The organism is Paenibacillus sp. J22P277 (assembly GCF_059383675.1).
The window spans coordinates 399411-630096 of the sequence record NZ_JBXENS010000001.1 but is presented as its reverse complement, the minus strand read 5'-3'; the positions used below and the strand labels follow the sequence as shown (position 1 = coordinate 630096).

At 56.9% G+C, this 230686-nt stretch carries 243 protein-coding genes, 6 tRNA genes, 1 pseudogene and 1 other annotated feature (2 of these 251 only partly in view); of the genes and pseudogenes, 206 read left to right on the top strand and 44 right to left on the bottom strand.

From position 1 onward, the window contains the following. From AC50YL_RS03320 to AC50YL_RS03305, 4 genes are all read left to right on the top strand, one after another. Window positions 1–1127: the 3' portion of a cysteine desulfurase family protein gene (locus AC50YL_RS03320; RefSeq protein ID WP_494829272.1), read on the top strand. It extends 43 nt beyond the left edge of the window; only the last 1127 of its 1170 coding nucleotides appear in the window; its start codon lies off the left edge, out of view; the stop codon is at window positions 1125–1127. Between the two features lie 4 nt (window positions 1128–1131). Further along, the gene (thiI, locus tag AC50YL_RS03315) at window positions 1132–2352 is read left to right on the top strand and encodes a tRNA uracil 4-sulfurtransferase ThiI (protein WP_494829271.1); all 1221 of its coding nucleotides are present in this window, start codon (window positions 1132–1134) and stop codon (window positions 2350–2352) included. A gap of 145 nt (window positions 2353–2497) precedes the next feature. After that, window positions 2498–3097 carry a TetR/AcrR family transcriptional regulator gene (locus AC50YL_RS03310; RefSeq protein WP_494829269.1) on the top strand — a complete coding sequence of 200 codons (600 nt, stop codon included), beginning with the start codon at window positions 2498–2500 and terminating at the stop codon, window positions 3095–3097. 19 nt (window positions 3098–3116) lie between these two features. Further along, a complete protein-coding gene (locus AC50YL_RS03305; protein WP_494829267.1) occupies window positions 3117–4613 on the top strand; it encodes an MDR family MFS transporter in 1497 nt (498 codons plus the stop codon). Between the two features lie 93 nt (window positions 4614–4706). Here the strand turns inward: AC50YL_RS03305 and AC50YL_RS03300 are convergent, their stop codons facing one another. Continuing rightward, window positions 4707–5408: a TerC family protein gene (locus AC50YL_RS03300; RefSeq protein ID WP_494829265.1), complete on the bottom strand. Its 702-nt coding sequence runs from the start codon at window positions 5406–5408 to the stop codon at window positions 4707–4709. A 244-nt stretch (window positions 5409–5652) separates the two neighbouring features. Between AC50YL_RS03300 and AC50YL_RS03295 the strand changes: the two genes are divergently transcribed. From AC50YL_RS03295 to AC50YL_RS03265, 7 genes are all read left to right on the top strand, one after another. Continuing rightward, a complete protein-coding gene (locus AC50YL_RS03295) occupies window positions 5653–6324 on the top strand; it encodes a TerC family protein (protein WP_494829263.1) in 672 nt (223 codons plus the stop codon). A gap of 94 nt (window positions 6325–6418) precedes the next feature. After that, window positions 6419–6901, top strand: coding sequence for a hypothetical protein (locus AC50YL_RS03290; RefSeq protein ID WP_161740997.1), 483 nt, complete (start codon window positions 6419–6421; stop codon window positions 6899–6901). Between the two features lie 75 nt (window positions 6902–6976). Next, window positions 6977–8818: a translational GTPase TypA gene (gene typA / locus AC50YL_RS03285; RefSeq protein WP_494829262.1), complete on the top strand. Its 1842-nt coding sequence runs from the start codon at window positions 6977–6979 to the stop codon at window positions 8816–8818. Window positions 8819–8957: 139 nt separating this feature from the next. Next, window positions 8958–9257: a YlaH-like family protein gene (locus AC50YL_RS03280; protein WP_161740993.1), complete on the top strand. Its 300-nt coding sequence runs from the start codon at window positions 8958–8960 to the stop codon at window positions 9255–9257. A gap of 4 nt (window positions 9258–9261) precedes the next feature. Next, window positions 9262–9534: a hypothetical protein gene (locus tag AC50YL_RS03275; RefSeq protein WP_494829260.1), complete on the top strand. Its 273-nt coding sequence runs from the start codon at window positions 9262–9264 to the stop codon at window positions 9532–9534. Between the two features lie 14 nt (window positions 9535–9548). Next, entirely contained in the window at window positions 9549–10556 is a 1008-nt protein-coding gene (locus AC50YL_RS03270; RefSeq protein WP_494829258.1) for an LCP family protein, read from the top strand. 79 nt (window positions 10557–10635) lie between these two features. Continuing rightward, a complete protein-coding gene (locus AC50YL_RS03265) occupies window positions 10636–11088 on the top strand; it encodes a PNPOx family protein (protein WP_494829257.1) in 453 nt (150 codons plus the stop codon). Between the two features lie 63 nt (window positions 11089–11151). Here AC50YL_RS03265 and AC50YL_RS03260 read toward each other — a convergent pair whose 3' ends face one another. Next, window positions 11152–11700 (bottom strand): YhcN/YlaJ family sporulation lipoprotein, encoded by a 549-nt coding sequence (locus AC50YL_RS03260; protein ID WP_494829255.1) that lies wholly within the window; start codon window positions 11698–11700, stop codon window positions 11152–11154. A 114-nt stretch (window positions 11701–11814) separates the two neighbouring features. Here AC50YL_RS03260 and AC50YL_RS03255 point away from each other — a divergent pair, with 114 nt between their 5' ends. After that, window positions 11815–13146 (top strand): PhoH family protein, encoded by a 1332-nt coding sequence (locus tag AC50YL_RS03255; RefSeq protein WP_494829254.1) that lies wholly within the window; start codon window positions 11815–11817, stop codon window positions 13144–13146. A 140-nt stretch (window positions 13147–13286) separates the two neighbouring features. On the opposite strand, the gene AC50YL_RS03250 is transcribed toward AC50YL_RS03255, so the two are convergent. Beyond that, on the bottom strand, window positions 13287–13649 hold the full coding sequence (locus AC50YL_RS03250) for a hypothetical protein (protein ID WP_494829253.1): 363 nt from the start codon (window positions 13647–13649) through the stop codon (window positions 13287–13289). 150 nt (window positions 13650–13799) lie between these two features. Here AC50YL_RS03250 and AC50YL_RS03245 point away from each other — a divergent pair, with 150 nt between their 5' ends. Continuing rightward, entirely contained in the window at window positions 13800–15128 is a 1329-nt protein-coding gene (locus AC50YL_RS03245; RefSeq protein ID WP_494829251.1) for an extracellular solute-binding protein, read from the top strand. On the opposite strand, the gene AC50YL_RS03240 is transcribed toward AC50YL_RS03245, so the two are convergent. Beyond that, window positions 15123–16208: a coiled-coil domain-containing protein gene (locus tag AC50YL_RS03240; RefSeq protein ID WP_494829250.1), complete on the bottom strand. Its 1086-nt coding sequence runs from the start codon at window positions 16206–16208 to the stop codon at window positions 15123–15125. The two genes, AC50YL_RS03245 and AC50YL_RS03240, sit on opposite strands and share 6 nt — an antisense overlap. 108 nt (window positions 16209–16316) lie before the next feature. Here AC50YL_RS03240 and AC50YL_RS03235 point away from each other — a divergent pair, with 108 nt between their 5' ends. Beyond that, window positions 16317–17510 (top strand): class I SAM-dependent methyltransferase, encoded by a 1194-nt coding sequence (locus AC50YL_RS03235; RefSeq protein WP_494829249.1) that lies wholly within the window; start codon window positions 16317–16319, stop codon window positions 17508–17510. Window positions 17511–17599: 89 nt separating this feature from the next. On the opposite strand, the gene AC50YL_RS03230 is transcribed toward AC50YL_RS03235, so the two are convergent. Then, window positions 17600–17836 carry a DUF2626 domain-containing protein gene (locus AC50YL_RS03230; RefSeq protein ID WP_161740975.1) on the bottom strand — a complete coding sequence of 79 codons (237 nt, stop codon included), beginning with the start codon at window positions 17834–17836 and terminating at the stop codon, window positions 17600–17602. 268 nt (window positions 17837–18104) lie between these two features. Between AC50YL_RS03230 and AC50YL_RS03225 the strand changes: the two genes are divergently transcribed. The 6 genes from AC50YL_RS03225 (at window position 18105) to AC50YL_RS03200 (ending at window position 24679) form a co-directional block, all read left to right on the top strand. After that, entirely contained in the window at window positions 18105–18752 is a 648-nt protein-coding gene (locus AC50YL_RS03225) for an RsfA family transcriptional regulator (RefSeq protein ID WP_494829248.1), read from the top strand. 130 nt (window positions 18753–18882) lie between these two features. Then, window positions 18883–19827 (top strand): ketopantoate reductase family protein, encoded by a 945-nt coding sequence (locus tag AC50YL_RS03220; RefSeq protein ID WP_494829246.1) that lies wholly within the window; start codon window positions 18883–18885, stop codon window positions 19825–19827. A gap of 34 nt (window positions 19828–19861) precedes the next feature. Further along, on the top strand, window positions 19862–20257 hold the full coding sequence (locus tag AC50YL_RS03215) for a DUF3397 domain-containing protein (protein ID WP_494829245.1): 396 nt from the start codon (window positions 19862–19864) through the stop codon (window positions 20255–20257). A 133-nt stretch (window positions 20258–20390) separates the two neighbouring features. Continuing rightward, a complete protein-coding gene (bshC, locus tag AC50YL_RS03210; protein WP_494829243.1) occupies window positions 20391–22022 on the top strand; it encodes a bacillithiol biosynthesis cysteine-adding enzyme BshC in 1632 nt (543 codons plus the stop codon). Between the two features lie 17 nt (window positions 22023–22039). Beyond that, on the top strand, window positions 22040–23308 hold the full coding sequence (locus AC50YL_RS03205; protein ID WP_494829241.1) for an adenosylhomocysteinase: 1269 nt from the start codon (window positions 22040–22042) through the stop codon (window positions 23306–23308). Between the two features lie 243 nt (window positions 23309–23551). Then, entirely contained in the window at window positions 23552–24679 is a 1128-nt protein-coding gene (locus tag AC50YL_RS03200) for a DUF4349 domain-containing protein (protein WP_494829239.1), read from the top strand. Between the two features lie 80 nt (window positions 24680–24759). Here AC50YL_RS03200 and AC50YL_RS03195 read toward each other — a convergent pair whose 3' ends face one another. Continuing rightward, entirely contained in the window at window positions 24760–25047 is a 288-nt protein-coding gene (locus AC50YL_RS03195) for a hypothetical protein (protein WP_494829237.1), read from the bottom strand. A 289-nt stretch (window positions 25048–25336) separates the two neighbouring features. On the opposite strand from AC50YL_RS03195, the gene mraZ reads away from it, so the two are divergent. The 32 genes from mraZ to AC50YL_RS03035 all read left to right on the top strand — a co-directional run bounded on the left by mraZ (window position 25337) and on the right by AC50YL_RS03035 (window position 60089). After that, on the top strand, window positions 25337–25774 hold the full coding sequence (gene mraZ, locus AC50YL_RS03190) for a division/cell wall cluster transcriptional repressor MraZ (RefSeq protein ID WP_494829235.1): 438 nt from the start codon (window positions 25337–25339) through the stop codon (window positions 25772–25774). Window positions 25775–25834: 60 nt separating this feature from the next. Beyond that, window positions 25835–26770, top strand: coding sequence for a 16S rRNA (cytosine(1402)-N(4))-methyltransferase RsmH (gene rsmH / locus AC50YL_RS03185; RefSeq protein ID WP_161740957.1), 936 nt, complete (start codon window positions 25835–25837; stop codon window positions 26768–26770). A 69-nt stretch (window positions 26771–26839) separates the two neighbouring features. Beyond that, entirely contained in the window at window positions 26840–27271 is a 432-nt protein-coding gene (ftsL, locus tag AC50YL_RS03180; protein WP_494829233.1) for a cell division protein FtsL, read from the top strand. 9 nt (window positions 27272–27280) lie between these two features. After that, window positions 27281–29515 carry a penicillin-binding transpeptidase domain-containing protein gene (locus tag AC50YL_RS03175; RefSeq protein ID WP_494829231.1) on the top strand — a complete coding sequence of 745 codons (2235 nt, stop codon included), beginning with the start codon at window positions 27281–27283 and terminating at the stop codon, window positions 29513–29515. 140 nt (window positions 29516–29655) lie between these two features. Then, on the top strand, window positions 29656–31596 hold the full coding sequence (locus tag AC50YL_RS03170) for a stage V sporulation protein D (protein WP_494829229.1): 1941 nt from the start codon (window positions 29656–29658) through the stop codon (window positions 31594–31596). A gap of 109 nt (window positions 31597–31705) precedes the next feature. After that, window positions 31706–33199: a UDP-N-acetylmuramoyl-L-alanyl-D-glutamate--2,6-diaminopimelate ligase gene (locus AC50YL_RS03165; RefSeq protein ID WP_494829227.1), complete on the top strand. Its 1494-nt coding sequence runs from the start codon at window positions 31706–31708 to the stop codon at window positions 33197–33199. Next, complete coding sequence (locus tag AC50YL_RS03160) at window positions 33196–34602, top strand: UDP-N-acetylmuramoyl-tripeptide--D-alanyl-D-alanine ligase (RefSeq protein WP_494829226.1); 1407 nt, start codon at window positions 33196–33198, stop codon at window positions 34600–34602. Before AC50YL_RS03165 ends, AC50YL_RS03160 begins: the two co-directional genes overlap by 4 nt. A 9-nt stretch (window positions 34603–34611) precedes the next feature. Further along, on the top strand, window positions 34612–35568 hold the full coding sequence (gene mraY, locus AC50YL_RS03155) for a phospho-N-acetylmuramoyl-pentapeptide-transferase (RefSeq protein ID WP_494829224.1): 957 nt from the start codon (window positions 34612–34614) through the stop codon (window positions 35566–35568). 399 nt (window positions 35569–35967) lie between these two features. Then, a complete protein-coding gene (gene murD, locus AC50YL_RS03150) occupies window positions 35968–37404 on the top strand; it encodes a UDP-N-acetylmuramoyl-L-alanine--D-glutamate ligase (RefSeq protein WP_494829222.1) in 1437 nt (478 codons plus the stop codon). A gap of 44 nt (window positions 37405–37448) precedes the next feature. Then, window positions 37449–38546 (top strand): stage V sporulation protein E, encoded by a 1098-nt coding sequence (spoVE, locus tag AC50YL_RS03145; RefSeq protein ID WP_494829220.1) that lies wholly within the window; start codon window positions 37449–37451, stop codon window positions 38544–38546. A 9-nt stretch (window positions 38547–38555) separates the two neighbouring features. Next, window positions 38556–39662 (top strand): undecaprenyldiphospho-muramoylpentapeptide beta-N-acetylglucosaminyltransferase, encoded by a 1107-nt coding sequence (gene murG, locus AC50YL_RS03140; protein ID WP_494829219.1) that lies wholly within the window; start codon window positions 38556–38558, stop codon window positions 39660–39662. 203 nt (window positions 39663–39865) lie between these two features. Further along, window positions 39866–40771, top strand: coding sequence for a UDP-N-acetylmuramate dehydrogenase (gene murB / locus AC50YL_RS03135; RefSeq protein ID WP_494829217.1), 906 nt, complete (start codon window positions 39866–39868; stop codon window positions 40769–40771). 15 nt (window positions 40772–40786) lie between these two features. Beyond that, window positions 40787–42067 (top strand): UDP-N-acetylglucosamine 1-carboxyvinyltransferase, encoded by a 1281-nt coding sequence (gene murA / locus AC50YL_RS03130; RefSeq protein ID WP_494829215.1) that lies wholly within the window; start codon window positions 40787–40789, stop codon window positions 42065–42067. A 92-nt stretch (window positions 42068–42159) separates the two neighbouring features. Beyond that, window positions 42160–42924: a cell division protein FtsQ/DivIB gene (locus tag AC50YL_RS03125; protein ID WP_494829213.1), complete on the top strand. Its 765-nt coding sequence runs from the start codon at window positions 42160–42162 to the stop codon at window positions 42922–42924. 232 nt (window positions 42925–43156) lie between these two features. Next, the gene (gene ftsA / locus AC50YL_RS03120; RefSeq protein ID WP_494829212.1) at window positions 43157–44401 is read left to right on the top strand and encodes a cell division protein FtsA; all 1245 of its coding nucleotides are present in this window, start codon (window positions 43157–43159) and stop codon (window positions 44399–44401) included. A gap of 16 nt (window positions 44402–44417) precedes the next feature. Continuing rightward, on the top strand, window positions 44418–45554 hold the full coding sequence (ftsZ, locus tag AC50YL_RS03115) for a cell division protein FtsZ (protein ID WP_494829210.1): 1137 nt from the start codon (window positions 44418–44420) through the stop codon (window positions 45552–45554). Window positions 45555–45861: 307 nt separating this feature from the next. Further along, a complete protein-coding gene (spoIIGA, locus tag AC50YL_RS03110) occupies window positions 45862–46860 on the top strand; it encodes a sigma-E processing peptidase SpoIIGA (protein ID WP_494829208.1) in 999 nt (332 codons plus the stop codon). Continuing rightward, a complete protein-coding gene (sigE, locus tag AC50YL_RS03105; protein WP_090638315.1) occupies window positions 46839–47561 on the top strand; it encodes an RNA polymerase sporulation sigma factor SigE in 723 nt (240 codons plus the stop codon). The genes spoIIGA and sigE overlap by 22 nt, the downstream gene beginning before the upstream one ends. 187 nt (window positions 47562–47748) lie before the next feature. Next, complete coding sequence (locus AC50YL_RS03100; protein WP_494829206.1) at window positions 47749–48150, top strand: GntR family transcriptional regulator; 402 nt, start codon at window positions 47749–47751, stop codon at window positions 48148–48150. After that, window positions 48143–48832: an ATP-binding cassette domain-containing protein gene (locus tag AC50YL_RS03095; protein ID WP_494829204.1), complete on the top strand. Its 690-nt coding sequence runs from the start codon at window positions 48143–48145 to the stop codon at window positions 48830–48832. Before AC50YL_RS03100 ends, AC50YL_RS03095 begins: the two co-directional genes overlap by 8 nt. Further along, window positions 48829–49668: a hypothetical protein gene (locus tag AC50YL_RS03090; RefSeq protein WP_494829203.1), complete on the top strand. Its 840-nt coding sequence runs from the start codon at window positions 48829–48831 to the stop codon at window positions 49666–49668. The genes AC50YL_RS03095 and AC50YL_RS03090 overlap by 4 nt, the downstream gene beginning before the upstream one ends. Before the next feature lie 15 nt (window positions 49669–49683). Next, the gene (locus AC50YL_RS03085; RefSeq protein ID WP_494829201.1) at window positions 49684–50925 is read left to right on the top strand and encodes a hypothetical protein; all 1242 of its coding nucleotides are present in this window, start codon (window positions 49684–49686) and stop codon (window positions 50923–50925) included. A 155-nt stretch (window positions 50926–51080) separates the two neighbouring features. Beyond that, entirely contained in the window at window positions 51081–51863 is a 783-nt protein-coding gene (sigG, locus tag AC50YL_RS03080; RefSeq protein ID WP_090573745.1) for an RNA polymerase sporulation sigma factor SigG, read from the top strand. Window positions 51864–52040: 177 nt separating this feature from the next. Continuing rightward, window positions 52041–52316: a YlmC/YmxH family sporulation protein gene (locus tag AC50YL_RS03075; RefSeq protein ID WP_494829199.1), complete on the top strand. Its 276-nt coding sequence runs from the start codon at window positions 52041–52043 to the stop codon at window positions 52314–52316. A gap of 92 nt (window positions 52317–52408) precedes the next feature. Continuing rightward, window positions 52409–53263 carry a peptidoglycan editing factor PgeF gene (gene pgeF, locus AC50YL_RS03070; protein WP_494829197.1) on the top strand — a complete coding sequence of 285 codons (855 nt, stop codon included), beginning with the start codon at window positions 52409–52411 and terminating at the stop codon, window positions 53261–53263. Beyond that, a complete protein-coding gene (locus AC50YL_RS03065; protein WP_494829196.1) occupies window positions 53260–53982 on the top strand; it encodes a YggS family pyridoxal phosphate-dependent enzyme in 723 nt (240 codons plus the stop codon). The genes pgeF and AC50YL_RS03065 overlap by 4 nt, the downstream gene beginning before the upstream one ends. 57 nt (window positions 53983–54039) lie before the next feature. After that, complete coding sequence (locus AC50YL_RS03060; RefSeq protein WP_494829786.1) at window positions 54040–54492, top strand: cell division protein SepF; 453 nt, start codon at window positions 54040–54042, stop codon at window positions 54490–54492. A gap of 7 nt (window positions 54493–54499) precedes the next feature. After that, window positions 54500–54763, top strand: a complete 264-nt coding sequence (locus AC50YL_RS03055) for a YggT family protein (RefSeq protein WP_268896006.1) — start codon at window positions 54500–54502, stop codon at window positions 54761–54763. Beyond that, entirely contained in the window at window positions 54760–55542 is a 783-nt protein-coding gene (locus AC50YL_RS03050; RefSeq protein ID WP_494829194.1) for a YlmH family RNA-binding protein, read from the top strand. Before AC50YL_RS03055 ends, AC50YL_RS03050 begins: the two co-directional genes overlap by 4 nt. 93 nt (window positions 55543–55635) lie before the next feature. Further along, window positions 55636–56130: a DivIVA domain-containing protein gene (locus tag AC50YL_RS03045; RefSeq protein WP_494829192.1), complete on the top strand. Its 495-nt coding sequence runs from the start codon at window positions 55636–55638 to the stop codon at window positions 56128–56130. Window positions 56131–56200: 70 nt separating this feature from the next. After that, window positions 56201–56503 (top strand) — a binding site (T-box leader). Window positions 56504–56552: 49 nt separating this feature from the next. Next, window positions 56553–59648 carry an isoleucine--tRNA ligase gene (gene ileS / locus AC50YL_RS03040; protein WP_494829190.1) on the top strand — a complete coding sequence of 1032 codons (3096 nt, stop codon included), beginning with the start codon at window positions 56553–56555 and terminating at the stop codon, window positions 59646–59648. Window positions 59649–59762: 114 nt separating this feature from the next. Further along, window positions 59763–60089, top strand: coding sequence for a DUF5665 domain-containing protein (locus tag AC50YL_RS03035; RefSeq protein WP_161740901.1), 327 nt, complete (start codon window positions 59763–59765; stop codon window positions 60087–60089). A gap of 42 nt (window positions 60090–60131) precedes the next feature. Here the strand turns inward: AC50YL_RS03035 and AC50YL_RS03030 are convergent, their stop codons facing one another. Next, window positions 60132–60848: a TraR/DksA C4-type zinc finger protein gene (locus AC50YL_RS03030; RefSeq protein ID WP_494829188.1), complete on the bottom strand. Its 717-nt coding sequence runs from the start codon at window positions 60846–60848 to the stop codon at window positions 60132–60134. A gap of 179 nt (window positions 60849–61027) precedes the next feature. On the opposite strand from AC50YL_RS03030, the gene lspA reads away from it, so the two are divergent. The 23 genes from lspA to AC50YL_RS02915 all read left to right on the top strand — a co-directional run bounded on the left by lspA (window position 61028) and on the right by AC50YL_RS02915 (window position 85603). Beyond that, a complete protein-coding gene (gene lspA / locus AC50YL_RS03025; protein WP_494829186.1) occupies window positions 61028–61552 on the top strand; it encodes a signal peptidase II in 525 nt (174 codons plus the stop codon). Continuing rightward, window positions 61506–62474 carry an RluA family pseudouridine synthase gene (locus AC50YL_RS03020; RefSeq protein ID WP_494829184.1) on the top strand — a complete coding sequence of 323 codons (969 nt, stop codon included), beginning with the start codon at window positions 61506–61508 and terminating at the stop codon, window positions 62472–62474. The genes lspA and AC50YL_RS03020 overlap by 47 nt, the downstream gene beginning before the upstream one ends. A gap of 209 nt (window positions 62475–62683) precedes the next feature. Then, entirely contained in the window at window positions 62684–63919 is a 1236-nt protein-coding gene (locus AC50YL_RS03015) for an LL-diaminopimelate aminotransferase (protein WP_161740893.1), read from the top strand. Between the two features lie 279 nt (window positions 63920–64198). Beyond that, a complete protein-coding gene (pyrR, locus tag AC50YL_RS03010) occupies window positions 64199–64729 on the top strand; it encodes a bifunctional pyr operon transcriptional regulator/uracil phosphoribosyltransferase PyrR (protein WP_494829182.1) in 531 nt (176 codons plus the stop codon). A 15-nt stretch (window positions 64730–64744) separates the two neighbouring features. Then, window positions 64745–65647: an aspartate carbamoyltransferase catalytic subunit gene (locus tag AC50YL_RS03005; RefSeq protein ID WP_494829180.1), complete on the top strand. Its 903-nt coding sequence runs from the start codon at window positions 64745–64747 to the stop codon at window positions 65645–65647. 24 nt (window positions 65648–65671) lie between these two features. Beyond that, window positions 65672–66961, top strand: coding sequence for a dihydroorotase (gene pyrC / locus AC50YL_RS03000; protein WP_494829179.1), 1290 nt, complete (start codon window positions 65672–65674; stop codon window positions 66959–66961). A 37-nt stretch (window positions 66962–66998) separates the two neighbouring features. Further along, window positions 66999–68144, top strand: coding sequence for a glutamine-hydrolyzing carbamoyl-phosphate synthase small subunit (carA, locus tag AC50YL_RS02995; protein WP_494829177.1), 1146 nt, complete (start codon window positions 66999–67001; stop codon window positions 68142–68144). After that, the gene (gene carB, locus AC50YL_RS02990; RefSeq protein WP_494829176.1) at window positions 68131–71349 is read left to right on the top strand and encodes a carbamoyl-phosphate synthase large subunit; all 3219 of its coding nucleotides are present in this window, start codon (window positions 68131–68133) and stop codon (window positions 71347–71349) included. Before carA ends, carB begins: the two co-directional genes overlap by 14 nt. Window positions 71350–71447: 98 nt before the next feature. Next, entirely contained in the window at window positions 71448–72179 is a 732-nt protein-coding gene (gene pyrF, locus AC50YL_RS02985; RefSeq protein ID WP_494829174.1) for an orotidine-5'-phosphate decarboxylase, read from the top strand. Then, the gene (gene pyrE / locus AC50YL_RS02980) at window positions 72180–72827 is read left to right on the top strand and encodes an orotate phosphoribosyltransferase (protein WP_494829173.1); all 648 of its coding nucleotides are present in this window, start codon (window positions 72180–72182) and stop codon (window positions 72825–72827) included. Between the two features lie 191 nt (window positions 72828–73018). Further along, window positions 73019–73267 (top strand): hypothetical protein, encoded by a 249-nt coding sequence (locus tag AC50YL_RS02975; RefSeq protein WP_494829172.1) that lies wholly within the window; start codon window positions 73019–73021, stop codon window positions 73265–73267. A 453-nt stretch (window positions 73268–73720) separates the two neighbouring features. Further along, window positions 73721–74710, top strand: a complete 990-nt coding sequence (locus AC50YL_RS02970) for an ABC transporter ATP-binding protein (RefSeq protein WP_494829170.1) — start codon at window positions 73721–73723, stop codon at window positions 74708–74710. A 6-nt stretch (window positions 74711–74716) separates the two neighbouring features. Continuing rightward, window positions 74717–75550 carry an ABC transporter permease gene (locus AC50YL_RS02965; RefSeq protein WP_494829168.1) on the top strand — a complete coding sequence of 278 codons (834 nt, stop codon included), beginning with the start codon at window positions 74717–74719 and terminating at the stop codon, window positions 75548–75550. After that, entirely contained in the window at window positions 75534–76379 is an 846-nt protein-coding gene (locus AC50YL_RS02960; RefSeq protein WP_494829166.1) for an ABC transporter permease, read from the top strand. Before AC50YL_RS02965 ends, AC50YL_RS02960 begins: the two co-directional genes overlap by 17 nt. Before the next feature lie 230 nt (window positions 76380–76609). Next, window positions 76610–77374 (top strand): ABC transporter ATP-binding protein, encoded by a 765-nt coding sequence (locus AC50YL_RS02955; protein WP_494829164.1) that lies wholly within the window; start codon window positions 76610–76612, stop codon window positions 77372–77374. Continuing rightward, window positions 77340–78413, top strand: a complete 1074-nt coding sequence (locus AC50YL_RS02950; RefSeq protein WP_494829162.1) for an efflux RND transporter periplasmic adaptor subunit — start codon at window positions 77340–77342, stop codon at window positions 78411–78413. The genes AC50YL_RS02955 and AC50YL_RS02950 overlap by 35 nt, the downstream gene beginning before the upstream one ends. A 3-nt stretch (window positions 78414–78416) precedes the next feature. Then, entirely contained in the window at window positions 78417–81353 is a 2937-nt protein-coding gene (locus AC50YL_RS02945; protein WP_494829160.1) for an ABC transporter permease, read from the top strand. A gap of 6 nt (window positions 81354–81359) precedes the next feature. Continuing rightward, window positions 81360–82235: an ABC transporter ATP-binding protein gene (locus AC50YL_RS02940; protein ID WP_494829158.1), complete on the top strand. Its 876-nt coding sequence runs from the start codon at window positions 81360–81362 to the stop codon at window positions 82233–82235. 5 nt (window positions 82236–82240) lie between these two features. Beyond that, complete coding sequence (locus AC50YL_RS02935; protein ID WP_494829156.1) at window positions 82241–83797, top strand: ABC transporter substrate-binding protein; 1557 nt, start codon at window positions 82241–82243, stop codon at window positions 83795–83797. Window positions 83798–84178: 381 nt separating this feature from the next. Next, window positions 84179–84255 (top strand) — tRNA-Met (locus AC50YL_RS02930). Window positions 84256–84276: 21 nt separating this feature from the next. Continuing rightward, window positions 84277–84353 (top strand) — tRNA-Ile (locus AC50YL_RS02925). A gap of 22 nt (window positions 84354–84375) precedes the next feature. After that, window positions 84376–84464 (top strand) — tRNA-Leu (locus tag AC50YL_RS02920). A gap of 191 nt (window positions 84465–84655) precedes the next feature. Then, window positions 84656–85603: a tyrosine-type recombinase/integrase gene (locus tag AC50YL_RS02915; RefSeq protein ID WP_494829154.1), complete on the top strand. Its 948-nt coding sequence runs from the start codon at window positions 84656–84658 to the stop codon at window positions 85601–85603. A 69-nt stretch (window positions 85604–85672) separates the two neighbouring features. Here the strand turns inward: AC50YL_RS02915 and AC50YL_RS02910 are convergent, their stop codons facing one another. Beyond that, on the bottom strand, window positions 85673–87193 hold the full coding sequence (locus AC50YL_RS02910) for an HNH endonuclease (protein WP_494829152.1): 1521 nt from the start codon (window positions 87191–87193) through the stop codon (window positions 85673–85675). Window positions 87194–87540: 347 nt separating this feature from the next. Then, a complete protein-coding gene (locus AC50YL_RS02905; protein WP_494829151.1) occupies window positions 87541–87738 on the bottom strand; it encodes a hypothetical protein in 198 nt (65 codons plus the stop codon). Between the two features lie 455 nt (window positions 87739–88193). Between AC50YL_RS02905 and AC50YL_RS02900 the strand changes: the two genes are divergently transcribed. From AC50YL_RS02900 to AC50YL_RS02890, 3 genes are all read left to right on the top strand, one after another. Then, window positions 88194–88505 carry a hypothetical protein gene (locus tag AC50YL_RS02900; RefSeq protein ID WP_494829150.1) on the top strand — a complete coding sequence of 104 codons (312 nt, stop codon included), beginning with the start codon at window positions 88194–88196 and terminating at the stop codon, window positions 88503–88505. A gap of 194 nt (window positions 88506–88699) precedes the next feature. Continuing rightward, on the top strand, window positions 88700–89080 hold the full coding sequence (locus AC50YL_RS02895) for a nucleotidyltransferase-like protein (RefSeq protein ID WP_494829149.1): 381 nt from the start codon (window positions 88700–88702) through the stop codon (window positions 89078–89080). Between the two features lie 15 nt (window positions 89081–89095). After that, window positions 89096–89713: a Cap15 family cyclic dinucleotide receptor domain-containing protein gene (locus AC50YL_RS02890; protein ID WP_494829147.1), complete on the top strand. Its 618-nt coding sequence runs from the start codon at window positions 89096–89098 to the stop codon at window positions 89711–89713. 156 nt (window positions 89714–89869) lie between these two features. On the opposite strand, the gene AC50YL_RS02885 is transcribed toward AC50YL_RS02890, so the two are convergent. The 6 genes from AC50YL_RS02885 to AC50YL_RS02860 form a co-directional block, all read right to left on the bottom strand. Beyond that, entirely contained in the window at window positions 89870–90445 is a 576-nt protein-coding gene (locus AC50YL_RS02885; RefSeq protein ID WP_494829146.1) for a recombinase family protein, read from the bottom strand. Between the two features lie 553 nt (window positions 90446–90998). Continuing rightward, window positions 90999–91613, bottom strand: coding sequence for a helix-turn-helix domain-containing protein (locus AC50YL_RS02880; RefSeq protein WP_494829145.1), 615 nt, complete (start codon window positions 91611–91613; stop codon window positions 90999–91001). Continuing rightward, window positions 91610–91789: a helix-turn-helix domain-containing protein gene (locus AC50YL_RS02875; protein ID WP_494829784.1), complete on the bottom strand. Its 180-nt coding sequence runs from the start codon at window positions 91787–91789 to the stop codon at window positions 91610–91612. Before AC50YL_RS02875 ends, AC50YL_RS02880 begins: the two co-directional genes overlap by 4 nt. Before the next feature lie 205 nt (window positions 91790–91994). After that, window positions 91995–92237 carry a hypothetical protein gene (locus tag AC50YL_RS02870; RefSeq protein ID WP_494829144.1) on the bottom strand — a complete coding sequence of 81 codons (243 nt, stop codon included), beginning with the start codon at window positions 92235–92237 and terminating at the stop codon, window positions 91995–91997. Window positions 92238–92239: 2 nt separating this feature from the next. Continuing rightward, window positions 92240–92443 carry a helix-turn-helix domain-containing protein gene (locus AC50YL_RS02865; protein WP_494829143.1) on the bottom strand — a complete coding sequence of 68 codons (204 nt, stop codon included), beginning with the start codon at window positions 92441–92443 and terminating at the stop codon, window positions 92240–92242. After that, window positions 92443–92661, bottom strand: a complete 219-nt coding sequence (locus tag AC50YL_RS02860; RefSeq protein WP_494829142.1) for a helix-turn-helix domain-containing protein — start codon at window positions 92659–92661, stop codon at window positions 92443–92445. Before AC50YL_RS02860 ends, AC50YL_RS02865 begins: the two co-directional genes overlap by 1 nt. Before the next feature lie 435 nt (window positions 92662–93096). Between AC50YL_RS02860 and AC50YL_RS02855 the strand changes: the two genes are divergently transcribed. From AC50YL_RS02855 to AC50YL_RS02845, 3 genes are all read left to right on the top strand, one after another. After that, a tRNA-Leu gene (locus tag AC50YL_RS02855) sits at window positions 93097–93185 on the top strand. A 221-nt stretch (window positions 93186–93406) separates the two neighbouring features. Then, window positions 93407–94117, top strand: coding sequence for a uracil-DNA glycosylase (locus AC50YL_RS02850; RefSeq protein ID WP_494829782.1), 711 nt, complete (start codon window positions 93407–93409; stop codon window positions 94115–94117). A gap of 13 nt (window positions 94118–94130) precedes the next feature. Then, window positions 94131–94946: an SPL family radical SAM protein gene (locus AC50YL_RS02845; protein WP_494829140.1), complete on the top strand. Its 816-nt coding sequence runs from the start codon at window positions 94131–94133 to the stop codon at window positions 94944–94946. 80 nt (window positions 94947–95026) lie between these two features. Here AC50YL_RS02845 and AC50YL_RS02840 read toward each other — a convergent pair whose 3' ends face one another. Both AC50YL_RS02840 and AC50YL_RS02835 read right to left on the bottom strand, forming a co-directional pair. Continuing rightward, window positions 95027–96019, bottom strand: coding sequence for an S-layer homology domain-containing protein (locus AC50YL_RS02840; protein WP_494829139.1), 993 nt, complete (start codon window positions 96017–96019; stop codon window positions 95027–95029). Window positions 96020–96127: 108 nt separating this feature from the next. Continuing rightward, window positions 96128–96466: a L,D-transpeptidase gene (locus AC50YL_RS02835; protein WP_494829138.1), complete on the bottom strand. Its 339-nt coding sequence runs from the start codon at window positions 96464–96466 to the stop codon at window positions 96128–96130. 183 nt (window positions 96467–96649) lie between these two features. Here AC50YL_RS02835 and AC50YL_RS02830 point away from each other — a divergent pair, with 183 nt between their 5' ends. The 3 genes from AC50YL_RS02830 to AC50YL_RS02820 all read left to right on the top strand — a co-directional run bounded on the left by AC50YL_RS02830 (window position 96650) and on the right by AC50YL_RS02820 (window position 98319). Next, entirely contained in the window at window positions 96650–96997 is a 348-nt protein-coding gene (locus AC50YL_RS02830; RefSeq protein ID WP_494829137.1) for a hypothetical protein, read from the top strand. A 133-nt stretch (window positions 96998–97130) separates the two neighbouring features. Further along, entirely contained in the window at window positions 97131–97421 is a 291-nt protein-coding gene (locus AC50YL_RS02825; RefSeq protein ID WP_494829135.1) for a phage holin family protein, read from the top strand. Further along, window positions 97399–98319 carry a GH25 family lysozyme gene (locus AC50YL_RS02820; RefSeq protein WP_494829134.1) on the top strand — a complete coding sequence of 307 codons (921 nt, stop codon included), beginning with the start codon at window positions 97399–97401 and terminating at the stop codon, window positions 98317–98319. Before AC50YL_RS02825 ends, AC50YL_RS02820 begins: the two co-directional genes overlap by 23 nt. Window positions 98320–98407: 88 nt before the next feature. On the opposite strand, the gene AC50YL_RS02815 is transcribed toward AC50YL_RS02820, so the two are convergent. After that, window positions 98408–98483, bottom strand: a tRNA-Val gene (locus AC50YL_RS02815). 199 nt (window positions 98484–98682) lie between these two features. Here AC50YL_RS02815 and AC50YL_RS02810 point away from each other — a divergent pair. Then, complete coding sequence (locus tag AC50YL_RS02810; RefSeq protein WP_494829132.1) at window positions 98683–99606, top strand: C40 family peptidase; 924 nt, start codon at window positions 98683–98685, stop codon at window positions 99604–99606. A 119-nt stretch (window positions 99607–99725) separates the two neighbouring features. Here the strand turns inward: AC50YL_RS02810 and AC50YL_RS02805 are convergent. Beyond that, a tRNA-Val gene (locus AC50YL_RS02805) sits at window positions 99726–99801 on the bottom strand. Between the two features lie 145 nt (window positions 99802–99946). Between AC50YL_RS02805 and AC50YL_RS02800 the strand changes: the two genes are divergently transcribed. The 3 genes from AC50YL_RS02800 (at window position 99947) to AC50YL_RS02790 (ending at window position 100832) form a co-directional block, all read left to right on the top strand. Continuing rightward, complete coding sequence (locus tag AC50YL_RS02800; protein WP_328803892.1) at window positions 99947–100111, top strand: hypothetical protein; 165 nt, start codon at window positions 99947–99949, stop codon at window positions 100109–100111. Window positions 100112–100192: 81 nt separating this feature from the next. Then, window positions 100193–100450: a hypothetical protein gene (locus tag AC50YL_RS02795; RefSeq protein WP_494829131.1), complete on the top strand. Its 258-nt coding sequence runs from the start codon at window positions 100193–100195 to the stop codon at window positions 100448–100450. A 115-nt stretch (window positions 100451–100565) separates the two neighbouring features. Next, window positions 100566–100832, top strand: coding sequence for a DUF3892 domain-containing protein (locus tag AC50YL_RS02790; RefSeq protein WP_494829129.1), 267 nt, complete (start codon window positions 100566–100568; stop codon window positions 100830–100832). Window positions 100833–100918: 86 nt separating this feature from the next. On the opposite strand, the gene AC50YL_RS02785 is transcribed toward AC50YL_RS02790, so the two are convergent. Beyond that, the gene (locus tag AC50YL_RS02785; protein ID WP_494829128.1) at window positions 100919–101647 is read right to left on the bottom strand and encodes an MBL fold metallo-hydrolase; all 729 of its coding nucleotides are present in this window, start codon (window positions 101645–101647) and stop codon (window positions 100919–100921) included. Window positions 101648–101808: 161 nt separating this feature from the next. On the opposite strand from AC50YL_RS02785, the gene AC50YL_RS02780 reads away from it, so the two are divergent. From AC50YL_RS02780 to AC50YL_RS02770, 3 genes are all read left to right on the top strand, one after another. Next, complete coding sequence (locus AC50YL_RS02780; RefSeq protein ID WP_494829127.1) at window positions 101809–102024, top strand: hypothetical protein; 216 nt, start codon at window positions 101809–101811, stop codon at window positions 102022–102024. Window positions 102025–102181: 157 nt separating this feature from the next. After that, window positions 102182–102751 (top strand): stalk domain-containing protein, encoded by a 570-nt coding sequence (locus AC50YL_RS02775; RefSeq protein WP_494829126.1) that lies wholly within the window; start codon window positions 102182–102184, stop codon window positions 102749–102751. 111 nt (window positions 102752–102862) lie between these two features. Next, window positions 102863–103165 (top strand): DUF1292 domain-containing protein, encoded by a 303-nt coding sequence (locus AC50YL_RS02770; RefSeq protein ID WP_161740835.1) that lies wholly within the window; start codon window positions 102863–102865, stop codon window positions 103163–103165. A 68-nt stretch (window positions 103166–103233) separates the two neighbouring features. On the opposite strand, the gene AC50YL_RS02765 is transcribed toward AC50YL_RS02770, so the two are convergent. Continuing rightward, a complete protein-coding gene (locus tag AC50YL_RS02765) occupies window positions 103234–103653 on the bottom strand; it encodes a DUF1885 family protein (RefSeq protein ID WP_494829780.1) in 420 nt (139 codons plus the stop codon). 118 nt (window positions 103654–103771) lie between these two features. Then, entirely contained in the window at window positions 103772–105238 is a 1467-nt protein-coding gene (locus tag AC50YL_RS02760) for an aminotransferase class I/II-fold pyridoxal phosphate-dependent enzyme (RefSeq protein WP_494829125.1), read from the bottom strand. Between the two features lie 143 nt (window positions 105239–105381). Here AC50YL_RS02760 and AC50YL_RS02755 point away from each other — a divergent pair, with 143 nt between their 5' ends. Together AC50YL_RS02755 and AC50YL_RS02750 are read left to right on the top strand one after the other, a co-directional pair. After that, window positions 105382–106632 carry an MFS transporter gene (locus tag AC50YL_RS02755; RefSeq protein WP_494829123.1) on the top strand — a complete coding sequence of 417 codons (1251 nt, stop codon included), beginning with the start codon at window positions 105382–105384 and terminating at the stop codon, window positions 106630–106632. 19 nt (window positions 106633–106651) lie between these two features. Beyond that, the gene (locus AC50YL_RS02750; protein ID WP_494829121.1) at window positions 106652–107845 is read left to right on the top strand and encodes an MFS transporter; all 1194 of its coding nucleotides are present in this window, start codon (window positions 106652–106654) and stop codon (window positions 107843–107845) included. 81 nt (window positions 107846–107926) lie between these two features. Here AC50YL_RS02750 and AC50YL_RS02745 read toward each other — a convergent pair whose 3' ends face one another. The 7 genes from AC50YL_RS02745 to AC50YL_RS02715 all read right to left on the bottom strand — a co-directional run bounded on the left by AC50YL_RS02745 (window position 107927) and on the right by AC50YL_RS02715 (window position 114636). After that, window positions 107927–108592, bottom strand: coding sequence for a TetR/AcrR family transcriptional regulator (locus AC50YL_RS02745; RefSeq protein WP_494829120.1), 666 nt, complete (start codon window positions 108590–108592; stop codon window positions 107927–107929). A gap of 66 nt (window positions 108593–108658) precedes the next feature. Further along, on the bottom strand, window positions 108659–109681 hold the full coding sequence (locus AC50YL_RS02740; protein ID WP_494829118.1) for an ABC transporter permease: 1023 nt from the start codon (window positions 109679–109681) through the stop codon (window positions 108659–108661). Beyond that, window positions 109678–110427, bottom strand: coding sequence for an ABC transporter ATP-binding protein (locus AC50YL_RS02735; protein ID WP_494829117.1), 750 nt, complete (start codon window positions 110425–110427; stop codon window positions 109678–109680). Before AC50YL_RS02735 ends, AC50YL_RS02740 begins: the two co-directional genes overlap by 4 nt. A gap of 110 nt (window positions 110428–110537) precedes the next feature. Next, window positions 110538–111653, bottom strand: a complete 1116-nt coding sequence (locus tag AC50YL_RS02730; RefSeq protein WP_494829116.1) for a GerAB/ArcD/ProY family transporter — start codon at window positions 111651–111653, stop codon at window positions 110538–110540. A 5-nt stretch (window positions 111654–111658) separates the two neighbouring features. Further along, window positions 111659–111904 (bottom strand): hypothetical protein, encoded by a 246-nt coding sequence (locus AC50YL_RS02725; RefSeq protein ID WP_494829114.1) that lies wholly within the window; start codon window positions 111902–111904, stop codon window positions 111659–111661. Window positions 111905–111917: 13 nt separating this feature from the next. Beyond that, window positions 111918–113132: a Ger(x)C family spore germination protein gene (locus AC50YL_RS02720; RefSeq protein WP_494829112.1), complete on the bottom strand. Its 1215-nt coding sequence runs from the start codon at window positions 113130–113132 to the stop codon at window positions 111918–111920. Between the two features lie 25 nt (window positions 113133–113157). Next, the gene (locus AC50YL_RS02715; RefSeq protein ID WP_494829110.1) at window positions 113158–114636 is read right to left on the bottom strand and encodes a spore germination protein; all 1479 of its coding nucleotides are present in this window, start codon (window positions 114634–114636) and stop codon (window positions 113158–113160) included. A 225-nt stretch (window positions 114637–114861) separates the two neighbouring features. Here AC50YL_RS02715 and AC50YL_RS02710 point away from each other — a divergent pair, with 225 nt between their 5' ends. Then, a complete protein-coding gene (locus AC50YL_RS02710; protein WP_494829109.1) occupies window positions 114862–117864 on the top strand; it encodes an efflux RND transporter permease subunit in 3003 nt (1000 codons plus the stop codon). A gap of 82 nt (window positions 117865–117946) precedes the next feature. Here the strand turns inward: AC50YL_RS02710 and AC50YL_RS02705 are convergent, their stop codons facing one another. After that, window positions 117947–118597, bottom strand: coding sequence for a YktB family protein (locus tag AC50YL_RS02705; RefSeq protein ID WP_494829107.1), 651 nt, complete (start codon window positions 118595–118597; stop codon window positions 117947–117949). 141 nt (window positions 118598–118738) lie between these two features. Here AC50YL_RS02705 and AC50YL_RS02700 point away from each other — a divergent pair, with 141 nt between their 5' ends. The 9 genes from AC50YL_RS02700 to AC50YL_RS02660 all read left to right on the top strand — a co-directional run bounded on the left by AC50YL_RS02700 (window position 118739) and on the right by AC50YL_RS02660 (window position 128443). Continuing rightward, window positions 118739–118960, top strand: coding sequence for a hypothetical protein (locus AC50YL_RS02700; protein WP_494829105.1), 222 nt, complete (start codon window positions 118739–118741; stop codon window positions 118958–118960). A 154-nt stretch (window positions 118961–119114) separates the two neighbouring features. Continuing rightward, the gene (locus tag AC50YL_RS02695; RefSeq protein WP_494829103.1) at window positions 119115–121100 is read left to right on the top strand and encodes a copper amine oxidase N-terminal domain-containing protein; all 1986 of its coding nucleotides are present in this window, start codon (window positions 119115–119117) and stop codon (window positions 121098–121100) included. 389 nt (window positions 121101–121489) lie between these two features. Continuing rightward, entirely contained in the window at window positions 121490–122635 is a 1146-nt protein-coding gene (locus AC50YL_RS02690; protein ID WP_494829101.1) for an ABC transporter substrate-binding protein, read from the top strand. 109 nt (window positions 122636–122744) lie between these two features. Further along, window positions 122745–123629, top strand: coding sequence for an ABC transporter permease (locus AC50YL_RS02685; protein ID WP_494829099.1), 885 nt, complete (start codon window positions 122745–122747; stop codon window positions 123627–123629). A 37-nt stretch (window positions 123630–123666) separates the two neighbouring features. Further along, complete coding sequence (locus AC50YL_RS02680) at window positions 123667–124596, top strand: ABC transporter permease (RefSeq protein WP_494829098.1); 930 nt, start codon at window positions 123667–123669, stop codon at window positions 124594–124596. Beyond that, window positions 124597–125652 carry an ABC transporter ATP-binding protein gene (locus tag AC50YL_RS02675; protein WP_494829096.1) on the top strand — a complete coding sequence of 352 codons (1056 nt, stop codon included), beginning with the start codon at window positions 124597–124599 and terminating at the stop codon, window positions 125650–125652. It begins immediately after the preceding gene. A gap of 125 nt (window positions 125653–125777) precedes the next feature. Beyond that, on the top strand, window positions 125778–126587 hold the full coding sequence (locus AC50YL_RS02670) for a DeoR/GlpR family DNA-binding transcription regulator (RefSeq protein ID WP_494829094.1): 810 nt from the start codon (window positions 125778–125780) through the stop codon (window positions 126585–126587). Window positions 126588–126590: 3 nt separating this feature from the next. Then, the gene (locus AC50YL_RS02665) at window positions 126591–127439 is read left to right on the top strand and encodes an alkaline phosphatase family protein (protein WP_494829092.1); all 849 of its coding nucleotides are present in this window, start codon (window positions 126591–126593) and stop codon (window positions 127437–127439) included. After that, window positions 127436–128443 (top strand): PHP domain-containing protein, encoded by a 1008-nt coding sequence (locus tag AC50YL_RS02660; protein ID WP_494829090.1) that lies wholly within the window; start codon window positions 127436–127438, stop codon window positions 128441–128443. The genes AC50YL_RS02665 and AC50YL_RS02660 overlap by 4 nt, the downstream gene beginning before the upstream one ends. A 143-nt stretch (window positions 128444–128586) precedes the next feature. Here AC50YL_RS02660 and AC50YL_RS02655 read toward each other — a convergent pair whose 3' ends face one another. Both AC50YL_RS02655 and AC50YL_RS02650 read right to left on the bottom strand, forming a co-directional pair. Beyond that, window positions 128587–129564 (bottom strand): helix-turn-helix domain-containing protein, encoded by a 978-nt coding sequence (locus AC50YL_RS02655; protein ID WP_494829088.1) that lies wholly within the window; start codon window positions 129562–129564, stop codon window positions 128587–128589. A 43-nt stretch (window positions 129565–129607) separates the two neighbouring features. After that, a complete protein-coding gene (locus AC50YL_RS02650; RefSeq protein ID WP_494829086.1) occupies window positions 129608–130594 on the bottom strand; it encodes a Gfo/Idh/MocA family protein in 987 nt (328 codons plus the stop codon). A gap of 293 nt (window positions 130595–130887) precedes the next feature. On the opposite strand from AC50YL_RS02650, the gene yidD reads away from it, so the two are divergent. From yidD to AC50YL_RS02620, 6 genes are all read left to right on the top strand, one after another. After that, window positions 130888–131163 carry a membrane protein insertion efficiency factor YidD gene (gene yidD, locus AC50YL_RS02645; RefSeq protein ID WP_494829084.1) on the top strand — a complete coding sequence of 92 codons (276 nt, stop codon included), beginning with the start codon at window positions 130888–130890 and terminating at the stop codon, window positions 131161–131163. Between the two features lie 404 nt (window positions 131164–131567). Continuing rightward, window positions 131568–133580 carry a methionine--tRNA ligase gene (gene metG, locus AC50YL_RS02640; protein WP_494829083.1) on the top strand — a complete coding sequence of 671 codons (2013 nt, stop codon included), beginning with the start codon at window positions 131568–131570 and terminating at the stop codon, window positions 133578–133580. A gap of 141 nt (window positions 133581–133721) precedes the next feature. After that, window positions 133722–134660: a metal ABC transporter solute-binding protein, Zn/Mn family gene (locus tag AC50YL_RS02635; protein WP_494829082.1), complete on the top strand. Its 939-nt coding sequence runs from the start codon at window positions 133722–133724 to the stop codon at window positions 134658–134660. A gap of 33 nt (window positions 134661–134693) precedes the next feature. After that, window positions 134694–135494 carry a metal ABC transporter ATP-binding protein gene (locus AC50YL_RS02630; RefSeq protein WP_494829080.1) on the top strand — a complete coding sequence of 267 codons (801 nt, stop codon included), beginning with the start codon at window positions 134694–134696 and terminating at the stop codon, window positions 135492–135494. 3 nt (window positions 135495–135497) lie between these two features. Further along, window positions 135498–136304, top strand: a complete 807-nt coding sequence (locus AC50YL_RS02625) for a metal ABC transporter permease (RefSeq protein WP_494829079.1) — start codon at window positions 135498–135500, stop codon at window positions 136302–136304. A 17-nt stretch (window positions 136305–136321) separates the two neighbouring features. After that, complete coding sequence (locus tag AC50YL_RS02620; RefSeq protein WP_494829077.1) at window positions 136322–137035, top strand: cytochrome c biogenesis CcdA family protein; 714 nt, start codon at window positions 136322–136324, stop codon at window positions 137033–137035. A 162-nt stretch (window positions 137036–137197) separates the two neighbouring features. Here AC50YL_RS02620 and splB read toward each other — a convergent pair whose 3' ends face one another. Continuing rightward, window positions 137198–138259, bottom strand: coding sequence for a spore photoproduct lyase (gene splB, locus AC50YL_RS02615; RefSeq protein ID WP_494829778.1), 1062 nt, complete (start codon window positions 138257–138259; stop codon window positions 137198–137200). Between the two features lie 225 nt (window positions 138260–138484). Between splB and mntR the strand changes: the two genes are divergently transcribed. Next, window positions 138485–138913 carry a transcriptional regulator MntR gene (mntR, locus tag AC50YL_RS02610; RefSeq protein WP_161740777.1) on the top strand — a complete coding sequence of 143 codons (429 nt, stop codon included), beginning with the start codon at window positions 138485–138487 and terminating at the stop codon, window positions 138911–138913. Window positions 138914–138989: 76 nt separating this feature from the next. Here the strand turns inward: mntR and AC50YL_RS02605 are convergent, their stop codons facing one another. Both AC50YL_RS02605 and AC50YL_RS02600 read right to left on the bottom strand, forming a co-directional pair. Beyond that, window positions 138990–139292 (bottom strand): hypothetical protein, encoded by a 303-nt coding sequence (locus AC50YL_RS02605; protein WP_494829075.1) that lies wholly within the window; start codon window positions 139290–139292, stop codon window positions 138990–138992. A gap of 58 nt (window positions 139293–139350) precedes the next feature. Further along, a complete protein-coding gene (locus AC50YL_RS02600) occupies window positions 139351–140241 on the bottom strand; it encodes a DUF1385 domain-containing protein (protein ID WP_494829777.1) in 891 nt (296 codons plus the stop codon). Between the two features lie 247 nt (window positions 140242–140488). Here AC50YL_RS02600 and AC50YL_RS02595 point away from each other — a divergent pair, with 247 nt between their 5' ends. The 5 genes from AC50YL_RS02595 (at window position 140489) to AC50YL_RS02575 (ending at window position 144671) form a co-directional block, all read left to right on the top strand. Beyond that, window positions 140489–141013, top strand: coding sequence for a YqhR family membrane protein (locus tag AC50YL_RS02595; RefSeq protein WP_494829073.1), 525 nt, complete (start codon window positions 140489–140491; stop codon window positions 141011–141013). 83 nt (window positions 141014–141096) lie between these two features. Next, window positions 141097–141546: a type II 3-dehydroquinate dehydratase gene (gene aroQ / locus AC50YL_RS02590; RefSeq protein ID WP_494829072.1), complete on the top strand. Its 450-nt coding sequence runs from the start codon at window positions 141097–141099 to the stop codon at window positions 141544–141546. A 4-nt stretch (window positions 141547–141550) separates the two neighbouring features. Continuing rightward, window positions 141551–142627, top strand: coding sequence for a M24 family metallopeptidase (locus AC50YL_RS02585; protein ID WP_494829071.1), 1077 nt, complete (start codon window positions 141551–141553; stop codon window positions 142625–142627). 73 nt (window positions 142628–142700) lie between these two features. After that, the gene (gene efp, locus AC50YL_RS02580; RefSeq protein ID WP_494829069.1) at window positions 142701–143258 is read left to right on the top strand and encodes an elongation factor P; all 558 of its coding nucleotides are present in this window, start codon (window positions 142701–142703) and stop codon (window positions 143256–143258) included. A 159-nt stretch (window positions 143259–143417) separates the two neighbouring features. Further along, on the top strand, window positions 143418–144671 hold the full coding sequence (locus AC50YL_RS02575) for an aspartate kinase (protein ID WP_494829068.1): 1254 nt from the start codon (window positions 143418–143420) through the stop codon (window positions 144669–144671). Between the two features lie 129 nt (window positions 144672–144800). Here the strand turns inward: AC50YL_RS02575 and AC50YL_RS02570 are convergent, their stop codons facing one another. From AC50YL_RS02570 to comA, 3 genes are all read right to left on the bottom strand, one after another. Continuing rightward, the gene (locus AC50YL_RS02570; RefSeq protein ID WP_494829066.1) at window positions 144801–145265 is read right to left on the bottom strand and encodes a DUF441 domain-containing protein; all 465 of its coding nucleotides are present in this window, start codon (window positions 145263–145265) and stop codon (window positions 144801–144803) included. A gap of 97 nt (window positions 145266–145362) precedes the next feature. Continuing rightward, on the bottom strand, window positions 145363–146067 hold the full coding sequence (locus AC50YL_RS02565) for a 2-phosphosulfolactate phosphatase (protein WP_494829064.1): 705 nt from the start codon (window positions 146065–146067) through the stop codon (window positions 145363–145365). A gap of 209 nt (window positions 146068–146276) precedes the next feature. Beyond that, a complete protein-coding gene (gene comA, locus AC50YL_RS02560) occupies window positions 146277–147122 on the bottom strand; it encodes a phosphosulfolactate synthase (protein ID WP_494829062.1) in 846 nt (281 codons plus the stop codon). 297 nt (window positions 147123–147419) lie between these two features. Here comA and AC50YL_RS02555 point away from each other — a divergent pair, with 297 nt between their 5' ends. The 29 genes from AC50YL_RS02555 to clpP all read left to right on the top strand — a co-directional run bounded on the left by AC50YL_RS02555 (window position 147420) and on the right by clpP (window position 172372). Then, window positions 147420–147686, top strand: a complete 267-nt coding sequence (locus AC50YL_RS02555) for a YqhV family protein (RefSeq protein ID WP_161740758.1) — start codon at window positions 147420–147422, stop codon at window positions 147684–147686. A gap of 122 nt (window positions 147687–147808) precedes the next feature. After that, window positions 147809–148819, top strand: a complete 1011-nt coding sequence (gene spoIIIAA, locus AC50YL_RS02550; RefSeq protein ID WP_494829060.1) for a stage III sporulation protein AA — start codon at window positions 147809–147811, stop codon at window positions 148817–148819. Then, complete coding sequence (gene spoIIIAB, locus AC50YL_RS02545; RefSeq protein WP_494829058.1) at window positions 148812–149330, top strand: stage III sporulation protein SpoIIIAB; 519 nt, start codon at window positions 148812–148814, stop codon at window positions 149328–149330. Before spoIIIAA ends, spoIIIAB begins: the two co-directional genes overlap by 8 nt. A gap of 15 nt (window positions 149331–149345) precedes the next feature. Then, on the top strand, window positions 149346–149549 hold the full coding sequence (gene spoIIIAC, locus AC50YL_RS02540; protein ID WP_161740751.1) for a stage III sporulation protein AC: 204 nt from the start codon (window positions 149346–149348) through the stop codon (window positions 149547–149549). A gap of 41 nt (window positions 149550–149590) precedes the next feature. Next, window positions 149591–149986 (top strand): stage III sporulation protein AD, encoded by a 396-nt coding sequence (spoIIIAD, locus tag AC50YL_RS02535; protein WP_161740749.1) that lies wholly within the window; start codon window positions 149591–149593, stop codon window positions 149984–149986. Between the two features lie 5 nt (window positions 149987–149991). After that, window positions 149992–151260 carry a stage III sporulation protein AE gene (gene spoIIIAE, locus AC50YL_RS02530; RefSeq protein ID WP_494829056.1) on the top strand — a complete coding sequence of 423 codons (1269 nt, stop codon included), beginning with the start codon at window positions 149992–149994 and terminating at the stop codon, window positions 151258–151260. A 22-nt stretch (window positions 151261–151282) separates the two neighbouring features. After that, entirely contained in the window at window positions 151283–152008 is a 726-nt protein-coding gene (gene spoIIIAF / locus AC50YL_RS02525) for a stage III sporulation protein AF (RefSeq protein WP_494829054.1), read from the top strand. A gap of 18 nt (window positions 152009–152026) precedes the next feature. Next, on the top strand, window positions 152027–152683 hold the full coding sequence (spoIIIAG, locus tag AC50YL_RS02520) for a stage III sporulation protein AG (RefSeq protein WP_494829052.1): 657 nt from the start codon (window positions 152027–152029) through the stop codon (window positions 152681–152683). 36 nt (window positions 152684–152719) lie between these two features. Further along, window positions 152720–153460, top strand: coding sequence for a SpoIIIAH-like family protein (locus tag AC50YL_RS02515; RefSeq protein ID WP_494829050.1), 741 nt, complete (start codon window positions 152720–152722; stop codon window positions 153458–153460). 229 nt (window positions 153461–153689) lie between these two features. Beyond that, entirely contained in the window at window positions 153690–154166 is a 477-nt protein-coding gene (gene accB / locus AC50YL_RS02510) for an acetyl-CoA carboxylase biotin carboxyl carrier protein (protein WP_494829048.1), read from the top strand. Window positions 154167–154220: 54 nt separating this feature from the next. Then, window positions 154221–155591: an acetyl-CoA carboxylase biotin carboxylase subunit gene (gene accC / locus AC50YL_RS02505; protein ID WP_494829047.1), complete on the top strand. Its 1371-nt coding sequence runs from the start codon at window positions 154221–154223 to the stop codon at window positions 155589–155591. Between the two features lie 125 nt (window positions 155592–155716). Continuing rightward, on the top strand, window positions 155717–156124 hold the full coding sequence (locus AC50YL_RS02500) for an Asp23/Gls24 family envelope stress response protein (RefSeq protein ID WP_494829045.1): 408 nt from the start codon (window positions 155717–155719) through the stop codon (window positions 156122–156124). 182 nt (window positions 156125–156306) lie between these two features. Beyond that, on the top strand, window positions 156307–156870 hold the full coding sequence (gene amaP / locus AC50YL_RS02495) for an alkaline shock response membrane anchor protein AmaP (RefSeq protein ID WP_494829043.1): 564 nt from the start codon (window positions 156307–156309) through the stop codon (window positions 156868–156870). A gap of 11 nt (window positions 156871–156881) precedes the next feature. Beyond that, window positions 156882–157112, top strand: coding sequence for a DUF2273 domain-containing protein (locus tag AC50YL_RS02490; RefSeq protein ID WP_494829042.1), 231 nt, complete (start codon window positions 156882–156884; stop codon window positions 157110–157112). 199 nt (window positions 157113–157311) lie between these two features. Then, window positions 157312–157764: a transcription antitermination factor NusB gene (gene nusB, locus AC50YL_RS02485; RefSeq protein ID WP_494829040.1), complete on the top strand. Its 453-nt coding sequence runs from the start codon at window positions 157312–157314 to the stop codon at window positions 157762–157764. 102 nt (window positions 157765–157866) lie between these two features. Continuing rightward, window positions 157867–158727, top strand: coding sequence for a bifunctional methylenetetrahydrofolate dehydrogenase/methenyltetrahydrofolate cyclohydrolase FolD (gene folD / locus AC50YL_RS02480; RefSeq protein ID WP_494829039.1), 861 nt, complete (start codon window positions 157867–157869; stop codon window positions 158725–158727). 10 nt (window positions 158728–158737) lie between these two features. Further along, entirely contained in the window at window positions 158738–160090 is a 1353-nt protein-coding gene (gene xseA, locus AC50YL_RS02475) for an exodeoxyribonuclease VII large subunit (protein WP_494829038.1), read from the top strand. A 3-nt stretch (window positions 160091–160093) separates the two neighbouring features. Then, window positions 160094–160366, top strand: coding sequence for an exodeoxyribonuclease VII small subunit (gene xseB / locus AC50YL_RS02470; RefSeq protein ID WP_161740723.1), 273 nt, complete (start codon window positions 160094–160096; stop codon window positions 160364–160366). Between the two features lie 2 nt (window positions 160367–160368). Beyond that, window positions 160369–161280: a polyprenyl synthetase family protein gene (locus AC50YL_RS02465; RefSeq protein WP_494829036.1), complete on the top strand. Its 912-nt coding sequence runs from the start codon at window positions 160369–160371 to the stop codon at window positions 161278–161280. 104 nt (window positions 161281–161384) lie between these two features. Beyond that, window positions 161385–163286, top strand: coding sequence for a 1-deoxy-D-xylulose-5-phosphate synthase (gene dxs, locus AC50YL_RS02460; RefSeq protein WP_494829035.1), 1902 nt, complete (start codon window positions 161385–161387; stop codon window positions 163284–163286). 21 nt (window positions 163287–163307) lie between these two features. Further along, window positions 163308–164126 (top strand): TlyA family RNA methyltransferase, encoded by an 819-nt coding sequence (locus AC50YL_RS02455; protein WP_494829034.1) that lies wholly within the window; start codon window positions 163308–163310, stop codon window positions 164124–164126. Window positions 164127–164365: 239 nt separating this feature from the next. After that, window positions 164366–164827 carry a hypothetical protein gene (locus AC50YL_RS02450; protein ID WP_494829032.1) on the top strand — a complete coding sequence of 154 codons (462 nt, stop codon included), beginning with the start codon at window positions 164366–164368 and terminating at the stop codon, window positions 164825–164827. A 14-nt stretch (window positions 164828–164841) separates the two neighbouring features. Further along, window positions 164842–165291 (top strand): transcriptional regulator AhrC/ArgR, encoded by a 450-nt coding sequence (gene ahrC / locus AC50YL_RS02445; RefSeq protein WP_494829031.1) that lies wholly within the window; start codon window positions 164842–164844, stop codon window positions 165289–165291. Between the two features lie 78 nt (window positions 165292–165369). Further along, complete coding sequence (recN, locus tag AC50YL_RS02440; RefSeq protein WP_494829029.1) at window positions 165370–167070, top strand: DNA repair protein RecN; 1701 nt, start codon at window positions 165370–165372, stop codon at window positions 167068–167070. Window positions 167071–167193: 123 nt separating this feature from the next. Further along, a complete protein-coding gene (spoIVB, locus tag AC50YL_RS02435; protein ID WP_494829776.1) occupies window positions 167194–168519 on the top strand; it encodes a SpoIVB peptidase in 1326 nt (441 codons plus the stop codon). Window positions 168520–168818: 299 nt separating this feature from the next. Then, window positions 168819–169631 carry a sporulation transcription factor Spo0A gene (gene spo0A, locus AC50YL_RS02430; protein ID WP_161740709.1) on the top strand — a complete coding sequence of 271 codons (813 nt, stop codon included), beginning with the start codon at window positions 168819–168821 and terminating at the stop codon, window positions 169629–169631. A gap of 105 nt (window positions 169632–169736) precedes the next feature. Further along, window positions 169737–170933, top strand: a complete 1197-nt coding sequence (locus AC50YL_RS02425; RefSeq protein ID WP_494829028.1) for an MFS transporter — start codon at window positions 169737–169739, stop codon at window positions 170931–170933. A gap of 131 nt (window positions 170934–171064) precedes the next feature. After that, on the top strand, window positions 171065–171775 hold the full coding sequence (locus tag AC50YL_RS02420; RefSeq protein WP_494829026.1) for an RNA polymerase sigma factor: 711 nt from the start codon (window positions 171065–171067) through the stop codon (window positions 171773–171775). Window positions 171776–171796: 21 nt separating this feature from the next. After that, complete coding sequence (gene clpP / locus AC50YL_RS02415) at window positions 171797–172372, top strand: ATP-dependent Clp endopeptidase proteolytic subunit ClpP (RefSeq protein ID WP_494829025.1); 576 nt, start codon at window positions 171797–171799, stop codon at window positions 172370–172372. Window positions 172373–172595: 223 nt separating this feature from the next. On the opposite strand, the gene AC50YL_RS02410 is transcribed toward clpP, so the two are convergent. Next, window positions 172596–172889, bottom strand: a complete 294-nt coding sequence (locus tag AC50YL_RS02410; protein WP_494829024.1) for a DUF2627 domain-containing protein — start codon at window positions 172887–172889, stop codon at window positions 172596–172598. Window positions 172890–173057: 168 nt separating this feature from the next. On the opposite strand from AC50YL_RS02410, the gene lpdA reads away from it, so the two are divergent. From lpdA to AC50YL_RS02380, 6 genes are all read left to right on the top strand, one after another. Further along, window positions 173058–174482, top strand: coding sequence for a dihydrolipoyl dehydrogenase (lpdA, locus tag AC50YL_RS02405; RefSeq protein ID WP_494829023.1), 1425 nt, complete (start codon window positions 173058–173060; stop codon window positions 174480–174482). Between the two features lie 124 nt (window positions 174483–174606). Beyond that, on the top strand, window positions 174607–175641 hold the full coding sequence (locus tag AC50YL_RS02400; RefSeq protein ID WP_494829021.1) for a thiamine pyrophosphate-dependent dehydrogenase E1 component subunit alpha: 1035 nt from the start codon (window positions 174607–174609) through the stop codon (window positions 175639–175641). Window position 175642: 1 nt separating this feature from the next. After that, the gene (locus AC50YL_RS02395; protein ID WP_494829019.1) at window positions 175643–176626 is read left to right on the top strand and encodes an alpha-ketoacid dehydrogenase subunit beta; all 984 of its coding nucleotides are present in this window, start codon (window positions 175643–175645) and stop codon (window positions 176624–176626) included. 67 nt (window positions 176627–176693) lie between these two features. Beyond that, a complete protein-coding gene (locus tag AC50YL_RS02390; RefSeq protein ID WP_494829017.1) occupies window positions 176694–178082 on the top strand; it encodes a dihydrolipoamide acetyltransferase family protein in 1389 nt (462 codons plus the stop codon). Window positions 178083–178104: 22 nt separating this feature from the next. After that, window positions 178105–178854, top strand: a complete 750-nt coding sequence (gene lipB, locus AC50YL_RS02385; RefSeq protein ID WP_494829015.1) for a lipoyl(octanoyl) transferase LipB — start codon at window positions 178105–178107, stop codon at window positions 178852–178854. 117 nt (window positions 178855–178971) lie between these two features. After that, window positions 178972–180105 carry a M20/M25/M40 family metallo-hydrolase gene (locus AC50YL_RS02380; RefSeq protein ID WP_494829013.1) on the top strand — a complete coding sequence of 378 codons (1134 nt, stop codon included), beginning with the start codon at window positions 178972–178974 and terminating at the stop codon, window positions 180103–180105. Window positions 180106–180292: 187 nt separating this feature from the next. On the opposite strand, the pseudogene mciZ reads toward AC50YL_RS02380, so the two are convergent. Next, a pseudogene (gene mciZ / locus AC50YL_RS02375) lies at window positions 180293–180385 on the bottom strand (Z-ring formation inhibitor MciZ); the annotation flags it as partial. Between the two features lie 94 nt (window positions 180386–180479). Between mciZ and AC50YL_RS02370 the strand changes: the two are divergent. From AC50YL_RS02370 to fur, 4 genes are all read left to right on the top strand, one after another. Continuing rightward, window positions 180480–181037, top strand: a complete 558-nt coding sequence (locus tag AC50YL_RS02370) for an NUDIX hydrolase (protein WP_494829011.1) — start codon at window positions 180480–180482, stop codon at window positions 181035–181037. Further along, window positions 181037–182251, top strand: coding sequence for an endonuclease Q family protein (locus AC50YL_RS02365; RefSeq protein ID WP_494829010.1), 1215 nt, complete (start codon window positions 181037–181039; stop codon window positions 182249–182251). Before AC50YL_RS02370 ends, AC50YL_RS02365 begins: the two co-directional genes overlap by 1 nt. 70 nt (window positions 182252–182321) lie before the next feature. Further along, window positions 182322–182975 (top strand): stage II sporulation protein M, encoded by a 654-nt coding sequence (gene spoIIM / locus AC50YL_RS02360; protein ID WP_494829008.1) that lies wholly within the window; start codon window positions 182322–182324, stop codon window positions 182973–182975. 89 nt (window positions 182976–183064) lie between these two features. After that, window positions 183065–183532: a ferric iron uptake transcriptional regulator gene (fur, locus tag AC50YL_RS02355; protein ID WP_161740682.1), complete on the top strand. Its 468-nt coding sequence runs from the start codon at window positions 183065–183067 to the stop codon at window positions 183530–183532. Between the two features lie 110 nt (window positions 183533–183642). On the opposite strand, the gene AC50YL_RS02350 is transcribed toward fur, so the two are convergent. After that, complete coding sequence (locus tag AC50YL_RS02350) at window positions 183643–184941, bottom strand: S8 family peptidase (RefSeq protein ID WP_494829775.1); 1299 nt, start codon at window positions 184939–184941, stop codon at window positions 183643–183645. A 218-nt stretch (window positions 184942–185159) separates the two neighbouring features. Here AC50YL_RS02350 and ald point away from each other — a divergent pair, with 218 nt between their 5' ends. From ald to AC50YL_RS02270, 16 genes are all read left to right on the top strand, one after another. Next, the gene (gene ald, locus AC50YL_RS02345) at window positions 185160–186302 is read left to right on the top strand and encodes an alanine dehydrogenase (RefSeq protein ID WP_494829773.1); all 1143 of its coding nucleotides are present in this window, start codon (window positions 185160–185162) and stop codon (window positions 186300–186302) included. 134 nt (window positions 186303–186436) lie between these two features. After that, window positions 186437–186673: a DUF4227 family protein gene (locus tag AC50YL_RS02340; protein WP_494829006.1), complete on the top strand. Its 237-nt coding sequence runs from the start codon at window positions 186437–186439 to the stop codon at window positions 186671–186673. A 122-nt stretch (window positions 186674–186795) separates the two neighbouring features. Further along, entirely contained in the window at window positions 186796–187695 is a 900-nt protein-coding gene (gene xerD, locus AC50YL_RS02335) for a site-specific tyrosine recombinase XerD (protein ID WP_494829004.1), read from the top strand. A gap of 36 nt (window positions 187696–187731) precedes the next feature. Next, complete coding sequence (locus tag AC50YL_RS02330) at window positions 187732–188907, top strand: phosphopentomutase (RefSeq protein ID WP_494829002.1); 1176 nt, start codon at window positions 187732–187734, stop codon at window positions 188905–188907. A gap of 72 nt (window positions 188908–188979) precedes the next feature. Further along, complete coding sequence (locus tag AC50YL_RS02325; RefSeq protein WP_494829000.1) at window positions 188980–189804, top strand: purine-nucleoside phosphorylase; 825 nt, start codon at window positions 188980–188982, stop codon at window positions 189802–189804. Window positions 189805–189921: 117 nt separating this feature from the next. After that, the gene (locus AC50YL_RS02320; protein ID WP_161740672.1) at window positions 189922–190098 is read left to right on the top strand and encodes an aspartyl-phosphate phosphatase Spo0E family protein; all 177 of its coding nucleotides are present in this window, start codon (window positions 189922–189924) and stop codon (window positions 190096–190098) included. 47 nt (window positions 190099–190145) lie between these two features. Continuing rightward, window positions 190146–191474, top strand: a complete 1329-nt coding sequence (locus tag AC50YL_RS02315) for a pyrimidine-nucleoside phosphorylase (RefSeq protein ID WP_494828998.1) — start codon at window positions 190146–190148, stop codon at window positions 191472–191474. A 170-nt stretch (window positions 191475–191644) separates the two neighbouring features. Further along, entirely contained in the window at window positions 191645–192832 is a 1188-nt protein-coding gene (locus AC50YL_RS02310; RefSeq protein ID WP_494828996.1) for a D-alanyl-D-alanine carboxypeptidase family protein, read from the top strand. Between the two features lie 198 nt (window positions 192833–193030). After that, a complete protein-coding gene (gene spoIIAA / locus AC50YL_RS02305; protein ID WP_161740666.1) occupies window positions 193031–193384 on the top strand; it encodes an anti-sigma F factor antagonist in 354 nt (117 codons plus the stop codon). Further along, a complete protein-coding gene (spoIIAB, locus tag AC50YL_RS02300) occupies window positions 193381–193827 on the top strand; it encodes an anti-sigma F factor (RefSeq protein ID WP_494828994.1) in 447 nt (148 codons plus the stop codon). The genes spoIIAA and spoIIAB overlap by 4 nt, the downstream gene beginning before the upstream one ends. A 20-nt stretch (window positions 193828–193847) precedes the next feature. Beyond that, complete coding sequence (sigF, locus tag AC50YL_RS02295; protein WP_161740662.1) at window positions 193848–194603, top strand: RNA polymerase sporulation sigma factor SigF; 756 nt, start codon at window positions 193848–193850, stop codon at window positions 194601–194603. Window positions 194604–194741: 138 nt separating this feature from the next. After that, a complete protein-coding gene (locus AC50YL_RS02290; protein WP_494828993.1) occupies window positions 194742–195425 on the top strand; it encodes a stage V sporulation protein AA in 684 nt (227 codons plus the stop codon). Continuing rightward, the gene (locus tag AC50YL_RS02285) at window positions 195418–195855 is read left to right on the top strand and encodes a stage V sporulation protein AB (protein WP_494828992.1); all 438 of its coding nucleotides are present in this window, start codon (window positions 195418–195420) and stop codon (window positions 195853–195855) included. Before AC50YL_RS02290 ends, AC50YL_RS02285 begins: the two co-directional genes overlap by 8 nt. Before the next feature lie 36 nt (window positions 195856–195891). Then, a complete protein-coding gene (locus tag AC50YL_RS02280; RefSeq protein WP_494828991.1) occupies window positions 195892–197757 on the top strand; it encodes a spore germination protein in 1866 nt (621 codons plus the stop codon). 133 nt (window positions 197758–197890) lie between these two features. Next, window positions 197891–199219 carry a diaminopimelate decarboxylase gene (gene lysA / locus AC50YL_RS02275; RefSeq protein ID WP_494828989.1) on the top strand — a complete coding sequence of 443 codons (1329 nt, stop codon included), beginning with the start codon at window positions 197891–197893 and terminating at the stop codon, window positions 199217–199219. A gap of 138 nt (window positions 199220–199357) precedes the next feature. Further along, the gene (locus AC50YL_RS02270; protein ID WP_494828988.1) at window positions 199358–199792 is read left to right on the top strand and encodes a peptidylprolyl isomerase; all 435 of its coding nucleotides are present in this window, start codon (window positions 199358–199360) and stop codon (window positions 199790–199792) included. A 426-nt stretch (window positions 199793–200218) separates the two neighbouring features. On the opposite strand, the gene AC50YL_RS02265 is transcribed toward AC50YL_RS02270, so the two are convergent. Further along, the gene (locus AC50YL_RS02265) at window positions 200219–201391 is read right to left on the bottom strand and encodes a site-specific integrase (RefSeq protein ID WP_494828987.1); all 1173 of its coding nucleotides are present in this window, start codon (window positions 201389–201391) and stop codon (window positions 200219–200221) included. Then, the gene (locus AC50YL_RS02260) at window positions 201378–201602 is read right to left on the bottom strand and encodes a helix-turn-helix domain-containing protein (protein ID WP_494828986.1); all 225 of its coding nucleotides are present in this window, start codon (window positions 201600–201602) and stop codon (window positions 201378–201380) included. Before AC50YL_RS02260 ends, AC50YL_RS02265 begins: the two co-directional genes overlap by 14 nt. Window positions 201603–201743: 141 nt before the next feature. Here AC50YL_RS02260 and AC50YL_RS02255 point away from each other — a divergent pair, with 141 nt between their 5' ends. The 5 genes from AC50YL_RS02255 (at window position 201744) to AC50YL_RS02235 (ending at window position 205268) form a co-directional block, all read left to right on the top strand. Next, window positions 201744–202076: a hypothetical protein gene (locus AC50YL_RS02255; protein WP_494828984.1), complete on the top strand. Its 333-nt coding sequence runs from the start codon at window positions 201744–201746 to the stop codon at window positions 202074–202076. A gap of 487 nt (window positions 202077–202563) precedes the next feature. Further along, complete coding sequence (locus AC50YL_RS02250) at window positions 202564–203391, top strand: glycosyltransferase family 2 protein (protein ID WP_494828982.1); 828 nt, start codon at window positions 202564–202566, stop codon at window positions 203389–203391. 20 nt (window positions 203392–203411) lie between these two features. Next, window positions 203412–204236 carry an ATP-dependent DNA ligase gene (locus AC50YL_RS02245; RefSeq protein ID WP_494828980.1) on the top strand — a complete coding sequence of 275 codons (825 nt, stop codon included), beginning with the start codon at window positions 203412–203414 and terminating at the stop codon, window positions 204234–204236. A 416-nt stretch (window positions 204237–204652) separates the two neighbouring features. Further along, window positions 204653–204856, top strand: coding sequence for a hypothetical protein (locus tag AC50YL_RS02240; RefSeq protein WP_494828978.1), 204 nt, complete (start codon window positions 204653–204655; stop codon window positions 204854–204856). 10 nt (window positions 204857–204866) lie between these two features. Next, window positions 204867–205268: a YhjD family protein gene (locus AC50YL_RS02235; RefSeq protein ID WP_494828976.1), complete on the top strand. Its 402-nt coding sequence runs from the start codon at window positions 204867–204869 to the stop codon at window positions 205266–205268. Between the two features lie 95 nt (window positions 205269–205363). Here AC50YL_RS02235 and AC50YL_RS02230 read toward each other — a convergent pair whose 3' ends face one another. Next, complete coding sequence (locus tag AC50YL_RS02230) at window positions 205364–205561, bottom strand: hypothetical protein (protein ID WP_494828974.1); 198 nt, start codon at window positions 205559–205561, stop codon at window positions 205364–205366. A gap of 94 nt (window positions 205562–205655) precedes the next feature. On the opposite strand from AC50YL_RS02230, the gene AC50YL_RS02225 reads away from it, so the two are divergent. The 31 genes from AC50YL_RS02225 to AC50YL_RS02075 all read left to right on the top strand — a co-directional run. Continuing rightward, complete coding sequence (locus tag AC50YL_RS02225; RefSeq protein WP_494828972.1) at window positions 205656–205973, top strand: hypothetical protein; 318 nt, start codon at window positions 205656–205658, stop codon at window positions 205971–205973. 21 nt (window positions 205974–205994) lie between these two features. Beyond that, window positions 205995–206222, top strand: coding sequence for a hypothetical protein (locus AC50YL_RS02220; RefSeq protein WP_494828970.1), 228 nt, complete (start codon window positions 205995–205997; stop codon window positions 206220–206222). 53 nt (window positions 206223–206275) lie between these two features. Continuing rightward, window positions 206276–209842 (top strand): glycosyl hydrolase family 28-related protein, encoded by a 3567-nt coding sequence (locus AC50YL_RS02215; RefSeq protein WP_494828968.1) that lies wholly within the window; start codon window positions 206276–206278, stop codon window positions 209840–209842. Between the two features lie 23 nt (window positions 209843–209865). Then, entirely contained in the window at window positions 209866–210900 is a 1035-nt protein-coding gene (locus tag AC50YL_RS02210; RefSeq protein WP_494828966.1) for a hypothetical protein, read from the top strand. A 5-nt stretch (window positions 210901–210905) separates the two neighbouring features. Continuing rightward, window positions 210906–211637 carry an SGNH/GDSL hydrolase family protein gene (locus AC50YL_RS02205; protein ID WP_494828964.1) on the top strand — a complete coding sequence of 244 codons (732 nt, stop codon included), beginning with the start codon at window positions 210906–210908 and terminating at the stop codon, window positions 211635–211637. Between the two features lie 410 nt (window positions 211638–212047). Then, window positions 212048–212251 carry a hypothetical protein gene (locus AC50YL_RS02200; RefSeq protein ID WP_494828962.1) on the top strand — a complete coding sequence of 68 codons (204 nt, stop codon included), beginning with the start codon at window positions 212048–212050 and terminating at the stop codon, window positions 212249–212251. Between the two features lie 65 nt (window positions 212252–212316). Then, complete coding sequence (locus AC50YL_RS02195) at window positions 212317–212508, top strand: hypothetical protein (protein ID WP_494828960.1); 192 nt, start codon at window positions 212317–212319, stop codon at window positions 212506–212508. Window positions 212509–212779: 271 nt separating this feature from the next. Next, window positions 212780–213331 (top strand): hypothetical protein, encoded by a 552-nt coding sequence (locus tag AC50YL_RS02190; protein ID WP_494828958.1) that lies wholly within the window; start codon window positions 212780–212782, stop codon window positions 213329–213331. Continuing rightward, the gene (locus tag AC50YL_RS02185) at window positions 213318–215156 is read left to right on the top strand and encodes a phage terminase large subunit family protein (RefSeq protein ID WP_494828956.1); all 1839 of its coding nucleotides are present in this window, start codon (window positions 213318–213320) and stop codon (window positions 215154–215156) included. Before AC50YL_RS02190 ends, AC50YL_RS02185 begins: the two co-directional genes overlap by 14 nt. Further along, window positions 215068–215421: a DUF6148 family protein gene (locus tag AC50YL_RS02180; RefSeq protein WP_494828954.1), complete on the top strand. Its 354-nt coding sequence runs from the start codon at window positions 215068–215070 to the stop codon at window positions 215419–215421. The genes AC50YL_RS02185 and AC50YL_RS02180 overlap by 89 nt, the downstream gene beginning before the upstream one ends. Continuing rightward, entirely contained in the window at window positions 215418–217037 is a 1620-nt protein-coding gene (locus tag AC50YL_RS02175; RefSeq protein WP_494828952.1) for a phage portal protein, read from the top strand. The genes AC50YL_RS02180 and AC50YL_RS02175 overlap by 4 nt, the downstream gene beginning before the upstream one ends. Next, window positions 216991–218082 carry a head maturation protease, ClpP-related gene (locus AC50YL_RS02170; protein WP_494828951.1) on the top strand — a complete coding sequence of 364 codons (1092 nt, stop codon included), beginning with the start codon at window positions 216991–216993 and terminating at the stop codon, window positions 218080–218082. Before AC50YL_RS02175 ends, AC50YL_RS02170 begins: the two co-directional genes overlap by 47 nt. A 2-nt stretch (window positions 218083–218084) precedes the next feature. Continuing rightward, window positions 218085–218474, top strand: coding sequence for a hypothetical protein (locus AC50YL_RS02165; RefSeq protein WP_494828949.1), 390 nt, complete (start codon window positions 218085–218087; stop codon window positions 218472–218474). Between the two features lie 14 nt (window positions 218475–218488). Continuing rightward, window positions 218489–219523: a major capsid protein gene (locus AC50YL_RS02160; protein WP_494828947.1), complete on the top strand. Its 1035-nt coding sequence runs from the start codon at window positions 218489–218491 to the stop codon at window positions 219521–219523. Between the two features lie 20 nt (window positions 219524–219543). Then, window positions 219544–219708 (top strand): DUF7210 family protein, encoded by a 165-nt coding sequence (locus AC50YL_RS02155; RefSeq protein ID WP_494828945.1) that lies wholly within the window; start codon window positions 219544–219546, stop codon window positions 219706–219708. A gap of 5 nt (window positions 219709–219713) precedes the next feature. Next, window positions 219714–220043, top strand: coding sequence for a hypothetical protein (locus AC50YL_RS02150; protein ID WP_494828943.1), 330 nt, complete (start codon window positions 219714–219716; stop codon window positions 220041–220043). After that, entirely contained in the window at window positions 220040–220612 is a 573-nt protein-coding gene (locus tag AC50YL_RS02145) for a phage tail protein (protein ID WP_494828942.1), read from the top strand. Before AC50YL_RS02150 ends, AC50YL_RS02145 begins: the two co-directional genes overlap by 4 nt. Beyond that, window positions 220613–221053, top strand: coding sequence for a hypothetical protein (locus AC50YL_RS02140; protein ID WP_494828941.1), 441 nt, complete (start codon window positions 220613–220615; stop codon window positions 221051–221053). Next, on the top strand, window positions 221050–221310 hold the full coding sequence (locus tag AC50YL_RS02135) for a hypothetical protein (RefSeq protein WP_494828939.1): 261 nt from the start codon (window positions 221050–221052) through the stop codon (window positions 221308–221310). The genes AC50YL_RS02140 and AC50YL_RS02135 overlap by 4 nt, the downstream gene beginning before the upstream one ends. A gap of 2 nt (window positions 221311–221312) precedes the next feature. Further along, on the top strand, window positions 221313–222773 hold the full coding sequence (locus tag AC50YL_RS02130) for a phage tail sheath family protein (protein WP_494828937.1): 1461 nt from the start codon (window positions 221313–221315) through the stop codon (window positions 222771–222773). Between the two features lie 18 nt (window positions 222774–222791). Next, the gene (locus tag AC50YL_RS02125) at window positions 222792–223319 is read left to right on the top strand and encodes a phage major tail tube protein (RefSeq protein ID WP_494828936.1); all 528 of its coding nucleotides are present in this window, start codon (window positions 222792–222794) and stop codon (window positions 223317–223319) included. Between the two features lie 8 nt (window positions 223320–223327). Next, window positions 223328–223645, top strand: a complete 318-nt coding sequence (locus tag AC50YL_RS02120; protein ID WP_494828934.1) for a phage tail assembly protein — start codon at window positions 223328–223330, stop codon at window positions 223643–223645. Between the two features lie 157 nt (window positions 223646–223802). Further along, the gene (locus AC50YL_RS02115; protein ID WP_494828932.1) at window positions 223803–225836 is read left to right on the top strand and encodes a phage tail tape measure protein; all 2034 of its coding nucleotides are present in this window, start codon (window positions 223803–223805) and stop codon (window positions 225834–225836) included. After that, complete coding sequence (locus tag AC50YL_RS02110; RefSeq protein WP_494828930.1) at window positions 225833–226042, top strand: tail protein X; 210 nt, start codon at window positions 225833–225835, stop codon at window positions 226040–226042. The genes AC50YL_RS02115 and AC50YL_RS02110 overlap by 4 nt, the downstream gene beginning before the upstream one ends. Beyond that, complete coding sequence (locus AC50YL_RS02105; protein WP_494828928.1) at window positions 226039–227064, top strand: phage late control D family protein; 1026 nt, start codon at window positions 226039–226041, stop codon at window positions 227062–227064. Before AC50YL_RS02110 ends, AC50YL_RS02105 begins: the two co-directional genes overlap by 4 nt. Continuing rightward, window positions 227058–227459: a phage baseplate assembly protein V gene (locus AC50YL_RS02100; protein WP_494828926.1), complete on the top strand. Its 402-nt coding sequence runs from the start codon at window positions 227058–227060 to the stop codon at window positions 227457–227459. The genes AC50YL_RS02105 and AC50YL_RS02100 overlap by 7 nt, the downstream gene beginning before the upstream one ends. Then, a complete protein-coding gene (locus AC50YL_RS02095; RefSeq protein WP_494828924.1) occupies window positions 227456–227866 on the top strand; it encodes a phage tail protein in 411 nt (136 codons plus the stop codon). The genes AC50YL_RS02100 and AC50YL_RS02095 overlap by 4 nt, the downstream gene beginning before the upstream one ends. Then, a complete protein-coding gene (locus AC50YL_RS02090; RefSeq protein WP_494828922.1) occupies window positions 227863–228174 on the top strand; it encodes a GPW/gp25 family protein in 312 nt (103 codons plus the stop codon). Before AC50YL_RS02095 ends, AC50YL_RS02090 begins: the two co-directional genes overlap by 4 nt. Continuing rightward, on the top strand, window positions 228161–229288 hold the full coding sequence (locus AC50YL_RS02085; protein ID WP_494828920.1) for a baseplate assembly protein: 1128 nt from the start codon (window positions 228161–228163) through the stop codon (window positions 229286–229288). Before AC50YL_RS02090 ends, AC50YL_RS02085 begins: the two co-directional genes overlap by 14 nt. Continuing rightward, complete coding sequence (locus tag AC50YL_RS02080; protein ID WP_494828919.1) at window positions 229281–229847, top strand: phage tail protein I; 567 nt, start codon at window positions 229281–229283, stop codon at window positions 229845–229847. Before AC50YL_RS02085 ends, AC50YL_RS02080 begins: the two co-directional genes overlap by 8 nt. Before the next feature lie 2 nt (window positions 229848–229849). Continuing rightward, a protein-coding gene (locus tag AC50YL_RS02075; RefSeq protein WP_494828918.1) for a phage tail-collar fiber domain-containing protein crosses the window boundary here: on the top strand, window positions 229850–230686 show its beginning. It continues 855 nt past the right edge of the window; only the first 837 of its 1692 coding nucleotides appear in the window; the start codon lies at window positions 229850–229852; the stop codon falls past the right edge of the window.

Here is a 230686-nt window from a genome sequence, read left to right as displayed (position 1 = left end):
AAGTCATTCGGACGATGGCCGAAATCATGGCCAAGCATTACGCGAACCCGTCTTCGCTTCACAGAGGCGGACAAGAGGCGAGAAACTTGCTGGAGCGGGCCAGAACGGTCGTCGCCGGATCGTTCGCGGGCACCGACGCCGCTGACTGGATATTCACCTCAGGCGGTACGGAGAGCAATAACATGGCGATCCTCGGCGCGGCCAGGAGCATGGCCAGAAAAGGCAAGCATCTGATTACGTCAGCCGTGGAGCATCCTTCCGTGTACGATACGTGCAAGCAATTGGAGCGGGAAGGATGGTCGGTTACGTACTTGCCGGCTAGCGGGACGGGCCTGGTAACCGCCGCAGACGTGGAGTCCGCGCTGACCGGGGATACGTCGTTCGTGAGCATTATGCACGTGAACAACGAAGTCGGATCGGTCATGCCGATCGCGGACATCGGCGTCATGCTGAAGCGGCATGGCAATATCGTTTTCCATGTCGACGGCGTGCAGAGCGTCGGCAAAGTGCCGGTCGATCTCGCGGGCAGCCGGATCGACCTCTTCTCGGCATCCGCCCATAAGGTAGGGGGGCCGAGGGGCGTCGGGCTGCTCTACATTCGTTCGGGCTTTCAGCTCGCCCCGGTATATAGCGGCGGCGGCCAGGAAAGGGACCTGCGACCCGGTACGGAAAACGTACCGGCGATCGTCGCCGCAGCCAAGGCGTTCAGGCTTGCGGTCGAAGGACAGCCGGCTAGGGCGAAGCGGATGCATGCGCTGAGGAAACGCCTGCTTGACTGCCTTGCGGGCATGCCCGAGCTCGCGGTCAACGGAAGCTTGGACAGCGGGATCGACGGACAGGCTGCTCCCAATATCCTGAATTTCTCCTACCCCGGCATGAAACCCGAGGTCATCGTCCATATGCTGGAGAAGCACGGCATACTGGCTTCCACCAAATCCGCCTGCTCGTCGAAGAGCGATGAGCCCAGCCGGGTGCTGCTGGCGATGGGGCTTTCCCGGGATAGGGCATCGAGCGGCATACGCATCAGCTTCGGGGACGAGCACGGGGATAAAGAGATCGAATGGCTTTGCGCAACGCTGGAAACGGTCGTGCAACAACTAAAACCGCTGGAACGAAAAGAGGGATGACGGCATGAATCCGGATATGATATTGATTCGTTTCGGCGAATTCACCATAAAAGGCAAGAACCGCGAGAGGTTCGACAAGCGGATGACGGAGCAAGTGAGAAAGGCGCTGTCGGCGTTTCCGCGCGCGGAAATCACCCGCGCCTACGGTCGCATCTATATCGTGCTGAACGGCGAATCTTACGAGGAGATGGCTCCCAAGCTGAAGGATATTTTCGGCATCGCTTCGTTCAGCCCGATCCGCAGGTCGGTGAGCGAGCTCGAAGCGATCAGGAGCGCCGCGCTCGACGTGATGCGCGCGCTGCCGAAGCAGCCGGAGACGTTCAAAGTGTCCGTGCGCCGCGTGGACAAGGAATTCCCGCATGATTCGCAGGAAATGAACCATTTGGTCGGCGGACATGTGCTGCGGGAGCTGCCGGGCCTTAAAGTGAACGTGCGCGAGCCCGAGGTCGAGCTCCGCGTCGAGATCCAGCCGGAGGGGACCTATGTCTTCAGCAGCGTCGTAACGGGCGCTGGCGGCTTCCCTTACGGCACGAACGGAAAGGCGCTGCTGCTGCTCTCCGGGGGCATAGACAGCCCCGTGGCCGGGTATTTGGCGATGCGGCAAGGTTTGGAGCTGGAGGCCGTCCATTATCACAGCTTCCCGTTCACGAGCGAGCAGGCGAAGGAGAAAGTGATCGAGCTGGTACGACGGCTGTCGCATTACACCGGGACTTCGATCAAGCTGCACCTCGTCTCGTTTACCGATATCCAAACCGCCATCGCGCAGAGCAACCACAATTCGCTCATCATTACGCTGATGCGGCGCTCCATGCTCCGCATCGCCGAGCGTCTGGCGGCGGAGCGCGAGGCGCTGGGCTTGGTAACGGGAGACAGCCTGGGCCAAGTCGCCAGCCAGACGCTGAGCAGCATGAACGTCATCGGCCGCACGACGGAGCTGCCGCTCCTAAGGCCGCTCGTGACGATGGACAAGAACGAGATCATCCGTATCGCCAGGAACATCGGTACGTACGAAACGTCCATTTTGCCGTTCGAGGACTGCTGCACCTTGTTCGTGCCGAAAAATCCGACGACGAATCCGAATCTCGGCGTCGTGGAGAAGGCTGAGGAAAGCATTGCTTCGCTCGAAGCGATGATCGAGCAGGCGGCCGCGACGACGGAAACGCTGACCATTACGCCGGATTGGCGAACCGCGGTCGAAACCGCTGGGCAAGACGACTGGTTTTAACTCGGATAGCGGGAGCCGCATGAACTCATCTTAAGGATGAGCGCATCGCGGCTCCTTTTCATTTGACAAGTGGGGGCGTGTCGGAGTATATTTTAAACATTGTTTAAATCATTGTTTAAAACATCGTTTAACGATACGGATCGGAGTGATTCCCTCGACGAAAGAAAAAATTCTCGCCGCCACTTTGGAGTTGATTAAAGCCGAAGGCCTCGACGGCGTTACGATTCGCAAGATCGCCGGACTGGCGGGCGCGAACGTGGCGCTCGTCAATTATTACTTCGGCTCGAAAGAAAAGCTGATCAGCGAAACGCTGAAGCTGCAGTTGCATTCGTTCCGTGCCGCGTTTTCCGTTTTTGACGAAACGGAGCTGCCTCCGCTCGCGCGGTTGAAGAAGTTCATGCTTTCCTACACGTCTTCGCTGCAGGAACATCCGGAGCTGATCAAACGGCTTCTCGGCCAGGAACATTTTTTTGAATCCCAGACGGAATATGCCGAGTTTCTCAAGGTCCAGGGATTCGAGAAGCTGGGCGCCACGTTGACGGAAATCATCGGACCGTCCAGCCGGGACACGATTCTGCTGGTGTTCCAGCAAATGTTCGCGGCGATTTTGTCGCCCATCATCAAGGCCAGCTTCGCGAACAAGCCCGAGAAGCTGGAAGCGCAAGGTTTTCAAATCACCGCTTCCGTGGAAGAGCAGATCGACTTCTTCCTGGATCATTATTTTAACAAATATGATGCTCGCTGAGCAGAAAGCAGAGGCACTTATGTCCGCTCGTACACAAACTTCACCGCAAAAGGGCGGCGGCGACGATTTTTCGCTCAAAGCCATCCTTCCTCCGCTGCTTGCGATTATCGTGGGCATGATCATGGTTATTCTCGACAGCACGGTCGTGAATAACGCGATTCCGAAGCTCGTCGAATATTTCGATACGGATCTCAAGACCATCCAATGGACGGTCACCGGTTATACGCTGGCATTATCCGCGGTTATTCCGCTTGCAGGTTGGCTAACCGATAAATTCGGTTCCAAGCAAATTTTCCTGCTCACGATCGCTTTGTTCACGATCGGTTCGGTCTTGTGCGGCATCGCGCAAACGCCGGAGCAGCTCATCCTGTTCCGCGTTATTCAAGGCTTGGGCGGCGGTATGGTCGCTCCGATCGGGATGGCGATGGTATTCAAACTCGCGCCGGCCGAGCGTCGCGGCTCCATCATGGGCATGCTCGGGATTCCGATGCTCATGGCGCCGGCATTCGGTCCGGTTCTCTCCGGTTGGCTGGTCGATTCCGTCAGCTGGCACTGGATCTTCATCATCAACTTGCCGATCGGCATCATCGCCTTCATCTTAGGTATCAGATTTTTGCCGAAGACGGTTCGCCAGACGGCGCCTCATCTGGACGTCATCGGCATGTGTTTGGCTCCGATCGCGTTTGCCATGCTGGCTTACGGCGTGAGCGAGGGCGGCACGAGCTGGTCTTCGACGTCCACGATTACGGGTCTGGCCGTCGGCGGCGTCGCGCTGATCGCATTCATCTTCGTCGAGCTGAGACAGAAGCAGCCGCTTCTGGAACTGAAGGTGTTCAAATCATCCGACTTTACGCGCAGCATCATTTTGACCTGGATCGTGCAGCTCGCTTTGTTCGGCGCCATGCTGATCGTGCCGCTTTACTTGCAGGGCGTCAAAGGCTATTCGGCGCTGGAGACTGGCTGGATTTTGATGCCGCAAGCGCTGTGCGCGGGGATCGGCATGCCGATCAGCGGCCGCTTGTTCGATAAAATCGGCGCGAGGCCGCTTGCTTTCTGCGGACTTGCCGCTGTATCCGTTGCGCTGTACATCCTTTCCGGCGTATCGGTCGACACCAGCCTTGGGCTGATTATCTTCTCGATCTGCTTGATGGGGCTCGGCATGGGCTTCTCGATGATGCCGCTCAACACGCATGTGTTGAACTCGGCGCCAAGGCGTCTGGTCAGCCGCGTGACGCCGCTCACCACGGCGGCGCAGCAAGTCGTCGTATCGTTCGCCGTCGCCGGTCTGACGGGCTACCTGACGTCGCAGATCACTTCCCACTCGGCAGATGCTGCAGCGGACGCCAATCCGCTGACGGCCGTAGTCGCCGGATACGGGGATACGTTCTTCCTGTCCGCGTGCATCGCGACCGTCGGCGTTATCCTGTCCTTGATCCTTCGCAAGCCGAAGATGAAACCCGAGGATCAAACCGTCGGCGGGGAACAACCCGATGCGGCGATGATGATGGGTCACTAAAGCCCGATCGCATCCTTGGAATCGCTAAAAAAGAACGCCCTCCGCGCGGAGGGCGTTCTTTTTTATGAACGGGATTTATTTTGGACAAATGGATTAATGGGCTTCGCCGCTTTTCTCCATCCGCGACGTTTTGCCGCGCATGACGTTTTTGCGGAGACCGAAAGCGATGACGGCCACGACGACCAGGATCATGAATGCCCATTCGAAAGCGGGGCTGCTATTGAAAACATCTTCAAGCCGCTTCTCGTGCGTGATCATTTTGGCGGCGGTATAGGCGATAACGGCGGAACCGATGTACACGATCCAAGGATAGCGGCCGATGATCTTGATGAACAAGGTGCTGCCCCAGACGACGATCGGAATGCTGATGATCAACCCCAGGACGACGAGCAGAATGCTTCCGTGCCCCGCTCCGGCTACGGCGATGACATTGTCGATGCCCATTGCGGCATCCGCGATGATGATGGTGCGAATGGACTGCCACAACGTGTTGCCGGCTTGTATGTCGCCGTGATCCCCCGAATCCACGAGCAGCTTGTAGGCGATCCATAGCAGCAGGACGCCCCCTGCGACCATCAGCCATGGCACTTGGAGGAGGTAGACGACCAGTACCGTCGCAACGGCACGTATCCCGACCGCGCCGACCGTGCCCCAGATGACGGCTTTCTTCTGCTGCTCTTTCGGCAGCTTTCTTGCCGCGAGGCCGATGACGATCGCATTGTCGCCGGCGAGGATCAGATCGATAAAGACAATCGTCACGAGTGCGGTAAGAAATTCAAGCGAGAAAAATTCCATGTTTGGTTCAACACCCTTTCTGATTGCGAGAAACCTGACTTTCTCGTTATACGGACGCCGGAAGAAAAAGATTCAAAAATTCGCAAACATAAGCTGTCCAACTGGGACATACCGTTCATAGACGGGACCTTTCTAAGATGAAAAAGCTTCGGTTTTGCCGTCCCGTCGACCCGAGCGTGTATTTCAAAGCAAGAAAATGGCGACGACCCGATCGTTCCCGTTTCTTCGCAGGAGGCGAACCAAAATGGACAGCTTAATCGTATTCCTTCAAATCATGTTCATCAACGTGCTGTTAAGCGGCGATAATGCCGTCGTCATAGCGTTGGCAAGCCAGCAGCTGCCGCCGTCGCAGCGGCGCAAAGCGGTGCTGTGGGGCGCCGTGGCCGCGGTCGGGCTGCGCTGCGCGCTCACGCTGATCGCCTTGTCCTTGCTGCAGGTGCCTTATCTGCAGGCTGCCGGGAGCGTGCTTTTGTTCATAATCGCCGTTAAGCTCATCATGGACGCCTCGGATCACGCCCAGGAATTCCACGCCATGCGCAAAGTCGGTTCGCTCGCCGCCGCCGTGCGGACCATCGTCATCGCGGATTTTATCATGAGCCTCGATAACGTGCTTGCCATCGCGGCCGTCGCGCAGGGCGAGCCAGTGCTTATTATGCTCGGCATCTTGCTCAGTATCCCGATGATCATATGGGGCAGCCAGCTCCTCAGCAACATGCTGCGCAAGTTTCCTACGTTGGTATATATCGGGGGCGGCCTGCTCGGTTACGCGTCTGGAGAGATGCTCGTCCATGATCCGGCTATCCACCGGATATTGGCGGAAAACGCGGCCGTGCTGACGAAGGCGCTCCCCCTCTTTTTCGTGCCGCTGGTCATCATTGTGGCCTTGCTGCGAATAAAAAAGGGGCGTAACCTATAATTTTCAGTAATTTGCACTACTTTCACTGGTTTTTTGCCTGCCGTTCCATTACACTAGTAATGTTAAAAAAGTGTCGAGAGAAAGGAAATCAGGCATGTCGAAAAATCAATACACCGTCGGATTGCTTTTTTTGATCGCCGGCGCTGTGATTTTGCTCGGAAAATTGGGGCTGTTTGCGTTTATCGGCACAAACTTCTGGCCGCTTTTTCTGTTGATACCCGGCATTTTGCTGCACGTGCTGTTTTTCGGACGATTATTGCCTCCGTTCGTATTGATTCCCGGAGCGATTTTGACGATTAACGCCTTTATTTTTTTCTTTTGCATGGCGCTTGGGTGGGGCAAGATGCATTATGTATGGCCTTTTATCATCCTCAGCGTTGCTGCCGGATTGTACGAATATCACCTCTTCGACACGTACCGTCCGAAGTTTCCGCTGACGCTCGCGATCGTCCTTGCGCTCGCGGCGGTTGCGTTTTTCATCATCATGCTAGTTTGGGGTTGGGGGTTGTACGTCATTGCCGTCTTCCTGATCGCAGTCGGCGCATGGCTGGTCGTCGGGCGGAAAGCCCGTTGGTAAGGAAGCAAAGGTTTGACAAGTTTCAGAATGTTCGAAAGAAAACAGACTAAATAAAAAGTGGAGTGGATAACTTACATGCAAGCCAGAGAGAACCTTAGAAATATCGCCATCATCGCGCACGTCGACCACGGTAAAACTACGCTCGTTGACAAACTGCTCCAGCAATCCGGAACGTTCCGCGACAATGAAACGGTCCAAGAGCGCGCCATGGATTCCAACGATTTGGAGCGGGAACGCGGCATTACGATTTTGGCGAAGAACACGGCCGTCAATTACAAGGATTACCTGATTAACATCGTGGATACGCCGGGACATGCCGACTTCGGCGGAGAAGTGGAACGCATCATGAAAATGGTCGACGGCGTGTTGCTGGTCGTCGACGCGTTCGAAGGCTGCATGCCGCAAACGAAATTCGTGCTGCGCAAAGCGCTGGAAAGCAAATTGACGCCGATCGTCGTCCTGAACAAGATCGACCGTCCGAACGCAAGTCCGGAGCAAGTCGTCGACGAGGTGCTGGATCTGTTTATCGAGTTGGGCGCGAGCGACGAGCAGCTGGAATTCCCGGTCGTCTACGCATCCGCGTTGATGGGCACGGCAAGCCTGAACTTGGAAAAGCAGGACGAGAACATGCAGGCGCTCTACGAAACGATCGTCGAGCATATTCCCGCGCCGACTGAAAGCGTTGAAGAACCGCTGCAATTCCTCGTGACCTTGCTCGATTATAACGAATACCTCGGCCGTATCGCGGTCGGACGCGTCAACCGCGGCAAGATCCGCCAAGGCCAGTCCGTGGCGGTCATTAACCGCGAGGGCGTAACGAAGCAAGCCCGCATCGAGAAGTTGTTCGGCTTCCAAGGTCTGAAGCGGATTGAAGTCGAGGAAGCAGGCGCGGGCGATATCGTCGCGATCGCGGGCATCCGCGAGATCAATATCGGCGAGACGATCGCCGATCCGACGAACCCCGAAGCCTTGCCGGTTCTGAAGATCGACGAGCCGACGCTGCAAATGACGTTCCTGGTCAACAATAGCCCGTTCGCGGGACGCGAAGGCAAATGGGTCACCTCCCGTAAGCTTCGCGAGCGTTTGTTCAAAGAATTGGAGACCGACGTCGCGCTTCGCGTTGACGAGACCGACAGCCCGGACGCGTTTGTCGTATCCGGCCGCGGCGAGCTTCACCTCGGCATCCTGATCGAGAACATGCGCCGTGAAGGCTTCGAGATGCAAGTATCCAAGCCTGAAGTTATCGTCAAAGAAATCGACGGCGTCAAGAGCGAGCCGTACGAGCGCCTGCTTATCGACGTCCCCGAAGAAAACATGGGTGCAGTCATGGAGAGCTTGGGATCGCGCAAAGCCGAAATGGTCAACATGGTCAACAACGGCAACGGTCAAGTTCGTATCGAGTTCATCATTCCCGCGCGCGGCCTGATCGGCTACCGCACGAACTTCCTGACGCTCACGCGCGGTTACGGCATCATGAACCATGCCTTCGACAGCTATGGTCCGCTCGCAGGATCCTCCGTCGGCGGCCGTCATCAAGGCGTATTGATCTCCAGCGAGACCGGCGTAACGACGTTCTACGGCATGCTCGGCGTGGAAGACCGCGGACTGCTGTTCCTGGAACCCGCTACGGATGTATATGAAGGCATGATCGTCGGCGAGCATAACCGCGATAGCGACATCATCGTGAACATCTGCAAAGAAAAAGCGCTGACGAACGTTCGTTCCTCGGGTAAAGACGATACCGTCCGTTTGAAAACGCCGGTGCTGTTCTCCTTGGAGCAGGCGCTGGAATATTTGAACGACGACGAGTACTGCGAAGTAACGCCGAAATCGATCCGCCTGCGCAAGAAGCTCTTGAACAAGAGCGAGCGCGAACGCGCGGAGAAACAACGCAAAACCGCCCAAGCAGGCGTGTAAGCTAGTACCGAAGCGCCAATGACGAAGACTTGACGGAGGCAGGGCAGCGGATTTCCCGAAAGGGATCTTCGTTGCCCTGCCGTTTGCGTCAAGGGCGGCAATATGCTATGTATATAGAAGATAAGGAGGTAGAGACAGGATGCAAAACTGGCTTCATGATCATCCCATCCTAACGTATATTCTGATTCTTGCGTTCACCATTTACATTTTCAATGCGGTGTTCCGCGCGCAGAAAAGGTTGCCGATCCTGAAAGAAATCCTGGTTCACGTTATCATGGCCATCGGCGCTTTCGTGTTGTTCGTTCTTCAGTACGACGAACTGCCGATCATCCAATGCATGGCGGTCGCCGTCTTCATGATGCTGTTGCTGCGGGGCAGACAGCTCTACGACAGAATCAAAGCCAAACGCGGCAGAAGATCCGACGCGGAAGGGGTCTGACGGAGTGCGCCTGGAGGATGCCTTGTTCAACTGGCTGCAAATTCAGTTGGTCGCCGAAGACAGATCCCAAGACCGCGCCGCCGCGGACACCCGTGATTTTTTCCTCGAGATCCTGACGGAAGATCACGGCGTCTCCAACCTGCTCATTCATAAGACGGACGATACGATGATCCATCTGAAGTATGACAAGGATGGCCGCTCGAAGCTGCAGATGTATCCGCGCGAAGCCGCGGAGCAGCTGCTGGCCGACATCAACGAGAATCCGAAATACAACTGACGAAGGTGGAAAACATGTCAAGGAAGGCTACGCACGCCGTTCGACCGAAAAAAAAGAAAAACTACTGGCCGCGCCGCATCATGGTTCTCTTTCTCCTCGTGCTGGTCGGAGTCGCCGGCTACCTGGGCTACTTGGTATATGTTTCCAAAAATGCACTGAAAGACATCACGACGGATGCCGATCCGAGCGTCGTCGTGGCTCCCGAGGATTCCGTGAAGGTCAAACCGGTCGCGCTCATGCTGCTGGGCATGGATTCGCGGGAGCAGACGCAGACGCTCAATACGGACGTCATGATGATCGCGGCGCTTAACCCGAAGACGAAGTCCGCGGTGGTCGTCTCGATACCGCGCGATTCCAGAATCGCCTTGAGCGGTTATAAGATCCGCAAGGCGAATGCGTATTATGCGAATTTCCTGGCGTTGGAGCATCGCGAAGGGTTAAAGGACAAAGTAGCCGAGCAGCAGGCGAAGGTCGATCTGCGCAAGATGTTCGGCAAATTTTTCGATATCCCGATCGACTATACCGCGACGATTAACTTCCAAGGGTTCTCGGATGTCGTCGACGCGATCGGCGGCGTCGAGGTCGACGTCGATATGGACATGCATTACGTCGACAAGGCGGACGGCACCGATATCGATTTGACCAAAGGCCATCAGAAACTGAATGGCGACGACGCGCTCGATTTCGTCCGCTACCGCAAATCCAACGACGGGAAGAACATGTCCAGCGACTTCGACCGCAATCGCCGCGAAAGCCAAGTGCTCGGCCAGATCGCGGATAAGCTGAAATCGTTGTCCGGCGTGCCGAAGATCGCCGGCGTCATCAAGGCGGTCGGCAACAACCTAAGAATGGACATCCCGACGGGTGAAGTCGAAAACCTGCTGAAGACCTACTACGGCATCAGCGCCGGCGATATCACGTTCATGCCGCTCGAGGGCGAATGGAAAAGTCCGTACGTCTATTTGGACGATGCCAAGCTCCAAGCCGCGAAGGATGCGCTTGACGCAAAACTGGCTGAATGACGGTGGAAGAGCAATCGGGGCTATGCTATAATGGGTGCATCGGAGCATTCATGACACTGTAGCAAGGAGGGCATGCGGATTGACCGAACCCGTCACAGTACTCTCTGACCATTTGTATGGCGCGCTGAACCGAGAACCGTTCGTTCTTCTGCACACTATCGACGCGGACAGCGGATCCCCGACGTCCAGCGCAATCTCGTGGATTTATGCGGTCAACCGCACCACGCTGCGATTCGCGATCGACGGCCGTTCTCTCCTATCGGTGAACATGGCTTCGAAAGCCGAAGTAAGCGTGACGTTGTTTGCGCCGGGAACCGTTCAAACGATCTACGGCACGGCACGGCTCGTCACGGAAGCATTGGAAGCAGTACCCTTCAAGCTCGTCTGTTACGACATTGACATCGCGGATGTCCGCGATGCGATGTTTTACGGCGCGCGCTTGTCCGCTAAACCGGAATATGAGAAAACGTATGATCAAAGAGCCGCGGATAAACTCGATGTACAAGTGTTTGCGGCCATGAGAAAAGCCTAGTGAAATTTCACTAGGCTTTTTCTGTTCTTATACGGCTTCTCGTGGAAAGGAAAGCTTGGCGGTTTACGGTTTATGATCGAGCTTTTGTTTGGCCTGGGTCGTCGGTTCGGCCTTCATGGGCTGCACGTCGCGGGGGATCTGCGGGACGATCCGTCCGATAATGTCCGCCATCTCTTCGCCGAAGCCGGCGATCGGGCGGCCTCGCCGAATATCCGCTCCGAGCTCGGTAAGCCGGTGCGAGAGGTCGATATCGGCGGTCACGATGGCGTTAATGCCGTAGGGATCCTTGCGAAGCGCTTCCGCGACGGCGTACTTGATCGTGCCGACGCGCGAGCGGTCTACGTTGCCGGCCACGTCGATGCCGACGACCGCCGTATTTTTGAACACGACGCAGTGCGCGCCCTTGACGCCCGGCACGCCTCGCGCCAAATCCTCCAAATGCGCGGAGACCTGCTTGGGATTGCTGATGGTTTTCTTCTGCGGGGCGCTCTGCTGCGCGCGAACGCGGTTATCATTCTGCGGAGAGGGTGATGTCTCATTGCGGGCGACGGTATTGCAACCAGCTGCCAGCAAACAAAGGAGCATAGCGGGAACAACCAGCCAATTCCTCATATTCGCCACCTAACCTTTCTAAAGTCTGCCTCTTTTGATCAAGCCTAGTTTGCCTTAAAGCGGGGTTCGCTATGTACGCCTTTGAACGAAATTCCAACGCCAGGAGGGCTCACGATGAAAAAAATATTCGTGCTCGACACCAATGTATTGCTCCATGATCCGCAAGCGATCTTTGCCTTTGATGACAACGAGGTCATTATCCCGGCGGTGGTGTTGGAAGAAATCGACTCGAAGAAAAGGCTCGCGGACGAGTTGGGCCGAAACGCAAGGCATGTGTCCCGTTTGCTCGATCATCTGAGGGAGAACGGACATTTGCACGAAGGCATCGTGTTCGAAAACGGAGGCGTGCTCAAGGTGGAACTCAACCACCGGAGCTTCATCCGAGTGCAGGAGATGTTCGGCGAGATGTCCAACGATAACCGCATTCTCGCGGTTGCGTTGAATTACCATCTGGAAGAGCAGGAGAAAGGGGAGGCTCGGCCGGTCAGCATCGTCAGCAAAGACGTGCTCGTGCGGATTAAGGCCGACGTGCTCGGCATCGACGCGCAGGATTATTTGTCCGACCAAGTCGTGGCGCCGTCCGAGGTCTACGCGGGCTATCTGACGTTAAAGGTGCATCCTGCCGTCATCGACGAATTTTATACCTACCGGTTTCTGACGATCAAAAACTTGGGGCTTAGCACGCGGCTTCATCCCAATGAATTCATTATCCTGCGGGATGAGATGGGTACCTCGAAATCGGCGCTCTTGAAAGTCAGTCAGGACGGCGCGAGACTGGAGCCGCTTTACTTAAGCAACGATCCCGTATGGGGCATTACCGCCCGCAACGCGCAGCAGCGGATGGCGCTGGAGCTGCTGCTGAACGACGACGTGCCGCTAGTGACCCTAACAGGCAAGGCGGGAACGGGCAAGACGCTCCTGGCGCTAGCGGCGGGACTGATGAAGGTCGAGGATGAGCACAAATACAAAAAGCTGCTGATCGCGAGGCCCGTCGTGCCGATGGGCAAGGATATCGGGTATTTACCGGGCGAGAAAGAAGAGAAGCTGCGTCCATGGATGCAGCCGATTTACGATAATTTGGAGTTTCTGTTCGATACGAAGAAGTCGGGCGACATCGATAAAATCCTGATGGGACTCGGCAGCATTCAGGTCGAAGCGCTCACGTACATTCGGGGACGTTCCATTCCGGGGCAGTTCATCATCGTCGACGAAGCGCAGAACCTGACCCGCCACGAGGTGAAAACGATCGTGTCCCGCGTCGGGGAAGGCAGCAAAATCGTGCTGATGGGCGATCCGGAGCAAATCGACCATCCGTATCTCGATTCCATCAGCAACGGGCTCACGCATATCGTGGAACGCTTCAAGCAGGAGGGCGTCAGCGGGCACATGACGCTGGAGAAAGGCGAGCGTTCCAAGCTCGCCCAACTGGCGGCGGATTTGCTTTAATCGGCGGACGTCCGGACGAGGCCGAACGAACAGCGGTAAGCGCGGGCGATGCCCGCCATAAGTTCTACCTGATGACGGTCGACGGCAAGCAGGCGTCGGCCGTCGTCTTGCTTATTTACGGCGATGGCATGCTCGCCTGCCTATTCCAGCGCAGGCTCGAGCTCCGACGACCCGTCAGCGGCGGCCAGGCTCACGATCGCGGCAAGCTGAAGGTCAAGGAAACGGTTATGACCGTGAGCGGTCAAGCCATAATCCGAGAATACCCGGTCATTCGTCTGCCAGTCTTCTTCTAGCCGCAGCCATATTCCCCGTTCGCAGCCGACATCGTAATTAGCGGCCACGCGTTCGATCTCCGCGCAGTCTTCCGGTCCGCCTGCGAACAGCGTCGCGTCATGGCGATCGATCAGCGTTACGGCATCGACTATCCCTTCGATGATTCGGGCGCACTCTTCCGGCAGCGCATTCCCCGGCATGAGCAGGTCAAGGCCATAAACGGTCTTCATCGCAACCTTCTCCTTCGTTTTGGCGTCTAACAGCTAGTTTGATGGATAACGGCAAGGGACGCAATAATCCCGGCAAGCAATTGGTTAGCGACAAAAAAGCGCTTTCTTGCTACAATGAAAGTTAGCTTGAAAACGGTGAGGAGGGATGAGGTGTCACGCAGAAAAGCGGTTATTCTGCTGCTGAGCGTCTTTACCTTTTTCGCGGCTTTGCTCGTATCGACGATCGGCAAGCCAGGATCGCCCATAACGCCGTCAGGCGGCGGGACGCCTTCCAGCCAGCTGCCGCAGGTCGAGGACGGCGACGATCAAGAGCATGTCACGTTAACCATTGCCGTATCGATGGACGATGCGGAATATAAATATTGGATTAAAAGCAACGAACGGTATTTGCTCACCCATCCGCGCATGTCGATCAACCTGACGAACATCGGCGACGAAGACGCCGACGAAGCCCGCAAAAACGCGTCCGAAGCGGGGGAGCCCTTCGATATCATGCTGCTCGACAACGACCGCGTGCGCGAGTTCGCCATGTTGGGCTACCTGCTGCCGGTTGACGAGATCGTAACGGGAGACACGGCCGCGGACCAATTGGAAGCGTTAACAGAAATGGTCAAATGGAACGGTTCGCTTTGGGGCGTGCCGGTAGACAGCAATCCGTTGCTGAACGTATGGTCGAAGAAGCTGCTCAAAGACGGAGGAGCCGACGGACCGCCGAAGGATCTGGCGGCATTCAAGGCGCTCGCGGCCGCACTGGCGGCCGTCAAACCGGGAGGGGTAAGCCCGTTCAATCTCAATACGGCCGATACCCGGGACATGTCCGCCTGGCTCGGATTATTTTCCGAGAATGCGTCATCCGCGGCGGATTTATCGCCGTTTACCGCGAGTCAGAAGGAGCAGCTCCGCTTTGCGGCAGAGCATGCGAAGGAGCTGTCCCGCTTCGACCCGCTCACGCAGCGCAGCGAGCTGATGCAGGCTTTCCGTTCCGAGTCCCTGCTCAGCGCGGTTATTCCATGGTCGGTTTATTTCCGGATGACGAACGAAGAGCGCGGATTGCTTGCGATCGGAGCCGCGAACGGACCGATCGTGCGCAGCGACGGCCGCAGCTTCGTGCTGACCGCGGAAACGGACAAGCTGCCCGAAGCGCGGGAGTGGATTCAAGACATGACCGCCTCGAATGAGCAACTGGACCGTTATCGCACGTTCGGCCGGCTTCCGGCGCGCATCTCCGTCATGACGGGCGAGTTCGAATACAACGAAATCGCGAATCGTCCCCCGCATTATCTGGTGCGCATGCTGCAAGCCGCGGCTGCTGCGCCCAATCCGCCATGGCGCGAGCGCTGGGAACGCTGGTCGGCGCTCTGCGCTTCGATCGGCGCCAACGGGACGCCGTTCTCGCCGGCTGCGGCCGACCGGATAATCGCCGCCTGGAACGGGGAGCCGGCGACGCCGGAAAAAAACGGCGCAGAAGCGCCGTCATAGGCTGATCGATAGTTTGATGATCAAGTCGTTGCCCTTGACTTCAACGGACTTCGCTTTGAGGAAGGAGACGATTTCGGAAGGATAGAATCCGAGATCGAACTGCCGCTCGAGCTGCGCGCGCGTCGTGTCGGGCAGCGCCAAACCGTTGAAGATCAATTCGTCGACGTGGAAGAGGATGGAGCCGTTCGATTCCAGCGAGTAGTGCCCGGACAACTCCACCTCGAGATCGTCGCGTTTACCGGTGATGACCACTTTGTCCTGTTCGAAGGCAAAGGCGAAGTTGTCGAAGATGTCGTTCTGCGCGCGCAGGAATTCGTTCAGCTTATCGTCTGGAATCGTCAGCGTATAGTTGAAACCGTCGATTTCGAGCAGGTCCTTGTTGTTCTCCACCCAAGCCGGGATTTGTCCCATCGCTTTGGACAACGCTTTGAAATAGCGGTTGACCTCGACGAGGCCTACATTTTGCCAGTAATTCGTATACTCGGCAATCATCGCCCGCAGCTTATCCGCGTCGGACCGGCTGTCCAAGGCGGCATCCACGTCCTGCTGCAGCGCGACGACCCGCTCGCGCTGCTTCTTCAACCGGGTCTCCACCTCGTCCAACTGCGAGGACTGGGCATTCAGGGCGGCCACGCTCTTCTTGAGCGCCTGGTAGTGATTCTTGTAATCGTTTAAGGTGATCTTGTCGGATGCGAATATTTGATCGAAAAAGTCCAAAACGGCCAACAGACCGGATAAATTGCGGGTCGACAGCAGCGCCGTGATCAAGACGTCCCGTTCGCCGGTATAATAGGCGCGGATGACCTTCCCGGCATCCTCGCGCTTCTGGGCGATCGCGGCTTCCTGCTTGTCCAGCGCGGCCTGGGAGGAGGCCAGTTTCGCTTTGACGTCGGATTGCTCCGTTTGGATGCGCCCGATTTCCTTATCGATTTCCACGACGGAGAGGCTCTTCTCGAGCACGTTTCGCGTATCCTCGTCGACCGGCGCCGCGGGCTCGGCCAGCGCCGGGTAGACCATCAGCCAGCTTGCCAGCGCGAGCATGGCGAATGCGGCGATCCGTCGGCGTATCGTTCCTTGCACGGACCGTCCTCCTTTCAGGCGATTTTGCATGCACTACTATATGCGTAGAATGGTTCTATTATATCCGGTACCGGTAATTTTGTCCTTGGGGTGGAGGGGCTGAATCAAGTGAATCGCACAAGTAGGTTGGAAGCGGCTATTCGGGATGAGATCGCCGTCAGCGAAAGGCGAGGCTGGGTGACGGTACCGCCGGCGTCGGACGGAGGAGACGCGCTGCCGGCGATGACGTTCCGCGATTATATGGCCAGGTGCTTATACGACGAACGGGATGGCTATTATCGGTCCGGGGCCGTTCGCGTCGGCAAGTCGGGCGATTTCTATACGAGCTCCGGGATCGGGACGGTGATGGCCGACAAGCTTGCCGGCTATTTGGCCGCTTTGGCCGTCAGCCAGCCCCGGCCGGTAACGATCGCGGAGTGGGGAGCGGGAACCGGGGCTTTGTCTCGGCAGATGCTGTCATCTTGGGGGCAAACGGAGAATGCATCCTCCTGGCTTGTTGAAGCGTCATACCTTCTCGTGGACGGCAACCCCGTTCATTTGGACGAGGCACGGAGCCGTTTCGGGGGTTGGAAGCGGGAAGGAACGCCCCGTCTTGCTTTCATGACGCCTGAAGAGGCGGAGGAAACGCTGATGCGAGACGCTGCGTATGGCCGATTCACGATGATCGCCGCCAATGAATTGTTGGATGCGTTTCCGGTTCATCGCGTCGTCCGCGTTGCCGGAAGACTGTGGGAGCTTGGCGTGGCGGCAGCCGCCGAATCGAACGTCGCGGGAGAATCGTTCCGCTATGCCTATATGCCGCTGTCCGACGAGCGGATCGAAGCCGTATTGCGGCGGGACGGTATCGCGCTCCGCGAAGGGCAGGTCTTCGAAGTGAACCTGGAGGCGGAACAATGGATCGCGAGGATGGCCGGGAAGATCCGGCAGGGCTGCATGGTGCTGATCGACTACGGCCACGAAGTCGGCGAGCTGGCGGCTCCCCACCGGATGCGCGGCACGCTGCTATGTTATAAGGACCACGTCGCGAGAGACGAGCCGTTCGCGGATCCCGGCGGCCAGGACATGACCGCGCACGTTAATTTCACAGCTTGCATGGCAGCCGCTGGCGCGGCGGGATGGGAGATTGGTTATTACGGCACGCAGAAGCAGTTTCTCGTCGACCAAGGCGTGCTGGATGACTTGACCGCGCACGACGGCATGAATCCGTTCGGCCCCGAAGCAAGGCGCAACCGCGCCATACGCCAGCTGCTGCTGAGCGACGGCATGAGCGAGACGTTCAAGGTGCTCGTGCTCCGCAAATAACGAACGCATTCGAAAAAAGGCTGTTCCGGAGAGCTTGTCTCCCTGGAACAGCCTTTTGGCTATTTTTTGAAAGTGGAAGGGCCGTATATTTAGAATGGGTTCCCCATTACAAATACCGTCCAATACGTGAAGCCGATGAACGAGATAAACATATATCCCCAGAACATCAGCATGTATGTTCTTTCGGAAAAGTTCAAATAGCCTAACAGGACAAACACAGCGGTCTGGATAAAGAACAAGAGCGCCATCTCGTTCATGTGACCTGCAAAAGCCATCAAAGCGATTACAAGCGTCCAAAACCCGAGCACCCGGAACATGCGTGCCATGATTTCTCCCCCTCTCGTCAGTCTCGACCCGATTTCTATTGCCCATTATAACGTTTCAGGTAACGACTGTAAACTGTTTCAGTCGTGACGAATTGGCAAACTTTTCGCCTAAACTCCACGCTTTAGTACAAGTTTGCATCAATTTATGAAAAAACATGTATGAGCCTAAAAAAAAATGGATATACAAATTAGTATCCGATAGATTCTATGAACTCTACCAAGGGCATAGAGATAAAGTAAGCGCCTAATGTTGGGAGGTTTTGGTTGCATGACAGCAGTGAGACAAGATGCCTGGAGCCCGGATGACGATCTTATTCTGGCCGAGGTCACGCTGCGGCACATTCGCGAAGGCAGCACGCAGCTAGCCGCTTTCGAAGAAGTGGGCGAGCGGATCGGCCGGACTTCGGCCGCATGCGGATTTCGCTGGAACAGCTGCGTTCGCAAGCGCTACGAAGATGCCATTCAAATCGCGAAACAGCAGCGTCAGAAACGGAATTATATGAAAAAGCAAACGTACGCCGCGACGCCTCACGTGTCTTCCATTCACGTACTGGACAACGAGGAACGCGCATACAAGAACGATCCGCTGACGGACGAATCGCTTTCGGTCGATGCCGTCATCCGGTTTCTGCGCCAGTGGAAAGGCACGTATCAGGAGCTTAACCGCCAAATCAAAACGCTGGAGCGGGATTTGCGCGAGAAAGACGACGAGCTTCATGCGCTGCGCGAGCTGAACGAGCGATTGTCGCTCGAAGTGAACAACGCGCAGACCGACTATCGCGCGGTGAACGACGATTATAAGACGCTCATTCAAATCATGGATCGTGCCCGCCGTCTTACCGTTTTGACGGAGGAAGACGAGGCGAAGCCGAGATTCAAGATGGACGCGAACGGAAACTTAGAACGAATCGAATAACCGGCGTGCCGCGATAGCCGCGGCAGCACCTTAAAATCTCTCCGAACCTGTTGCAGGCGCGGCGGGATTTTTTAGTTTGTTTCTGGTACGATTGCCGTATGCATCCAGCAAGAGAATCGAGGTGTGGCGCGTGAATATCATCATCGTGGGCGCCGGCGCGCTTGGTCTGCTATACGCGGCCAGGCTGTCGCGGGCCGGGGAAGCGGTCGTCCTGCTCACCAGAACGGACAGGCAGGCGGAGGCATTAGTCGCCGAAGGGCTCCTATATAAGGAAACGACAGGGGAAGAAACGAGAATCGAGGTGTCCGCTCGGTCCGTAAGCGATTATCTCGCATCCGGCAGGCAAGTCGCTTTTGCCGCGGATTGGGTGATGCTGGCGGTGAAGCAGCCGAGCGTGGACGACGAGCTGCTCGGCGAGCTGCGGCGCTTGACGGCCGGAGGCGTGCCTTTGCTTGCGCTGCAGAACGGCATCGGGCATATGGAGCTGCTTTCGGAAGCGCTGCCGGACTCGCCTTTGTTCGCGGCGATTACGACAGAAGGCGCGCTGCGAACGGACCTGCGCGCCGTGATTCGTACCGGGAGCGGCAGGTTGACGTTCGGCAGCTGGACGAATACCGACAAAAACGGTGCCGAACCTCAAAAAATGTTGCTTCGCGCGTTGAACGGTGCAGGAATCGATGCCCATATGTCGAAAGAAATCAAAGATCAAGTTTTGCTAAAATTATTGTTGAATGCGGTCATCAATCCGCTTACGGCTATTTTTCAAGTCAAAAACGGCGAGCTGCCTCGGGACCCTTACAGGTTGATGCTGATGCGGACGCTTCATGAGGAAAGCGAAGGAATCCTGCGCGCGGCGGGACTTGCCTCGATGGAGGACCATTGGGAGCGGCTGCTCGGCGTATGCGCGGCTACCGCGCAGAACGAGTCGTCCATGCTGCGTGACGTGCGCGCCGGACGGGACACGGAGATTAACTGGATAAACGGCGGCATCGTCGCGTACGCCAAGCGGCTAGGCATGCCGTCGCGGATGAACGATGCCATGGTTGCGCTGGTCGAGGCGCTCCGCGCTTCTTAATCGCTTTGGAGGACTTTGGAGGAGGAAAACCGGGATGCAGTGGATTTGGGAAAGCATCAAGCATGTTTATGCCATCTTGGCTGTTCTTCCCGTCGTTCCTTTCGTGCTCGTCTATTTCGGCTACGGGGCCGTAAGCGGCGACCGCAAGAAGGCGTTCCGCTTGGCCATGGACGTCACGACGGCCCTGCTGGTCGGCTGCGTCGCGGTGCTGTTCAACGACGTGTTCAACAGCCGTTTCGGGCTGTACGGCATTCTGCTCATCCTTCTGCTCGGCGGCGGCCTGCTCGGGAATGTCCAGTACCGGACGAAGGGGAACATCAACATGTCCCGCATCATGCGCGCCATCTGGCGGCTCGGCTTTTTTTTAATGAGTTTCTGCTACGTGATCCTGATGTGCATCGGGATCGGAAAAAGCCTGTTCGCGGCTTGATCGCCAATTCGCACCCTCCGCCGAAGGAGGGTGTTTTATTTTGACGGTTACCGAAACAATGTGTACAATGAATGAGAAAAAATCGCACTCCATATCAGCTTGTAAACCGAAGCAAAGAAGGTAGAGACTGTTGATGAGAACAGAATCGGTCCAGCTGCCTTTCAGTCAGCCGATCGTCGAGGCTTACGTTCAGCGAACCCACCCCGGCGTGGAAGCGCTGTTCGGCAGTCATCCCGCAGAGGAATCGCATTGGCACCGTCGTTTGAATTGGCTGAAAGCCCAAGCAGGCAAACGCGTAGCACCTGAACGTCTGGCGGAAGTATTGCAGGCGTATAATAAACGGTTGAATGATTATCCTGCCGTCATGGCGAATATCGAAGCCATTCGGTCGGGTTCCCCGGTCGTCGTGACCGGCCAGCAGGCCGGACTGTGGACGGGACCTTTGCTTGTCATACATAAAGCCGTCACCGCGATATCGGCGGCGAAGGACGCTTCGCGGCTTGCGGGCACGGCGGTCGTGCCCGTATTCTGGATCGCCGGCGAGGATCACGATTGGGACGAGGCGAATCACGCCTATGTCCGGAGCGGCGAAACGGCGCTGACCCGCCTCGCGATCCCCCGTCCGAAAGGCGGACGCACGTCGGTCAGCCGCACGAAGGTGGCCCAGGCGGCCATGGCGGACGCGCTGGAGCGGCTTGGCGCGGCGTTGCCCGACACGGAGTTCAAGCGCGATCTGCTGGAGGCGCTTGCGGGCTTTGCGTCGGACTGCGACGATCTGTCCGCTTGGTTCGCCGCCGCGATGGGCTGGCTGTTCGGGAAGCACGGCCTCGTGCTGCTGGATTCCGACGATGCCGGCATCCGGTCGCTGGAAGCGCCGATGTTCGCCGAGATGATCCGGCGCAACGACGAGCTGGAAGCCGCTTACCTGCGGTCGGCCGCCTCGCTGGGCGAACTCGGTTATTCGCCGACGGCGGACGTGGCCGAGACCTGCGCGAATTTGTTCCTGTTCGAAGCGGGCGAACGGATGCTGCTCTTCAAGGGAGACGAAGGCTTCCGCAACCGCAAGGAAACGTTCCGAATGTCCCGCGAAGAGCTGCTGCGCATCGCGGAGCAAGAGCCGCAGCGGCTGAGCAACAACGTGCTTACCCGCCCGATCATGCAGGATTACTTGCTGCCCGTGCTTGGCGCCGTACTGGGACCGGGAGAGATCGCCTATTGGACGCTGACGGGCGAAGCATTCCGCAGCCTTGGCATGGAGATGCCGCTAATACTGCCCCGGATGTCGTACACGATCGTGGACCGGACGACCGAGAAGCATATGGCGAAGTACGGCTTGGCGTACCGGGATATCGTCGACCGTTACGAAGCGCACAGGGCCGCATGGTTGAAGGAGCGGGATGAACTCGACATCGAGGCGCGCTTCGAAGCGGCCCGGTCGCAGTTCGCGGAACTGTACGGCCCGGTCATGGGCATGTCCGCTTCCATCGAGAAAGGGCTCGGGGATCTCGCGGCCGACAATCTGCGCCGGATTCAGGAACAGATCGGTTACCTGGAGAAGCGGACGAAGGAGGCGCATGCCAGAAGGTTCGATTCCGCGCTCCGGCAGCAGGACGGGATCGCGCTTGCGCTTTGGCCGGACAACAAGCCGCAGGAACGGGTGCTGAACATGACGGATTTCTGGAACCGCAGCGGTTCCGCCTGGCTGGAGAAACTGCTGGATGCGCCGTACGAGCGGGCAGGCGGCCATCACTTGATTTATTTATAAACGAAGGGACGTTGACCATGACTGTGAATGCGAAGCAAGACAGCATCGTGCGCGATATGGCGCTGGCGCCGGACGGACATCTGAAGATCGATTGGGTGGCCGCGCATATGCCGGTCCTGAACCGGATTCGGGAGCAGTTCGAGCAAGAGCAGCCGTTCAAAGGGCTGAAGGTGGCGATTTCCCTCCACCTGGAAGCGAAAACCGCCTATCTGGCCAAGGTCGTGCAGGCCGGCGGCGCGGAAGTGACGATTACGGGCAGCAATCCGTTGTCCACGCAGGATGATGTCTGCGCGGCGCTCGTGGAAGACGGCATCACCGTGTTCGCGAAGTACAACCCGGAGCCGAAAGAATACAAGGAATTATTGATTAAAGCACTCGAAACGAAGCCGGATCTCATCATCGACGACGGCGGCGATCTCGTGACCATCCTCCATGCGGAGCGTCCGGAGCTGATGGCCAACATCCGCGGCGGCGCCGAGGAAACGACAACCGGCATCCTGCGCCTCAAAGCGATGGAGAAGGACGGCTCGCTCAGCTTCCCGATGGTGGCCGTGAACGACGCGTACTGCAAATATTTGTTCGACAACCGCTACGGCACGGGCCAGTCCGTCTGGGACGGCATCAACCGCACGACGAACCTCGTCGTCGCCGGCAAAACCGTCGTCGTCGTCGGCTACGGCTGGTGCGGCAAAGGCGTGGCGATGCGCGCGAAGGGGCTGGGCGCCCAGGTCATCGTGACCGAGATCGACGCGATCCGCGCCGTCGAAGCGTACATGGACGGCTTTACCGTCCTGCCGATGAAGGAAGCCGCGAAGCTCGGGGATTTCTTCGTGACCGTGACCGGTAACCGCGACGTCATTCGCGGCGAGCATTACGAAGTGATGAAGAACGGCGCGATCCTGTCCAATGCCGGACATTTCGACGTAGAAGTGAACAAGCCGGAACTGGAAGCAATGTCCTCGAGCAAGCGCGTCGTGCGCCGTAACATCGAAGAATACAAGCTCAAGGACGGACGCAGCATCTATCTGCTGGCGGAAGGCCGTCTCGTGAACTTGGCGGCCGGCGACGGCCACCCGGCGGAGATCATGGATATGACGTTCGCGCTGCAGGCGATGTCGCTGAAATACGTGAACGACAACTATGCCGCCATCGGCAAGAAAGTCGTCAACGTGCCGTACGAGCTTGACGAGCAGGTCGCGCGCTACAAGCTGGAAGCGATCGGCACCGGCATCGACAAGCTCACGGACGAGCAAAAGTCGTACTTGGACAGCTGGCAGGAGCATTAAGCCGGCGTGTCCGAGAATGAAACAAGGAGCCCCTTCGACGAGAAGGCGGCTCCTTTTTGCGTCGCGGGGCAATGCGACCAACGTCGTCGCGCAATATTCCCGGCGTATGGCACCCTTGATGCGGTTATGCGCTCGCGCTTTCTAGCGGGGAACGCGAATTGGATTTTCGTCGCGCCATGCAACATTTGGAAGGTTTTCCTCGTTTGGGAAGTGCATCGATTACACAAAGACGGGGGTCGTGGCATGAAGAGAAAGCTGATGGTAACGGGTAGTCGTCGGAGAGGCAGCAAGTGGCTGTTCGCGTTGGCCGGCATACTGACGATGGCATGGATGCTTGCGGGATGCTCGGCGGCGAACGGCAACGATGCGAGCAATAGCGGCGATTACGATCGGTTATCGGAGGCAGCGAGCACGGCGGATTCCGCGCGAAGCAATAGTGCCGCGAGCGACGCGAAGAATTCGACGGCAGACGGCGCGACGGCGGCTGACAAGCCTGCCACGGCAACGGAAAGTTCCGCCGGATCGGGTGCCGAGTCGTCGATAGGCGGCGGTAACGAGAGCGGTGGCGCCGGGGAGATCGACCGGAAGATCGTCTATCGCGGCAATGTCACGATGGAAGTGGAAGCGTACGATGCCGCCCAGACGGCGCTGCGCGACCTCATCCATCTATCCGGGGGCTATCTGCTCAAGTTCGCGGATCAGAAAACGTCGACGGAGAAAGGCGGCACCTTCACGATCAAAGTACCGGCGGCTGGCTTCGACGGTTTCTTGAGCGGAATCGAGAAAATCAAGCATCTCAGCTATCAAAGCAGCGCGCAGGGAACGGACGTGACCGAAGAATACGTGGATCTGGGGGCCAGATTGAAGGCCCGGCAGGTCGTCGAAGCCAGGCTGCTCGACTTCATGGCGAAAGCGACGAAGACGGCGGATCTGCTGCAAATCTCGCAACAGCTCGGGGATGTGCAGACGGAAATCGAACAGATCAAAGGGAGAATTCGCTATTTGGACGCCAATGTCGCCTTCTCGACGATCGATCTTCGCATGTACGAGGTGATGGAAGCGGCGGCAGCGGCGGGCAAAGGGAAACCCGGGTTCGGGGGACGGATCTCGGAGGCGGTCAAAGGCAGCACGGAAGTCATGTACGCATTCCTTCAGGGATTGGTCGTCTTCGTCGCCGGGGCCGTTCCGGTGCTGGCGGTGTTGGCCGTGATCGGTATTCCGCTTTATGCGATCTATCGCAGAAGCAGCGGCAACAGGAGGAAACGGACGGCAGCCGGCGTTCGTCCGACGGAACCCGCCGCAACGGATGAAGGGCTGACGAGCGTCGAGGATGACCCTGCGGTCGCCGCAAAGGAGGATGTCGACAAATAAGGCAGCCTATGACAGATAAACGCTGACATCGCTGCCGAGGTTGGCCGAAGCAAAGGCGGTTCGGGCGAAGAGCTGATTTCCTAGTCGTTGACGACTTCGGGAATCGGCTCTTTGTCGTTGCCGTCGGCGAATCGGCCGCGGGCCCGCTTCATGGCGCAGGAGATTGAGGCCGATTTGGCGAGGCTGCGGCGTTCCTCGGTTCCGGCATCCGCGAATCGCGGATTGACGGACAGCGAGAGCAGAGCCAGCTTGCTCGCCTCGGCGGCATCGCGCTCGTTGCCGAGCAGGTAATGGGCGACTTGATAACAATAATGCTCGACGCTGCGAAGCAGGGTGATTGTATCGTGCAAGGCGGTAGTGCCGGTCATGGGCAGGCCCCCTATGGAGAAATCAATGTTATGCCGGACCCGGGGATCCGGGCATTCGGAACGGACGTCCGTCAATCGGCGCGGGACTGCGCTTGCGCGTATCCGACTCCAAGTTTACACGAACGGCAAGGGGAAAAAGTTTCAAATTCGTAACAAATTAATCCCATAAATTATTTTAGGAAAAAATGGGCCAAGAGCAGGAATTACTTTCCCGGTGGCGAATACTTGATCCTTAGTGGTGGAAAGTGGAGCCAAGTGGAGGATTTAGGGGGGAGGGTGGAGCGGTCGAATGTTCATGGGCGAATTTCAGCACAACATCGATGACAAAGGCCGCATCATTATCCCCGTTAAATTCCGCGAGCAGCTTGGCGACCATTTTGTCGTCACCCGAGGACTGGATAACTGTTTGTTCGTTTACTCCGTCAGCGAGTGGAGCCAGCTTGAACAGAAGCTGAAGTCGCTGCCGATGATGAAGTCGGACGCGCGGGCGTTCTCGCGGTTCTTCTTCTCCGGCGCCACGGAATGCGAGCTGGATAAACAGGGAAGGGTAAACTTGCCGAATACGCTGTGCGACTATGCCAAGCTGGAACGGGATTGCATCGTGCTTGGCGTTTCGAACCGGGTGGAAATTTGGAGCAAACCGATCTGGGAGAGCTACTTCAAGCAGTCCGAGGAAACGTTCAACGAAATTGCCGAGAAGCTTGTGGATTTCGATTTTAATTTTTAGCCGGGCCTTTACGATCTCGATCGTGGGAGCCGGCGACCTTAGAGCCGGGAGGATAACATCATGTTTCAACATATAACGGTGCTCAAGGAAGAAGCGGTGGACGGACTCGCCATTAAACCGGACGGCATATACGTGGATTGCACCTTGGGAGGAGCCGGTCACAGCGAGCTTATCGCTTCGCGTCTTGGACCGGGCGGACGACTCATCGCCCTGGATCAGGACGATTGGGCGCTCGACAATGCCAAAGTCAGATTGGCGGCCTACATGGACCGGGTGACGCTCGTCAAGAGCAACTTCCGGTACCTGGCCAAAGTGCTGAAGGAATTGAACCTCGACGGCGTAGACGGCGTCTTGTTCGACCTTGGCGTCTCGAGCCCGCAGCTCGACGAGGGAGAACGCGGCTTCAGCTACAATCACGATGCGCCGCTCGACATGCGGATGGATCAAGACGGCATGCTGACCGCCGACGATATCGTCAACACCTGGGAAGAACGTGAAATTTCCCGCATCATTACGAATTACGGCGAAGAGAAATTCGCCAGATCGATCGCCCGCAAGATTATCGCGGCCAGGGAGAAGGCGCCGATCGCGACGACCGGCGAGCTGGTCGAAGTCATCAAGACCGCCATTCCGGCCGCGGCGAGGCGAACGGGTCCCCACCCCGCGAAGCGAACGTTTCAAGCACTGCGCATCGCGGTGAACGACGAGCTTGGCGCCGAGGAAGCGGGGCTGGAGCAAACGGTCGACGTGTTGAACCCGGGCGGACGCGCGTCCGTCATTACGTTTCATTCCTTGGAAGACCGGATTTGCAAGCAATTATTCGCGAAATTTGTTGGAAAATGTACCTGTCCGCCGGATTTTCCGATGTGCGTCTGCGGCGGGGGCGACGGAAAGCTGAAGCTGGTGACCCGCAAGCCGATCGTGCCGAGCGAGGCGGAGCTGGAGCAGAACCCGAGAGCGCGTTCGGCCAAGCTCCGCGTAGCTGAGAAACTGTAATCGACCATCGTCTAGCACAGATGACCACATAGAAGATTGAAAGAAGCACATGGAGAGAGAGGAACGTCAATGGCCTATGTAAATGGAAATCTCGCCCTTCAGCCGAAGCGAAAGCCCGAGCAGAAGCCTTCCTTCCGCGAGACGAAGAAAGTCGTCATCAAACGCAAGCCGATACCCGTGCAGGAGAAGCTGCTGTATCTCTTCACGATCCTCGCCTGCGTCCTCGTGGCGGGCGCCATTATTTTCCGGTATGCGCAAATCTACCAGATGGAGAAAGAGATCGCGACGCTGACGACCAACCAGGCGAAGCTGGAAGAGCAAATCGCCCATTTGACGTCCCAAAAAGAAGTGGCGAACGATCCTGCGACGATTAAGTCGAAAGCGGAGACCATGTTAGGGATGAACTTGCCGGAAGAAAAAGAAGACGATCCGATCGAGGTTAACGTGCCGACCAAGTCGCCGGCCGCGAATAGCGAGTCTTCTCTTGCGAACAAGGATTAGGGTGAGACGATGACGAAACGAATAAAACTGCGCACGCTGCTTGTCGGAGGGGTTATTTCCCTCCTTTTTGTTTTCCTCGTCGGTCGAATCTACTGGGTGCAGGTCGTCAAGGCGGATTTCTGGACAGAGAAGGCTAAGGAAGTATGGTCGCGGTCGGAGAAGCTCATCCCCGCGCGCGGTACGATTACGGATCGCAACGGCAATGTACTCGCCATGGACGTGACTGCGTATACCGTTGCCCTTAACCCTAGCATCATCCATACCTTGAAACTGAGCGACGAGATCGTCAACAAGCTTAGTTCGGTGCTAGGCATATCTAAGGACAAAGTTCGAGACGTCGCCGAAGCGAAGCAGGCGAACGGCAAGTATTACATGCAGCGCGAGCTTCATGACGGCGGCTGGAAGATCGATAAAGAGGTTGCGGACCGGATCATCAAGTTCCGCGAGCAGTTAATCGAGCAGACCGACGAGAAAGACGTTGGCATCTATCTGATCGACGAGAAGAAACGGTTCTATCCGAAAGGCTCGCTTGCGTCGCACGTACTCGGGTACGAGGACAAGGAAGGGAACGCGAAGCTGGGACTGGAATCTGCGCTGGACAGCCAACTGCGGGGAACCGAGGGAAGCATCAAATACGAGCGCGACGGCAACGGCGTGATACTCGATAACGGATCCGTGGACATGACGCCGGCGGTCGACGGCAAGAACGTCAAGCTGACCATCGACGACAACATCCAGAATTATATCGAAGACGCAATCAAAGAGGCGTACTACAAATATCAACCGCAGAGCATTACCGCGATCGCCGCCGATCCGCAGACGATGGAAATTCTCGGCATGGCGAACATGCCCAATTTCAATCCGAACTCCTATTGGACGTCGCCGCAGGCGAATTTCTACGATCATTCCATCAAGTCGACGTATGAACCCGGCTCAACGTTCAAGATCGTCACGCTTGCAGGCGCGGTGCAGGAAGGGATATTCGATCCGAATGTGATGTACAAGTCCGGTTCGATTAAAGTTCCGGGGGCTACCATCCACGACGTAAAACAAAATTGGGGAACAATCTCGTTTCTGGATGGCTTGAAGCGATCCAGTAACGTTGCGTTCGTCAAACTCGGCTACGAGGGATTGAAGTCGGACAAATTGTTGAGTTACATTGAAAACTTCGGCTTCGGGAAAAAAACGGGCATCGAGCTCGGCGGAGAGGTGGCAGGATTGGTCAATCCGGTTTATCCGGCCGATTTTGCAACGGCCGCCTTCGGCCAAGGGGTGTCCGTGACGCCAATCCAGCAGGTGGCCGCCGTAGCGGCGGTCGCCAACGGAGGCAAGCTTCTTGTTCCGCATCTCGTGAAGGAGATCGACGATCCCGTAAAGAAGACGTCCGTCGTGACGAAACCGCAAGTCGTCCGTCAGGTCGTGACCGAGAACACCGCCAACCAGGTGGATGAATATCTGGAACAAGTCGTATCCGACCAGCAGATCGGGTCAGGCAAAAACGCCTATATCCAGGGCTACCGGGTTGCCGGCAAGACGGGGACGGCACAGAAGGTAATCGACGGCAAATACGCGGAGGACAAATACGTGCTGTCGTTCATCGGCTTCGCGCCTGTCGGCAATCCGAAAGTCGTGCTGTACATCGTCATGGACGCCCCGAACGACCGGTTGCTTTCGGGAGGGGGGGCGGTTGCGCCGATCTTCAAGCAGATCATGCTGCAAAGCCTGAAGCATATGGGGGTTCAGCCGATCATCACCAAAGACGACGCGGCTGTTAACGCGGCCACCGAGCAGACGGTAGCCGTTCCCGACGTAACGAAGCTGACGTTGACGCAGGCGAAGAAGAGCCTCACGGACAAGAAGCTGGCTTTCACGGTCGTCGGAAACGGCGGCACGATACTCAAGCAGATTCCGAAAGCGGGGACAACCATTGGTCCGGATCAGAATATCTTCCTGCTTACGCAGGATCAGAGCAAACTGACGACGCCGAACATGAAGGGCATGTCGCTGCGCGACGCGATGCAGATCTGCGCGAATCTCGGCGTCAAATGCCTGGCCAGCGGCGGCGGCTTCGTCAAATCGCAGACGAAGGCGAAGCTGAACGGCCAAGACGTGCTCCAGTTGAACCTGGCGCCGCCGGACAAAGAGATGCTTAAGCCGTCGGACGCCGATGGCTCGAGCGACGGAACGCAGACCGCCTTAGACGGCGGAAAAGGCAAGGGAACCGGAAGCAAGGACAGTGGTTAAGATGAACGGCACGGAACGGCGATAGCCGATTCTTCTCGGGGGATAGCTTGTTCTATCCCCTTTTCTGTTCGAATAGGCTTGGAATAGGAGACGGTTGGACGAACGTTCCCGTTTTACGAGCCTTTTCGGAGGGATGACAGGTGAAGGTTTCCAACGTAACGATCAGGCGCCGATTGTTCGCGGCGCTTCTCATTGGCGTTCTTGCTTTCGGGCTTTTGGCCGGCAGGCTGGGGTACGTGCAGCTGTGGAAGGGCGAAGAACTCGCGGCCAAAGCCGAGGACAGCTGGCGAAGGGAAATTCCATTTGCTGCCAAGCGCGGCGAGATCATGGACCGAAACGGCAGCCTGCTTGCGTATAATATTAGTTCGCCGACCATTATGGCGATCCCCGCCCAAGTGAAGGATGCGCGCGATGCGGCGGCCAAGCTTTCCGCCGTGCTCGGCATGACGGAAGATTCGATTTTCACGACGATTACGAAGAAGCAGCTGATCGTGTACATCAAGCCCGGCGGCCGCAAGATCACGACGGACAAGGCGCAGCAGATCAAGGATCTCAATCTGCCCGGCATCGTCGTCGCGGAGGACAACAAGCGGTATTATCCGCTCGGCAGCTTCGCTTCGCACGTGCTCGGGTTTACCGGCATCGACAATCAAGGCTTAACGGGCATCGAGGCGAAATACGATGCGCTGCTTCAGGGAATTAATGGGAACGTCTCGTTCCTCTCCGATGCCAAGGGCGATCTCATGCCGGGTTCGTCCGATACGTATTCGGCGCCGAAGGACGGGCTCAATTTGGAGCTGACGCTGGACAAACAGATTCAGACGATCATGGAGCGCGAGCTGGATCAGGCGATGGTCAAGCTGAAGCCGGACGACGCGATCGCGATCGCGATGGATCCCAATACCGGCGAAATCTTGGGCATGGCCAGCCGTCCGACGTACGAACCCGACAAGTACAAGGAAGTCGACCAGCAGATTTACAACCGCAACCTGCCGATTTGGATGACATACGAGCCGGGGTCGACGTTCAAGATCATCACGCTGGCCGCCGCGCTGGAGGAAGGCAAGGTCAACCTGACGACGGATCATTTCTTCGATCCCGGCGCGGTGGAGATCGGCGGCGCGCGGCTGCGCTGCTGGAAGAAAGGCGGCCACGGCAGCCAAACCTTCCTCGAGGTCGTGCAAAATTCCTGCAATCCCGGCTTCGTCGCGCTCGGCAACCGGCTTGGCAAAGACAAGCTTTTCGAGTATATTAAAAACTTCGGCTTCGGCAAGAAAACGGGCATCGATCTCGGCGGCGAAGAGAACGGCATCATGTTCAAAATGAGCCAGGTCGGCCCGGTCGAATTGGCCACGACGTCATTCGGCCAAGGGGTGTCCGTGACGCCGATCCAGCAAATCGCGGCGGTTTCGGCCGCGATCAACGGAGGCACGCTCTACAAGCCTCACGTCGCGAAGAAATGGATCAACCCGGATACCGGAGAAACGGTCAGCACGGTAGAGCCCGAGGCGGTACGCAAGGTAATATCCGATAAAACGAGCGAGCAAGTGCGCGGCGCGCTGGAAAGCGTCGTCGCCAAAGGAACCGGACGCAACGCATTTATCGACGGTTACCGGGTAGGCGGCAAGACGGGTACCGCGCAGAAGGTCGTCAACGGGCGCTATTCGCCCAACGAGCACATCGTGTCGTTCGTCGGCTTCGCGCCGGCGGACAATCCGAAGATCGTCGTGTACGTGGCCGTCGACAACCCGCAGGGCATTCAGTTCGGGGGCGTCGTCGCCGCGCCGATCGTGCACAACATCCTGGCGGACGCGCTGCCTTACATGGGCGTGCAGCCGAGCTCGAAACAGATCAACAAGGATTACAAATACGGCGAGACGCCGATCGTCACGGTCCCGAATCTCGTCGGCAAAACGGTATCAGATATCTATGAAGATCTCAACATGAACTTCAACCTGACCTCCGCGGGCAGCGGCGATACCGTCATCCGTCAGTCGCCGGCCGCGGGAACGCGCGTCGACAGAGGGTCAACCATCCGCATATATTTAACGAAAGACGATGATGAAAGCGAAAATCCCTGACTATAATGAGTAGTGAGAGTAACGATAGTTGGCGTAGGCTGCGCAGGATGCCTGCCGCCGCTTCGGCGGCTCGCACAGCCTGATCTGCTCATGGGAGGGGACCAAAGCGATGCGGGTGGAACAATTGGCCTCACTGCTACTGACGGCTGTCCTTGTCGGAGAAGGGGAAACGGAACTCGCCGGAATCGAGATCGATTCGCGGAAAGCCGGGACGGGGGACGCTTTCATCTGCCTGCGCGGCCATAAGGTCGACGGGCATGATTTCGCCGCCCAGGCCGTGGCGAACGGAGCCGCGGCGGTCGTCGCGGAACGGCTGCTCGAACTGCCGGCCTCGATTCCGCAAATCATCGTCAAGGACAGCCGGCACGCAATGGCCGTCATAGCGGATTATTACTACGGGCAACCCAGCCGCCGGTTGAAGCTGATCGGCGTGACGGGGACGAACGGCAAGACGACGACGACGTATTTGATCGAACGGATCCTGCGGGACGCCGGCCATTCGCCGGGCGTCATCGGCACCGTGGAGATGCGTTACGGCGGGGGCTCGCATCCGATGTCGGGAACGACGCCGGAGGCGCTGGAGCTGCAGCGCGCCCTGCATGCGATGGCGGAGTCCGGCACGGACTATTGCGTGATGGAAGTGTCGTCGCACGCGTTGGAGCAGGGCAGGGTGAAGGGCTGTCGGTACCGGACGGCGATTTTCACGAATTTGACCCAGGATCATCTGGATTATCACCAGACGATGGAGCGCTACGCGGCGGCCAAAGGCTTGTTCTTTAGCCGGCTTGGCAACGAATTCGCCGCCTCGCCGGAGGACCGCCTGTTCGCGGTGCTGAACGCGGACGACCCCGCATCGCCCGGCTACGCCGACGCGACGGCCGCGGAGGTCGTCACCTACGGGATCGAGCGCGATTCGGACGTGCGGGCATCGAAGATCCGCATCACGGCGCACGGAACGGCATTTCGCGTCGAGACGTTCGCGGGCGCCGCGGACATCACGCTTCGGATGGCCGGCAAGTACAACGTGTACAATGCGCTTGGCGCGATTTGCGCCGCGTTGATCGAAGGCATTCCGCTCCGGCAAATCAAAGCCAGCCTTGAAGCGCTCCCGGGCGTGCCGGGACGGGTGGAAGCGGTGAACGCGGGCCAACCGTTCGCGGTCATCGTCGATTACGCGCATACGCCTGACGGGTTGGAGAACGTGCTGAAAGCGGTCAAAGAATTCGCCGCCGGCCGGGTCATCTGCGTCTTCGGCTGCGGAGGCGACCGCGACCGCACGAAGCGTCCGCTGATGGGGAGCATTTCGGCGCGTTACGCCGATTACAGCTTCGTCACTTCCGATAATCCGCGCACGGAGGATCCGCTTCGGATCCTTGCCGACGTGGAGGCGGGACTGCTGCGGGACGAAGTGCCCCTGGACCGCTACGAGCTGCTTGCCGACCGCCGCGCCGCGATTCAAAAAGCGGTTGAAATGGCGAGCCGCGACGATGTAGTATTAATTGCGGGGAAGGGCCACGAGACCTACCAGGACATACGCGGCGTCAAATACGACTTTGACGACCGAGAGGTGGCCAAAGAATCGATAAGGAGTCTTTCATTGTGATCATACGACCATTAAACGCGATTGCCGCCCTTTGCGGCGGCGCGGTTTTGAACGATAACGGCGGCGTCGTCATCGGCGGCGTCTCCATCAATTCCAGAACGATGCGGCCCGGACAGCTGTTCGTTCCGATCTTGGGCGAACGCGTCGACGGCCATGATTTCGTCGCGGGCGCGTTGTCGGCGGGCGCGGGCGGGGCGCTATGGGACCGGAACAAAGCGGTGCCCGGCGCTTTGTCGGATGCGCCGCTGATCCTCGTGGAGGACACGGTTGCCGCGCTGCAGCGGCTTGCGGCGAATTACCGCGACGAGCTTGACCTGCGCGTCATCGGCGTGACGGGCAGCAACGGCAAGACGACGACCAAGGACATGGTCGCGGCCGTCTTGTCCGAGGCGTTCCGCGTACATAAGACGGAGGGCAACCTGAACAACCATCTCGGACTGCCGCTCACGGTGCTGGAGCTGGACGAAAGCTGCGACGCCGTCGTGCTGGAGATGGGCATGAGCGAGTTCGGCGAGATCGATTTTCTGACCCGGCTCGCCAAGCCGGACGTCGCGATCATCACGAACATCGGCGACTCGCACATGGAACAGCTCGGCTCGCGCGAGGGCATCGCGAAGGCGAAGCTGGAGATCGTCGCCGGCCTTCGGCCGGGCGGACTGCTGCTCGTGAACGGCGACGAGCCGCTGTTGCGCGAAGGGCTTCGATCGGCCAGGCTTCCTGAAGGGGGCGAGGTGCAGACCTTCGGATTGCAGGATGGAAGCAGCTGGGTAGCGGACAACGTCTCCGGAGACGCGCTGTCTTCCTTGTTCGACGTAAGAGGCGACGTCGAACTCGCGCGCGTCGCGCTTCCGGCCGCGGGCAGGCATAACGTCTCTAACGCGCTGGCGGCGATCGCCGCGGCGAAGAGACTGGGCGTGCCGGCTGCCGCGATCCGTCAAGGCTTCGAGCGCTTGAAGCTGACCGGCATGCGCATCGAGCCGGGCAAGGCGCATAACGGCGCCCTGGTGCTCAACGATGCGTACAACGCCAGCCCGACCTCGGTCCGGGCCGCAATCGATCTCGTGGCCGGCCTGACCGGTTTCAGGCGCAAATGGCTCGTGCTCGGCGATATGCTGGAGCTTGGGCCGCGGGAGAACGAGATGCACGGCGAGATCGGCGCTTATATCACGCCTCTGAAAGCGGATGCCGTTCTGACCTACGGCGCGCTGTCGCGGAACATCGCGGCTGAAGCCGCGAAGCACTTTGCATCGGACGGCGGAGAAGCGCAGATTCGCGCTTTTGACGATAAAGGACAGTTAACGGAATGGCTTCAGGCTCGGGTCGAGCCGGAGGATCTAGTACTCGTGAAAGGATCGCGCGGCATGCGCATGGAAGAAATCGTCCATGCGCTGCAGCGGACATAGAGGTGGATCATGGACGTTAAGGTCATTCTTCTGTCAATCGGCGCTTCCTTCATGCTTGCGGTCTTGTTCGGGCCGCTTTTCATCCCGCTGCTGAGGCGTCTCAAATTCGGCCAGCAGATCCGCACCGACGGCCCGCAGAGCCATCTGAAGAAAACGGGCACGCCGACCATGGGCGGCATCATCATTCTGCTCGCGGTGCTGCTGGCGTTCTTGAAATTCTCGGACAAGACGAATGAATTCTGGGTGCTGCTCATTGCCTGCCTGGGGTTCGGTCTGGTCGGTTTTCTCGACGATTACATTAAAATCGCGTTCAAGCGCTCGCTCGGCCTGACCGCGTTCCAGAAGCTGTTCGGCCAGCTGTTGTTCTCGGTGATGATCTGCGTGCTGCTGCATCAGATGCACCACAGCACGGTCATCGGCATCCCCGGCACGTCGGCGGAAATCGATTTCGGCTGGTTCTATTATCCGTTCGTGGTCGTGATGATGTTCGCCACGTCCAACGCCGTCAACTTCACGGACGGCGTGGACGGCTTGTTAGGCGGGACAGGCGCTGTCGCCTTCACGGCGTTCACGATCCTGGCGCTTCACGCGAGCGAGCATGAATCCGCGATTTTCTCCGCGACGATGATCGGCGCCCTGCTCGGCTTCCTGGTCTTCAATGCGCATCCGGCCAAAGTATTCATGGGCGACTCGGGCTCGCTCGGCATCGGCGGCGGCATGGCGGCGGTCGCGATTTTAACGAAAACGGAATTATTGCTCGTCGTCATCGGCGGCGTCTTCGTACTGGAAATGCTTTCGGTCATCCTGCAAGTCGGTTCGTTCAAGCTGAGAGGCAAGCGAATCTTCAAAATGAGCCCGATCCATCACCATTTCGAGCTTTCCGGCTGGGGCGAATGGAAAGTCGTCACGGTGTTCTGGACGGTCGGCATCGTGCTCGCGGCGATCGGCGTTTACTTGGGACGCTAAATAAAAATTATAGGTGATATTTAGATGTGCCCTGCGGTCAGTTTGGATTTCCAATCGCTGTCGTAGTTCAGCTACGCGAAACGAAGCAGCCCAACCATCTCTGTGACCCAAACGTTCTTAAGGACGAAGTCTCACAGGTAGCACAGGCGAGCCAAACGTAAAGTTGTCCCGTCAGGGACATCGTGCCTAACGCCGCACCAGGGCAGGAGCGCCTCTTAAGCTCCAACGTTCTGCCATCCGGGTGTCCAGAGGGTGGAACCCTCGGAATCCCCCTTTCCAAGAGGGACTTAGGGGATGGTCTAAAGGTATTAAGGAAGTATGAAACTAATAGTTTAATGGGAGTCCAGAGGGCAGCGCCCTTGGCATTCCTCTCCAAGAGGAACATAAAGGAGTGAACCTATGAAACACCCATCCTTGTACAAGGATCAACAGGTAATCGTATTGGGTCTTGCCAGAAGCGGGGTCAGCGTCGCGAAACTGTTCCATAAGCTTGGCGCGATCGTCACCGTCAACGATAGGAAAGAACGCCAATTATGCCCCGAAGCGGACGAGCTGGACGCTTTGGGTGTTTCTGTTCTATGCGGCGGTCATCCGGAGAATCTCGTGACGCCGGACACGGCGCTCGTGGTGAAGAACCCGGGCATCCCGTATACGTCGCCGCCGGTAAGGCAGGCGATCGAGCAGGGCATCGAGGTCGTAACGGAAGTCGAAGTCGCGTACCTGCTGTCGCCGGCTCCGATCATCGGCATCACCGGATCCAACGGCAAGACGACGACCACGACATGGATCGGCGAAATGATGGAGGCGGCCGGCTTGAAGTCGATGGTGGCCGGCAACATCGGCACGCCGCTCTGCGAAGCGGCACAAATCGCGGAGCCGGGTGACTGGATCGTCGCGGAGCTGAGCAGCTTTCAGTTGAAGGGCACAGCCGAATTCCGTCCGCGGATCGCGCTGCTGCTTAACGTCGCCGAGACGCATCTCGATTACCACGGCGACATGGAAGACTACATCGCATCCAAGGCGAAGCTGTTCGCCAACCAAACGAAAGACGATGTAGCGGTGCTGAACGCCGACGATCCCGTTTGTCGGGATCTGATGAATTCGGGTCAGCTGCAGGCGAGCATCATTCCGTTTGCCACGACGGAGGAGCTGACCTATGGCTTGTACGTCACGCCGCCATTCCCGCATTCACTTACGGAACCGGATGGCGAGATCGAGCGCCGGATCGTCTGGCGCGATCAAGAGAGCGGGGAACGCGACATCCTTGCTGTCGCGGAGCTGGGCATTCCCGGCCGCCATAATGTATCGGACGCGCTTGCCGCGATCGCCGTATGCCTCACGGCTGGCGCATCCGCGGGATCGCTCGTGGAACCGCTGCGCAGCTTCCGCGGCGTGGAGCATAGGCTTGAATACGTATGCGAGCGGAATGGCGTTGCTTACTATAACAATTCCAAGGCGACGAACTCCACGGCCACTGTCATCGCGCTGCATTCCTTCCCGCCCCGGATCGTGCTGATCGCCGGCGGACTCGACCGCGGCTCGGACTACATGGAGCTGCTGCCGCATTTCCGCGACCAGGTGAAAGCCGTCGTCGCGCTCGGCGAGACGCGCGGCAAGATCGCGCGCGTGGCGGAGCTGGCAGGTTTAACGGCGGTCAAACTCGTCGAACCTGAAGAGGACGCCGAGAGCACCCTCCGTCTTGCGGTTCGCGAAGCGGCCGCGTTTGCGGAACCTGGGGACATCGTCCTGCTGTCGCCCGCATGCGCAAGCTGGGATATGTTTGCATCCTATGAGACGCGGGGGAGCATTTTTAAGCAATCGGCGCATAACTTGTAAGTAGGGGGCTTGTCCCTACTTCAGCTCGCAAGAGGTGTTCGCGCATGGCCAAAGCCAGGTCCGCCCCGGATATGTGGATGATTATCTCGATCCTGCTCATTCTCGCCATCGGTCTCATCATGGTGTACAGCGCCAGTGCCGTATTGGCCTTTCATGACTACGGGGACAAATTTTATTACGTCAAGCGCCAGGTGCTGTTTGCCGCGCTCGGCATCGGGGCGATGATCGTCGCGATGAACGCGGACTACTGGATTTGGAAGAAGTGGGCCAAGTTCGGCCTGCTCGTTTGTTTCGGCATGCTGCTGATCGTGTTGATCCCCGGCGTCGGCGTCGTCCGCGGCGGCGCGCGCAGCTGGCTCGGCATCAGTTCCTTCGGCATCCAGCCGTCGGAGTTCATGAAGCTGGCGATGGTTATTTTCTTGGCCAAGCTGTTAGCCGAGAAGCAGCAGGCGGTCACGCAGTTCACGAAAGGGCTGCTGCCGCCGCTCGGCATTCTCGGCCTGGCATTCGGACTCATCATGCTTCAGCCGGATCTGGGCACGGGGGCTGTCATGATCGGCGCCTCGTTGCTCATCATATATACGGCGGGCGCGCGTATTCGCCATTTGGGTTCGCTCGCGCTCGTCGGCGTCGCCGGCTTGGTCGGTCTGATCTTGGCGGCGCCGTACAGGCTTCAGCGAATCACCGCGTTCCTGGATCCTTGGGCCGACCCGCTCGGCGCCGGCTATCAATCCATCCAGTCGCTGTACGCGATCGGTCCCGGCGGACTCGTCGGCCTCGGTCTCGGCATGAGCCGCCAGAAGTTCAATTACTTGCCGGAACCGCAGACGGATTTCATTTTTTCCATACTCTCGGAAGAACTCGGCTTTATCGGCGGAGCGGCAATCATTCTATTGTTCGGCATTCTCTTATGGCGCGGCATGCGGACCGCGATCGCGGCGCCGGATACGTTCGGAAGCCTGCTCGCGGTCGGCATCATCGGCATCGTGGCCGTGCAGGTCTTTATCAATATCGGCGTCGTTATCGGCATGCTTCCCGTAACGGGCATCACGCTGCCGCTCGTCAGCTACGGAGGTTCGTCGCTAACCCTGCTGCTGACCGCGCTTGGCATTTTGCTAAATATATCCCGTTATTCGAGGTGAGCTTCAATTATGCGTATCGTATTATCGGGCGGCGGAACCGGCGGCCATATCTATCCCGCGCTTGCGATCGGCAAGCAGGTGATGACGGAGGAGCCGGGTTCGGCCGTGCTCTACATCGGCTCCCCGAAAGGGCTCGAGAGCCGCATCGTCCCCGCTCAAGGCATCGCCTTCGAGCCCGTCGAAATCACCGGCTTCAAACGGAAGCTGTCTTACGATAATGTGCGAACGGTCATGCGGTTCCTGAAAGGCGTTCGCCGCTCCAAGCAGCTGCTGCGGGAATTCAAACCCGACGTGGTCGTGGGCACGGGCGGTTACGTCTGCGGCCCCGTCCTCTACGCGGCGGCGAAGCTCGGCATTCCCACGCTCATCCATGAGCAGAACGCCGTCGCGGGCTTGACCAATCAATTTCTATCCCGCTACGCGGACAGCGTCGCGGTAAGCTTCGAGACGGCGTTGACGCAATTCAAGCGGTCGCGAAGCACGTTATATACCGGCAATCCTTGCGCGACGAACGTCGTGCGTGCCGATAAGCAAGAAGGGTATGCCCTGCTCGGCATCCCGCCGCGCAGCCGGATCGTGTTGCTGGTCGGCGGAAGCCGAGGGGCGAAGGCCATAAACGACGTGATGGTGGACATGGTACCGCTGCTCGGGCGGCTGCCAGACGTCCATTTTGTGTTTGTAACCGGAGAAAGTTACTACGAGGGGACGATGAACCGCATCAAGGCCGCTTCGCCTAAGCTTCCGGCCCGCTTGCAGGTTCTGCCTTACCTGCACCGGATGCCGGAAGTGCTGGCCGCGTCGCAGCTGGTCGTCGGCAGATCCGGGGCTTCTTCCTTGGCGGAGATCACGGCGCTCGGCATTCCCTCGATTCTCGTTCCGTCTCCGAACGTGACGAACAACCATCAAGAGGCGAATGCCCGCAGCCTGGCGGATGCCGGCGCGGCGGAGATGATTCGCGAACGCGATTTGAACGCGGCGGCGCTGTTCGAGCGCATCGTCGGCATTATGAACGATAAGCACGTCCATGCGAAGATGGGCGAGGCGGCACGGGCGCTCGGGATGCCGGACTCGGCGGCGATGATCGTCGGCGAGCTGAAGCGGCTGACCGGGAAGTAAGCCGGTGCCTGTCAAATAGGCGATTGTCACACTCCTGTGCGGGAAGGCATAGTATACAGCATAATCGTGACCATCATCCTGAGGGCTTGAAACCCGGTTGGGAGCTGCGCTTGACGCATCTCGCAGCGCGGGAACGGGCCGCTCGGAAGAAGGGACGAACGCCTGGAGGTTTCAGTCGCTTGCAGCAGAAGGAGGTACGACAAATGGAGCAGTTTTTGGCGGATTTACGTGAAATCGACGCGGGCAGCGTCATGTATAACGAACCGCTGGCAGCATACACGACATGGAAGATCGGCGGGCCGGCGGACGTCCTGATCATTCCGGATACCCAAGACCAGCTGGTGTCGGTCGTCCGGTTGCTTCATCAGCACGGGCTGCGGTGGACCAATCTCGGACGCGGTTCCAACATGCTTGTCAGCGACAAGGGGATCCGGGGCGTCGTCATTCAGCCGGGCGAACGATTCGATTATGCGCGATTCGATGGCACGCTCGTTCATGCGGGAGCCGCATATTCCTTCATTAAGTTGTCGGTCATGGCCGGCAAGGAAGGATTGACGGGACTGGAATTCGCGGGGGGAATTCCGGGCTCGGTCGGCGGAGCCGTCTACATGAACGCAGGCGCCCACGGATCCGATGTGTCACGTATATTCAAATCAGCTGACATTGTGCTGGAAACAGGGGAATTGGTTCGCTTCGGGGCAGAGGAGATGGCGTTTTCCTATCGTCATTCCGTTCTCCACGAAAGTCCGGGCATCGTGACGGGCGCGGTATTCGAGCTGGAAGAGGGAGACCGGAAAGCGATCGCGGCGTCCATGGCCGCGCTCAAACAACGCAGGCTCCACACCCAGCCGCTTAAACTGCCGTCCGCGGGGAGCGTATTTCGAAATCCGCCGAACGATCATGCCGCAAGGCTGATTCAAGAAGCCGGGTTAAAGGGTATGCGACAAGGTGGCGCGGAAGTATCCGCGCAGCACGCCAATTTCATTGTCAACACCGGGCAAGCGACAGCTGAAGATGTCCTCACCCTGATAACGACCGTACGCAAGAACGTTCGGGAAAAATTCGGCATCGAGCTGGTGACGGAGGTACTGGTTGTGGGTGAGCGGTAATTCGGAGGTGATAAATTGGACAAATTGGTGATTGAAGGCGGGAAACCTCTCTCAGGAACCATTGTTATCCAAGGCGCGAAAAATGCCGCTTTGCCGATTTTGGCTGCATGCATGCTGGTAGAAGGAAAAGTGACGATCGATCATGTGCCCAAACTGCTCGACATCGACGTCATGCTGAACATTTTGCGCGAGCTCGGTTGCCGGGCGGAGCACGATGATCAAACCGTGCGGCTCGACACGTCAAGCCTGCATTCTTCCCACATTCCTGAAGCGCTGATGCGCCAGATGCGTTCCTCCATCTTCCTGATGGGGCCGCTCTTGGCCAGGTTCGGCGAAGTGACGATTTATCAGCCTGGCGGTTGCGCGATCGGAGAACGGAAAATCGATTTGCATCTGAGCGGCCTGGAAGCGCTCGGCGCGGAAATCGAAGAAGACGGGAGCCGGATCGTCTGCTATGCGAAGAAGCTGACGGGCGCGGAGATCCATCTGGACTTTCCGAGCGTCGGCGCAACGGAGAACATTATGATGGCCGCCGTTCTTGCGGAAGGGCTGACGACGATCAGCAACGCCGCGAGAGAACCGGAAATCCAAGATTTGCAGCATTTTCTGAACCGCATGGGCGCGAAGATCATCGGCGCCGGCACGGACACGATAACCGTCGAAGGGGTAGAGAAGCTGACGCCTTGCAGCTATCAGGTCATTCCGGACCGCATCGTGACCGGAACGGTGATGGTGGCGGCGGCCGCGACTCGCGGACAGGTGACGCTGCTCAATACCTGCCCTTCGCATCTAACCTCTCTCATCCATGTGCTCAGGCGCACAGGTGTTCAAATAGCGGTAGACGGTGATATAATCAAGGTAGGAACCGCTTCGCGTCCCAAATCGATCGATCGGATCGTCACCTCGCCATACCCGGCATTTCCGACCGATCTCCAGTCGCAGATCATGGTCTTGCTGGCCCTGGCCGACGGCGTCAGCGTCATGAAGGAAACGATCTTCGAAGGCAGGTTCAAGCACGTGGATGAGCTCGCCCGCATGGGTGCGGACATTCGCGTCGATCTTAGCTCCGCGTTCATACGCGGCGTTTCCAGGCTTTATGGCGCGACGGTGGAAGCGACGGATCTGCGCGCGGGAGCGGCTCTCGTGATCGCGGGGCTTGCCGCGCAAGGCAAGACCGTCGTCGAGCAGGTGCACCACATCGACCGCGGCTACGACCGGATCGAGACGATGCTTGGCCGTTTGGGCGCCAGGATTACCCGCTTTTCACCCGTACCCAACAATACGATCGTGCCTTGAGACAGCATCCCGAACAAGATAGATAACGCGTAAGCGGCTCCAGCCCACAGCGGCGGGACGCCGTTTGCGTTTATATGAATAGGGGACAAGCCATGCAAGAGAAGATGCCCGTTCTGCGGGAACCAGCCAAACGGCGCAGAGGCGGCAAAAAGTTGCTGGCGGTGCTCGTTCTGCTTTTTATCGTGATATTGGGCGTGCTGTTCTTCAATTCTTCCATTAGCAAAGTATCGACCGTGACGGTCGAAGGACAGAAGGTCATGCAGGCCGCGGATATCCGCAAGACCGCCGGCATCGCGGCAGGCGATTCCTTCTTCGGTACGTCGACCGAAACGATCGAAGCCAGAATCCGTACCATGAAGCCGATCAAGAACGTCAGGGTGACCAAATCGTTCCCGGGGGGCATCACGATTCACGTTCAGGAATACGAGACCGTCGCATACTCGTTGTCGAACAAAGGAGAACTGACGGCGGTTTTGGCGAACGGAACCGGGGTGCCCGCGGGAGCCGACCTCGTCGTCGACAAACCGATCCTGTCCGGCTGGAAGACCGGCGATCCCGTGCTCGCCTCCTTGTGCAAGGCGCTGGCCGCGATTCCGGAGCAATCGCTGTCCGATTTCTCCGAGATCAGCCCGGTGCCGTCGACGTCCTATCCCGACCGGATCAAAATCTACACCAGAACGCGCTTCGAAGTCATTACGGCGGTCTCGCTGCTGTCCGACAAGATCGCCACGATGAATGCCGTGATCGAAATTCAGCCGCCCGGAACCATAACGCTGCTGCTTGCCGATAAATACGCGCCGTTCGTCCCCGAAGAGCCGGAAAATCCCGCCGTTACGCAAAAAGAGACTACTCAATAGCTTCAAAGAGTGATAGAATTTTATTTATGTAGATTTATTTAACCCCCTTTGCATTTTATTCGAAACGGACGATGCCGGATATACGCTCGGACACGCGGGCAGTACAAATAAAATGTTGAAAAAATTGTTGAAAAAAGAGGGAAAATGAGTACTGCGTTGAATAAGAAGAAATGCATGTACAGGAACGGCAATGAATTGTACCTTATCAATGTTGAAACGGAGGTGCCAGAGGTTGAGCAGCAATGACATCATCGTGAGTTTGGACATCGGTACATCCAAGGTTCGTGCTATTATTGGCGAGGTAAATAACGGCGTCATTAATATTATTGGAGTTGGATCTGCCGACTCAGAAGGTATACGCAAAGGCGCTATCGTTGATATTGATCAGACCGTCGCATCGATACGAAATGCTGTGGACCATGCCGAGCGGATGGTCGATATTCAAATAACCGATGTATATGTAGGCATTCAGGGCAACCATATCGGATTGCAGACGAATCACGGCGTTGTCGCGATTTCCAACGAAGACCGCGAGATCGGCGAAGAAGATATCGAGCGTGTCCTGCAAGCGGCTAAAGTCGTCGCGCTGCCTCCCGAACGAGAAATCATCAATCTGGTGCCGAAGCAATATTTGGTGGACGGACTTGAGGGCATTTCCGACCCGCGCGGCATGATCGGCGTCCGTTTGGAAGTGGAAGCGACAGTCGTAACCGGAGCGAAGACGGCCATACATAATTTAGTCCGGTGCGTCGAGAAAGCCAATTTGCGCATTTCCGGCATTATCCTGATGTCGCTGGCATCCGGCCAAATGTCGTTAACCAAAGACGAGAAAATGATGGGCACCGTGCTTGCGGATATCGGCGCAGGCTCCAGCACGATTGCTATTTTCGAACAAGGGAGCATCGTCGCGACGTCCACGCTGCCGGTCGGCGGCGAATACGTGACGAGCGACATATCATACGGTCTTCGGACCCAGACGGAGCAAGCGGAGAAGATCAAGCAGAAATTCGGCTGCGCGCTCGTGGATGATGCCGCGGAGGATCAGAAATTCAAAGTCATGCGCATGGGCAGCAACGTGGAAAAGGAATTCACGCAGGTTGACCTGGCCAATATCATCGAACCGCGCATGCAGGAAATTTTTCACTTGATCCGCCAGGAAGTCCGGCGTTTGGGTTACGGCGACAAAGTCAACGGGTATGTGCTTACCGGCGGGACCGTCACCATGGCGGGGACGCTGCCGCTTGCCCAGCATGAATTGGAAGCGAGCGTACGCATTGCCGTACCGGACTATATCGGCGTCCGTGACCCGGCTTTCACGAGCGGTGTCGGCATGATTCAATATGTATCGAAATACATGAGGGGCCGCACCGTATCCGCGCCGAAGAAGAGCGCGAACAGGAAGGCAAATGCAACAAGTACTCCCTCGAAGCCCGGCCTTTTCGAGCGTTTGAAAAATATGTTTAGCGAATTTATTTGATCGGGGGAACTTCAGCATGTTGGAATTCGATTTCGATATGGAGCAGATGGCTCAAATCAAAGTCATCGGCGTTGGCGGCGGCGGCAGCAATGCCGTCAACCGGATGATCGAGAATGGCGTCAGAGGCGTTGAATTTATAACGGTGAACACGGATGCGCAAGCGCTCCATATGGCCAGAGCCGAACAGAAGCTGCAGATCGGCGACAAGCTGACGCGCGGACTCGGCGCAGGCGCCAATCCGGAAGTGGGCAAGAAGGCGGCCGAAGAATCCCGCGAATCCGTCATGAACACGCTCAAAGGCGCGGACATGGTATTCGTAACCGCGGGCATGGGCGGCGGAACCGGCACGGGAGCCGCTCCGGTCATCGCCGAGATCGCCCGCGAGTGCGGCGCGCTGACCGTCGGCGTCGTGACGCGCCCGTTCACGTTCGAAGGCCGCAAGCGCTCCGGACAAGCCGAGCTCGGCATCGAAGCGCTCAAAGAAAAAGTCGATACGCTGATCGTCATTCCGAATGACCGGCTGCTCGAGATCGTCGACAAGAAAACGCCGATGCTCGAAGCGTTCCGCGAAGCGGATAACGTCCTGAAGCAAGCCGTACAAGGCATCTCCGATCTGATCGCGGTGCCGGGTCTCATCAACCTCGACTTTGCCGACGTCAAGACCATCATGACGGAACGCGGTTCCGCGCTGATGGGCATCGGCAACGCCACCGGCGAGAACCGTGCGGCGGAGGCGGCGCGCAAGGCGATTCAAAGCCCGCTGCTGGAAACGTCCATCGACGGCGCACGCGGCATTATCATGAACATCACCGGCGGCTCGAACCTGTCGTTGTACGAAGTCAACGAAGCGGCGGAGATCGTCATCTCCGCTTCCGATCCGGACGTGAACATGATTTTCGGCGCAAGCATCGACGAGAACCTGAAGGAAGAAATCAAAGTGACGGTCATCGCGACCGGCTTCGAACATCGCGGCGCGCAGCAGGTGCGCCGTCCTACCGTCGGCTCGCAGCAGAATAACGAGGCGCCCGCGGCGGCCGAACCGCCGCGACAACCGGCAGCGGGCAACGGACCGAAACCGTTCGGTACGCCGGTGTCCAGCGACCAGCTCGACATTCCCGCGTTTCTTCGCAATCGCCGCAACAACGATCGGTAATAATGAGGACTTTAGCCGCTTTCCGTATCTACGGAAAGCGGCTTTTTTGCTAGAAAAGGGCTTGTCCGCCAAGCTTGTCCGTCGTATCGGCAACGGTTCGGTCGACAAAAAAAGATCGCTCCTGACGGCATGTTTAGACAGACATTGTAATAGGATTTAACTATACTAGACACAAGCCGCTCTTCCTCGATAAAAGATCGCGAGAGCCTGGCGAGCGCCGCGCGGGAAACTTGCGAAAGCCTCGCGGGAAACTCGCGAAAGCTTTTTTAAGAGGGGCGGAGAATGGACCCGCAGCAGGAAGGTGAAGGTGCTGGATGCCGTTTATATCGACGTATTGTTTCTGGTAAACCTGTTGATCGACGGCTCCAATCTATTGCTTACCGCCTGGGTGCGAAGCATTCGCGCCAAATGGTGGCGGGTGTTGCTGGCAGCAGGCGTCGGTTCCTTGTATGCCGTCATGATCGTTTTTCCGTCGTTGTCGTTTCTGTTCACGGTCGTCGTCAAGCTGCTGTTGTCCGTCGTCATGCTGTTCATCGCCTTCGGATTTGGAAGCGTACAGCATTTTGTCCGATTGATCGGCGCGTTTTACGGGGTTAACTTCGCTGCCGCCGGAGCGGTGCTCGGGTTTCATTATTTGTTCATGAACAGCTCGAACCAGCTGTGGCGGACCGTCATCTACGTGAATGGCAAACCGAGCTTCATGTTGAGCACGACGATGATCTTTTTGTTCGGCATCGTGGTGGTCGGCTACTATATTTACCGTTCGGTGATGGCGCAGCGTCGGGAGCGGGATCTGGTCACAACCCATCTCGCGGAGGTGAGCGTGCGAATCGGCGACCATGTGCATGGCTGCACGGGGCTGATCGATACGGGAAATCAGCTGTACGAACCGCTGACGAGAACGCCGGTAATGGTCATGGAAGCTTCCGTATGGGAGGATGTGCTCCCGGCGGCATGGTTTCGTCTAATCCGGGAGGCGAAGGTGGATCAGCTTATCGCGGGCCTGACGGATCAAGAGCCTTTCATATGGCAGGACCGTTTGCGGCTTGTGCCATACCGGGGGGTGAACCGCGGCGCGCAGTTCATGCTTGCCATCAAACCGGATCTGGTCATCGTTGACCGGGACGGGGACGTATTTCAGTCCAAAAAAGTGCTTATCGGCTTGGATGCGGGGAAGCTTGTTGCAGACGGGACCTACAGGGCGATTATCCATCCGTCACTTCTTCAAGAGCGAAGCGTCACGATCGAAACCATTCACAGTACTTCGGGAAGGGATGGAGCAGCATGCTCGTCAAATGGAAATTAATCCTGCAGTTATATTATTATCGCGTTTTGTTTTTATTCGGCCTCAAGAGCGAGGAAATTTATTATATTGGCGGAAGCGAGGCGCTGCCGCCCCCGCTCACGCGCGAAGAAGAGGAATATTTGCTGGAGAAGCTGCCTTCCGGCGACTCGGCTATCCGGGCCATGCTGATCGAACGCAATCTCCGCCTCGTCGTGTACATCGCCCGGAAATTCGAGAATACGGGCATTCACATCGAGGATTTGGTGTCCATCGGCGCGATCGGCCTCATTAAGGCGGTCAATACGTTCGATCCGGAGAAGAAAATCAAGCTTGCGACCTATGCGTCAAGGTGCATCGAGAACGAGATTCTCATGTATCTTCGGCGCAACAGCAAGACGCGGACCGAAGTGTCCTTCGACGAACCGCTGAACATCGATTGGGACGGCAACGAGCTGCTGCTCTCCGATGTGCTCGGGACCGAGAACGACACGATCTACCGGAACATCGAGGAGCAGGTCGACCGCAAGCTGCTGCATAAAGCGTTGGATAAATTGACGGAACGGGAGCGCATCATCATGGAGCTGCGCTTCGGGCTGGCGGACGGGGAAGAGAAAACCCAGAAGGACGTGGCCGACCTGCTGGGCATCTCGCAATCATACATTTCCAGGCTGGAAAAACGCATCATCAAGCGGCTCCGCAAAGAATTCAATAAGATGGTCTAAACCGTGCGCAGAGGTAAGTCCGGATCCCCCGGCAAAGGGGATCCCGGGCTTTTTTTGCGTGCAGGTTGCCCCGCAAGACAAAATGATTGACAGCCTAGTGTATTATGGGTATAGTACACGTATAGTGTATGAACTAAGTAGTACACACACCAAAATAAGGAAACGAATCGGCAGGGGTGATGAACCGTTGGAAGTGAAATTCAATAATCGCGATCCCGTCTACATGCAGGTGGTCCGGCATTTCAAGGAACAAATCGCGACAGGGCATTTGGCGCAGGGACAAGTTATTCCTTCGCGCAGGGAGCTGGCGGGCACGCTGCAAATCAACCCCAATACGGCCCAGAAGGCGTATAAGGAAATGGAGGAACAAGGCTTGATCGTAACGGAAGGAAACTCCCCCAGCCGCATTACGTCGGATGAGCGGACGCTGCAATCCATCAGAGGCGAGCTCATCGCGGACGCGGTCGATGCCTTCGTCGCATCCATCGCCAAGATCCAAGTCCCCGTCGATGAGCTGCTCGCGATCGTGAAGCTCCGCATCGAAGACAGCTACGCCAAGCACGAACCGGAGGGGATCAGCCATGATTGAGGTCAAAGGCATCGGCAAGAAATACGGCCGCAAGCATGTATTGAAGGATGTATCGTTTACGGCGGAGAAGGGACAGATCACTTGCTTGATCGGCATTAACGGCGTCGGCAAGTCGACGGTGCTTAAGGCGATCATGGGGCTTACGCCCGTGGCGAGCGGAACCATTCTGATCGACGGACGGACGATTTCCAGCCAATTATACGACAAGATCACTTTCATTCCGGATTCGATCACGATGCCGCCGAACATGACCGTGGACGCCTGCATGCAATTCATGAAAGATTATTACGCCAGCTGGAACACGAAGCGTGCGGCCGAGCTCGCGGGATTCTTCAAGCTGAACGGCCGCGATAGAGTCGGCGAACTGTCCAAGGGCAATGCGGCCAAACTCAATCTCCTTCTCGGCTTGGCGCTCGACGTCGATTACGTCCTCATGGACGAGCCGTTCTCCGGCATCGACATGTTCAGCCGGGAGCAGATCGCGTCCGTGTTCACCAGCCACCTTATCGAGGAGCGGGGCGTAATCATCACGACGCACGAGATCAACGACATCGAGCATTTGATCGACAAGGTCGTCCTGCTCGAGAACGGTCTCGTCCGAAGGGAATTCGAGACCGAGGAAGTACGTTTGCAAGAAGGAAAATCGGTTATGGACGTCATGAGAGAGGTGTATAACGGATGAACCGCTATTTGAAGCTCGTCCATTGGGAAATTACGCGTTTTTGGAAGATGCTGGCGGTGCTCGCGATCGTGACGATCGTCCTGCAGGGTGTCGGCATCCTCTATGAAACGCACAGATACGCGAGCGAAGTAAACGATCGGGTGCAGTTGAACCATAGCACGGTCGCCGCATTCGTGCAGGAGCACGGCAAGCATTCGTTCATCGACGGCCTCGCGCGCGCGGGTCTGGCGGTTTACGCGCCGATCGCGCTTTGCATCGGCGGACTTGTCTTGTATGTCTTCTTTATTTGGTACAAGGAATGGTTCGGCAAGAACGCGTTTATTTATCGGCTGCTCACGCTTCCGACCGCGAGAAGAAACATTTACTTCGCAAAGTTTACGGCCATCCTCCTATTCGTATTCGCGCTCGTGTCGCTTCAACTCGCGTTGCTGCCCATCGAGAACGGCTTGTACATGCTGGCAGGGGGCGATACGCTCTTCGAATCGAGCAATATCTTCGACTTGGTCGCGAACGATCGGCTATTGTCGATGCTGATACCGCAGACGTTCACCGATTTCGTCATCAATTACGGCGCAGGCGCCATCGTGGTCTTGATCGGCTTCACGGCGGTGCTGTTGGAACGCAGCTATAAGTGGAAAGGAATCGTAGCTGCGATCCTATATATTGCCGCCGTCGGCGTGTTCATGATGCTCCCTGTTCTTTTGCCCGGCAACCTTACCGCGACATACTGGTATACGATCGAATGGTTCGGTATCGAAGTCGCGCTCGGGCTCATCGTCGCGGCGGTTACGATATGGCTTGGGCTGCATCTCATTTCGAAAAAGGTCACGGTATAGGAGGAGCGGATGGACATGAAACGATATTGGTTTTCGATCGTGCTTCCGGTCTTCGTCGCGATAAGCATCGGTACTTATTACATCGGAGCTGCGACGCGGGATTTGCCGAATTACCGGCTCGAGAAGGTGAGCGGCGACGCGAAGGAAGCGGCGAATCTCGCAATCGACGGAGAAGCCAAGCAACCTCAAATCCGCTATCAACTGGAGGTCGGGGCGGACGGCTCAAATTACGACATCAAAAAATCGCTGATTGATCAGATGAAAGAGGCTTATAATAGCGATAGTAACCCGGTCCTGGCCCGTTTGATAAAAGAACATCGCGGTTTCATGCGAGGCGAGAATACTTATAGCGGCTTCTACGCTGACGACAACAAACTCGTCTATGCTGCGGCTAATCGTGGCTTGGGCGATGCGTCCGACGGTCGCTCGTTGTATTCCATTTCGATCCGCACTCAGGATCTGAAGTCAGGAAAGAAGAAGGATTTTCACGCTATCCTCCCGGGCAAGCCGAAGTTCTATTCCTTATATGTTTACGACGTTCAGGTTATAGGCAACCAATTGAAACTTATGGTGCAGTTGTCTAAGGGCTCGGCGGAAAATTACCGCGAGGGAAACTTAAAGTTCGAGATTCATCTCTATACGCTCGATTTGGATAAAGAAGGGATTATCGACGACCAAACGATTGTCTCCGACAAGGAGTTGGAAGGCGGCAAGGTGGAGCATTATCAAATCTTAGGCGCGAACGTCGATTTCGTATCTCCTTCCGACTACGTTCTGATCGGCCGATCGCTTGTCCAAACGAAGCAACTCTCTGATGGAAATACTGAAGAGATACCGATCGAGTCAAGCTACTCGGCATATCGGTATTCGGCCGATATGTTGATTGACGTCCCTATTAATAATTCAGTTGACGGGATGGATTATCCGTCGCTGAGCGCCGGGCAGGTCATTACGTTCTCAATGACAGGCACACAACTCCATGTCGACCTTTACGATATTGCGAAACAGCAACAGGGTTCGTCTTTTGATATCTTACTTTCGTTAAAGCTGTCGCAATTATCGTCGATCCAGAGATTCGTATATGGTGATCGCCTGTATGTGTTCAATCGGGTCAAATCCGAGAACGAAGTAATCGTCGCAGACATGACAGCGGGCAAAGTCGTTTACCAAGGAAAAATCTCCGTGGACGGCAATGCCAAGCAACAAGCAGAACGAATGAACGAACTGCAGCTTTACTCATTTTATCTCACATCGTAAGGAACAAGCAGCAAGCCTTCGGACGACGCCGAAGGCTTGTTTTTTGTTCCGTTTTATGCATGTCCGAGCGCCGAGTTTCTTCTATTCGCCGGGGAATAAATTGGGGGTCCGAGGAGATACTGTACATTAATGTTTCTCCTTGGGAGGTAATCACGTTGACCCGAAATAAAGTCGAGATCTGTGGAGTGGATACCGCTAAACTGCCTGTCCTGACGAATGCCGAGATGCGCGAGCTGTTTACGGCATTGCAAACGCAAAACGAATGGGCAGCAAGAGAGAAATTAGTCAACGGCAACTTGAGGCTTGTGCTTAGCGTGATTCAACGGTTTAACAACCGCGGGGAATTCGTCGACGATCTCTTCCAAGTCGGCTGCATCGGCCTCATGAAAGCAATCGACAATTTCGATCTCAGTCAGAATGTGAAGTTTTCAACCTATGCGGTTCCGATGATTATCGGCGAGATCCGCCGTTACCTCCGGGATAATAACCCCATCCGCGTGTCGCGCAGCCTGCGGGATATCGCCTACAAGGCGCTTCAGGTCCGGGACAGCCTAACGAACAAAAACTCAAGGGAGCCGACGATATTCGAAATTTCCGAGGCGCTGAACGTCCCGAAGGAGGACGTCGTGTTCGCCCTCGACGCGATTCAAGACCCGGTATCATTGTTCGAACCGATTTATCACGATGGCGGAGACCCGATCTACGTCATGGACCAGATCAGCGACGACAAGAACAAGGACGTCTCCTGGATCGAGGAAATCGCCCTCCGCGAAGCGATGCACAAGCTGAACGAACGCGAGAAAATGATTCTCTCGATGCGGTTCTTCGAAGGCAAGACGCAGATGGAGGTAGCCGACGAGATCGGCATCTCGCAAGCCCAGGTGTCCAGGCTCGAGAAATCGGCCATTCAGCAAATGCAGAAGCATGTCAAGACTTAACTTGCATTCAACCAACGATAACGGCGCCCCGCGCCGTTTTTTTTCGTTCGCGGAAGCGGCCAGGCAGGGGACGGGCGATAATTCATGCCAAGCAGGACATTTTGCCCAATAGGCACATATAGTAATAACATAGGCCTATTTGGAAGCAGTCCTCCGGGAAGCGTGGTGAACGGCAAGGTGAAAATTTCCGATTTCCAAACGAAGGATGTCATCAATATCGTGGACGGCCGCAAGCTGGGGCAGGTGAGCGATTTGGAGCTGGATCTGCGCCAAGGCCGGATCGATTCCATCGTCGTTCCGAGCTACTCTCGTTTTTTCGGCATGTTCGGCAGCGGAACGGACGTCGTGATTCCCTGGCGGAATATCGTGAAGATCGGTACGGACGTCGTGCTTGTCCGCATTGACGACGCGAAGGTCTATCGGGTGGAAGAGGACGATGTCAACGTTCGTTGAATCGCCGCGGACGGCCGCTCTGCGGCGCATCGCCGAGACGCTCGCGCGGAAAGCGGCCGCATGGTACACTAGTGGCAGAGGTGAGACCGAGAATGGAACCATTTGTAAACGATCGAGCGGCGAAGGGACCTTCGCTTTTTTTATTGCCGCGTTGGAGCGAGCGAGATAATGGGCTGACGGCCGGGTTTACCGGCAGGCAGGGCGGCGTCAGCGCGGCGCCGTGGCAATCGCTGAACTGCGGCCTGCACGTCGGCGATGCCGATATCGACGTCGTGAACAATCGCAGGATGCTGGCCGAGGCGCTCGGATGGCCGTTCGAGGCATGGACCTGCGCGGAGCAGGTGCACGGGAGCCGGGTGGCGATCGTCCGGAAGGATGACCGCGGCAAAGGCCGGGAAAGCCGGAGCACGGCCGTCGGGGATGCCGACGCGATGGCGACGGACGAGCGCGGCGTGCTGCTGACCTCGTTCTATGCGGACTGCGTGCCGCTTTATTTCTTCGATCCGGCGAAGGGCGTCGTGGCGCTGGCGCATGCCGGCTGGAAGGGAACGGTGCTCGAGATCGGCCGCGAGACGATCGAGGCGATGACCGCAAGCTTCGGCTGCGATCCGGCGGATATCGAGGCGGCCATCGGGCCATCGATCGGATTATGCTGCTATGAAGTGAATGAAGTCGTGCTGGATCGGGTAATACCCCTAATAGGAAGCTTGAATCTGGAGCCGGACCAACTGGTTAATCCGACCGAGGGAGGAAAAGCCCGGATAAACTTGAAAGAATTGAACCGACAGATTATGATAAAAGCAGGAATTTTGCCGAGTCGTATCGAATGTTCTGATTACTGTACCGGCTGCTCGACGGATTTGTTCTTCTCCCATCGGATGGAAGGCGGATCAACGGGCAGGATGGTCAGCTGGATCGGCATGAGCGAAGGGGATTTGAACGCGTGACATTGAGACAGCGAATGGACAACGTTGAGCAAAGGCTCGCGGAAGCCTGCGCCAGAAGCGGCCGGGACCGGTCGGAGATCGAGCTGATCGCGGTCACGAAGTACGTGGGCATCGAGCAGACGCAGTCGGCGCTCGGGCACGGGCTGAGGCATCTCGGCGAGAACCGCTGGCAGGACGCTGCCGACAAGTATGACGCCATTACGGGCAGCGGCTGGGACGGCAGCCCGGCGAACGCGCCGGCGGGACAAGCCGTTTGGCATTTCATCGGATCGCTGCAGACGAACAAAGTGAAGGACGTCCTAGGGAAATTTACATATATTCATTCGCTTGACCGGCTGTCGCTTGCGCAGGCGATCGAACGCAGAGCCGAGCAGCTCGGAATCGTCGTGCCGTGCTTCGTTCAAGTGAACGTATCGGGCGAAGACAGCAAGCATGGCTTGGCGCCGGACGCGCTGATTCCGTTCGCCAAGGAGATCGCGGCGTATCGTCATATCCGGCCCGTCGGTCTCATGACGATGGCGCCGATCGATGCCGAGGGCGAGCAATCGCGTCCCGTCTTTCGCGGCTTGAGGGAACTGCGCGATGAACTGAACCGAAGCGCCGCATCCGCAGAGCCGGTAACGGAACTGTCGATGGGCATGTCGGGGGATTTCGAGATTGCCGTCGAGGAAGGAGCCACCTGGCTCAGACTCGGAACCGTACTGGTAGGAAAGAGCTAGCCGTCCGCGGCGGCTGCGCCGTTCGGCAGGGGAAGCTATCATATACGAAAGAAGGCGATTGGCATGATGAATAAGTTCATGAGTTTTCTCGGGCTGCAAGAGGAAGAGGAGGTCGTGGAACGCGAGCGCGTCGACGCGCATGACGATCAAGAAGTTGAAACTTCTCCTTTCGAAGCACGTAAAGCATCTTCGAAGGGGAATAATATCGTCAGCATTCATTCGCAGAAGAACGTCCGAGTCATCTTGAATGAACCGCGTTCCTACGACGAGGCGCAGGAGATCGCCGATCATCTGCGTTCGCGCCGTTCGGTCGTCGTGAACCTGCAGCGCGTGCGCTCGGATCAAGCCGTACGGATCGTCGATTTCCTGAGCGGCACGATTTACGCGCTGAACGGCGGCATCTCGAAACTTGGCCCCAATATATTTCTTTGCACGCCGGATACGGTCGAAATTCAAGGCGCGATTACGGAAATGCTGACAGAAGAGCAAGACTACAAAAAAATGAGGTGACCTTGAGTTGGACGTTGCAGGCTTAATATGGACGCTTACCCAGATTTATCAGTATATGATCATCGCCTACGTGCTGCTTTCCTGGCTGCCGGGCATACGCGACAGCTTTATCGGGCAGCTGCTCGGAAAACTGGTCGAGCCGTATTTGGCGCCGTTCCGCCGATTTATTCCTTCCATTGGCGGCGTCCTCGATATTTCGCCGATCGTGGCGCTGTTCGCCCTCCGTTTCGTGGCGTACGGATTGATTGCGATCCTTGATATGTTCATATGAAGAACGATATTTACGTGCATTTCCATCCGGACGAACGGCCCTTCGTGGACCGGGCGTCGGAATGGGTTGACCGCGCCGCTTTCGCCCATGAACTGAAGCTGACGGATTTTCTGGATCCGCGGCAGGCGGATATCGTAATCTCCCTCGCGAACCGCAATCCGGACGTGCAAATTCGGCTGGACGGCGGCTATGCGGAGGCTGAACGGAGAAGGGCGATCCTGGCTCCGGATTACCGGGTGCTGGACGACGAACCGGCGCATATCGCGCTGATCGAAGTGACCGGCGGCACGCAGGGACATCTGGAGCTCGACCATGGCGATTATTTGGGCGCGCTGCTCGGGCTCGGCATCAAGCGGGATCGGATCGGAGATCTCCACGTCCATGAAGACAGTTGCCATGTGCTCGTTGCCGGGGAGATCGCCGATTATATCAATATTCATTTGCGCCAAGTCCACCGCGTTCATGTCCTGACGGACATTCTTCCTTTGGAGCGGCTGCGTCCGGCAGTCTCGGCCATGGAAGAGATGAATTTGTCGGTGGCTTCTTTGCGTCTGGACGGCATCGCGAGCGACGTGCACCGCATCAGCAGAACCAAGATCGTAGACCCGATCCGGGCGGGAAGATGCCGCGTGAATTGGAAGGTCGAGGAAGATCCCTCCGCGCCGCTCAAGGAAGGCGACGTCGTGTCTTTGCAGGGGCTGGGAAGGTTTAAAGTCCTGGGCGTGGAAGGCGTCACGAAAAAAGGCCGAATCCGGGTCAAAATCGGTAAAATCATCTAGGACTTTGCAGGAATATGGCTTCATCTGTCGAAACTAGAATGTACAAATGGGTGATCTGCCCTTGAAACTTGTAAACATTCAGGAGGTGCGCCAGTGCCGTTAACGCCATTGGACATACATAACAAGGAATTTGGCAGACGTCTTCGCGGGTACGATGAGGATGAAGTGAATGAGTTTCTCGACCTAGTCATCAAAGATTACGAAGCGTTGATTCGCGAAAACAAAGAGATTCAGAATCAAGCGCTGGCCCTGCAGGAGAGATTGAACCATTTCTCGAACATCGAAGAAACGCTCAGCAAGACGATTATCGTGGCGCAGGAAGCGGCCGACGAAGTTCGGAGCAATGCGAAGAAAGAAGCGCAGCTGATCGTGAAGGAAGCGGAGAAGAACGCGGATCGCATCATCAACGACTCGCTGAACAAATCCCGCAAGGTCGCGCTCGAAGTCGAAGAGCTCAAGAAGCAAGCCTCCATCTACCGCGCGCGTTTCCGGACGCTCGTGGAAGCGCAGCTGGAGCTGCTCGCCCAAGAAGGCTGGGACTCGCTCGACAGCCAGCATTCGCTCGCAAGCGAGAACGTCCGCGGATAATAAAAGCATGGCTTTTGTTTGACAAATGTATCGAAATGGCGTATATATGGTAATAATCATTTTATACGATCATATTTCGTTGACGAGAACGAGTACGCAGTTGGAAGCTCCACAGAGAGCCGGTTTATGCTGAAAGCCGGTGTGCGGACGATTGCGGAATATCATCTCCGAGAAGCGGCGCCGAACCTTGCGGATCCTTCGCAGGCATTAAGCTTCGCCGGATTTCCGCCGTTACCCGGAACTCGGATGGCAAGTCGGCATCCGTGACGAAGTTGCCAATGATTCGCGCACTCGCTTTTTGGTTCCAACCAAGGAAGCGGGCCGGATGGAATTGGAACAAGGGTGGTATCGCGAGCCATGTCTCGTCCCTTTACAGGGGCGGGGCTTTTTTTATTTTAGGGACATGGAAGGGGTAATCGGGCATGCAGCGCATTGACGTGAAAGAAAAGGCAAGAAGCCGCGACCTGCGGGTATTGAGTAAGTGGAGAGCGGAGAATACGTTCCAGCAGTCGATCGACAACCGGGACGGCAAACCGAACTTCGTCTTCTACGAGGGACCGCCAACCGCCAATGGCGCGCCGCACATCGGACATGTGCTGGGCCGGGTCATCAAGGATTTCATCTGCCGCTACAAGACGATGGACGGCTATCGGGTCGTTCGCAAAGCAGGCTGGGATACCCACGGCCTGCCGGTCGAACTGGGCGTGGAGAAGCAGCTCGGCATCTCCGGCAAGCAGGACATCGAAGAATACGGCGTGGAAGCGTTCATTAACAAGTGCAAAAGCAGCGTATTCGAGTACGAACGCCAATGGCGCGAGCTGACGGAAGCGATCGGCTACTGGACGAACATGGACGATCCTTACATCACGCTGAACAACGATTACATCGAGAGCGTGTGGAATATTTTGTCCACTATCCATGGAAAAGGGCTGCTGTATCGGGGCCACCGGGTAAGTCCGTACTGCCCGCATTGCCAGACGACGCTGAGCTCCCATGAAGTCGCTCAGGGCTACGAGGATGTCAAGGACCTCAGCGCGACGGTCAAATTCAAGCTTGCCGGCAGCAACGAATACGTCCTGGCATGGACGACCACGCCTTGGACGCTTCCCGCGAACGTCGCGCTTGCGGTCAACCCGAATCTGACCTATGCGCGCGTCCTGAAAGACGGCGAAGTATACATCGTGGCCGAAGCGTTGGTCGAGAGCGTCATGAAGGGCGAATATGCGGTGCAGTCCACAGTCAAAGGCGCGGAGCTGCTGAATTTAAAATACGAGCCGCCGTTCCGCTATGTATCGATCGAGAATGGGCATTATATCATTTCTGGCGATTTCGTCAGCGACGCGAGCGGAACCGGTATCGTGCACATCGCGCCGGCGCACGGCGACGACGACTACAAGGTCGCGCGCCAGAACGGCGTCAGCTTCTTGAACGTCGTCGACAATGCCGGACGTTACGTGGATGCCATTACGGATCTCGCGGGACGCTTCGTCAAGGAATGCGACGTCGATATCGTGAAAATGCTCAGCGAACGCGGGCTGCTGTTCTCGAAAGAACGATACGAGCACAGCTATCCGTTCTGCTGGCGCTGCAAAACGCCGCTGATCTACTACGCGACGGACAGCTGGTTCATCGAGACGACTGCCGTCAAAGACCAGCTGATCGCGAACAACAACAGCGTGGAATGGTACCCGTCCCATATCCGCGAGGGCCGTTTCGGCAAATTCCTCGAGGATCTGGTCGACTGGAACATCAGCCGCAACCGGTATTGGGGAACGCCGCTCAACGTATGGATCTGCGACAAATGCGGCGGCCAGCATTCGCCGGACAGCCGCAAAGATCTCGCCGCGCGTTCCGTCACGCCGATCTCGGAAGATATCGAGCTGCACAAGCCGTACGTGGACGACGTCAAGCTGCATTGCCCGCACTGCGAAGGCGGCGTCATGACGCGCACGTCCGAGGTCGTCGACGTCTGGTTCGACAGCGGCTCCATGCCGTTTGCCCAATACCACCAGCCGTTCGAGAAGCAGCAGACGTTCTCGGAGCAATATCCGGCCGACATCATCTGCGAAGGCATCGACCAAACCCGCGGCTGGTTCTTCAGCCTGTTGGCCGTGTCCACGCTCTATACCGGCAAGGCGCCGTATAAAGCGGTCATCTCGACCGGGCATATCCTGGACGAAAACGGACAGAAGATGTCCAAATCCAAAGGCAACGTCATCGATCCGTGGGAAATCATCAACGAATACGGCACGGATGCGTTCCGCTGGGCGCTCCTTGCGGACAGCGCGCCGTGGAACAGCAAGCGCTTCTCGCGCGGCATCGTCGGCGAAGCCAAGTCCAAGGTCATCGATACGATCGTGAACACGCACGCGTTCTTCGCGCTCTACGCGTCGATCGACGGCTATGATCCTGCGACGCAGCCTGCGCGGGTATCGGCAAACAAGCTGGACCGCTGGATCGCGTCCCGGCTGAACAGCCTCGTGGCGAGCGTCAACAAGAGCCTCTCGAGCTACGACTTCCTGAACGCGGCCAAGAGCATCGAGGGCTTCGTCGACGAGCTGAGCAACTGGTACATCCGCCGTTCCAGAGACCGTTTCTGGGGCAGCGGGCTTACGGACGACAAACTGGACGCTTACGGCACGCTTCGTTCCGTTCTGTCGACCCTGGCGCGTCTAATCGCGCCGTTCGCGCCGATGCTGGCCGACGATGTCTACTTGAACTTGGGCGGCAGCGGCAGTGTACATCTGGCCGATTATCCGAAAGCCGACGAGTCGGCGATCGACGAGAAGCTGGAACGCGACATGGAAACGGCGAGACAGATCGTCGAATTGGCGCGCAATGTCCGCAACGAGACCGGCATCAAGACGCGCCAGCCGCTGTCCGAGCTGATCGTGGCGCTTGACAACGAGTTCGATCTGGCGCCATACGAGGACATCATCAAGGACGAGATCAACGTCAAAACGATCACGATCGCGAGCGGGGACAGCGGATTCGTCGATTTCACGTTCAAGCTGAACCTGAAGGTCGCGGGCAAGAAATACGGCAAGCACGTCGGTCCGATCCAAACGTACCTCAAGTCGATGCTGCCGGACGAAACCAGCCAAATCGTGAAAGCCGGCGAACTTTCGTATACGTCGCTGGAAGGCGAAAGCTTCGTCATCGCGCTGGATGAGCTGCTCGTGGAGAAACAAGCCAAATCCGGCTTCGCGTCCGCTTCCGGGTATCAGCTGACGGTCGCGATCAACACGGATATCACGCCGGAACTGGAACAGGAAGGACTGGTCCGCGAAGTCATTCGCGCCGTGCAGGACACGCGCAAAAAGCTCGATCTTCCGATCGAGCGGCGCATCGCGCTCAAGCTGGACGTGGACGCCGAGCTGCGCGCGGCGCTGAACGCGTTCGAGGACGTCTTGTTCGAGAACGTGCTGCTGAGCAGCGTGGATTACGGCAGCGAATCGGCCATGGAACGGGTAACGCTCGGGGATCGCGAGATTGGAATCGCGATCGCGGGGGCATAGTAACTGCATAGCAGCAAACAAACCGAACGCCCATGGCGCGGCGGCTGGCGGCTTTTGCCGCTTCAGCCGCCGCGCAGCATGGGCTTCGTTTCGTTTTGAAAGGACAGGTTCGGAATGACAGAAGACCAAGAAAACTTGACGGGCGTCCGCCAATCGCTCCAAGCCCTCGAGAAAAGACTGGAGAAGGTGACGGCGCAGATGGAACGCACCCAAATCGCGGATTACGTTCAGCTGATGAATCGTCCCTTCTCGCTCGCTTGGCGGAATCTGCTTGGCGGCGTATCGCGCGGCGTCGGCATCGCGTTCGGCTTTACGGTATTCGCGACGTTCATATTGTATTTCCTGCAGCTGCTCGGGGCGCTCAACCTGCCGATCATCGGCGATTTTATCGCCGATATCGTCCGAATCGTCCAGCATCAGCTGGAAGGCAAGACCTACTGACCCATCGGAGTCTCATCCGATGGATCAAGTACGCGACCGATGCTACTCCTTCTCCAGCGAGTGATCGCCTTCGTCTTGCTCCAAATACTTGTCGTACGCGTCATTGCGGACGACATAACGGTGATTGCCGGTGATGTCCGTCGCCACGAAACTTTCGAACGTCTCCACGTAGCCGTCCGCCTCGTCTTGTTCGATGCCGATATCGTCGTACGACGCAACATCGCGGTTCTCGGACATGGCCGGCGAGTCGGAATTGCCCCAGCTCTCGACGATCTGCCAGGCATCCTCGCCGTCGAAGCCGTTGTACCCGCCTTCGTGGTCGTCCATGCTCGTGCGGCCGAACGGCGGCTGCAGGAATTCCTCTTCGACGGGACGATGCTCGGATATTTCCTGGCGGGGCGAATGCGCCACGCAATAGAGCGTATCCGGAAGGGCCAGCAGACGGGCGGCAGGGATCATTTCGCCGCACGTCAAGCAATTGCCGTAGCTGCCGTCGTCCATCGCGCCCAGCGCCGCGTCGATACGGTTCAGATGCAGCTCCTCCTGCTCGTGAAGCGCGAGGTCTTTCCCGCGTTCGTACGTTTCGGTGGCGGCATCCGCGGGATGGTTATCGTAGGCGGACAAATCGCCGGACTCGTCCCGCAGCGAGGCGTCCAGCCCGTAATGCTCGCGGCTGGCCAACCGCTGCTCGGAGGCCGCCTTCTCCACGATCAGCCTGCTGCGGAGGTCAAGAAGCTGTGCGTTCGTCAGATTTCTCATCGGAAGAAACCCCTCTTTCATGGGAAAGGATTGGCGTTGATGTCGTGTCGTTAGCTTTTGCATGAACAGCCTTTTTTAGAGGCGGTCAATCATGGATACACTGCCAAGGAGAAGCGGATTCCGGCTGGTCGAAAGCATTCGGGATATGCTACAATGTGGGGGATAAGGGGGCATTCGCCGTGAAATTTTACTACTATTGGCTGGCAGTCTTTGTGCTCGTGGTCGATTATTTGAGCAAGAAATGGGTGGAGCACAGCCTGGACTTGTACGAGACGAAGCATGTGATTGGCGATTTCTTTATCCTCACTTCGATTCGCAACAAAGGCGCCGCGTTCAGCATCCTGCAGGAGCAGCGAATCCTGTTCATCGCGATCACGATTGTCGTCGTCGCCGGCATTGTCTGGTATATGGCGAAGAACCGCAATACCGGCAAAACGTTGCTGCTTTCGGGCTTGGGTCTCGTGCTTGGCGGCGCCGTAGGCAACCTGATCGACCGGGCGGTGTACGGACAAGTCATCGATTTCCTGCAATTCACGTTCGGCAGCTACGTATTCCCGGTATTCAACCTGGCGGATTCCGGCATCTGCGTCGGCGTCGCGTTGATTCTGCTGGATGCGCTGCTGACATCCAAGAAAGAGAACGGAGATTCAAATTCCAATGAACAAGAACGAAAAGGATCCGAAAATCACCAATTCATTCAATGACGAGCAAGAGGCGATGGTCTTCGCGGTCGAAGACCGGGACGCCGGCGAGCGGCTCGACAAATACGTGACCGAGAGCATAGAAGACGGCGCGGTGTCGCGCACGCAGGTGCAGGATTGGATCAAAGGCGGAGCCGTGCTCGTGAACAGCCGCGAAGCGAAAGCGAATTATAAATTAACCGTGGCCGACGTGGTCACGGTTATTGTGCCTGAGCCGGAAGAAGCGGTCATCGAAGCGCAGGATATTCCCCTCGATGTCGTCTACGAGGACGGCGACGTAATCGTCGTCAACAAGCCGAGAGGCATGGTCGTTCATCCCGCGCCCGGCCATTATTCGGGAACCGTCGTGAACGCTTTGATGTATCATTGCAAGGATTTATCCGGCATTAACGGCGTGCTGAGACCGGGTATCGTGCATCGCATCGACAAGGACACGTCGGGGCTGATCATGGCCGCGAAGAACGATTTGGCCCATGCGTCGCTTGCCGCCCAATTGAAAGCCCATACCGTGACGCGCAAATACATGGCGCTGGTTCATGGCAACATGCCCCACGAGAACGGAACGGTCGACGCGCCGATCGGCCGCGATCCGCAGGACCGCAAGCAGTTTACGGTCATTCACAAGGGCAGCAAGGAAGCGATTACCCATTTCCAAGTCGTGGAGCGTTTCGGCGACTACACGCTGCTCGAGCTTCAATTGGAGACGGGAAGGACGCATCAGATCCGCGTTCATATGAAATACATCGATCATCCGCTTGCGGGCGATCCCGTGTATGGACGGAACAAAACGATCGGGCTTAAGGGACAGGCGCTGCATGCGGCGGTGCTCGGGTTCGTGCATCCCCGTTCCGGCGAATATTTGGAGTTTCGCGCGCCGATTCCGGCGGACATGGAGCACGAGCTGACGATATTGCGGCAGCGGTAGGCGATTGGTTTGCATCCTCCGACGGAGGTCGGAGAATGCAACGTTCGCCAGCTCCTTCGACTCAGGTGGGGGATTGCACGTTCCAAGTCACTAATGCAAGCACGGAATAGTGCAAACTTTTCGCTAAATCCTTTATGTGGTCGGCAGCTTCCGTTGCGCTATGATGATGACAAACTATAAACTTGGAATCGAAGGGTGAGATTACGACAATGACGCAAATCAATCACAACTACACGCAGCTTCAGGGCAGCTACCTGTTCTCCGAAATCGCGAAACGCCGCACGAAATTCACGCAGGAGAACCCGAATGCCCAAATCATCAGCCTTGGCATCGGCGACGTTACGCGAGGTTTGCCCGACGCCATCACCAAAGCGATGCACGACGCCGTGGACGAGCTGGCGAATCCGTCGACGTTCCGCGGTTACGGCCCGGAGCAAGGCTACGATTTTCTGATCAACGCGATCATCGAGAACGATTATAAAGCGCGCGGCATCGACATCGCGACGAACGAAGTGTTCGTGAGCGACGGTTCGAAATGCGACGTCGGCAACATCCAGGAGATTTTCAGCCAGAACGCGGTCGTTGCGGTTCAAGATCCGGTCTATCCCGTATACGTCGACACGAACGTCATGGCCGGCCGCTCCGGCAAGTTCAACAAGGAAACGAACCAATACGAGAACATCGTGTACCTGAAATGCGACGCGTCCAACGACTTCACGCCGAGTCTTCCCGATCGCAAGGTGGACCTGATCTACCTCTGCTACCCGAACAATCCGACCGGCATGACGCTGACGAAGGATGAATTGAAGCGCTGGGTCGATTTCGCGAAAGCCAACAACTGCATCATCCTGTATGATTCCGCGTACGAAGCGTTCATTCAAGAAGCCGACGTACCGCGCTCCATCTACGAGATCGAAGGCGCGAAGGAAGTCGCGATCGAATTCCGCAGCTTCTCCAAGACGGCAGGTTTCACTGGCGTTCGCTGCGCGTACACCGTAGTTCCTCGCGAGCTGAAAGCCAAAGACGAAGACGGCAACGTGATTCTCGTGAACGACCTGTGGAATCGCCGCCACACCACGAAATTCAACGGCGTATCCTACGTGACGCAACGCGGCGCGGCGGCGATCTACACGCCCGAAGGCAAAGCGCAAATCGCGTCCATCATCGATTACTACATGACGAACGCCGGCATCATTCGCGACGGTTTGGCATCGCTGGGCCTTGAAGTATTCGGCGGCGTGAACGCGCCGTACATCTGGCTCAAAACGCCGAACGGCCTCGATTCCTGGGCATTCTTCGACAAATTGCTGTCCGAGGCGAATATTGTCGGTACGCCCGGCGTCGGCTTCGGCCAAGCGGGCCAAGGCTATTTCCGCCTGACCGCGTTCGGCAGCCGCGAAAATACGGAAAAAGCGGTCGAGCGGATCACGAAATTGAGCCTATAGTCAAAAGGCGATTGACATGAATTGTCGAATGTGACATAATTCTTTTGATAAACAGCAGTACCTTTAACTCAGTCCAGAGAGGCTGGCAAGGTAACGTGAATCGTTTTATCAATCGAACGACAGGGGGACGACCCTACCACTGGCGCATCTTCGCGCAAGTGGGCTTTGTCCAACTTCCCAGGTTGATACCACAAAACGACGAAACTCCTTGCGCACGCCGCAAGGAGTTTTTTTGTGGCCATGGAACTTCGCAGTCATGCAAGGAGGCGCTTGATACGAATGGATGAACAGCATCGCGTCATTATGGACGAAACGGCGATTCGGCGCGCGCTCACGCGGATTGCCCACGAGATCGTCGAGAAGAACAAGGGCATCGACAACTGCGTGATCGTCGGCATTCGCACACGGGGCATCTACTTGGCCCAACGCATCGCCGAGCAGATCCGCGAAATCGAGGGACTGCCCGTCGAAGTGCAGGAGCTTGACATTACGCAGTACCGCGACGACCGGGAAGAAGGAAGCGCGATCCGCCCGACGGCAGGCTCTTCGGTGAACGTGAAGAACAAACGGGTCATCCTGTTCGACGACGTGCTGTATACGGGAAGGACGATCCGGGCGGCGATGGACGCGCTGATGGATCTGGGACGGCCGCAGACGATTCAGCTCGCGGTGTTGGTCGACCGGGGCCATAGAGAGCTGCCGATCCGGCCCGATTACGTCGGGAAGAACGTGCCCACGTCGAAACAAGAGCAAATCGAGGTTTCTCTGCAGGAAGTCGACGAGAACGATCAAGTGACGATTATCCATTAAGGGGAGCTGCGCGATATGATAACCGCAACATTGACGAATCGGCGAAGCTTGCTTGGACTGAAGGAGCTTAGCATGGACGAGATCGCCTCGATCTTGGACCGCGCCGCGTATTGGGAAGCCAGCTCGAATAAGCTCGAGCCGGTGCTGCAAGGCAAGTTCATCGCGAATATGTTTTTCGAGAACAGCACGAGAACCCGCTTTTCCTTCGAAGTCGCGGAGAAGCGGCTGGGGGCGGAGGTGCTGAATTTCGCGGCCGCCGTGTCGAGCGTGCAGAAGGGCGAATCGATCTACGATACGGTCCGCACGCTGGAATCCATGGGCATCGATGCCGGCGTCATCCGGCTGAAGCCGAACGGCGTGCTTGCCGACCTGGCGACCAAGATCAAGGTGCCGCTCATTAACGCGGGCGACGGCAATAACGAGCATCCTACGCAGGCATTGCTCGATCTCTATACGATGCGCAAGCAATTCGGCGAGCTGCGGGGATTGACGGTCTCCATTATCGGGGACGTCCTGCACAGCCGCGTCGCGCGCTCGAATCTATACGCCTTGCAGAAATTCGGCGCCAACGTGCAATTTTGCGCCCCGGAGAGCATGACCGCGCCCGAGCTGACCGCGCCGCTAGTCACGATGGAAGAAGCGCTGAAGGCGGACGTCGTCATGATGCTGCGGGTGCAGCTGGAACGCCATGAAGCGGGCATGATGGGAACGGCCGAGGCTTACCGCGAGCAGTACGGATTAACGACGGAGCGGGCTTCGCGCATCGCGCCGCATGCGATCATCATGCATCCGGCGCCGATCAACCGGAACGTCGAGATCGACGATGAACTGGTCGAGCATCCCCAATCGCGGATTTTCACGCAAATGCAGAACGGCGTACCGATTCGGATGGCCGTGATCGAACGGGCATTGAACTAACGAGCGAAAGGGGTCAACGATAATATGGCAGCATGGATCTTGAACGGGTTGGTCTGGAACGAAGAAACCGGAGAAACGGAATCGAAGCATATTCGCATCGCGGACGGCGTCATCGCGGAGATCGCGGACGCTTCCTCGGGTCAACCGGACACCAACGGCTTTGATACGATCGACGCGAACGGCAAGCTGGTATCCGCGGGATTCATCGACATGCACGTGCATCTGCGCGAACCGGGCTTTGAATACAAGGAGGACATCGCGAGCGGCACGCGCTCGGCGGCGGCGGGCGGATTCACCACGATCGCCTGCATGCCGAATACCCGTCCGGTGACGGATACGGCCGAAACGGTCCGCTACATTCTCGATAAAGCGGCCGATGCCGGCATCGTCAAGGTGCTCCCGTACGCGGCGATCACGAAGAACGAGCTGGGACGCGAGCTGACGGATTTCGCGGCGTTGAAAGAGGCGGGCGCGATCGGATTCACGGACGACGGCGTCGGCGTGCAGAACGCTCAAATGATGAAGGATGCCATGAGGTTGGCGGCATCCATGAATATGCCGGTCATCGCGCACTGCGAGGACGACTCGCTGGTAGTCGGCGCGGCGGTCACGGAAGGCAAATTCGCGGCAGAGAACGGGTTGAAAGGCATCCCGAACGAATCCGAAGCCATCCACGTCGGACGGGATATCCTGCTAACCGAAGCGACGGGCGTGCACTACCACGTCTGCCACGTGAGCACGGAGCAATCGGTTCGTCTCATCCGGCACGCGAAGCAGTTCGGCATTAACGTCACCGCCGAGGTGTGCCCGCATCACCTGATCCTCTCGGACGAAGACATTCCGGGCATGGACGCGAATTGGAAAATGAACCCGCCGCTCCGCACCCCGCGCGACGTGCAGGCCGTCATCGAAGGACTCGAAGACGGCACGCTCGACATCATCGTGACGGATCACGCGCCGCACAGCGCCGAAGAGAAAGCCCGCGGCATGCAGCTCGCGCCGTTCGGCATCGTCGGCTTCGAGACGGCATTTCCGCTCCTGTACACCAAATTCGTCCGCACCGGCAAATGGACGCTCGGCTTCCTGCTCAAACGGATGACCTCGGATCCGGCCCGCGTATTCGGCCTGACGAGCGGCATTTTAAAAGCAGGCGCACCTGCGGATATTACGATCGTGGATCTTGAGCATGAACGCGAAGTCGATCCGGCCGCGTTCGCTTCCAAAGGCAAGAATACGCCATTCGGCGGCTGGAAGCTCTACGGCTGGCCGGCGGCGACCATCGTGAACGGCAAGATCGTCTGGACGGAACAATAAGAGAGAAGCACGCAACTTGAGAACAGGAGTGATACGGATGCAAGCAAGATTGTTATTGGAAGACGGCACGCTGTTTACGGGGCTCGGCTTTGGCGCCGAAGGACAGTCCAGCGGCGAGGTCGTGTTTAATACAGGGATCACGGGCTACCAAGAGGTGCTGTCGGATCCGTCCTACTGCGGTCAAATCGTGACCATGACCTACCCGCTCATCGGCAACTACGGCATCACACGCGATGATTTCGAGACGGTCGCGCCGTTCATTCACGGCTTTGTCGTGCGCCGCCACGAGCCGATCCCGAGCAATTGGAGAGCGCAGTACACGCTGGACGGCTTGCTGAAGGAACACGGCATTATCGGCATCAGCGATATCGATACCCGGATGCTGACGCGCATCCTGCGTCACCACGGCACCATGAAAGGCATCCTGACGACCGGCGCGGAACGCGTGGAAGAGCTGCATGAGCGCCTGTCCGCGACGCCGCTGATGCGCGACCAAGTGGCGCGCACGTCGACCAAGAGCATCTTCACCAGCCCCGGCGAACGCGAGCGCATCGTGCTCGTCGACTACGGCGCGAAGAGCGGCATCCTGCGCGAGCTGACGAAACGCGGCTGCGACGTCGTCGTCGTGCCGCAGGACACGACCGCCGAGCAGATCCGCCGCCTCAATCCGGACGGCATCCAGCTCTCCAACGGCCCCGGCGACCCGAAAGACGTGCCGCATGCCGTGAAAATGATCCAAGAGCTGCTCGGCGAATATCCGATCTTCGGCATCTGCCTGGGTCACCAACTGTTCGCGCTCGCTTGCGGCGCGGATACGTCCAAGCTGAAATTCGGCCACCGCGGCGGCAACCATCCCGTCAAAGACCTGGCGACGAACCGCTGCTATATCACTTCGCAGAACCATGGCTATACGGTACTCGAGGAATCCGTGGCGGGCACGAAGCTCGAAGTCACCCATATCAACAACAACGACCGCACGATCGAGGGCTTGAAGCATACGGAATTCCCGGCTTTCTCCGTGCAGTACCATCCGGAAGCGGCGCCCGGTCCGCTGGATAGCAGTTACCTGTTCGATCAATTCCTGGAGATGATCCGCACCGCGAAACAAAACAACCCGCAGAAACCGCGTCAAGCGCAATTGGCGGCATCATTGAGAGGAGAATTGCAATATGCCCAGAAATAATAAGCTCCAAAAGATTCTCGTCATCGGCTCCGGCCCGATCGTCATCGGACAGGCGGCGGAGTTCGACTATGCCGGCACGCAGGCTTGCCAAGCGCTGAAAGAAGAAGGCTACGAGGTCGTGCTGATCAACAGCAACCCGGCCACCATCATGACTGACACGAACATGGCGGACAAGGTGTATATCGAGCCGATCACGCTGGAGTTCGTGACCCAAATCATCCGCCAGGAGCGCCCGGACGGCTTGCTGCCTACGCTCGGCGGTCAAACCGGCCTGAACATGGCGGTCGAGCTCGCCCGCGCCGGCGTGCTGGAGCGCGAGAACGTGCAGCTGCTCGGCACGCAGCTGACGGCGATCGAGAAAGCGGAAGACCGCGATCTGTTCCGCGATCTGATGCGCGAGCTGGAGCAGCCGGTACCGGAGAGCGTCATCGTCACGACGATCGAAGAAGCGGTTGATTTCGCGAACGAGATCGGCTACCCGATCATCGTTCGACCGGCATACACGCTCGGCGGCACCGGCGGCGGCATCTGCGGCAACGAGACGGAGCTTCGCGAAACGGTCGCTTCCGGCATCCGGTACAGCCCGATCAACCAATGCCTCGTCGAGAAATCGATCGCGGGCATGAAGGAAGTCGAATACGAAGTCATGCGCGACGCGAACGATAACTGCATCGTCGTCTGCAACATGGAGAACTTCGACCCGGTCGGCGTACATACCGGCGATTCCATCGTCGTGGCGCCGAGCCAGACGCTGTCCGACCGCGAGTACCAGATGCTCCGCTCGGCCTCGCTCAAGATTATCCGCGCGCTGAACATCGAGGGCGGCTGCAACGTGCAATTCGCGCTCGACCCGTTCAGCTTCCAATACTACGTCATCGAGGTCAACCCGCGCGTAAGCCGCTCGTCCGCGCTGGCTTCCAAGGCGACGGGTTATCCGATCGCCAAGATGGCGGCCAAGATCGCCGTCGGCTATACGCTCGACGAGATCGTCAACCCGGTTACGGGTCAAACCTATGCCATGTTCGAGCCGACGCTGGATTACATCGTGTCCAAGATCCCGCGCTGGCCGTTCGATAAATTCATCAATGCGAACCGTAAGCTCGGCACGCAAATGAAAGCGACCGGCGAAGTCATGGCCATCGGCCGGACGTTCGAGGAATCGATTCACAAGGCGGTCCGCTCGCTCGAGATCGGCGCGCACCGCATTCACCTGAAGGACGCGTCCGAATTGGACGAGGAGACGCTGCGCCTGCGCCTGCAGAAGCCGGACGACGAGCGGATGTTCCTCGTGGCGGAAGCGTTCCGCCGCGGCTACCAGCTGCAGGACATTCAAGACCTGACGAATATCGATTGGTGGTTCCTCGATAAGATCGAAGGCATCGTCGCCTTCGAAGCCGAGCTTCGCGGCGCTTCCGTCTTGTCGAAAGAACTGCTGTACCAAGCGAAGCGCAAAGGGTTCTCGGACCGTTCCATCGCGGAGATTCGCCGCGAAGGCAACCATTCGACGTACGCGAACGAGTTCGATATCCGCGCTTACCGCATGGAGCTTGACTTGAAGCCGGTCTACAAGATGGTCGATACATGCGCCGCCGAATTCGAAGCGACGACGCCGTACTACTACTCGACATACGAGGTAGAGAACGAAGTCACGGAGTCCGACAAGCAGAAAGTGCTCGTGCTCGGTTCCGGCCCGATCCGGATCGGTCAAGGCATCGAGTTCGACTATTCCACGGTGCATGCCGTATGGGCGATTCAGAAGGCCGGCTACGAAGCGGTCATCATCAATAACAACCCGGAGACCGTATCGACGGACTTCAGCACCTCTGACCGCCTGTACTTCGAGCCGCTCTTCTTCGAGGACGTCATGAACGTCATCGAGCAGGAGAAGCCGATCGGCGTCATCGTGCAGTTCGGCGGCCAGACGGCGATCAATCTCGCGGCGCCGCTGACGAAAGCCGGCGTGCGCATTCTGGGTTCGAGCCTGGAGAGCATCGACGCGGCCGAAGATCGCAAGAAATTCGAAGCGCTGCTTCGCGAGCTGAACGTACTGCAGCCGCAAGGCTCGACGGTAACGTCCGTGGACGAAGCGGTCGCCGTCGCGCAAGGCCTCGGTTATCCGGTACTGGTGCGCCCGTCGTACGTCCTCGGCGGCCGTGCCATGGAGATCGTCTACTCCGACGAAGAGCTTCTGACCTACATGGTGCAAGCGGTCAAGATCAATCCGGAGCATCCGGTCCTGATCGACCGTTACATGCTGGGCAAAGAAGCCGAAGTCGACGCGATTTGCGACGGCGACACGGTGCTCATCCCCGGCATCATGGAACATGTCGAACGCGCGGGCGTTCACTCCGGCGACTCCATCGCGGTGTACCCGCCGCAGTCGATCTCGCGCGAGCTGCAGCAGAAAATGGTCGACATCACGGTTAAGATCGCGCGCGGCCTGAACGTCATCGGCCTGGTCAACATTCAATTCGTCATCTTCCAAGACGAGGTGTACGTCATCGAGGTCAATCCGCGCTCGTCGCGTACGGTACCGTTCCTCAGCAAGGTGACGAACATCCCGATGGCCAACCTGGCCACGCAAGCGATTCTCGGCACGAAGCTGGCGGATCTCGGCTATGTCGAAGGCCTATGGCCGGAAGACGATTTCGTGTCCGTCAAAGTACCGGTCTTCTCCTTCGCGAAGCTGCGCCGCGTCGATCCGACGCTGACGCCGGAGATGAAGTCGACGGGCGAGGTCATGGGACGCGACCAACAATACGCGAAAGCTCTGTACAAGGGCCTGGTGGGCGCAGGCATGCGTATCCCGCCGACGGGCTCCATCATCGCGACGGTGGCCGACAAGGACAAACCGGAAGCGATCGAAATTCTTCGCGGTTTCTACGAGCTAGGTTACAACATCATCGCGACGGGCGGCACGGCAACGGCGCTGGAAGAAGCGGGACTGCGCGTGAAGACCGTGAACAAACTCAGCGAAGGCTCGCCGAACATCCTGGATCTGATCCGCGACGGCCAAGCGCACTTCGTCGTCAACACGCTGACCAAAGGCAAAACGCCGGAACGCGACGGCTTCCGGATTCGCCGCGAAGCGGTCGAGAACGGCGTCGTCTGCATGACCTCGCTGGATACGGTCCGGGCGCTGCTCAACATGCTGCAAACGATCAATTTCTCCTCGCGTCCGATGCCGGTACTCGCGCAGAAATAATCGTAAACGAACGAATGGCCGTTATCCGGCCGCGAAAGCCTGCCCTCAAGCAGGCTTTCGCCATGCATAAATAGACAAAGACGAAGGGACTGGAGCAGATGAAGCCAAGCAGGGAAGAAGCGGCGGGACGCGTCATGGTCGCGCTCGATTATCCGGATGCCGCCGCGGCGGAAGCGCTGGTACGCAGTCTGGAGGGCATTCCGTGTTTCATGAAGGTCGGCATGCAGCTGTTCTACGCGGCGGGGCCGGGCTTCGTCGCGGATCTGAAGGCGCGCGGCTACAAGGTGTTCCTGGACCTGAAAATGCACGACATCCCGAATACGGTCAAAGGCGGGGCGAACAGTGTCGCCAAGCTCGGCGTCGACGTGTTCAACGTGCACGCAGCCGGCGGATCGGCCATGATGCGGGCGGCGATGGAAGGCGTCGAAGAGGCGCTGACCGGAAATGCCGGTCTGCGGCGGCCGCTCGTCATCGCCGTGACGCAGCTGACCAGCACGAGTCAAGCGGTGCTGAACGACGAGATCGGCATCGGCGGTTCCGTCGCGGACGCGGTCGTGCGCTACGCCAAGCTGGCGCAGGAAGCGGGCCTGGGCGGCGTCGTCGCTTCTCCGCAGGAGGTGCAGCTGATCAAATCGGCTTGCGGCGCATCGTTTCAAACGATCACGCCGGGCATTCGCCCGGCGGGAGCGGACATCGGCGACCAGTCCCGCATCATGACGCCCCGCCAAGCATTGGAGCAAGGAACGGATTATATGGTCATCGGCCGTCCGATTACGGGGGCGCCCGATCCGAGACAAGCTTTGGAATCCATAATCGAGGAGCTGGTATAGATGACATCATCCACGCTTGAACAATTGCCAACCGAAATCGCCAAAGGCTTGCTGCAGATCAACGCGGTCGCCCTTCGCCCGAACGAACCGTTCACCTGGACCTCCGGCATGAAATCGCCGATTTATTGCGACAACCGCCTGACGATGTCCTATCCGGCGATCCGCGAGCTGATCGCGGAAGGCTTCGCGACGATCATCCGCGCGCAATATCCGGACTGCCAAGCGGTCGCCGGCATCGCGACGGGCGGCATTCCGCATGCGGCTTGGGTCGCGCAAAAGCTGAACTTGCCGATGCTTTACGTGCGGGACAAAGCGAAAGGCCACGGCAAAACGAATCAAATCGAAGGCCATTTCGAGCCGGGGCAAAAGATCGTGCTGATCGAGGACTTGATCTCGACCGGCGGCAGCTCGCTGAAAGCGGCGGTCGCGGTGCGCGAAGCCGGCTGCGAGGTGCAGGGCGTCGTGGCAATCTTCACGTACCAGTTCCCGCAGGCGATCGAAGCGTTCGCGAACGAGGGCGTCCCGCTCGCGACGCTGTCGAACTATTCGGCGCTCATCGACGTTGCCGTCGAGAACGGCATCGTGCAATCGAGCGATGTCGAGCTGCTGCAATCGTGGCGGGAGAATCCGCAGGCTTTCGGCGTCTGATTGCGCGGCGAACGAAGCTCAGCATCAGATGCAATACAACGAACAGGACTCTGGGCATGCGCCCGGGTCCTGTTTTTTTGCGTGCGGCGGACAAGTTGTTTCACTTTTCTGTCAATCGGTTATATGTAGCTAACCTGCCTCATACACTGGATTATTGCCAAATAGATGAAGAGAATGCGAGGAAGCGAACTATGAATACGATGTATCAACGATTGATGGATTCGACGGAAGACTTGTTGTACCGGGTGCGCATATACGATCGGAACTTGGAGAAATGCGACGAGATTCTGCAAATGGACGAGGCTTACAGCCGGATGCGGCAGGCCTTCGATGCGATAGATGCCCGTAATCACGGCGCGCTCGAGCGGATCGCCGCACGGCTGCAGCAGATGCGGACAAGGCTGATCACGATGATGGAGGATTTGCTGCATACGGCTTGAGTTGGGGTCCGGAGCGGAAAAAATGACCTGCGGCCGGTTCGGGTCTTCGCTCGCTGTTGTAGACAGCATTCCTCATTGTATAAATGATTAGAGGTGGAATTCTGTCAACAAAGGCGACCACTGCGTTGCTCCAACTCCGTACCGGACTCCGGTCATTTTTTCCCGGACATTTTTCGTGCCGCCTGCAGCGGTTGGGAAAAGGAAAAAAGACAAAAAAAGCTCTTGCCAGCCTACGAAAGCGATGGTAATATGTTACATTAAATGGAAGGGTTTCTAGGGATCCGCTTCAAGGCGAACCGAGCGAAGCCAGGCAGAGGACGATACGTCTTGCCACACCGTAGGGATAAAAGACCTTCGGCAAGTTCCACCCGGCATGACTGGGCGGCGCTTGTTGGAGGCCTTTTTTGCTTTAGCGGGCAGAAGCGCCGAAATACGCAAAAGGGGGCGGGGCAGGTGGTCGCATTGCAGACGCAGGCATTGCGGAAGGTATTCACGGTCAAACGCAAGGACGCCGGCTTGGCCGGCAGTTTCCGGTCGCTGCTGAAGCCGAGCTGGGAGGAAAAGGTGGCCGTGCGGAGCATCGATCTGACGGTGCAGCGGGGCGAGATGGTCGCGTTCCTCGGGCCGAACGGCGCAGGCAAATCGACGACGATCAAGATGTTGACCGGCATTCTGCATCCGTCGTCCGGCGAAGCGAAGGTGCTCGGCTGCACGCCTTGGCGGGAACGCGAGAAGCTGGCTTTTCGCATCGGGGCGGTATTCGGCCAGAAGTCGCAGCTGTGGTATCACCTGCCGCCGATCGACACGTTCGATCTGATCAGCCGGATCTACGAGCTGAACCGCGCCGACTATCATGCCCGCCGGGACGATTTGATCGAACGCTTCGAGCTTGGACCGTATTTGCATACGCCCGTGCGGAAGCTGTCGCTCGGCGAGCGGATGCGCTGCGAGATCGCCGTGTCGTTCCTGCACCGCCCGCAGCTGCTCTTTCTCGACGAACCGACGATCGGGCTGGATGTCGTCGTCAAGCAGCGCATCCGGGAGCTGATCCGCGAGGTGAACCGGGACGAGGGGACGACCGTCTTCCTGACCTCGCATGATGCGGGCGACATGGAGGAGCTTTGTTCGCGGGCGGTCGTCATTCATCATGGCGGTATCCTGCTGGATGCGCCCGTCGACCGGCTGAAGCGGGAGGTGCTGAACCGCAAGATCATTTCGCTGACGCTGGCTGCCGGCTATGATGCTTCCATGCTGCCGCCGCTCCCTGGCACGAAGGCGATCGCGAGCGAAGGGCGCCGATTGAAGCTTGGGGTCGATCTCGCGGTCACCGACATCGAAGCCGTTCTCGGCGCGGTCATCGGCACGTACCGGCTCGACGACGTGACCGTCGAGGACCCGCCGATGGAAGAGATCATCACGCATATTTACGGAACGGGAGGCTAGCGGACCATGGGCAGCCGAGTCTTCGGAGATAGGTTGGAACTTCTGTCGGCAAGGAGCAAGAAAGCGGGGGCCGTCGCCCGGATTACGATGAAGCAGCAGATGGCCTACAAAACGGACTTCATCATGCGCGCAAGCTTCATGCTGATGATCCTGTACGTGTTCGTCCAGCTCTGGTCCGCCGCCTATGACGGCGACGCCCATCGCGTCATTAACGGCTTTACGCTGAAGCAGATCATCTGGTACCTCGTGTTCACGGAAGCGATCACGATGGGCGTGCCCGCGCTTTGCGGGGTGATCGAGAACGAGGTGAAGAACGGCGACATCGCGATTCGTCTCATTCGGCCGCTCTCTTATATCGGTTATCATTATGCCGCGTACCTGTCGGAGGCGGTCTTCCGGTTCTTCATTCATCTGGCGGTCGGCGGGACCATCGCCTGGCTGTGCGTCGGGCCGCCGACGTTCGGGCTGGGCTGGGCGGGCTTGTTCTCGCTGACGCTCGGCGCGCTCACGATCGCTTTTCTGCTGAATATGATCGTGGCGCTATGCGCCTTGTGGGTCGAGGAGACGCGCGGCATGGAATTCGTGCTGCACAAGCTGCAGTTCACCGTCGGCGGCATGCTGCTGCCGCTCGATCTGATGCCGGAGCCGCTGCAGCGGCTATGCGCCTGGCTGCCGTTTCAGGCGATGCTGTACTTTCCCGCGCGGACGGCGGTCAACTTCGGCGCAGCGCCGCTGCTGCAGCAGTTCGTCATTCAAGCGGCATGGATCGCGGTGCTTACGGCATCCGTCATGCTGATGTACAGGAGAGGAGTGTCGAAGCTGCATGTCAATGGAGGATAACGAACTGGCCGGCAGGCGGCGTTCCGTCTCTTTCACCGGACGATTGCGGGGAACGCTGGCGTTTCTGATCACCTGCTGGAAGGTGAATCTGGCTTCGGCCATGGAGTATCGGGTGAGCTTCTTCATGATGGCGGGCATGATGTTCATCAACAACTTTATGTGGCTGTTCTTCTGGAGCTTGTTCTTCGGCAAGTTCCAGGTTATCAATGGCTGGGAGATGAACGACGTCATGATGATGTGGGCCGTCGGCGCGGGCGGCTTCGGCTGGGCCAATATGCTGTTCGGCAACTTCAACCGGATCGCGCCGATCGTTGCCACCGGGCAATTGGACGTCTACCTGTCGCAGCCGAAGCCGGTGCTGCTGCATGTATTGGCGAGCCGCATGTCGCTGACGGCGGCTGGGGATTTCTTCTTCGGGCTTGTCGTCTACGCATGGGTCGGCAATCATTCGCTTGCGGGCTTGCTGCAGTTTCTCCTCGGCCTGCTGCTGAGCGGCCTGCTGTTCATGGGCGTTACGATTCTGGCCGGGTGCCTCGCCTTCTTCATCGGAAACGCGGAAGGGCTGGCGCAGCAGGTATTCAACAGCTTCGTGGCGCTGTCGACGTATCCGTCCGATATCTTCAAAGGGCTGGCAAGAACGCTGCTCTTCACGCTGCTGCCCGCGGGCTTCATCAGCTTCCTGCCGATCGGCCTGCTGCGCGATTTCGATCCGGCTTTCGTCTGGAGAGCGGCCGCGGCGACGCTCGCGTTCGGCGCGCTGGCCGTCCTCGTCTTCAGGCTGGGACTGAAGCGATACGCGTCCGGCAACGCTATCACGCTCAGAGGCTGAGGCGGATTCGCGCCGGCGGCCGGAAAACCGCATGCGCCATGCGCCAACGCTTGCCGGTTGGCACCGAGTAACCGCCGCTGCCCGCGGTCGATGTCGAACCGCGGGCGACGGCGGTTTTTTTATATTAAATTCTCCTAAAGTCCGCAACCGGTGTAACCTTTTGTTCCCAACGCGCGTCTAAACTTTAGCAAGATTAGAGTTTTCTCATAGGAAGGGGGTTTCGCGGTCAAATGGGATGGTGGAAAAGCAGGCATTCCGTGGCTGAAGCAGTCGAAAACGACGTACATAAGAACGATCAACGATCATCGGATGCAAGCGCCGATGCGAAACCGCTGCTGGTCGTAGAAGGTGTCGAACGAACCTTTCAGGTCGGCGGTCAACCGCTGCACGTGCTGAAGGGCCTTCATATGGAACTCAAGCCCCGGCAGCTGGTCATGCTGCGAGGGCGCTCGGGCTCCGGCAAAACGACGCTGCTCAACATGATCGGCGGGCTCGACCAGCCGACCAAAGGAAATATTTTTTTCCACGACCTGCCATTCCATAAGATGGGCGACGATCAGCGCACGAAGGTCAGGCGCAAGGAAATGGGTTTTATTTTCCAGGCGTTCGCCCTGATGCCGCTGTTGTCGGCTTACGAGAACGTGGAGCTGTCGCTGCGCATGGCGGGCGTTCCCGGCGGAGAGTGGAAATCGCGGGTAGAGCACTGCCTCGACCTCGTCGGCCTCGCCAAGCGGATGCGTCATCGTCCCTTCGAGCTGTCCGGGGGCGAGCAGCAGCGCGTCGCCATCGCCAAAGCGATCGCCCATCGGCCGAGCCTGTTGCTGGCGGACGAACCGACGGCCGAGCTCGATTCGCAGATGGCCGCACAGATTATGTCGGTCTTCCAAACGATTATTCGCACCGAACAAGTAACGATTTGTATGACAACGCACGATCCCACGATTTTGGAGGTTGCCGATCATGTTTACGAAATGGTTGACGGGAAATTCATTTAAGGCGGCTGCCGTCGTCGTCATCGGCGCTTCGCTGCTCGCGTCGAGCGGCTGCTCGCTGCTGCCGAACGAGAACGCCGAGGAAGTGCTTCCGGAAATCGCGCCGCCGCAAATCTCCAAGAAGCCGGAGTATGAAGTGACGACGACGACGCTGGAAACGAAGAAGACGGAAATCGGCAAAATGATTGCCACGCAGGAAGAAACGCTCTATTTCACGCTGGACGGCAAACGGTTGAAAGACCTGAACGTGAAGATCGGGCAGAAGGTGACCGCCGGCCAGGTCATCGGTTCGCTCGACGTGGACGACATGCGCAAGCAGCTTCGCTCCGACAAGCTCAACTTCTCCAAGGATGAGCTGCAGATGAAGGATACGCTGCGCAAGAAAGACGAGATGGATCCGATCGAATTCGAGCTGGCGAAGATCGCCTTCGAAGAGAAGCGCCAGGCGCTGGCCGATGCCGAAACCGAGATTGCCAAGGCGGAGCTGACCGCGCCGTTCGCCGGCACGGTCGTCAGCTTGAACGTCTTGAAGGGCGATGCCATCAAAGCCTACGACCCGATCTGCATCATCGCCGATACGAGCAAGCTGACGGCCGCCGCGATGATGACGCAGGATGAGCTTGAGGGCGTCGCGGTCGGCATGCCCGTCGTCGTGGACATCAACAACGCGGGCGAATTGACGGGGAAAGTGTCGCAGCTGCCCGTCGTCTCGACGGATGACGACAACGGAGGCAATGGCGGCAACGGCGGGGCGCAAAAACCCGAAAGACCGGAAGATTTCCTGACGGTCACCTTGGATAAGCCGCTGCCGAAAGGCGTTACGCGCGGCACGCCGTTATCGATCTCGATCATCATGGACCGCAAGGAAAACGCCATCGTCATACCGCCGTCCGCGCTGCGTTCCATCGGATCGCGCACGTACGTGCAAATCGTCGATGCGGAGGGCAAACGCGAGGTGGACGTGGAAGTCGGGCAGCAGACCGCGACGGAAGTGGAAATCCTCAAAGGATTGACGCCGGGGCAGAAAGTCGTAGGTCGATAACGTATGGGGATACCGCTCTTTCGCTTTTTGTTCCGCAAAATGTGGAACACGCGGTGGATGACGCTGAGCTCGCTCGCGGGCCTGATCATCGCCGTCGCCTTCGCGACCAGCATTCCGATGTACGCGGACGGAGCGCTGAAGCGGGTCGTGGCCCAAACGCTCATGGACGAGAGCGGCGGACTGCCCGCCGGCTCGCTGCTGATGCGTTATCAAGAAACGTCAAGCAAGACGGATTTGAACGGCCTGAACGAAGTCGGCAAGTACATCCGGGAGGACGTTCCTTCCTTGATCGGCTTTCCATTTGCCACATACAGTCAGAGCTTAGCCATCCGCAGCGCCGAGCTGACGCCCGAGGACCCGACTAAGGTCGACGCGAGCCGGGCGCGTACGATGGCTCTCACCTCGATGACCGGGCTCGACAAGAAGGCCGAACTGACGCAAGGCCGCTGGTTCACGGATTCCGTCGGCGATGACGACTCGGTCGAAGCCGTCATGATGGAAGAGGCGATGTACCGCAGCGATATCCATATCGGCGACGTGTTCGAATATCCGATCTACGGCGGGCTGAACCTCACGCTGAAGGTCAAGATCGTCGGCGCGTATAAGCCGCTGAAGGATACCGATCCGTTCTGGTACCAGGGGCTGGAGAGCCTGATGAGCACGCTCACCATCGGCGACAAGGCATTCCAGGACGGATTGCTCAAGGACAGGAAAATACCGGTCCATACGGCAAGCTGGTACTACGCCTTCGATCTGAAGGAGATCAAAACAAGCCAGCTGGCTCCGCTCACGAGCACGCTGGACCGGCTCAACATCGATCTCTACCAGCACCTGAAAGACACGCGCGTGGAGATCTCGTTCGCCAAGCTGCTGGGCGAATTCAAGACGCAGAGCCTGCAGCTGCAAATGCTGCTCTTCACGCTCGCCGCTCCGATGCTGGCGATGGTGTTCTACTTCATCGCGATGAACGCGCGGCAGTCGCTCGACAAGCAGCGCAGCGACATCGCCGTGCTCCGGAGCCGCGGAGCGGGGACGAGGCAGATCATCGGGATCTACTTGATCGAGGGGCTGTTCCTCGGCATCATCGCGCTTGCCATCGGACCGCTGCTCGGGTGGTTCATGGCGAAGAGCATCGGCTCGGCCAACGGGTTCCTCGAGTTCGTCAACCGCAAATCGATTCCGGTCGGCTTTACCTCCGACGCGGTGATCGCGGGTCTCGGGGCGGTCGTGCTGGCCATGCTCGCGACCGTTATCCCTGCGGTGCTTTACGCGAGAGCGTCCATCGTCGATTACAAGAAGCAAATCGCGCGATCGGACCGCAAACCGCTCTGGCAGCGCTGGTACGGGGACGTCCTGCTGCTCGGCGTCGCCGGCTACGGCTGGTATCTGTTCAACGAACGGCAGATGATCTCGGTCAAGAGCAACCTGACGACCGACCAATTGAACGTCCAACCGTTCCTGTTCTTCGTGCCGGCGCTCGCGATCTTCGCGATGGGACTTTTCTTCCTGAGGATATTCCCTTGGCTGCTCAAGCTGTTCAACTGGCTCGGCAGAAAGCTGCTGCCCGTGCCGCTGTACTTGACGCTGACGCAGCTGTCGCGTTCGTCCAAAGGGTATTACCCGCTCATGATCCTGCTCATTCTGACGTTGGGCCTTGGCGTGTATAACGCTTCCGCGGCCCGTACCATCGACTTGAACTCGACGGAACGCACGTTATATAAATACGGCACGGACGTCGTCGTTCAGACGGTCTGGGAAGGCAAGACCGAAGTGATCAACAGCGGCGGCGGCTCCGGCGGGGATAACGGCAACGGCGGCGGCAATGGATCCGGCGACGGAGGTCAAGGAGGCGGCAACGGCGGAAGCGGTGGTTCCGGCGGCAACGGTGGTTCCGGCGGCGGTCAAGGCGGCAATGGCGGCGGCTCAGCCGTTCCGACTCGCGTCAACTACAGCGAACCGCCGTTCGAGGTGTTCCGCAAGCTGGACGGCGTCGAGGCGGCGGCCCGCGTGCTTCAGACGAAAGGCAACATCGTCGTCTCCGGCCGTTCGATCGGCCAGGGCACGGTCATGGGCATCGACAACGTCGACTTCTCGAAGGTCGCCTGGTTCCGCAATGACCTGTATCCGGTTCATCCGTTCAATTATTTGAAGAATCTCGGTTTATACGAACAAGCGGCCATCATTCCGTCGAACGTCGCGGAGAAGTACCAGCTGAAGCTCGGCGATACGATCACCGCGGGCTTGCAGGACGGCGTCGTGGAATTCGCGATCGTCGGCATCGTGCCTTACTGGCCGGCGCAGTATCCGGACCAGTCGCCGTTCATTATCGCGAACCTGGATTATATCTATGATCAAGTGCCGATCATTCCGTACGAAGTATGGCTGAAGATGAAGCCGGGCGCGTTGACGGCGCCTATCATGAAGCAGCTGGAGGATGACGGGATCGAGCTCGCGGACGTGAAAGACGTCCGGATCGAGCTGGCAGCGCAGGCGAAACATCCGACGCGCGGCGGCGTATTCGGCATTCTCAGTCTCGGCTTCCTGGTCTCCATTCTGATCTCGCTCACCGGCTACATCCTCTTCTGGTTCTTCAACTTGTCGGGCCGGATCGTGCAGTTCGGGGTGCTGCGGGCGATGGGACTTTCCCGCAGGCAGCTGACGGGCATGCTCCTGCTGGAGCAGGTGTTCACGGCGGGGCTGTCGATCGGCCTGGGCATTCTGATCGGCAAGATCGCGAGTCTGCTGTTCCTGCCGTTCCTCCAGACGACCGAGAACGTCGCGAACTCCGTTCCGCCGTTCCGGGTCGTGTTCGACGCCAAGGATACGAACCAGCTGTATATCGTCGTCGCCTGCATGATGCTGATGGGCGCGCTGCTGCTGCTGGCGCATATTCGCAGACTTCGCGTGCATCAGGCCGTCAAGATGGGAGAGGAGCGCTAACACGCCATGATTACATGCGAAGGTTTGGTCAAAATTTACAAATCCGACGATCTCGAAGTCGTCGCGCTGCAGGGGCTTAACCTGCACGTCCGCGAAGGAGAGATGATGGCGATCATCGGCAACAGCGGAAGCGGCAAATCGACGCTGCTCAATATATTGGGCGGCCTCGACCGACCTTCCGCGGGCAGCGTCGGCGTAGGACCGTGGGATCTGCTCAAGATCACCGACGAGCAGCTCGTGTCCTACAAGCGCGACACCGTCGGTTTCATCTGGCAGAATAACGCGCGGAACCTGCTGCCGTACTTGTCGGCGCTCGAGAACGTCGAGATGCCGATGATGTTCTCGTCCAAGCTGGACCGCGCATACGCCAAACAGCTCCTGGATTGGGTCGGCCTCAAGGACCGGATGCACAACAAGCTGCATCAGCTCTCCGGCGGGGAACAACAGCGGGTCGCCATCGCGATCTCGCTGTCCAACCGCCCGAAGCTTCTGCTCGCCGATGAGCCGACAGGGTCCGTCGATACGCGGACGTCGGATTTGATCATGGATATATTCCGGCGGCTTAACCGCGAGCTGGGCATTACGGTCGTGATCGTCACGCATGACTTGACGCTGGCCAATAAGGTCGACCGCGTCGTCGCGATCCGGGACGGTCTGACGAGTACCGAATTCATCAAGCGGAATCCGAATCTGGACGATGATTTCGAACCGGGTTCTTCCGCGCAAGAGACCGTTCACGAAGAGTACGTCGTCGTGGACCGCGTCGGACGGCTTCAGATTCCGAAGGCGTATTTGACGGCATTGCAGATTACAGATAAAGCATCGATGGAATTTGACGGCGAGCGAATCATCATTTCGCCGCCCAAATCATTGGAGGGGTAACGGGGATGGAGAACAAGCCAACGCAAGCGAGAACAAAGAAGAAAGCAGTTTTGAAAGCATCGTCGATGGCCTTGTCGGCGGCGCTGATCGTATCCGGCTTGTCGGCCTGCAGCAAAGGGTCAAGCGGCGACGACGCCAAGCAGCATGTTTTGCGTGTCGGGTTCGTCTCGTCGAGCGCGGATAACGATCAATATTTGCGCCAGCAGTTCACCGACGGTTACGAACTGACGCATCCGAACGTCGACATCGAAATCGTCTCCGCCATGAACTATGACGATCAACGCTACCAGGAGCCGGATCCGAATAAGAAACAGCCGGATACGTACGAGAAAGTGAAGGAAATGATGAACGGCAGCAATCCGCCGGACGTCGTGATCGTGGATTCGGGCAATCTGCAGCGTCTGGCGCAGGACAATTTAATTCAGAAGCTCGATACGCTCATCCAGGATAAAGAATTCGATATCGACGATATCGTACCTTCCGTCATCAACGGCATCAAGGACGCGGGTGACGGCAGCATCTACGCGCTTACGCCGACATTCAGCTCTTCGGCCTTATTCTATAACAAGAAAATGTTCACCGATGCGGGCGTCGAGCCGCCGACGGACAACATGACCTGGACGGACATCTTCACGCTTGCGAAGCGCATCGCGAAAGGCGAAGGCAAGGACCGCAAATTCGGATTGTCCTTCAATCGTTACAGCGGCGATCCGTTCTGGGATTCCCAGACCTATGCCGCACCGCTCCAATTGAAGATTTTCGATAACAAAGCAGAGAAAATGTCCGTCGATACGACGCAATGGAAGAAGGTTTGGGGAGACGTCGCGGATCTGTATTTGAACAAAATCGTTCCGTCCCAAGAAGACATGAACGCGGGCGGCGGCGGTATTATCAAAGACAAAGTCGCTTATGATCCGTTCCAAGGCGATATGTTCTTGAGCGGCCGCGTGGCGATGACCATCGGCGGTTACGATTACGTCTCGCAATTGTCGCAAGCGAAAGACGCGGCAACCAAAAATCCGAAAATCTCCAACGTGGACTGGGATGTCGTTACCGTGCCGCAGTTCAGCGAAGTACCGGGCGTCGGCGGCAACATTTACCTCAATAACTTGATGGCGATCAATGCCAAAGCGCAAAATCCCGATGACGCCTGGGATTTCATCGCCTTCAATAACAGCAAGGAATGGGCGAAGCTCAAGTCGCGCAGCACGTACGAGATGGTCTCCCGCAAATCGTTCCTGAAGCCGAAGGACGGCATGAGCTACAACATCGCGGCCTTCTACACGTTGAAGCCGGTACCGCCACAAGATCCGGCCATCGACAAGCTTTACCAGGATATGCCGAACCTGTATCAAGTGCAGCAGCTCGCGCAGCCGTTATTCCAAGAAGTGCTGCAGAAGAAGAAATCCGTCGACGAAGCGCTGAAATCGTGGCAAACGCAAGGCGACGTGCTCCTGCAAAAAATCAAAACGAACCCGAACGGGCCGCTTGACGGCGTAGGCGGAGTCGGTGTTGGGGTTGGCGGCGGCGGACCTTTGATCAACGTACAGCCGGTCGGTTAATTTCGCTTACGAAAGAGCAGCTGCGCTTTGTGCAGCTGTTCTTTTTTCATGCGGTTCAACGAGGACGCGGCGACGCTTATTTTTGACGGAAATGGGTACGATAAGCGAAACGGCAATGAAAGGGGCTGCTTTCATGAAATGGGTATACTGGGGTCGTTTATACGAAACTAAATTTCAAGCCGGCTGTTTGGTCAGGCGAATGGAGAACGATTGGTGGGTGTATGGCTACGAATGCCCGCAGGAGATCGAAGTTTTCAAGTCGCGCAGGGGCCGATTTGGGGTTCGATTCCTCCCATAGCAGATTATGCTTGACTTATTGCTAATTTCTATAGTATATTACTTCTTGTCGCCATTGAATGATTTGATGCGAATTGGTGTTATCGCGGGGTGGAGCAGCTCGGTAGCTCGTCGGGCTCATAACCCGAAGGCCGCAGGTTCAAATCCTGCCCCCGCAACCAACCTTTCGATTGCTATCGTAAGGGCCCTTAGCTCAGTTGGTTAGAGCGGTCGGCTCATAACCGATTGGTCGGGGGTTCGAGTCCCTCAGGGCCCACCATTCCAACATAATCATACAACATGCCGGGGTGGCGGAACTGGCAGACGCACAGGACTTAAAATCCTGCGGTGGGTGACCACCGTACGGGTTCGATTCCCGTCCTCGGCACCACTAGCTTTTACGCACTTTGTAGAGTTAGTATCTACCCATATTACATAAGGAGTCCTGTGTGGTAAACTGCCACATTAGGGCTTTTTTTCATGCGCACAGGATTCCATGAAAAACTTCCGGCTTCTTTCGCAATGTTGTACCTACAAGTAACGATTATTACTTGGGGAAACACGAAAGGAGTCATGCACATCATGACGAGAGGAAGAGTATTGAAAATCAGTGAGCACGTTCCCACAACATGGGAAGAAACATTAGAGCAATTCATGTCATGGAAGAAGGCTCAGGGGCTTAGTAAGCAAACGTTAGACGACTATAAGCGTCATGTGAGTCAATTCTATAAGCGTTATCCTGATGCATTTGGAAGTCAGCCCCACCAGTTGGAAAAATTGCTCTGTGAATACTTTGCAGAGCATATCAAACCTGCGACATATAACAATCGTCTCGTGTACTTACGGGCCTTCTATGATTGGTGCGTAGATAAGACAGGGCTTTTCTCTCAAAACCCTTTACAGGGCTTTAAGAAGCGTAGAGCGGAGGGGAGGGTAGTGCAGCATGAAGAAGAAACGCTTATAGCCCTAATCAACGCGCCTGATAAGAAGACGTATGTAGGACTTAGGGATTACGCTTTAATCTTACTTACGCTTGATACAGGAATCCGCCCCAAAGAAGCGTTCTCCCTGCTTCCTGACGATTTTAATGCACGGGCTTGTGAAATGTATGTAAGGGCAGAGAACGCGAAGACACGGGTTTCAAGGACGCTGAATCTTAGTCTTCAGACCGCTAAAGCTATTAGCGAACTGATTGCAAACCGCCCGAAGGAATGGAAGAAAGGAACGCCGATATTTTGCAAGAATGAAGGGAGTTCCCTGACTCGTTACACTTGGGGTGACCGTATGGAAATGTACTCGAAGAAGTTGGGTGCTAAAATTATCCCCTATGATCTCCGCCACTGTTTTGCTGTCGGTTTCTTGCGTGGCGGGGGGAACGCCTTGGCTTTGCAACGGTCATTAGGTCACACTGACCTAACCATGACGAAAAGATATGTAAACCTTGCTGAGAGCGACATGAAGGAACAACATGCGATGGCTTCTCCGCTGAATAGACTCATGCCTATTAAGAAAAGGGCAGGCAGGATATAAACCGAACACGAAAGGGGCGGTGTCTATGACATCGCCCCTCCATTTGTAATGTGACAATTAATACTGAGTCTAAATTTGATTATTTTTCTCTTCTCTGTTCTTAGAGAGAAACAACTCCCAAGTATATTCTAAATACTCTTTTCCAAGAGTGTGCCCTTCTACAAAGTGAAGTGATTCCAAATGATAATCTTCATCTTCGTAAGCACAGTGTACTAACATATCGTTTGGGTTTATTGCAAAATATAAATCATCAAATTGAGCATGACAATTCGGACATAAAACAATAAGATTTCTAACACTGTCATCTCCCTTGTGGGTTTGATTATACGGTTTAATGTGGTGTGCTTCCGAATAATATCCACCGTCAGAATTTCTTAATCTGTATGAGCACAATTGACAACGATGACCATATTTTTCTTTGAGCCATTTAGCAATACTCGAATCTCTTACCATACGTTGAATACTTATTTTATTGAATTCCAAGTTCTGTTTCGATTCTAGGTAATTTGTAAAGTCATCCATGTTTAAGTCTTTTTCCTCCGAATAAGGTTCATGCCTATTTAGGAAATCGTCATCATCAGTCTTAATCTGTGCATGCTTTTCGATTGAAGTTATATTAGGTGATCGTTCAATTGCTCTCTCGGTTGCTGACACTACATCTTTTAAGGTAACTGCCGTTCCAATTGCCCCTACTTTATACTTGGTTAAATACTCGTTTAGGGCGTAATTAAGCTGCTTGTTGTCTCTTTTAAACCTCATTAAAAAATCTCTGATACACATACCTTCGGAACTAATAAGCGAGAATAACATCATACTTTTTATTAACAATCTTGAGTTTATATCAACGTTATCCATACTAAATTTGTTTTCATTTCGCTCAAAAACATAAAACTTCGGGTTAATAAACCCATGATCACTCGAACCTTCTGTTTTAAAAAGTTTATCATCTGAAATATTCAACTTATCTCTGTATTTAAAATAAGTTACTAGATATTCCTTTGTTATGTTATCTAGAGTTAGCCACTCAACTAATCTATTGTCTTCAACATGAAATACGTTTCTTATCAGGTTCTCATCCAATCTAAAGTCCCGCAACCTAAGATTGCAAACATATCTCTGCTCCATTCCATAGAAGAAGGTAAGGGCAAACACTAATGGCGCGGTTTTTTCTTCATCTTCGGATGTATATTTTACAGAGCTACTAAAGATAAATTTTATGTCCCGTAAGGTTAAGAATTCATTCTTCTTGTTCTGCCTGACTTCGTTATGTTCTCTTGTACTAAATGCAGTCTCTATTACATCCTTTAATTCAAGGTATTTGGGGTGATTAATCTGCTCACGATTTCTTAATAATTCGAGCAAGTTAACCAATGATGCCCTAAACTCTCCCCGAGGGTTCTCTCTACTAAATGAAAGCATCTTTTCAACATTAAACACAGTCTCATATTCACTGCTTAAAAGTTCCTTATAAAAATAATTATTTAAGTAAGCGGCTAATACTGCAACATACTTGTCAGTAGACTTCAGCCCTTTATCATTATTGAGATAGTTCTCATAGTCACTCATTAATGTCTGAATGCTGTGATTCACTAGCAGCCCACCTTTGAGAATCTCCAATCTGTCTACTAAAAAAACTTACATTACTATAAGATGTTATTCAAAACTTGAATAGAAGTATAGTGTCCTTGTAACTTAAAGTGTTGTACAGGAAACTCAGAAAATTTGTGCGGAACAAACCGAAGGTGAACTTTCTGTCGCGAATAAATAAAGCGATTCTGTCGTTACGGGGTAGGAGGGCTGTATAAAGCCTGTGTGCAAGTCACCGTAATACACAACAATAGAGCTGTCCTTATGGTTTGGGAGTAGGAGGGAGGCGCTCTGTGTTGTTCCTGCGTTAGCCTGCCTGTAATCGATTCTCAGAACTTCAAATGAGCCTTTCACAATTTGCTTAGTCGTGCTTCCAATAACGCTTTCCGTGAAGCCGTATTCTCTTCATTCATCGGTTTTTGAAGCTTTGGTTGAGGCATAGTTCGTTGGTGGTTCCCATCTGTAATTAAATCCTTCACTAGATTGGTAAGACCATCTATCTTGTCTTCCATTCTTGTGAGTTTGTCTTTCAAGTCTGCATTATTCATTTGCCAACCCGCTTCCTATTTCTTCTTAAGTAATTTTAGTGTCTTATAGTTCATAACTGCGGTGATAGCTGTTAATATTATACAAATTATTGATACGCAAATTGTAAGTATTTCCATCCTTCCACGCCCCCATAAATAAGGTATGTCAGGAGTTTATCACAGCATTTCTCATATGTCAAAATATGGTATTCCAATATGGAATCTCTATTGTATAACCCAGTTTCCTGATCTAATGAAATGTGCAGGAGAGCACTTTTCAGAAAAATTTGGTGCGGAGCAGTCGAGGGTAAACTCTGCTGCAATAACAAAAGCCAAATCATTCGGCAGGGGGGGGACGTAGGATGTGTAAAACAAGTAAAATTTAATAGAACGCGAATGTCGAATATTTATGCGAACGTACGTTCAAATAATATGGTACAATATTCCTATTAAAAACGATGCTTAGGGGGCTTAATATGAGCTGGAAGACAAACCTTGAAGATACTTTTTCAAAGTGGTCTAAACGTTCAAGTGATAATGAAGAAGAAAAATGTGAGCGTGCCTTATCTATGATAAAAGCGGCAATTAAAGAGGAAGATCAAATCAAAAACTCAAATATCGTATTTATACCACAAGGGTCATATCATAATAACACTAATGTGAGATTAAGTAGTGATGTTGATATTTGCGTTAAGTTAAAATCAACTGTCTTTTCAAATGTTCCCGAAGGCATGAAAATCGGAGATTTTGGATTGTCCCTTCAAGTTATACTTTTAAACAATACTTAGACGATATTGAACGCGCTCTTGTAAGGAAATTTGGTCGTGAAAATGTAAGGAAGGGAAAAAAAGCTTTTGATGTAAAGTCAAACACTTATAGGGTAGATGCTGATGTAGTGGCCTGTTTTGAACATCGAAGATATAGCAAGGATGGTTCATACATAACGGGCACACAATTTTATAGTAGCACTGGTGAGAAAGTAGTGAACTTTCCTGAACAACATTATATTAATGGTGTTAAAAAGAATGAAGAAACAGGAAGGAACTTTAAACGGATTGTCAGGATTATTAAAAGACTGAAAAACATTATGGTAGATGAGGGGGTCAGTGGTCTTGATAACATATCTTCATTTTTAATTGAAGGTCTTGTTTGGAACGTGCCGAATGTTCATTTTGATAACAATACATATGTTGATGATGTGAAAAATGTCCTTGCATACCTTTACCACAACACCAAGGAAGAGAGTGGTTGTAAGGAGTGGGGGGAGGTATCGGATTTACTTTACCTCTTCCATGGCGGGCGTTCATATAAAAGAGAAGAAGTCAACGCATTCATTCTAAAAGCTTACAACCATGCGTTTTAGATAGGGGCAACGTCGGTGTATAATCAAGATAATTATAATAAAATACTTGTGACTGTGGGAATAATTGCTTTTTGTGTATCAATATTAATTGCTACTTCGGATATTTCTGATGTAACTTATGTAAACGTGCTTAAAAGTATTTCTTCTGCATCCTTGGTTACATTTTTTTTTCATTTTGTATTCAAAAAATGGATATGGCAGTATCATTGGATACCGCTGTTAAATCCTTTAATTGTTCTTGTTCCAAACCTGCATGGAACATGGGAAGGTACTGTGCGCTCGAATTGGACTGACCCTCGAACGGGTAATACGGTTGAACCAACAAAGTTGAAGGTATTCATCAGACAGACATTTATTTCAATAAGTGTTGAGGTTCATACTGATAAAATGATTAGCAAAAGTTATTTGGCAGGTTTTAGGACTGATTTAGAAACACAAACACAGGAATTATGTTATACCTACACGAGTAAGGCATCAGCTAATACAGTGAGTTTTAACCCTTGGCACGATGGTACCGCAAAACTGGAGATACATCAAAGCCCTAATCTTCAACTAAAGGGCGACTACTGGACATTGCGGCAGACTACGGGGACTATTGAAATTCAACGTATTAGTAAAAAAATTTTCAGGTAAACCATTATAATATCAAGCTATTTGAGATATCTCAAATGGCTTTTTATATTGAGGGGGAGTTATTAGCTCGTTAGCTCGATTGTTCTTAACAAAAAGAGCCGCCCTAATAATTGGTGGCTCTGCTTCTATCAGTCCTTATATAGCCCTAAACGGCTCTCAGACTGTCTCTTGTGTTGCATCCCGCTTTCTCCGATTAAGTTCGCGATACAATGACCCCTTCGTAACGCCCGTTAATTCTTCGATCTCGCTGACGCTATGCGACTTGCCTTCGTATAGCTTAATCGCCTTATCAAGCTTCTTGGCATCGGTCTTTGGACGCCCACCGTTTCTTCCCCGCGCTCTAGCAGCTTCTAGCCCCGCTACTGTACGTTCTCGAATAATGTCCCGTTCAAACTCCGCGAATACCGCCATCATGCCGAATAGCGCCTTTCCTGCGGCGGTAGATGTGTCTATCTTATCGGATAGGCTTACAAACTCGACGCCGTTCTTGTTCAAGTGAAGTAGAACGTCGAATAACTTTTGCGTCGACCGCGCCAAACGATCAAGCTTGTAGACGATGAACGTATCGCCTTCACGAAGATTGTCCAGCGCCTTCGCAAGTTCCGGGCGATCATCGTTGCCACCACTTGCCTTCTCGGTGTAAACTTTATCGAAGCCGTAAGCTTTCAATGTGTCTAATTGAAGATCAAGCGATTGGTCAGCGGTCGATACCCGCGCATATGCGATTTTCATTCGTATCGTCCCCTTTGTATGTATCGTTTCGCTCATCGTATCATAAACGTACCATTTCGTAAATATGATATTGGAACGGGTATCGTACCGATTTTTTAGCGGAATCGGGAACGTTTCAAGACGTTTTGGAAACGTTTCATAAACAATCGTTTTCGTACCATTTATTAAACTACGATGGCGGCTGTACCTCAATGGGCAAATTTGGAGATATAAGAGGATGGGAGAAGGAATAACCATAAAGCTGAGGGAAATATGACCTTCTTTACATTTAGTATGAATGGTCACGTCGCTGAAAGGGGCGAAGCCCTGATTCTTCTTCAAGATGTATCTACTTTGATTCTTAGAATGATTGTTTTTAGTGTTTATTATTAGACAGACCCCGTGTCTAGTGTCTTCGACAATTCTTCCAAGTAACAGACTCCCTGACCCTTTAACAGAAATTAGGTCTTTTTTATAGACAGAGATTCTGTTTGTCACAAGTTGCATAACCATATCAGACATAGCGGCTCGTATTTGGTCAGGAAGTCTGTTAATTCGGATATAATGTCTGTTATTAGGACACGTTGTCTAGTGTCTTGAACTTCTTGTCGTAACGCTCTTTTAGATACTGCATGTACTCTTGTAAACACCGTCTCTCAGAATCACCTTTATCGAAACGGAACTCATGCTTCATGGTGTTAGTCAGCTTAGCGATGTATCCAAAGTAAGCATCGCTATTTACTTCACCTTTAATCCACTGACTCAACTTGTAATCATTGACCTTATTTCTAACTTCATTGATGAACTCATGTGTTTTTTCCGACATAAGCAAGTACGGGTTCTTATGCAAGTCATTAGGAAGGTAGTACGTATGATTCCTCTGACTACTGCTAATAAGTACCAGTTTCTTTTTACCTAGTGCTTCCATGTGGCGTTCAACCGTCTTTGAACTGCAACCTACATTCCGGGCGATTGTTTCAAGTGAAGGGTAGCAATAGTGCTTATCCCCCATGTAAGACCATAAGTCAATCAGAATCAACTTTTCATATTCCGAGAGACCGTAACATCTAAGGAACTTATGAGGAACGATTGTGAATCCCTTATGATGGTCTGTAAAGGTTGATTCTTTGGCGATTTTAGGGAGGTATTCGTTTGTGGCTTCTCTACTGTAGCTGAATTGTGTACTCATTGGCATTTACGCTCCTTCCGCTTGTCTGAGTATTCTATTAGGTCTGCACGTTCGATGATATAGGTTGACGTCTTGCCTTCACCTATCTTCACAGCGTCAAGCTGACAGGATTGTATCGCTCTCAGAATCGTCCTAGGGCTTACCCCGACGACTTTAGCGGCTTCTTTGCGACTCATTATCTCTTTCATGTCCTGTTCCTCCTTGAAGTTGTTCTAAGTTAGTGACAGCAAAGGTTAAAAAAATAACCTTCTCACATTAGTAATCGTTACATGGTGGCGTTCTGTTGCGAGATAACTTGCCTATAATAAATGTACACGTTCCTTCTTATTGCCCCTGCCATGACTCAGCAGGGGCTTTTTGTGTCCATTACCATTCGGGCTGCTATTCGGCGTTCGGCACGATAAGCGTAGTATCGTAACCCTTTTCTTGTAGCACTTTCATTAGGTGGGCTTCCATAACCAAGTAAGGGTATCTTCCATATCCTCGCTTGTTGCTTGGTACTCGTTCAGCTTGTAACGTACCGCTTCTTACCCAAGACATTACGGTATCTTCACTTATGAACCGTCCGCGATTTGAAGCCGATAGCTTGTGAGCAATCGTTGCCAAAGTGTAGAGTTTTTCCATGACTAGCGTCTCCCCTCATTAATTGATTGCTCTACAAAGGCTTTTAAATCGGCTTCTCGTATACGCCATAACGTTCCTGCCAACTTCATAGCTTTAATGCGTCCCTCTCCAAGCCATTTGTAGCAGGTATTCATATCAATGCTCAGAAGTTTGGAAACTTCATCGGCAGAGTACAAGCGCCCTAGAAACGTTTGCATGTTTTCCATTACTGTTGACCTCCTGTAGTGTTATTGAGAATGAAGTTCCTGAGACTTTCCTGAGGAATCCGAATAGAGCCACCGACTTTACAGCTTGGCAGAGTGCTGTTTTGACACATTGAGTAAATCGTAGTGTAAGAAAGTGATAAAATTTCCATTACCTCGCGGATAGTGAATAAGCGTTCGATGAGAACCGCTCCTTTCAGTTGTGAATTGGTTACAGTCACAATATAAGTAATCAGGCGGCAAGATTAACAAATTCTTGTACAAATAAAGAAAAAACTATATTTCTCCAATAAGGACGGATTATTAGTTTTGGAATAGGGGAGAGGGAATGAAGATAACGTTTTTTAGGATAATGTGTGCATTTGTGTATTATTAAAAATGTGGGTTTAACTAGGTGTGAACAGTTAATATTGGGATTTGGATGTACTTAGGAATTGGACATGAAGGGGTATATTTCTAAAGCTTAGGAGGACGAACAGAAGAAGCGGGCTTGCAAGTAGGAGGCAAACATGATAAATTACTCTTTGTCTTAACGCACAGGATTCAGACTATTGAAAATGCGATATATCGCTTTTAATATTAAAAATACTGTGCGACTAGCTGAACGGTACAAATTGCAAAAATGCCGGGAAGCCTTATGTAGCAAGGGTTTGTAAGCCGGGGTGGCGGAACTGGCAGACGCACAGGACTTAAAATCCTGCGGTGGGTGACCACCGTACGGGTTCGATTCCCGTCCTCGGCACCAACTAAATAATCTAAGGTTTGAAATAGACCTCCTTTGAAGCTCCGATGAATCGTCGGACCGTCGAAGGAGGTTTTCTATTTGACTACGAATGACGCCACGATTATTTGAAATTCATGCCCAGACTCCCCTATACTAGTAGAACAACCTTCCTCCGCGCGGCGGCTCTGGAGCTTACGGATCGATGCAGTGGAGGTTTTCCATGAACGGGGGAGATGACGATGATAAAACCGACGTTTGACAACGATTGGTCCCAGGTGCTCGAGCGCGAATGGGACGAGCCGTATTTTCAACGGCTGCTGGAAACCGTATCGCGGCAATATCGGGAGGAGACCGTTTATCCGAAGCAGGATGCGATTTTTAATGCCTTTCGGCATACCGCCTGCGCGGACACGAAGGCCGTCATCCTCGGTCAGGACCCGTACCACGGTCCCGGACAGGCGCACGGGCTCAGCTTCTCGGTGCTCCCGGGCGTGAAGAAGCCGCCTTCGCTGCTGAATATGTTGAAGGAGCTGCAGGACGATCTCGGCTGCGACATACCGGACCACGGCTGCCTGATACCTTGGGCGAAGCAAGGCGTGTTGCTGCTGAATACGGTCTTGACCGTCGTTGACGGGCAGCCAGCATCGCATCAGGGGCTCGGATGGGAGCGGTTCACGGATGGCGTCATCGCGGAGCTCAACAAGCGGGAGCGGCCCGTCGTCTTCGTGCTGTGGGGCAAGCATGCGCAGGCGAAAGAATCGTTGATCGATACGGGCCGCCACTTCGTCATCGCGTCGCCGCATCCAAGCCCGCTCTCGGCGCGACGGGGCTTCTTCGGGAGCCGTCCGTATTCCAAAATCAATGCCTGCTTGCGGCAGATCGGCTCGGAAGAAGTCCAGTGGTCCATTCCTTCGCTCGCGGAGCTGGAAGCGGCAGCCGGCGGCGGACAATAAGAGGTGAGCGCACATGGTTGAGCAAGAGAAGCAGAAGGCCGTCCGCTGGCTGAATCCCGCCTCGGGCTATCTGACGGGCTATGCGTATACGTTGAATCCGTATATCGGTTGTACGTTCGGCTGCTCCTACTGCTATGTGAGGCGAATGCCGCTCGCGTTATTCAGAGGCAGCCCGTGGGGCGAATGGGTGGAGCCGAAGCGCTTCGACGGCGACAGCTTCCGCCGGGAATGGCGAAGGGCGATTGCAAAAGGGGGCCTGACGGTGTTCATGTCGTCGGCTACCGATCCGTATCAGCCGGCGGAGCACATGGAACGCCTCACGCGCCGGGTCTTGGAGGCGATGGCGGAGGAGCTGCCGGAATTCCTCCTCGTGCAGACGCGGAGTCCGCTCGTGCTGCGGGATATCGATCTCCTGCGGAGGTTCGGGGAGCGGGTAAGGGTCAGCATGACGGTTGAAACGGATCTGGAAGCCGTCCGCAAGGAACTCACGCCATCCGCGCCGCCGCTCGCGGCCAGGCTGCGCGCCATACGCGAGCTTCGGCAGGCCGGCATACCGGTTCAAGCCGCGATATCGCCGCTGCTGCCGTGCAGCGAGGCTTTTCCCGCCTTGATCGCCGCCGCGGTCGATCGCGTCGTGGTGGACGATTTCTTTCGCGGAGACGGGAGCGGGGGAAAGCGCTCGGCGCAGCTGCAGATGGGCGAACGATATCGCGCGATGGGCGCGGAATCGCTGTATGCGCCGGAGACGGCGGATCGCTTCGTCGAGGATTTGAGACGGCAGATGTCCGCGAATAGCGTCTATTTCGGCCAGGAAGGGTTCCTGCCCTAATCGATAATAAATAAGAAGAAGCCCTCGCATCCGCGAGGGCTTCTTTGCGTGCTGGCTGATTTGTACTGTGTCCCTGATGCCTACTCGTTCTGCGTATCGCCGTCGCTGCCGATGATACCCGTCGAACCGCCGATTGCCGCGGAGCCGCCGCCGGAGACGTTGTTGCCGAGCACAGGCTTGAACGCGGAGGACACGTACGTGACAGCCTTCACCTCGGTGATGACTTGCGCGAACGACTTGTCTTTGTCGGGATAGATTGGCGCGACGGTAATGACGGCTTGATCGCCGTCGAAGTTAATCGATGCGACGCGGACGCCGTAGCCGGGATTCGGCGCTTGCGCGAAGACCGTCACTTCGTTGACGTCGGCGCTGATCGCCTTGGTCGACAGCTTCAGTCCCGTAAGCGGGAACGGTTGTTGATCCGCCGGAGGCTCGATCGGCGTGTTCTTGGCGACGAATTGAATCGTGTCGTAGAGCCAGCCTGCGGCGTCGCCGCGCGTGATCGCCCCTTTCGGATTGAAGAGCTGCGTGTCGTCCAGCTTCGCGATGCCGGATACCAGCAAAGTCTGGATGCTGCCCATATAATCCGGATTGACGTCCGCTTCGTCCTTCAACACCACATAGAGATCGATGAAGGCATAATCGCCCTTCTTAAGCAGCGCCTGCATCAAATGATGCGCGAATTGCTCACGCGTCATGATGTCTCCCGCTTTCGTCTCCCGCGGAATATCCAGCCCGTTCATGGCGGCGATAATGAACGCGTTCGCGTACCAGGCGTCGTCCTTCATGTTCGGGAAGCTGTCCGTTACTTTCGGTTCTTTAATGAAGTTCATGCCGTCCAGGTTCAAGCCGAGGCCGTTCACGATCATCGAGATACCGGCCGCGTAGGTCAGCTTGCCGTTCGGGTCGAACGTATCCGCCTTCGGATCGCCCGACAAGATGCCGAGCTTCTGCAGCTCGGAAATTTTGGCATCGTTCGGGTGCCCCTTCGTATCCGAGAATGCCCATACGGACTGCGTCAATGCCACGAACACCAGCAAAACAACGCTAACAGCCACGATTGGTCGTTTCATCCTATACACCCCATTTTCCAGATTCTTGTACCAGCCTTCGATTATGTAGACGCACCCGGTTCGTGAAAAGTTGCAAGAACCCGGGCGGCGCCTTGCCTTGGTCGACATCTATGGTCGAATCGTCACTCTCGTATGAATGGGCACGAGCGCGGACAACGCCATCACGTCTTCATTGTACATCCTAATGCAGCCGTGCGAAACTTCGCGCCCGATGGAGCCGGGATCGTTCGTGCCGTGAATGCCGTAATGCGGCTTGGAGAGCCCCATCCACAACGCGCCGAACGGCCCGCCGGGATTGAGCTGCTTGTTGATGATTTCGTAGTTTCCCGTAGGCGTTCTCGTGAGCATTTTGCCGATGCCGACCGGAAAGCCCCTGACGACGATATTGCCATCGAGCAAATACAGCTGGCGGTCGGATAAATCCACGATGATCCGGTAATTGGGCATTGTCCATTCCCTCCTTTTCGTCCATCATATGTGCGCGCCGGAAAGGAGGATTGGATGCAGCGGCCGGGAGGCGAAGAAGGCCAGCGTTTCGACTGCGGACCGCCGGTGTAAAAAAGATTATGGCGGGATGGGGCGCTTGCTCGCCCGTATTAAGCACGGTCGCCGCGAAAGGGGACGTAAATCATGATATTGCCGACGTATTACGTATCGATATCCGCGCGTACGATTCAAGCGGAAGCGCCGGAAACGGATCACTTGGCCATCCGGGGAACCGACAAGCAGCTGGAACAGCTGCGGCGCAAATTGGACCGGGAGGATCGGAACGACGAACGGACCTCGGCCAGGGCGTTGATCCCGTATAAATCGGCGGAGCGCGATCCTTCGACGGAAGAATTCAGCGAAGACTTGCTTGATTTATACGCTTTCGTATACGAGCTCGGAACGCCGGAAACGAAGGCTCATATCGAAGCGATGAACATCTTGCCCAAGCTCACCAATCAGAACGCGAACCTTCCCGGTTATACCTCCTAGCACTCCGACGAGAACGGATAATGCCCGCCCAGGCATTATCCGTTTTTGCGTCTATGGAGGTGACGGCTGGTCACACCATTTGCACCATCGGCCGGCTAGCTTCATATTCTATTAAAAACGGAGGTTGATAGATATGGATTTCGATGCCATTCAGGAGCTGATCGATCCCTCGCTCTATATCCTGCTCGTTGCATGCTGGGTACTCGGCTATACCTTGAAAAGAACGCCCCGCGTCCCGGATTGGACGATCGTATATATCATCACGGCGTTTGCGGTGATCGTTTCGCTGTTTATGCTGGGGTTTAACGTCAAGAGCGTGCTGCAGGGCATACTGACCGGCGCCGTATCGGTGTACGGCAGCCAGCTGATCAAGCAGGCGCAGAAAGGAGCGTCCGGCGACGATGCAGGCAAGACAAGCCAGTAACGTGACCGTCATCGACGTCTCGCATCATCAGGGCAGTATCGATTGGAACGAGGTAAAGGCCGGCGGCGTGGCCGGCGCCTTCATCAAGGCGACCGAAGGCGCTTCGTTCGTCGATCCCCGGTTCGCGGCGAACGCATCGGAAGCCGCCCAGTCAGGCTTGCGGATCGGCTTCTATCATTACGCCCATCCGGAGCTGAACACCGCCGCCGCGGAAGCAGCGCATTTCGTTCAGATCGTAAAAGGATTGAAGGCCGACTTCCCGCATGTGCTGGACGTGGAGGGCGACGCTTCCGAATTAGGCGCGCTGACGACATGGTGTACGGCATGGTTGAAGGAAGTGAAACGCCTGACGGGCCATCCGGTCATGATTTACACCGGCGCGAGCTTCGCCAAGACATACCTGGGCAAAAGCCTCGCCAAATGGCCGCTCTGGGTTGCCCACTACGGCACCGATAAGCCGATGGATAACGGCATCTGGCCGCAATGGTCGGTGTTTCAATATACGTCCAAAGGAACGATTGACGGCATTAAAGGCAGTACCGACGTCAACGCGATGGAGAAGGCATTCTTCGATGAACATTCCGGCGAGGGCGGCGTCCCGGTGCCGAAACCGACCGCGGACGACCGGATCAAGATCGTCGTCAACGATCAGCTCGCCGCATACGGCCGGATCATCGACGGGCATGCGTATCTCCCGCTGCGCCAGCTTGGCGAAGCGCTGGGCGTTCCGGTCGAGTGGAGGGCGTCGGAAGCCTCCCCTTACGCCGACGGCAAACGGGTCGATAAGTTCAAGCTGATCGACGGGAAAACGTATATCGGCGTCAGGGCTGCCGCGGAGCTGCTCGGCGGGAAAGCGTCGTGGGATCACGGCACGAAGAAAGTATACCTGTACAAATAAACAAGCCCCCGCTGAACGCGTTCAGCGGGGGTTTGTAACGAATATAAAAAAAACCCTTGATTGCTCAAGGGCTTTAATGAATGGTGGATGGTGATCTGGACAGGGTTCGAACCTGTGACCCCTACCCTGTCAAGATAGTGCTCTCCCAGCTGAGCTACCAGATCATAACCAAATTTTTTCTCAGTGAAATTTATTATAGCGGCGGGATGAGAAAAATGCAAGGGGGTTGGCAAGATTTTTTTTCGCGGCTTCATGCCCATCCGGCGCAGTTTGCATACTCGCAGCGTTGCCCGGTCATACTATAGTTCCGTATGGAAGAACGATCCATACATACGCGTGCACGAACGGGAGGATCCGTACCCTATGAAACGATACATGCTGATCTTGACTGCCGCACTTTTATTGTCCTCGTGCGTGACTGCATGTGCGGGCAAAGACGATGGGGCCGAATCGAAAGCCGCGAACGCCGGCAATGTCGTCCATCTCCGCACGCAAGGCGATGCGAGGGTATTCGAAGCGAACGGCCTGAAGCAAAACGGCCGACTATGGATTCCCGCAGATCGGGCGGCGGCGCTGTTAAACTACCGGTATGCGGTCAATCCGAAGAGCCGTACGGCTGCAATGGGCTTCGGCGACCCGTTGTACACGTTGTCCATGAATTCCGCAAGCGCCAAAATCGGCGACGATGTCGTGCAACTTCGCGAAGCGCCTCGCATGGTCGGGCATACGCTCTACCTGGAAGTCGGCTCGCTCTCGCAGTTGCTGCAGACGCCGGTGAGATGGGACAAGACCAGCAACACGATCGTCGTATCGCCTAGACCGAGCGGAGAACCGACGAAGAACACGACGATGGATATCCGCGGCAATACCTTGCGAGCCGAATCGGTCGATTCCGATAACGGAAAGGCGAAGGAGGCGATCGCATTCGCGAAGACGCTGCTGAGCACGCCGTACGCATTCAATGCCGAGCCGTACGCGCAAAGCCATGCATTCGACTGCTCCTCGTTCATGCAGTATGTATTCGGCCATGTCGGCGTTGCGCTTCCGCGGACGGCAAAGTCCCAATCGACGGTCGGGTCCTACGTGTCCCGCAATAAGCTCATGCCGGGCGACCTCGTCTTCTTCTATACCCCCGGCAGATTCGGAAGCAACGATGCCGTCGGCAATGTAGGGCTGTATCTGGGCGGCAATAAGATCATTCAGACCTACGGCAATCCAGGGGTCACGATAACCGCATTGGAAGGGGATTGGGATAAACGCTTCATGTGGGCGCGAAGGGTGCTGTGAGCGAGTCGTATCTCGTCCATAGAAGCAAAACGAAGGCCCGTGCGACGTCGCACGGGCCTCTTTCGTGAGGTAAAAAATAAAAAACCCTTAATTACTTAAGGATTTCGTCAATTAAATAATGGTGATCTGGACAGGGTTCGAACCTGTGACCCCTACCCTGTCAAGATAGTGCTCTCCCAGCTGAGCTACCAGATCATATGTAGTTCGTTTCAGTGACAAGTAATAATATATCAAACCGGCAAAACGAAGTCAACCATTATTCACAAAAAAAGATTCTAAATGTTCGTAAAGCCGCATATGGTGTACTCAAGCTTTGATTTCTGGAGAGGCGGGTTGTCTAGTGGAGGAAGCTGCCTATTTGGCGGTATGGCTGATCGGGCTGTTTGGCATTGTCGGCACGGTATGCGTGTATGTGGCAAAAATGGTCATTCAAGATTCCACGAGTTATGACGAGCAATATGTTTGGAAGCGTAAACTGCCTCCGGAAGCGGGAGGGAAGCGGTAGGCGGGGCGGCCCCGCGTTTGATTTCCGTTCCAGCGGGTATACTATTCCCAGATAGTTTTTCCATATTCGGGAGTGGTAGCCATGAAAACACGATTGAGCGCGATTTTGCTTTTGTTGTTTTGCGCGGGATGCGCGCGGTCCAATCCGGCCGTCACGGTATCCGGCCCGAAGGCGCCGTTGTTCGACAGCGTGACAAGGGCGGTTTATCCGCAGCCGCAGGATCAGTCCGTGTTCGGCGACGTCTACGAACCTCCGGGCGAGACGCATGAGCTCGTACCGAGAATGCCGGGACAGCCTGCCGCCGAGCAGGAGAAGCCTCCCCTGATGAATACGAATTAAAGACTCGGTCCGGCTGCCGTCCGCATGCCGGGCTTTTTAGTGTCCTCGCCATGCATAAGCGCCCGGTCGATGTGAAATCCTACATGGGCATCCAAATGATGAAGGAGGAATTCCGATGGTACGTTTGTATGACCCGAATGACGAGGCGGCGGGAGCCGGCAGAGAGACGTTCGTGGCAGCGCGCAAGAACGGCGACGGAGATTTGACGTCCTTCAAAACCTCGACCGGCCGCGAATTGAACTACGAAGAGGCCTTGTCGGCCGTGAAAGACGGTACGATCGAAGGCGTCAACGCATTCAAAGGCAGAGACGGCGAGACGTATATCCGCGGCGATGCGGATGGCGACCCGACGAACAACCTGGACCAACTGCCGACCTATTAGGTCGCTCAAACCCGGCAAACTGCGATTCATGCGAAAAAGCCCGCTCAGCGGGCTTTTTGTTGTTGAGAGCAAGGAACTGCCGATCGCTAGAAACAATACCGCTCGTGCTGTTCGACGAAGCGCATGACGCCGGTTTTTCCTTCGAACTGCGGCTTCGTGTCATCGTAATGCATCAGCCAGATGCGTTCCTGGATCGACGGAGGAAGCGACTGCAGCTCTTCCAGGGTCGTATGAACGACGCCTGGCGGCTTCAACTGGCAATCGTGGAAGATCGTCGAGCAGCCGCGGTCTTCGACGAGCCGCCGAAGCAGTTCCGGGTCGAAGACGAGATCGGCGGAATAGAAGAACGTATCGTTGATGAGATAGGAATAACTGGTCTTGCCCGGAATATGAGCGGTTTGAATCGGTTCGACGGCAAGGCCGGGAAGCAGCTCGGTTCTCGTGTTCGGCTGGATGAGCCGCACGTCGAAATAGTCGTCCAGCGACGCGCATTCGTCCTGCAGCAGGCCGCCCTTGAGCGAGGATTCCCATAACGGTTTCGCAAGCGGCTCCGGAATGAACAGCAGGGGCTTGCGTCCGTAGACGAACTTCATTTGAAAGGCAAATTCCTCCATGCCTCCGACATGGTCGGCATGAATATGGCTGATCAGGACGGCATCGATCTCCTCGATCGGTTTGCCCAGCCGATACAAGGACTGAGAGGCCGTAACGCCGCAATCCAGCAGCAGCGTATGTTGATCCGCATATAGAAGCGCATTCGTATTAAAATACGTTTTGGCAAAAGCGCTGCCCGTTCCGAGCATTTGAATATCCATCGGGACATCCTCCTCCGTTTTGCAATAATTTTCAATTTATCATCTTCGGCCGCGAATGGAAAGAAAAACTATTTCGGCGGCATACGCATCGGCCAGGCACGCTTGCCCGGGTCCGTCATACGATAGCAATGAACGGATCATAGAGGGCAGGTGCGGATATTATGGCTCCAGGAAAAGCTCCGAGCAAAGGAAAAACGGTCAAAAAGCAAAAGTCGGCTTCGGAACGCAAGCAGGCTATGCTCAAATTAGTGCTGTCGGATACGTGCGCGGTATGCAAGACGCCGTGCGCCAGAGGAATGCGGTATCACGAGAGCATGCAGCAGCCGGGCGCGGTCGGCAAAGGCGTGCCGTGCATATTGACGCGGACGTACGTGTAGTTATGCCAGTTCCGGTTTAGTATTTCCCGGGCAAGCGCAGTTTTCGACATCGTGCGACACGCTTGCCGGGAGGAAAAAACTTTTTGTATTGGCGCAACTTTGGACGACTTGGGGAGTATAACCATACATCCAGATTAACGGACGGAGGTCTACTACCATGAAGTTCAGAAAGCTTCTGATTGCGTCGCTGGTCATGTCCTTGTGGGGCGGGACGATGCTCTTCGCGGATTCGGCGTCGCAGCGCGTCCGGGTCATCGTCAACGGCAGCGAATTGGATGACGCGGGTATTTTCACGGACGGCAAAACCTACCTATCGGTTCGCCAAGTCGCGAATACGCTGCAGTCTCTGGTGTTTTGGGACGAGGGCACGAAGAAGGTATCGATCTATAAACCAAACGTGCATATGTTTCTTTTCCAGGATACGACCATCTTCGGGAACGTCGTCAAGGGCAACAAAATCACGTTCAAAGTATTCGCCCAAATCGATAATCTCCTGACCAATATATCGGCTGTTAAAGTGACGATCGTCGAGCCCGGCGGCAACGAGCAGATCATTCAATCCAAGGGCGTTACGGTCGACAAGGATAATTTCTGGTACCGTACCGACGATTATGCCTATTCCTTCGATACGGCCGGCAAATATACGATTAACTTCTATATGAAAGTGTCCGCCGCAGACGATTGGAACCTGGTTTCGCAGAAGACGATCACGGCCAAAGCGCCTTAAAAAACGTTCGCGTTCCTGCCGGATCGGCAGGGGCGTTTTCGTTTGACCCGAAGCATGTTCCATGATACTATACGTAGGAAAAGTATCTATGAATGGAAATGAGGGTATACAATGAGCGATCACGTGCATGACGAGAACTGCGATCACGATCATGACCACGAAGAGCACGTATTCCTTGTCACGGACGAGGAAGGCAATGAACGCGAGATGGTGATGGTATTTACGTTCGAATCCGAAGAGCAGGTATACTCCGTCCTGCTGGATCGCAACGATCCGGAATCCGACGGCGTTATCTTCCGCATTGAGGAAGAAGACGGCGAAGCATTCCTCGTCGGGATCGAAGACGATGCCGAATGGGAACGCGTCACGGCGATCTACGAAGAAATCGCAAAACGCGAAAACGAAGGCCAATAACAACCACAAACAAAAACTCCGATGCCCGGAAGGCAGCGGAGTTTTTTTGATTTACGGACGACGGCATGCTATTTTCGCGGGTTATAGTAAATGGTCCGGCCATTGAACATCTTCAGCTCGGCTTTCAGCTGTTTGGCCATATACTTGCACAGTTCGTTGGCCTTCGATTTGTCGCCGTGCGTGGCGGAATCCGGGAGTACGACCTGGACATGCGATACGCTGGCATCCCCGGCCGCTTCCGACCCGACGCCGAACAGGATGTGATTGTACTGCGGCGTCGTTCCTTTGAGATAGAACCAGCGGTCTTCTTCGCCCGGCTTCGTCTCCACCGTGTACGGGAAGGCAGCCTCGACGTAATTCCAGTCCAATTGTTGACCGGTCAGCGCCGTTTGTTCCTTGTAACGGCTAAGCCGGTCCTTCACCTCCGCAAGGCTGAGAGCTTCGACCGCGGACCCTTGAACGAATTTAATGTAAGCGCTTTGACTCATCATCGTCCACCCCCACCAACATCATAGCATTCCGAAAATCGATTGACAATAACCGGAAATGAAGCGAAAAAGTCCCCGGGACTCGCCTGGAGACGGGCAAGCACCGGGGACGGCGGGATCAGGAGATGGCTTCTTCTTCCACGATGACCTTGACGAATTGAATGCTGCGGTCCTCTGGACCTTTGACCGGTAATCCGACTTCGACGTGGTCGACGATGTAATCGATGTTGGTCTGGGAGATGACCTCGCCCGGCAGCAGGATCGGAATGCCCGGCGGGTAGACGTAGATGAACTCCGCGATGATCCGACCGGCGGATTCCTTGAAGGGCACAACCTCCGTGGCGGCGTAGAACGCGTCGCGCGGCGTGAGCGAGAGATGCGGGATCTCCGGAATCTTGACGACGAGCTCGTGGGCTTCGTTCACTTGATGCTGCGCGGCCAGGTCGCGCAGGGCGACGAGCAGTTTGCCGACGGAATCGTCCGTGTCGCCCGGCGTTACGAGCGCCAGAATATTGTACATATCGCTGAGCTCGACTTCGATGTTGTAATGCTCCCGCAGCCAGTTCTCGGTCTCGTAGCCGGTGATGCCGAGATGCCGTACGTGAATCGTCAGCTTGGTCGGATCGTAGTCATAGGTCGCTTCCGTGCCGAGAATCTCTTCGCCGATGCAGTAGAGGCCCGGCATATTGTTGATCTCGGTGCGCGCATACTTGGCAAGATCGATGGCCTTCTCCGCGATGTCATGGCCGTTCATCGCCAAGTTCCGGCGGGACGTGTCGAGCGAAGCCAGGAGGATGTACGAGGTCGAAGTCGTCGTGAGCATGCTGATGATCGTTTGGACGCGTTTCTGGTTGACCCGTTCGCTGCGAACGTTCAGGACCGAGCTCTGCGTCATGGAGCCGCCCAGCTTGTGCACGCTCGTGGCCGCCATATCGGCGCCGGCCTGCATGGCGGACATCGGGAGCTTCTCATGGAAATGAATCAGCACGCCGTGCGCTTCGTCCACCAGGACGGGAATATCGTAGCTGTGCACGAGATCGACGATTTCTTTCAGGTCCGCGCATATGCCGTAGTAGGTTGGGTTAATAACGAGTACGGCTTTCGCGTCGTGATGGCGGTCAAGCGCCCGCTGCACGGAGCGGGTGGTGATGCCGTGGTCGATCCCCAGATTGGAATCGCGCGCCGGCGAGATGAAGATCGGACGGGCGCCGGCGAAGATGATGGCGGACATGATCGATTTGTGCACGTTGCGCGGGACGATGATTTTGTCGCCGGGCGAACAGACGCTCAGAATCATCGTCATGATGGCGCCGCTTGTTCCTTGCACGGAAAAAAAGGTATAATCGGCTCCGAAAGCGTCGGCCGCCAATATTTGGGCTTCTTCGATGACGCCGGTCGGTTGATGCAAATCGTCGAGCGGCGCTATATTTATCAGATCGATCGACAGGGCGTTGTCGCCGATAAACGCGCGAAATTCGGGGTCGCTGCCCATCCCCTTCTTGTGTCCGGGGATATGAAATTGAACGGGGTCTTTTGCCGCATGCTCCGTCAGGGCGGTGAACAGCGGGGTCCGGGTATGATCCATTGCTTCTTCATCCCAGCCTTTCATCTTGGATTGTTACAAACAAAGTTGAGTATAGCAAAAACAGGGGGGATTGCAAGCGGCATTTTTGTTGAGACTAGAGGAACGAAGGCTTAGCCGGAAATAGGCATGAAAGGGGAACCGAAATGGAGATCGCAAAGAGCTGGGCGGGAAAAAAAGTGCTGACTTCGCCGTTCGTGGTCCAGCTGCTCGTCATTATGTATTTCGTTGAATTCGTCAAAGGCGCGCTGCTCGTTTCTATTCTTCCTGTTTATATGAGACAGGAGCTGAACCTGACCGCTTACGCGGTAGGCTGGGCGCTCGCGCTTCAATATATCGGGGATAACGCGTTCCGCTCGCCGCTGGGCTGGATCATCGACCGTTTCGGTTATCGCTACGTGATGCTGTTCGGCGTCTTATTCACCAGCGCGTCCGTGCTGATCATCAGCTTTACGAGCGGTTTCGGCTGGATCGTGGTCGCTTGCCTGCTGCTCGGCATCGGCACTTCTCCGCTGTGGCCCTGCGTGATCAGCGGGGCGACGACCGTGGCGGGCAACGAATCCAGCGGCACGATCATGAGCGTCGTCTACATGGCCTGGCTGACCGGCGTCGGATGCGGACCGATCGTCATCAATTTCTTCATCGCCCATACATACGCGCCCGGATTCCGCATCCTGATCGGCATGATGCTGTTCGTCGTGCTGGTCGCGCTGTTCCTTCCGAACAGGAAGCAGTCGATGGCGCTCGAGAACCGCGAAGTTCCGCATGTCTCGGAACATGCGCATCTGCCATGGAGGGTCCGCGCGCGGCGGTATTTTGCCAAAGTCGGCGCATCGCTTCACGCGAGCAAGCTGCTCTACCCGGCGATGTTTACCCAGAATTTCGCGCTGGGACTGCTGACGCCGGTGCTGACGCAATACGCGCGCACGGTGCTGCATCTGACTCCGCGGCAGTACAGCATGTACTTGGTGGCGGGAGGCGCCGTGACGGTGCTCGGGTTGATCCCGGTCGGCAAATGGGTGGACCGCTTCGGAACCCGGTGGTTCCTGCATGTCGGCTTCGTCGTTGCCGCCGTTTCGCTTATCGCGCTCGGTTATTCGCGTTCGCTGCCGCTCGTGCTCCTGATCGTGGCCTTCGTCGGCCTCGGCTACGCTTGTATCATCCCGGCATGGAACGCGCTGATCGCGCAGGCGATCCCGAAATCGGAGCGCGGCGCCGTATGGGGCTTCTTTCTGACGATCGAAGGACTCGGCATGGTCTTCGGCAGCATTTCCTCCGGCAAGCTGTGGGACAAGCTGGGGCCGCACTCGCCTTTTCTCGTCAGCGGCGCGGTGCTGCTCGTCTTGTTTGTTCTTCATTTGTTCATAACCAGGCATCGGACAGATGTGGTACGATGATTGGAGTGGAGGGAACAAGATGAACAAAGACAAACGTTTAGGCATCGTAATGGTCATGCTGATGACGACATTTATCGGTTTCGGGATTATCATTCCGGTTCTGCCGGAGCTTATTAAGGAAGCGAGCCCGGAAGCCGTGGAATTCCACACGGGGATGATGCTGTCCCTGTATTCGCTCGTAGCATTTATCATTTCGCCGCTTTGGGGCGGCTTATCGGACCGGATCGGACGCCGTCCGGTCATCTTGATCGGCGTGCTCGGCTTCGCGGCGAGCTTCCTGGTATTCGGCATCGCGGACGGCAGCCTTCCGATCATGTACGCTTCGCGGCTGCTCGGCGGCTTGTTCTCGGGCGCCGTGACGTCCGTGATCGTCGCGTACGTGGCGGATATCACGCCGCCGGATCAGCGCACTAAGGGCATGGGCCTCGTCGGGATGTCCATCGGCCTCGGATTCACGATCGGACCCGGCTTCGGCGGCCTGCTCAGTCTCGTCTCGGGCAATACGCCGTTCTTCGCGGCGGCCGCGCTGGCGCTCGTCACGTTCTTCATCGCCGTGACGAAGCTCCCGGAATCGATCACGCCGGAGATGCGGCAAACGGCGCAGGAGCGCAAACCGTCCAGATGGAGCGCCTTCACGGGTTCGTTGAAATATCTTTACGTACTGGCGCTGTTCGTATCGCTGTCGCTCGCCGGGCTCGAAGCGACGCTTCAGCTGTTCGGCTTGCAGCGCTTCGACGTGACGCCGCTGCAGGTCGGCTTCATGTTCCTGATCTGCGGCCTGGTCGGGGCCCTCATCCAGGGCGGCGTCGTGCGCAGAAGAATCCGCAAAGGGCAGGAGCCCATGTACATCGCGGCAGGCTTGGTTATATCGGCCGTCGGTTTCCTGCTGCTGGTGTCCGCGCATACGTTAGCGTCGGCGACGATTTATCTGGCGATCTTCGGCATCGGCAACGCGCTCATCCGCCCTTGCGTGACATCGCTCATTACGCAGAAGACGACGGTGGGGCAAGGCGTGGCGTCGGGCCTGAGTTCGTCGATGGACAGCCTGGGCCGGATCATCGGCCCGCTCGTGGGCGCCGCTTTGTTCCATGTGCATGTTACGCTGCCCTATGTGGCGGGGGGCATTCTGTCGATCGCCGCGCTCCTGTTCTTGTTCCGTTTCCGCAGCTTGGACCGCAAGCACGGCGCGGTGGAGCCGTCGGCATCGGCATAGCGAATGCCGGCAGTCACTGGATAAAGGCAGGTCATATAAAAGAAGCTTCGCGCGCCGCGCGAAGCTTCTTTTTGTCGTCGTTCAGGCCAAACCAAGTCCGCGCATGACGAATCGTATCGTCTCCTCGCGTTCCCGCTCGTCGTCCCAGACCGCATCCTCCCGTTCGCCGTAAACCGTCCGCACGGCAATGTAGCCCATGATCGCCGAGATGCTGAGCCGCACGACGGTCGACGACGGCAGCTCCGCCATCAGTCCTTGTCCTTGAAACTTGGCCACGATGCGCTGCAACCGCTCGAGGACGATGCCGAGCACGTCCCGTTGAAACCGCTCCTGCATCTCGGGATGGAACGGAATTTCCTGCAACAGGATCTTCAGGATATTCCGGTTCTTCTGCAGAAAGTCGATCCGGTTCTCGATCATGGCGCGCAGTACCTGGTCATAGCTGTCGTACTCCGAATCGAGCACCTTATTGAAGCCGCGCAGCACGAAAGGCGCGATCAGCTTCGTCATCGCGGGCGCCACGATGGCAAGCAGCAGGTCCTTCTTCGTCTTGTAATGGCGGAAGATCGTGCCCTCCGCCACGCCTGCCCGCTGGGCGATCTCGCTCGTGGAGGAAGAGGCGTAGCCTTTCTCGGCGAAGACCTCGATGGCCGACTGGACGATTCGCGACTGCTTCTCCGTCATTTTCCCGCACGCGCCGTCTCCCTTCAGCAGTTCCTCGATCCATGCTTCCTTCGTGTCGTCCATGACGCCAACTCCCTTGGTACGCTTCGACTTTCGATAGACTCTATCCTAGCATAGCCGCCGGCCGTTTTAAATGGCGCGGTGCTTCTTGAGGGCGACCACGTTCAGCAGGGCGAATACGGCGGAGAAACCGACGAGCACATAGACGTCCGCACTGATGCCGGACCAGCCTTCGCCGCGGATCATGATGTCCCGCATCGCGTCCGCGCCGTAATAGAGCGGCATGATGCGGCTTAGATACTGCAGCCACGGCGTCATGGCGTCGAGGTTGAACAACCCCGAGAAAAACACCTGCGGCACGATCACGAGCGGAATGAACTGGATGATCTGAAACTCGTTGCTCGCGAAGGAGGAGAGCAGCGTCCCCAGCGTCAATGCCGTGAGCGACAGCAGCAGGTTCATGAGGAGGACGTACCAGATGGAGCCGTCCATGTATAGCCCGAGCACGTCGATCGAGAACCAGGCAATCAGGGCCGCCTGGAGCAGCGTGAACAGGCCGAAGCCAAGCAGGTAGCCGAACACGATCTCGGTTCTGCGGATCGGGGTCGCGAGCAGCCGTTCGAGCGTGCCGCCGGTGCGTTCCCGCAGGAAGGAGACGCCGGCCAGCATGAAGACGAAGAAGAACGAGAAGAAGCCGATCAAGACCGGACCGAAGGAGTCGAAGGAAGCCATGTCCGCGCTGCCGTGCAAATACGAGATGCGGGGCTGGACGGATTGCGCGCCTTCGCTCAGGACGCGCTGCAGCAGCAGCAGCACCGATTGGTTCATGGAAGGATCGCTGCCTTCGAGCGTAACGGAGGGTTGGCCGCCCGCGAACGTGAGGTACGCATCCAGTTCGCGGTCCCGCAGCGCCCGTTCGGCGGCTTGCGGGTCCGGATAGGCGGCGACATGCGTCCCGGCTTTCTCCAATTGTTCGCCGACGGCCTCGGACGGAGCCTGCACGAGTCCGATATCCGGTTCGACGGCGTTGCCGTTGAAGACGAGCTTCATGAGTCCGAGAATAAGAAGCGGGGCAAGGAACAAGAGCGCCAGCGTCCGTTTGTCCCGGACGAATTGGCGAATGATGCGAATGGCCAGCGCGCGGATTCTCATGCTCGTGCACCTCCCCCGAGCGCGATGAACGCATCTTCGATCGATGCGCTGCCGCTTTGGCGCTTGATCTCCTCGGGCGATCCCGTCGCGGTCAGCTTGCCGTCGCGGATCAGCCCGAGCCGACCGCATTTCTCCGCTTCGTCCATGACATGCGTCGTCAGAACGATCGTGGTGCCGCGCTTGCGCATGTCGCCGAGCTCCCGCCAGATGGACTGCCTCAGCACGGGATCGATCCCGACGGTCGGCTCATCCAGCACGAGCAGCTCCGGCTCGTGGAGCAGCGCGATCGCCAGCGACAGCCGCCGCTTCATGCCGCCGGAGTAGGCGGACACGGCTTTGTTAAGATGCGCTTCCAAATCGACGATCGCCATGGCGGCCTGCATGCGCTTATTCATCCGCTCGCCTTTCAAGCCGTAAAGCGCGCCGAAGAACGTCAGATTCTCCTTGGCGGTCAGCTCGCCGTAAAGCGCGTCGGACTGCGCCATGTAGCCGAAGCGCTGCAGCATGGCAAGCTTCGGCATCGGTTCGCCGAGCATGCGGACAGTGCCTTCGTCGGCCCGGTCGATGCCGGTCATCAGCTTGATCAGCGTCGTCTTGCCCGAGCCCGACGGGCCGAGCAGACCGAATAGCTCGCCCCGCTCGACCAGGAGAGAGACGCCGTCCAGCACCGTTCGGCCGCCGAAGCGCCTGGTGACGCCGCGGACGTCGATGACCGGAACGGCAGAGGAAGCTTGGATTGGGGACATGGATCATCACACCTTTCACCATAATGAGTGATTACTCGCATTTATTCTATGCCAATAGCATAGGAAAGTGAAGTGAGTAATCACTCATTTTTTGATGAAAGAAAGAAATTTTATGAAGGTGCTTCGGGAGCCGCCCGCGCTGTCTTCGTTCCGCGCATCAAGTCGACGGCGAAGACGATCATGAACGGCAACACCGCGCAGGCGAAGCCCCACATCGGGTGGATAGCCGTTACTTCGTAATTCCATTTCGCCTCGCCCCGGGTCAGGCCCGCGAACGACACGGAAGCCATGAACGCCGCGAGCGGGAAGATCAGCATGCGGTCCTTCTTCAGCTTCAGCAGGTGAATGCAGGTCTGATGGGCGGTGAATAGCACGATCGTCGTTTTCATGAACGAGGCCAGAATAAGGGAGTAGCCGATCAGTGCCTCGAGCCGCGAGAAGACGTCGATGAGGTTGACGGAGCGGGCTACCTCGAAGAGCGAATATTTGCGGTCGCCGGCGATCGGGCCGAATACCAAGATGGTGACGACCGTCGTGCCCGCCAGCGAGAGCGCGTTGACGAGCACGGCCATCAGCGCCTTTAACTCGAACTTCTTCGCGAAGTTCGGCACGTAGCAGAGAATCATCGAGAACAGCACCAATTCGCAATAGGGGAACCCGTAAGAAAAGTACATGCCGTGCAGCATCGGCTTCAGCCCGTCCGGAAACACGGGCAGCAGATTGCCGAACGCGTAATTATTGACGGACAAGAACGCGATCAAGATCGCGAACAGCATGACCGTGCTCATCAGCAACGGGAATAAGCCCGCCATTTTGTCCATTCCGGTGCGGACGGAAAGCGCCGCCACGAGAAAGGATAGCACGACGAACCAGCACGCGGAGGTATTCCGCATCATGGAGCTGTTCAGGAACAGCGCGATATCCAGGACGATGGCGGCGCCCATGTGGATCTGGTAAAACAGCAGCATCAATCCGAAGGCGACGGTGACCGGCGTGCCGACGGCGCCGCGGCTGTATTGGATGAAATTTTGGCCGGGATGGCGCTTGGCAAGCAGAATGACTGGGAGAATGGTTAACATCCCGAATGCCGCGGTGATTAAAATGCTGATCCAGGCGGCATTGCCCGCGAATTGAATCATCGGGCTCGGAATGTTGATGATGGAGGAGCTGGTCAAAAAAACGAACATCAGCAGCGCCGCCTGGTTTGCCGTGATTTTGATTTCCAACGTACTCATCCTTTCGCTTTGAACCATTTGAACAGCGCGTCCGACATCGGTCCGAACAGCGCGTTCGCGGCGTCGTAATAGGTTTTCAAATGAAGCCAACCTTCCGCATGCACCATATGGTACAAGCAGAAGAGGAGCAGCAGCCCGTAAATCAGTTTCACGCGCGTCGGCCGCGGGCCTTCGCGGACACCGTCTTTGTAATCGACCGCCAGCATGCAGACGAGGCTGACGATCACGAGCGCTACGAACATGATCTCACTTCCGTTAATCTTGATTTGGCTTCAGCAGCGTATTCCCGGCGTTCGTGCCGTGCGTCAGCACCTCGGTATCGACTTCGATATCGAAATCGAGCCGGGCAAACCGTTCCGGCCAATCCTTCTTCCATTGCCGCCAGCGCTTCGGATCGCGCTTGTAGATGTCGTTTCCGATGCCGAGCAGATCGGCCTTATCGCGTATCAGATGCGCCAAAGACTGCTGCATGCGCTGTTTGATCGCCGCGGATATTTTATCCTCGTAGTCGTTTTCCTGCTTTTCGTTGCCGAGCGTCGTGCAGGACAGCTCGAGCGTCGCCACGACCGCATGCACGCGATAGGTGACGCGGGCGCCCGATTCGCTCAGTTCGATTCTCCGATGGCCTTTGAATCGCAGCATCTCGGCGGATTCGTCGAGCGGCGCCGTTTGCGCTTCCCCTTCTTCGTTCTCGCTGCTCTCGGAATTTTGGGCCGCCGAGCAAGGGATTTCGACGACGCCGTTGCTGTAGCGGTTCAAGAGCATCAGGAGCCCTTCGGTTTCCTGACCGTTGAAGCGGTCCGAGACGAGCCCGTCCTTGATGATCGTGAGCCCCGCGACGCCCGGTTCGCCGCCGATGTCCTTGGCGCTGAGGGCGAGATACGGAATCGCGCCGACTCCCGACTCGCTGCGAAGCTGCAGGGCCAGCTGAAGCAAATTCGTGCCGAGCGTCTTGCCGCTGTATTCGTTTTCGGACCTTTCGCTCAGGTAATATTGCTGGCTGATCGTATTTTCGATGAACGGCTTGGTATCGAAATAGTCCGAAGCCTTGCCTCGCGTAACCATTAGAGAAATGGTCAGCCGCGGTTCGTTGTCGCGGTAGAAGAGATCCAGCAGCTGCGGCACGGGAACCCTGCGGGCGATCTTCTCGCTGATGAGTATGACGCGCGTATGGCTGAACTGGGCTTTGCGCCCGAGATGAATCGTAATGTCGCGGATCGCTTCCATGACGGAGGCGTCCTTCGTGCGGATATTTACGTAAGGCCGTCCGGTTTTGCCTTTGGAGGCGATCGTCTGGGACGGTTTGTAGATCTGGAACGTGACCATCACTTGGCCGCTTCCGGCATCGTCGATGCCGATGCCCATGACGAACCCTTTGTCGGGAAGCTCCGCCCTGTCCCCGCAGCCGGAGACGGCGAAGCCGCACAGCAGCAGCAGCACGGCGGAAAGCCGAATGCGCGTAGTTCCCATGAGTACCTCCTATGCCTGCCGTTCGTTACGAGTTCCCCTGCCTGCGCCCGCGCGCTTTGTCGCTCTTCATCAACGCTTTCAGCGGTTTGCGGTACACCGTGTTTTGCAGTTCGCCGACCGTCCACGGCGCCAAGGGCTTCATGTAGGGGACGCCAAGCGACTTGAGTCCGATCAGATGAATCCACATGATGGAAAAGCCGATCATCAGGCCGAAGATGCCGAGCATCGCCGCCAAGATCATCAGCGGAAGCTGCAGCAGCCGGAGCGAGACGGCGAGGTTGTACTGCGGCAGCGCGAACGACGCGATGCCGGTCAGCGCGATCACGACGACCATGCTCGGCGAGACGATGCCGGCGTTGATGGAGGCTTCCCCGACGACGAGGGCGCCGACGATGCTGACGGCGGAGCCGACGGGGCGCGGCAGCCGAATGCCGGCTTCCCTCAGAATCTCGAAGATGAACACCATCAAGACGGCCTCCACGAAGGCGGGAAACGGAATGCCTTCCCTGGCGTCGACGACGGCGAGCAGCAGCACGGTCGGAATCACTTCCGGATGGAACGTCGAGATCGCGATGTACAAGCTCGGAAGGCCGAGCGCGATTATCAGCGCGGCGAAGCGCAATACGCGGATGAAGTTCGACATCAGCGTCCGCTGGTAGAAATCCTCGCTCGATTGCAGCAGCTCGAAGAACGTGGTCGGGCCGATCAGCACGCTGCCGGTTCCTTCGACGAGCACGATGATTTTGCCGTTCAGCAGGGCGGAGGCGGCGACGTCCGTGCGCTCCGTGTAGCGGAATTGCGGGAAAGGCGTCCACGTGCGCTCCTCGAGGACATCCTCGATATAGCTCGTCTCCAGCACGTCTCCGTCGGGAAGGAGTTCGATCCGCGACACGAACGCGTCCAGTACCTGCTGCTCCACGATGCCCTCCATGTAGCCGAAAGCGATGGCCGTGCGCGATTCGCCTCCGGTTTGCAGGAAGTTGAATTTGACGCTGGAGTTCTGGACGCGCGCGCGGATCATGCCGATGTTCTTCTTTAAATTCTCGACGGTGGATTCGCGCGGACCTTGGACGACGGGCTCGGTGACGGGCTCGCTGACCTGTCTCGTCTCGAATCGCCCCGGATGGAAGCTGATCGCATGATTCCAGCCGTCGATGAAGATGATCAGACAGCCGCTGAGAATGAACTGTTCGGCCTCTTCCAACGAATCGATGACCAGGCCGGATTCTTCCGAGGCAATGCGGTTGCCGAAGCGCTTGACGATCATCTCCAGCGTGACCTCGGAGCCGTCGCCGATCTCGTGCTGCACGATGTCCTGCAACATCTGTTTGAAGTAATTGGTCCGTTTGTCCAGCACGAGCGTGTCCAGGTAGAAGGTCATGGCCTTCAGCCGGAGTCCGGGGCCGTAATGCCACCGATAGGCGGTCAGATCCGAGCAGGGATGGAAGCGGGCGCGGAGATACGCGGAGTTCTTGTCGATATCGCTGAAGACCGGCACTGCCATAACATCCCTTCCCTTCCAGCTTTGGCTTGATTATCAGCGTTCCAAATCAGGCCCTTTTTTATGCATGGGGCATGCGCGGCTACGTCGCCGGACGCTGCGCGTTCTCCGCCTCAGGTCGGGGATAAAGACTGGTCTGCAGACGTTTACGGACCCCCGGCGGGAACAGGTAGACTTTAACAAGGAGTTCCGAGGAGAACCATAGTCTGAAAGGGGAATGGAAAAGAAATGCAATGGATTACGAAATGGGCGTTCAATAATAAAGCCGCGATGAAGCTCGTCGTGCTGATGGCGCTGGCGATGGGGGTCGTCAGTTATTTCCGGCTGCCGATGGAATTTCTGCCGGAAGCGGATAACCCGATGGTGACGATCGCCGCGATCGGCCCAGGCTACGACGCCAAATCGATGGAAACCGAGGTAACGGCCAAGCTCGAGGACGCGGTCCAGTTCGTCAAAGGCAAGAGCCTCATGACCTCGTCGTCCGGCAACGGCTTCTCGAAGATCGATTTGTCTTTCGATTCCAAGACGAACATGAAGGAAGCGAAGACGGAAGTGGAAACGGCGGTGCGCGCGGTGCAGCTGCCCGAACGGGTCATGACGCCGTACGTGGTCCAGTTCAACACCTCGATGATCCCGATCTCCTGGGTGTCCGTCGGGCTGGACGGCGTGAACGAAGCCGACCGGGATAAAGTCGAGAAAGACTTGATCGACGAATTCAAAAAAGTCGACGGGGCCGGCCAGGTTTCCCTCGGCGGCAAGTCGACGCCGAGCGTGTCGATCGTGCCGGACACGGCGAAGCTGACCGCCAAGGGCGTGCCGTTCCAGGCGCTGATGGGCGTGCTGCAAGGACGCAACGTCTCGGCGTCCATCGGGGAGAAAACGATCGACGGCGCCTCCGGCAACCTGAGCGTCGAAGCGAACGTGAGCGATCTCGACACGCTCCGCAGATTGCCCGTGGCGCAGGGCGTAACGCTCGGCGAGGTGGCGGAAGTGAAGATGGATACGCAGCGGGAAAGCATCAGCAGCCTAAAAGGCAAGGACGTGCTCATGCTGACGATATCCAAGACCGCGAACGCCAACGCCGTGAAGGTCGGCGATGCCGTGCAGGACACGGTCGAACGACTTAACAAAGACATCAAGGGCGTCGACATCCAAGTGCTGTCGAGCACGTCGGAGCAGGTCGTGCACTCCGTGAATTCCATGCTGCGCGAAGTCTTGATGGGCGCTTTGTTCGCCACGATCGTCATCCTGCTGTTCATGCGCAACCTTCGGGCGACGCTCGTGACCATCGTCTCGATCCCGCTGTCCCTCGGCATCACGCTCTATCTGCTGCAGATATCCGGCGTGACGCTGAACATCATCACGCTCGGCGGGGTCGCGGTCGCGGTCGGCCGTCTCGTCGACGACAGCATCGTCGTCATCGAGAACATCTACCGCAGGCTGCAGAAAGAATCGTTCTCGATCGGCCTGATCACGGACGCCACGAAGGAAGTGGCGACGGCGATTACGTCGTCCACGCTCGTCACGGTCGCGGTTTTCCTGCCGATGGGGCTGCTGCGCGGCTCGCTGCAGGCGTTCCTGCTGCCGTTCGCGCTGACGGTGACGTACTCGTTGCTCTCGTCCCTGCTTGTCGCGCTGACGGTCGTGCCGCTGCTGAGCGCCGTGCTGCTGCGCAGCACGAGAATGAAGGAGCACGAAGGCTCCAAACGGTTCACCGCTTTCCTCGGCTGGTGTTTGGCGCATAAATGGGTGCCGCTCGTCGTTTCGGTCGTCCTGTTGGTCGGCTCCGTCGGCGCGTACATGGCGATGCCGAAGGGAGCGCTGGATTCGTCCAGCGCGTCGAACCTGAACGTAACGCTGGAATATCCGAGCGAAACCCCGCAGGACGCCGTCATCGAAGGCGGGCGGAAGCTGGAAGGGTTCCTCGGTCAACAAGCCGGCATCGATTGGGTCTTGATGCAGAACGGCAACAGTTCGGACGGCGCCCAATACGGCGAAGTGTCCTCGCCGACGCTCGTGACGTACTTGGTGCAGATGAAGAAAGGCGCGGACGCCGAGAAAGTCATCGCCGACGTGCAGAAGCAGCGTACGGCGTTCCCGGGCGCGGATTTGAACGCGGGCGCCATGGACTTCATGAGCGGCTCCGGCGGCACGCAGGTGCTCGTCGACGTGACGGGAGACGACCTCGACGCGATCGCCAAAGGCGCGGACCAGGTCATCGCGGCGATCAAGCCGGTGAAGGACGTGCTGAAAGTCAAGACGAACCAGGAAGAGAAGAAGCCGGTCTATACGTTCGAGCTGGATCCGGCAAAATCGAACGGCCAAGAGGTCGCATCCCAGCTGCAAGGGCTGCTCAATCCGATACCGCTCGGCGCGCTGACGATCGATAACCGTCAAACGAACGTCGTGCTGCAGCCTTCCGTCGATCCGAAATCGCCGGCCGATTTAAGCGGGCTTACGATCATGACGGCCTCCGGCCCGGCGCCGGTATCGTCGGTCGCGAAGCTCGTCAAGAGCGAGCGGCCGAGCGTCTTCTATCATAAGGACGGCAAGCCGTACGTCCGCGTCATGGCTGACGTCGATCCGGCCCAGCTGTCGATCGTCGGCAAGGAAATCACGAAGAAAGTTAACGCCCTGAAGAAAGCGGAAGGCGTCGCGTATACCGTCGGCGGCGCTTCGGCCGACCAATCGTCCGACTTCGCGGATCTCGGCATCATCATGCTGATCGCGATCGGCATCGTCTATCTGATCATGGTCGTCACGTTCAAGACGCTTCGCGCTCCGCTCGCGATTCTGTGCTCGCTGCCGCTCGCGGCGATCGGCGCGGTCGTGGGGCTGCTCGTCACGGGCGTCACGCCCGACTTTACCGCCGTATTCGGCGCGCTTATGCTGGTCGGCATCGTGGTGACGAACGCCATCGTCCTGATCGACCGCGTGAAGCAGAACGAACAGCGGATGACGATTCGCGAGGCGCTCGTCGAAGCGGCCGCGACCCGTACCCGTCCGATCCTGATGACGGCCATCGCGACGATCTCCGCCATGCTGCCGCTCGTCTTCGGATCCTCGGAGAGCGGCAGCATCGTCTCGCAAAGCCTGGCGATCGTCGTCATCGGCGGCTTGGCCGCGGCGACGCTGCTGACGCTCGTCATCGTCCCGTGCATCTACGAGCTGTTCTTCTTCCGCAAATCCAAGCGCCAGCGCAGCGCTGCGCGCGTGGAGCACGCGGCGTAAAGCAGCCCTGAACGCGCAAAAGCCCCGCGCCGGTTATCCGGCGCGGGGCTCTTTGTTGTCATATCCGGTAGCGGGCGTTCGCTCAGAACGACATCTTGTACAGCGGCAGCACGGTGCGGAAGGTGTCTTTCACTCGGGCGACGAAGGCCTCGCCGTCCTTCAGGACCGGATCCTCGCGGTCGATGACGATGCCGCACAGCGCTTCCGACGCCTTGACGGCGCGCAGCCGTTCCAGCAGCTTGGCCAGTCCGTCGCGGCCGAGCTCTTCCTGAGTGTCGCCGCCGGGCACCATATGGTTGCCCGACCAGAGGTAGTGGCCGGGAATGTTCCGTTCGATCTCGTCCAGCTGGCGCAGCGCATGCTCCGCGAAGACCGTCTTGTTGTCGGACTCGTAAATGATGGCGAACTGCGCGAACAGGTGGGACCCGAACAAGCCGATCTGGAAGTGCGGGAACATTTTGTAGCCGCGTTTGCCGGGCGCGAAGGCGACCCAGGTATCGTTAGGCGGATTGATCGTCCGGCGCGCGTGCTTGGCGACGTGCGGGAACATCGGCTCGCCGCACAATTCCGTCAGGAACGGCGACAATCGCTCGCCGAGCTCGTTCAATTTGGGACGGATGCGGGAGATGAGCGCATCCATGCGAGGTTCGAGGCCCGGAACCGCGAAGACGTCGAAGTCGTCGGGGGCAAATCCGGCGAATGCCCGGTTTGCCGGTTCAGTCGTCAGGGTCATGGCGATGATTCATCCTTTCTTTCGCGGGGAAACGCAGGTTTGGTTCGTCTATTATAGCATAGGTTCGCGTTTGCAATCTCGCGGCTATTCCGTTAGTCTACTTTAGTATGGTTGTAAACCTGAGGTTGGGAGAGGTCATTCATGTTTTGGCAGCAATTATGGTTCTTATCGAATATGGTGTTCGTGACGCTCGCGATCGTGTTTCTGTTCATGCACCGCTCGGTGACCGCCGCCCGCCAGGAGGCGGATGCGCCGCTGGTGGCGAAGCGGAAGAAGACCCGGCTGGCGTTCGGCGTGCTTGCTTCGGCTTCGTTTATCGTCATGGTTACGTTCTTCCTGATCAACATGCGCGTGAACGGTTGATCGCTTCGCAACAAGTGTCAAAACTTGTCTCTTTACAACTCCTTCGCAACTTTAATGTTAAATTTGCGTCAATGATGTCAGAGTAGGCTGCAGAACAGCCGGCCATGACGCTTCTCGCGCAGAGCCACAAAGGAGTAAGAAAAGGAGACACAGCATGAAGTCGCTCAAATGGTTATTGATTTTATCGTTCTTATTCGTGCCTTTCACGCATGCGGCGACGAAGAACGTTTACGCGGAGGGTTTCGACTCGGCAGGGTACGCCACGGCTGCGAATCAGCTAGTACTGACGATGGGGAGCGCCAAGATGCTGCATAACGGGACGGCGTATCAATCCGCGCAGCCCGTCGCGAACATCGAGAGCCGGACCTTTATTCCGTTCAGCTCGATCGCCAAGCGCTACGGATACACGATTTCGTACGACGCCCAGAAGAAAGAATCGATCGCCAGGAACGACAAGCACGAGCTGGTGTTCAAGATCGGCAGCGGCTTCGCTTACCGGGACGGCGTCCTGACGAAGCTGACCGGCGCCGCGTACATCTCGAACGGTTATCTCATGGTGCCGCTTCGTTCGTGGGGCGAGATGGCGGACAGCACGGTCGCGGTGAACGGCAAGACGATCACGCTGACGTGGTCGACCGTCGTCATCCCGCCGAAGCCGACGGCGAATTTCGAGGTGCAGCCGTCCGAGATTTACGCGGGTCAGACGCAGGTGACGTATATCGATCATGCGGCGAATCCGACGGGCATGCCGTTCATCGACGAACGGTGGGACGGCCGGATGGACGTCTTCCCGGAACCGGGCACGTACGTCGTTTCGCGGCAGGTGCAGGACAGCAACGGCACGTGGAGCGATCCGTACGCCGTCACCGTCGTGGTCAAAGCGCCGAACCAACCGCCCGTCGCGGACTTCACCACCGAGAAATCGCAATACCGCATCGGCGAGCAAGTCCGTTATATCGATATGAGCACGGATGACGAGAACGCCATCGTCAAGAGCACGTTTACCGGCAACGACAACGTATTCTTCGAACCCGGGGACAAGACGGTCACGCTGGTCGTCGAGGATAAGCACGGCTTGACGTCGACGGTGACGAGAACGGTAACGGTCACGAACGACGTCCTGTATACCAAGGACGAGTATTACCGCTTGAATACGAGACCGGGCGAGAATTTCCCGATCGATCCCGACTCGGTGCCGAAAATGCCGACGATCACGTACGCGGTCAATTCCGAAACGTCCCAGCTGGTGCGCAGCAACAGCCCGGAGACGCTGACGCAGGAAGGCATCGCGTACGAGGCGCAGTTGACCGGCCAAGTCCGCTTCATGTTCCATAACGTGAACAAAATCGGCTACCCGGTTCGCATGTACCTGCTGGCCACGAACAACAACAGCACGGTCGCGAACGTGAACACGAGCTCGATCGGCGTCGGCGGACCCGATCCGGTCGTCGGAAACACGGGCAAGATGGCGGTCGTGCGTTACTTGAACGCCTACCAAAGCAATCCCGCTCCGAAATGGATGACGGTGCGTCCGCATCAAACGATCGAAATCCTGCCGGAGCTATCGAAGACGCCGATGAAGGCGAATGAAGTACTGACTGCTTACGCGGATATCTTCAGCGATCAAGAGCTGCAGTTCCATATCGTCGTCGTGGCAGCCGGCAAGGATCCGCTCGCGGAGCTGCCGAACATGACGGTCATCCCGCGGGACGGCATTCACGTGCGCGGCACGTTCTACAACGCCGACCGTTCCATCGAGATCAACGATACGCTCGGCAACACGGAGCAGCGCATCGTGCTGGGCGACAAAACGATCGACAAATACCTGGACGGCATCGACGACACGACCGGCCAGCTGCAGTACAACACGGGCAACTTCGGCACGCTGTACCGCATGCATCTGCCGCATGTGGCGCCGCGCACGCTGATCGCGCTCAATGCGAGAGGCGGCCTGTACATCGGGGCGTTCATGGTCAACGGCCAAGTGGTGCCGACGTCGATGATGAACAACACCCAGGCAACGGCGCTGTACCGGACCGGAGTAACGGAAGAATCGGTCGACATCGTCTTCACGCTCGCGGCCGGCAGCAACCTGCCGATCGCGATGACGTTCCTGCCGCTGCCGGAGCTTCGCTGGTAACGGCGGACCTCAAGGAATCACGATAACCGCCGATAACCGGACGCGGCCCGTAGCCGCACCGCAATTTGTATCCCCCAATCCATCTCGCGATGGATCGGGGGATTTTTTGTTAGTTCCCGGCGTCGGCTCGCGATGTTGGATCGGTGTTGGATTCCGACGTTCATCTTTGGATTCAATGTTGGGTTTTGAATTTAATGTTGGTTTTCGGTTCGGGCAGATCAGGACTCGAACATGCGAATTGCCTATTCTGCGCAACCTTTCCTGATTTCGAGCGCTTTTACAAATGAAACATGCTGGGTTGAAAAACCGAAAACATAAGGCTGTTAAAGTAAAACCAGATAGAAACAGTCATCATGTCTCAACAACTCACAAAAGGAGGACGAGAAACCATGAAAAAGCAACTCGCGAAAGGCATCATGCTTTTGGCTGTCATGCTGACGACGGTAAGTTTGGCGGCATGCACGAAAGCGAACGACAACGGCTCGAACGCGGAGGCAACCGGCAACGGAGGCAATGCGCAAACGAACGCCAACGCGGAGGCGCCGGCCGAACTTTCGGTGGACGAGCTGGCAAGCAAAGCGAAGGAACAAGGGGAAGTCGTCAGCGTCGGCATGCCGGATTCTTGGGCGAACTGGAAAGACACTTGGGCGGACATGGACAGCAAGTACGGCCTGAAGCATACCGATACGGATATGTCGAGCGCCGAGGAAATCGCCAAGTTCGAAGCCGAGAAGGACAAGGCGACCGCCGATATCGGCGACGTCGGAATCGCGTTCGGTCCGGTAGCGGCCGAAAAAGGCGTTACGCAACCGTACAAAACGTCCTACTGGGACGAAATCCCTTCGTGGGCCAAAGACGCGGACGGCAACTGGGTCGTCGGCTATCAAGGCACGATCGCGTTCATGGTCAACAAAGACCTCGTGAAGGACGTACCGAAAAGCTGGGACGACCTGCTCAAGGGCGATTATAAAATCGCCGTCGGCGACGTGACCAAGGCGGCGCAGGCGCAAATGGCCGTCCTGGCCGCGTCGATCGCGATGGGCGGCGACGAGACGAACATCCAACCGGGCGTCGACTTCTTCAAAAAGCTCGCGGAACAAAAACGGATCAGCAGCGCCGACGTGACGACGGCCAACTTCGAGAAAGGCGAAATCCCGGTCGGCCTATTATGGGATTTCAACGCCCTCGGTTACCGCGATCAGATTAATCCGGACCAATTCGAGGTCGTGATTCCTTCGGAAGGCAGCGTCGTGAGCGGTTATGCCACGATCATCAACAAATTCGCTCCGCATCCGGAAGCGGCCAAGCTGACCCGCGAATACATTCTCAGCGATGCCGGCCAGATCAACCTGGCGAAGGGCTTCGCCCGTCCGATCCGCGACAGCGTCAAATTGCCGGACGACGTGTCCGCCAAGCTGATTCCGCTGGATCAATACAAGAACGCCAAGCCGATCTCCGACTACAGCGCTTGGGACGAGACCGCCAAGAAACTGCCTCAGTTGTGGCAGGATAACGTCCTGATTCATTTAAGCTAATCGAACCCGGCCGATGCGGCCCGAACGCGGGCGGCGCAGACAAGCGCCGCCCGCGTTCGCCTGTCGCGGGGCCGACGACAATCGAGCCTTCACAAGGAAGGGATAGAGGATGAGCCAACAGTTGACGCTTGCCAAGAAACCCGCGCGCCGTTTTCGTTTCAAGCCGGTCGCGCTCGCGCTGATTCCGTTTGCCGTGTTGATCGTCGCGTTTGAAGTGCTGCCGCTCATCTATCTGGTCATGACCAGCCTGCTGTCCGACGACGAAACGCATTATACGTTGGCCCAGTACGCGACGGCGCTGACCAGTCCGTATTACCTGAAAGCGATCACGAACAGCGTCACGATCTCGCTTGGTTCAAGCGTCATCGGCCTCGTCGTGTCGCTGTTCGCCGCGTATTCGCTCACGAAGCTGTCCGGGGCGGCCAGGGAGCGGCTGCTGACCATCTCGAACATGTCCTCCAACTTCGCCGGCGTTCCGCTGGCGTTCGCCTACATCATTTTGCTCGGCAACAACGGGATCTTCACGATTTTGCTGGACTCGTGGGGCCTCGACGCCTTCAGTCCCGATTTGTATTCCTGGACCGGTCTGATGCTGGTGTACGTGTATTTCCAAATTCCGCTCGCCACGCTGCTGCTGTATCCCGTGTACTTCGGCATCTCGGAGCAATGGAAGGAAGCCGCGGCGCTGCTCGGTGCCGGCTCGTTCGCGTTTTGGCGGAAAATCGGGCTTCCGGTCATCCTGCCGGGGCTTGCCGGCACGTTCATCATTCTGTTCGCCAATTCCATGGGGGCTTATGCGACGGCCTACGCGCTCGTCGGAGGCAACTTCAACCTGCTGGCGATCCGGATCGGGTCCCTCGTCGCCGGCGACGTCGTGACCAAACCGCAGCTCGGAAGCGCGCTCGCCGTGCTGCTCGGCCTGATGATGATGGCGGCGCTCGCGGTGAACGCCCGTCTGATGCGCGGACTGCGCAAGGAGCAGACGAACGGATGAGCCAGCCATGCGGAAAGCAATGCGGAAGGAGGCGTTCATGTTGAGAAGCAATAAACCGCGGGGACGGCGGAGCGCGGGCCGGTTTCATCGCATCGTCTGGGCGATCCTGATCATTTATCTGGTCCTCCCGCTGGTAGCGACGCTATTGTACGCGCTGGCCGGCAATTGGCAGACGACGATCCTGCCCGAATCGTGGACGCTGAAGTGGTTCCAGGATCTGCTGCACGACAGCCGGTTCACGGAGGCGTTCGTCCGGTCGATCGTCGTGTGCGGGATCAGCCTGACCGTCAGCACCGCCGTCATGGTGCCGACGGTCATCATCGTCGTACTGGAGTTCCCCAAGTGGGAAAAGGTGTTGAACATGCTGGCCCTGATCCCTTATGCGGTGCCGGGCGTCGTCGCCGCCGTCGGATTGATCCGGCTCTATTCCTCCGGACCGCTCGCCATCTCGGGTACGATCTGGCTGCTTTGCGGCGCGTATTTCATCGTGGTGCTGCCGTTCATGTACCAAGGCATCCGCAACAGCTTGCGCTCGGTCAATGCCGTCATGCTTCAGGACGCGGCCATGCTGCTGGGCGCCGGACGCTGGCAGGCGTTCCGTTACGTGCTGCTGCCGAACGTCATGCCGGGCTTGACCGTGTCGCTGCTGCTGTCGTTCGCGGTACTGTTCGGCGAATTCGTGCTGGCGAACCTGTTGGTCGGCGGTCAATACGAGACGATCCAGATTTATTTGTACCGCCGCCAAGGAGAGAGCGGGCATCTGTCGAGCGCGGTATCGATTACGTATTTCGTGCTGGTGGCCATCATCTCGGGCGTCATGCTCAAATTGGGCAAGCGCGTGCTGAACGCGCCGAGTCCCGCGGACGACGACAAGCCGGCGGCGGCGGGGAACAAGAAGGGCAGAGGATCGAGCCCGGGAAGCGCCGCCGCGCCGGGAATCACGCTGCAAGGAGGTCAGGAATCGTAGATGAGCTATGTTGAATTCGAACGGGTATCGAAATATTTCGGAAATGCCGGCGGAGCGCCGGTGCTGGATGCGTTGTCGCTTGGCGTGGAGAAGGGCGAATTCGTTACCTTGCTGGGTCCGAGCGGCTGCGGGAAGAGCACGTTGCTGCGCTGCGTGGCCGGGTTGACGGAGATCGACGAGGGCCGCGTCCGGCTGGACGGGGTCGACCTGACGAACATGGCGCCGAAGAAGCGCAACGTCGGGATGGTGTTTCAATCCTATGCGCTGTTCCCGAACATGACGGTTTACGATAACGTGGCTTTCGGCTTGAAAATGAAAGGCATGGCACGCGCCGAAATCGAGCGAACGGTCAAACGGATGCTGGAGATCATCGACATGTCCGAGAAAAGCGGCCAATATCCGCACCGGCTGTCCGGCGGCCAGCAGCAGCGGGTGGCGCTCGCGCGGTCGCTCGCCGTCCAGCCGAAGCTGATGATGATGGACGAGCCGCTGAGCGCGCTCGATGCGAAGATCCGCAAGATGCTTCGGGTGGAGATCCGCCGCATCCAGCAGGAGCTGGGCATGACGACGCTGTTCGTCACGCACGACCAGGAAGAGGCGCTGACGATGTCCGACCGGATCTGCATCATGAATCAGGGACGGATCGAGCAGACGGGAACGCCGGAGGAGATTTACGCCAGACCCAAAACGGCTTTCGTCGCGCGGTTTATCGGCAATTATAACGTGCTGAGCGCCGAGGAAATGGCCGTTATCGGCCAGGCCGGGGCTGCGGCGGCAGTCGGCTTCGAACCGGAAGCGTACGCGATCCGGCCGGAAGCCGTGCGGATATCCGCCGCGGACGGCGGAAGCGGGGACATTCCGGCGGACGCTTATTCGATGGACGGCACCGTGTCGGACTGCACGTCGCTCGGAGCCCTGCTGCGCTATACGGTGCAAGTCGGGAATCTGAGCATTACGACGGATGAATTGAACGCGCCGGCGAGCAGCCGCTATGCGGCGGGCGCCCGGGTGCGGCTCGAAGTCGACCGCGACGCGTGCGTCCCGCTTCAAGGGTAGAGGCGGAACAACGGGCTGTAGGCCTTCGCGGCGCAGGAATGCGAGACCGGGTCGAAACAACAAACCAGCAAGCGAACTAAGTGCAAACGAATATCGCAAGCGAACATAGCAGAGGTGACGCGCAATTGTCAGTTTCGTCCGAACAGCGTAAAGAATGCATTCTGCAGCTCCTCGAGAGCGAAGGCAAAGTGAACGTGCTTCCGCTCGCCAACCGGTTCATGGTGTCTTCGGAGACGATCCGCCGCGATCTTGACGCGTTAGAGCGGGAAGGCCAGCTGCGGCGGGTATACGGCGGAGCCGTCAAGCATGCCGCCTACAGTCCCTTGGAGCCGCCGTATGCGCTGCGGCAGAGCCAGCGCGCGGAGGAGAAGCGGGCCATCGGCCGGGCCGCCGCGGACTGGATCGAGGACGGCAGCACGATCGTGATCGACGTCGGCACGACGGCCATGGAATTGGCGAAGGCCATCCAGGACAAGCAGCAGCTGAAAGTCATTACGAACTCCGTCGCCGTCGCCGCGGTCTTGTCGGATTCGCTGAATCACGGCCGGTTTCGCGGCAAGGTGACCCTGCTCGGCGGCGAGCTCAATCCGGAGCAGCAATCGATCAGCGGACCGTTGTGCGAGCGGATGATGGAGCAGTTCCGGGTGGATCTGGCGTTCCTGTCGGTCGGCGGCGTATCGCTCGTCGACGGCATCACCGATTACGACGCGAACGAAGCCTCGATGTCGCAGCTGTTCGCCCGCTGCGCGCAGCGGGTCGTCGTGCTGGCCGACCGTTCGAAGCTCGGCATGACGACGTTCGCGCGCATATTGCCGTTCGACGGGGTCGAGGCGATCATCTGCGACGTCGATTGCCCGGACGAATGGAAGCATGCCGTGGACCGCTCCGGCGTGCAGTGGATCAAGGCCATGTCCGATAACAAGAAGGAGGAATAACGCATGCGGAAAGCGATCATGGTCGTGCTGGACGGCTTGCGCTACGATACGGCGCGCGCCGTCATGGGTTATATGGAGCATCTGGTCGAGAAGGAGCGCGCCGCCTGCTACCGCGTCAGCTCGGAGCTGCCGAGCCTGTCGCGGCCGCTGTACGAGGTGCTGCTCACCGGAACGCCGCCCGCCGAGAACGGCATAACGGCAAATCACACGGTGAGGCTGTCGAATCAGCGAAGCGTCTTTCATCTTGCGGTCGAGCAGGGGCTCACGACCGCGGCAGCAGCTTACCATTGGGTAAGCGAGTTGTACAACCGCGCGCCTTTCAATCCGTTGACCGACCGGATTCAGTTGGACGGGACGTCGCCGATCCAAAACGGGCTGTTTTATTTCGACGACACGTATCCGGATTCGCATCTGTTCGCCGACGCGGAGTTTCTCCGCCAGGCCTATTCGCCGGATTTTCTCTACATCCATCCGATGAACATCGACGATATCGGGCATAAGCACGGCTCGGATTCGGCCCAGTACCGGCAAGCGGCCGGCACGGCGGACGCGATTCTCGCCGGCGTGCTTCCCGCGTGGCTGGAACAAGGTTACCGCGTCATCGTTACGGCCGACCACGGGATGAACGAATTCGGCCAGCATGGCGGCACCGGCCGGGGCGAACGGGATGTTCCGTTCTACGCCATCGGGCCGGAATTCACGCCCGGCGTCTACGAAGCGCCTATCCCTCAGCTGGCGGTGGCCCCGCTCGTGTGCGGCCTGCTCGGCATCCCCGCCCCGCCCGCGATGAGACCCGCGGCGCTGCCGGGCTGCTCGCTGCAGCTTGCGCGCGAAGGCGGGACCGGGGAATGAAGGTCGATTTTCATTTTCACCTGGAAGAAGGACCGTATTCGCTTCGCTGGCTGGAGCGGACGGCGAGAGCGCTCGCGGCAACGGCGCCCGGGGACGGGCGGGGAGCGGAGGCGGAATCTTCCGCGGTCCATTCCCTGTCGTGGGTCGGCGGCGTCAGCGAAACGTTGGGTCGGCGGATCGAACAGGGGCCGTTCAGCCCCGATTGGATCGGACGGTATATGGCCGAGGGAAGGCGGAAGGGGATCGAACGCTTCGGACTGGTCGATCATTTATACCGGTTCGAGGAGTTCAAGCCGTATTATCTGAAGCATATCCGCGTCGACGATACGCCGCTCGGCATCCTCCAGGGGGAATGGCTGGACCGGGTATGCGTGACGTCGGCGGCCGCGTTCATCGAAGCGGCCAGAGACGCCGCGGGCCGCGACGGAGCGCTGTCGGTCGGCGTCGAGGCCGATTATTTCGCCGGCGGGGAGGCGGAGCTGGCCGCGCTGCTCGGCACGCTGGACTTGGATTACGTGATCGGTTCCGTCCATTTCATCGACGGCTGGGGCTTCGACAATCCGGAGACGGCGGACCGGTTCGCAGGCGAGGACCTGGAGTCGTTGTACGCGCGGCATTTCGCGCTCGTTCAGCGTGCGGCCCGCAGCGGGCTGTTCGATATGATCGCGCATCCCGATAACCTCAAAGTGTTCGGCTACCGGCCGGATGAAGAGCGTTTGGCGGAGCTGTACCGAGAGACGGCGCGCGCGTTCGCGGAAGCGGGCGTCGCGACGGAAGTGAACACGGGCCTCGCTTACCGGTACCCGGTGAAGGAGATGTGCCCGAGTCCGGCGCTGCTCGCCGCGATGCACGCATGCGGCGTACCGGTTACGTTTTCCTCGGACGCGCATTTTCCCGACGATCTCGGCACGATGATCGACGAGGCGGTCGAGCTGGCCAAGCGGATCGGCTATACGGAGGCCGTATGGTTCAAGGACCGCAGGCGCTATACATGCGGTTTGTAGCAGCCTCCGCGTCGGGCTGCAGCGGATTGCCGAAATCGCTCTCCGGCGCACAAATAGAAAAGCACCTTTCACGGGCCGCGACTGCTGCGGATCGAGAAGGTGCTTTTCGCGTTTGCGAACGATTCGTCTTCGAGCGCCGCTCGCTAGCGCCGGCTTTGAGCGGCGGCAACGAAGGGAGCCGCCTCGGCGTCCGCTCCCGCATGCTGCTTGCGGAACTGCTTCGGCGTCATGTTGAACCGCTTCTTGAAGACGTAGTACAAATAATTGCTGCTCGCGAAGCCGTGCTCCAGCGCGATCTGCTCGATCGGGCGGCTGCCTTCGACGATGGCGGAACAGATCTGGGAGAGCCGGTAGTTCTCCAGGTAAGCCGTGAACGAATCCTCGCCCTGCTCGCGGAACACCCGCTGCAGCTGCCTGGCGCTGATCGGGATCCGTTCGGCGACCTCCTGCAGCGTCAGCGGCTGGGCGTAGTTGTCGTGAATGAACTGCGTGGCGATCCGGAACCGGTGCTCGTTGATATTGCGCGAGGGCGGCTCGAACGTCACGTTCGGAATGGCGGACATCCGCGCCGAACGCAGCAGGATTTGAATGATCGCCTGCTTGATCGTCGAGAACGCGCCGGGCTGTCCTTCGTTCCAAGCGCGATAGGCGGTCAGGAACCAGGCCATCGCGTTGTACTGATCGACATGCGGCTTCATCGGCAGCGTATCCAGCGCCCGGATGCAGGCTTCCGCTTCGTGCCGTTCCCACGGATCGCCCCAGTTCCCTTCCTGGTCCGTTTCCTTGATCGGCACGATGTCGATATGCAGGCAGAGCTCGTCCATCGCTTCGCGCGAATCGGCTTCCTGCTGATGGATCACGTTCGGTCCGGTCAGGTAGAAGAGACCCTCGTGGAGCGGATAGACGCTTTCCTCCAGCACGACGGTTCCTTTGCCGCGCGGAATGAAGTGAAACTCGTATTCCGAGTGCTTGTGGAAACGGACGATCTTGCCGGGAGAAAAGGAGGTCAAGTGGCAGCGCAGCACGCGAAACCCGTAGCCTCCCCAGCGGAATTGGATATCGAGTCGGTCGATCGCGTCGTTGCGTTCGGCCATCAATGAATAAGCAAACGGCTTGGCCATGTTGTACTCCTCCTCTCCCCGTTTCGTGAAACGGACCTTAGTTTTACAGCTCGGACAGGGAGACCGCGCGTTTCTCCGCGTTCGAGATCGTCGCGGCTTCCATCAGCTTCGTCAGATCGATGGCAAGGCCGACGTTTTCCGTTGCTTCCGTGCCGTTCAGCACATGGCCGACCCATTGATCGAAGGCGGAAATCCGTTTCTCCGGCTGTTCGATCGTGACCCATTCCTGCGCATCCAGTTTGTTGCTGCGCACGCGGACGACTTCATCCGGCGTGCCGTACAGCAGCGAGCCTTCCGTGCCGTGGATTTCCACGCTGAACGGGGAGTGCGCGTTGACGAAGCCAGCTTCGACGATACCGATCGCGCCGTTCTCGTAGCGAAGCGTCGCGACCGCGTTGTCTTCGACTTCCTTGCCGGTCACGTAGCCGAACGTTGCGTTCACGCTGGCAGGCAGGCCGAGGAAGAGGCGGGTCAGGTACATCGGGTGGCAGCCAAGGTCGATCAAGGCGCCGCCGCCGCATTGCTCGAGGTTGTAGAAATGCTCCGGCAGCCAGTTGGCGATCGCGCCGTTGTGGGAGAGGCGAACGCGAGCCTGCGTCAGCTCGCCAAGCAGTCCTTGGCTCAGCACTTCTTGGGCAGCCAGCGTATAGCGGTCGTTAAGGCGCGGCAGGGAAACCGTCAGCTTTACGCCGGCTTCGCGGACGGCCGCGATGATTTCGTTCACTTCTTGCGTCGTCGGAGCGATGACTTTCTCCGTGAATATATGCTTGCCGGCGCGTGCGGCCTTCACCATGACGTCGCGGTGAATGTTCGTCGGCGTATCGACAACGACCGCATCGATGTCAGTGCGGGCGAGCAACTCATCCAGATCGGCAATGAAAGGCACGCCGAGCTTGGCGGCGGCTTCCTGGCCGCGGGCCGGAATTTCGTCCCAGACGGCGACGACCTCGGAATTCGGATTGTTTTGCACGTCTTTCGTGTAATCCCAAGCGTGAACATGCCAGTAGCTGAGCATTGCGATGCGAATCATTGATTTATTCCTCCTAATAGTGGGTCAAGGCCGGTTTGCCTTGGATTTGGCGCGCGATTAGAGTTTTATATGCTCTAATTATGCGACACATGTATACGGTAACACAAATAAAATCGCGCTATAATATGTTTCCATGACAATAAAACTACAAAATTGCGACAAATCGCCTGTCGTCAATTCATAAGCCGGCCGCAAATTGACGCAGACGCCGAATTGCGTCATGATAGAAGCAGACAAGCCTCGCGCGCCAGCGCGGCCAATGCGCCGTTACGCCGCCGAAAGGAGCAGCCGCCATGAGGACCCTCATCAAAGCGCCGATTCACGTTTACCGCCGTTTCATATCGCCGATCAAGCCGCCGACGTGCCGGTTCTATCCGAGCTGCTCCGCCTACGCGCTGGAGGCGATCGACAAGCACGGGCCCTTGCGCGGCAGCTGGCTCGCGGCCAAGCGCATCTGCCGATGCCACCCGTTTCATCCCGGCGGCATCGATTACGTGCCGCCTACCCGCGAGGAGCTCGCGCGCAGAACTTCCGCCCCGCTTGACAGCCCCTCGGGGGATTCGGTATAGTTTCAACAAGAGCATTCCTTCCAATAAACGCATACCATTTTTCGATGAACGGATAAGTACTTATGCGACGACCTTACCAGAGAGCCGGGGCAGCTGGAAACCGGCAGGGTGCAGCCTTAAGGAAAATGGTCCGGGAGAACCGCTTTCGAGCAGCAGCGCGCGACTGGCTGCGGCAAGGCTGCGGCGACTGACCTCGTTAACGGTCTGCTGCTCATCCGATAACGGGTGAGCCGAATGAAGCTTTCTTCCTTTATCGCGACCTCGCATGAACGCCGCCGAACGGAAGAGAGGAATTTGGGTGGTACCACGTTAGCGACAGCTTTCGTCCCATGGCGGACGGGGGCTTTTTTTGTTTTTCGAAAACGATGCATGCTTGCTCCGGCAGGCAAGAGGGAGTGTTACCGATGAGCGAAACGAAACCAACCTTTTACATCACGACACCGATTTATTATCCCAGCGACAAGCTGCACATCGGACATGCCTACACGACCGTGGCGGGCGATGCCATGGCGCGCTACAAGCGCCTTCGCGGTTACGACGTCTGGTACCTGACGGGCACGGACGAGCACGGACAGAAGATCGAACGCAAAGCCGCCGAGAAGGGCAAGACGCCGCAGCAATTCGTCGACGATATCGTCGTGCTGATCAAGGATCTATGGAAGAAGCTCGACATCTCCAACGACGATTTCATCCGGACGACGGAAGAGCGGCACAAGGTCGTCGTCGAGCGGATCTTCGACCGGCTGCTGGAGCAGGGCGATATTTATAAAGGCCATTACGAAGGCTGGTACTGCACGCCGTGCGAGTCGTTCTTCCTGGAACGCCAGCTCGAGGGCGGCAACTGTCCGGACTGCGGACGTCCCGTGGAGCTGGTCAAGGAAGAGAGCTATTTCTTCCGGATGAGCAAATACGCCGACCGGCTGCTGCAATTCTATGAAGAAAACCCGGATTTCATCCAGCCGGAATCCCGCAAGAACGAGATGATCAACAACTTTATCAAGCCTGGGTTGGAAGATCTGGCGGTATCCCGCACGACCTTCGACTGGGGCGTCAAGGTCAAGGGCGATCCGAAGCATGTCGTGTACGTCTGGATCGACGCGCTGTCCAACTATATCACGGCGCTTGGCTACGGTACGGACGAGAGCGGACGGTTCGACAAGTTCTGGCCGGCGGACGTCCATCTCGTAGGCAAGGAAATCGTCCGGTTCCATACGATTTATTGGCCGATCATGCTGATGGCGCTGGACGTGCCGCTGCCGAAGAAAGTATTCGCCCACGGCTGGCTGTTGATGAAGGACGGCAAAATGTCCAAATCCAAAGGCAATGTCGTGGACCCCGTGACGTTGATCGACCGATACGGCCTCGACGCGCTCCGTTATTATTTGCTGCGCGAAGTGCCGTTCGGCGCGGACGGCACGTTCACGCCGGAAAACTTCGTGGAACGAATCAATTTCGACCTCGCCAACGACCTGGGCAACTTGCTCAACCGGACGGTCGCGATGATCGACAAGTATTTCGCCGGCGAAGTGCCTGCTTACGAAGGACCGGTCACGGCGTTCGACGAGAAGCTCTCGGCGCTGGCCCAAGGCACGGCGGAGCAGGTGGAGGCGGCGATGGAACGGATGGAGTTCTCGGTCGCGCTGACCGCCATCTGGCAGCTCGTCAGCCGGACGAACAAATACATCGACGAAACGCAGCCGTGGACGCTGGCCAAGAGCGAAGAAAAGCGCGGCGAGCTCGCTTCCGTCATGCACCATCTGGCGGAATCGCTGCGCATCATCTCGATCCTGCTTCAACCGTTCCTGACGAACGCGCCGCTCAAGATTCGCGCGCAGCTGGGCATCGCCGAAGGCGAGCTTACCGTCTGGGACAGCACGAAGCGCTTCGGCAGCCTGCCCGGGGGCACGCGCGTCGCGAAGGGCGATCCGATCTTCCCGCGTCTTGACGTCGCGGAAGAAACGGCGTTCATCGCCGTATCCATGAACGGCGGAGCGGCGCCTTCCGAGCCGGAAGCTGCGCAGGATGCTCCGGCTGCCGCGGCGGACGCAACCGCTGCCGCGCAGGCCGAGACAGCCCCGTCACCGGAAGCCAAAGAAGAAATCGGCATCGACGAATTCGTCAAAGTCGAACTTCGCGTGGCGCAGGTGCTCGCCGCCGAACCGATCCCGAAAGCCGACAAGCTGCTGAAGCTGCAGCTGGATCTCGGCTTTGAACAGCGCCAGGTCGTCTCGGGCATCGCCAAGTTTTATAAGCCGGAGGAGCTCGTCGGGCGCAAAGTCATCTGCGTGGTGAACTTGAAGCCGGTAAAGCTGCGCGGGGAGATGTCGCAGGGGATGATCCTTGCCGCTTCGCACGGCGATCAGCTGACGCTGGCCACCGTGCCGGACGATATGCCGAACGGCGCAATTGTGAAATAAGCGTGAATCATGACCGCCGGAGCCCGACGCTCCGGCGGTTTGTTTATTGACAGGGCGCATGCCCGTCTATATAATCGTCATAGTAATGTTTACGATTATGATCCTAGCTATGAACGAAGATAGATAGACCGAGGTGCTGCAATGTCAGGAAAATTCAGGTTTCGCAAAGCTGCCGCGGCGGCTTTGCTCGTAGTATTGGCGGCATTCGCCGCGGGCTGCGGCTCTTCCGGCCAAGGCAAGCTCGTGGAAGGCAAGCTGAACGTGGTCACGAGCTTCTATCCGCTCTACTTCCTTGCCCAGCAGATCGGCGGCCCGGAAGCCAACGTCATCAACATGATTCCGGCGGGCGTCGAGCCGCATGACTGGAGCCCGAAGAGCCGGGATCTGGACACGGCCTCGAACGCGCAGCTGTTTCTATATAACGGCGCTGGCTTGGAAGGCTGGGTCGACGATTTTCTCGAAGGATTGCCCGGCGATTCCAAGCTGGTCACGGTGGAAGCGTGCCAGGGCATCGCGAAGCTGTCCGGGAATCCGGACGGCGGCAGCACGGATGCGGGCCATGTCGATCCGCATACGTGGGTCAGCCCCAAGTCGATGCTGGTCATGGCGGATACGGTGCTGCGGAATTTCGAGGCAACGGATCCGGCGAACAAGGCCGGGTACGAAGCGAATTACGCGTTGCTGGAGCAGAGACTCAAGGCGCTCGACAAGAAGTATACGGAGACGCTGTCGCCCCTCAAGCATAAGGACATCGTCGCGTCCCATCAAGCGTTCGCGTATCTGGCGCGTGATTACGGGCTGAAACAAGTGGCGATAATGGGGTTGTCGCCGGATGCGGAGCCGAAAGCGCAGGATTTGCTGCGGATATCCAAATTCGTGAAGGCGAACGGCATCAAATATATCTTTTTCGAAGAGCTGGTCTCCGACGAGATTGCCAAGACGCTCGCCCATGAAGCGCATGTCGAGACGATGGTGCTGAATCCGTTGGAAGGCCTGACGCCGAAGCAGGCGTCCAAGGGAGAAGATTACTTCTCGCTGATGGAAGCGAATTTGCAAAATCTAGTGCAGGCCTTACAATAGATATAGCGTGTACGGAATCGGGAGTGAAGCTGTATGTGGATACAAGAAGGGCCGTCGCGGTTGGATTGCCACGAGCCGATCATCGAGCTGGATAACGTTTCGTTCGCTTACGAGCAGCGGGCGGTCATCGACGATGTCTGCTTTGCCGTGCAGGAACGCGACTTCGTCGGCGTGATCGGCTCGAACGGCGCGGGCAAGACGACGCTGATGCGCATGATCGTCGGACTGCTCAAGCCGACGGGCGGCTCCATCAAGCTCTTCGGCAAACCGATCGGCGAGTTCCGCGACTGGGATCGGATCGGCTACGTGCCGCAAAAGAATTCGTTCAATCCGTTGTTTCCGGCAACGGTGCGGGAGGTCGTGCTGTCTGGTTTATACAACCGCGGCAAGCTGTTCAAGCGGGTGACGAAGGCCGATGCGGTCAAATGCGAGGAAGCGCTGCATGCCATGAAAATCGAGGATTTGGCCGGCAAGCGCATCGGTCAGCTGTCGGGCGGCCAGCAGCAGCGCGCGTTTTTGGCGCGGGCGCTCATCAATAACCCGGCGCTGCTCATTCTGGACGAGCCGACCGTGGGCATCGACGCGGAAACGCAGGAGGGCTTCTTTCATCTGATCAAGCACATGCATCAGCACCATAACATTACGTTCCTGATGGTGTCGCATGACATGGAGATGATTCGTTCCTATCTGGGGCACGAGCCGAAGCAGCAGAGCGGCAAGATCAAATTTTACGTGAAGCATTCCCACGATCTCGAGGATTGTGTGGAAACGAACCTGACGCACAGCCTTCGCGAGCTGCGTCATTCCATGGAGAGAGGGAAAGTAGGCGTATAGTTGTTGGATATATTAACGCTTGAATTTTTTCAGAGGGCGCTGATCGGAGGCGTTCTGATCGGCATCACGGCGCCGCTTATGGGGCTGTTTCTCGTGCTGCGGCGACTGTCGATGATCGGCGATACGCTGTCGCATGTATCGATTGCGGGCGTAGCGCTGGGATTTCTCATCGGGGTATACCCCGTAGCGGTCGGGCTCGTGTTCGCGATCGCCGCGACGTTCGCCATCGAGAAGCTGCGCAAGGCATACAAAACGTACGCGGAGCTGTCGATCGCGATTATCATGTCCGGCGGCGTGGCGCTGGCATCGCTGCTATTCTCGCTCGGGAAGGGCTTCAATGTCAGCGTGACCGGTTATTTGTTCGGCAGCATCTACACGCTCGATACGATCGATCTGCTGCTGATCGGCATCGTGACGGTCGTCGTGCTCCTGGCGATCGGACTGCATGCCAAGGAGTTGTTCCTGCTCACGTTCGACGAGGATGCGGCGGCGGTCAGCGGGCTGCCGACGCGGTATTTCAATTTCATGATCAGCATTCTTACGGCGCTCGTCATCAGCGTCTCCATCAAGATCGTCGGGGCGCTGCTCGTATCGGCGCTGCTCACGATTCCGGCCGCATGCAGTCTCGTCATCGCCAGGAGCTTCCGTCAGTCCATCGTGACGGTCGTCGTGGTGGCCGAATTGGCGGTCGTCGCCGGGTTAATGACGGCCGGTCTATGGAATTTGGCTCCGGGCGGCACGGTCGTCATGCTGCTGATCGTCATTTTGCTGGTGCTGCTCTCCTTCAGAAGAAAGTTCAGCGCAGGCTAGAAGCGGAGGAATCATTCATGTCTGACGTAACGGTATGGGCGGCGTTCGGGGCCGGGATCGCATCATTCATCTCGCCGTGCTGCCTGCCGCTTTACCCGTCTTATCTGTCGTACATAACCGGCGTATCCGTCGCCGACCTCAAGAGCGAGCATCCCGGCAGGGAAGTGCGAATTCGCACGATGAGCCACACGCTGTTCTTTATACTCGGATTCTCGATCGTATACTATACGCTCGGCTACGGCACGAACGCCTTTGCGGAGCAGTTCTCGAAGTACTCGGATCTGATCCGCCAGCTGTCGGCCGTGTTTATTATTTTGATGGGTTTGATCCTGGTGGGATTGATTCAGCCTAAAGTGCTTCTCCGCGAGATGAAGATGCCGTTGCGCATGAAAAAGTCCGGATACCTGGCTTCGTTCATCTTCGGCATCGGCTTCTCCGCGGGCTGGTCGCCCTGCACGGGACCGATCCTGGCAAGCATCCTGCTGCTCGCGGCATCCGAGCCGGGCACTTGGTTCGAGCTGACGACCGCCTACGCGCTCGGCTTCGCCATTCCGTTCTTCGTCCTGGCGTTTTTCATCGGATCCACGCGCTGGATCGTGCGCTATTCCAACCTCATGATGAAAATCGGCGGAGCCGTCATGCTCCTGATGGGCATCCTGCTCTTCACGGACCAAATGACCAAAATCACCATTTGGCTGAACTCCGTGACCCCTGAGTTCATGAAGTTTTAGATGCGGGCGAAGTTTTGACGGAGTAGGCGAAAACAGTCTGAAGAAGCGTTAGCGTTCGCCTTCGTACCCCGAATTTCAACGATAAAGGTTTCCAAATTGAGAAATTCGGAAGTACAACAGCGATCGGAAGATGTTTTCGCATACGCAGTATGCTTTTAGCATCTAAGTGAAGTATTCGATCTTCGCATCCTCGAAATGCTCAAAGATGCGCTCCGAGATAAACATGCGGAGCGCTTCTGCTTGTTCATCGGGGTAAACGTATTTGCCCTGTCCCCAACGGCCCCATTTGTATTTGCGCTTCTCGATGTCCATCTCGAGCTTCGTCCGGGGATAACGCTTCTCGATGACGTTCTTCGCCGTCTTCGTGAACCGATGCTGGATCAGCTCGAACGTGAGATTGGACGAGGCTTCCTTCGGCAGCGCCTTGGCGAGCGAGTCCAGCAGCTCGGCGTAGCCTTCCTGCCAGCCCTCGTGCCAGATAATGGGGGCGATGATGAAGCCGAGCGGGTACCCGGCGCCGGCGATTTTGGCCGCCGCTGCTATCCGTTCCTCGAATGGCGAGGTAGCCGGCTCGAAATGCTTGATCACGTACTTGGCGTTGACGCTGAAACGAATCCGCGTATGCCCGTTGTGCTTGATATCGAGCAGAGAGTCGACATAATGGAATTTGGTCACGAATCGGAGCCGGCCGTATTCCTGATCCGCCATGAACGCGATCAGCTCCTTCAGGCTGCCGGATATCGGCTCCAAACCGACGGGATCGGACGTGCAGGCGGCTTCGAACCGGGTGATTTCCGGAATCCGTTCGTCGATATAGCCTTGGGCAGCCGCCAGGATATCGTCCATGTTGACATAGACGCGAATATAGGGCTTCGCGCCGAGCGTCGTTTGCAGGTAGCAATAATGGCAATGGCCCATGCAGCCGGTCGCGATCGGAATGGCGTATTCCGCCGACGGCTTCGACGTATCGAATTTCAGCGTTTTGCGGATGCCGACGACCAAGGTTCGTTTGGCGATCTTGTATTGCTCCGACTCCGTCTCGCCTGGGAAATTCAGGATTCGGTTGTGGGAGGAGGTCATCAGGTAAGGGATATTCATGGCCTTGACCCATTCCATGATTTTCTTTCCTTTTGGATAGTCGAGGGATGCCGGTTCGAAATAAACGAGTTCAGGTATGAACGATTCGTGAACGCGTTTTTGCCGTGTCGAATGCTCGGGCGTCATGATGCTCATGGCTGCAGGCCTCCTTGGGTTCGTTCGGGATACGGGTAGTTTGGGAAAAGAAGCGCGGCCGCAAACATGGAAAGTTAAGTGGGCCGGCGCGGGTTGCGGCATGGGGGCAGGCAGTGTATGATACTAAGAGTGAGCGCGGACGGCGAAGCTGCCGGCAGACCCGACGCGCGAAAGGAATCCGTTCGTACGGGATGCTGGTGAAATGGAGGTTGTTCAATGCCGACTCCGAGTATGGAGGATTATCTGGAACGCATTTATAAATTGATCGATGAGAAGGGCTATGCCCGTGTCTCCGATATCGCGGAAGGACTGGAAGTGCATCCGTCTTCCGTCACGAAGATGATCCAGAAGCTGGATAAGGACCAGTACTTGATCTACGAGAAGTACCGCGGTCTCGTACTGACCAACAAGGGGAAAAAAATGGGCAAGCGGCTGATGGAGCGCCATCATCTGCTGGAATCGTTCCTGACCGTGATCGGCGTGCAGGAAGAGAACATCTACAAGGATGTCGAAGGAATCGAGCATCACTTGAGTTGGGATTCCATTACGTGCATCGAGACGTTGGTGGAGTTTTTCCGGAGAGAACCAGAGAGACTGGAAGCGTTTAAATCCATCCACTCCGAACTGAACACCGAAGAAGCATGACAAAGAAGAAGGGGCTTTCCAAAACGCATGTCGCCATGCGGTACTTGGAAAGCCCCTTCTTCGTCTTTAACGCCTTTCAATGATACTTAGGCAAGTCATCGTCGTCCTTGCCGCCTTCGATCACGCGGAATGGCATGTTCTTGCGGGTTTTTGTCCGGTTGGCCTGCTGCTGGTCTTTGCGAGCGCTTGCTTTATACCGCTGCTGCGGCTTCGCTTTGGCGGCCGCAACCCCCGGCGGAAACTTGTAGAGCAAGTAAATTACGCCGAAGACCGCGACCGGAATAAGAAGCTGATAGGGATTGCTGATCGTTTGCGAGACAAGGCCGATGACGACAAGCGATAGGATGATGATGGTTGGCAGACTCAGTTTACGAGGCATGACGCGCTCACCCTTCCTTCCCGAATCAAGGTTGTTTGAAGCTTGATGCTTAAAGCGATTAGGAATGCTGACGATCCAATTCGAGCACGCGGTTGAACGATGCGATGGAGACCGCTACTTGTTCGTCCGTCGGCTCTTTCGTCGTCAGCTTCTGCAGCCACAGGCCGGGATAGCCGAGGAAGCGAAGCACCGGCAGATCCCGAAGCGCGTTCGTGAAGCGAAGCGCTTCATAGGAGAATCCGAGGACGACCGGCAGCAGAAGAACGCGCAAGTAAACCCGTTCCCATAGCGAATCCCAGTGAAAGAAAGAATACACGACGATGCCGACGAGCACGGAAAATACGATGAAGCTGCTTCCGCAGCGATAATGAAGCCGGGTAAAGCGTTGCACGTTCGAGACGGTAAGCTCCGCTCCCGCTTCGTAAGCGCTTATTACTTTATGCTCGGCGCCGTGATATTGGAAGAGACGTTTGATCAACGGCGTAAGCGAGATGATGTATAGATACGAGAGAAGGAACAGGATCTTGATGATTCCTTCCAACAGGTTGTGTACTATTATATTCTTGAACGCATGTCCAAAGATCAATTGTTCGATCAAAGCGGGCACGACGGTAAATACTAATTTACCGACGATGAAGGAAATGATCCCCGCGACGGCCACGCCGACGATCATGCTCAGGCTCCAGCCTTTTTTTTCTTTTTCTTGCGATTTGGCGATCGTTCCGTCCTTATCGTCTTCGAGCTCGTCCTCCGCGTACGATTCCATGGAGAAATTCAGATGCTGCGAACCCTTCGCGCTCGATTCGAGAATGGCGACAACGCCGCGGACGAGCGGGATTTTTTTCAGCCTTTGTATCCAAGGCGTGATTTTGCGCGGGACTTCGTAGAACTTGATTTCGTTATTTTTGCGGCGCACTGCGGTAACGTTCGCGTTTTTTCCCGCAAACATGACGCCTTCAATGACGGCCTGTCCGCCATAAATGTTTTGCGTGCTTTGCGACAAGGGCGAATCACCATCCTTTAGATTGACGTAGGTTCTCTAGTAAAATCGATTTCTCTCTCATTGTACTTGATTCTACACGACATTGCGAGCGGGATCCTTTACCGGACGCGCCCGGATGGTTTTGGAGATCGTTCCGCTGCGCATACTAAATGCTGGCTCCCTAAACTGATGTATGATCAACGGAGGAATGTCGATGCGCAACTCGCCGAAGGACCGCGAACAGCAAGGAAAACGCACCGAGTACAACGGAACGACCGATACGAATCCTTTCGCGTACTGCCTGCAGCTGGGCTTTTTTGCCGGTTTGATTTGGGGACTGGTGCGCTGGCTGCTGTACATCATTCATTTCACGAAAGTGCTGCCGGGATTTCTGGCGGATCCGTTCTTCCGGCAGTCGTTCCTGAAGACGAGTTGGGGACATCTGCTCGGCATCGGCTTTTTTATCGTATTTTCGATTCTAGCCGCGCTGCTGTACAAGCTGCTGCTCGGCCGGATCGCCGGACCGTGGCCGGGCTTGTTTTACGGCTTGTTCTGGTGGGCGGTGCTGTTCCTTCTGGCGGGTCCGGCGCTGGGATTGTTCCAGCCCATCAACAAGATCGGGTATGATACGATCTTCACGGAATGCGCGTTGTTTCTCGTCTGGGGCTTGTTTATCGGCTACACGATCGCCTTCGAATATACCGACGAAGCGTCCCGCGAACCGGCTGGCGCGCACTAAGAGGGCCGGCCGCCCCGGCACTTCTCAAAGCATAGGTTTTTGTGGTAGAATGGCTAATGATCTATGCGCCGGGAGGGCATCTCATGACTTCGATTCTTGTATTGAACGGGCCGAATCTCAACATGCTCGGCATCCGCGAGCCTGGCGTTTACGGCTCGATGACGCTGCCGGCCATCGAAGCGCTGGTGCAGCGGAAGGCAGACGAATTAGGCATTCGCGTTTCGTTCTTCCAGTCCAACCACGAAGGCGCGCTTATCGACCGCATTCATGAGGCATACGGGACGGAAGACGGCATCGTCATCAATCCGGGCGCGTTCACGCATTACAGCTACGCGCTGCGCGATGCGTTCGGCAGCGTAGGCTTGCCGGTCGTCGAAGTGCATATCTCGAACATCCATAAACGCGAAGCGTTCCGCCACGTATCGGTCATCGCGCCGGCGGCGCTTGGCCAAATCGCCGGATTCGGGCCGCAAAGCTACGTGCTTGGACTGACTGCGCTCGTACAGCATCTCAACGATAATGAAAAAGGGTGATGGAATGACGGCTGCACGCATAGCGGGCTTGAGAGAGAAACTGGGGCATCTCGGCGCGGACGCGATTCTCGTCACGAACGCCGTTAACCGCAGATACATAAGCGGATTTACCGGTTCTTCCGGCGTCCTGCTGCTTTCGCAGAGCGACAGCTGGCTGTTGACCGATTTTCGGTATATGACGCAGGCGCCGCAACAGGCGGTGGATTTTACCGTCGTGGAGCACGCGGCCAAATGGATCGAAACCGTGAAGGAGCTTGCCGTATCGGCAGGCGTCAAGAAGCTGGCCTTCGAGCAAGACACCGTCGTGTTCAGCGAGTATACCGCTTGGAGCACGGCATTAGGCGACGAGATCAAGCTCGTGCCGGTATCGGGCGTGATCGAAGGACTGCGGATGTACAAGGATGAATCAGAGCTTGCGATTATGCGGGACGCCTGCCGATTGGCGGACGAGACGTTCGAGCACATGCTTTCCTTTATTAAGCCCGGCCTGCGCGAGAGCGACGTGGCGCTCGAGCTGGAAACGTTCATGCGCCGCAAAGGCGCGACCTCGACATCGTTCGATACGATCGTCGCGTCGGGTGAGCGTTCCGCGCTGCCGCATGGCGTCGCGAGCGATCGCGTCATCGGCTCGAACGAATTCGTGAAGCTTGATTTCGGCGCCTACTACAACGGCTATTGCTCGGACATTACGCGGACGATCGTCGTCGGCAAGCCGACGGACCGCCACCGCGAAATCTACGCCATCGTCCTGGAAGCCCAGCTTGCGACGCTGGCCGGCATCAAACCCGGCATGACGGGCAAGGAAGCCGACGCGATCGCGCGCGACATCATCACGCGACACGGCTACGGCGACAAATTCGGCCATGGCACGGGGCACGGTCTCGGCATGGAAATTCACGAGGCGCCGCGCGTTTCGATGGCGGGCACGACCGTGCTCGAACCCGGCATGACCGTGACGGTCGAGCCGGGCATTTACCTGCCGGGCTTCGGCGGCGTCCGCATCGAGGACGACATCGTCATCACCGCCGACGGAATTTCGTTGTTAACCTCATCTCCGAAGACCTTGTTCATTTTGGAATGAGTTAAACTTAAATCAAATCTGACCTGCCGGCCGCAAACGAGCGCTTGGCAACCAATTCTAGGAGGAATCTGCAGTGATTTCAGTAAATGATTTTAAAACAGGCGTAACCGTCGAAGTGGACGGCGATATTTTTACCGTTATCGATTTCCAGCACGTTAAACCGGGCAAAGGCGCGGCATTCGTGCGTTCCAAGCTGAAGAACCTCCGCAACGGCAACACGGTCGAAAGAACGTTCCGCGCCGGCGAAAACATCGGCAAAGCGAACATCGAGAACCGTGCCGTTCAATATCTGTACAACTCCGGCGCGGAGTACTCCTTCATGGATAACGAAACCTACGACCAATTCACGCTCGACAAGGATCAACTGGAATGGGAGATCAACTTCCTGAAAGAAAACATGACCGTGAACATTTCCAGCTACAACAGCGAAATCCTCGGCATCCAGCTGCCGAACAGCGTCGATCTGAAAGTAACGGAAACCGAGCCGGGCGTCAAAGGAAACACGGCGCAAGGCGCAACGAAAAACGCAACGCTCGAAACCGGGCTGAACGTGCAAGTTCCGCTCTTCATCAACGAAGGCGACGTGCTGCTGATCGATACGCGCGACGGACATTATATCTCCCGCGCCTAGGCTCGGACAGCGTGCAGCATCGCCCGAAAACCGCTTGGCCGCCTAGGCTGGGCGGTTTTTGTCGTATTCAAAACAGTGCGGGTATGCTATAATCTTGTTTTGATGAAACATTACAACCTATGACTTTTACACTAGAACTTTCGTGGGAGTGGATGAGCGGTGTCGTTGATAGTAATGAAGTTCGGCGGCAGCTCCGTAGGCTCGACAGAGCGGATGCAGCGGGTTGCAAGGCGAATTGCCGATAATAAAGAGGCTGGTCACGATGTCGTTGTCGTCGTTTCGGCCATGGGAGATACGACGGACGATTTGATCGATCAATCAAAGCTTCTGAACGCCAATCCTCCGGCACGCGAAATGGATATGCTGCTGACGGTAGGCGAACAAATATCGGTCGCGCTGTTGTCGATGACGATCGACGCGCTCGGCTATAAAGCGACGTCGCTGACCGGCTGGCAGGCGGGCATCGAGACGGAGTCCGTGCACGGCAAAGCCCGCATTACCGACATTCAGCCGAAGCGGATCTTCGATGCGATCGCGAGCGGGCATGCCGTGATCGTCGCCGGCTTCCAGGGCGCGACGGAAGAGGGCGAGATCACGACGCTCGGCCGCGGCGGCTCCGACACGACGGCGGTGGCGCTCGCGGCCGCGATCAATGCGGACGTTTGCGAAATTTATACCGACGTGGACGGCATCTACTCCACCGATCCCCGAATCGTGAAGTGCGCGCGGAAGCTCGACGAGATTTCGTACGACGAGATGCTCGAATTGGCGAATTTGGGTGCGGCCGTGCTTCACCCGCGCGCGGTCGAATATGCCAAAAACTACAACGTGAAGCTCGTCGTACGTTCCAGTTTTACGCAAAACGAAGGCACGATCGTAAAGGAGGAAGCGGTTATGGAACAAGGAATGGTCGTTCGCGGCATCGCCTATGACAAAAACGTGGCGCGCATCAGTATTCTGGGTGTGGAAGACATCCCCGGCGTGCTTGCCAAAGTATTCGGCGCGTTGGCGTCGAACGGCATCGACGTCGACATCATCGTGCAAAGCGGCACGCAGGAAGGCAAAGCCGACTTTGCCTTTACGATCTCGTTGACGGACAAGGAAAAAGCGATCGCCGTCGTCGAAAGCATTCGCGAGGAAGTGCCTTACCGCGAAGTCACCTCGGAGGAGAACCTGGTGAAAGTCTCCATCGTGGGCGCGGGCATGGTCAGCAACCCCGGCGTCGCCGCGAAAATGTTCAAAGCGATTTACGACCTCGGCATCAGCATCAAAATGGTGACCACCTCCGAGATTCGCCTGTCCGTGATCATTGCCGCGGAACCCGCGCAGGAAGTCGTGCGCGCGCTTCACAGCGCCTACGGATTGGATACGGCGGAGCAAGTCTTCGTCGGCGGCCCGCAGGATCGACGTTAATCCTTTCGCCCGATCTCGATGTCTGTCTAAGATACGCATTTGGAATATAAGCATTAAAGAAGCCTCCGGCCCGCGCTCAACGCGGACGGAGGCTTCTTTGTGTTTGCGCGGCGCCAAGCAGCTGCAGCCTTAAAAGAACCGGCCGCCGATAAAGCTGAACAGCTTGAACAAAATCGCGGTGATGCCGGCCGCCATCAGCGGGCCGACCGGAATGCCCCGAAGAAAGACGATCCCGAAGATCGAACCGATCACGAGTCCGACGATCAGCTGCGGATCGAGCTTCAGCATCTCGAGTCCCTTCCCGTTGACGAAGGTGGCGATGGCGCCGCCCGTCAGGGCAAGTATGCCCGGCCAAGAGGTGACGACGCCGAGTATATCCTTGGTGCTGATCTTTTCCGATGCGAAGGGGACGAGCACGCTGAAGGTCAAAAACAGCAGGCCGAGCTCCAAGCCTCTTCGTTCGATAGTCGGCAAGAACCGCTCCAGATGAATCAGCTTCACAACCAATAACACGCAGGCTGCCGTCGAAATAATCGGGGAGCGGCCGATTAACCCGATAATGATCAGCACGACTAGTACGACTTCCCCGCTCATGCTTGTTGACCCCTTCAATCGTTGTCACCGCCTCCATGCAGTTGATGGAGCGTCCATACTCCATTGTATGGAACAAGCCTTCCCGTTATGTCTATCGTTAGGCGAGCATGTCGCCCTGCAGCCGCGGCACGATGGCGCTGACGCTGACCCGGCAGCAGTGATCCACGTCCCGGACGCTGCCGTTCTTCATCAGCCTGCGGCCGGTCGTACTGCCGAGCAGCAGCTCGCGGAGCTTGCCGTCGCTGCTTTTGTACAAGCCGAGCATCGCGGCGCCGAGATCGTTCATCTCGACCGCGGAGGGACTGATTCCCTGAAGCTCGCCAATGATCAGGCCGGCGCACAGGCCGTCTTCCAGCGCGAATTCATTATGGCTGCCGGCGCAGAGAAGCACGATGTCGCGGCGAAGCTCGGCGGCGGACTGCGCGCAGGCGGCGGCGTTGTTCAGGCAGCCGGCAAGCACGTAATCGGCGCGCATCGCCTTGTGCAGCGCCCGGGTTCCGTTCGTGGTCGTCAGCACGATGCGCTGGCCGCGCACGAGGTCCGCCGTGAATTCTTCCGGCGAATTGCCGAGGTCGAACCCGGGGATCTTGCGGCAAAACCGCTCGCCCGCCAGCAGATGGCCGCTGCACTGCAGCGCCCGCGCTTCCAACACGGTTTCGACGGGCATGATCCCGGCGGCTCCCGCTTCGAGCGCGGCGACGATCGTGCTCGTGGCGCGGAGCACGTCGATGACGATGACCGTCCGGTGCGCGAACCGGTCGGCCTGCGCTTCGTTGACGCTGGAAATGACTTCGATTTGCATGCTTTTAACGCTTCCTTCCTAATTGCTATCCCCACGGATTTAAAAGCTTGGCTTGGAAGCGGCGGAGCAGACGGAAACAGTCTGAAGAAGCGTTAGCGTTCGCTTTTGTACCCCGAATTTCACATGTAAGCAATCCAAGTTCAAAAAATTCAGGGGTACAACAGCGATCGGAAGACGTTTCCGTTGCGCAGCCTGCTTTGCGCCAAGCTTTAAATCATATACACGAACGGTTCGACCCGCTCGCCGAAATGAAACGTATCCGAACGGAGGCCGCGGCGCATCGTCTCCAGGGAGAGGACCTCCGACGGCTGAATGTTGCCGAGATTCGCATCGGCGCCGAACGTCTTCAACATTTGAACCTGCTGCTGCTTCAGCGGCGTCTCCCACATGATCCGGCTGATATCGCCGAGCGTGGCGCTGACGGATTCAAGCGCGTTTTGCGCGCAGTCGCCGTTGCGGTCGAACAGGCCGACCCCGACGCCGGATTCCCTGGCTTCGATCGTCACCATGTCCGCGCCGGCCCACCAATCCACTTCCGCCGTGAGCAGCAGCTCGTTGGCGTCGACGAGCGAGCCCGTCAGCTTCTTCCCATACTCCGTGACGACCTTCAGGCCGTTGCGGATGCCTTCCTGAATAAGCTCGGTGCGGAGCTTACGATCGAGCTCGATCGTGCCGTCGGAGACTTCGATTCCGTTAAAGCCGAGTCGGCACACCGTGTTGAAAAACGCGGGCACGACGTTCTGTTGGACCGCCGTTTCGAGCAGCGTTCCCCCGGGCATGACGGTCAGCCCGCAGCGTTTGGCCAGCTCGATTTTGGCAAGCAGCAGGTCCGTTGGATAGAGCGGCGCCGTTCCGAAGCCGAATTTAACGCAATCGATATAACCGGCTGCCGTTTCCATCAGATCGGCGAACGCATGTCGTCCCAGTCCTTTGTCGATGACCATCGTCTGTCCGCGGCCGGTTATTCGCTGCGCTTCCGGTCCGCCCGACGTTTCGCGTTGGCCGCTCGGATCCTGCAATGCGGCAGGCCAAGCCGCCTGAGAAATTGATTTCATTCGATCTCCTCGCTATCCATTCGTATCCTTGAATTCCGGCAAGCGGATAAGTTCGGCTGCTTTGCCCGAGATTCATGAGGGAAGAAGCTCGCTCCGCCTTTTGCAAGGAAGGCGCCAGCCCTTTCTTCTTGCCACCCGAGCAATATATGCAGTGCGCCCAGAGACGGTGCGAAGGGTGTCCGGGATGCGCCCATTTTATACGAATGAAAGAGAGACAGGCCCGCATAGATTGTAATAGAGCGGAATTGCTATGGCAGCCGCGTCGGTTCAGCATCAAATTGGAAAAGAGGGATTGGCATGCTTAACAAAATCGTACTCAGCATGGCGACGATTCGCATGTTCTCCGGGACGCTCGAAATCATGGCGGCGCTACTCATGCTGCGTCTGAATCAGATCGACAAGGCGCTCGTGGTGAACTCTTCCCTGGCGCTGGTGGGGCCGCTCGTCTTGATTTCGACGACGACGATCGGGCTTGTCGGTCTGTCGGATAAACTGTCGTTCGGCAAAATGCTCTGGATCGTCGGCGGCGTGGCGTGCATTTTGATAGGCGCGCTCAAAAAGTAGATTAGGCATATGCGGCGGCTTGTCCGCATACAATGGGAACAAAGATGGACAGTCCATCACTCTAGCAATCTAGCAGGAAAGCCGCAAGGCAGCCAAGATCGAAAGCCGGGAGGGAATGCCGAATGCTTACAGGAGTGCAGCATTTACTGCCTGCCGAGCTTGCCGAAGTGGTGAGCCGATTACCGGAATCATTGAAAGAAGAAGTAGAAGAGATCCGCATCCGGGAGAACCGGCCACTGGAAATCGGCACGTCGCGGGGATTCTGGTTTCTGTCGCGGACCGGTCAACCGCTCGCGCATCCGGAAGGAGCGTACAAGCCGTCCGCGGAGGTCTGCCGCAAGCTGCTGGAGCGGGTCACGAACCATTCCTTGTACGCGATGGAGGAAGAACTGCGGCGCGGGTACATCACCGTCGCCGGCGGCCATCGGATCGGACTGGCCGGCCGAACCGTGCTCGAAGGCGGCAGCGTCCGCGGCATCCGCGATATTGCGGCGTTCAACGTGCGGATCGCGCGGGAAGTGGTCGGCGCGGCGGCCGGGCTGCTGCCGAAGCTGTTGGACCATAAGCGGCAGACGCTGTTGTCCACGCTCGTCGTCGCCCCGCCTCAGCAAGGGAAAACGACGTTCGTTCGGGATCTGGCACGGGCGGCCAGCAGCGGAGACTGGGGTCATCCGTCGGCGAACGGCTGGCCCGGCAGGAAAGTCGGGATCATCGACGAGCGCTCCGAAATCGCGGCGTGCGTCAGGGGAGTGCCGACCTTCGACGTCGGTCCGCGCACCGACGTGCTGGACGCTTGTCCCAAGGCGGAAGGCATGATGATGATGCTTCGCTCCCTGTCGCCGGACATCCTCATCGTGGACGAGATCGGCCGCGACGAGGATGCCGCGGCAATCCTGGATGCCAGCCATGCCGGGGTCGCGGTCATCGCCACGGCCCATGCGCTGGATCTCGAAGACGCCCGTGCCCGTCCCGTTCTCGGGAAGCTGCTGGAGGCCGGCGCCTTTCAGCTCTGCGCGCAGCTGCAGCGCGGCGGAGGCGGGCTAACCGCGCGGGTCTTCCCGGTATCGGCGGCATTCCGGTTGCCGGCGGCCCGCGAGCCGACAGCGTCGAAAGGGGGCGGAGGCCATGGTTAAGCTCATCGGGGCGGCGCTTATCCTGTTCGCCGGCGCCATGATCGGCTGGTTGCAAGCGGCGCGTTACGTCGCCCGCCCGAATCAGATCCGCCAGCTGATCCATGCGCTCCAGCGATTGGAAACCGAGATCGGCTACGGCTTCACGCCGCTGCCGGAAGCGATCGCCAGGTGCGCAGCGCATGTGCCCGAGCCGGCGGCCTCGCTGCTGCGGGCGGTGAACGGCAGGCTGTCGGGCGGGGGAGAGCTCACCTTCCGGGAGAGCTGGGAAGCCGCGGTAGTGGACGCTTGGCCGCATACGGCGATGCGGCAGCCGGAACAAACGGCGCTGATTCGCCTGGGCCATAATCTGGGCATCAGCGACCGCGAGGATCAGATGAAGCATCTGAAGCTTGCCGTGCAGCAGCTGCATTTCGAAGAGGACGCGGCGCGGCTCGATGGCGTGCGGTACGTGAAAATGTGGCGAAGCTTAGGCGTTCTCACGGCGGCGCTTATCGTCATTTTGATTCTTTAGTGGGGTGCCGTATGCATGAACATTGATGTCAGCGCCATATTTCAAATCGCCGGAATCGGCATCATTACGGCTATGATTCATACCGTTCTGAAGCAGATGGGCAAGGAAGACATGGCGCATTGGGTTACGCTGATCGGCTTTGTCGTCGTCTTGTTCATGGTCATTCGGCTCTTGAACGATCTGTTCACGGAAATCAAAACGATCTTCTTGTTTCAATGAAGACGGCGCATACGATCGATCGCGAGGCGGGTGAGTAAGGATTGGAAATCATCCAGATTGTCGGCCTTGGACTCGTCTCCACCGTGCTCGTGCTCGTCGTGCGCGAACAGAAGCCGATGTTCGCTTTTCTGCTCGCGGCGTTCACGGGATTGTTCATCTTCCTGTTCGTCATCGGGAAAATCGAAACCGTCATCGGCGTACTGGAGCAGCTCGCGGACCGGTCAGGCATCCCCTCGATCTACTTGAAGACGGTGCTCAAAATCATCGGCATCGCGTACATCGCGGAATTCGGCTCCCAGATCGTCCGGGACGCCGGCCAGGAGAGCATCGCGTCCAAGATCGAATTCGCCGGCAAAATTCTGATTCTTGTCCTGGCCGTGCCCATCATCAGCGTCATCGTCGAAACCGTACTAGGCTTACTGCCGATGGGGAGTTGAAGATTATGCGGCAGCGCGTCATGCGTTGTTTGGTCCTGCCGGCCCTGCTTTGCTGGGGACTGCTGCTGTTCCTCCCCGCGGTCGCGTCGGCGGAGCCTTCCGGCAGCTCGGCTCCGGGCGCCGGACAGCAGGCGGATGCTGCCGCATCCGAGCCGGTCGCGGAGGACGGCACGGTCGCCGTCGACAAGCAATTATCGGACGAGCAGCTGAACGGCATCGACACGGATGCGGTGGAAACTTACTGGAACAAGCTGGTGAGCGATTACGGCGGTTTTTTTCCCGACAACGACGTGCCGAGCTTCGTGGAGATGATCATGCCCGGCGGCAAAGGCTTGAAGCTGACGACGGTGCTGTCGGGATTGCTGAAATACGTGCTCCATGAAGTGCTTTACAACGGAAAGCTGCTGGTCACGATCGTCATCTTGACGGTGTTCAGCCTGATGCTGGAGACGATGCAGACGGCCTTCGAGCGCAATACCGTCAGCAAAGTGGCCTACAGCATCACGTACATGGTGATGATCGTGCTGGCGGTCAACAGCTTCAACGTCGCCATCGGCTACGCGAAAGATGCCATTACCGGCATGATCCAATTCATGATGGCGATGGTGCCGCTGCTGCTGACGCTGCTGGCGACCATGGGGAGCGTCGTCACGGTATCGGTGCTGCATCCGCTGATCGTGTTTATGATCCACGCCGTCGGCACCGTCATTTACACGCTGGTCTTCCCGCTGTTATTCTTCTCGGCCGTGCTTCATATCGCCAGCTCATTGTCGGACAGGTTCAAAGTCACCCAGCTGGCAAACGTGCTTCGGAATTTCGCGGTCGGGCTGATGGGCGTCATGCTGACGGTCTTCCTGGGCGTGATCTCGGTGCAGGGAGCCACGGGCTCGGTAACGGACGGCGTGACGATGCGGACGGCCAAGTTCGTGACGGGCAACTTCGTGCCGGTTATCGGCCGAACCTTCTCCGACGCGGCGGACACGGTCATGTCGGCATCGCTGCTCGTGAAGAACGCCATTGGTCTCTCGGGCGTCGTCATCATCTTGTTCCTATGCGCCTTTCCCGCCATTAAGATCATCACGCTGGCTTTGATCTACAACGTGGCCGCGGCCGTCATGCAGCCGCTCGGCGACAGTCCGATCGTGGGCTGCCTGCAAACGATCGGCAAAACGCTCATCTACGTCTTCGCCGCGCTGGCCGCGGTCGGACTCATGTTCTTCCTGGCCATCACGATCATCATAACGGCCGGCAACGCGGCGGTGATGATGAAGTAGCGGAGTACGCGGAGGCGATGACATGTTGAATTGGCTGGCCGTCTGGTTGCAGCAAATCATAGCGGTGGTGCTGCTGGCGGGGTTCATCGATCTCCTCCTGCCGAACAAGGGGATGCAGCGGTACGTCCGGCTGGTCGCGGGCTTGATCATTCTGCTGACGATTCTTACGCCGATCATCCGGGTGCTGCAAGGCGATTTCAGCGCCAAGCTCGACGCGCAGGTCGAGGATTGGATCAACGCCGATTCGTCGAAGGACCTCCGCATGCCGACGCTGCAGGACATCGAAGAGGATGCCAAAGCGCTGAAGCAGAAGGAAGCGGCTTCCGCTTCCGCGCTTGCCGAGCAACGGATTGCCGAAGCGATGAAGGCGGGCATCGAGCAGTCCACCGGTCTTAAGGTGGCGGCCGTCGACGTGAAGATGAAGGCGGACCGGAACGGACAGCCCGCCCAATTGAGCGGCGTCAGCGTCACGCTTGCCCCGGCGGAACAAGCGCCGCCGGACGAAGGGACTGACGCCGACGGCGGCACCGGACCGAACGCGGCGCCGGTAGACGACGTGCAAGCCGTGCAGGTCGACGTAACGCCTTCCTCGGATGCGACACCGGACGATGGGGACGGGGACGCGTTCCGGCCCGCGACGGCAACGATCGCGGGCGCGGTCAAATCGGTGCTGCGGGAAGGCTGGTCCGTCAATCCGGCCGCGGTAGAAGTTCTGGAGCCGGCTCCGGCCGCGGCTTCCGCGCGATAGGGAAAGGGGAGAACGACGTTGGCCAAATGGCTGGACGGGCTGGAGTCGACGCTCGGCAAAGGAAACGGAGGCCCGAAGCGGGTGCGCACGCTGCGCTGGCTGCTTGTCATCGGCGGCATCGGGGCCGCGCTGATGCTGATGAATTCGTTCCTTCATTTTCAGGAGGTTCCGCAGGAGCAGACGACGCAAGGGCAGGATCAGGGGCAAGCGCAGCCGGGCGGTTCAGGCGACCAGCCCGCCTCGGGGGGGATCAAATCCGGGGGCAGCCCCTTCGATGCCATCGAGCAGCCGCTCGAGAGCCGGCTGAAGGAGATCCTGGAAACCATCGTGGGCGTCGGGCCGGTGGAGGTCATGGTCATGGTCGATTCCACGGAAGAGTCCATCGTTCAAATCGACGAGAAGGAAGCGCAGCAGATCACGAACGAAACGGACAAGAACGGCGGCAAGCGAAGCATCACGTCGATTACGAAAGAAGGACACGTCGTCCTTTACGATACGAATGGCGACAGCGCGCCGATCATCGTCAAACGGATTCAACCCAAAATCAGAGGCGTGCTCATCGTGGCGCAAGGCGCGGAGAACGGAACGGTGCGCAGGCTTATCATCGACGCCGTGGAGAAGGGTCTCAACGTTGCGGTCAACCGAATCTCGGTTATTCCCCGCAAGCAACAATAAACCCACTGGGATAATGAAAAGGGAGGCTGTACAAGAATGAATAACAAAAGGCAAACGATTTGGCTCGTTTCGATGCTCAGTTTGATGGTGGTTTTGTCGGCATACTACCTCTTCACGGAAGACGTAAGCACGCCGTCGAACGATATCGTGACGACGGACGGCACGAAGCAGCAGGGCGCGGCGAGCGATGCCACCGAAGCTTCCGGAACGGAAGCTGGCGACGACGCGATCATCGCGGACGAAGTGACCGGCGACGGCGCGGGCAACGCTTCCGGCAACGCCGCTGCGGACGGAGCCGGCAACGCGTCGGCGGATGCGGCAAATGCCGCGGACAACGGAGTGGACGCTGCGGCCGGCAATGCGGACGCGGCCAAGACGGACGATGAAGTATTGAAGGAACTCGAAGAGGCCGGCGGCGTGGCAACCAGCGTGTTCAGCCAGCTTCAGGAGCAGCGCGACGAATCGTACAATGAAGAATACAATTCGTTGATGGGCAAAGTGTCCGATACGAAGCTAAGCGACAAGGATGAAGCAACCTCGGTGCTCGAACAGCTCGATCTGCTCGAGGACAAGAACACGAAGATCACGGGGCTGGAAGAAGAGCTGTCCAATCAGTTCGGCAACGCGGCCATCGTGCCGGATGCCGGCGGCGACAACTACAAGATCGTCGTGCAAAGCGACAAGCTCGAACGGAGTCAGGCGGACAGCATCCTGACGATGGCGATCGAGGAGCTGGGCCTGTCGCCGGATCAATTGACGATCCAGTACGTGAAGTAAGCCGCCATGGCGGGCCCCGGTGCCGGAATTCGCGGCGCCGGGGCTTTTTTCCAATTCGAGGGGGCAAAAATGGTCTTCGTGTTCTGGCGCATTTATGCTATAATAAGGTCTGCTATGTGCAGGTTTGGAAATTTGCACCGCTTTTTCGCGGTTGCAAACACAGCGCTTACATTCAAGCGATCACGCAGCGTCCCGCAGTGAGGATGCAAAAACTTATAGGAGTGAAACGATGTTTAAACTGAGCGAGATTAAAGAATTGATCAAGCTGGTCGACGGGACTTCGGTCCATGAGCTCGAAATTGAAAACGACGGCGCTCGTCTAATGATCCGCAAGCCCGGCAAGACGGAAGTGGTGAACGTCTCGCAAAGCGCGCCTTTCGTTACTACATATACGCAGGCTCCCCAAACCCAGGCGGAGACGCAGGTTCCGGCCGCTCCGGCGCCGCAAGCGGCTCCGGCAAACAACTATCACGAGATCAAGTCGCCGATGGTCGGCACGTTCTACCGCGCGTCCTCGCCCGACAAGCCTCCGTTCGTGAACGTGGGCGACCGCATCAACGACAAGTCGATCGTTTGCATTCTCGAAGCGATGAAGCTGATGAACGAACTGGAAGCGGAAGTGCGCGGCGAGATCGTCGAGATTCTCGTCGAGAATGGACAACTGGTCGAGTTCGGGCAGCCGTTGTTCCTTGTCAAGCCGGAATAATCCGCCCGCTGCGGAACGAACCGGAAACAACGGACACGAGAGGAGCTTTTAACCGTGAAATTCAATAAAATTCTGATCGCGAACCGCGGCGAAATCGCCGTTCGAATCATACGCGCCTGCCGCGAGCTCGGCATCGAGACGGTAGCCGTCTACTCCGAAGCCGACCGCGAATCGCTTCACGTTCGCCTTGCGGACGAAGCCTATTGCATCGGTCCAGTCGCTTCCAAGGACAGCTATTTGAACCTGACGAATATCATGAGCGTGGCCACGCTGACCAACTGTGACGCGATTCACCCCGGCTACGGTTTCTTGGCGGAGAACGCCGACTTCGCGGAAATTTGCGAATCGTGCGGCGTGACCTTCATCGGTCCGTCGCCGCAAGCGATCAGCAAAATGGGCGATAAATCCGTCGCCAAATCGACGATGAAAGAAGCCGACGTGCCGATCATTCCGGGCTCCGATGGCTTGGTCGAGGACATGGACGACGCGATCCGCGTCGCGCGCGAGATCGGCTATCCGGTTATCATCAAAGCGACGGCCGGCGGCGGCGGCAAGGGAATTCGGATCGCCGAGAACGAGGAATCGCTGGTTTCCCAGATATCGACGGCGCAGCAGGAAGCGCAGAAAGCGTTCGGCAACGCCGGCGTCTATCTCGAGAAATACCTGACCGGCATGAAGCACGTCGAGATTCAAATCATGGCCGACAAGCATGGCAATGCCGTCCATCTGTTCGAGCGCGACTGCTCCATCCAGCGCCGCAGACAGAAGCTGCTGGAAGAAGCGCCTTGCCCGGTTCTCAGCCCGGCGCTCCGCGAGCGTATGGGACAGGCGGCGGTCCGCGCCGCGCAGGCCGTGAATTATTCCGGCGCGGGCACGCTCGAATTTTTGCTCGGTCCGGACGGCAATTTCTACTTTATGGAGATGAACACGCGGATTCAGGTCGAGCATCCCGTCACCGAGATGATCACGAACGTCGATTTGATCAAAGAAATGATTTCCGTGGCCGAGGGCAATCCGTTGTCCTTCGCGCAGGAGGATCTGAAGATCAACGGCTGGGCGATCGAGTGCCGGATCAACGCCGAGGATTCCGAACGCGGCTTCATGCCGTCGCCGGGGAAGATCGACTTTTATCTGGCACCGGGCGGTTTGGGCGTTCGCGTGGACAGCGGGGCTTATCCCGGCTACACGATTTCGCCGCACTATGATTCTATGATCGCGAAGCTGATCGTATGGGGAGCCACGCGGGATGACGCCATCGCGCGCATGAAGCGGGCGCTCTCGGAATTCGCGGTCGACGGGATCCGCACCACCATTCCGTTTCATATAAAGCTGCTCAATCATCCGATGTTCCTGAAGGGCAATTTCGATATCAAATTCCTTGAGGAACACGATATCAACAACCCTGAGGAATACGTTCTGGAGTAGAGGGAAACAAGTCCTGCACCGTTTGTCATATTTCCGCCAGAATGCTATAGTATAGGAATAAGAAGCGGATAAGCTATCGGCTGGCGGCTGAAGGCACGCTACTTTACGGGAGGTGTAGGATAACCATGAGTACGCTGGCAGCGGACTATGAGAGAACGGACATGGGCACTATTCAAATCGCACCCGAAGTCATCGAAATCATTGCTGGTCTTGCGACAATCGAGGTACAAGGCGTAGCGGGCATGAGCGGCGGTTTGGCCGGCGGCATTGCCGAGCTTCTGGGTCGCAAAAACTTATCGAAGGGCGTTAAAGTCGAAGTCGGGCAGCGCGAAGCGGCCGTAGACGTTTCCATTATCGTGGAATACGGCAACCGGATTCCGGAGATTGCTTCGGACATTCAACGCAACGTCAAGCGCTCTATCGAAACCATGACCGGTCTTCATGTCGTCGAAGTAAACGTTCATATCCATGACGTTCATTTCAAACTGACGGAGAAGCAGGAATTGGAAGAGGCTCAGTTTCGGGTAAAATAATCCTCGTGGAAATGAATGACTCATACCCCCTAGTGGTTGGGCTTGCCGCTCGGCGCTAGGGGGTTTTATCTAGGAATACCAGAAAAAATCGGTTTAGTTTCACGATACGCTTAACTTGCTCTGCCCAACGTTTGAACGGCATGAGCCGTATCTTCGTAATCGTCCCAAGGAGGCATCTGTCGTTGATTAGAATGTTGGACAAGCTGCTGTTATTCCTATATAGCCTGGCGATCGGGGTGGCGGCGGCCATCGCGTTCTGCGCGGGGGTTTATTGGTTCCCGGAAGAGTGGCTGGACAATCTCGTACATAATTTGTACAGCGGCGACATGCGCTGGCTGCAGCTGACCGTCGTGACGGTAGCGGCAGTCGTTTTCTTGATCAGCTTGCGTTTCTTCTACGTTTCGCTTCGGCGGAGCAACGCGTCCGCTCCTTCCATCGACCAACGCACGGAGTTCGGCGACATTCGCATCTCGCTGGATACGGTCGAGAATTTGGCGCTTAAGGCGGCCGCACGACAGCGCGGCGTGAAGGATCTTAAGGCGCGGATCCGCATCGGCGAATCGGGTATCGAAGTATCGCTGCGCGCCATTGCGGACGGCGAGAGCTCCATTCCTACGCTGACCGAGGACATTCAGCGCGCGGTCAAGTCCCACGTGGAGGAAATTACGGGCATTCCCGTCGCGAACGTTTCCGTCTTCGTGGCCAACATCATCCAAACCGCGAACTTTAAAAGCCGTGTAGAATAGGGGTGATGCCGATGTGGAGGGAAATCTGGACGACCTACGGTGGACGGATCGCCGGTATCTCGGTGGGTATCATTTTGGGCCTTCTTTACTTCATCGTAGGATTTTGGGATATGCTGTTTTTCGGTTTATTGCTTTGGGTCGGCTACGCGATCGGTAAAATGAAGGATGAGCAAAAGGGCCCGATCATTCCCTGGCAGCAGCTGCTGGAATGGCTGACGGAGCGCTGGCGGCCGTTCAAATAGCACTATGGTCTCCTCCGTACCCCGGACAACGCGGCATCTGTTCGGGGCAGGGAGGAGATCATATTTTTTGAAATCCAGTATCGGATAAGCGTTCCTTATGCCGAGTTTGGATTTCTCCGGAATGAATCGGGTTGCTCCCGAGCAGGGGCAAGCCGATTCGCTTGATATAGGAATTTTCGAGGAACGGTCAGGAGGACACATGAAACGAAGGCTAGCACGGGAAATCGTGGTACAAAGCTTGTACCAAATGGAAATGAACGAAGAAGCGACGACGGCGTCCGCGGTCGACATGCTGGTGGACGAGGTGCACGCGGAGAACGAGATCGAAGCGGACGCGGCGGACGTCGGCAAGATTGACGAGTATATCCGGAGCCTTCTGCAAGGCGTCGTGGAACATAAAGCGGCGATCGACGACATGCTGCAGCACTATTTGACGGGCTGGCAGGTGGATCGCCTCTCGCGCGTGGATCGTCAGATATTGCGGCTTGCCTGCTACGAGCTGGTTTTCCGGGACGATGCGCCGCCGAAGGCGATCATCAACGAAGCGATCGAGCTGGCGAAGCATTTCGGCACCGACGATTCCGGCAAATTCGTCAATGGCGTGCTCGGACGGCTATTGCAGGCGCTGGACGAGCTCAAACCGAAAGCATAGGTTAATTTACAACGCGATTCCGATAAGCCCCTTGCAGCCACAGGCGTAAGGGGCTTCCGATAATTAAGCCCCTCGAGGCGTTTATAACTAGGAGTGATCGAAGTGACCGCACTACGTATTGAAGGGAAAGCAATTTCCGACGCCATCCGGACGGAAATCGCCGAGGAATCGGCGAAGCTGGTTGCGAAGGGCATCGTTCCGGGCCTTGCCGTCGTGCTTGTCGGTGAAGATCCGGCGTCGAAAGTGTACGTGGGAAGCAAAGAAAAGGCATGCCAACAGCTGGGCTTTTATTCCGAAGTCCATAAGCTTCCGGCTGCGACGACGCAAGAAGATCTTCTTGCGCTGATTGACCGGCTTAACGGCCAAAGCAGCATTCACGGCATTCTCGTGCAACTGCCGCTGCCGAAGCATATCGACGAGAAAGCGGTCATCGATGCCATCAGCGCGGCCAAGGACGTGGACGGTTTTCACCCGGTCAGCGTAGGCAACCTGGTCATCGGAGACGACAGCTTGCTGCCCTGCACGCCAGCAGGCGTCATCGAGCTGATCAAGCGGACGGGCATTGACATCGCGGGCAAGCATGCCGTTGTCATCGGCCGCAGCAATATCGTCGGCAAACCCGTTTCCATGCTGCTGCTTCGCGAGCATGCGACCGTAACGATCTGTCATTCGCGCACGGCTAATATGGCGGATATTGCGAGAACGGCGGATATTCTGGTCGTCGCGATCGGCAAGGCCAACGCCATCGGCCGCGAATTCGTCAAGCCTGGGGCCGTAATTGTCGACGTCGGCATCAACCGTCTTGAGAGCGGCAAGCTGGCAGGCGACGTGGATTATGAAGACGTGCTGGAGACTGCCGGTTACATCACGCCGGTTCCGGGCGGCGTGGGCCCGATGACGATCACGATGCTGATGCAAAACACGCTCAAAGCGGCGAAGCAGCAACACGCAGTAAAGGAGTGACTTCCGAACCATGGCGGACCGAACGCGTATATTTTCGATCAAAGAAATAAACCGCTACATCGGGATGAAGCTGGAATCGGACGATCTTCTGAGCGATGTTTGGCTGCGCGGCGAAATATCCAATTTCACGCATCATTCGAGCGGACATATGTATTTTACGTTGAAGGACAAGGACAGCCGGCTGAAATGCATCATGTTCGCTTCGCATAATCAAAGGCTCCCTTTTATGCCGAAGGAAGGCGCGAAGGTGCTGGCGCGCGGCAATATAGCCGTCTATGAGCGCGACGGCAATTATCAGTTCTATTGCACGGCGATGCAGCCGGACGGAATCGGGAGTCTCTATCTGGCTTACGAGCAGCTCAAGCGAAAGCTCCAGGACGAAGGGCTGTTCGACCCTGCGCGCAAGCGCCCGATACCGGCGTTTCCGAAAGCGATCGGGGTCATTACGTCGGCGACCGGCGCGGCTGTACGGGATATACTCATTACGCTGCAGCGCCGCCACCCTTCCGTGCCGGTGCTGCTTTTTCCTGTTTCCGTGCAGGGGGCGTCGGCGGCGCCTTCGATCGTCAAGGCGATCGAAAGCATGAACCGTTTGGCGGAGGTTGACGTATTAATAATTGGCCGGGGCGGCGGATCCTTGGAAGAGTTATGGGCGTTCAACGAGGAGGCCGTTGCCAGAAGCATCGCCGCTTCGCTGATTCCGGTCATCTCGGCCGTCGGCCACGAGACCGATTTCACGATCGCGGATTTCGTCGCCGACCTGCGCGCCGCGACCCCAACGGCGGCGGCCGAGCTGGCGGTCACGAGCGTCCACGAGCTGAAGGCGCAGCTCGCGCAGACCGAATCAAGGCTTGTTCAGATGCTGCGCATGACGCTTCAAGGGCGCAAGGAACGGTTGAACCGCCTGCGGAAATCGCCCGTCTTCCTCAATCCGCGCAAATACGTGCTGCAGCAGTCGCAGCTCCTCGACGTGATGCGGGAACGCCTGAAGCAGCGGGCGTTAAGGCTGGCGGAGCGCAATCGCGAGAAGTACGCGAATTTGAATCATGCGCTGAACAGGGCGCATCCCGGCGCCAAGCTCGCTTCGGCTTCGAAGCAGCTGCAGCAGGCCGGCGCCCGGCTGGAAGCCGGCATGGCTGCGGGATTAAAGGCGAAACGGCTGCAGCTGGTCGCCTCCGTTCGGCAATTAGATGCGCTAAGCCCGCTTAAAGTTATGTCTAGAGGGTATAGCTTAGTATATGACGAGCAAGGCAAGAAACTGGTCAAGTCGGTATCCGACGTCCAGCTAGGCGACCTGGTCCGGGTGAACGTAACGGACGGCCAGCTGGAATGCCAGGTATGGGGATTGAAAGGGGAGGCGTAAACGATGGCGGCGAAGGAAAAAGAGAAAGAAAAAGAGAAGGACGAGATCAGCTTCGAAGCGGCCATGGAGCGCCTTGAAACGATCGTCGGGAAGCTCGAAAGCGGCGATGTTCCGCTCGAAACGGCGATCGAGCTGTTCCAGGAAGGCATGAAGCTGTCGCAGCTCTGCGGCTCCAAGCTGGATCAAGTCGAGCGCAAGATCGAGATGCTGATCGAGTCGGAGAACGGCTTGCAGCGAAAACCGTTTGCCCCGGCGAACGAAGACCGAGGAGACTAAGCGTGAAAACCTCTCTTTCTCTTACAGACTATTTGAATCGTTCCGTATTGGAAATCGAAGAAGCGCTGCAGGCTATCCTTCCGCAAGAGTGGGATATTCCGCCTGCGTTGCGGGAAGCGATGATGTACTCCCTGGAAGCCGGCGGCAAGCGGCTGCGGCCGATTCTCGTGCTGAGCGCGTCGGAAGCCGTGGGCCGCACCGAGAACGCGCGGAAGATCGCGATGCCGGTCGCCTGCGCGGTCGAGATGATCCATACGTATTCGCTCATCCACGACGACCTGCCCGCGATGGACAACGATGATTTTCGGCGGGGCAAGCCGACCAATCATAAAGTGTTCGGCGAGGCGATGGCGATCTTGGCCGGCGATGGTCTGCTCACGCATGCCTTCTATTCCGTTACGCGCTCGGCGGCGCTCGGCGCACCGCCCGAAGCGGCGCTTGCGATCGTTTCGGATTTGGCCCGGCTTGCAGGCGTGCCCGGCATGGTCGGCGGTCAAGTAGCCGACATACATGGCGAACAAGGCGTTACATCGCTCGAGGAGCTGGAGTATATCCATCTGCACAAAACCAGCGATCTCTTGGTCTTCTCCGTGCTCGCGGGCGCGCGCATCGGGGGAGCGACGCAATCTCAGCTGGAAGCCTTGCAGCGGTTCGCGCGCAATCTTGGGTTGGCATTTCAAATTCAAGACGACATTCTGGATTTGGTCGGCGACGAAGCGAAGCTGGGCAAACCCGTGCAGAGCGACGTGGAAGAACGGAAGGTAACGTATCCGTTTCTGATCGGCATGGAAGAGAGCGAAGCGCTCGTCGTTCGCCTGACGCAAGAAGCGAAGCAGGCGCTCGACGAAGCAAAGCTCGCGCAGCCGGAGACGCTTCACGCGATTGCCGATTACCTGATGGGCAGGGACCATTAGATCTCCCTGATCATGGGCTTCTGACGCGAACTATGATATAATTTAGCCACGTTTGACGATTGTTGGCCAACGAGGGCTGTAAGCCGGGAAAGCGAGGAATTATCGTGTTGCTGGAACATATAAATGAGCCCAATGATTTGAAGTCCTTGTCGATCGCGCAGCTGGAGGAGCTTGCGGAAGAAATCCGCAACTTCCTTATCGAGAAGCTGTCGGCGACGGGCGGACATCTTGCTCCCAATTTGGGGGTCGTCGAACTTACCTTGGCGCTGCATTATTTATTCGACAGCCCGAAGGATAAGTTTATTTTTGATGTGGGGCATCAGTCATACGTCCATAAAATATTGACCGGGCGCAGGGACCAATTCGATACATTGCGCCAATACAAGGGACTTTGCGGTTTCGTGAAACGCTCCGAAAGCCCGCACGACGTGTGGGAAGCGGGACACAGCAGCACCTCCCTGTCCGCGGCGATGGGCATGGCGCTCGCCCGCGATTTGAAAGGCGAGAAGAACAAAGTCATCGCCGTCATCGGCGACGGCGCGCTCACGGGCGGAATGGCGCTGGAAGCGCTCAATCATATCGGCCATGAGAAGAAGAACCTGATGGTCATCCTGAACGACAATGAAATGTCGATCGCGCCGAACGTTGGGGCATTGCACCATTATTTGGGCAAAATCCGGACGGACCGCCACTACCAGAAGGCGAAGGATGAGCTCAACCAACTGCTGAACAAAATTCCCGCGATCGGCGGCAAGCTGGCCAAAACCGTGGAACGGCTGAAGGACAGCGTGAAATATTTACTGATGAGCGGCATCTTGTTCGAGCAATTCGGTTTCACGTACTTAGGTCCCGTGGACGGACACGATCTGGCGCAGCTGACCGAGCTGCTCGATCAGGCGAGCCGCATGCCGGGTCCGGTGCTCGTGCACGTCATTACCGTCAAAGGCAAAGGATATTCCCCCGCCGAAGCGGATTCGTTCAAATGGCATGGCGTTTCCACGCCGTACAAAATCGATTCCGGCCAAATGCTGAAGGTCGTCGGACCGCCGATGTACACCGAGGTGTTCAGCGACGCATTGATGGACTTAGCCGAACAGGATAAGCGGATCATAGCCGTTACGCCCGCAATGCCGGGCGGTTCGGGCTTGCTCAAATTCGCGGAACGCTACCCCGACCGCATGATCGACGTCGGGATTGCGGAGCAGCATGCGGCGACGATGTGCGCGGCGCTAGCTATGGAGGGACTCAAACCGATCTTCGCGGTATATTCAACGTTCCTGCAGCGGGCGTACGACCAAGTCGTCCATGATATTTGCCGGCAAAACACGAACGTCATCTTCGCGATCGACCGTGCCGGCTTCGTCGGCGGCGACGGCGAGACCCATCAAGGCGTGTACGATATTCCGTTTCTTCGCCATGTTCCGAACATGGTGCTGATGATGCCGAAGGACGAGAACGAGCTTCGCCGTATGATGAAGACGGCCATCGATTACGACGACGGACCGATCGCCGTCCGCTATCCGCGGATCAACGGGCTTGGCGTGGCGATCGAGAAGGAAATGAAGCCGATTCCGATCGGCACGTGGGAAGTGCTGCGGGAGGGCGAGTCCGCGGTGATCGCGGCGATCGGCCCGATGATTCCGGTAGCCGAGGAAGCGGCGGAACTGCTCAAGCGGGAAGGCTTGAACATTCGCGTGGTCAACGCGAGGTTCGTTAAACCGCTCGACGAAGCCATGCTGCTGCAACTCGCGGATGAAGGCTTGCCGATGCTCGTGCTGGAAGAGGGCTCGGAATTAGGTGGTCTCGGAAGCGCGGTGTTGGAGTTTTATTCCTTGCACCATAGGGACGGCATGCATATCCGCATCATGGGCGTGCCGGACGTCTTCGTCGAACACGGCTCCGTGAAGGAGCAGCGCCTCGAAGTGGGATTGACCGCCGAGCACGCTGCCGCGGAATTGAATACGCTGCTCCCGCGGATTCGCAAGCGCGTGCCCGGCCAGGCTTAAGAAACAGGAGATTCGGAACCGATGACGATTGCAAAAGAACGCATAGATATCCTACTCGTCGAGCAGGGCTACTACGATAGCCGCGTCAAAGCCAAAGCTGCGCTGATGGCGGGTCTCGTCATCGTGGATGGCGAGCGCATCGAGAAGAGCGGCATGAAGGTGCCGCGTACCGCCTCCATCGTCGTGAAAGGCGCGCTTCATCCTTATGTCAGCCGCGGTGGACTGAAGCTGGAGAAAGCGATCAAGCAGTTCGGTCTGAAGCTCGAAGGCGCGGTGATGCTGGATATCGGCGCTTCGACCGGCGGGTTTACCGATTGCGCGCTTCAGAACGGGGCCGCTTACGTCTATGCGCTGGATGTCGGATACAACCAGCTGGATTGGTCGTTAAGGCAGCATGAGCGCGTCAACGTCATGGAGCGTACCAATTTTCGGTACACGGTGCCGGAGGATTTGAAGGGGCCGGAGCCGACCTTCGCGACTATCGACGTTTCCTTTATTTCATTGAAATTGATTTTGCCGACCTTGGGCACGTTGTTGAAGCGTGGTGCCGGCGTCGTCGCGCTGATCAAGCCGCAGTTCGAAGCAGGCCGCGAGAAAGTGGGCAAGTCAGGCGTCGTGCGCGAATCGGCGACGCATCGCGAAGTGCTGCAGCAGGTGCTTGGATTCGCTGCGGGTCACGGCTTCGACTTGAAGCGGCTTACCTTTTCCCCGATTACGGGCGGCGAAGGCAACATTGAGTTTTTGGCGTACTGGATCTGGGAGCCTGGCGCCCCGTTGATCGGACCAAGCGATGAGGCGATCTCAGCGGTTGTCGCGGAGTCTTCGGCTGCGTTCACATGATTTCCTTGGCGTATCGGGGATCCGATAATGCCGACACATAATTAAGTCTTTCGTGAGGCTATGAAGCCGCATGAAAGGCTTTTTTTGATCATTGCGCGGTTTGCCCCCTTTGCAGACGGCGAATAATTTGCTAAGATAAGAACGAAAGCAAACAAATGTTCGTAGTGTCCGCGAAAGGAAATACTCCGCTTGGCGCGAAATGATAAAGGATATACTGATCGATTCGCGGGAGGTATGCCATGGGAGACTTCGGTGATTGGCTGGTTATGATCGTGGCCGGCGGACTGTTGGTGCTTTGGATATATCGGGCGTTTTACCGTTGGCTGCATGAACCGCCGGGCTTGAATACGAAGCTGCTTTTAAGCAAAGCGGAGGAAGTCCGGGAAGACGACGTGAACGTGGAGTTTCTCGAGAAGGCCGGTTATGAAGTCACGCACGGCAAGTACCGCGTTCCGCTGATGATCGATTTGGACGGGACAACCTTGCAGAGCCGATTATTTATAGATTTAATTGCCGAGAAAGACGGCAAACATTATATTGTCAAGACTGCGCGCGAGCGGATGCCCATTGATTGGACAGGCAGCGGCGTAAGAGACAGGTTGCTCGTCTACGCGCTCTTGATGCCGAATTGCGAAGGGGTATTGTTCGTGGATCACAAGGAATCCGTTATTCGGACGATTACGTTCCGGATCGGTTCCTAACCGAGGAGGAGAATATGAAGAGCGTTCGGCAAATGAAGATTCGCGAACTGATTACGGGCCAAATCATCGAGACCCAGGACGATCTTGTCGAATCGCTTAGAACGGCGGGACTTCAAGTGACGCAGGCAACCGTGTCCCGCGATATAAAGGAAATGCAGCTCGTCAAAGTTCCGATTGAAGACGGAAGGTACAAATATTCCATTCCGCAAGAAACCCGCACGCATTCGATCTCCAAATTAAAGCGCACGTTGTCCGATCATTTCCTGCATATCGATTTTTCGGATAATCTGGTCGTCATGAAATGTTTGCCGGGAACGGCGAATGCGATCGGCGCCATGATCGATAATATGGAATGGGTCGAAGTGATGGGGACGATATGCGGTGATGATACCATACTCATCATTTGCAGAACGAGGACGCTTAGCGGGGAAATCGTGGACCGTTTGCTTGGTTTAATGAATTAATGCTTTGATCTTTAATGCTTTGATGTTTCCAATCTAAGCTGTGGCGGATGAATGAATATGTTAAGGAGGAGAGGTACTATGCTTCGCGAGCTGTCTATACGCAATTTGGCTGTCATTGAACAAGTATCTGTGAAATTTCATGATGGGTTTCATGTCCTGACGGGTGAGACGGGTGCCGGCAAATCGATTTTGATCGACGCGCTCAGCCTTGTCGTCGGCGGGAGGGGCGCCACGGATATGGTTCGCTACGGCTGCGATAAAGCCGAAATCGAAGCCATGTTCGAATTGTCGGCCTCGCATCCCGTATGGAACATCCTGAATGCTTTCGGGATACAAGCTTCGCCCGAGGAAGGGCTTGTCATCCGGCGCGAGCTTTCTTCGCAGGGCAAGAGCATCAGCCGCGTCAATGGGCATATCGTAACGTTATCCATGCTCCGCGAAGCAGGGGAATCACTCGTTAACATCCACGGACAGCACGAACATCAATCGCTTCTTCGGACAGAGAAGCATTTGGATTGGCTGGATTCTTATGCCGGCGATGCCGTACTCGGGACGCTCGAGTCGTACCGTATCGTCTACAAGAAATACGAGAAGGTGCGGGCGGAGTTGAAGGATTTGGAAGAGTCCTCCAGGCAAAACATGCAGATGCTCGACCTGTATCGTTTTCAAATCGAAGAAATCGCGTCCGCACGATTGAAGCCTGGCGAAGACGAAGACCTCGCCGAAGAGCGGCAGAAGCTGATGTCTGCCGTCAAACGCCGGGATTCCGCGGCAGAGGCTTACAGCTTGCTAAACGGTAATAAGGGTCTTGACGCCATCAGTAAAGCGGTCGGCAAAGTGACCGATATTCGGGATTTCGACCCGCAGGTGATCGATCCGCTGCTAGAGCAGCTGCAATCGGCCTTTTATCAACTGGAAGATGCCGTGTTCCAGCTGAGGGATTATCGGGACGGCGTGGAATCCGATCCCGAGAGACTGACGCTTATCGACGACCGCATCGATCTCATCAACAGCTTGAAACGCAAGTACGGAGAGAACATCCCGGATATTATAGCCTATCTGAGCAGCATTCAATCCGAAGCGGATAAAATCGAGAACCGTGACGAGCATTTGGCGCGGCTTCAACAGGAACTCACGAAGCTGTTGACCGATTGCACGGCGCTGGGGCTTCAACTGTCGGCTTTGCGCCGCAAAGCCGCAGACCGTCTTGCAGCCGCAATCGAAAGCGAGCTGCGCCAGCTTCAAATGGAACGGACGACGTTCCAGGTTCAATTGGAACGGCACCAGAAAGGCGACAGCTTCAAGCTGCTTGCCAACGGCATCGACGAAGCGGCTTTTCTGATCGCTCCCAATCCGGGCGAGCCGCTCAAGCCGATCAGCAAAATCGCATCGGGCGGCGAGATGTCGCGGATCATGTTGGCGTTGAAGACGATATTCGCATCCATTGACGAAATTCCCGTCCTTATCTTCGACGAAGTCGATACGGGCGTCAGCGGTCGCGCCGCCCAGGCCATCGCCGAAAAAATGGCCAGGCTGTCCGGCCAATGCCAAGTGTTCTCCATCACGCATTTGCCGCAGGTGGCTTGCATGGCGGAGCATCATTACGAAATCAAAAAATCGATCGTGGCCGAACGGACTTCCACGCGGGTCTTGGAGCTTAACCACATGAACCGCATCGAAGAGCTTGCGCGCATGCTCGGCGGCGTGGAAGTCACGGAAAAAACTCGGCATCACGCACAAGAAATGCTTGACTTGGCTTACAAACAGAAGGGAGCATAATGGAACCCATTCAGGGAATGTTTTTGGCGACATAAAACAATAAGGGCAGGGATACCTTAAAGGTACGCAAATGGCGAACCACCTTTCTCGTCAAGCGATTCAGCAGCAGGGAGCGTGAAGTCATTGAATGCCTATCAGCGGAAGCGGTGGCTGGGTCTATTCCTCGTCATCATCGTCTGCATGCTTGGTCTTTCCTCTCCGATTCAACATTTCGCCGCATTTCCGAATGAAGTTCGATTGTTCTCGGGCCAATTGAAGCAATTAGATTACGGCATGCCCGTTCATGCGCAAGTCACGTCCGATTCGCAATCGCTGCAGATTAACGGTTCGTACGACAGATCCACATCCATTAATCTTAACAAGCCGGTAACGATTCAGTCTTCCCATAGCGGCGAGACGACATTGAAATTGAAATTATTCGGCAAAATTCCATTCAAGACGGTGAAAGTGAATGTCGTGCCTGATCTGCGGGTCATTCCTGGTGGACAAACCATCGGAGTCAAGGTGAAATCAGCGGGAATTATGGTCGTCGGACATCATCAAGTCGTTAGCGAGAAGGGAATGAAGGTTTCGCCGGGAGAAGCGGCAAAATTGCAGCTGGGCGATCTGATCGTTCGCATCAACGGCACTTATGTCAATGAAGTTTATAAGGTCGCCAAGCTGGCGGAAGAAGCCGGATCGGCCAAACGCCCGCTTCACCTGACTGTCAAACGCGGCACGAAGATGTTCGAAACGAAGCTCTTACCCGTATTCGATTCGGAAGATCGAGCCTGGCGGCTTGGATTATATATTCGCGACTCCGCAGCGGGCGTCGGTACGTTAACGTTCTACGCGCCGGATCAAGGCGTCTACGGAGCCCTCGGACATGTAATTACGGACATGGACACCCAAACGCCGATCGAAGTCGGCGAAGGGCAAATCCTGCAGTCCAACGTAACGTCCATCAATAAAAGCCAAAACGGCGAGCCTGGCGAAAAAAGGGCGCATTTCATAAAAGAAAGCAAGGTGCTCGGCAATATCGAGCGGAATACCTCTTTTGGCATCTTCGGTAAAATGAAGGAGCTTCCTGCGCACAGCTACAATCAACAATCGATTCCGGTAGCGTTTGCCGAGGAAGTAAAAGAAGGACCCGCTCAACTGCTCACGGTCGTAAATGGCCAGAAGGTGGAACGCTTTAACGTCGAGGTCGTGCATGTTACGCGGCAGCAATCTCCCGCAACCAAAGGAATGGTCATCAAAATTACGGACCGCCGATTGCTGGAACAGACAGGCGGCATCGTTCAAGGGATGTCGGGCAGTCCGATTATTCAAGACGGCAAACTGATTGGCGCCGTAACGCATGTGTTCGTTAATGATCCGACGTCGGGTTATGGCTGCTTTATCGAATGGATGCTTCAGGATGCGGGAGTTCTTCTGAAACCGGCTAGCTTAAATCTTAAGGCGGCATAAGCCCCCTTAAGATTTTTGTTTTCAGGAGGCAACAGGGGTTACAAAGGGGAAGCCAGCCTGTATAATAAAAAACGGAAGAGACCGTTTTCAAGGCTTGTTTGTCGAAAATATACGAACGATGATGGTTCATGTAACAAATTATTTATTATAAAACACAATGAATTAAAAATAAAGAAAAATATTATTCGACAGAAGGAATTTAATCCCTTGTGTCGAAAATGTTAAATAGCAGGAAAGACAGAAGCATACTGCGTCATAACTATTAAATTGACGGAATTGAGTCTAAGGAGGATTATACCTTGCAAAGAATTGAAGTATTGTTGGCTGATGACAACCGTGAATTTACGACGCTGCTTTCCGAGTACATTTCAGAACAAAACGATATGGTGGTTACCGGTGTCGCTTATAACGGGGAGGAAGTTCTGCGGCTGCTTGAAGAAACGCGTCCCGATATCTTGATTCTCGATATCATCATGCCTCATCTCGACGGACTTGGCGTTCTTGAACGCCTCCGCGAAATGAATCTGCCATCCATGCCGAAAATCATTATGTTGACGGCATTCGGTCAAGAGAATATTACCCAGAAGGCTGTTCAACTCGGTGCTTCTTACTACATATTAAAGCCGTTCGACATGGAGATTCTTGCGAACCGCATTCGTCAGCTCGTCGGGAATCCTACGGTAATTTCGTCTTCTTATTCCAATTCCTCGTCTTCCATGATGACATCCAAATCCAATGTCGTGCCGATCGCCAAAGGCAAGAACCTTGATGCGAACATCACGAGCATCATTCATGAAATCGGTGTACCCGCCCATATTAAAGGATATCAGTACTTACGCGAAGCCATCACGATGGTGTACAATAACATTGAAATTTTAGGCGCCATTACGAAGACGCTTTATCCCGCGATCGCCGAGAAGTTCAAGACGACGCCTTCGCGCGTCGAACGCGCTATCCGCCACGCGATCGAGGTCGCTTGGACGCGCGGCAACATCGACAGCATCAGCCACCTGTTTGGTTATACCATTAATATCAGCAAATCGAAGCCGACGAACAGCGAGTTTATCGCCATGGTCGCCGACAAGCTGCGGATCGAACATAAGGTATCATAAGGATAACGCACGAATGTAAATGCAACGGATTCGAATGGAACGCCACTCCCTTGCCATGGGACGTGGCGTTTCGTGTTTGTTGTGCGCATATTTAGGAGGATTGTTTTGACAACATCGACGCTTACTTCCGTTCCTTCATGGAAACGATTAACCATATTGCTGTCCGTTACGCTCATTTCGGGATTTAATCAAGGGTTGCTCCTGCCGCTTCTCGCCATCCTGTTGGATCAGCGAGGCGTATCTTCGGACATGAACGGCATCAATTCCATGGCTTTGTATGTCGGCACGTTCAGCATGATGTTTTTCATCGAGAAGCCGATTCGCCGATTCGGCTACAAAGCCGGCATCATTACGGGAATTACGCTCGCAGGAACGGCAACGCTGCTGTTTCCGCTGCTTCCTTATCTCTGGGTTTGGTTTGCATTGCGAATTGCCGTGGGCATCGGCGACAGCGCGCTGCATTATTGCACCCAACTGTGGGTGGTCAGCAGCAGCCCGCCGGCGCGAAGAGGCCGGTTCATATCGCTTTACGGCATGTCTTACGGAATCGGGTTCAGTCTCGGTCCGATCGGCATTAACCTGGTCGATGTCGGACATTGGCTTCCTTTTGCCTTGAACACGCTGCTATTCCTGCTGGTTCTGACATTCGTGCTGTCGTTAAAGTCGGAATATCCGGATTCCGCCAGACCGGCGGCTGAGCATGGGAACCGGTATTGGTTCACGTACCGCACGGCATGGTTTGCGCTCTTGCCGGCGATTCTGTATGGTTTGCTCGAGGCGACCATGAATAGCAATTTCCCATTGTACGGCCTGCGAATCCACCTGAGCAAGGAAACCATCTCGATGCTGCTGCCGGCGCTCGGGATCGGCAGTCTGCTGCTCATGTTCCCGCTTGGCAGCGCGAGCGACCGGCTCGGGAGAAAACGGGTGCTCATGTTTTGCGCGTTTTCTGCGGGGTTATTGTTTATGGGAGTGCCTCTCGCAGGGGATCACAAGATCCTCTTGTTTGCGCTCTTGGCGCTTATCGGCGGCTTGGTCGGTTCCTTTTTCTCCCTTGGCCTCGCCTATGCGGCGGATCTGCTTCCGCGAAACGTGCTGCCTTCGGCGAACGTCATCGCCTCCATTCACTTCAGCTTAGGCAGCTTGCTCGGTCCCAGCGTCGGCGGGTACTGCATACAATATGTATCCGCGTCCAGCATGTTTTATTTGCTCGGTGGCGCCTTCACGTTGTTTTCCGCCGCTGGTTTGTTGTTCAAGCATGCCAAGGGAGCCGAGGCGGACCAATCGAACACGGTTATATAAGTCGCCGCTGTCCAAACTTATCCTTTTTACGAGGGTATTCGTATAATTTATCTCCGCAGCGTATCCTTTTAGCGAGGCCGTTCGTTTACGGAGTGAAAGCAAACGAAATGGATGAGGAGGTGCTAAATCAAATGACGAAACCACACCCGGCCGCCGTTGAGGAAATGCGGTTCGTATTGTACCGGTATTGCCGATCGCTGACGCGTTCCGTCTGGGACGCGGAAGATCTGGTGCAGGAAACCTGCCTTCGGGCGCTGCCGGTCATGAACGGCGCGCTGGAGCATCCCAACCCGACAGCGTATTTGCTGCGAACCGCCAAAAATATCGCGGTCGATCAATCCAGGCGTCAGAAACGCGCAGAGCGCATGCTGCTGCTTATGGAGCAGAACGAAGCCGTGCTGAACCGCCTGTATGACGACCCCCCGGAAATGGAGGATATGCTGCAATTGCTCATTCAGCATTTGTCGCCGATGCAGCGTACGGTCTTTCTGCTGAAAGAGTTGTTCGGCTACAAGAACGCAGAGCTCGCCGCGAAGCTGACGACGACGGAGGGAGCGGTGAAAGCGGCGCTCCACCGGGCAAGAGTCTCCATCGACAAGCTGAAACTGGGCGATCGCTACCGTAATCCGGAGTCGCAGGCCGGCGGGACGGACGAAGCCAGCGAGAGCCTGCTGCATGCCTATGTGAACGCGGTTCGGCATAGCGATCCCCAGGCGCTGGTCATACTGGCGAACGCGGAAGCGCAGATCGTCGATGCCGTTCAAGCCGTAGGCCAGCTGTGTCAGCGGCATGCTGCGACGGGCACCGGCTCCTCATCCATCAGCATGCTGTTTGCTGCTTAAGCGAATGAGGAGGGAATACGCATGAATTTGACGCCTTACGTGATCGAAACGACCAATCGGGGAGAGCGCAGCTATGACATTTATTCGCGATTGCTGAAGGATCGCATCGTCATGGTCAGCGGGGAAATCGAGGATCATATGGCCAATGCGATCGTGGCGCAGCTGTTGTTTCTGGCGGCCGACGATCCGGAGAAAGATATCCAGTTGTATATCAACAGTCCGGGAGGCTCCGTGACGGCGGGCTTTTCCATCTTCGATACGATGCAGTTCATCAAGCCCGACGTGTCGACGATCTGCACCGGCTTCGCCGCGAGCTTCGGGGCGATTTTGCTGGCCGGCGGCGCAAAAGGCAAACGGTTCGTGCTGCCGAACAGCGAGGTCATGATCCATCAGCCGCTTGGCGGCGCAAGAGGGCAGGCGAGCGATATTCAAATCCACGCCAGCTGGATATTGAAGACGCGGGAGAAGATCAACGCGTTGCTGGCGCATCACACGGGCCAATCCGCGGAACAGATCGAGCGGGACTCCGACCGGGATCGATTCATGAGCGCGGAGGATGCCGTGGCTTATGGGATCGTGGATAAAATCATTGTCTAACTCTTCATCGGGCGAGGGTGCAAACACCTCTGGACCGGCCGGAATATAAAATAGGGCTAAAAAGGACCTCATTTTCCGCTTTGGAGCGGGAATAGAGGTCCTTTCGTTTGTCCATCGGACTTCACGCGTCGCGCGAACGATTCTGGGACAACCTTTTTGTGCTGGATGGCGAAACCTTTGCTTGCGATTGAGGAATCGGCTCAGCCCGTCGCTTTCGCCAAAGTCAAGACTCCGGCCGAGGCGGCCGGGGCCGCTTCTTCTTAAAGCGAGGCGCGACGTAATTGCGTTTCCGGTCGCGGAAGAACGTCCACCCGCCGATGAAGCCGACGCCGAGCAAGAACAGCGCGAGTCCTGCAATGAAACGCCACCATTCGAACGAATGCACGGACGCATCGTCCCCGAAGGAAGCGAAGAAATGAAAAATGGCGTCTTTCATGAGAAGAAAACCGTACGTGGCCCCGAGACCCGGAATCACGAGCAGCAGAACCGCGATGAATCGAATGAATATCTGCTTCATAACCTATGTTTGAACCTCCCGCAGCCTGAAAGAAAACGCTTCTACGGTACCATTTTACTATTTCCGCGCAAGCCTGTCCATTTGCAAACCCGGCGATGTTTTCACTTGGCCTCGAAAAAAGGTACAATAGAAATGGATTAGCTTCTTGAAAGGGAGAGGGGAACGACCATGACGATTGGATGCGATATTGCCATCATCGGCGGAGGGATCGCGGGATATACGGCAGCCATCAGGGCAGCCCAGGCTGGGAAGAAAGTCGTGATTGTGGAAAGAGAGAAGCTCGGAGGAACTTGTTTACATAGAGGCTGCATCCCAAGCAAGGCGCTGCTGCGCAGCGCGGACGTCTATGCCACGATGCGCAAAGCGGAGATGTTCGGCGTCCGCGTGGACGGAACGGTTTCCTTGGATTTCCCGAAGGTGCAGCAGCGCAAAAACAGCACGGTGGAAAGTTTGTATAAAGGCCTGCAATATTTGATGCGCAAGCATGACATCACGGTCGTGCAGGGAACCGGCACCGTCATCGGTCCTTCGATTTTTTCGCCGAAGAGCGGCAGCGTGGCCGTGGAATTTCCCGACGGCGAGATGGATACGGTCGTGCCGGCGCAACTGATCATCGCGACCGGTTCGCGGCCGCGCATGCTGAAGGGGCTCGAACCGCTGGCCGGTCAGATCATGTCCAGCGACGAAGCGCTCGAAATGAATCAATTGCCGACATCGATGCTGATTATCGGCGGGGGCGTCATCGGCGTGGAGTGGGCGTCCATGCTGATCGACTTCGGCATCGAAGTGACCTTGGTCGAATCGGCTTCGCGGCTGCTGCCGGGAGAAGACGTCGACGCGTCCGCCGAGCTGACCAAGCAGCTGCGCCGCAGAGGCGTTCGGATATTAACCGGCATTCAATTGAAGCCCGAGACGTATACCTACAATGACGGACAAGCCGCCATCACGGCGGATACGGCTGACGGTCCCGTTATTTTGAACGCGGAGCGCGTGCTCGTATCCGTCGGCCGCCAGGGCAACGTCGAGAATATCGGCCTCGAAAACACGGATGTTCGCATCGAGAAAGGCGCGATTAAGGTCAACGCGTATTTCCAGACGAACGAACCGCATATTTACGCGATCGGCGACGTGAACGGCGGACTGCAGTTGGCGCACGCGGCGGCGCACGAAGCGCTCGTCGCGGTCGATCATATCCTCGGCGGCAAGGAGCAGGCGCCGGATCATGCCCGCATCCCGCGGGCGATTTATTCTAAGCCGGAGATCGCTTCGATCGGCTTGACGGAGGACGAAGCAAGCAAGCAGGGCCATTCCGTCAAAATCGGGAAAGTGCCGTTCCAGGCGATCGGCAAAGCGCAGGTGCTCGGCGAGCCGGAGGGTTTCGCCAAAGTCATCGCGGACGCGAAGACGAACGACGTGCTCGGCGTCCATATCGTCGGCCCGCATGCGACGGATCTATTGTCCGAAGCTTCGCTTGCCATGCTGCTGAATGCTACGCCCTGGGAGGTATCGCAGGTCATCCATCCCCACCCGACGCTGTCGGAAGTCATCGGCGAAGCGATGCTCGCCATCGACGGCCGATCGCTGGCGTTCTAACGGCGGCGGGAGTCGTCGCGGCAATTACAGGGAGCATTTCCTTTTCCAGAGCAGTTCGGTTATAATGGGTATAGGCAAGTCTTAGTACCTGGTTATAATAGTAGCTAAAAGGAGGGTGATCCTCATGTCCCAATCCGAATCGGCCGTACAGCAAACCAAGCATGCGGCTCTTGGACTTACGGATGAACAAGTGCTTGAAATGTATAAGGTGATGGTTACTGCAAGGCGCTACGACGAACGATGTCTGCTGCTCCAACGCGCAGGTAAAATTAAATTTCACGTCTCCGGCATCGGGCAGGAGGCTGCCCAGGTCGGCGCTGCCTTCGCGCTTGACCGCGAGCAAGATTATTATTTGCCCTACTACCGCGATTACGCATTCGTATTATCCGTCGGCATGACGCTGCGCGAGCTGATGCTCTGCTTGTTTTCAAAAATAGACGATCCCAACAGCGGCGGCCGTCAAATGCCGGGTCACTTCGGTTCCAAGCGGCTGCGCATCGTCACGGGCTCCAGTCCGGTGACGACACAGGTTCCCCATGCCGTCGGCTTCGCGCTCGCCGCCAAGATGAAGCGGAAAGATTTCGTCACGTTCGTCACGTTCGGCGACGGTTCGAGCAATCAAGGCGACTTCCACGAAGGAACCAATATGGCGGGCGTTCATAAGCTGCCGGTGATCTTCATGTGCGAGAACAACCAATACGCGATATCCGTGCCGCTGCACAAGCAGGTCGGCGGCCAAATCGCCGACCGCGCTATCGGATATGGCTTCCCGGGGGTGGCGGTCGACGGGAACGATCCGCTCGAAGTGTACCGCGTCATGAAGGAAGCGCGCGCGCGCGCCGCGAAGGGCGAAGGTCCGACGCTGGTCGAAACCGTCATGTATCGCTTGTCCCCGCATTCCACGTCGGACGAGGATCTCGCTTACCGGACGAAGGAAGAGGTCGACGCGAACCGGGACAAGGATGGCATTCCGAAATTCAGGCAGTACCTGATCGACTGCGGCATATGGAACGAGGAACGAGAAGCGGACATGCTGCAGGAGATCAAGGCGGCGCTCGACGATGCGACGAAATTCGGCGAACAAGCGCCGTTCCCCGAACCGGAAGACATTCTGTACCATGTCTACGCCGGCGACGATCAAGGCAGAGGGGGACACTGATATGCCGAAAATGGACTATATTGATGCGATCCGCCTGGCGATGAAGGAAGAAATGGAACGCGACGAGGACGTCTTCGTGCTCGGCGAGGATGTCGGCTACAAAGGCGGCGTCTTCACGACGACCAAGGGGCTGATCGACCAGTTCGGCGAAGAGCGAGTGCTCGATACGCCGCTTGCGGAGTCCGCGATCGTGGGGGCGGCCATCGGCGCCGCGATGTACGGCATGAAGCCGATCGCCGAAATGCAGTATTCGGACTTCATGTTCCCGGCAACGAACCAAATCATCAGCGAAGCGGCGAAAATCCGTTACCGCTCCAATAACGACTGGAATTGTCCGCTCGTCATCCGCGCGCCGATCGGCGGCGGAATCTTCGGGGGCTTGTATCACTCGCAGTGCCCGGAATCGGTGTTTTTCGGCACGCCAGGTCTGAAGATCGTGGCTCCTTTTACGCCGTACGACGCGAAGGGACTGTTGAAAGCGGCCGTGCGCGATCCGGATCCCGTCATCTACTTCGAGAACAAGAAGTGCTACAAGCTCGTGAACGGCGATGTGCCGGAAGACGACTACACGGTTCCGATCGGCAAGGCGAACGTGCTGCGCGAGGGCGACGACATTACCGTCATCAGCTACAGCCTGCCGCTGCATTTCATCATGGAAGCCGCGGCGGAGCTGGAACAAGAAGGCATCACGGCGCATGTGCTCGACCTGCGTTCCCTGCAGCCGCTGGACAAGGAAGGCTTGCTTGCGGCCGCACGCCGCACGGGCAAAGTATTGATCGTCCACGAAGACAACAAATTCGGCGGCATCGGCGGCGAAGTGTCCGCGATCATCGCGGAAGAAATGCTATACGAGCTCGACGCGCCGATCATGCGGCTGTGCGGCCCCGACGTGCCGGCCATGCCGATCAACCCGCCGGGCGAGAAATTTTTCATGCTGAACAAGGACAAAGTGAAGGAAGCCATGAAGCGCCTGGCGGTTTACTAAGGCGGCGAAAGCCTGTCCTTTCCGATACCAAGGCGTCTCAAAAGCATAAAGTTTAGGAGTGGTCGGAATGAAAAAAATGACGGAAATCGTCATGCCGCAGCTCGCTGAATCACTTGTTTCCGCGACAATTGATAAATGGCTGAAGCAGCCCGGCGACGCCATCGAGATGTACGAGCCGATCTGCGAGATCTTGACGGATAAAGTAAACGCGGAGCTGCCTTCAACCATCCAAGGAACGCTCGCCAAGATTCTCGTCGGGGCGGGCGAGACGGTACCGGTCGGCACGCCGGTCTGCTTGATCGAAGAAAGCGAAGAGGCCGACGAACCGCAGGTTGCGGCAACGGCGAACAGAGGCTCCGCCAGCCCTGCGCCTGCAGCGAGCAACGCAAGCGCCAGCGAACGGGCCGCCGTGCGCGCGCAGGCGTCGAGCCAGCCGTCGGCGGGGAACGCGGACGGCGACGACAGCATGCGCCACCGTTTCTCTCCGGCGGTGCAGCAGCTGGCCGGCCAGCACAACGTCAACCTGACGTACGTGGAAGGAACCGGCCTTGGCGGCCGCATCACCCGCAAGGACGTGCTGGCTTACGTGGAAGCGGGCAGCCGCAATGCCGGCTCGTCGGCATCCGGCGGAGCGTCGGCCGCATCGGCGGGCATGCCGAACCTGAACTCCAGAGAACCGGTCCGCTCGACGGGCCTGCATTTGTCGGAAACGCCGCGGATTCCGAAGATCGAGATCGAAGGACAGCAGCTGCCCGGCCGCAGCGAGTATTTCATCGACGTGACGCCGGTGCGCAACGCGATCGCGCGCAATATGCGCCAGAGCGTGACGGAAATTCCGCATGCCTGGATGATGATGGAGGTCGACGTGACCAATCTCGTCAGCTTGCGGAACAAGCTGAAGGAAGATTTCATGAAGCGCGAAGGCGTCAACCTGACGTATATGGCGTTCTGGGTGAAGGCCGTCGTGAACGCGATCAAGGATTTCCCGATCATGAACTCCGTCTGGGCCGTCGATAAAATCATCGTGAAGCGCGATATCCATATCGGATTGGCCGTCGGCACGGAGGATGCGGTGAAGGTGCCGGTCATCAAGAACGCGGATCAGAAGAACATCGCCGGGCTTGCGCGCGAAATCGAGGATTTGGCCCGCAAAACGCGCGAGGGCAAGCTGACGCTGGCCGATATGGAAGGCGGCACGTTCACGGTCAACAATACCGGATCGTTCGGCTCCATTTTGTCTTATCCCATCATCAATTACCCGCAGGCGGCGATCGTGACGTTCGAATCCATCGTCAAGCGCCCCGTGGTCATCAACGATATGATCGCGGTCCGTTCGATGGCGAATCTTTGTTTGTCGCTGGATCACCGGATCCTGGACGGCGTCATCTGCGGACGGTTTTTGCAGCGCGTGAAAGAGAATTTGGAAGGCTTCACGTTGGACACGAAACTGTATTGAAACGAAACGAGGCGAACAAGCGATGACAACGAACGTGAAGGCGATCGATGTGCGATATACGCCCATGATGGGGTATGCCGAAGCTTGGGACCTGCAGAAAGCCTGCGTCAAAGAGATCGACAAGGAGGAGCGGCGCGAGTCGCTGCTCCTTCTTCAGCATCCGCCGACGTATACGGTCGGTTCGCAGAAGCATCCCGAGCATTTGCTGTATTCCGAGGAAGAGCTGGCGCAGCGCGGCATCGGCGTGTTCCAGATCGACCGCGGAGGCGATATTACCTACCATGGTCCCGGGCAACTCGTCGGTTACCCGCTGCTTTATTTGGACGGGGCCAACCTGGATCTGCACCGGTACTTGCGCGACTTGGAGCAGGTGATCATCGACTGGTTAGCCAGCTACAACATCGAGGGCGGACGCAAACCCGAATATACGGGCGTATGGGTCGGCAACGAGAAAATCGCGGCGATCGGCGTGAAATTCAATAAAGCCAGGACTCGCCGGGGATTCATAACGAGTCATGGCTTTGCGCTGAACGTGAAGGCGGGCATTGCGGAGGACGGCTTTCGGGGAATCATTCCGTGCGGCATTCAAGATTACGCGGTGACGTCTTTCGCGGACGTGACGGGCATAGATCTTAGCGTGGAACACGTCGCGGCGGAGCTGCTGCCGTATTTCTGCAAGCAGTTCGGCTATGAGGTCGCCGCGCGGGAGGGGCTATTCGAAAATCCAGCCGACGCCGATCAGCAGCGTGGAGATCAGCATGGCAGCGATTAGCACCCAAATAAACACTTTCATCATGGCATTGGGACGCATGGCAGGATGCTCCTTTCGTACAAGATAACCTAAGGCCTGTCCCTATTGTAAACGATAACGATGGACGGAGGAAAGCCGATGATCGACCGGAACCGATTGATAGAGGAGTTCATGTCGCTTGTCCGGGTGGACAGCGAAACGAAGAACGAGCGGAACATTTGCGACGTGCTGACGAAGAAATTCACCGATTTGGGCTTGGCTGTCGAAGAGGATGGAGCGGCTGCCGTTACGGGCCATGGCGCGGGCAATCTGATCGTGAAGCTGGAGGCGAAGGGCGCGGAGCAGGCGCCGCCGATATTCTTCACTTCGCATATGGACACGGTGACGCCGGGCAAGGGCATTCAGCCGCGCCTGGATGACGACGGCTATATTCGAAGCGACGGCACGACGATACTGGGCAGCGACGACAAGGCGGGGCTTGCGGCGATGTTCGAGGCGATCCGCGTGCTGAAGGAAAACGACCTGCCGCATGGACCGGTGCAATTCGTCATTACGGTCGGCGAAGAGAGCGGCCTGGTCGGAGCGGCGGCGCTCGACCGTTCGAAGCTGGAAGCCAAGTACGGCTATGCGCTCGACTCCAACGGCGAGATCGGCGCCATTGCCGTCGCGGCTCCCGCGCAGGCGAAAATCACGATCAAGATCTTCGGAAAATCCGCGCATGCGGGCGTCAATCCGGAGGACGGTATCAGCGCCATACAAGTGGCGAGCAGAGCGGTCTCGCGCATGCCGCTCGGACGCGTCGACCACGAAACGACGGCGAACATCGGGCGTTTCGAGGGCGGCGGCGCGACCAACATCGTCTGCGACTACGTGAAGCTCGACTCCGAAGCGCGCAGCATCGTGAACGAGAAGCTGGCCAAGCAGGTCGAGGCGATGCGGGAGGCCGTGGAATCCGTGACGCAGGAGTTCGGCGCGAAAGCGGAATTCGAAAGCAAGCTTGCTTATCCCGCCTACATGCACGGCGACGACGAGCCGGTCGTCAAGCTCGCGATGGAAGCGATCGCGAAGATCGGCGCGACGCCGCGCACGTTCCATTCCGGCGGCGGCAGCGACGCGAATATCTTCAACGGCTTCGGCGTGCCGACCGTGAATTTGGCCGTCGGTTACGAGCATATCCACACCACCAACGAGCAGATCAAAGCTTCGGACTTGGCGAAGACGGCGGAGCTGGTCGTGGCGATTATTTCCCTGACTGCGCAGCGCCAGGCGTAAACGCAGGCTTGCGACCGCATGACAAAGGGGCGCCCCAGCGCAGGGAGAATTTCTTCTGCGTTCGGGTGCCCCTTTTCCGGTTCGATCGATTGCGCCGCGCCTGGTGTCCGCATCAGGTCGAACGGATGGAGGATTGCAAAAACTCGCTCAGCGTATGCGCCGGACGGCCGTGCGCGGCGGTGAATTTCGTGCCGGATTTGCTGAGCAGCTTCAGCTGATGCCTGATTTCCCAAGCCTTGCCCACAAGCGTCAATTGGCCGTTAACGATATATTGCTTCATCATCCCGCACCCCTTTTGCTATTCTGTTAGAGAATATGCCGCAGCGGGACAAGTTATGCTTTGCCACCAACCGATATCCGAGGAGAGATGGACCGTGCTGGAGAAAACCGAACAATTCCAGGAAGTAACCGTAAAGTCGGAACCGATTTTTCAAGGTAAAATCATATCGCTGCAGGTGGATACGATCCAACTGCCGAACGGAGGCACGGCGACGCGCGAGATCGTCCGCCATCCCGGCGCAGCGGCGGTATTGGCGCTGATCGACGGCAAGATGCTCGTTGTCGAGCAGTACCGCAAGCCGATGGAGAAGTTTCAAATCGAGATTCCGGCCGGCAAGCTGGACGCCGGAGAAGACCCGATGACGGCTGCGGCGCGCGAGCTGGAGGAAGAAACGGGCTACCGCGCGGGGAGGCTGCGTCCGCTGAGCGCGTTCTATACGTCGCCGGGGTTCGCGGACGAGAAGCTGTATCTGTATATCGCGGAGGAGCTGACGAAAGGCGAAAGCGCGCCCGACGACGACGAATTCCTGGCCGTGGAAGCGATCACGTATGAGCAGGCGCAGCAGTATATCAAGGAAGAGCGCATCGGCGACGCGAAGACGATCCTGGCGGTGTACGCCTGGCAGATTTACCGGCTGACGGGAGAGATTTAATGAGCGGCCGCGCCGCCGGAGCAGCCGAGCCGAAGCGGGTATTCGCCGATCTTCATCTGCATATCGGCCGCACGGAGCGGGGGGAGCCGGTAAAGATCAGCGGCAGCCGCGATCTGACCTTCCGGAATATCGCGCATGAAGCGGCCGTCCGCAAAGGCATCCGCCTGCTCGGCGTCATCGACTGCCACTCCCCGGGCGTGCAGCGGGACATCGAACAGCTGCTGCAGAGCGGCGAGATGACGGAAGCCGACGGCGGAGGCATCCTGTACAGGGACACCGTCATCCTGCTCGGCGCGGAGATCGAGGTCAGGGATGCCGGGTTCGGCCCGGCGCATCACCTGGCCTATCTGCCGGATCTCGGCGCGATGCGGGACTTCACGCAGTGGCTCTCGAAGCATATGCGCAACGTCCAGCTCAGCTCGCAGCGGCTGTACGTGCCGAGCCGGGAGCTGCAGGCCGAGGTCAAGGGAAGAGGCGGGTTGTTCGTGCCCGCCCATATCTTCACGCCGCATAAGAGCCTGTTCGGCAGCTGCTCCGACCGGCTGGCCGACACGCTGGATCCCGAAATGGTGGATGCCGTCGAGCTTGGCTTGAGCGCGGACAGCCGGATGGCGGGCTTCATTCCGGATCTGGACGGCTATGCGTATTTAACCAATTCCGATGCCCATTCGCTGGCCAAGATCGGGCGCGAATACAACGAGCTGAAGCTGGCGGAGCCCTCCTTCCGGGAGCTCGCGCTTGCGCTTCGCGGCGCCGAAGGACGGGAGATCACGGCCAATTACGGGCTCAATCCGGTATTGGGAAAATACCACCGGACCTACTGCCTGAACTGCGGCTCGCTCGCCGAAGCGCGGGAGGACGGGGAGCGCTGCGCCCAATGCGGCAGCGCCAAGCAGGTACGGGGCGTGCTGGACCGGATCATGGAGCTGGCAGAGCAAGCCGGCCGCGGGACGCCTGTCGTACCGGCCGACCGGCCGCGCTACGTCTATCAGGTGCCGCTTGAATTCGTTCCCGGGATCGGCCGGAAGACGCTGGATAAGCTGCTCGAGCGGTTCGGCACCGAAATGAACATCCTGCACGACGTGCCGGAAGCCGATCTCGCCGCGATCGCCGGCGAACCCGCGGCGGCCATGATCGCCTCCGCCCGTCTCGGGTCCCTTCGGCTGCAGGCAGGCGGAGGCGGCAAGTACGGCAAGGTCATTCAAGGCGGCTAGCGCCGCTTGATCGTCATAGCGCGGGAAGCTTGGACATACACTGTACCAACCCGGTTTGGAGGAGTGTGCCATGCGAACATCCGCGCTGCAATCGACCGTGAAGGATCAATTGTCGCTTTACGTTTTCGTTTTCGTGCTTTTCGTCGTCGGCGTCGTGTTCGGCGCGCTGATGATCAATGCGCTGACGCTGGGCCAGCAGCAGGACCTGTCCGACGACATCGGGCAGTTCATTTTGCATATTCAGAACGGCACGGCGCAGCAGGGCGGCGCCGCTTTCATGGACCGGGCCTGGTTCCAGGCCAAATGGCTGCTGCTCGTCTGGGTGCTGGGGCTGACCGTCGTAGGCATGCCGTTCGTGCTGGCGCTCGATTTTCTGAAGGGCGTGCTCGTCGGCTTCGCGATCGGCATGCTCGTGCGGGAATTCGCGTGGAAAGGGCTGCTGTTCGCGCTGGCTTCCGTGGCGCCGGTCAATCTGATCGCCGTGCCGGCTTTTCTGATCGCCAGCGTCTCCGCGGTCACCTTCGCCGTCCATGTCGTCAAAAGCCGCTTGTTCGGCCGCTTCGGCCCGCTTGGCCGCCCGCTGCTTTCGTTCACGGCGACGGCCGCCGTCATGCTGATTTTACTGGTCGGCGCGGCGCTGGTGGAGTCGTATTTGACGCCGATCCTTTTAAAATGGGCGGTCCCGCTCGTGAGCGGCGTTCGCGGTGAATTGGAATCATTCTAAAATAATTGACTTTCCTCGATAGAAGCACCTATAATTAAAGCTGAAACCACACCGGTTCCGGCCGAAGTCGAGTTGCGAGGGGGAAAGCCATGGAATCCCGGATTGATAAAATCAAGCAGCAGCTGCAGTCGCAGGGGTACAAGCTTACTCCGCAGCGGGAAGCTACAGTTCGCGTGCTACTGGAGAACGAAGAGGATCATCTGAGCGCCGAAGACGTGTTCATGCTCGTGAAGGATAAAGCGCCCGAGATCGGGCTGGCTACCGTTTACCGGACGCTGGAGCTGCTAAGCGAATTGCATGTCGTGGAGAAGCTGAATTTCGGAGACGGCGTAGCGCGGTACGACCTGCGGACTGATAATAACAAACATCATCACCATCATCTTATCTGCGTGCAATGCGGCACGATGAGCGAAATATTAGAGGATTGGCTTGGACCGCTTGAGGAACGTTTGGAGCAAGAATACGGCTTTACGGTTTTGGATCACCGCCTTGATTTTCAGGGCGTATGCAAAAACTGCCGGGCGAAGAACAACCTGGCCAAACCGGAACAACAATAACTCCCTTCCGCAGGGTGCACGGTCCATGGACTGCGCGCCACTGTAAAGGGAGTTTTTTATTGCCCGATTCGACCTGCCCTTCGGCGAGAAACGATGGCCGTCGTCCGCCGCTATTTCTTGCGGCGGCGACGGCTTTTCCGGCTGCGGCCCCGCTTGCTTGCGGCTTCGGTCTCGTCGCCGTCGCCGATGCTGCTGCCGGAAGCATCGAAGAACTGCGCGAGGCCGTAGCCCTGCGAACGGCTGCTGGAGCCGGAGATCTTCTTCGCCGTCGCGCGCAGCCGCTTCTTGATGCCGTAGGGCGTAAGGCTCGGCTGCAGCGATTTCAGGAGCGCCGCGCCGCCGGCGACATGCGGGCAAGACATGCTGGTGCCGGACATGATCTCGTATCCGCCGCCGGGCTTCGTCGACTTGATGAAGCTTCCGGGCGCGGTCACGTCGATGCCGGATCCCCGGCTGCTATAATCGGCGACCTTGCCTCCCTGCGTGGAGGCGGCTACGGCTATGGTATCGGAATATCTCGCCGGTTGGTCGATGCTGCCCGTGTTCGAGGGCCCGCTGTTGCCGGCCGACGCGACGACGACGATGCCTTTCTTTCGCGCGCGCTGGACCGCTTCTTTCAAAGCGGAGCTCGTTTCGCCCTCGAGGCCGAGGCTCATGTTGATGACCGGGATTTTCTTCTTGATGCACCATTCGATGCCTTTGATGAGATCGGAGACGTAACCGGCGCCGCTGGCGTCGAGCGCCTTGACGGCATACAGCTTGGCGCTTGGCGCAACGCCCGGCTGCATGCCGTTCTTGCCGAGCCCGGCCGCGATGCCCGCGACATGCGTGCCATGGCCGTTGTCGTCGGCGTACGAGGAGCCGCCCATCGTGTTGACGCCGCCGGACACGTACAAATCGGCATTTTTGCCGATGCCGGTGTCGATGATGCCGATGCCTACGCCGCCTCCGCGCGACGCGGACCATACGCTGTGCGCCTGCACCTGCTTGATGTTCCAAGGCGCCGAACTGGAGGTGGATTCCGAACGAATCGAAGCTTTATTGGTTTTGGGGCGGAGATTCCGTTTCACGTACGGCAATGAAGGTTTGCGGTTGCGGATTCGCGTCCGCCCGCTGCCGGTCTTCGCGCCGGAAACCGGAACGAAGCCGTGCGCGTGCACCTTGAAATCCGGCTCGACGTAATTGACGTCGGGATGATGGGCGAGCGTTTGCAGCTTATCGGCGCGGCGGCTGTCGACATGGCAGACGATAACCCGGCCGCGACGGATGCTTTTCACCGGTTTGATGCCGAAATTGGCCAGCTGGTTGAGGCATTTTACGTAGTGGTCACGCCGCTTGAAGCTGATCAGCTTTCGCGACGTGTGCGTGGATGATCGGGCCGTCGAGCAGCTGAGCAGCAGCTTCTCCACCTTAGGCAAGGCTGTTCCTCCTTTAGCAATGGGCAAACTTGGGCGAAGATGAGCGGAGCCGTTACTGCAGTGTATGGAGACATCCGCACGGGGGCTTGGGCATCCGCCTGAGCGGGTACATATTTTATGTCAGCCGAGGAAATCGTATCAGCGAGGACTGTCAACCCGTCCGCCTCGTGTATATGATGGAGCAAGGAGAACAGGAGAGGGAGATGCATATGATCATCGGCGTGCCGAAAGAAATCAAAGCAAGCGAATACCGCGTCGCGCTTACGCCTGCCGGGGCCGCGATGCTGAAGGCAGCCGGCCATGAAGTCGTCGTGCAAAGCGGCGCCGGAAGCGGGAGCAGCTTCGCGGATGACGCTTACGCGGCCGAAGGCGCGGTTATCGTCGGCGAGGCCAAGGACGTCTGGGCGCGCGCGGACATGATTATGAAGGTGAAGGAGCCGCTGCCCGGGGAATTCGGCTTTTTTCGCGAAGGACTGCTGCTGTTCACCTATCTGCATCTTGCCGCCGCGCCGGAATTGACGAAAGCGCTCCTGGGCGCGGGCGTGTCGGGCGTCGCGTACGAGACGATCCAATCGGCAAACGGCAGTCTCCCGCTGCTGACGCCGATGAGCGAGGTAGCCGGACGGATGGCCGTGCAGGTCGGATCGCAGTTCCTGGAGGCGTTCTACGGCGGCCGCGGCATCCTGCTCGGCGGCGTGCCGGGCGTTCCGCCGGCAGAGGTGATCATTCTCGGCGGAGGCATCGTCGGCACGAACGCGGCGAGAATCGCGCTCGGGATGGGCGCGAGCGTCGTGATCCTGGAACGAAGCGCCGAACGGATGCGCTATATCGACGAACTGTTCGGAGGCCGCATCCGGACGCTCATGTCGAATGCGTACAACATCGCGAACGCCGTGAAGAAGGCGGATCTCCTGATCGGCGCCGTCCTTATTCCGGGCGCCCGCGCGCCGCATCTCGTGACGGAGGACATGGTCAGAACGATGAAGAAAGGCGCCGTCATCGTCGACGTGGCCGTGGATCAAGGCGGGACGATCGCGACGATCGACCGCGTGACGACGCATAAGGATCCCGTCTACGAGAAGCACGGCGTGCTGCATTACGCGGTGGCGAACATGCCGGGAGCCGTGCCGCGAACGTCGACGCTCGCGCTGACGAACGTCACGATGCCGTATGCGTTGGAACTGGCGGGCAAAGGCCTCGAAGAAGCGGTCCGCCAGCATGAAGCGCTCCGCAAAGGCGTCAACACGTTTAAGGGCCGCATCACGCATCCGCAGGTGGCCGAATCGGTCGGCATGCCCTATGTCGGGCTGGAACAGCTGCTCCAAAGCATCCCTTTCGAAAAACTGAATTAGGCGATCGCCGCTGCGGGCAGCCGCCCAGGCATGAATCGGCCGCCCCGCTCATAAGGTGAAGTAAAGGACAACCTCGGCATGTCTGCGCATGCCGCGGCCGATGTCCGTTTTCTTATGAGAGGGGACGTTGACCGATGGTGGTATCGGTGCGCAGTTGGATACGGCGGCTGTTGTTCGTGCTGCTGCTCTGCTTCTTCACGATCACGATGTACGGCGGCTGCAGGCTGCTCGCGGTCTGGATCGCGCCGGACGACCCGTACCGCGTGCCGCAGGGCCAAGCGCTCAAGGTATTCAAGGCGGGCGACCAGCAGCAGGGGGAGAACGGCAGCATCGCCGAGCGGCTTCGGCTGTTTTATTGGTACGGCGAATAAATAGCGCTCGCGCGAGCGTCCGGATTCGACAAAATCGGCGCCTTTTGCAGGAAATCGGCGGCAGGCCGTGGAAGTAGAGCATGAGGATGGACGACTGCCGGATATCCCGGAAAGGAACGCTTATGAATGAGCATGTGAAGTCTTTTATCGGCTCGCTGCGGGAGGGGGAACGCAAACGTTCCCCGTACACCCTTCAATCGTATGAAAGGGATTTGCTGCAGGTGCTCGATTATCTGGCGGGCGAAGGAATCGGCCGCGCGGAGGACGTGCAGAAGCATCACCTGTCGCTGTATTTCCGTCAATTGAAGCAGCAGGGGCGGGCGGCCGCGACCATCTCCAGGCAAATGGTATCCGTCCGCGCTTTTTTTCAGTATTTGCTTGCCCGCGGCGCGGTGCCGTCCAACCCGGCACTGCATTTGGAGGCGCCCAAGCTGGAGAAGCGCCAGCCGCAAGCGCTGGCGACGGAAGAGGTCGATCGGCTGCTGACGGCTCCCGATCGGGCGACCGACGCGGGCTTGCGCGATACCGCGATGCTGGAAGTGCTCTATGCGACGGGCATGCGGGTTTCCGAACTTATTTCATTGGATCTTGAACATGCCCAGTTGACGCTGGGCTTCATCCGCTGCATCAACGCGAAGGAACAGGAACGGATCATACCGCTTGGCGGCGCGGCGGCGGAAGCGTTGGCCGCCTATTTGGAACGTGTCCGCCCCAAGCTGGCGAAGAACGGCGGACAAGCCCTCTTTCTCAATCTGCAGGGAAGCCGCATGACGCGTCAGGGCTTCTGGAAGATCCTGAAGCGGACGGCGCAGGAAGCCGGCATCGGGAGCGGCCTGACGCCTCATTCGCTGCGCCACGCGTTCGCGTCGCATCTGCTGCAGAACGGCGCGGATCTCCGGTCCGTCCAGGAGATGATGGGACACGCCGATCTGCAGACGACGCAGCTGTACGTGCAGCAGGCCAAGCCGCGGATCAAGGACGTATATCATCAGGCCCATCCGCGCGCCAAGCGCAATCCGTGAACGGCCGCGACAACTAGACGAGAATGGAGTGACCCTATGCGTTTTGATCGAATTGGCGTTATCGTGCTCGACAGCGTCGGAATCGGCGAATTGCCCGATGCGCCGGCTTTCGGCGATGCGAATTCCCACACGTTGGGACATATCTTGCGGGAAGTGCCCGCCATGGACTTGCCGAACATGCGGCGCTGGGGGCTTGACCGGATCGAGCGCCTGGGCAGCTGGCAACCCGAGGGCGAACCGGCCGCTTATTACGGGAAAATGGCCGAAGTTTCGTCGGGCAAAGATACGATGACCGGACATTGGGAGATCGCGGGGCTTAAAATCACCGTGCCGTTCCAGACGTTCGCGGACGGATTTCCGGCGGAGCTGATCGAAGCGTTCGAGCAGCGGACCGGCCGCGGCGTGCTCGGCAACAAATCCGCGAGCGGTACGGAAATCATGGACGAGCTCGGCGAAGAGCAGCTGAAGACGGGCAAATGGATCGTCTACACGTCCGCCGACAGCGTGTTCCAGATCGCCGCGAACGAAGAGCTGATTCCGCTCGAAGAGTTGTACCGCGCCTGCGAGATCGCGCGCGAGCTGACGATGGACGAGCGCTTCGCGGTCGGCCGGGTCATCGCGCGGCCTTTCGTCGGGAAGCCCGGCGCCTTCAAGCGGACGCCGAACCGGCATGATTACGCCGTCAAGCCGCCGGAGCCGACCGTGCTGAACGCGCTGCAGGACGGCGGGTTCGACGTGATCGCCGTCGGCAAGATCAACGATATTTTCTGCGGCGAAGGCATCACGGCGTCGCTGCCGACGAAGAACAACGCGGACGGCATCGCGAAGACGCTGGAGACGCTGGACAAGCCGTTTCGCGGCATGCTGTTCACGAATCTGGTCGATTTCGATTCGCTGTTCGGCCACCGGCGCGACCCGCAGGGCTACGCCGGCGCGCTGGAGGAATTCGACCGGGCCGTGCCCGAATTGGAGAAGCGGCTCGGCGAGCGCGATCTGCTGATCGTAACGGCCGATCACGGCAACGACCCTACATATGCCGGGACCGACCACACGCGCGAGTACGTGCCGCTGCTCGCGTTCAGCCCGGCGCTGGCGAAGCCGGGCTCGCTAGGCGTTCGCGCCACCTTCGCGGACGTCGCCGCCACGATCGCCGACAATTTCGGCGTGAAGCGTCCCGGCAACGGCATGTCTTTCCTCGACGAGCTGCAATAGCGGCGAGCGGGACGCGGCAGCTTTCATCGCCGGAAGGCAAGGCCGGCAAGAACCATTAAGGAGGAACAAGACATGAATATGTTGAAAGCAGCGCAAGTCCGCGAAGCGGCGGACTACATTCTCGGGAAAACCGGCGTCAAGCCGGAGATCGGCTTGATCATGGGTTCGGGTCTCGGCATTCTCGGGGACCATATCGAGAACGCCGTCGTGATTCCTTACGCGGATATCCCGCATTTTCCGGTCTCGACGGTCGAAGGCCATGCGGGGGAATTGATGATCGGCACGCTGTCCGGACGTCCGGTCGTGCTCATGCGCGGGCGGTTCCATATGTACGAGGGCTACGGTCCCGATTTGACCGCGTTTCCCGTGCGCGTCATGAAAGCGATCGGCGCGTCCAAGCTGATCGTCACTAACGCGGCGGGCGGGGTCAACACGAATTACAGTCCGGGAGATTTGATGTTGATTAGCGACCATATCAATTTCCAAGGCCATAATCCGCTCGTCGGCCCGAACGACGAAGAGCTCGGCGTGCGATTTCCCGACATGTCGCAGCCGTACAGCAAGCGGCTGCGCGAATTGGCTGCGGACGTGGCCAAGGAACAGGGCTTCTCGTTGCAGGAAGGCGTCTATATCGCCGTGCTCGGCCCGTCCTACGAGACGCCAGCGGAAATCCGCATGATGCGCGTCCTTGGAGCGGATGCTGTCGGCATGTCGACGGTCTCCGAGGTCATCGCGGCGAATCATTCCGGCATGGAAGTTGTTGGCATTTCCTGTATAAGCAACATGGCCTCGGGTATATTGGATCAGCCGCTGTCCCATAATGAAGTCATGGAAACGACAGAACGCGTGAAATCCCGGTTCCTTGGTCTCGTGGGCGGCCTGATTCCTTTGATATAGGCTGTAACAAAAATGTAATAATCGGCTCGACGCATTGTGACATTCTTTCTTGATTCATCGTCGTATAATGTCCGTGATATCAATACACCATCTTTCAAAAAGTGGGGAATTTTTTTCATGGACAAGCATAGCTATCATTTACTAGAGCGTCTGCGCGGGCAGATGGTATCCGCCGCAATGGGAAAGGGATCCTTCTTGAATCGCGACGTCCTGCTGCTCAGCCAGACGCTCGACCAGCTGATCGTGAAAGCGCAGCGGGAAAAAAAGCGGAATCCGGGATCGGCTCAAGGCTGAACGCCTCGAAACACGCATCCTGGTCAAAACAGTGGAGGTCATCAGACTTGCGAGCGGTCGACATTATCCATAAGAAACGAAACGGCGGCGCATTGACGAACGAAGAGCTGTCGTTTCTTATAACAGGCTATAGCCGCGGGGAAATTCCGGACTATCAAATGTCCGCCTGGGCGATGGCCGTTTTTTTTCAAGGCATGAGCGCGGAAGAAACCGCCTCTCTGACGACGGCGATGGCCGAATCCGGCGATCAGGTCGATTTGTCCCCGATCCGTGGCATTAAAGTGGACAAGCACAGCACGGGAGGCGTCGGCGACAAGACGAGCCTCATCATCGGGCCGCTCGTCGCCTCCTGCGGCGTTCCCGTCGCCAAGATGTCCGGCAGAGGACTCGGCCACACCGGCGGCACGATCGACAAGATGGAATCGATGCCAGGTTTCCGGACGGAGCTGACGCGCGAGGATTTCATCGCGCAGGTGAACGGCATCGGCGTCGCCATCATCGGCCAGAGCGGCAACATGGCGCCGGCCGACAAGAAGCTTTACGCGCTGCGGGACGTGACCGCGACGGTGGAATCCATCCCGCTCATCGCGAGCTCCGTCATGAGCAAGAAGATCGCGGCCGGCGCGGATGCCATCGTGCTGGACGTGAAGACCGGCAGCGGCGCCTTCATGAAGACGCTGGAAGACTCCGAGAAGCTCGCGCGGGCGATGGTCGAGATCGGCACGCAGGTCGGCCGGCGGACGGCGGCGCTCATCAGCGACATGGATCAGCCGCTCGGCTTCGCCATCGGCAACGCGCTGGAGGTCCGCGAAGCGATCGAGACGCTGCATGGCCGCGGACCGGACGATCTGACGGCGCTATGCATCGCGCTGGCCTCGCACATGGTCGTTCTCGGCGGACAAGCCGCCGATCTGGAGGCAGCGGAAGCGCTGCTGCGCGAGAAGCTGCGCTCCGGCGAAGCGCTGGCCAAGTTCAAGCAGTTCGTGGCCGCCCAAGGGGCCGATCCCGCGGTCGGGGACGACCCGTCCCTGCTGCCCCAAGCGCCGCTGCTCGTGGAAGTGCCCGCTCCGAAGAGCGGCTGCGTGCACGCCATCCAGGCGGAGGAGCTTGGCCTGGCGGCCATGCTGCTCGGCGCGGGCCGGGAGACGAAGGACTCCGTCATCGACCATGCGGTCGGGATCACGCTGCAGCGCAAGGTCGGCGAGAACGTCCGCGAGGGCGAGACGCTCGCGCTGCTCCACGTGCGGGAAGACAACGCCGCCGTTCGGACCGTGCTGAAGCGGGTCCAGGAGGCGTACGCCATCGGCGAAGAGCAGCTCGCGCCGTCCCCGCTGCTGTTGTCCATCGTGACGGAACAAGGCGTGACGCGTCTTTAACAAAGGTCGTTCCAGACCGCTCGAAAGGCATCCGGTTTTTATCGGGTGCCTTTCTTTTTTTACTGGAAGAATTGGAATATTTTACTCCTGAACGGTGCACACTAGGAATGAGATTTTAGCCGTTTTGCGGACTTGCTTTGCCGCGGGCACCACTCAGGAGGAGAACTTCGATGAAAAACAACTTGAAACAGCTCGTCGTCGCCGGATTGACGATGATATTAGCGCTTTCCGTACCTGTATCTGCCTGGGCGGAGGAGAAGGGGCAAGCCTCGCAAGGCGCCGGCACGGCCGATTTGGCGCCGTCCGCGCGGTCGTCCATTCTGATGGACGCGGACAGCGGAACGATCATTTACGAGAAGAACAGCCATGCGAAGCTGCCGCCGGCAAGCATTACGAAGGTCATGACGATGCTGCTCATCATGGAAGCGATCGACGAAGGACGCATCAAACTGACGGACAAAGTACCGACGAGCGAGTATGCCGCCTCGATGGGCGGATCGCAGATTTTTCTGGAGCCGGGCGAGCAAATGACCGTCGACGAGATGCTGAAGGGCATCGCGATGGCGTCGGGCAACGACGCCTCGGTCGCCATGGCGGAGAAGATCGCCGGCACGGAGTCGGCTTTCGTCGACATGATGAATAAGCGCGCGGCGGAACTCGGGCTCAAGAATACCCATTTCGCCAATTGCAACGGCCTTCCCGCGGCGGAGCATTACTCGTCCGCGCATGACATCGCCGTCATGTCGAGAGAGCTGCTGAAGCATAGCGAGATCACGAAATATACCGGCGTGTACCAGGATTACCTGCGCAAATCGAGCGAGAAGCCGTTCTGGCTCGTCAACACGAACAAGCTGGTCCGGTTCTATACGGGCGCGGACGGGCTGAAGACCGGCTTCACGAGCGAAGCGAAGTTCTGCCTGACGGCTACGGCGCACAGGGACAACCTGCGCGTGATCGCCGTCGTCATGGGCGAGCCGAACACGAAGACGCGCAACGCCGAGGTGTCACAGATGCTCGACTACTCGTTCGCCCAATACATGAATCACACGATCTTCAAGAAAGGCGACGCGATGGGCAGCGTGAAGGTCGAGAAGGGCATGATGCCCGAACTGACGCTGACCGCGAAGCATTCCTACAGCGTGCTGTTGAAGAAAGGCAGCTCCGTGAAGGATATCCGTTACGAGCTTAAGCTGAACCCGCTGAAAGCGCCCGTGACAATCAATCAGCCGATCGGCAAGCTGGTCGTGTTCCAAGGCGATCAGGTCTTGACGGAATTCGCCGTCGACGCGCCGGCATCCATCGAGCGCGCGGGCTGGTGGACCTTGTTCAAGCGCTCCATGGGCAGCCTGTTCGGCTAAGCTTGCCCGAACGCGGCGCAATCCGCGTCCCGCGGCGCGCAATTTGTCTGGCTTTAGCGCTCTGCTTCTAGTTTTGTCGGGGGGCAGGAAACGAAGGCCGCGGCGTAGAATCCTCCTTCAACACGAAAGCGATCGCCGGGCAAGAGGTTCGGGATTGGCTCGTGCTCCGCAAATTTGAGCATAGGAGTGAACGAGAGGATGAGCTTGCAGGTCGAGTTGGAGCATTACCGAAACGTGCTTATCGTCAGGCTGCGCGGCGAGCTGGATCATCACACCGCCGATGTCGTCCGGTTCAAAATGGAGGAAGCGATTCTTCGCGGCAACAGCGACCACGTCATTCTCAGCCTGAAGGAGCTGCTGTTCATGGACAGCTCCGGTCTCGGCGTCATTCTCGGCCGCTACAAGCAGCTGAAGGCGCGAGGCGGGAAAATGGTCGTGTGCGACGTGAACCAGAGCGTTTACCGGCTGTTCGAATTGTCGGGCTTGTTCAAAATATTGCCGATTCACGATAACGAGCGGCTTGCGCTCACGAGTCTGGAGGTCGTTTCATGAACGAGAGAAATGAGATGACACTTACCTTCTCCGCCAGGTCGGAGAACGAGGCGTTCGCCCGCGTCGCGGTCGCGGCGTTCGTCTCGCAGCTGGATCCGACGCTCGAGGAGCTGAACGATCTGAAGACGGCGATCTCCGAAGCGGTCACCAACGCGATCATTCACGGCTACGACGGCGATCCGAACGGCAAGGTCACGATCGAAGGCCTGATCGAAGGCGACGTCGTGCGGCTGATCGTGAAGGACAACGGCAGCGGCATCGAAGATCTCGATCTTGCCCGCCAGCCGCTGTACACCTCCAAGCCGGAGATGGAACGTTCCGGCATGGGCTTTACGATCATGGAGAACTTCATGGATGGCTTCGACGTATCGAGCGAGCCGGGCAACGGGACAGCCATCGCGATGACGAAGCGCATTGAATCGAAAAAAGCGCTTTTCAATTAGGCGCATAGGGGTTGGACCGCATGGATGTCGATATGAAACAAACGGCGCAGCCTTATTTGGATGATTCCGAGGTGAAGCGGCTGATCGCCTTGAGCCAAGCCGGGGACACGCTTGCGCGCGATACGTTGGTGCAGTGCAACATTCGTCTCGTCTGGTCCGTCGTCCAGCGTTTCATGGGACGCGGCTACGAGCCGGAGGACTTGTTCCAAATCGGCTGCATCGGCCTGCTGAAGTCGGTCGATAAGTTCGATCTGTCCTACGAGGTCAAATTCTCCACCTATGCGGTGCCGATGATCATCGGCGAGATTCAGCGCTTTCTCCGCGACGACGGCACGCTCAAGGTCAGCCGCTCCCTGAAGGAAACGGCCAACAAGGTGCGCAAGACGAAGGACGAACTGTCGAAGGTGCTGGGACGCCTGCCGACGATCAAGGAGGTCGCCGAACGGCTCGGGATCACCCCCGAGGACGTCGTGTTCGCGCAGGAAGCGAACAAGCCGCCGACCTCCATTCACGAGACGGTCTTCGAGAACGACGGCGATCCCATCACGCTGATGGATCAGATCGCGGACGATTCGCAGGAGCGCTGGTTCGACAAGCTCGCGCTGAACGAAGCGATCGGCGGGCTGTCGGAACGCGAGCGCCTCATCGTCTTCCTCCGCTACTACCGCGACCAGACGCAGTCGGAGGTGGCCGCCCGCCTCGGCATCTCCCAGGTCCAGGTATCGCGGCTGGAGAAAAAGATTTTGCAGCTCATCCGCGACCAGATCGCGCAATGAGCGCGACATGCGCGCGCTAGCAAAAGGCCGATTGCCCGACCGGGGCAATTGGCTTTTTTTGCTTTGTTTGCTCTGATTATCCTACGTCTCCTTATCTCATACTAACAGGGAGATCATGACGATAAGGAGGAGTGCGCGATGAATCCCGACATGCCGCCAAGCGTGTATCTGCGCCTGCGCAAGCGGATCGGCATCCGGCCCGAGGGCATCGTAACGCTCGGGCAGGCCGCCCGTTTGTTCGCGAGCGATCCCGCGCTCGAAGCGAGGCTGGAATCGCTCGCGCTGCACCGTCATTCGTTGAAGGACGGCAACCGCGTCGTAATCGACCTGCTGCAGATCGTCCGCTTGATCCGGGAGGAAGCGCCGGGAGCCGTCATCGACGCCTACGGCGATCCGCAGGTGCTCGTCATCGTCGCCGACGCGCCGCGGGAGCCGCGCAAAATCGTGCTGTTCGTCACGTGGCTGCTGCTGTTCTTCGGATCCGGGCTCGCGATCATGAACTTCCATACCGACGTCAACATGAAGGACGTGCACGAACGGATCACGGAGCTCGTCACCGGCAAGAAAACGGAGCATCCGCTATGGTTTCAGGTGCCGTATTCCCTCGGCATCGGAATCGGCATGCTCGTTTTTTTCAACCATTTGTTCCGGAAACGGTTCAACGAGGAGCCCAATCCGCTTGAAGTGGAGCTTTATATGTACGAGGAGAACGTCAACGCCTACGTCATCGCCGACGAGATGCGCAAGAAGAACGAGCCGGGCGAAGCCGCCGCCGCGCATCCGAAGCGGGACCGTCCCGAAACGGGGATAGACGATGGCTAACATCGCGGCCGGGTCGTTTTTGGCGCTGCTGGGCTTTGCGGGCGGCTTGGGCGTCGGCAGCGCGCTGGCGGCGCTTCTCATCGTACTGGATATCATTCCCAGGCTCGCGCAGCTGGCCTTTGCGTACCGCAAGTCCATCTGGTTCGAGACGGCCGTCGTCGGCGGCGCGGTGTTCTGGTCGCTGGCGGATTTCCTCGAGTGGCGGCTGTGGCTGCCGAAGATCGCGGCCATGATCGTCATCGGCACGTTCGACGGCATCTTCGTGGGCATGCTCGGCGCCGCGCTGACGGAGGTAATGAACGTGCTGCCGATCTTGGCGAAGCGGGTCAGGCTCAGCCGCTATCTCGTCACGCTCGTGGTCGCCATGGTCATCGGCAAAGTGACGGGCTCGTTGTTCGATTGGCTAGTGTTTCAATACATGGACCCGTAGTAGCAGGGGACGATGACGAAGAAAGAGGGGCTATAGATGCGAGATAACGAAGGCGGCAAAGAACGGGGCTCCACGGAGTTCAAGAAGCCGGTTCATGTATTCTGGCACGGGAACGAGGAGGACTTCAAGGCTGAAGTCGAGGAGGACGAAGGCGATACGGGCGAAATAAGGACGAATGCGCGGGAAGCAAGTTCGATTGCATCGGACGCAGGCGAAATCGATGGCTCGGAGGATCGGGTGGAAAGCGATGCCGTATCGGAGCACGCTGAAGCTGCCGACATATCTGCTGTAAACGGATCGCGATCGGCGGCCGCAGCGGTTTCAAAGGGCGAGGAGGCCGAGACGGGTTCGGCGGATCATGCGGCGCCTGGTCCCGGTACCGGGCACCGTCCGATCATCGGCCACCGTAAGCAGGGGGCGGAGGAGCACAAGCCCGCTCCGATTCCGGATACGCTGGAAGGCTTCAAGGACAGGCTGGAGGAAGAGATCGGCTACAAGACCAGCTTCGACATCGTCCTGCGCGAGATGACGTTCGGCGACAGGCGCGTGGCGCTGTTTTTCTTCAACGGCTTCGCCAAGGACACGATTCTGACCGAGGTGCTGAAACGGCTGACCTATCTGGACGCGGAGGATTTCCACTCTGCGTCGTTCCATGATTTTTTCCGGCTGTACGTCCCGGCGATCCAGGTCGTGGAGGAAGAGAACTGGGATAATATGATGACGAACGTGCTCTCCGGCGGCACGGCGATGTACGTGGAAGGCGAAGCCAAGGTGCTCCTGATCGACGCCAAGGCTTTCCCGGGCCGCAACCCCGAGGAACCCACGCTCGAACGGGTCGTCCGGGGCGCGCGCGACGGATTCGTGGAGACGATGCTCGTCAACGTTACCCTCGTGCGGCGGCGGCTGCGCGACAAGCATCTCCGGTACGAGATCCTGAGGGTCGGGGAGCGTACGCAGACGGATGTCTGCATCGCGTACATCGACGATATCGTCGACAGGGAGATGCTGGAATCCATCCGCGACAAAATCAAAGAGGTCAAGATCGACGGCCTGCCGCTGGCCGACAAGCAGCTGGAGGAAGCGACGGTGAAGCGGGGCTGGAATCCGTTTCCGCTCGTCCGTTATTCAGAGCGGCCCGATACCGTCGCCGTCCACCTCATGGAAGGCAATATCGCCGTCTTCGTGGATACGACGCCGAGCGTCATGATATTGCCGACGACCTACTTCGACCTGCTGCAGCATGCGGAGGAGAACCGCCAAACGCCGTTCATCGGCACCTACCTGCGGTGGGTGCGGTTCATCGGGATGGCCGCGTCGCTGTTTCTGCTGCCGCTCTGGTTCCTCTTTACGCTGAAGCCGGAGCTGAAGCCGCCGGCGCTCGACTTCATCGGCGCGCAGAAAGCCGGCCGCCTGCCGATGGTCGCCCAGTTCCTGATCGCCGAGATCGGGGTCGACCTGCTGCGCATGGCGGCCATCCATACGCCGACGCCGCTCGCGACCGCGATGTCGCTGATCGCCGCCATCCTGATCGGCGATATCGCGGTGAAGACCGGGCTGTTCGTGAACGAGGTCGTGCTGTACATGGCGGTCGCGGCCATCGGCATGTTCGCGACGCCGAGCTACGAGCTTGGCTTGGCCAACCGGATCATTCGGCTCGTCCTCATCGTCGCGGTCGCTTCGTTCAAGGTGGAGGGGTTCGTGATCGCGACGACCGCCTTCTTCATCCTGCTCTGCATGGAGCGGTCGTTCAACCGTCCCTACATGTGGCCGCTCATTCCGTTCGATCTGAAGGGCATGCTGAGCATTCTCCTGCGGACGCCGGTCCTGCAGAACCGCAAGCGCCCGAACTACCTGAAGCCGCAGCAGCGGGACAGAATGCCGAACGGCAGGGAATCGCGCTAGCACCTTCGCGAAAAATGCAAATGAAATGTGGAATTATCCATTTCGGCGGGGAACCGAATGCGCTATACTGATGTTAAATGGTGCAAACAACACGATTGGGAAATTTTTGATGGAGAAAGCGGAGGGGAAACGGATGTACTTACACGGTACCAGCAAAGTTAACTCGCAAGGACATTTGGAAATCGGAGGCGTCGACACGACGGAATTGGCGAAGCAGTTCGGCACGCCGCTATACATCGTGGACGAGGCGCTCGTGCGCCAGAGAGCCCGCGAATACGTGGAATCTTTCCGCGCGTCCGGCTTGAAATTCCAAGTCGCTTACGCGAGCAAAGCGTTCAGCGTCATGGCGATGTGCTCCATCGCGGAACAAGAAGGCCTGTCGCTCGACGTCGTATCCGACGGCGAACTTTACACGGCGCTGAAAGCCGGCTTTCCGGCTGCGCGCATTCATTTCCACGGCAACAACAAGACGCCGGACGAGATCAACATGGCACTCGACGCCAACATCGGCTGCTTCGTCGTCGACAATTTCAACGAGCTGTATCTGCTGAACGCCCTCGCGGCCGACAAAGGCAAGCGGGTCAACATCCTGCTGCGCATCACGCCGGGGGTAGAAGCGCATACGCATGATTATATTTCCACGGGTCAAACCGACTCCAAATTCGGCTTCGACCTCGGTAACGGCACGGCGTACAAGGCGATCCAAGAAGCGTCCGCACAACCGAACCTGGAATTGCTCGGCGTCCACTCCCACATCGGCTCGCAAATCTTCGAAGTCGAAGGCTTCGCGATGGCGGCCGCCAAGGTGGCTGGCTTCGCCATGCAAGTCAAGAACGAGCTGGACGTGACGTTCCGCGTCATCAACCTCGGCGGAGGCTTCGGCATCCGGTACGTGGAAGGCGACACGCCGCTTCCGATCGCGCAATACGTGAAAGCCATCACGGATGCGATCAAATCGAATTTCTCCGCGGCCGGCTATCCGCTGCCCGAGATCTGGGTCGAACCGGGCCGCAGCATGGTCGGCGACGCCGGCACGACGCTGTACACCGTCGGGACAAGCAAAGACATTCCGGGCGTGCGCAAATACATCGCGGTCGACGGCGGCATGACGGACAACCCCCGCCCGGCTTTGTACGAATCCAGATACGAGGCGGTACTGGCCAACCGCGCGAACGACGCGCTCGAAGAAACCGTTACCGTGGCGGGCAAATGCTGCGAAAGCGGCGATAAACTCATCATCGATTTGGAGCTTCCGAAAGCCAGCAGCGGCGACCTGCTTGCCGTCTTCTGCACGGGCGCGTACAATTATGCCATGGCGAGCAATTACAACCGCATCCGCCGGCCGGCCGTCGTCTTCGTCAAGGACGGCGCGGCGGACGTCGCCGTCAAACGGGAATCGCTCGACGATATCGTCGGCAATGACGTCATTCCGGCGCGGTTGCAGACATCCGCCGTTAAATAACAGTTTCGGCAGGAGGCAGTTTACTGCTGCTGAAATTTGACAAGCAGATTGCCATAGAGGAAAATGAAGAGGTCAAACGAGGGCTGGAGAAAGCAAAAGCTCTGGTCATCGAATTTAGTAAAAGTGATGGTGGCTAAGATGAAAAAGGGCAAGATCACGCTTGAAAACGGTGCAGAGGTTCTAATCGACTTCCTGCCGGAAGAAGCACCAAACACGGTAGCAAACTTCGAAAAGCTGGCCACTCAAGGCTTCTACAATGGTCTTAAATTCCATCGCATCATCCCGGGTTTCGTTGCCCAAGGTGGAGATCCCAACGGAAACGGCACTGGTGGACCCGGGTACACGATCGACTGTGAGACTGCAACGAACACCACTAAGCATGGCAGAGGCGTCCTGTCTATGGCCCACGCTGGTAAAAATACAGGTGGCTCGCAGTTCTTCATCGTGTACCAGCCACAACCGCACTTGGACAAGGTGCATACGGTGTTTGGCAAAGTAACGCAAGGCATGGAGCATGTTGACGCTTTGCAACAAGGCGACAAGATGAAAGAAGTTACGGTCTGGGAAGAGTAGTCATAAAGGGGTACCCGACGGGGTACCGTTTTTTTGTTGCCTAAAATATGTCCCAGAAGATGTCGATGCGCTTCAAGGCCGCGACAAGATGGAGAAAGTCGAAATCGTCGAAGTTTAATATGCGAGCGCGTAAGGCGGAGTGATCCGTCTGCCGCGTTTTTTGTTGGAGCGGCGGCCCTTGGGAGCGCATTCGACATTTATTCCAATGAAACAGGTTGCATTTTCGAAGATGAAGTGGTAACATTTCCACAAACGTATTTACGATTTTCCTTCGGGGTAGGAATAACTTCCTTCAACTAAGAAAATCGCCAATTCCCCTTACGTATCAAGGGTTTTGGCGATTTTCTTTTTGCGTTTTTATGGCTTTGGTAGGGCGTTTGGTAGGAAATCAAAAATAATAAGGGGGTGATCATCGATCATCAAACATCACTCTAGAAGCTCGTCCAATGCTTTGACAGCATCCTCCTGCATGTTTGGCAGCATATGCGAGTAGGTGTCTAAGGTAATGGAGATGGAGGCATGTCCGAGCAATTCTTGAACGACTTTCGGGTGAGTTCCGGTGCTGAGCAGCAGCGACGCGCATGTATGCCGGAGATCGTGAAAACGAATCTCGCGCATTCCTGTCTTCTTCAAAATTAACTTCCAAAACTTGTTGAAATTCCCCAGGCTGACCGGATTCCCATCTGGTTGGCACAGGACAAGGTCGAGCTTCTTGTAGTTATCTTGCGCTTGTGCGAGGAGTTCCGGATCATCCTTATACCGTTCTTGCGCTCCCCATCGTTCTTGAATGCATAATGCTCGGTGCTTCTTCAGTTCATTCATAACGTGCGGGGAGATGGTGATCGAACGTTCGGCATTTGTATTCTTGCCGCCGTCCTTTATTCTGCGCCGCGGCTTGAGTGTCTGCGTGATTCTTATTTGCGAATTCTCGAGATCGACATCTTTCCATCGAAGCCCTAATATTTCACCTCTTCGCATGCCGGTGTAAATCGCAAGCACGAACATTATTTTCTGCCTATGCTCAAGCTTGCTGAAAAATTGCTTAACCTCATCTTTCGACCAGAAGTCCACCTTGGCTTTACTTGCCTTCGGCTTCGAACTCTTATCCATCAAATCAAATGGGTTCTTCGTGATCATCTCTTCGAGCATGGCCGTCGTGAAACATGTCTGAACAAGGTTGAACATTTTCTTAACTGTGCCGGCACCCAACGTCTTATCTTTGCCTTTGACCACTGTGCTCTGCAATGTTTTAAGCAGATCCTTGAGATCCGCAACGGTGACCTTCTGCAAAGGGATGTGGCCGATCGCGGGGATGATGTGGTTGTCCAGATGTCCTTTGTTCGTTTCACGAGTTTCCGGGGAGATATCCTGTTTGTGTTCCAGCCAGTCCGTTATGAATTCTCCGAAGGATAGTTTCGAAGGATCGATATGCAGGCCGCTATCCCATTTTACCCGAGCAAGACGCTCAGCTTCTCTGGCTGCTGTCTTACCAGTGAATCCGCGCTTCTTTATAGTTTTCCGCTTACCGTTTTTGTCTTGAACCTCAAACGCGTAATAGTAGTGCGTTTTGCCGCTTTTCATGTACTCATAGATCGGCAACCTTAATCTCCTCCTCTACATGCGAGATGATTTGATTAGGCTGTACTTTAAAATAAGCACAGAGCTTATCAATAACCTCCAGTGACACGTTCTCGCCTTTTTCGAATTTTGCTAATGTGGATGGTCCTATCCCAATCGTTTTTTTTAAGTCAGTCTTCTTCATGTCATTTTCCACCAGCAGATGAAATAAGGGCTTATAAGTAAATGGCATGTGCGAATATCTCTCCTCATGCTTGATATATCCTTATAGTAAAACTAAAAATACAGATAGTCAAATTTATTGTTTGACAATTGATATTATTAGTGATACTTTAAGTACAGGAAATCAAACATCTGGGGGGAGATGGTAAAAATGCTTGGGTTGGAATGGGATCTGACGTTGATCTCGGATTCGTTTGCAAAGCTGGTCGAGCAAGAGGTGGAATCGTGGCTGGAACGAAATACGTCTGAACGCAGAAGAACAGAGTATACCATTCTGAAGTCTGAGCTTTATTGTAATGTCCCATTCGAGACGGCACGTGGTATTCAACTTGGAGGTACTACATCTTTGCGAATTGGAATTGGTCGGAAGCATATTTATCAAGTGATGGAATTTACGAAGTATCATGATTCGGGACGTGAACGACTCACGTCTTCGATCGATCTTTCAGCTGCCAGTGCTGCCATCGATTTCTCTCGTTCTTAAAAAATGCGTTTTTTTGTCCCCCGAAAGCCACCTATAAGTGTAAGGAGCTGTGATGTACCAATCATCACCCCTTCACGCCGTCATCAGACGGGCATAACCAATGGTTCTACGACCGGAACGTATGTTCCGGGTGTAATTGGAGCCGGAAGCCCTGTTCCGCACTCCCTGGTGGGCACCAGTAGAAAGGTGGGGTGAGCTTCATCTCATCCTGAATGACAGCTTGCGGACACCTAATTCAAGCGGCACACAGAGGGGGAATACCCCGGAGCTTTAAAGGTGTGCGTTTAGCGGCCCATCCCGGGCACGGCGCATTCGCGGTAGGCGCATCGATATAAATTACCGCTCAACGAGCCTGCCTCTGCGGTTACGGTCAAGTTTCACTTGGTCCAGTAGAGGTGGGCAACCATGAATTAATAATTAAAACAAATTCAAACGAATCGTCGAATGGTACAGTTAGGAAAATAAATAGGGGATGGGGAAAACTTTTATGGGAAAGCCGAAGTTTTCGATCATCACAGTGTGTTTCAATAACTACGCTGGACTAGTCTCTACATACACGAACGTCATCAATCAGCAGCACTGTGATTTTGAATGGATTGTTGTCGATGGTGGTTCAGAGGATGAAACAGTATCGTTTCTGGAGTCTTTAGCCGATCCGAGAATCGCCTGGACGTCGGAGAGGGACAAAGGGATCTATGATGCGATGAACAAAGGCATTGAACGCGTGACCGGGGAGTATGTTATTTTCCTCAATGCCGGCGACGTGCTCGCCGGACAATTTCTGCTCAATACCATTTCTCGATTGTTCACGGATGAACACGCCATTTTTTATGGCGATGCTTATGAAGAGAGCGAAACAGGCGAGTTGTATTACAAACACGCGCGCTCTCATACGAAGTACTGGTACGGCATGTTCACACATCATCAGGCGATCATTTATCGGACGAGCGTCCTGAAAAATTATCGTTATGTCCTAGAGTACACGATCGGAGCGGACTACGCGCTAACGGCTAACATTATCAGGCATGGATATGGCGCTTTGTATCTTGATATGCCGGTCTGTATATTCGAGCGAGGCGGAACATCGTTCGTGCATCAAAAGCGGGGGAAGAGGGAGCAGGACATTATTCGCAAAGTCGAACTCCATTTTCCCTGGTATAAGCGTCGAGTGATCAGCGCCGTTCAGAGTATCGTTGCGATTGTACGAAACTCCTTCCCTTCGTTGTATGCGCGCCTCCGGTTCCAGAAAGAGCAGGGCTTGAATGATTTACCACAGAGTTCCTTGTCAAAGCAGGTTTATAATGATGTTGGGTGATGAAAATGTTTGTATCTCCAATGTTATTGCAATATGCGGCCGGCAATCAGCCATTCGACAAGGAACATCACGTCGCAGAGCTGAAGCTTGACGGCATCCGGTTGATCGTTTCGACGATGGACGGGCTGCGGCTTTACACGCGGCACGAGAACGACGTCACGAATAAATTTCCTGAGCTGCATAATTCTCCGCTTCCGCCGGGTACCATATTGGACGGCGAGCTCATCGTTACTGATCATCATGGCAAACCAGACTTCGAGGCGATGATGAGCCGCTTTCAATCACGAGGCAGCCGTGTGCGGGCAACCTTCTGTGCCTTCGATATCATCCGGTACAAGGGCATCGACGTCACCGGCCTGCCGCTGTCCAGGCGCAAGGAGTTGCTGGACGAGGCGTTCACGGAGACGGAGCGTTACACGAAAGTCATGCCGGCGAAGGGCAGCGCAATTCAATACTTTGACACGGTCAGCACGCACGGGCTGGAAGGCGTCGTGATCAAGGATCTCCGCTCGCGGTACACGGTCGGCACGCGATCGTGGTCCTGGCAAAAGGTCATCAATTGGACGCGGGCCGAGGTCTTCATTACCGGCATTCGGCGCGAGCAGCTCGGCTGGCTTACATCCGTGCTGGAAGAGGACGGCCGGATCCGTCCGGCGGGGATCATCGAGTTCGGGATTAACGAGGACCACAAGCGGGCGCTGCGGAGTGTGCAAAGCCAACTCGTTTACAAGGAAGACCGATTCGCGGTACACTTCAAGCCTCTGATCCGCGCGCGGGTCAAAACGCGGAACTGGACCCGCAACGGCATGCTGCGGTCTCCGGTGTTCGAAGAATTCATCCTATAGCACTTATTCCTGGGAGCGTCCATTGCGGGCGCTCTTTTCGTATACACTCCGATCCTGGGGCTTGGCATTGCCCTTTCCACCCTCCCTCTGGTCCGTGACTGCAGCGGATAAGGTTCGGATCGCAGACGCACCGCGACGAGCGTCAATAATCGTCGCACCTTAATCGATGCTGCCGAGTTGGTGGCGGAAGAGAGACGATAAAATCCCGCGTTACGCTGTGGTACGGGTTACGATTACAACGCCCGCATACAGCTCCGGACGGAACTCCTTAGACCTAATGCGAGGAAAAAATCAATTCATGGGAGAGTGGCCCATGACCACATCGGCATCATCGATTAGCGTAAATTTACCTCTTGCATAACGAACGGGTGTTCGGGTTATAATGAGACCATACGTTCGCATCGGAGGGAAGGCACATGACAATCGATCGGTATGTTGGCCGCGTCGTGAACATCGTCTACATCGACAAGAAAGGCCAGATCACCCAGCGCAAGATCGAGATCAAGGCGGTGGTCGACGGGCATATCCGGGCGCACTGCTTCAAATCGAAAGGGCCGCGGGTGTTCGCGGTCGAGAATGTCTTGGCGTTCGAGTTGGTGAATAGACATGCAGCCGGATAGAGTGAAGGCGATGATAACAAACGAGGAGCGCGAGATGCTGAGGGACAACATCATTCTTCTGATGATGCTCGATATGATCGACTATAACCGGAAGCAGTTGGAGGGCTCGTTCAACACCCTCAAGCCGCTCTTCCTGATGGCGACGGACCGGCTGATTGACCTGATCAATGCCGATATCATTGCGATAAAGAAGCAGTTCCGGTTTGCGAAAATCAAATGGTGGGAGCACGGGATGAGCGAGGAAAATTTCATCCTGTCATATCGGTACGTATGCCGCGGGTATGAGGACACATTCGGGATGACGCGCGACGTTGCAAAGACGCAGCTATCGATTAAGTTCGGGGAGTATTTCGCGCGGGTCATGTCCCGCTCCGCCGGTGGTTCAGGAAGTGATGCTTCGCGTACAGTCTGACGACCGTACGCTGCGATGCAGATCCTCGTGGGTATCGCTCCGGCACCGTGCTGGCGCACCGTGCCTGCGGGGGCGGATTCATGACGAAAGCCGCCTTACCGGACATAGAACCGGCAGGCGGCTTTCGTGTAGTACATACCATTAATTTTGATTTCGAACTCGTCAAGCTTCTCGATCGGGCCGCCGTAGTCGGCGATTTCGCCGTCATCGTACTTCACCATGATCGGCAGCTGCATGAGCTTCGCGCGCTTCAGTTCGCTTTCGAGGTAGAGCTCTTGGCCGACGCTGAACATAAGAATCGCCTCCTATTGACACTATTCGTCACCACAGAAGGAATTTCCTTCCTTTTGGCGAATAAGAATGAAATCGAATTAGGAGGGGTGGCACTTGGTTTGGAATAAGTCAGGATACCACAGTAAATTTACAAAGCAACAAATGGGTTTTATGGATGATGCTCAAAAAAGAAATGAGGCTTCCAAAAAAGCCACAACGGAGAAGCAAGAAGATGGAATACTGGATAAAGTCATTGAATTGCTTGGGGGAAGAAAGACTAGTTTAACTCTTCAGGAGATTTCTCATGGAATTGGCGAGCCAAATGAAATCGAGGTACTTAAGGTTTTAAATGCAAAGAAGAAAAGATTCGACCTTGTTGTACGTCCGCTTGATGGATCTACTGAATCAAGTGTGAGTTACACTTTAAGATAAAATTTTAGAGGTGGTTACTTTATGTTTATTCGTTCTCAAAATGGAGCGGTTATTCACTTTGTGAAGAGCATCACCATTGAAGAAATCCCGAGTAGCGGAGAATGGGCGATTCTTGCTGACGGCAATCATGTGGCATCTCTCCCAAGCAGAGGAGCGGCGCTGCGTGAGATGGATAAAATCAGCGAGTACATCAAAGAAAAGTATTCAGTATTGTATGATTTTCAGGAAGTATCGAAGTTCGAATATTAATAAATAAGCACTCCTTCGGGGGTGCTTTTTATTTTGTAAAAGGAGCTGAGAGCGTGGCACAAACATCCATGATCTACGTAGGCCCGTCGCTTCCCAGTCTCGGCTTGCTGCAGAACACGGTCTTCCGCGGCGCGCTATCGGATGCGGTCCAGGAGATAGCCGAGACCCAACCGAAGGTGATGGTCCTGGTGGTGCCGGTCGAAAATGTCATACGAGCAATCGACGCGGCCAAGACGCCGGGGACGCCGGAGTATGACGCTTACGAAGCGATGGAGAAGCTTCAGTTTCAACAAAATGGTGGCATCGTGTTCCCGCCGATCGACTACCCGGATTTGCCGGAATGGCTGACCGACGAGCTCGGCTGGGTGAACATCGCTACGCTTGGCGCGAAAGGCAATTATAACGGCGTTGCGTTTCTGGCCAAGGACAACACGGACATCATCATGCGAGCTATCGAGAAAGCAGATTCGCAAAATGGCGTGTTATACATTCCTCGTGGCCGTTTCATGGCGCGCGGCGAGCTGAAGCTGCCTAACATCGTCCGGCCGAATACGGCCGGCACTCAGGGCAGCGGGTTCCAGATTCTCGGCGCTGGGATGTACGATAGCGGGATCATCTATACAGGGAACAAGTACGGAATCTCGTCGGATCACGAGTATGCGGACGCGGTCATCTTCAAGGACTTCTACATGCATCACGCGAACGGCGGCGGCATCCACCTCCCGCAAGGCGCGCATCAAGTCTTCGAACGCTTCTCGTCGAGTGCCTGCGCGGAAGGCAAAGCGGGCGTTTACATCGAGGGCAATCAGATGAACGGCCAATCGCAGACGGGTTACGGCTCCTACATCCTGCACATGGAGGATTGCCGGTTCTGGAGCGAGACTGGTTACCGCGGCACCGGGGTTCGGTTGGAGGACTTGCTGCTATGCGCGGAGATTGAATCGTGTTTCTTCTCGAACAAGAACACGAATGGCGCGCACCTGGAACTGATTCGAGTTCATGGGGCCAATATTACGAGCACCGCATTCGAGCGGCGCGAGAACAATGATCACCGCGACGGGCTGGTTCTTATTTCGGAGAGCGTCGGGGTCAACATGGTGAATTGCCACGTTGAACCGTTTTTCGAGACTTTCATCGACATCAAGAAGCATAGCTCCAACATTTTGATTGACGGCATCCGGCACGACATGTACGGGATCGAACCGTACCTCACGCAGCATGGCTTTATCGTCCGGGTGGATCCGGAATCGACCGAGTCTCGGAATATCCGGGTCACGAGGTACGAGATTATCCAGGCGGACCACGAGGACGCACCGACAGGCAACGTTATCTCCGACCCGGTCGGCTGCGTGATCGTGGACGATTTCATCGACCTGACTGATTTCAAAAACCTGAACTGGACGCACGAGCGCCGGTTCGTCACCCGGCTCGGCCAGAACGCGGCCAATATCATCATCAACCCCGCGCTGCGCTCGGCGACCGTCGACGGCCTTCCGCCGAAGTGGACGACCGAGAACGGCAATTGGTCTTTTGAACAGGTCTCCGGGTACCGCACGAGCTGCCGCGTCAGGCAGACACTGCCGGATACCGTCGGGACGCAATACCGGCTGAAATTCAACACTTCGGAGGATCTGGACAAATATCCGTACTATACGCTGATTCTTCACGCCATCAATCACCGGGGCGTCGCGAATCAGCTTCTTTTTGTCGACGTGGGCGTTGACGGAACGGAGCCGCAGCCGTTCTATATCCCGTCCGCGGAGGAGCCATTCACCTTGTTCATGAAGGTGCCGGCCAAGCACCGCAGCGAGCATTGGCTCGTGACGTACGAGGAATTGGACCTCGAGATCCTCTCGATCCAGATGCTGCCGTACAACTCGCCGCATATGGTCTACGGCTCCGACGGCTATGCAGGCTCTTACGTGAACATCGGCCGGCGCTGGTCGTACGCGGCCGCGCCGCCGGATTACGATCCGGAAGGACCGTCGATGCCGTGGGAGTCGAGCGAGATCCTGTGGAACTACGATGTAGGAATGGGTGATCCAATATGCTGGGTGTTCGTCCCTGGCGTCGGGTTCAAACCTGTAGGTATCGTCGGGGGCGACGGCGGTATCGAAGGTGAATTCAACGTCCGGTTCTCTGGCGTATTCGGGGACGGGGTCGCCAATGAAACGGCGGCCATGCAGCAGCTGCTGGACCAGATAGGCACGCGGAAAGTAACACTTCTGTTTCCTGAAGGGTCTTATCGCGTCGAGGCGCCGATCACCTTCCCCGAGAACGTTACGATACGGTTTATGCGCGGCGCGTCGATTCACCGGTTGGCGACCATCACGCTGAACTGCCATATAGAAGCCGGGCCTTATCAAATCTTCACAGGGACCGTGGCGCTCGCCGGCAAGCCGCTGTTTGATGTGGTCTATCCGCAATGGTTCGGCGCGGTATCGGACATAACAAAGGATTCGACGGCAGCCTTCCAGGCAGCGGTGAATCTTGCGCAATTGGTCGGAGGGACGGTGAAGGCGCCGGCGGGTGACTTCCGGATAGAAGGTTCAGTAACCGCGGTGTCCGCCGTCTCCATTGTCGGTACGCGGGGTACGGCGCTGCATCATTACCCGCCGGATGACAGCACGGACATGCTGATCATTCAGGGGCTGAACTCGGGGATGAATTACATCTCTGATCTGAAACTGAAGGGGCGCCAGAACGGGCATACCTTGGGTCGGCACTTGCTGGTCGTTAAAAAGGGCGATTATGTGATTTTAGAGAGAATTGCTTGCGAGACTCCGAAGGGAAACGGATATTTCTTCGCATCGACCAGCTCCTTCTTCTGGATTGAGAATTTGGAGCTCACAAATTGCAAAGTTGACGGCGCAGGTCAAGATGGATTCGCCTTCTATATCAACGATGGCGGGTCGAATAAATTCATCAACACAGTGACAATGGATAACTGTGAATCGCGCTTGTCGACGCGGCACGCGCTTTCGATGATTAACGAAAGCACGGTAAGCAATGCGGCGAAGATGTCCGTTTACGCGTTTAGAAATTGCGAGTTTGCGGCCGCCGCGGGATCGGAGCCGATCGTTAAGATCGCGGGACCATCGACAGGCGGTGTAATTGAAAGCTTATCATTCAAGGGAACTGTCGTTGAAAACACGGAAGGTCAGCGCACCGGCCCCGGAATACAGATCACCGGACGTATGCAAGGGATATTTGAGTTCAATGAGGGTAGTCAGGTGTTCGGCGCAGCCAGCGCAATCATCGGCTATGAAGCGTTCCCTCACTTTGATGTTTATAACATCCAAAGCAGCCAGATCAACCATCTCATATCGCATGTCGGCATAACCAAGCGGCACCGTACCGTGCAGCTGGCGTCGAACGCCGGCGAGGACGTCGCATTCACATTCAACGTGAACGACATCGTCGAAGGCTATGTCATTGATCGATCCGGAAACGTTACTCACACCGCCAAATTCACCATATTTGGCGGTGTTTTTATTAAAGTGATTGACGCGCAGAACGTGACGCTAGCGCTGACAGGCGGCGTGCTGCGGGTGACCAACAACGCCGCCACCACCGTGACGCTCGACGTCCTGCTGCAGCGCGTCATTCGCAACAATTAATTGACCATCAGGAGGTAATCAGGATGACAATGATTTATTTGGGACCATCGATTGACGGGCTTGCTCAGAACGCGACGTTTCGTGGAGAGCAGCCTGCGTATGTTACGCAGTTGATCGCGAAGAAGCCGGACATCGCTACGTTGCTCGTGGACATCACGCAACAACAAGCTGTCTCAGCAGCAATTCACCAATCCGGCACGGCGGAGAACCAAGCGTATAACCGGTTGAGTGCGAACGGGCAGGCGGATGAAGACGATACGATGCCGCCGTTTGAACCGCCGAGTATCTATGACACTCCGACACCATCGAAGCAGCTCAAATCCGACAAGCATACTATCGTCAATCCTGCTGACGGTGTTAACGAAGACGGGTCGATTAATGTGAGGGTTATCGCAGACGAGACGGGCGGCGGTGGCGGCGACGGAACGACGAAGATTTCCAACACCGAAGATGAACCGATCCCGTTTTATGCACCTGATGGTGTCCGAATCTCCAACCCCGGATCAGACCCGGTCTATGTACAGTTCGCAGGCGGCGCTCTCATCGGTATTCCTGCAGAAGCGCTGGAAGTCGATCCACTCGACCCTACAAAGAAGAATGTTCGCATGGCGATCTGGAATCAGGGCGGCGTCATGATCGGCGTGCAAATGCAAGACCACGTACTCGACCCGGGCAAGCCGTTGCCGACCATGCTGGGCACCGACCAGGTGCAGGTCATGACGAGCAGCCTGATCGCGCTCAACGCGACCGTGAAAGGCTCGATTATTGATCTGTTTAACCCGACGCTCGGGTACAACAACATTGCCGCCGTCGCAGCCTTCCCCACAGCGAACAAGAGTTTGACGTACGAATACGGCCTGGAGTGGGGCTTCACATCCGGACTGGGGCGCTACATCACGGAATCCGTGAAGGTAGTCTCCACCGCTACGAATATCGACTCGACGGTGCGGACCATCCCGCCATATGCGCGGTATGTACGGCCATGGGTGAAGTATACGGGCGGTTCAGGTGGAGCGTCTGAGAGCTTTGATTTATACCTGACGTACCAAAGGAGGTAGTAACCATGACGTTGCTTAAAAGTCCGCTACCGAAATTGAAGAAAGAAACGCCGCTCGCCTTCCTGCGGCGCTGGGGCGGCACACGCCGTTACTTCATTCTCGGATGTTCCATTACCGCGGGCAGCGGGGCGAACGTCGACCCGAACCTGGCGTGGGCGGTCCAGGTCCCCAGCGCTTTAGCGAAGTTGGGCGGGATTTCTGGCTTCACGGGATCAAAAAGCGGCTGGGCCGGGTACAATATGGGGCAACTCATATCCGATAATAAGGTCGACCTGATTCCGTCCGACACGGCGCTCGCCATCTTGGAATGCTGCATCTTGAACGAGCATGGTGGCGGTCGCGTCATCGAAACGCAGACCATTCCGAACCTGGCGACGATCATCCAAGCATGGCGGACGAAGTGCCCGAACGCCATGATAGTCGTCGTCGGCTCGTACCCGCGGATTGCTGCGCAGACGGGCGGCATCGTGGACTACGCGAACACGATCGGCAAATTCCAATCCGACTACAACACCGCGATCAAGAACTGGTGCGCAGCGGCTGGCATCCGGTTCATCGACGTCTATGCGGACACGCCGATCCAAATGGCGAAGTTTCCGAATCTCAAGAACGAGACGAACCCACCGACGGCTGAGGGCGTGTTCTTCGATATCACGCACGCGAATGAAGTCCTGTATACGATCATGTCGAATTCCGCCATGAACGAAATCGTCGGCACAAGCCGCTTCTATTTCTAAGAAAAAGCGTCCTCGGGCGAAAACTTCGCGATCCGGCGAGCAGCTGCCGTGAACGTTTAAAGATTTTCGCCCGAAACGGCGCTTTACAGCTTTTGACCGCGGTTCGTATAATGATCTTGTCCTTCTCTCTTCGAAGTTTCGTTAGAACGTACGCTTTTAAGATCTTAAAGAGCGCAGCGCAGAAATGCACCAGCGTAGCGCCTCGTGCATGCTTTACGGGGTGGGGTTTAAAACACCGCCTGTGTAACTAAGTACGTAGAATGGGAGATGCCAATTATGAAGCAATGGCTGCGCGCATGGATTCGTAAGAAATATGAAGAAAAGAAACTTGAAATGATGTTCTTCTTTCCTTTTTAGAAGAGTAAGTGAGATAGGACAATGGAACAATTCATTGACTAGGAGGATTCGCTTTGGACGAGCTGACACGTATTCAACGCGTTGTCGAAGCAGGGCAACTTCAGTGGTTTCAACTGCAGGATGTTAAATTCCTCCTGGCTGAGCTGGAGAGAGAAAAAAAGAAACATAGCGATACAATCTACGAGCTTACCGTTACTCAATTAAAACTTGAGAACGCATCGAAGTTAATCCAATCGTATGAGCAAGATGGCAAGTGAAGGTCGCTCTTAATTGAGCGGCTTTTTTATTGCCCATTTATTTGAATACAAGGAGACGATGAACAATGAAACAATCCGAACTGGTAGCAGGCAAGGCATATACGAATGGCTCGACAGGCAAGTGGAATCAGGAACGCACGATCACGAAGATCGACGGCAGCCTCGTCTCGTACGAAGTAACAGCAGGCCGCGATCCCTCACGGACGAGCAGCATGACGAAAGCAGGCTTCGCTCAATGGGCTAAGAAAGAGGCATGATAATGCGGTATCGTGTCGAATCCATGTTGAATCGTCTTGATATCATGTCGACAAATGTCGAAAAAATGAAAGCCGAAGGTACTTTGACGCTTCTTTCGACAAGCGGGTGCGCGTGAGCCCGAAATAGGGCTAGATTAATTTTCAAAAAATCACTTTCGCTTTCGCTTGGGTCAGCCCAGGACGAGGGCTTATTTGTTTTTCACTTCAAATTAAAGCGATAAATTTCCTTTATATGCAGACGAAGCCTAAAGCGAAAGCGAGGAGGGTGCAATTGGCGAAACCCAAAACGAAACCGCCGGCGCCAAGTACGAAGCCGCAGGACATGGAAGTCTCCACGTCCGAGCTGGCCGCAATCGTCGGCAAAACGCCGCAGTGGATACGCCAATTGACCCGCGATAAGGTTCTGAAGCAGATTGCCGGCACCCGGGGCAAGTACCTATTGGCCGAGGCGGTTCAAGCGTACTGCGAGCATGTCGCCGGCGGCAAGGAACAGGACGACCGGCCGCGCTTCATGGACGAGAAAACGGAGCACGAGCGCATCAAGAAGGAGAAGGCTTCGCTGGAACTCCTCGAAATGCAGGGTAAAATGCATCACGCGGAGGACGTCGAGGCCGTCATGAACGACATGCTCGGAGCCTTCCGGCAGCGGATCCGTGCCATTCCGATGCGTATTGCCCCTGAACTCGTCGGTGTTGCCGAGCTGAACGTCATCAAGGGCAAGCTGGTTGCCGCGACAGACGAAGCGCTCGCCGAACTGGCCGATTACGATCCCGAGCGGTTCGCGGAGGAGCGCGCAAGGACTGATCCTGATGTCGCAGAGTAGAAAACGAACGGCTTCCCTGTTCAGGCGCATCGCGCGCGCCGTCGCACCGCCGCCGCAGCTGACCGTATCCCAGTGGGCCGATGAGCACCGCCGGCTGTCATCGGAGGCATCGGCGGAGCCGGGGCTGTGGCGGACCGACAGGGCGCCGTATCAGCGCGGGATCATGGATGCATTGAACGATGACGAGACGGAGACGGTCGTCGTCATGTCTTCGGCGCAGGTCGGAAAGACGGAGATCGAGTTGAACGCCCTCGGGTATTACATTGACCAGGACCCGTCGCCGATCATGGTCGTGCAGCCGACGCTGGAGATGGCGCAAGCCTTCTCGAAGGACCGGCTGGCGCCGATGTGCCGGGATAGCCCGGCGCTGAAGAAGAAAATGGCGAACACCAAGTCGCGCGATGCCGGGAACACGATGCTGCACAAGACGTTCCCCGGCGGGCACGTCACCATGGCCGGGGCCAACTCTCCGGCTTCTTTGGCGTCTCGACCGATCCGCGTCGTGCTGCTTGATGAAGTGGACCGTTACCCAGTCTCCGCGGGCACGGAGGGCGACCCGGTTACGCTCGTGACGAAGCGGACCACGACGTTCCATAACCGAAAGCGCATCATGGTCAGCACGCCGACCGTCAAAGGCGCCTCCCGAATCGAGACGGCTTACGAGAACAGCAGCATGGAACAGTGGTGCTTACCTTGCCCCAGCTGCGAGGAGTTGCAGCCGCTTGAGTGGTCTCGAATTCAGTTCGAATCGATATCGATGGTCTGTCGGGGTTGCGGGTGCCTTCATTCTGAGCAGGAGTGGAAGGCCGGCATGCTCGCCGGCAAGTGGATTGCCCGGAAGGAAAACCGGAAGGTCCGCGGCTTCCATCTGAACGAGCTTGCGAGCCCGTGGAAGCATTGGGAGACCATCATCGAGGAATTCAAAGAGGCGAACCGCGGCGGCCCGGAAATGCTCAAGGCGTGGGTCAATACTTCACTCGGGGAGACCTGGGAGGAGAAAGGCGAGCGGCTAGACGAGGAAGCGCTGATGAATCGGCGGGAATTGTACCTTTCCGACGTGCCGGAAGGCGTCAAGATCCTCACGGCAGCCGTCGATACGCAGGATAACCGGTTTGAGGTAGAGGTTACCGGCTGGGGCGCGGGGCATGAGTCTTGGCGCATTCAGTACCATGTCATCTATGGCGATTTGAAGCAGACGCAGGTCTGGACGGACCTCGACGAGTTCCTACAGCGCAGCTGGCTGGACGGCGAAGGCCGCAGATTCCGAATTGCGACGACCTGCATGGACTCCGGCGGTCACTTTACCAACGAAGTCTATCAGTTCTGCAAGAAGCGTGAGGCGCGCCGAGTTTTCGCTATCAAGGGCGAGAGCTCCGGTGACGGCACGTATACGCCGTTGATCGCCGGAACCTCTACCAATAATCGCTATCGGGCGACCGTGGTGCGACTCGGCGTCGACGAAGGCAAATCGAAGGTGATGAGCTCGCTGAAGGTGCCGCTCGTGGACGAATTCGGGCAGCGAGTGAGCGGCTACTGCCATTTTCCTCTTACAACGCCAGAGAAGAACAGGGGCTACGAGCGGCAGTACTTTGATGGATTGACGGCGGAAGAGCTGCAGAAGCGGGTCCGTATGGGCGTCCCTTACTACGTTTGGGTCAAAATCAAAGCCCGAAACGAGCCGCTCGATTTGGCCGTGTACAACCGGGCGGCCATTGAGATGCTGAATCCGAATCTGGATGCACCGCTGCCGCCGGTTATGCGTGAAGGTGGACCTCCGCCAGCTCCACCGAAGAACAGGCGACGAGGTACAGACAGCAGCTTGTGACCCGATGAAGGAGGTGAAAAGGAAATTGCCGTTATATACCCTCGAACAGGCTCAGCAGCACCTTAACGCCTGGATCGCCGCCAACCTGGCAATATCGACCGGCCAATCATACACGATCGGGACGCGGTCGCTGACCCGGGCTAACGTGAAGGAAGTCATGGACCAGATTCGTTATTGGCAAGCTCAGGTCGATGCCTGCCAGCGGGCTGCGTCCGGGATGCCGGCTAAGCGAAAGGTCCGTCGGTATCTTCCGCTTGATCTATGAGCGAACGCACTTCTGGTTATGCAAAGGTTGGCCGCAGATATCCGGCCCCGGTAAGGAATCAGGGCTATGGCGATCACGGAGCAAGTCGGCGGAAGAAGTCGCTCAAGGAGTGGAACCCCGGAACCGGCGATGCCGACACCGACGTTCACGAAAACCTCGAGACGCTTCGGCCGCGGACCCGCGATTTATTCATGGGGGCTCCGCTTGCAACCGGGGCTATCAAGTCGCTTCGGACAAATGTCGTAGGTACAGGGCTTAAGCTTAAACCTACTCTGGACAAAAAGCTCTTGAAGCTTTCCGATGAACAAGCCGCCGCTCTGAAACGGAACATCGAACTTGAATTTGCACTATGGGCTGATTCAAAATATTGCGACTCATCTGGACTCCATAACTTTTATGAGCTCCAGCAGCTCGCTTTCTTGTCTTGGATGGTATCGGGCGACGTCTTCGCACTGCTGCCGCTTACGCCGGAGAAGCACAGCGTTTATGATTTGCGAATCAAGCTCATCGAGGCGGACCGCTGCAGCACGCCGGAGACAACGGATGTGAAAGGGAAAGACATCAAATACGGCGTTGAAGCGAGCGCGACCGGTCGTGTCGTCGCCTACTGGTTCTCTAGCACGCATCCCGGCGGCATCAATCATCTGAATGTCACGCCGCTAAAATGGACCCGTGTACAGGCTGTAGGTGACCAATCAGGCCGGCGCAATCTCTTGCATCTGATGGAGTCTGAGCGGCCGGAGCAGCGCCGAGGAGTTCCGATCCTTGCCCCGGTTATTGAAGCCTTAAAGCAGGTCGCACGGTATACGGATGCCGAGCTGATGGCCGCCGTGATTTCGGGGATGTTCACTGTTTTCATCGAGACTGAGGCGGACGATGCGGATCAATTCGGCTTGGCTGTTGAGACGCCAGGTTATGAGCAGCAGTACGCAAGCACCGTTGGAGAACCTCTCCCGTCATCTGCGGATCAGGATCTACGGCTAGGTAATGGCGCTGTCCAGTTTCTCGAAAAGGGCGAGAAGGCGACGATCGCTAATCCGGGCCGGCCGAACACTGCTTTTGACGGATTTGTGATGTCGATAGTGCGCCAGATCGGCGCCGCATTGGAACTGCCTTACGAGCTGCTGATTAGGCACTTCACAGCATCGTACTCGGCAAGCCGCGGTGCCCTGCTGGAAGCCTGGAAGATGTTCCGTATGCGACGCGCGTGGATGTCGGCGGACTTCTGCCAGCCAATTTACGAGGAATGGTTCGTGGACGCTGTCCTGAAAGGCCGGATCAATGCTCCCGGCCTCTTTGACGATCCGCTCATATTCAAAGCTTACACATCTGCAGAATGGCACGGACCGTCTCAAGGCCAGCTTGATCCTATTAAAGAGGCGACAGCGGCGAAGATCCGCGTCGAAGAGGGATTCAGCACGCGTGAACGAGAAACCGCGGAGCTTACCGGCGGCGACTTCGAGCAAAACCACGAGCAGCGCGTTCGAGAGGAAAGCATGCGCCGTGATGGTAAAGTGATACTCGGCAAAGGAGGTGAACAACAAAGTGCCAATGACAGCAAAGACAGCGATGAAGAAGACGACTCCGATATTCCAGGCAAAAAAGGTCAGCAATAGCGCCGCTGAGCTGACGATTTATGCACCGATCGAGGACGAGGAGTCCTGGTGGTACGACTCCGTGTCGCCGAAAGGCGTCATGCGTGCCTTGAAGAGCATGGGGAACGTCTCCGACATCACGGTCCGTATCAACAGCCCTGGCGGCAGTGTGTTCGCCGGATTGGCGATCTATCAATACCTGAAAGATCACAGCGCGACCGTGACCGTCCGAGTGGATGGCTTGGCAGCGTCAGCAGCGTCCATCATCGCCATGGCCGGCGACAACATCATTATGGGCACTGGGGCGATGATCATGATTCATAACCCTTGGACCATTGCGATGGGAGAGGCGAAGGACTTCCGGGAGACGGCCGATGTGCTGGATAAGATCGCGGTATCGCTCATCTCGGTGTACCAGGAGCGGACTGGGAAGGAAGGTGACGAGCTGAAGGCAATGCTCGATGCATCGACCTGGCTGACGGCCGACGACGCTATTACCAAAGGATTCGCTGACGAGGTGGATCGCAAGTTGAAAGTTTCGGCTTCCATCAGCAATGGGGTCGCGACTTTCAACGGCCACCGCTTCGATCTGCGGGCTTTCGCTTCCATACCTGAGCTACCGGAAGAAGCAGAGGACGAAGAAACGGAAGACGAGCACGAAGAACCAGCGCAACCAAGCGCGAAAGGAGACGATATCGTGAATTTGGAAGAACTGAAAGCGAAATACCCCGATATTTACAAGGCTGCATTCTCCGAGGGCGAGAACGCGGAGCGTTCTCGGATCTCGGCGCTGAATGCGCTGGCTGATGCCCCGGGAGCCGCCGACATCGTCGCCAAAGCAATTGCAGACGGTAAGACGGCCGCCGAAGCTGCCGTTGAGATTGTCACGGCTTCGAAACAACGCATGGTGACGGAAGCAGCAGCACGGACCTCTGATGCTGCCGCCAGCAATGCCGCCGCTGTGCCTGCGGAAGGTCCGACGCCGACGCCTAGCGCGGAAGCCACATCGCAGGCTGAGGCTGATGCAATCGCAGCTGAAATGAAAAAGATCAGAGGAGGTAAGTAATCATGCCTATCCAACCGTATACAGTCGATGGATTTGACAACCTGATTGCCGGAATGGTCCAGGACGTCGTCACCCAGTCCGTAATCATCAGCACGGGAGCGCCATCGGTATTCCAGCGCGGCGCTGTTCTTGCGCGTACTGGCTTCGCCACCGACGGTACTTGGCTTTGCACAATCGTCAATTCTCAAGCTGCAGGCACGCCGGACAAAGTTCCGGTAGCGGTCTTGGCGGATGCTGAAGTCGATGCGCGCTCGGTTGCAGTTCGGGCGACCGCATATGTACAAGGCGAATTCAACCGTGCTGCCCTTACATTCGGCGGCACCGATACAATCGCTACGCATGAAGCCGCCCTCAACAGCGCGAAGATCTATACCAAACGAGTAGTAGGATAAGGGGGAACCAACCAGTGGCATACAAAGACATTTATGCAGTCCCGACGCTTCTGAAGGTCATCGAGCAGGCTCCGGCTTCCAGCACGTACATCCTGGACACGTTCTTCCAAACTGGCGAGTCTTTCGACACGGAATGGGTCGAGATCCAGACCATGAGGGGTAAGCACCCGATCGCGCCGTATGTCTCCGAGCTGCAACCGGGCAAAGTTGTGTTGCGCACGGGCTTCCAAGCCAAGCAGTACAAGCCGGCCCTGATCAAACCGGCACGGCCAATCACGGTGAACGACCTGAAGGTCCGCCAGGCTGGCGAGAGCCTGATCAATCCGGAGTCGGCTGAATCTCGGGCTCGTAAGCTGATCGCTCGCGACCTTATTGAGCTGCAAGACACCATTACACGCCGGAAAGTCGAGCAGGCGGCGACGCTCATGTTTACCGGCAAGGTGACTCAGATCGGCGAAGGCGTCAGCAACGTAATTGACTACGACTTCACGAACAAAATCACGCTTTCCGGTACGGACCTGTGGAGCAATTCCGCTGCCGATCCGATCGCGTTCCTTGCAGGCAAACGGAAAGCGATCTTGGACGGAAACGCACCGACGCCTAATATCGTTCTGTGCGACTACAATGCAGCTGTCGCACTGATGCGGCACCCGAAAATCCTCGAGTTGGCGAAAAACGAGGGCGTAGACGTCGGCAACCTCGACACAACCCTGCTGCCAGACGGCGTAACCTACCATGGCCGCTTGCGGGATGTTGGCCTAGACATCTACTCTTACACGGGCACTTATACGGACGACACCGGCGTCGAGCAACCGTTTATCCCAGCTGGTTACATCGCCATTTTGTCCACGCGTGACAAATTCACGTTTCACTATGGCGCAAATATCATCATGGATCAGAAGACGGAGCAGTTCGTTTATGCCCGTGGCGAGATCATTCCGCAATCGTGGGTGACGGTCGAGCCTGCGCAACGCTGGCTGCAACTGCTCTCCCGTCCCCTGGCCGTGCCGGCTAACGTAAGCGGCTGGTATGTCGCGAAGGTCCTCTAAAACGAAGGGAGAAAACGGAAATGTCCTATATCGCTCTTGAAAGAGTCCTCCACAATGGAAAGAACTATGAGCCTGGGGATGAAATCTCCGGGCTTAAGAAAGACGAGGCGCAACGCCTTCTCGATTTGGAAGTGGTCGAGGAAAAAGCAGCTGCTAAACCGGAGAAAGACGAAGCCAAGGAGTAGGGCCGATGAACTTCCGAGACCAAATGGCACTCGACGTTCAATCAACCTTCCTTTGCCCGGACGAGTTCGCGACGGTTCATAACATCGACGGCCGCAGCGTCCGGGTCGTCGTGGAGAGCGACCAGGAAGGTACGCATATCTACAACGCTCATCCCCCTTCGTATGCGGAGGGGGTTTCTGTTCGTCAAATCATCTTCTATGTGGATCCGCTGGAATTACAGTACCGACCCGAAGAGGATCAGCAGATGGACTTTGACGGGCAGCTCTTCCTGGTAAAAGGCGCTGCTGACGAAGACGGCCTCTACAAGGTCACGATCGAGAGGAATGCTACATGATTCATTTCGAAACCTCCGCCCTTCGTCGCGCTATTCAAGAGCTCAAGAAGGACGATAAGGCCATTCGTACGGCATATTATTCCGCTCTCAACCGAGTTGCACAGCGGGTAAAGACCGAGGCTGGTCGCGAGGTTCGGAAGAAGTATTATGCGAAGGCAAAGGATATCAGCCGGAATGTCTCATTACGGCGGGGGAGCTTGAACAATCCGAGCTCTGAGGTCCGGTGGAAAAGCGGGAATATTCCGCTGATCCGGTTCCGGTCATCGCCGAGCAAGCCAATTGGATGGAAGAAGCCGCCGAAATACTTGAAAGCTGCTGTCCGGAAGAACGGATTGAAGCCTTTAAGGGGCGGATTCGTCGCTCAGGTAGGCAGCGGCGGGCATATCGGAGTATTTAAACGCCTTGGCCGAAAAAGGTTGCCGATCGAGGAGGTCTACGGTCCGGCAGCTCCTGTAATGATCAATGATCAAGGTGTCCTTGATTCGCTCACTGAAATCGCCAAAGAAGAAATGAGCAAACGGCTTGAGCACGAGTTGAAACGCAGGCTAGGGGAAGGGGGACCTATTTAAATGACGATTGTAATGCTTATGCGCGCGTTACAACGTCGGCTGATCGATGTGCTCGGAGCCGACGTTGGAGTGCATCTCTTTGCACTGCCGAAGAAGACAGCGACCACTGTGAAGGCGCAAGAATCGCGTTTTGATTTCGTCATCATCGTGCCTTCGAAGGGCAATGATTCGGCTGACGATGAGGGAGCAAGCGCGCATTTATCGGTAATATTCGGCGCACAGTCTGAGGGTTATGACAACGGCGGTGCGGAAGAAGTATTTCATCTCATGGAAAAGGTCCGACTCGACTTGCTTACCCGGCGGACACTCGATGCTCGATATCGTTTGGAGGATTACGACTGGGAATTCTTCGACGTCGGCCAGCCGCAGCCAGAGTGGTACGGTGAGGTCCGGTTGAGATGGATTCTCCCGTCAATCCTCGAGGAGGTGAAAGGGATTTGACCAAAGCGAAACCAAAAAAGGAGCCGCCATCGATTACACAGCAGATCTATGTCGGACCGAGTTTAAGCGACGGGTTGCTGACGCAATTCCACGTCTTCAAAAACGGGATTCCGGAGCATCTGAAGACGTTGCTCGCTGCTCATCCCGAAATCGAGCTGCTGATCGTGGATCTCGATAAGCTGAACGAAACGAGAGTGCTGATCGAGACGGTTGGCACGCCTCAGCACGAAGCCAATGAGGTTATGAAAGGAGTCTGATCATGGAAAGACACGGAATTGAAATCACCGAGGCTCCGACACCTACTGTCAGCGTCAATACCAGCGCGTTCCCGACGGTCCCGGTCATCTTCGGAACCGCGCCGGTGCATTTGTCCAAACGTAGCTCCGCCCCGGTGAATGAGCCGGTGCTGGTCCTTAACCGCCAGGAGGCAGTTGACGCGTTCGGATACAGCGAAAATTGGTCGAGCTTTACGCTTTGCGAGAGCATCGACACGATTTTCAACCTGTACGGGCAATCGCCGGCCGTACTGATTAATGTGCTCGATCCTTCGGTGCATAAGCTTACGATTGCTCCGGCCGACATGACCGTCACCTCGGGAGCCGTGGCGATCAATGTAGAAGGAGCGCTGAAGGCGGGAATCGTTGTCAAGAACCAGGGAGGCACGACCACCTACACCGAGGGTACGGACTTTACGCTTGGGTACAACGCCGCGGGCAAACTGGTCGTCACGGTAAAGGCCGGCGGAACCATCCCGACCAACGTGACGACGCTCAAGATCGGCTATGACAAGGTGAGCTCCGATGCCGTTACGACCGCGGATCTGATCGGTGGCGTCGATTCCTCGAACGGTAATGCGACCGGATTGGAATTGATCAATCAGATCTTCCCGCGCTTCGGTCTCGTTCCCGGGCTGCTGCTTGCGCCTGGATACACGAATGACCCGATCCTCGCTTCCGTCATGGCCGCGAAGGGGAGCAATATCAACGGGCATTTCAAGGCGCAAACGCTCGTGGACCTCGATGTCGAGGACATCAATTCCTATGCCGACGCGCCGGCGTGGAAGAACGCCAACAGCATCGGGTCGGAATTCCAGATCCCGGGCTATCCGCGGTTGTCTTTCGGCGGGAAGGTGTACAATTTCTCTTCCCATCTGGCCGCGGCGATCATGGCGACGGATGCTGCGAACAACGGCATTCCATACGTCTCCGCGTCGAACCAGGCGCTGAAGGTTGACGGTGTTGTGCAGAAGGGCGGCATCCCGCTGTTCTTGGCGCCGGATCAGGCGCAGTACCTGAATGCCAACGGTATCATGACGGCGCTCAATTTCGTCGGGAACTTCCGCTCTTGGGGCAACCGCACCGCGGCTTACCCTGTCGAGACGGACCCGGTCAAGGCGTTCATTCCCATCCGTCGCATGATGAACTGGATTTCGAATCAGATCATCCTAACGTACTGGCGCTATGTCGACGCGCCCCTCAACGCTCGCCTGATCGAGACGGTTACGGACAGCATTAACATATGGCTGAACGGGTTACAGGCAGCCGGAGCGATCCTCGGCGGCCGGGTGGAGTTCAACAAGAGCGAGAACAACGACGCCGATCTGATGGATGGTCGGGTGAAGTTCCATCTCTACGTGACTCCGCCAGGGCCAGCGCAAGAGATCAGCTTTGTTCTCGAATATGATCCGCAATATCTGCAAGGGCTCTTCCCGACAGCCTAAGAAAGGAGTGTGAAATAAATGAACCGCGCTCTGATTTCAGAGAAGTTTAATGGAATGTCGGCTTACATGAACGGAAATGAGTTTTTGGGTATTTCCGATGAAGTAACACTTCCAAGCTTCGAAGCTTTAACGACGACTATATCCGGTGCCGGTATTCCTGGAGAATATGACAGCATCTCTCCAGGTAACTTCAGTAGTCTGACGTGTGGTTTTACGTGGAGGACAATTGAGCGAAATGCAGTACGCCTGCTTTCTCCCGTAAGACACGCCCTAGATTTCCGTGGTTCGATGCAGGTGTTTGATAATATTTCCGGCAGCATAAAGGAAGTTCCAGTACGAATTGCTATTCGTGGGATGGCTAAAAAGCTCGATCTCGGAAAGCTTGTGACGAACGGAACTTCGGATACTTCCAATGAATTTGAAGTGTCCTATGTGAAAGTCATGATCGATGGACAGACTCTCCTTGAATTCGACAGATTCAATTATATCTTTAAGGTCAACGGCGTGAATTATTTAGAGCAGCGCCGTAACAACCTTGGAATGTGAGGGATGACATGAGCGAAGAAAACAAGCAAGCAGAAGTGGCCGACGAGAGGGTTTATACCCTGCGTCGGCCTTTTAAGTTTGAAGAGAGGGAAATCACGACGCTGACATTGGATTTCGACCGGCTGACTGGCGAGGACATTCTCCAAGCTGAGCGCCGTTTCGTCGCCGAATCGAATATCAAGGGATTGGTGAAAGAGACGTCCAAGGCTTACCAGGTTTACATTGTAGCAGCTGCGGCTGGCGTTCCTGTCGAACTGATCTGCGCATTACCGGCGCGAGATTTTACGTCTTTGACTCTGGCGGCACAAGGTTTTTTGCTCTATTAGGGATGGACGGTTCTCGGGAGCGTTCTATCCGAGAATGGTTCATCTCTTTAGCCAGAAAGACGTTGTCGCCGGTGCACTACTACACCAATATGCCAATCCTCGAGGCGATCGAATGGAACATTGCTGCGAATAACGTCGGTGGAGGTGATCAGCAGTAATGTCGAAAGATTACGAGTTAGCGTTTAAGCTCAATGCCGAATTAGAGGCGAAATTTTCGCGGACGTTTACGGATGCCGAGAAGAAGATCAGCTCCCTAGAGCGTAAACTCCATGATCTTGAACAAGTCGGGTCGGGAGGGTTTGGCAAGAGCATTATCCGCGGCATTACATCAATCGGCAGCGCTGCTGGTCTTGCCGCCGGGGTAGCTATAGCCGGTGGGATTTACGTAGCCGGGTCACAGATTAGCGATTCAATTCATAAGGCGATGGACTTCGAAGCTCAAATGGCGTCAATCAAAGCATTGACCCAGGCTTCAACTGTTGAAATGGCCAGAATGCAGACGCTCGCTCTACAACAAGGCGCGAGAACGAAGTACACGGCCCTTGAAACGGCGCAGGCGATTGAAGAATTAATTAAATCCGGCTTGACTCCGGCCGCTGTGGAAGCAGGCGGACTAGATGCAGCACTGAATCTCGCTACGGCTGCAGGATTAGATTTGTCAGAGGCATCCTCGACGATGGCGACTTCTCTTAATGCGTTTAAGAAGGACGCAATATCCGCCGCCGAAGTTTCTGACATTTTGGCAGGGACAGCTAACGCCGCGGCGACGGATGTACATGAACTTGGTTATGCTCTTGCTTCAGGTGGAGCTGTAGCCAATATGGCTGGACTATCCTTTCGAGACTTCAATACCGCCATTGGTCTGATGTCAAATGATGCATTAAAGAGTGGGTCGGATGCCGGCACAAGTTTTAAGAGCATGTTGATGTATTTGCAGCCACAGACGGCGAAAGCGGCCAAGCTTTTCAATCAGCTTGGCATCGGGGTCGGGAAGGCGAACAAGTTCTTCAACAAAGGCAAGATCAAGGACATCGCCGGAATCGCCGAAGTGTTACACGATGCCTTCGCGGGTATGGACGAGCAAACCATGACCGACAAGATGATGGAGATGTTCGGTACAGATGGAGTCAAAGCGGCATCATCGCTTTTTAAAGCTGGATCTAAGGGAGTCAAACAGTTTCAACGGGACATGTCCAATGTCACTGCGCTCAAGGTAGCTACGGACAAGATGAATGGCGCAAAGGGCTCAGTCGAGCAATTCACCAGCGCGATCGACACACTGAAATTGTCTGCGCTGCTCCCCACGATGCCGATTATCAGTAAACTGGCCAACGCCGCATCCAGATTCGTTACATCGAATATTCCTCAAATACAAAGCTCTATGGAATCGGCATCTGCTGCTGTTGAGAAGTATTTCGACACACACTACTTGAACAATAAGGATTTTAATTCACGTACGCTGTATGGAAAGGTCGACTTCATCATTAACGATCTTTGGGATGCGTTCGATACATGGTGGGACGGTGGTGGCGAGGATCAAGTCGGAGGAGTTACATCCGAGGTCGTTGGCTTTATGACGAAATCTCTCGAAGCTTCTACACCTGCGTTCGTCAGCATAGGGTTTAAGCTTGGTCAAGGTATTCTGCAAGGCATAGCCCAAGGCATAAAGGACGGATCGGCGGACCTGATTTCGAAAATTCCGATTTTCGGAAGATTCATTGACGGCGAGAAGAAGTTGGACAGCGTCTCGAGCTTCATTGAACGCGCTGAAAACTCCGACCCGAACAAGCCTCTGCTCGGCGAGACCACACTTAGCGGCGGGGATGGCGACGGTGGTGGAAGCTGGGCCCACAAAATGTTAGGCAAGATAGGGTTGCGTGGCGACGGCGGCCGGGTCACTTCGCCGGAGGTGTCCTGGATTGCTGAACGCGGAACGCCTGAGTGGGTCATACCAGAGAACAATTCATCTCAATCTCGTGGAATGTGGGCGGCGGCCGGCCGGAACATGGGGTTGCTCCCCTCTTCCGATGGCGGACAGCCCATTGTCATTCACAATAATCCATCTATTGTCATCCAAGGAAATGCAGACGAAGCATCAATCAAGGCCGCTCTTAATGCAAGCAATGCGGAATTGGAACGCAGAATAGAAGCAATCTTGGCTCGGAAGAAGAGGGTGAGCTTTGCACAATGACCTATAGAACAATTCAAGGCGATACCTGGGATGGTGTCGCCTTTAAAGTTTACGGGAAAGAGACGCTCATGCCGCTTCTCATCAATGCAAATCCGAATTATTCGGACACGGCAGTGTTCAGCAGCGGGATCCTACTTGAAACGCCGCCGGCACCGATCGAATATACATCGAGCCTGCCGCCATGGAAGCGCGGTGATGGTAGATGACACAGCTTGCTCGTCGCGCTGATCTCCAGGTGAACTACAATGGCAAAGATATCTCGGAGTCGCTGGCGCAATCGCTTCTCTCCTTGACATACACGGATGCACCTAGTGGGGATATTGATGACCTGCAGATCACACTGGAAGATCGGGAACGCCTTTGGCAAGGCGATTGGAGTCCGACGGAAGGCGATACGATCGATGTCCGACTGAAAACCATTAACTGGCTCGGACCGAATAAATTCGAATTGTTCCCATGCGGAACGTTCGAGGTTGACACGCTTGAAATGAGCGGGCCGCCGGATCAGGTCACGATCGGCGCCTTGTCGCTGCCGGCGGGCACGGGCGTGCGCCGGGAGAAGAACACGCGGTCATGGGAGAAGGTTACGTTGAAGTCGATTGCCGCAGACATCGCGAAGCGCGCGAAGCTGAAGCTATTGTACGAGTTTGACGAGAATCCAACCTATGAACGGGTCGATCAGACCGAACAGGCGGACCTCCCGTTCCTCTTCGCGCAATGCCAGCAGGAGGGCGTCGCCGTGAAGATCGCGCACGGGAGCCTGATCCTATTTGACGAACGTGAATACGAGCAGCAGGCTCCTGCCCTTACGATTCCCCGCGGTGCTGGCGTCATCTCTTATTCATTCAATTGGAGCGCTACAGACGCGGCTTATCGCGCATGTCAGCTGACGTACTGGGATTCGAAGACGGATAAGAATCTTCAGGTGCTCTATACGCCTCCCGGGGCGCCGTCGGCAGGCCCGGTCCTCAAACTCAACGGCGAGAGCGCATCTTCGCAGGCAGAGGCGTTGCGGATCGCGCGAAACCAGCTGCGGGAGAAAAACAAGAATTATGGCCGAGCCTCGCTGACGCTCCCGGGAGATCCCCGGATGTCAACCAGCCTGACGCTGCTGCTCAGCGGCTGGGGGCGGTTTGACGGGAAGTACATTATTGATAGCGCGGTCCATACTGTGGATCCAAACGGGTACGGGACCAGAATCGAATTGAGGAAGGTGCTGGGATGGTGAACAACTTGATTCGCGTCGGCGTTGTTTCCTCGACCAACCCGGCCGCCGGCTCCGTGCGGGTCGCGTTTCACGACCACGATGACCAGGTTAGCGCAGAGCTGCCAGTGATCGTCCAGAATGGCTGCTATTCGATGCCGTCGGTAAACGATCGAGTGCTTTGTGTCTTTCTCGGAGACCGACTCGGAACCGGCTTCGTCCTCGGCACGTTTTATAACGCGGCTCAGGCGCCACCCTCGACGAATGCGGCGCAAAGCGGTGTTTGGTTGGAGGATGGGAGCCACGTCTATTTCGATCGCTCAGCGGGCGTCCTGCGCATTCATGCGGCGGGCGGCGTCGAGATTACCGGCGGGCTGACGGTTGACTCGATTTCCTATCCGGGAGGGAGCATACCGTGAACAAGATCGGAGCACTTGGAAACATCGTTTTTGTCGTAAGCGAGGAAGCGATTCGTACCTTCTCAGGGCTTTCCCGTACGACTGCAGGACGTTGGGCAAAACACGACGTCCTCGGCAGCAAGCCGTTGACTCAGCGGGTCGGCCCGGGGCTGGATACAATCAGCTTCAATATGCGGTTTGACTGGTCGCTCCGAATCAACCCGCGAAAGGAACTCGATGCCCTTGTTGATCTCGAGCGAGACGGGCGCGCTGTCCCGCTCGTCATCGGGGGCAAGCCTCTTGGAGTAGGACTTTGGGTCGTTACAAGCGTGGTCCAAAACTGGGAAGAGGTAGATAGTAGCGGATTCTTGGCGAGGGCGTCAGCAAACGTTTCGATCGAGGAATACGTACGGGAGGTTAAACGATGACCATTACAATCGGCGCTAATGGCGCGGCCGAGATCGTGCAGAACGTGGAGTTGATCATCTCTACGCCGAAGGGTTCGGTGCCGCTGGACAGGAACTTCGGAATCGACTACACGGTCGTCGACCAGCCGATTCCGGTCGCGAAGGCGCTGCTCGCCGCGCAAGTCTTGGAAGCTGTGCAAACCTACGAACCGCGCGTACGGGTTTCGGAAGTGACGTTCGATCCAGAAGAAGAGCTCAACGGCGTGCTGAAACCGCGAGTGAAGTTTGAGCCCGTAGAAAGCGAGGGATCCTCTGATGGCCCTGGTTGATTTACCCGATATCCAAATGGTAGACGAAGACGTCGCGAAAACGCTGGCGAATATGATAACCGTATACGAGGCGCTCACTGGCCGGACGATCGCTCCGGGAAATCCAGAGCGCCTATTTTTAAATTCGCTTGCCACAATAATTGAACAGCAGCGGGCGCTGATCAACAAGGTCAGCAAAGCGACGCTGCTCAAATACGCAGCTGGCCCTTGGCTCGATCATCTCGGCGCTTTCAGCCATACTACCCGGTTAGCCGCTGAGGCCGCGTTCACGATTCTCCGATTCACCTTATCCGCTCCGCAGTCTTCGGTCATCACAATACCTGCCGGGACGCGCGTAAGCACGCAGACGGAGCCGAAGATGTATTTCGCGACGAACAAGACCGTTACGATCGCGGCGGGCGGTACGGCGGTGGATGTGTCCGCGACATGCACGACCGACGGGGTTCCAGGGAACGGCTTTATTGCCGGCCAGATTAATCAGCTTGTCGACAGCAACCTTCCCTTCGTTTCCGGAGCAGTAAATACGACGGCGAGCGGCGGAGGCGCGGACGTAGAATCGGACGAGGCGTTCCGCCAGCGGATCTATGAATCGCCGGAGTCCTTCTCGGTAGCCGGCCCGGAAGGAGCGTACAAATATTGGGCGAAGTCGGCAAACGTGGCAATCATCGACGTCGCTGTTTTGTCGGCATCGCCCGGCACGATTGAAATATCACCTCTGCTCGCCGGCGGGGTTATTCCAAGTGCCGAGATACTGAGTGACGTCGCCGCGATTTTTACCGATCGCGCAATCCGGCCAATGAACGACTATGTGACCGTGGTCGCGCCAGCGACGCAGGCGTACACGATCACCTATGCGTACTTTATTGAGCGCGGCCGGGCGGCGGAGGAAGCCGCGATCCAAGCCGCGGTGCAGCAAGCGGAAGCGGAATTCATTGTATGGCAGAAGAACAAATTGGGACGCGATATCAACCCGTCGGAGCTGGTCCGCAGGCTGATGGTGGCCGGGGCATACCGGGTCAACCTGACGAGCCCGGCATATACGGCCGTTGACGAAACCAAGATCGCGGTAGCCGGTACCGTTACGCGCACATATGGGGGGCTGGTCGATGATTAATCTCGCGAATGTCAGTCTTCTTGATCTGTTGCCGCCGAATCTCGCTGCGGATCCGACAATCGCCGCGGCGGCCCGCGCGATTGACGCCGAGCATCAGGCAACGACGGCCATGATCGCGCAGCTCAGCATCTTCGACCATCTTGACTCGCTCACGGATGAAGAGGCCGACGAGCTGGCTTGGCAATTCCACGTTGATTTCTACGACCAGTCGCTGCCGATCGAGCGCCGGCGGGAGCTGATCAAGAACAGCCGCAGATGGCATCAGACCAAAGGGACGCCCGCGGCCGTCGAGGAGCTTATTCAGACCGTCTTCGGTGACGGCGAGGTCGAGGAATGGTTCCAGTACGATGGGGAGCCGAATATGTTCCGGGTCATCTCGAGCAACACGGCGATCAGTGACACGCAGGCGCAGCAGTTCATTGCTGCCCTGGACTCGGTCAAGCGGAAAAGCTCCCATTTGGAGGCTATCATTTTGACGGAGACATCGGAGCTGCCGATGTATTTCGGCTTCGCGGTCCATACCGGCGATCACATTACGTTGAAACAGGAAGGGGCTTGATTATGGGCGTATTCAACGGCCTCAAATTGACGAACAAGGGTATCGCCCTGCAGGCGAAGCTGGCCGCGGGCGGCACCCTTCACTATAACCGGATGGCGATGGGTGACGGCGCGCTGTCCGGTCCGATCGAGTCGATGACCGCAATGGTCAATCAAAAAGCGACCCTCAATATCGTCAAAGTTACGACACTGCCAGGCGGGAAAGCCGTTGTCGGCGTGAAAATGAATAACGCCGCCATTGGCACGGGGTTCTATTTCCGTGAGCTCGGTGTCTTCGCGCAGGATCCTGACGAAGGCGAGATTCTGTACCTGTACGGGAACGCCGGTTCAAGCGCTGATTTCATCCCTCCCGGTACCGGTGGCAGCGACGCGATCGAGAAATATATCGACGTCCTTACGATAATCGGCAATGCCAGCAGCGTGACAGCAACGATTGATACGTCCCTGGTGTTCGTGACGATCGACGAGTTTCAGGCGCATACGTCGGCGGCTGTGCTCGATCACCCGGACGGGTCGGTTAAGACGCAGCATCTTTCTGGCAGCGCAGTAACGACGGATAAGATTACGCCGGGAGCCGCAACCGATTCGGTCATCGGTAATCGGTCCGTGGATGACACGATTTCAGCTGCATCAGGAGCGGATACCCCGACGCGCCTCTGGTCAAAGCTCGCAAACATGATCAAGCGAATCACGGGCAAGTCGAACTGGTACACCGCGCCGGCCAGAACGTTGGAGGATTTGAACTCGCATATCGGCTCGAGCGGAACGACGGCGCATGCTGTCGCCACAACTTCAGTGGCCGGCTTTCAATCGGCAGCGGACAAAGCGAAGCTCGACGGC

Coding starts and splice junctions, on each gene's coding strand:
- thiI (WP_494829271.1), top strand. CDS start 1,132: ATGAATCCGGATATGATATTGATTCGTTTCGGCGAATTCACCATAAAA.
- AC50YL_RS03305 (WP_494829267.1), top strand. CDS start 3,117: ATGTCCGCTCGTACACAAACTTCACCGCAAAAGGGCGGCGGCGACGAT.
- AC50YL_RS03300 (WP_494829265.1), bottom strand. CDS start 5,408: ATGGAATTTTTCTCGCTTGAATTTCTTACCGCACTCGTGACGATTGTC.
- AC50YL_RS03295 (WP_494829263.1), top strand. CDS start 5,653: ATGGACAGCTTAATCGTATTCCTTCAAATCATGTTCATCAACGTGCTG.
- AC50YL_RS03290 (WP_161740997.1), top strand. CDS start 6,419: ATGTCGAAAAATCAATACACCGTCGGATTGCTTTTTTTGATCGCCGGC.
- typA (WP_494829262.1), top strand. CDS start 6,977: ATGCAAGCCAGAGAGAACCTTAGAAATATCGCCATCATCGCGCACGTC.
- AC50YL_RS03280 (WP_161740993.1), top strand. CDS start 8,958: ATGCAAAACTGGCTTCATGATCATCCCATCCTAACGTATATTCTGATT.
- AC50YL_RS03270 (WP_494829258.1), top strand. CDS start 9,549: ATGTCAAGGAAGGCTACGCACGCCGTTCGACCGAAAAAAAAGAAAAAC.
- AC50YL_RS03260 (WP_494829255.1), bottom strand. CDS start 11,700: ATGAGGAATTGGCTGGTTGTTCCCGCTATGCTCCTTTGTTTGCTGGCA.
- AC50YL_RS03255 (WP_494829254.1), top strand. CDS start 11,815: ATGAAAAAAATATTCGTGCTCGACACCAATGTATTGCTCCATGATCCG.
- AC50YL_RS03250 (WP_494829253.1), bottom strand. CDS start 13,649: ATGAAGACCGTTTATGGCCTTGACCTGCTCATGCCGGGGAATGCGCTG.
- AC50YL_RS03230 (WP_161740975.1), bottom strand. CDS start 17,836: ATGGCACGCATGTTCCGGGTGCTCGGGTTTTGGACGCTTGTAATCGCT.
- AC50YL_RS03225 (WP_494829248.1), top strand. CDS start 18,105: ATGACAGCAGTGAGACAAGATGCCTGGAGCCCGGATGACGATCTTATT.
- AC50YL_RS03215 (WP_494829245.1), top strand. CDS start 19,862: ATGCAGTGGATTTGGGAAAGCATCAAGCATGTTTATGCCATCTTGGCT.
- bshC (WP_494829243.1), top strand. CDS start 20,391: ATGAGAACAGAATCGGTCCAGCTGCCTTTCAGTCAGCCGATCGTCGAG.
- AC50YL_RS03205 (WP_494829241.1), top strand. CDS start 22,040: ATGACTGTGAATGCGAAGCAAGACAGCATCGTGCGCGATATGGCGCTG.
- AC50YL_RS03200 (WP_494829239.1), top strand. CDS start 23,552: ATGAAGAGAAAGCTGATGGTAACGGGTAGTCGTCGGAGAGGCAGCAAG.
- AC50YL_RS03195 (WP_494829237.1), bottom strand. CDS start 25,047: ATGACCGGCACTACCGCCTTGCACGATACAATCACCCTGCTTCGCAGC.
- mraZ (WP_494829235.1), top strand. CDS start 25,337: ATGTTCATGGGCGAATTTCAGCACAACATCGATGACAAAGGCCGCATC.
- rsmH (WP_161740957.1), top strand. CDS start 25,835: ATGTTTCAACATATAACGGTGCTCAAGGAAGAAGCGGTGGACGGACTC.
- ftsL (WP_494829233.1), top strand. CDS start 26,840: ATGGCCTATGTAAATGGAAATCTCGCCCTTCAGCCGAAGCGAAAGCCC.
- AC50YL_RS03175 (WP_494829231.1), top strand. CDS start 27,281: ATGACGAAACGAATAAAACTGCGCACGCTGCTTGTCGGAGGGGTTATT.
- AC50YL_RS03165 (WP_494829227.1), top strand. CDS start 31,706: ATGCGGGTGGAACAATTGGCCTCACTGCTACTGACGGCTGTCCTTGTC.
- mraY (WP_494829224.1), top strand. CDS start 34,612: ATGGACGTTAAGGTCATTCTTCTGTCAATCGGCGCTTCCTTCATGCTT.
- murD (WP_494829222.1), top strand. CDS start 35,968: ATGAAACACCCATCCTTGTACAAGGATCAACAGGTAATCGTATTGGGT.
- spoVE (WP_494829220.1), top strand. CDS start 37,449: ATGGCCAAAGCCAGGTCCGCCCCGGATATGTGGATGATTATCTCGATC.
- murG (WP_494829219.1), top strand. CDS start 38,556: ATGCGTATCGTATTATCGGGCGGCGGAACCGGCGGCCATATCTATCCC.
- murB (WP_494829217.1), top strand. CDS start 39,866: ATGGAGCAGTTTTTGGCGGATTTACGTGAAATCGACGCGGGCAGCGTC.
- AC50YL_RS03125 (WP_494829213.1), top strand. CDS start 42,160: ATGCAAGAGAAGATGCCCGTTCTGCGGGAACCAGCCAAACGGCGCAGA.
- ftsZ (WP_494829210.1), top strand. CDS start 44,418: ATGTTGGAATTCGATTTCGATATGGAGCAGATGGCTCAAATCAAAGTC.
- sigE (WP_090638315.1), top strand. CDS start 46,839: ATGCTCGTCAAATGGAAATTAATCCTGCAGTTATATTATTATCGCGTT.
- AC50YL_RS03095 (WP_494829204.1), top strand. CDS start 48,143: ATGATTGAGGTCAAAGGCATCGGCAAGAAATACGGCCGCAAGCATGTA.
- AC50YL_RS03090 (WP_494829203.1), top strand. CDS start 48,829: ATGAACCGCTATTTGAAGCTCGTCCATTGGGAAATTACGCGTTTTTGG.
- AC50YL_RS03085 (WP_494829201.1), top strand. CDS start 49,684: ATGAAACGATATTGGTTTTCGATCGTGCTTCCGGTCTTCGTCGCGATA.
- pgeF (WP_494829197.1), top strand. CDS start 52,409: ATGGAACCATTTGTAAACGATCGAGCGGCGAAGGGACCTTCGCTTTTT.
- AC50YL_RS03050 (WP_494829194.1), top strand. CDS start 54,760: ATGAAGAACGATATTTACGTGCATTTCCATCCGGACGAACGGCCCTTC.
- ileS (WP_494829190.1), top strand. CDS start 56,553: ATGCAGCGCATTGACGTGAAAGAAAAGGCAAGAAGCCGCGACCTGCGG.
- AC50YL_RS03035 (WP_161740901.1), top strand. CDS start 59,763: ATGACAGAAGACCAAGAAAACTTGACGGGCGTCCGCCAATCGCTCCAA.
- AC50YL_RS03030 (WP_494829188.1), bottom strand. CDS start 60,848: ATGAGAAATCTGACGAACGCACAGCTTCTTGACCTCCGCAGCAGGCTG.
- AC50YL_RS03020 (WP_494829184.1), top strand. CDS start 61,506: ATGAACAAGAACGAAAAGGATCCGAAAATCACCAATTCATTCAATGAC.
- AC50YL_RS03015 (WP_161740893.1), top strand. CDS start 62,684: ATGACGCAAATCAATCACAACTACACGCAGCTTCAGGGCAGCTACCTG.
- pyrR (WP_494829182.1), top strand. CDS start 64,199: ATGGATGAACAGCATCGCGTCATTATGGACGAAACGGCGATTCGGCGC.
- AC50YL_RS03005 (WP_494829180.1), top strand. CDS start 64,745: ATGATAACCGCAACATTGACGAATCGGCGAAGCTTGCTTGGACTGAAG.
- pyrC (WP_494829179.1), top strand. CDS start 65,672: ATGGCAGCATGGATCTTGAACGGGTTGGTCTGGAACGAAGAAACCGGA.
- carA (WP_494829177.1), top strand. CDS start 66,999: ATGCAAGCAAGATTGTTATTGGAAGACGGCACGCTGTTTACGGGGCTC.
- carB (WP_494829176.1), top strand. CDS start 68,131: ATGCCCAGAAATAATAAGCTCCAAAAGATTCTCGTCATCGGCTCCGGC.
- pyrF (WP_494829174.1), top strand. CDS start 71,448: ATGAAGCCAAGCAGGGAAGAAGCGGCGGGACGCGTCATGGTCGCGCTC.
- pyrE (WP_494829173.1), top strand. CDS start 72,180: ATGACATCATCCACGCTTGAACAATTGCCAACCGAAATCGCCAAAGGC.
- AC50YL_RS02975 (WP_494829172.1), top strand. CDS start 73,019: ATGAATACGATGTATCAACGATTGATGGATTCGACGGAAGACTTGTTG.
- AC50YL_RS02965 (WP_494829168.1), top strand. CDS start 74,717: ATGGGCAGCCGAGTCTTCGGAGATAGGTTGGAACTTCTGTCGGCAAGG.
- AC50YL_RS02960 (WP_494829166.1), top strand. CDS start 75,534: ATGTCAATGGAGGATAACGAACTGGCCGGCAGGCGGCGTTCCGTCTCT.
- AC50YL_RS02955 (WP_494829164.1), top strand. CDS start 76,610: ATGGGATGGTGGAAAAGCAGGCATTCCGTGGCTGAAGCAGTCGAAAAC.
- AC50YL_RS02950 (WP_494829162.1), top strand. CDS start 77,340: ATGTTTACGAAATGGTTGACGGGAAATTCATTTAAGGCGGCTGCCGTC.
- AC50YL_RS02945 (WP_494829160.1), top strand. CDS start 78,417: ATGGGGATACCGCTCTTTCGCTTTTTGTTCCGCAAAATGTGGAACACG.
- AC50YL_RS02940 (WP_494829158.1), top strand. CDS start 81,360: ATGATTACATGCGAAGGTTTGGTCAAAATTTACAAATCCGACGATCTC.
- AC50YL_RS02935 (WP_494829156.1), top strand. CDS start 82,241: ATGGAGAACAAGCCAACGCAAGCGAGAACAAAGAAGAAAGCAGTTTTG.
- AC50YL_RS02915 (WP_494829154.1), top strand. CDS start 84,656: ATGACGAGAGGAAGAGTATTGAAAATCAGTGAGCACGTTCCCACAACA.
- AC50YL_RS02905 (WP_494829151.1), bottom strand. CDS start 87,738: ATGAATAATGCAGACTTGAAAGACAAACTCACAAGAATGGAAGACAAG.
- AC50YL_RS02900 (WP_494829150.1), top strand. CDS start 88,194: ATGAGCTGGAAGACAAACCTTGAAGATACTTTTTCAAAGTGGTCTAAA.
- AC50YL_RS02885 (WP_494829146.1), bottom strand. CDS start 90,445: ATGAAAATCGCATATGCGCGGGTATCGACCGCTGACCAATCGCTTGAT.
- AC50YL_RS02880 (WP_494829145.1), bottom strand. CDS start 91,613: ATGAGTACACAATTCAGCTACAGTAGAGAAGCCACAAACGAATACCTC.
- AC50YL_RS02875 (WP_494829784.1), bottom strand. CDS start 91,789: ATGAGTCGCAAAGAAGCCGCTAAAGTCGTCGGGGTAAGCCCTAGGACG.
- AC50YL_RS02870 (WP_494829144.1), bottom strand. CDS start 92,237: ATGGAAAAACTCTACACTTTGGCAACGATTGCTCACAAGCTATCGGCT.
- AC50YL_RS02865 (WP_494829143.1), bottom strand. CDS start 92,443: ATGGAAAACATGCAAACGTTTCTAGGGCGCTTGTACTCTGCCGATGAA.
- AC50YL_RS02845 (WP_494829140.1), top strand. CDS start 94,131: ATGGTTGAGCAAGAGAAGCAGAAGGCCGTCCGCTGGCTGAATCCCGCC.
- AC50YL_RS02840 (WP_494829139.1), bottom strand. CDS start 96,019: ATGAAACGACCAATCGTGGCTGTTAGCGTTGTTTTGCTGGTGTTCGTG.
- AC50YL_RS02835 (WP_494829138.1), bottom strand. CDS start 96,466: ATGCCCAATTACCGGATCATCGTGGATTTATCCGACCGCCAGCTGTAT.
- AC50YL_RS02830 (WP_494829137.1), top strand. CDS start 96,650: ATGATATTGCCGACGTATTACGTATCGATATCCGCGCGTACGATTCAA.
- AC50YL_RS02825 (WP_494829135.1), top strand. CDS start 97,131: ATGGATTTCGATGCCATTCAGGAGCTGATCGATCCCTCGCTCTATATC.
- AC50YL_RS02820 (WP_494829134.1), top strand. CDS start 97,399: ATGCAGGCAAGACAAGCCAGTAACGTGACCGTCATCGACGTCTCGCAT.
- AC50YL_RS02810 (WP_494829132.1), top strand. CDS start 98,683: ATGAAACGATACATGCTGATCTTGACTGCCGCACTTTTATTGTCCTCG.
- AC50YL_RS02795 (WP_494829131.1), top strand. CDS start 100,193: ATGAAAACACGATTGAGCGCGATTTTGCTTTTGTTGTTTTGCGCGGGA.
- AC50YL_RS02790 (WP_494829129.1), top strand. CDS start 100,566: ATGGTACGTTTGTATGACCCGAATGACGAGGCGGCGGGAGCCGGCAGA.
- AC50YL_RS02785 (WP_494829128.1), bottom strand. CDS start 101,647: ATGGATATTCAAATGCTCGGAACGGGCAGCGCTTTTGCCAAAACGTAT.
- AC50YL_RS02780 (WP_494829127.1), top strand. CDS start 101,809: ATGGCTCCAGGAAAAGCTCCGAGCAAAGGAAAAACGGTCAAAAAGCAA.
- AC50YL_RS02775 (WP_494829126.1), top strand. CDS start 102,182: ATGAAGTTCAGAAAGCTTCTGATTGCGTCGCTGGTCATGTCCTTGTGG.
- AC50YL_RS02770 (WP_161740835.1), top strand. CDS start 102,863: ATGAGCGATCACGTGCATGACGAGAACTGCGATCACGATCATGACCAC.
- AC50YL_RS02765 (WP_494829780.1), bottom strand. CDS start 103,653: ATGAGTCAAAGCGCTTACATTAAATTCGTTCAAGGGTCCGCGGTCGAA.
- AC50YL_RS02760 (WP_494829125.1), bottom strand. CDS start 105,238: ATGGATCATACCCGGACCCCGCTGTTCACCGCCCTGACGGAGCATGCG.
- AC50YL_RS02755 (WP_494829123.1), top strand. CDS start 105,382: ATGGAGATCGCAAAGAGCTGGGCGGGAAAAAAAGTGCTGACTTCGCCG.
- AC50YL_RS02750 (WP_494829121.1), top strand. CDS start 106,652: ATGAACAAAGACAAACGTTTAGGCATCGTAATGGTCATGCTGATGACG.
- AC50YL_RS02745 (WP_494829120.1), bottom strand. CDS start 108,592: ATGGACGACACGAAGGAAGCATGGATCGAGGAACTGCTGAAGGGAGAC.
- AC50YL_RS02740 (WP_494829118.1), bottom strand. CDS start 109,681: ATGAGAATCCGCGCGCTGGCCATTCGCATCATTCGCCAATTCGTCCGG.
- AC50YL_RS02735 (WP_494829117.1), bottom strand. CDS start 110,427: ATGTCCCCAATCCAAGCTTCCTCTGCCGTTCCGGTCATCGACGTCCGC.
- AC50YL_RS02725 (WP_494829114.1), bottom strand. CDS start 111,904: ATGTTCGTAGCGCTCGTGATCGTCAGCCTCGTCTGCATGCTGGCGGTC.
- AC50YL_RS02720 (WP_494829112.1), bottom strand. CDS start 113,132: ATGGGAACTACGCGCATTCGGCTTTCCGCCGTGCTGCTGCTGCTGTGC.
- AC50YL_RS02715 (WP_494829110.1), bottom strand. CDS start 114,636: ATGGCAGTGCCGGTCTTCAGCGATATCGACAAGAACTCCGCGTATCTC.
- AC50YL_RS02710 (WP_494829109.1), top strand. CDS start 114,862: ATGCAATGGATTACGAAATGGGCGTTCAATAATAAAGCCGCGATGAAG.
- AC50YL_RS02705 (WP_494829107.1), bottom strand. CDS start 118,597: ATGACCCTGACGACTGAACCGGCAAACCGGGCATTCGCCGGATTTGCC.
- AC50YL_RS02700 (WP_494829105.1), top strand. CDS start 118,739: ATGTTTTGGCAGCAATTATGGTTCTTATCGAATATGGTGTTCGTGACG.
- AC50YL_RS02695 (WP_494829103.1), top strand. CDS start 119,115: ATGAAGTCGCTCAAATGGTTATTGATTTTATCGTTCTTATTCGTGCCT.
- AC50YL_RS02690 (WP_494829101.1), top strand. CDS start 121,490: ATGAAAAAGCAACTCGCGAAAGGCATCATGCTTTTGGCTGTCATGCTG.
- AC50YL_RS02685 (WP_494829099.1), top strand. CDS start 122,745: ATGAGCCAACAGTTGACGCTTGCCAAGAAACCCGCGCGCCGTTTTCGT.
- AC50YL_RS02680 (WP_494829098.1), top strand. CDS start 123,667: ATGTTGAGAAGCAATAAACCGCGGGGACGGCGGAGCGCGGGCCGGTTT.
- AC50YL_RS02675 (WP_494829096.1), top strand. CDS start 124,597: ATGAGCTATGTTGAATTCGAACGGGTATCGAAATATTTCGGAAATGCC.
- AC50YL_RS02665 (WP_494829092.1), top strand. CDS start 126,591: ATGCGGAAAGCGATCATGGTCGTGCTGGACGGCTTGCGCTACGATACG.
- AC50YL_RS02660 (WP_494829090.1), top strand. CDS start 127,436: ATGAAGGTCGATTTTCATTTTCACCTGGAAGAAGGACCGTATTCGCTT.
- AC50YL_RS02655 (WP_494829088.1), bottom strand. CDS start 129,564: ATGGCCAAGCCGTTTGCTTATTCATTGATGGCCGAACGCAACGACGCG.
- AC50YL_RS02650 (WP_494829086.1), bottom strand. CDS start 130,594: ATGATTCGCATCGCAATGCTCAGCTACTGGCATGTTCACGCTTGGGAT.
- yidD (WP_494829084.1), top strand. CDS start 130,888: ATGAGGACCCTCATCAAAGCGCCGATTCACGTTTACCGCCGTTTCATA.
- metG (WP_494829083.1), top strand. CDS start 131,568: ATGAGCGAAACGAAACCAACCTTTTACATCACGACACCGATTTATTAT.
- AC50YL_RS02635 (WP_494829082.1), top strand. CDS start 133,722: ATGTCAGGAAAATTCAGGTTTCGCAAAGCTGCCGCGGCGGCTTTGCTC.
- AC50YL_RS02630 (WP_494829080.1), top strand. CDS start 134,694: ATGTGGATACAAGAAGGGCCGTCGCGGTTGGATTGCCACGAGCCGATC.
- AC50YL_RS02620 (WP_494829077.1), top strand. CDS start 136,322: ATGTCTGACGTAACGGTATGGGCGGCGTTCGGGGCCGGGATCGCATCA.
- splB (WP_494829778.1), bottom strand. CDS start 138,259: ATGACGCCCGAGCATTCGACACGGCAAAAACGCGTTCACGAATCGTTC.
- mntR (WP_161740777.1), top strand. CDS start 138,485: ATGCCGACTCCGAGTATGGAGGATTATCTGGAACGCATTTATAAATTG.
- AC50YL_RS02605 (WP_494829075.1), bottom strand. CDS start 139,292: ATGCCTCGTAAACTGAGTCTGCCAACCATCATCATCCTATCGCTTGTC.
- AC50YL_RS02600 (WP_494829777.1), bottom strand. CDS start 140,241: ATGTTTGCGGGAAAAAACGCGAACGTTACCGCAGTGCGCCGCAAAAAT.
- AC50YL_RS02595 (WP_494829073.1), top strand. CDS start 140,489: ATGCGCAACTCGCCGAAGGACCGCGAACAGCAAGGAAAACGCACCGAG.
- aroQ (WP_494829072.1), top strand. CDS start 141,097: ATGACTTCGATTCTTGTATTGAACGGGCCGAATCTCAACATGCTCGGC.
- AC50YL_RS02585 (WP_494829071.1), top strand. CDS start 141,551: ATGACGGCTGCACGCATAGCGGGCTTGAGAGAGAAACTGGGGCATCTC.
- AC50YL_RS02570 (WP_494829066.1), bottom strand. CDS start 145,265: ATGAGCGGGGAAGTCGTACTAGTCGTGCTGATCATTATCGGGTTAATC.
- AC50YL_RS02565 (WP_494829064.1), bottom strand. CDS start 146,067: ATGCAAATCGAAGTCATTTCCAGCGTCAACGAAGCGCAGGCCGACCGG.
- comA (WP_494829062.1), bottom strand. CDS start 147,122: ATGAAATCAATTTCTCAGGCGGCTTGGCCTGCCGCATTGCAGGATCCG.
- AC50YL_RS02555 (WP_161740758.1), top strand. CDS start 147,420: ATGCTTAACAAAATCGTACTCAGCATGGCGACGATTCGCATGTTCTCC.
- spoIIIAA (WP_494829060.1), top strand. CDS start 147,809: ATGCTTACAGGAGTGCAGCATTTACTGCCTGCCGAGCTTGCCGAAGTG.
- spoIIIAB (WP_494829058.1), top strand. CDS start 148,812: ATGGTTAAGCTCATCGGGGCGGCGCTTATCCTGTTCGCCGGCGCCATG.
- spoIIIAC (WP_161740751.1), top strand. CDS start 149,346: ATGAACATTGATGTCAGCGCCATATTTCAAATCGCCGGAATCGGCATC.
- spoIIIAE (WP_494829056.1), top strand. CDS start 149,992: ATGCGGCAGCGCGTCATGCGTTGTTTGGTCCTGCCGGCCCTGCTTTGC.
- spoIIIAF (WP_494829054.1), top strand. CDS start 151,283: ATGTTGAATTGGCTGGCCGTCTGGTTGCAGCAAATCATAGCGGTGGTG.
- AC50YL_RS02515 (WP_494829050.1), top strand. CDS start 152,720: ATGAATAACAAAAGGCAAACGATTTGGCTCGTTTCGATGCTCAGTTTG.
- accB (WP_494829048.1), top strand. CDS start 153,690: ATGTTTAAACTGAGCGAGATTAAAGAATTGATCAAGCTGGTCGACGGG.
- AC50YL_RS02500 (WP_494829045.1), top strand. CDS start 155,717: ATGAGTACGCTGGCAGCGGACTATGAGAGAACGGACATGGGCACTATT.
- AC50YL_RS02490 (WP_494829042.1), top strand. CDS start 156,882: ATGTGGAGGGAAATCTGGACGACCTACGGTGGACGGATCGCCGGTATC.
- nusB (WP_494829040.1), top strand. CDS start 157,312: ATGAAACGAAGGCTAGCACGGGAAATCGTGGTACAAAGCTTGTACCAA.
- xseA (WP_494829038.1), top strand. CDS start 158,738: ATGGCGGACCGAACGCGTATATTTTCGATCAAAGAAATAAACCGCTAC.
- xseB (WP_161740723.1), top strand. CDS start 160,094: ATGGCGGCGAAGGAAAAAGAGAAAGAAAAAGAGAAGGACGAGATCAGC.
- AC50YL_RS02455 (WP_494829034.1), top strand. CDS start 163,308: ATGACGATTGCAAAAGAACGCATAGATATCCTACTCGTCGAGCAGGGC.
- AC50YL_RS02450 (WP_494829032.1), top strand. CDS start 164,366: ATGGGAGACTTCGGTGATTGGCTGGTTATGATCGTGGCCGGCGGACTG.
- ahrC (WP_494829031.1), top strand. CDS start 164,842: ATGAAGAGCGTTCGGCAAATGAAGATTCGCGAACTGATTACGGGCCAA.
- recN (WP_494829029.1), top strand. CDS start 165,370: ATGCTTCGCGAGCTGTCTATACGCAATTTGGCTGTCATTGAACAAGTA.
- AC50YL_RS02420 (WP_494829026.1), top strand. CDS start 171,065: ATGACGAAACCACACCCGGCCGCCGTTGAGGAAATGCGGTTCGTATTG.
- clpP (WP_494829025.1), top strand. CDS start 171,797: ATGAATTTGACGCCTTACGTGATCGAAACGACCAATCGGGGAGAGCGC.
- AC50YL_RS02410 (WP_494829024.1), bottom strand. CDS start 172,889: ATGAAGCAGATATTCATTCGATTCATCGCGGTTCTGCTGCTCGTGATT.
- lpdA (WP_494829023.1), top strand. CDS start 173,058: ATGACGATTGGATGCGATATTGCCATCATCGGCGGAGGGATCGCGGGA.
- AC50YL_RS02400 (WP_494829021.1), top strand. CDS start 174,607: ATGTCCCAATCCGAATCGGCCGTACAGCAAACCAAGCATGCGGCTCTT.
- AC50YL_RS02395 (WP_494829019.1), top strand. CDS start 175,643: ATGCCGAAAATGGACTATATTGATGCGATCCGCCTGGCGATGAAGGAA.
- AC50YL_RS02390 (WP_494829017.1), top strand. CDS start 176,694: ATGAAAAAAATGACGGAAATCGTCATGCCGCAGCTCGCTGAATCACTT.
- lipB (WP_494829015.1), top strand. CDS start 178,105: ATGACAACGAACGTGAAGGCGATCGATGTGCGATATACGCCCATGATG.
- AC50YL_RS02380 (WP_494829013.1), top strand. CDS start 178,972: ATGATCGACCGGAACCGATTGATAGAGGAGTTCATGTCGCTTGTCCGG.
- AC50YL_RS02365 (WP_494829010.1), top strand. CDS start 181,037: ATGAGCGGCCGCGCCGCCGGAGCAGCCGAGCCGAAGCGGGTATTCGCC.
- spoIIM (WP_494829008.1), top strand. CDS start 182,322: ATGCGAACATCCGCGCTGCAATCGACCGTGAAGGATCAATTGTCGCTT.
- fur (WP_161740682.1), top strand. CDS start 183,065: ATGGAATCCCGGATTGATAAAATCAAGCAGCAGCTGCAGTCGCAGGGG.
- ald (WP_494829773.1), top strand. CDS start 185,160: ATGATCATCGGCGTGCCGAAAGAAATCAAAGCAAGCGAATACCGCGTC.
- AC50YL_RS02340 (WP_494829006.1), top strand. CDS start 186,437: ATGGTGGTATCGGTGCGCAGTTGGATACGGCGGCTGTTGTTCGTGCTG.
- xerD (WP_494829004.1), top strand. CDS start 186,796: ATGAATGAGCATGTGAAGTCTTTTATCGGCTCGCTGCGGGAGGGGGAA.
- AC50YL_RS02330 (WP_494829002.1), top strand. CDS start 187,732: ATGCGTTTTGATCGAATTGGCGTTATCGTGCTCGACAGCGTCGGAATC.
- AC50YL_RS02325 (WP_494829000.1), top strand. CDS start 188,980: ATGAATATGTTGAAAGCAGCGCAAGTCCGCGAAGCGGCGGACTACATT.
- AC50YL_RS02320 (WP_161740672.1), top strand. CDS start 189,922: ATGGACAAGCATAGCTATCATTTACTAGAGCGTCTGCGCGGGCAGATG.
- AC50YL_RS02310 (WP_494828996.1), top strand. CDS start 191,645: ATGAAAAACAACTTGAAACAGCTCGTCGTCGCCGGATTGACGATGATA.
- spoIIAA (WP_161740666.1), top strand. CDS start 193,031: ATGAGCTTGCAGGTCGAGTTGGAGCATTACCGAAACGTGCTTATCGTC.
- spoIIAB (WP_494828994.1), top strand. CDS start 193,381: ATGAACGAGAGAAATGAGATGACACTTACCTTCTCCGCCAGGTCGGAG.
- sigF (WP_161740662.1), top strand. CDS start 193,848: ATGGATGTCGATATGAAACAAACGGCGCAGCCTTATTTGGATGATTCC.
- AC50YL_RS02290 (WP_494828993.1), top strand. CDS start 194,742: ATGAATCCCGACATGCCGCCAAGCGTGTATCTGCGCCTGCGCAAGCGG.
- AC50YL_RS02285 (WP_494828992.1), top strand. CDS start 195,418: ATGGCTAACATCGCGGCCGGGTCGTTTTTGGCGCTGCTGGGCTTTGCG.
- AC50YL_RS02280 (WP_494828991.1), top strand. CDS start 195,892: ATGCGAGATAACGAAGGCGGCAAAGAACGGGGCTCCACGGAGTTCAAG.
- lysA (WP_494828989.1), top strand. CDS start 197,891: ATGTACTTACACGGTACCAGCAAAGTTAACTCGCAAGGACATTTGGAA.
- AC50YL_RS02270 (WP_494828988.1), top strand. CDS start 199,358: ATGAAAAAGGGCAAGATCACGCTTGAAAACGGTGCAGAGGTTCTAATC.
- AC50YL_RS02260 (WP_494828986.1), bottom strand. CDS start 201,602: ATGCCATTTACTTATAAGCCCTTATTTCATCTGCTGGTGGAAAATGAC.
- AC50YL_RS02255 (WP_494828984.1), top strand. CDS start 201,744: ATGCTTGGGTTGGAATGGGATCTGACGTTGATCTCGGATTCGTTTGCA.
- AC50YL_RS02250 (WP_494828982.1), top strand. CDS start 202,564: ATGGGAAAGCCGAAGTTTTCGATCATCACAGTGTGTTTCAATAACTAC.
- AC50YL_RS02245 (WP_494828980.1), top strand. CDS start 203,412: ATGTTATTGCAATATGCGGCCGGCAATCAGCCATTCGACAAGGAACAT.
- AC50YL_RS02240 (WP_494828978.1), top strand. CDS start 204,653: ATGACAATCGATCGGTATGTTGGCCGCGTCGTGAACATCGTCTACATC.
- AC50YL_RS02235 (WP_494828976.1), top strand. CDS start 204,867: ATGATAACAAACGAGGAGCGCGAGATGCTGAGGGACAACATCATTCTT.
- AC50YL_RS02230 (WP_494828974.1), bottom strand. CDS start 205,561: ATGTTCAGCGTCGGCCAAGAGCTCTACCTCGAAAGCGAACTGAAGCGC.
- AC50YL_RS02220 (WP_494828970.1), top strand. CDS start 205,995: ATGTTTATTCGTTCTCAAAATGGAGCGGTTATTCACTTTGTGAAGAGC.
- AC50YL_RS02210 (WP_494828966.1), top strand. CDS start 209,866: ATGACAATGATTTATTTGGGACCATCGATTGACGGGCTTGCTCAGAAC.
- AC50YL_RS02205 (WP_494828964.1), top strand. CDS start 210,906: ATGACGTTGCTTAAAAGTCCGCTACCGAAATTGAAGAAAGAAACGCCG.
- AC50YL_RS02195 (WP_494828960.1), top strand. CDS start 212,317: ATGAAACAATCCGAACTGGTAGCAGGCAAGGCATATACGAATGGCTCG.
- AC50YL_RS02185 (WP_494828956.1), top strand. CDS start 213,318: ATGTCGCAGAGTAGAAAACGAACGGCTTCCCTGTTCAGGCGCATCGCG.
- AC50YL_RS02180 (WP_494828954.1), top strand. CDS start 215,068: ATGCACCGCTGCCGCCGGTTATGCGTGAAGGTGGACCTCCGCCAGCTC.
- AC50YL_RS02175 (WP_494828952.1), top strand. CDS start 215,418: ATGAGCGAACGCACTTCTGGTTATGCAAAGGTTGGCCGCAGATATCCG.
- AC50YL_RS02170 (WP_494828951.1), top strand. CDS start 216,991: ATGAAGAAGACGACTCCGATATTCCAGGCAAAAAAGGTCAGCAATAGC.
- AC50YL_RS02165 (WP_494828949.1), top strand. CDS start 218,085: ATGCCTATCCAACCGTATACAGTCGATGGATTTGACAACCTGATTGCC.
- AC50YL_RS02155 (WP_494828945.1), top strand. CDS start 219,544: ATGTCCTATATCGCTCTTGAAAGAGTCCTCCACAATGGAAAGAACTAT.
- AC50YL_RS02150 (WP_494828943.1), top strand. CDS start 219,714: ATGAACTTCCGAGACCAAATGGCACTCGACGTTCAATCAACCTTCCTT.
- AC50YL_RS02145 (WP_494828942.1), top strand. CDS start 220,040: ATGATTCATTTCGAAACCTCCGCCCTTCGTCGCGCTATTCAAGAGCTC.
- AC50YL_RS02140 (WP_494828941.1), top strand. CDS start 220,613: ATGACGATTGTAATGCTTATGCGCGCGTTACAACGTCGGCTGATCGAT.
- AC50YL_RS02130 (WP_494828937.1), top strand. CDS start 221,313: ATGGAAAGACACGGAATTGAAATCACCGAGGCTCCGACACCTACTGTC.
- AC50YL_RS02125 (WP_494828936.1), top strand. CDS start 222,792: ATGAACCGCGCTCTGATTTCAGAGAAGTTTAATGGAATGTCGGCTTAC.
- AC50YL_RS02120 (WP_494828934.1), top strand. CDS start 223,328: ATGAGCGAAGAAAACAAGCAAGCAGAAGTGGCCGACGAGAGGGTTTAT.
- AC50YL_RS02115 (WP_494828932.1), top strand. CDS start 223,803: ATGTCGAAAGATTACGAGTTAGCGTTTAAGCTCAATGCCGAATTAGAG.
- AC50YL_RS02110 (WP_494828930.1), top strand. CDS start 225,833: ATGACCTATAGAACAATTCAAGGCGATACCTGGGATGGTGTCGCCTTT.
- AC50YL_RS02105 (WP_494828928.1), top strand. CDS start 226,039: ATGACACAGCTTGCTCGTCGCGCTGATCTCCAGGTGAACTACAATGGC.
- AC50YL_RS02100 (WP_494828926.1), top strand. CDS start 227,058: ATGGTGAACAACTTGATTCGCGTCGGCGTTGTTTCCTCGACCAACCCG.
- AC50YL_RS02090 (WP_494828922.1), top strand. CDS start 227,863: ATGACCATTACAATCGGCGCTAATGGCGCGGCCGAGATCGTGCAGAAC.
- AC50YL_RS02085 (WP_494828920.1), top strand. CDS start 228,161: ATGGCCCTGGTTGATTTACCCGATATCCAAATGGTAGACGAAGACGTC.
- AC50YL_RS02080 (WP_494828919.1), top strand. CDS start 229,281: ATGATTAATCTCGCGAATGTCAGTCTTCTTGATCTGTTGCCGCCGAAT.